The organism is Maricaulis alexandrii (assembly GCF_005871165.1).
In the GTDB taxonomy this organism is placed as follows: Bacteria; Pseudomonadota; Alphaproteobacteria; order Caulobacterales; family Maricaulaceae; genus Maricaulis; species Maricaulis alexandrii.
Genome location: NZ_SWKP01000007.1, coordinates 1 through 224195 on the forward strand (window position 1 = coordinate 1; position 224195 = coordinate 224195).

General features: G+C 63.9%; 227 protein-coding genes, 1 tRNA gene and 3 pseudogenes (1 of these 231 running past the window's edge). 114 read left to right on the forward strand and 117 right to left on the reverse strand.

The features are described 5' to 3' along the window. The first annotated feature begins 431 nt into the window (after window positions 1-431). Entirely contained in the window at window positions 432-875 is a 444-nt protein-coding gene (locus tag FCS99_RS09010; protein WP_233352725.1) for a pre-peptidase C-terminal domain-containing protein, read from the forward strand. A 6-nt stretch (window positions 876-881) separates the two neighbouring features. Here the strand turns inward: FCS99_RS09010 and fghA are convergent, their stop codons facing one another. Genes fghA through FCS99_RS09040 form a run of 6 tightly spaced genes read right to left on the reverse strand, consistent with a single transcriptional unit; the run spans window position 882 to window position 4340 of the window. Then, the gene (gene fghA, locus FCS99_RS09015) at window positions 882-1721 is read right to left on the reverse strand and encodes an S-formylglutathione hydrolase (RefSeq protein WP_138511760.1); all 840 of its coding nucleotides are present in this window, start codon (window positions 1719-1721) and stop codon (window positions 882-884) included. Beyond that, entirely contained in the window at window positions 1718-2017 is a 300-nt protein-coding gene (locus FCS99_RS09020; protein WP_138511761.1) for a hypothetical protein, read from the reverse strand. The genes fghA and FCS99_RS09020 overlap by 4 nt, the downstream gene beginning before the upstream one ends. Further along, complete coding sequence (locus tag FCS99_RS09025; protein WP_138511762.1) at window positions 2014-2445, reverse strand: type II toxin-antitoxin system VapC family toxin; 432 nt, start codon at window positions 2443-2445, stop codon at window positions 2014-2016. The genes FCS99_RS09020 and FCS99_RS09025 overlap by 4 nt, the downstream gene beginning before the upstream one ends. After that, entirely contained in the window at window positions 2442-2669 is a 228-nt protein-coding gene (locus tag FCS99_RS09030) for a FitA-like ribbon-helix-helix domain-containing protein (RefSeq protein ID WP_138511763.1), read from the reverse strand. Before FCS99_RS09030 ends, FCS99_RS09025 begins: the two co-directional genes overlap by 4 nt. Before the next feature lie 57 nt (window positions 2670-2726). Further along, the gene (locus FCS99_RS09035; protein WP_138511764.1) at window positions 2727-3176 is read right to left on the reverse strand and encodes a hypothetical protein; all 450 of its coding nucleotides are present in this window, start codon (window positions 3174-3176) and stop codon (window positions 2727-2729) included. A 54-nt stretch (window positions 3177-3230) separates the two neighbouring features. Continuing rightward, window positions 3231-4340 (reverse strand): S-(hydroxymethyl)glutathione dehydrogenase/class III alcohol dehydrogenase, encoded by a 1110-nt coding sequence (locus FCS99_RS09040; RefSeq protein ID WP_138511765.1) that lies wholly within the window; start codon window positions 4338-4340, stop codon window positions 3231-3233. A 155-nt stretch (window positions 4341-4495) separates the two neighbouring features. Here FCS99_RS09040 and FCS99_RS09045 point away from each other — a divergent pair, with 155 nt between their 5' ends. Then, window positions 4496-5611, forward strand: coding sequence for a beta-ketoacyl-ACP synthase III (locus tag FCS99_RS09045; protein WP_138511766.1), 1116 nt, complete (start codon window positions 4496-4498; stop codon window positions 5609-5611). Between the two features lie 398 nt (window positions 5612-6009). Here FCS99_RS09045 and FCS99_RS09050 read toward each other — a convergent pair whose 3' ends face one another. Beyond that, on the reverse strand, window positions 6010-7221 hold the full coding sequence (locus FCS99_RS09050) for an ammonium transporter (protein ID WP_138511767.1): 1212 nt from the start codon (window positions 7219-7221) through the stop codon (window positions 6010-6012). Between the two features lie 244 nt (window positions 7222-7465). Here FCS99_RS09050 and FCS99_RS09055 point away from each other — a divergent pair, with 244 nt between their 5' ends. Genes FCS99_RS09055 through FCS99_RS09065 form a run of 3 tightly spaced genes read left to right on the forward strand, consistent with a single transcriptional unit; the run spans window position 7466 to window position 10660 of the window. After that, on the forward strand, window positions 7466-8581 hold the full coding sequence (locus tag FCS99_RS09055; protein WP_138511768.1) for a beta-ketoacyl-ACP synthase III: 1116 nt from the start codon (window positions 7466-7468) through the stop codon (window positions 8579-8581). Further along, entirely contained in the window at window positions 8581-9600 is a 1020-nt protein-coding gene (locus FCS99_RS09060) for a TolB family protein (protein ID WP_138511769.1), read from the forward strand. Before FCS99_RS09055 ends, FCS99_RS09060 begins: the two co-directional genes overlap by 1 nt. A gap of 13 nt (window positions 9601-9613) precedes the next feature. Beyond that, the gene (locus FCS99_RS09065) at window positions 9614-10660 is read left to right on the forward strand and encodes an acyltransferase family protein (RefSeq protein WP_138511770.1); all 1047 of its coding nucleotides are present in this window, start codon (window positions 9614-9616) and stop codon (window positions 10658-10660) included. A 7-nt stretch (window positions 10661-10667) separates the two neighbouring features. Here FCS99_RS09065 and FCS99_RS09070 read toward each other — a convergent pair whose 3' ends face one another. Further along, the gene (locus FCS99_RS09070) at window positions 10668-11042 is read right to left on the reverse strand and encodes a hypothetical protein (RefSeq protein ID WP_138511771.1); all 375 of its coding nucleotides are present in this window, start codon (window positions 11040-11042) and stop codon (window positions 10668-10670) included. Window positions 11043-11216: 174 nt separating this feature from the next. Between FCS99_RS09070 and FCS99_RS09075 the strand changes: the two genes are divergently transcribed. The 9 genes from FCS99_RS09075 to FCS99_RS09115 all read left to right on the forward strand — a co-directional run bounded on the left by FCS99_RS09075 (window position 11217) and on the right by FCS99_RS09115 (window position 18829). After that, complete coding sequence (locus FCS99_RS09075; RefSeq protein WP_138511772.1) at window positions 11217-11834, forward strand: YfbR-like 5'-deoxynucleotidase; 618 nt, start codon at window positions 11217-11219, stop codon at window positions 11832-11834. Next, the gene (locus FCS99_RS09080; RefSeq protein ID WP_138511773.1) at window positions 11834-12805 is read left to right on the forward strand and encodes an NUDIX hydrolase; all 972 of its coding nucleotides are present in this window, start codon (window positions 11834-11836) and stop codon (window positions 12803-12805) included. The genes FCS99_RS09075 and FCS99_RS09080 overlap by 1 nt, the downstream gene beginning before the upstream one ends. A gap of 68 nt (window positions 12806-12873) precedes the next feature. Beyond that, window positions 12874-13140, forward strand: a complete 267-nt coding sequence (locus tag FCS99_RS09085; RefSeq protein WP_171036313.1) for a RebB family R body protein — start codon at window positions 12874-12876, stop codon at window positions 13138-13140. A 95-nt stretch (window positions 13141-13235) separates the two neighbouring features. Next, complete coding sequence (locus tag FCS99_RS09090; protein WP_138511775.1) at window positions 13236-13565, forward strand: hypothetical protein; 330 nt, start codon at window positions 13236-13238, stop codon at window positions 13563-13565. 183 nt (window positions 13566-13748) lie between these two features. Beyond that, complete coding sequence (nadA, locus tag FCS99_RS09095) at window positions 13749-14858, forward strand: quinolinate synthase NadA (protein ID WP_138511776.1); 1110 nt, start codon at window positions 13749-13751, stop codon at window positions 14856-14858. Window positions 14859-14864: 6 nt separating this feature from the next. Further along, window positions 14865-15917, forward strand: a complete 1053-nt coding sequence (locus FCS99_RS09100; protein WP_138511777.1) for a hypothetical protein — start codon at window positions 14865-14867, stop codon at window positions 15915-15917. After that, window positions 15914-17539, forward strand: coding sequence for an L-aspartate oxidase (locus tag FCS99_RS09105; protein ID WP_138511778.1), 1626 nt, complete (start codon window positions 15914-15916; stop codon window positions 17537-17539). Before FCS99_RS09100 ends, FCS99_RS09105 begins: the two co-directional genes overlap by 4 nt. 11 nt (window positions 17540-17550) lie before the next feature. After that, window positions 17551-18399, forward strand: coding sequence for a carboxylating nicotinate-nucleotide diphosphorylase (nadC, locus tag FCS99_RS09110; RefSeq protein ID WP_138511779.1), 849 nt, complete (start codon window positions 17551-17553; stop codon window positions 18397-18399). 37 nt (window positions 18400-18436) lie between these two features. Beyond that, window positions 18437-18829 carry a VOC family protein gene (locus FCS99_RS09115; RefSeq protein WP_138511780.1) on the forward strand — a complete coding sequence of 131 codons (393 nt, stop codon included), beginning with the start codon at window positions 18437-18439 and terminating at the stop codon, window positions 18827-18829. Here FCS99_RS09115 and FCS99_RS09120 read toward each other — a convergent pair. From FCS99_RS09120 to FCS99_RS09130, 3 genes are read right to left on the reverse strand one after another with little or no spacing between them, the layout of a single operon-like run. Beyond that, the gene (locus FCS99_RS09120) at window positions 18826-19311 is read right to left on the reverse strand and encodes a hypothetical protein (RefSeq protein WP_138511781.1); all 486 of its coding nucleotides are present in this window, start codon (window positions 19309-19311) and stop codon (window positions 18826-18828) included. The two genes, FCS99_RS09115 and FCS99_RS09120, sit on opposite strands and share 4 nt — an antisense overlap. Window positions 19312-19335: 24 nt before the next feature. Next, window positions 19336-19770 carry a hypothetical protein gene (locus FCS99_RS09125; protein WP_138511782.1) on the reverse strand — a complete coding sequence of 145 codons (435 nt, stop codon included), beginning with the start codon at window positions 19768-19770 and terminating at the stop codon, window positions 19336-19338. A gap of 23 nt (window positions 19771-19793) precedes the next feature. Further along, window positions 19794-20351, reverse strand: coding sequence for a phosphoribosyltransferase (locus FCS99_RS09130; protein WP_138512512.1), 558 nt, complete (start codon window positions 20349-20351; stop codon window positions 19794-19796). A gap of 118 nt (window positions 20352-20469) precedes the next feature. Here FCS99_RS09130 and FCS99_RS09135 point away from each other — a divergent pair, with 118 nt between their 5' ends. Continuing rightward, the gene (locus tag FCS99_RS09135) at window positions 20470-20925 is read left to right on the forward strand and encodes a hypothetical protein (protein ID WP_138511783.1); all 456 of its coding nucleotides are present in this window, start codon (window positions 20470-20472) and stop codon (window positions 20923-20925) included. After that, a complete protein-coding gene (locus FCS99_RS09140; RefSeq protein WP_138511784.1) occupies window positions 20922-21935 on the forward strand; it encodes an alpha/beta hydrolase in 1014 nt (337 codons plus the stop codon). The genes FCS99_RS09135 and FCS99_RS09140 overlap by 4 nt, the downstream gene beginning before the upstream one ends. 15 nt (window positions 21936-21950) lie before the next feature. Here the strand turns inward: FCS99_RS09140 and FCS99_RS09145 are convergent, their stop codons facing one another. From FCS99_RS09145 to FCS99_RS09170, 6 genes are all read right to left on the reverse strand, one after another. Then, complete coding sequence (locus FCS99_RS09145; RefSeq protein ID WP_138511785.1) at window positions 21951-22604, reverse strand: hypothetical protein; 654 nt, start codon at window positions 22602-22604, stop codon at window positions 21951-21953. 121 nt (window positions 22605-22725) lie between these two features. Continuing rightward, window positions 22726-23067 carry a hypothetical protein gene (locus FCS99_RS09150; protein WP_138511786.1) on the reverse strand — a complete coding sequence of 114 codons (342 nt, stop codon included), beginning with the start codon at window positions 23065-23067 and terminating at the stop codon, window positions 22726-22728. 92 nt (window positions 23068-23159) lie between these two features. Further along, window positions 23160-23636, reverse strand: a complete 477-nt coding sequence (locus FCS99_RS09155; protein WP_138511787.1) for a response regulator — start codon at window positions 23634-23636, stop codon at window positions 23160-23162. Between the two features lie 38 nt (window positions 23637-23674). Further along, on the reverse strand, window positions 23675-24595 hold the full coding sequence (locus FCS99_RS09160) for a sensor histidine kinase (protein ID WP_171036314.1): 921 nt from the start codon (window positions 24593-24595) through the stop codon (window positions 23675-23677). A gap of 40 nt (window positions 24596-24635) precedes the next feature. Further along, complete coding sequence (locus FCS99_RS09165; protein WP_171036315.1) at window positions 24636-26966, reverse strand: sensor histidine kinase; 2331 nt, start codon at window positions 26964-26966, stop codon at window positions 24636-24638. Between the two features lie 222 nt (window positions 26967-27188). Further along, window positions 27189-27656 carry an NUDIX domain-containing protein gene (locus FCS99_RS09170; RefSeq protein WP_138511790.1) on the reverse strand — a complete coding sequence of 156 codons (468 nt, stop codon included), beginning with the start codon at window positions 27654-27656 and terminating at the stop codon, window positions 27189-27191. Window positions 27657-27838: 182 nt separating this feature from the next. On the opposite strand from FCS99_RS09170, the gene FCS99_RS09175 reads away from it, so the two are divergent. Continuing rightward, the gene (locus tag FCS99_RS09175; protein WP_138511791.1) at window positions 27839-28828 is read left to right on the forward strand and encodes a calcium/sodium antiporter; all 990 of its coding nucleotides are present in this window, start codon (window positions 27839-27841) and stop codon (window positions 28826-28828) included. Here the strand turns inward: FCS99_RS09175 and FCS99_RS09180 are convergent. Beyond that, window positions 28825-29538 (reverse strand): DUF4197 domain-containing protein, encoded by a 714-nt coding sequence (locus FCS99_RS09180; protein WP_138511792.1) that lies wholly within the window; start codon window positions 29536-29538, stop codon window positions 28825-28827. The two genes, FCS99_RS09175 and FCS99_RS09180, sit on opposite strands and share 4 nt — an antisense overlap. Before the next feature lie 152 nt (window positions 29539-29690). Between FCS99_RS09180 and FCS99_RS09185 the strand changes: the two genes are divergently transcribed. Beyond that, window positions 29691-30887: a DUF418 domain-containing protein gene (locus tag FCS99_RS09185; protein ID WP_171036316.1), complete on the forward strand. Its 1197-nt coding sequence runs from the start codon at window positions 29691-29693 to the stop codon at window positions 30885-30887. Window positions 30888-31296: 409 nt separating this feature from the next. Here FCS99_RS09185 and FCS99_RS09190 read toward each other — a convergent pair whose 3' ends face one another. Then, the gene (locus tag FCS99_RS09190; RefSeq protein WP_171036317.1) at window positions 31297-32190 is read right to left on the reverse strand and encodes a LysR family transcriptional regulator; all 894 of its coding nucleotides are present in this window, start codon (window positions 32188-32190) and stop codon (window positions 31297-31299) included. Window positions 32191-32279: 89 nt separating this feature from the next. Here FCS99_RS09190 and FCS99_RS09195 point away from each other — a divergent pair, with 89 nt between their 5' ends. Then, entirely contained in the window at window positions 32280-32885 is a 606-nt protein-coding gene (locus FCS99_RS09195) for a LysE family translocator (RefSeq protein WP_138511795.1), read from the forward strand. Here the strand turns inward: FCS99_RS09195 and FCS99_RS09200 are convergent, their stop codons facing one another. Both FCS99_RS09200 and FCS99_RS09205 read right to left on the reverse strand, forming a co-directional pair. Further along, window positions 32886-33287 (reverse strand): dihydroneopterin aldolase, encoded by a 402-nt coding sequence (locus tag FCS99_RS09200; protein ID WP_138511796.1) that lies wholly within the window; start codon window positions 33285-33287, stop codon window positions 32886-32888. It abuts the gene before it with no gap. Further along, window positions 33284-34051, reverse strand: coding sequence for an SDR family oxidoreductase (locus FCS99_RS09205; RefSeq protein WP_138511797.1), 768 nt, complete (start codon window positions 34049-34051; stop codon window positions 33284-33286). The genes FCS99_RS09200 and FCS99_RS09205 overlap by 4 nt, the downstream gene beginning before the upstream one ends. On the opposite strand from FCS99_RS09205, the gene uvrC reads away from it, so the two are divergent. The 4 genes from uvrC to FCS99_RS09225 are packed head-to-tail and all read left to right on the forward strand — an operon-like array spanning window position 34050 to window position 38661. After that, window positions 34050-35942, forward strand: a complete 1893-nt coding sequence (gene uvrC / locus FCS99_RS09210) for an excinuclease ABC subunit UvrC (RefSeq protein WP_138511798.1) — start codon at window positions 34050-34052, stop codon at window positions 35940-35942. The two genes, FCS99_RS09205 and uvrC, sit on opposite strands and share 2 nt — an antisense overlap. A 9-nt stretch (window positions 35943-35951) precedes the next feature. Then, window positions 35952-36587 carry a CDP-alcohol phosphatidyltransferase family protein gene (locus FCS99_RS09215; RefSeq protein ID WP_138511799.1) on the forward strand — a complete coding sequence of 212 codons (636 nt, stop codon included), beginning with the start codon at window positions 35952-35954 and terminating at the stop codon, window positions 36585-36587. Between the two features lie 50 nt (window positions 36588-36637). Next, entirely contained in the window at window positions 36638-37339 is a 702-nt protein-coding gene (locus FCS99_RS09220; protein ID WP_138511800.1) for a response regulator transcription factor, read from the forward strand. A 5-nt stretch (window positions 37340-37344) separates the two neighbouring features. Further along, window positions 37345-38661, forward strand: coding sequence for an ATP-binding protein (locus tag FCS99_RS09225; RefSeq protein ID WP_138511801.1), 1317 nt, complete (start codon window positions 37345-37347; stop codon window positions 38659-38661). 19 nt (window positions 38662-38680) lie between these two features. Here FCS99_RS09225 and FCS99_RS09230 read toward each other — a convergent pair whose 3' ends face one another. From FCS99_RS09230 to FCS99_RS09245, 4 genes are all read right to left on the reverse strand, one after another. Further along, on the reverse strand, window positions 38681-39025 hold the full coding sequence (locus FCS99_RS09230) for a hypothetical protein (RefSeq protein ID WP_138511802.1): 345 nt from the start codon (window positions 39023-39025) through the stop codon (window positions 38681-38683). A 138-nt stretch (window positions 39026-39163) separates the two neighbouring features. Continuing rightward, window positions 39164-40003 carry a pyrroline-5-carboxylate reductase gene (proC, locus tag FCS99_RS09235; protein WP_138511803.1) on the reverse strand — a complete coding sequence of 280 codons (840 nt, stop codon included), beginning with the start codon at window positions 40001-40003 and terminating at the stop codon, window positions 39164-39166. Window positions 40004-40010: 7 nt separating this feature from the next. Continuing rightward, the gene (locus tag FCS99_RS09240) at window positions 40011-40514 is read right to left on the reverse strand and encodes a type III secretion system chaperone family protein (RefSeq protein ID WP_138511804.1); all 504 of its coding nucleotides are present in this window, start codon (window positions 40512-40514) and stop codon (window positions 40011-40013) included. Window positions 40515-40615: 101 nt separating this feature from the next. Continuing rightward, a complete protein-coding gene (locus tag FCS99_RS09245) occupies window positions 40616-40933 on the reverse strand; it encodes an accessory factor UbiK family protein (RefSeq protein WP_138511805.1) in 318 nt (105 codons plus the stop codon). Window positions 40934-41057: 124 nt separating this feature from the next. Here FCS99_RS09245 and lgt point away from each other — a divergent pair, with 124 nt between their 5' ends. The 12 genes from lgt to FCS99_RS09305 all read left to right on the forward strand — a co-directional run bounded on the left by lgt (window position 41058) and on the right by FCS99_RS09305 (window position 51222). Next, on the forward strand, window positions 41058-41909 hold the full coding sequence (gene lgt, locus FCS99_RS09250) for a prolipoprotein diacylglyceryl transferase (RefSeq protein WP_138511806.1): 852 nt from the start codon (window positions 41058-41060) through the stop codon (window positions 41907-41909). A 5-nt stretch (window positions 41910-41914) separates the two neighbouring features. Then, window positions 41915-43000: a class I SAM-dependent methyltransferase gene (locus FCS99_RS09255; RefSeq protein WP_138511807.1), complete on the forward strand. Its 1086-nt coding sequence runs from the start codon at window positions 41915-41917 to the stop codon at window positions 42998-43000. A gap of 72 nt (window positions 43001-43072) precedes the next feature. Continuing rightward, window positions 43073-44005: a ribose-phosphate pyrophosphokinase gene (locus FCS99_RS09260; protein WP_138511808.1), complete on the forward strand. Its 933-nt coding sequence runs from the start codon at window positions 43073-43075 to the stop codon at window positions 44003-44005. Between the two features lie 120 nt (window positions 44006-44125). Continuing rightward, window positions 44126-44614 carry a hypothetical protein gene (locus FCS99_RS09265; protein ID WP_138511809.1) on the forward strand — a complete coding sequence of 163 codons (489 nt, stop codon included), beginning with the start codon at window positions 44126-44128 and terminating at the stop codon, window positions 44612-44614. A gap of 42 nt (window positions 44615-44656) precedes the next feature. Beyond that, on the forward strand, window positions 44657-45100 hold the full coding sequence (locus FCS99_RS09270) for a hypothetical protein (RefSeq protein WP_138511810.1): 444 nt from the start codon (window positions 44657-44659) through the stop codon (window positions 45098-45100). Between the two features lie 149 nt (window positions 45101-45249). Further along, window positions 45250-45897 (forward strand): 50S ribosomal protein L25/general stress protein Ctc, encoded by a 648-nt coding sequence (locus tag FCS99_RS09275; RefSeq protein ID WP_138511811.1) that lies wholly within the window; start codon window positions 45250-45252, stop codon window positions 45895-45897. Window positions 45898-45993: 96 nt separating this feature from the next. Then, entirely contained in the window at window positions 45994-46599 is a 606-nt protein-coding gene (pth, locus tag FCS99_RS09280) for an aminoacyl-tRNA hydrolase (RefSeq protein WP_138511812.1), read from the forward strand. Between the two features lie 117 nt (window positions 46600-46716). Then, entirely contained in the window at window positions 46717-47085 is a 369-nt protein-coding gene (locus FCS99_RS09285) for a hypothetical protein (RefSeq protein WP_138511813.1), read from the forward strand. 240 nt (window positions 47086-47325) lie between these two features. Then, window positions 47326-48426, forward strand: coding sequence for a redox-regulated ATPase YchF (gene ychF / locus FCS99_RS09290; protein WP_138511814.1), 1101 nt, complete (start codon window positions 47326-47328; stop codon window positions 48424-48426). Between the two features lie 93 nt (window positions 48427-48519). Beyond that, window positions 48520-48957, forward strand: a complete 438-nt coding sequence (locus FCS99_RS09295; protein ID WP_138511815.1) for a group III truncated hemoglobin — start codon at window positions 48520-48522, stop codon at window positions 48955-48957. Between the two features lie 94 nt (window positions 48958-49051). Beyond that, window positions 49052-50296, forward strand: coding sequence for a multidrug effflux MFS transporter (locus FCS99_RS09300; RefSeq protein WP_138511816.1), 1245 nt, complete (start codon window positions 49052-49054; stop codon window positions 50294-50296). Between the two features lie 47 nt (window positions 50297-50343). Next, window positions 50344-51222 carry an enoyl-CoA hydratase-related protein gene (locus tag FCS99_RS09305; RefSeq protein ID WP_138511817.1) on the forward strand — a complete coding sequence of 293 codons (879 nt, stop codon included), beginning with the start codon at window positions 50344-50346 and terminating at the stop codon, window positions 51220-51222. On the opposite strand, the gene FCS99_RS09310 is transcribed toward FCS99_RS09305, so the two are convergent. Both FCS99_RS09310 and FCS99_RS09315 read right to left on the reverse strand, forming a co-directional pair. Continuing rightward, window positions 51216-52145, reverse strand: a complete 930-nt coding sequence (locus FCS99_RS09310; protein WP_171036318.1) for a PhzF family phenazine biosynthesis protein — start codon at window positions 52143-52145, stop codon at window positions 51216-51218. The genes FCS99_RS09305 and FCS99_RS09310 overlap by 7 nt on opposite strands. Before the next feature lie 10 nt (window positions 52146-52155). Continuing rightward, window positions 52156-53049, reverse strand: coding sequence for a 23S rRNA (adenine(2030)-N(6))-methyltransferase RlmJ (locus FCS99_RS09315; protein WP_138511823.1), 894 nt, complete (start codon window positions 53047-53049; stop codon window positions 52156-52158). A gap of 133 nt (window positions 53050-53182) precedes the next feature. On the opposite strand from FCS99_RS09315, the gene FCS99_RS09320 reads away from it, so the two are divergent. Continuing rightward, window positions 53183-54661 carry a S10 family peptidase gene (locus FCS99_RS09320; protein ID WP_138511824.1) on the forward strand — a complete coding sequence of 493 codons (1479 nt, stop codon included), beginning with the start codon at window positions 53183-53185 and terminating at the stop codon, window positions 54659-54661. Between the two features lie 50 nt (window positions 54662-54711). On the opposite strand, the gene FCS99_RS09325 is transcribed toward FCS99_RS09320, so the two are convergent. From FCS99_RS09325 to FCS99_RS09335, 3 genes are read right to left on the reverse strand one after another with little or no spacing between them, the layout of a single operon-like run. After that, window positions 54712-55866 carry a glycosyltransferase gene (locus tag FCS99_RS09325; RefSeq protein WP_138511826.1) on the reverse strand — a complete coding sequence of 385 codons (1155 nt, stop codon included), beginning with the start codon at window positions 55864-55866 and terminating at the stop codon, window positions 54712-54714. A 5-nt stretch (window positions 55867-55871) separates the two neighbouring features. Beyond that, on the reverse strand, window positions 55872-56705 hold the full coding sequence (locus tag FCS99_RS09330) for a BKACE family enzyme (protein ID WP_233352727.1): 834 nt from the start codon (window positions 56703-56705) through the stop codon (window positions 55872-55874). A gap of 34 nt (window positions 56706-56739) precedes the next feature. Next, window positions 56740-57213, reverse strand: a complete 474-nt coding sequence (locus tag FCS99_RS09335; protein ID WP_138511830.1) for an acyltransferase — start codon at window positions 57211-57213, stop codon at window positions 56740-56742. A gap of 112 nt (window positions 57214-57325) precedes the next feature. Here FCS99_RS09335 and FCS99_RS09340 point away from each other — a divergent pair, with 112 nt between their 5' ends. Continuing rightward, a complete protein-coding gene (locus tag FCS99_RS09340; protein WP_138511832.1) occupies window positions 57326-58015 on the forward strand; it encodes a hypothetical protein in 690 nt (229 codons plus the stop codon). On the opposite strand, the gene FCS99_RS09345 is transcribed toward FCS99_RS09340, so the two are convergent. Genes FCS99_RS09345 through petA form a run of 10 tightly spaced genes read right to left on the reverse strand, consistent with a single transcriptional unit; the run spans window position 58012 to window position 65232 of the window. Then, window positions 58012-58674 carry a hypothetical protein gene (locus FCS99_RS09345; RefSeq protein WP_138511834.1) on the reverse strand — a complete coding sequence of 221 codons (663 nt, stop codon included), beginning with the start codon at window positions 58672-58674 and terminating at the stop codon, window positions 58012-58014. The genes FCS99_RS09340 and FCS99_RS09345 overlap by 4 nt on opposite strands. A 17-nt stretch (window positions 58675-58691) precedes the next feature. Beyond that, window positions 58692-59228 (reverse strand): adenine phosphoribosyltransferase, encoded by a 537-nt coding sequence (locus FCS99_RS09350; RefSeq protein WP_138511836.1) that lies wholly within the window; start codon window positions 59226-59228, stop codon window positions 58692-58694. A gap of 10 nt (window positions 59229-59238) precedes the next feature. Continuing rightward, window positions 59239-59880: a glutathione S-transferase family protein gene (locus FCS99_RS09355; protein WP_138511838.1), complete on the reverse strand. Its 642-nt coding sequence runs from the start codon at window positions 59878-59880 to the stop codon at window positions 59239-59241. A 1-nt stretch (window position 59881) separates the two neighbouring features. Further along, complete coding sequence (locus FCS99_RS09360; RefSeq protein WP_138511840.1) at window positions 59882-60277, reverse strand: lysozyme inhibitor LprI family protein; 396 nt, start codon at window positions 60275-60277, stop codon at window positions 59882-59884. A gap of 59 nt (window positions 60278-60336) precedes the next feature. Further along, window positions 60337-61104 (reverse strand): trypsin-like serine peptidase, encoded by a 768-nt coding sequence (locus tag FCS99_RS09365; protein ID WP_138511842.1) that lies wholly within the window; start codon window positions 61102-61104, stop codon window positions 60337-60339. A gap of 42 nt (window positions 61105-61146) precedes the next feature. Further along, window positions 61147-62019, reverse strand: a complete 873-nt coding sequence (locus FCS99_RS09370) for an S-methyl-5'-thioadenosine phosphorylase (RefSeq protein ID WP_138511844.1) — start codon at window positions 62017-62019, stop codon at window positions 61147-61149. Beyond that, window positions 62016-62492 carry a hypothetical protein gene (locus FCS99_RS09375; protein ID WP_138511846.1) on the reverse strand — a complete coding sequence of 159 codons (477 nt, stop codon included), beginning with the start codon at window positions 62490-62492 and terminating at the stop codon, window positions 62016-62018. The genes FCS99_RS09370 and FCS99_RS09375 overlap by 4 nt, the downstream gene beginning before the upstream one ends. Before the next feature lie 2 nt (window positions 62493-62494). Next, the gene (locus FCS99_RS09380) at window positions 62495-63292 is read right to left on the reverse strand and encodes a cytochrome c1 (protein WP_233352729.1); all 798 of its coding nucleotides are present in this window, start codon (window positions 63290-63292) and stop codon (window positions 62495-62497) included. A 15-nt stretch (window positions 63293-63307) separates the two neighbouring features. Beyond that, a complete protein-coding gene (locus FCS99_RS09385; protein ID WP_138511851.1) occupies window positions 63308-64582 on the reverse strand; it encodes a cytochrome b in 1275 nt (424 codons plus the stop codon). After that, window positions 64579-65232 (reverse strand): ubiquinol-cytochrome c reductase iron-sulfur subunit, encoded by a 654-nt coding sequence (petA, locus tag FCS99_RS09390; RefSeq protein WP_138511853.1) that lies wholly within the window; start codon window positions 65230-65232, stop codon window positions 64579-64581. Before petA ends, FCS99_RS09385 begins: the two co-directional genes overlap by 4 nt. A 188-nt stretch (window positions 65233-65420) precedes the next feature. Here petA and FCS99_RS09395 point away from each other — a divergent pair, with 188 nt between their 5' ends. The 4 genes from FCS99_RS09395 to FCS99_RS09410 all read left to right on the forward strand — a co-directional run bounded on the left by FCS99_RS09395 (window position 65421) and on the right by FCS99_RS09410 (window position 68503). Beyond that, window positions 65421-65876 carry a tRNA (cytidine(34)-2'-O)-methyltransferase gene (locus FCS99_RS09395; protein WP_138512514.1) on the forward strand — a complete coding sequence of 152 codons (456 nt, stop codon included), beginning with the start codon at window positions 65421-65423 and terminating at the stop codon, window positions 65874-65876. A 49-nt stretch (window positions 65877-65925) separates the two neighbouring features. Next, window positions 65926-66825 (forward strand): oxygen-dependent coproporphyrinogen oxidase, encoded by a 900-nt coding sequence (gene hemF, locus FCS99_RS09400; RefSeq protein WP_138511855.1) that lies wholly within the window; start codon window positions 65926-65928, stop codon window positions 66823-66825. Window positions 66826-66909: 84 nt separating this feature from the next. Then, window positions 66910-67734: an AraC family transcriptional regulator gene (locus FCS99_RS09405; protein WP_138511857.1), complete on the forward strand. Its 825-nt coding sequence runs from the start codon at window positions 66910-66912 to the stop codon at window positions 67732-67734. Between the two features lie 31 nt (window positions 67735-67765). Continuing rightward, window positions 67766-68503: a CPBP family intramembrane glutamic endopeptidase gene (locus FCS99_RS09410; RefSeq protein ID WP_171036320.1), complete on the forward strand. Its 738-nt coding sequence runs from the start codon at window positions 67766-67768 to the stop codon at window positions 68501-68503. Between the two features lie 68 nt (window positions 68504-68571). Here FCS99_RS09410 and FCS99_RS09415 read toward each other — a convergent pair whose 3' ends face one another. Genes FCS99_RS09415 through FCS99_RS09430 form a run of 4 tightly spaced genes read right to left on the reverse strand, consistent with a single transcriptional unit; the run spans window position 68572 to window position 71319 of the window. After that, on the reverse strand, window positions 68572-69828 hold the full coding sequence (locus FCS99_RS09415; RefSeq protein ID WP_138511861.1) for a CCA tRNA nucleotidyltransferase: 1257 nt from the start codon (window positions 69826-69828) through the stop codon (window positions 68572-68574). Further along, window positions 69825-70136, reverse strand: a complete 312-nt coding sequence (locus FCS99_RS09420; RefSeq protein WP_138511863.1) for a DUF6111 family protein — start codon at window positions 70134-70136, stop codon at window positions 69825-69827. The genes FCS99_RS09415 and FCS99_RS09420 overlap by 4 nt, the downstream gene beginning before the upstream one ends. A 3-nt stretch (window positions 70137-70139) precedes the next feature. Then, entirely contained in the window at window positions 70140-70757 is a 618-nt protein-coding gene (locus FCS99_RS09425; protein WP_138511865.1) for a CoA pyrophosphatase, read from the reverse strand. Beyond that, window positions 70744-71319: a DUF1285 domain-containing protein gene (locus FCS99_RS09430; RefSeq protein WP_233352731.1), complete on the reverse strand. Its 576-nt coding sequence runs from the start codon at window positions 71317-71319 to the stop codon at window positions 70744-70746. Before FCS99_RS09430 ends, FCS99_RS09425 begins: the two co-directional genes overlap by 14 nt. A gap of 84 nt (window positions 71320-71403) precedes the next feature. On the opposite strand from FCS99_RS09430, the gene FCS99_RS09435 reads away from it, so the two are divergent. The 4 genes from FCS99_RS09435 to FCS99_RS09450 are packed head-to-tail and all read left to right on the forward strand — an operon-like array spanning window position 71404 to window position 78091. Then, on the forward strand, window positions 71404-72402 hold the full coding sequence (locus FCS99_RS09435) for an AAA family ATPase (RefSeq protein WP_138511867.1): 999 nt from the start codon (window positions 71404-71406) through the stop codon (window positions 72400-72402). 3 nt (window positions 72403-72405) lie between these two features. Next, complete coding sequence (locus tag FCS99_RS09440) at window positions 72406-73302, forward strand: DUF58 domain-containing protein (RefSeq protein WP_138511868.1); 897 nt, start codon at window positions 72406-72408, stop codon at window positions 73300-73302. Between the two features lie 5 nt (window positions 73303-73307). After that, a complete protein-coding gene (locus FCS99_RS09445) occupies window positions 73308-76034 on the forward strand; it encodes a DUF4159 domain-containing protein (RefSeq protein WP_138511870.1) in 2727 nt (908 codons plus the stop codon). After that, window positions 76031-78091 carry a glutamine amidotransferase gene (locus tag FCS99_RS09450; RefSeq protein WP_138511872.1) on the forward strand — a complete coding sequence of 687 codons (2061 nt, stop codon included), beginning with the start codon at window positions 76031-76033 and terminating at the stop codon, window positions 78089-78091. Before FCS99_RS09445 ends, FCS99_RS09450 begins: the two co-directional genes overlap by 4 nt. A gap of 95 nt (window positions 78092-78186) precedes the next feature. Here FCS99_RS09450 and FCS99_RS09455 read toward each other — a convergent pair whose 3' ends face one another. Continuing rightward, on the reverse strand, window positions 78187-78825 hold the full coding sequence (locus FCS99_RS09455) for a HEAT repeat domain-containing protein (RefSeq protein WP_138511874.1): 639 nt from the start codon (window positions 78823-78825) through the stop codon (window positions 78187-78189). 135 nt (window positions 78826-78960) lie between these two features. Here FCS99_RS09455 and FCS99_RS09460 point away from each other — a divergent pair, with 135 nt between their 5' ends. The 3 genes from FCS99_RS09460 (at window position 78961) to FCS99_RS09470 (ending at window position 80464) form a co-directional block, all read left to right on the forward strand. Beyond that, on the forward strand, window positions 78961-79149 hold the full coding sequence (locus FCS99_RS09460; protein ID WP_138511875.1) for an NF038104 family lipoprotein: 189 nt from the start codon (window positions 78961-78963) through the stop codon (window positions 79147-79149). 104 nt (window positions 79150-79253) lie between these two features. Beyond that, window positions 79254-79754 (forward strand): DUF3313 family protein, encoded by a 501-nt coding sequence (locus FCS99_RS09465; protein ID WP_138511877.1) that lies wholly within the window; start codon window positions 79254-79256, stop codon window positions 79752-79754. Between the two features lie 152 nt (window positions 79755-79906). After that, window positions 79907-80464, forward strand: a complete 558-nt coding sequence (locus FCS99_RS09470) for a hypothetical protein (protein WP_138511879.1) — start codon at window positions 79907-79909, stop codon at window positions 80462-80464. 1 nt (window position 80465) lies between these two features. Here FCS99_RS09470 and queE read toward each other — a convergent pair whose 3' ends face one another. Then, a complete protein-coding gene (queE, locus tag FCS99_RS09475; RefSeq protein ID WP_138511881.1) occupies window positions 80466-81098 on the reverse strand; it encodes a 7-carboxy-7-deazaguanine synthase in 633 nt (210 codons plus the stop codon). Further along, on the reverse strand, window positions 81095-81808 hold the full coding sequence (queC, locus tag FCS99_RS09480; protein ID WP_138511883.1) for a 7-cyano-7-deazaguanine synthase QueC: 714 nt from the start codon (window positions 81806-81808) through the stop codon (window positions 81095-81097). Before queC ends, queE begins: the two co-directional genes overlap by 4 nt. Before the next feature lie 38 nt (window positions 81809-81846). On the opposite strand from queC, the gene cutA reads away from it, so the two are divergent. Together cutA and FCS99_RS09490 are read left to right on the forward strand one after the other, a co-directional pair. Then, entirely contained in the window at window positions 81847-82176 is a 330-nt protein-coding gene (gene cutA / locus FCS99_RS09485; protein ID WP_138511885.1) for a divalent-cation tolerance protein CutA, read from the forward strand. Between the two features lie 100 nt (window positions 82177-82276). Then, window positions 82277-83914 carry an ATP-binding protein gene (locus tag FCS99_RS09490; RefSeq protein ID WP_138511887.1) on the forward strand — a complete coding sequence of 546 codons (1638 nt, stop codon included), beginning with the start codon at window positions 82277-82279 and terminating at the stop codon, window positions 83912-83914. Here FCS99_RS09490 and FCS99_RS09495 read toward each other — a convergent pair. Beyond that, entirely contained in the window at window positions 83911-84171 is a 261-nt protein-coding gene (locus FCS99_RS09495) for a sugar phosphate isomerase family (protein ID WP_233352733.1), read from the reverse strand. The genes FCS99_RS09490 and FCS99_RS09495 overlap by 4 nt on opposite strands. A 189-nt stretch (window positions 84172-84360) precedes the next feature. On the opposite strand from FCS99_RS09495, the gene FCS99_RS09500 reads away from it, so the two are divergent. Both FCS99_RS09500 and FCS99_RS09505 read left to right on the forward strand, forming a co-directional pair. Continuing rightward, window positions 84361-87774 carry a tetratricopeptide repeat protein gene (locus tag FCS99_RS09500; protein WP_138511889.1) on the forward strand — a complete coding sequence of 1138 codons (3414 nt, stop codon included), beginning with the start codon at window positions 84361-84363 and terminating at the stop codon, window positions 87772-87774. After that, window positions 87771-89372, forward strand: a complete 1602-nt coding sequence (locus FCS99_RS09505; RefSeq protein WP_138511891.1) for a type IV secretory system conjugative DNA transfer family protein — start codon at window positions 87771-87773, stop codon at window positions 89370-89372. Before FCS99_RS09500 ends, FCS99_RS09505 begins: the two co-directional genes overlap by 4 nt. A 33-nt stretch (window positions 89373-89405) precedes the next feature. Here the strand turns inward: FCS99_RS09505 and FCS99_RS09510 are convergent. The 3 genes from FCS99_RS09510 to FCS99_RS09520 all read right to left on the reverse strand — a co-directional run bounded on the left by FCS99_RS09510 (window position 89406) and on the right by FCS99_RS09520 (window position 92105). After that, window positions 89406-89482: transfer RNA gene (locus tag FCS99_RS09510), tRNA-Met, on the reverse strand. Window positions 89483-89579: 97 nt separating this feature from the next. Then, window positions 89580-91637: a methyl-accepting chemotaxis protein gene (locus tag FCS99_RS09515; RefSeq protein WP_138511893.1), complete on the reverse strand. Its 2058-nt coding sequence runs from the start codon at window positions 91635-91637 to the stop codon at window positions 89580-89582. A gap of 135 nt (window positions 91638-91772) precedes the next feature. Next, window positions 91773-92105, reverse strand: a complete 333-nt coding sequence (locus FCS99_RS09520) for an energy transducer TonB (protein ID WP_138511895.1) — start codon at window positions 92103-92105, stop codon at window positions 91773-91775. A gap of 338 nt (window positions 92106-92443) precedes the next feature. Here FCS99_RS09520 and FCS99_RS09525 point away from each other — a divergent pair, with 338 nt between their 5' ends. Further along, window positions 92444-93505: a malate/lactate/ureidoglycolate dehydrogenase gene (locus tag FCS99_RS09525; RefSeq protein ID WP_138511897.1), complete on the forward strand. Its 1062-nt coding sequence runs from the start codon at window positions 92444-92446 to the stop codon at window positions 93503-93505. Here the strand turns inward: FCS99_RS09525 and FCS99_RS09530 are convergent. Further along, window positions 93502-93927, reverse strand: coding sequence for an organic hydroperoxide resistance protein (locus FCS99_RS09530; protein WP_138511899.1), 426 nt, complete (start codon window positions 93925-93927; stop codon window positions 93502-93504). The genes FCS99_RS09525 and FCS99_RS09530 overlap by 4 nt on opposite strands. A 122-nt stretch (window positions 93928-94049) precedes the next feature. Here FCS99_RS09530 and FCS99_RS09535 point away from each other — a divergent pair, with 122 nt between their 5' ends. After that, the gene (locus FCS99_RS09535) at window positions 94050-94520 is read left to right on the forward strand and encodes a MarR family winged helix-turn-helix transcriptional regulator (protein WP_138511901.1); all 471 of its coding nucleotides are present in this window, start codon (window positions 94050-94052) and stop codon (window positions 94518-94520) included. Here FCS99_RS09535 and FCS99_RS09540 read toward each other — a convergent pair. Then, entirely contained in the window at window positions 94517-95011 is a 495-nt protein-coding gene (locus FCS99_RS09540; protein ID WP_233352737.1) for an acyl-CoA thioesterase, read from the reverse strand. The genes FCS99_RS09535 and FCS99_RS09540 overlap by 4 nt on opposite strands. Before the next feature lie 228 nt (window positions 95012-95239). Here FCS99_RS09540 and FCS99_RS09545 point away from each other — a divergent pair. From FCS99_RS09545 to FCS99_RS09555, 3 genes and pseudogenes are all read left to right on the forward strand, one after another. After that, a pseudogene (locus tag FCS99_RS09545) lies at window positions 95240-95878 on the forward strand (AAA family ATPase); the annotation flags it as partial. Between the two features lie 348 nt (window positions 95879-96226). Next, entirely contained in the window at window positions 96227-96748 is a 522-nt protein-coding gene (locus FCS99_RS09550) for a hypothetical protein (RefSeq protein ID WP_138511905.1), read from the forward strand. Window positions 96749-96885: 137 nt separating this feature from the next. Further along, entirely contained in the window at window positions 96886-97275 is a 390-nt protein-coding gene (locus tag FCS99_RS09555) for a hypothetical protein (RefSeq protein WP_138511907.1), read from the forward strand. A 6-nt stretch (window positions 97276-97281) separates the two neighbouring features. Here FCS99_RS09555 and FCS99_RS09560 read toward each other — a convergent pair whose 3' ends face one another. The 17 genes from FCS99_RS09560 to FCS99_RS09640 form a co-directional block, all read right to left on the reverse strand. Beyond that, the gene (locus tag FCS99_RS09560; RefSeq protein WP_138511909.1) at window positions 97282-97917 is read right to left on the reverse strand and encodes an LON peptidase substrate-binding domain-containing protein; all 636 of its coding nucleotides are present in this window, start codon (window positions 97915-97917) and stop codon (window positions 97282-97284) included. 42 nt (window positions 97918-97959) lie between these two features. Further along, window positions 97960-98514 (reverse strand): SRPBCC family protein, encoded by a 555-nt coding sequence (locus tag FCS99_RS09565; protein ID WP_138511910.1) that lies wholly within the window; start codon window positions 98512-98514, stop codon window positions 97960-97962. A 52-nt stretch (window positions 98515-98566) separates the two neighbouring features. Beyond that, window positions 98567-99082, reverse strand: coding sequence for a DUF1993 domain-containing protein (locus FCS99_RS09570; RefSeq protein WP_138511912.1), 516 nt, complete (start codon window positions 99080-99082; stop codon window positions 98567-98569). 109 nt (window positions 99083-99191) lie between these two features. Next, entirely contained in the window at window positions 99192-99569 is a 378-nt protein-coding gene (gene csgH, locus FCS99_RS09575) for a curli-like amyloid fiber formation chaperone CsgH (protein ID WP_138511914.1), read from the reverse strand. Between the two features lie 89 nt (window positions 99570-99658). Then, window positions 99659-100171, reverse strand: a complete 513-nt coding sequence (locus FCS99_RS09580; protein WP_138511916.1) for a curlin-associated protein — start codon at window positions 100169-100171, stop codon at window positions 99659-99661. 200 nt (window positions 100172-100371) lie between these two features. Continuing rightward, window positions 100372-101079, reverse strand: a complete 708-nt coding sequence (locus tag FCS99_RS09585) for a hypothetical protein (protein ID WP_138511918.1) — start codon at window positions 101077-101079, stop codon at window positions 100372-100374. A gap of 114 nt (window positions 101080-101193) precedes the next feature. Next, window positions 101194-102090 (reverse strand): hypothetical protein, encoded by an 897-nt coding sequence (locus FCS99_RS09590; RefSeq protein WP_138511920.1) that lies wholly within the window; start codon window positions 102088-102090, stop codon window positions 101194-101196. Window positions 102091-102235: 145 nt separating this feature from the next. After that, window positions 102236-103003 carry a cell wall hydrolase gene (locus tag FCS99_RS09595; protein WP_138511922.1) on the reverse strand — a complete coding sequence of 256 codons (768 nt, stop codon included), beginning with the start codon at window positions 103001-103003 and terminating at the stop codon, window positions 102236-102238. Window positions 103004-103239: 236 nt separating this feature from the next. Continuing rightward, window positions 103240-105915 (reverse strand): pyruvate, phosphate dikinase, encoded by a 2676-nt coding sequence (gene ppdK, locus FCS99_RS09600; RefSeq protein ID WP_138511924.1) that lies wholly within the window; start codon window positions 105913-105915, stop codon window positions 103240-103242. Between the two features lie 12 nt (window positions 105916-105927). Next, the gene (gene glyS / locus FCS99_RS09605; protein ID WP_138511927.1) at window positions 105928-108144 is read right to left on the reverse strand and encodes a glycine--tRNA ligase subunit beta; all 2217 of its coding nucleotides are present in this window, start codon (window positions 108142-108144) and stop codon (window positions 105928-105930) included. An 11-nt stretch (window positions 108145-108155) separates the two neighbouring features. After that, window positions 108156-108617 (reverse strand): GFA family protein, encoded by a 462-nt coding sequence (locus FCS99_RS09610; protein WP_138511929.1) that lies wholly within the window; start codon window positions 108615-108617, stop codon window positions 108156-108158. A 172-nt stretch (window positions 108618-108789) separates the two neighbouring features. Next, a complete protein-coding gene (locus tag FCS99_RS09615) occupies window positions 108790-109680 on the reverse strand; it encodes a glycine--tRNA ligase subunit alpha (RefSeq protein ID WP_138511931.1) in 891 nt (296 codons plus the stop codon). A gap of 448 nt (window positions 109681-110128) precedes the next feature. After that, window positions 110129-111562 (reverse strand): dihydrolipoyl dehydrogenase, encoded by a 1434-nt coding sequence (lpdA, locus tag FCS99_RS09620; RefSeq protein ID WP_138511933.1) that lies wholly within the window; start codon window positions 111560-111562, stop codon window positions 110129-110131. A gap of 70 nt (window positions 111563-111632) precedes the next feature. Continuing rightward, a complete protein-coding gene (locus FCS99_RS09625; protein WP_138511936.1) occupies window positions 111633-111863 on the reverse strand; it encodes a hypothetical protein in 231 nt (76 codons plus the stop codon). A gap of 58 nt (window positions 111864-111921) precedes the next feature. Then, window positions 111922-113172, reverse strand: coding sequence for a dihydrolipoamide acetyltransferase family protein (locus FCS99_RS09630; RefSeq protein WP_138511938.1), 1251 nt, complete (start codon window positions 113170-113172; stop codon window positions 111922-111924). A 3-nt stretch (window positions 113173-113175) separates the two neighbouring features. Beyond that, window positions 113176-114189 (reverse strand): alpha-ketoacid dehydrogenase subunit beta, encoded by a 1014-nt coding sequence (locus tag FCS99_RS09635; protein WP_138511940.1) that lies wholly within the window; start codon window positions 114187-114189, stop codon window positions 113176-113178. A gap of 3 nt (window positions 114190-114192) precedes the next feature. Further along, a complete protein-coding gene (locus FCS99_RS09640; protein ID WP_138511942.1) occupies window positions 114193-115422 on the reverse strand; it encodes a 3-methyl-2-oxobutanoate dehydrogenase (2-methylpropanoyl-transferring) subunit alpha in 1230 nt (409 codons plus the stop codon). Window positions 115423-115615: 193 nt separating this feature from the next. Between FCS99_RS09640 and FCS99_RS09645 the strand changes: the two genes are divergently transcribed. Both FCS99_RS09645 and FCS99_RS09650 read left to right on the forward strand, forming a co-directional pair. Further along, on the forward strand, window positions 115616-116095 hold the full coding sequence (locus FCS99_RS09645; protein ID WP_171036321.1) for an Lrp/AsnC family transcriptional regulator: 480 nt from the start codon (window positions 115616-115618) through the stop codon (window positions 116093-116095). Between the two features lie 46 nt (window positions 116096-116141). After that, window positions 116142-116327 (forward strand): hypothetical protein, encoded by a 186-nt coding sequence (locus FCS99_RS09650; protein WP_138511946.1) that lies wholly within the window; start codon window positions 116142-116144, stop codon window positions 116325-116327. A gap of 62 nt (window positions 116328-116389) precedes the next feature. On the opposite strand, the gene FCS99_RS09655 is transcribed toward FCS99_RS09650, so the two are convergent. Continuing rightward, complete coding sequence (locus FCS99_RS09655) at window positions 116390-117580, reverse strand: thiolase family protein (RefSeq protein ID WP_138511948.1); 1191 nt, start codon at window positions 117578-117580, stop codon at window positions 116390-116392. 44 nt (window positions 117581-117624) lie between these two features. Here FCS99_RS09655 and FCS99_RS16320 point away from each other — a divergent pair, with 44 nt between their 5' ends. Continuing rightward, entirely contained in the window at window positions 117625-118128 is a 504-nt protein-coding gene (locus FCS99_RS16320) for a CPBP family glutamic-type intramembrane protease (protein ID WP_138511950.1), read from the forward strand. Here the strand turns inward: FCS99_RS16320 and mnmA are convergent. The 4 genes from mnmA to flgK form a co-directional block, all read right to left on the reverse strand. Then, a complete protein-coding gene (gene mnmA / locus FCS99_RS09665; RefSeq protein ID WP_138511952.1) occupies window positions 118125-119342 on the reverse strand; it encodes a tRNA 2-thiouridine(34) synthase MnmA in 1218 nt (405 codons plus the stop codon). The genes FCS99_RS16320 and mnmA overlap by 4 nt on opposite strands. Window positions 119343-119435: 93 nt before the next feature. Further along, complete coding sequence (locus FCS99_RS09670; protein ID WP_138511954.1) at window positions 119436-119690, reverse strand: hypothetical protein; 255 nt, start codon at window positions 119688-119690, stop codon at window positions 119436-119438. Between the two features lie 162 nt (window positions 119691-119852). Next, a complete protein-coding gene (locus tag FCS99_RS09675; RefSeq protein WP_138511956.1) occupies window positions 119853-120767 on the reverse strand; it encodes a flagellin in 915 nt (304 codons plus the stop codon). A 12-nt stretch (window positions 120768-120779) separates the two neighbouring features. Beyond that, a complete protein-coding gene (flgK, locus tag FCS99_RS09680) occupies window positions 120780-122921 on the reverse strand; it encodes a flagellar hook-associated protein FlgK (protein WP_138511958.1) in 2142 nt (713 codons plus the stop codon). A gap of 574 nt (window positions 122922-123495) precedes the next feature. On the opposite strand from flgK, the gene FCS99_RS09685 reads away from it, so the two are divergent. From FCS99_RS09685 to FCS99_RS09745, 13 genes are all read left to right on the forward strand, one after another. Continuing rightward, window positions 123496-125379, forward strand: coding sequence for a flagellar hook-length control protein FliK (locus FCS99_RS09685; RefSeq protein ID WP_138511960.1), 1884 nt, complete (start codon window positions 123496-123498; stop codon window positions 125377-125379). A gap of 11 nt (window positions 125380-125390) precedes the next feature. Next, entirely contained in the window at window positions 125391-126080 is a 690-nt protein-coding gene (locus FCS99_RS09690; protein ID WP_138511962.1) for a flagellar hook assembly protein FlgD, read from the forward strand. Between the two features lie 101 nt (window positions 126081-126181). Beyond that, on the forward strand, window positions 126182-127570 hold the full coding sequence (locus FCS99_RS09695; RefSeq protein WP_138511964.1) for a flagellar hook protein FlgE: 1389 nt from the start codon (window positions 126182-126184) through the stop codon (window positions 127568-127570). A gap of 199 nt (window positions 127571-127769) precedes the next feature. Continuing rightward, on the forward strand, window positions 127770-128042 hold the full coding sequence (gene sciP / locus FCS99_RS09700) for a CtrA inhibitor SciP (RefSeq protein ID WP_138511966.1): 273 nt from the start codon (window positions 127770-127772) through the stop codon (window positions 128040-128042). Window positions 128043-128256: 214 nt separating this feature from the next. Continuing rightward, complete coding sequence (gene fliF / locus FCS99_RS09705; protein ID WP_138511968.1) at window positions 128257-129894, forward strand: flagellar basal-body MS-ring/collar protein FliF; 1638 nt, start codon at window positions 128257-128259, stop codon at window positions 129892-129894. Between the two features lie 8 nt (window positions 129895-129902). Continuing rightward, complete coding sequence (gene fliG / locus FCS99_RS09710) at window positions 129903-130925, forward strand: flagellar motor switch protein FliG (RefSeq protein ID WP_138511970.1); 1023 nt, start codon at window positions 129903-129905, stop codon at window positions 130923-130925. A gap of 15 nt (window positions 130926-130940) precedes the next feature. Next, window positions 130941-131588 (forward strand): FliH/SctL family protein, encoded by a 648-nt coding sequence (locus tag FCS99_RS09715; protein ID WP_138511972.1) that lies wholly within the window; start codon window positions 130941-130943, stop codon window positions 131586-131588. A 105-nt stretch (window positions 131589-131693) separates the two neighbouring features. Continuing rightward, window positions 131694-131966: a flagellar motor switch protein FliN gene (fliN, locus tag FCS99_RS09720; protein WP_407658281.1), complete on the forward strand. Its 273-nt coding sequence runs from the start codon at window positions 131694-131696 to the stop codon at window positions 131964-131966. A gap of 26 nt (window positions 131967-131992) precedes the next feature. After that, the gene (gene flbD, locus FCS99_RS09725; RefSeq protein ID WP_138511976.1) at window positions 131993-133360 is read left to right on the forward strand and encodes a sigma-54-dependent transcriptional regulator FlbD; all 1368 of its coding nucleotides are present in this window, start codon (window positions 131993-131995) and stop codon (window positions 133358-133360) included. A 12-nt stretch (window positions 133361-133372) separates the two neighbouring features. Further along, window positions 133373-135505 (forward strand): flagellar biosynthesis protein FlhA, encoded by a 2133-nt coding sequence (gene flhA, locus FCS99_RS09730; protein WP_138511978.1) that lies wholly within the window; start codon window positions 133373-133375, stop codon window positions 135503-135505. A gap of 35 nt (window positions 135506-135540) precedes the next feature. Further along, entirely contained in the window at window positions 135541-136533 is a 993-nt protein-coding gene (locus tag FCS99_RS09735) for a flagellar biosynthesis protein FlhF (protein WP_138511980.1), read from the forward strand. Then, window positions 136533-137333 carry an AAA family ATPase gene (locus FCS99_RS09740; RefSeq protein ID WP_138511982.1) on the forward strand — a complete coding sequence of 267 codons (801 nt, stop codon included), beginning with the start codon at window positions 136533-136535 and terminating at the stop codon, window positions 137331-137333. Before FCS99_RS09735 ends, FCS99_RS09740 begins: the two co-directional genes overlap by 1 nt. Window positions 137334-137372: 39 nt before the next feature. Then, a complete protein-coding gene (locus FCS99_RS09745; RefSeq protein WP_138511984.1) occupies window positions 137373-137696 on the forward strand; it encodes a hypothetical protein in 324 nt (107 codons plus the stop codon). A gap of 55 nt (window positions 137697-137751) precedes the next feature. Here the strand turns inward: FCS99_RS09745 and FCS99_RS09750 are convergent, their stop codons facing one another. After that, on the reverse strand, window positions 137752-138747 hold the full coding sequence (locus tag FCS99_RS09750; protein ID WP_138511986.1) for a DUF6607 family protein: 996 nt from the start codon (window positions 138745-138747) through the stop codon (window positions 137752-137754). A gap of 134 nt (window positions 138748-138881) precedes the next feature. Between FCS99_RS09750 and FCS99_RS09755 the strand changes: the two genes are divergently transcribed. Then, window positions 138882-140966, forward strand: a complete 2085-nt coding sequence (locus tag FCS99_RS09755; protein WP_138511989.1) for a TonB-dependent receptor domain-containing protein — start codon at window positions 138882-138884, stop codon at window positions 140964-140966. 136 nt (window positions 140967-141102) lie between these two features. Here FCS99_RS09755 and fliJ read toward each other — a convergent pair whose 3' ends face one another. Together fliJ and fliI are read right to left on the reverse strand one after the other, a co-directional pair. Continuing rightward, complete coding sequence (fliJ, locus tag FCS99_RS09760; RefSeq protein ID WP_138511991.1) at window positions 141103-141519, reverse strand: flagellar export protein FliJ; 417 nt, start codon at window positions 141517-141519, stop codon at window positions 141103-141105. Then, window positions 141516-142859 carry a flagellar protein export ATPase FliI gene (fliI, locus tag FCS99_RS09765; protein WP_138512521.1) on the reverse strand — a complete coding sequence of 448 codons (1344 nt, stop codon included), beginning with the start codon at window positions 142857-142859 and terminating at the stop codon, window positions 141516-141518. Before fliI ends, fliJ begins: the two co-directional genes overlap by 4 nt. Window positions 142860-143386: 527 nt before the next feature. On the opposite strand from fliI, the gene ctrA reads away from it, so the two are divergent. Both ctrA and FCS99_RS09775 read left to right on the forward strand, forming a co-directional pair. Continuing rightward, entirely contained in the window at window positions 143387-144082 is a 696-nt protein-coding gene (ctrA, locus tag FCS99_RS09770) for a response regulator transcription factor CtrA (protein WP_138511993.1), read from the forward strand. 137 nt (window positions 144083-144219) lie between these two features. Beyond that, window positions 144220-144834 carry a hypothetical protein gene (locus FCS99_RS09775; protein WP_138511995.1) on the forward strand — a complete coding sequence of 205 codons (615 nt, stop codon included), beginning with the start codon at window positions 144220-144222 and terminating at the stop codon, window positions 144832-144834. Window positions 144835-144901: 67 nt separating this feature from the next. On the opposite strand, the gene FCS99_RS09780 is transcribed toward FCS99_RS09775, so the two are convergent. The 6 genes from FCS99_RS09780 to chpT form a co-directional block, all read right to left on the reverse strand. Then, window positions 144902-145738 (reverse strand): CheR family methyltransferase, encoded by an 837-nt coding sequence (locus FCS99_RS09780; RefSeq protein WP_138511997.1) that lies wholly within the window; start codon window positions 145736-145738, stop codon window positions 144902-144904. 2 nt (window positions 145739-145740) lie between these two features. Continuing rightward, window positions 145741-146925 carry a protein-glutamate methylesterase/protein-glutamine glutaminase gene (locus FCS99_RS09785; protein WP_138512000.1) on the reverse strand — a complete coding sequence of 395 codons (1185 nt, stop codon included), beginning with the start codon at window positions 146923-146925 and terminating at the stop codon, window positions 145741-145743. A 10-nt stretch (window positions 146926-146935) separates the two neighbouring features. Continuing rightward, window positions 146936-147310, reverse strand: coding sequence for a response regulator (locus FCS99_RS09790; RefSeq protein WP_138512002.1), 375 nt, complete (start codon window positions 147308-147310; stop codon window positions 146936-146938). A 14-nt stretch (window positions 147311-147324) separates the two neighbouring features. Continuing rightward, on the reverse strand, window positions 147325-147810 hold the full coding sequence (locus FCS99_RS09795; protein ID WP_138512004.1) for a chemotaxis protein CheW: 486 nt from the start codon (window positions 147808-147810) through the stop codon (window positions 147325-147327). Continuing rightward, on the reverse strand, window positions 147807-150602 hold the full coding sequence (locus tag FCS99_RS09800) for a chemotaxis protein CheW (RefSeq protein ID WP_138512006.1): 2796 nt from the start codon (window positions 150600-150602) through the stop codon (window positions 147807-147809). Before FCS99_RS09800 ends, FCS99_RS09795 begins: the two co-directional genes overlap by 4 nt. Window positions 150603-150710: 108 nt before the next feature. Continuing rightward, the gene (chpT, locus tag FCS99_RS09805) at window positions 150711-151382 is read right to left on the reverse strand and encodes a histidine phosphotransferase ChpT (RefSeq protein ID WP_171036322.1); all 672 of its coding nucleotides are present in this window, start codon (window positions 151380-151382) and stop codon (window positions 150711-150713) included. Window positions 151383-151609: 227 nt separating this feature from the next. Between chpT and FCS99_RS09810 the strand changes: the two genes are divergently transcribed. The 3 genes from FCS99_RS09810 to FCS99_RS09820 all read left to right on the forward strand — a co-directional run bounded on the left by FCS99_RS09810 (window position 151610) and on the right by FCS99_RS09820 (window position 154455). After that, on the forward strand, window positions 151610-153091 hold the full coding sequence (locus FCS99_RS09810; RefSeq protein ID WP_138512011.1) for a M23 family metallopeptidase: 1482 nt from the start codon (window positions 151610-151612) through the stop codon (window positions 153089-153091). A 79-nt stretch (window positions 153092-153170) separates the two neighbouring features. Further along, window positions 153171-153638, forward strand: coding sequence for an arsenate reductase ArsC (locus FCS99_RS09815; protein ID WP_138512013.1), 468 nt, complete (start codon window positions 153171-153173; stop codon window positions 153636-153638). 382 nt (window positions 153639-154020) lie between these two features. Continuing rightward, window positions 154021-154455: a glyoxalase superfamily protein gene (locus FCS99_RS09820; protein ID WP_138512015.1), complete on the forward strand. Its 435-nt coding sequence runs from the start codon at window positions 154021-154023 to the stop codon at window positions 154453-154455. A 43-nt stretch (window positions 154456-154498) separates the two neighbouring features. On the opposite strand, the gene clpB is transcribed toward FCS99_RS09820, so the two are convergent. Next, window positions 154499-157111, reverse strand: a complete 2613-nt coding sequence (gene clpB, locus FCS99_RS09825; RefSeq protein ID WP_138512017.1) for an ATP-dependent chaperone ClpB — start codon at window positions 157109-157111, stop codon at window positions 154499-154501. Window positions 157112-157266: 155 nt separating this feature from the next. On the opposite strand from clpB, the gene FCS99_RS09830 reads away from it, so the two are divergent. After that, complete coding sequence (locus FCS99_RS09830) at window positions 157267-158025, forward strand: MOSC domain-containing protein (RefSeq protein ID WP_138512019.1); 759 nt, start codon at window positions 157267-157269, stop codon at window positions 158023-158025. Window positions 158026-158216: 191 nt separating this feature from the next. Next, the gene (locus FCS99_RS09835) at window positions 158217-159599 is read left to right on the forward strand and encodes an MATE family efflux transporter (RefSeq protein ID WP_233352743.1); all 1383 of its coding nucleotides are present in this window, start codon (window positions 158217-158219) and stop codon (window positions 159597-159599) included. Between the two features lie 64 nt (window positions 159600-159663). Here the strand turns inward: FCS99_RS09835 and FCS99_RS16275 are convergent, their stop codons facing one another. From FCS99_RS16275 to FCS99_RS09855, 4 genes are all read right to left on the reverse strand, one after another. Further along, window positions 159664-160335: a DUF4167 domain-containing protein gene (locus FCS99_RS16275; protein ID WP_233352744.1), complete on the reverse strand. Its 672-nt coding sequence runs from the start codon at window positions 160333-160335 to the stop codon at window positions 159664-159666. Between the two features lie 213 nt (window positions 160336-160548). Further along, window positions 160549-161499 carry a peptide chain release factor N(5)-glutamine methyltransferase gene (prmC, locus tag FCS99_RS09845; protein ID WP_233352746.1) on the reverse strand — a complete coding sequence of 317 codons (951 nt, stop codon included), beginning with the start codon at window positions 161497-161499 and terminating at the stop codon, window positions 160549-160551. 6 nt (window positions 161500-161505) lie between these two features. After that, entirely contained in the window at window positions 161506-162576 is a 1071-nt protein-coding gene (gene prfA / locus FCS99_RS09850; protein WP_138512021.1) for a peptide chain release factor 1, read from the reverse strand. Between the two features lie 48 nt (window positions 162577-162624). After that, on the reverse strand, window positions 162625-163041 hold the full coding sequence (locus FCS99_RS09855) for an MAPEG family protein (protein ID WP_138512023.1): 417 nt from the start codon (window positions 163039-163041) through the stop codon (window positions 162625-162627). Between the two features lie 813 nt (window positions 163042-163854). Here FCS99_RS09855 and FCS99_RS09860 point away from each other — a divergent pair. After that, the gene (locus tag FCS99_RS09860; RefSeq protein WP_138512025.1) at window positions 163855-165063 is read left to right on the forward strand and encodes an LL-diaminopimelate aminotransferase; all 1209 of its coding nucleotides are present in this window, start codon (window positions 163855-163857) and stop codon (window positions 165061-165063) included. 99 nt (window positions 165064-165162) lie between these two features. Here FCS99_RS09860 and FCS99_RS09865 read toward each other — a convergent pair whose 3' ends face one another. After that, window positions 165163-165735 (reverse strand): YkvA family protein, encoded by a 573-nt coding sequence (locus FCS99_RS09865; protein ID WP_138512027.1) that lies wholly within the window; start codon window positions 165733-165735, stop codon window positions 165163-165165. A gap of 204 nt (window positions 165736-165939) precedes the next feature. Between FCS99_RS09865 and FCS99_RS09870 the strand changes: the two genes are divergently transcribed. From FCS99_RS09870 to FCS99_RS09900, 7 genes are all read left to right on the forward strand, one after another. Continuing rightward, the gene (locus tag FCS99_RS09870) at window positions 165940-166158 is read left to right on the forward strand and encodes a hypothetical protein (protein WP_138512029.1); all 219 of its coding nucleotides are present in this window, start codon (window positions 165940-165942) and stop codon (window positions 166156-166158) included. Between the two features lie 141 nt (window positions 166159-166299). Then, the gene (locus FCS99_RS09875; protein ID WP_138512031.1) at window positions 166300-166971 is read left to right on the forward strand and encodes a DsbA family oxidoreductase; all 672 of its coding nucleotides are present in this window, start codon (window positions 166300-166302) and stop codon (window positions 166969-166971) included. 25 nt (window positions 166972-166996) lie between these two features. Beyond that, a complete protein-coding gene (locus FCS99_RS09880; RefSeq protein ID WP_171036323.1) occupies window positions 166997-167389 on the forward strand; it encodes an MAPEG family protein in 393 nt (130 codons plus the stop codon). 40 nt (window positions 167390-167429) lie between these two features. Continuing rightward, window positions 167430-168791 carry a TldD/PmbA family protein gene (locus tag FCS99_RS09885; protein WP_138512035.1) on the forward strand — a complete coding sequence of 454 codons (1362 nt, stop codon included), beginning with the start codon at window positions 167430-167432 and terminating at the stop codon, window positions 168789-168791. A 29-nt stretch (window positions 168792-168820) separates the two neighbouring features. Further along, window positions 168821-169075, forward strand: coding sequence for a DUF4170 domain-containing protein (locus FCS99_RS09890; RefSeq protein ID WP_138512037.1), 255 nt, complete (start codon window positions 168821-168823; stop codon window positions 169073-169075). 99 nt (window positions 169076-169174) lie between these two features. Next, entirely contained in the window at window positions 169175-170842 is a 1668-nt protein-coding gene (locus FCS99_RS09895) for an ABC transporter ATP-binding protein (protein WP_267899620.1), read from the forward strand. A 105-nt stretch (window positions 170843-170947) separates the two neighbouring features. After that, a complete protein-coding gene (locus tag FCS99_RS09900) occupies window positions 170948-172852 on the forward strand; it encodes a PAS domain-containing hybrid sensor histidine kinase/response regulator (protein ID WP_138512041.1) in 1905 nt (634 codons plus the stop codon). A gap of 1 nt (window position 172853) precedes the next feature. Here the strand turns inward: FCS99_RS09900 and FCS99_RS09905 are convergent, their stop codons facing one another. Together FCS99_RS09905 and FCS99_RS09910 are read right to left on the reverse strand one after the other, a co-directional pair. Next, window positions 172854-174452 carry an ATP-binding protein gene (locus tag FCS99_RS09905; RefSeq protein ID WP_138512043.1) on the reverse strand — a complete coding sequence of 533 codons (1599 nt, stop codon included), beginning with the start codon at window positions 174450-174452 and terminating at the stop codon, window positions 172854-172856. A gap of 139 nt (window positions 174453-174591) precedes the next feature. After that, window positions 174592-175257, reverse strand: a complete 666-nt coding sequence (locus FCS99_RS09910; protein ID WP_233352748.1) for a fused DSP-PTPase phosphatase/NAD kinase-like protein — start codon at window positions 175255-175257, stop codon at window positions 174592-174594. Window positions 175258-175357: 100 nt separating this feature from the next. Between FCS99_RS09910 and FCS99_RS09915 the strand changes: the two genes are divergently transcribed. The 4 genes from FCS99_RS09915 to FCS99_RS09930 are packed head-to-tail and all read left to right on the forward strand — an operon-like array spanning window position 175358 to window position 179345. After that, window positions 175358-176122, forward strand: coding sequence for a lysophospholipid acyltransferase family protein (locus tag FCS99_RS09915; protein ID WP_138512045.1), 765 nt, complete (start codon window positions 175358-175360; stop codon window positions 176120-176122). Continuing rightward, window positions 176119-177408, forward strand: a complete 1290-nt coding sequence (locus FCS99_RS09920; RefSeq protein WP_138512047.1) for a 3-deoxy-D-manno-octulosonic acid transferase — start codon at window positions 176119-176121, stop codon at window positions 177406-177408. Before FCS99_RS09915 ends, FCS99_RS09920 begins: the two co-directional genes overlap by 4 nt. Next, window positions 177405-178415, forward strand: coding sequence for a tetraacyldisaccharide 4'-kinase (lpxK, locus tag FCS99_RS09925; protein ID WP_138512049.1), 1011 nt, complete (start codon window positions 177405-177407; stop codon window positions 178413-178415). Before FCS99_RS09920 ends, lpxK begins: the two co-directional genes overlap by 4 nt. A 9-nt stretch (window positions 178416-178424) precedes the next feature. Beyond that, on the forward strand, window positions 178425-179345 hold the full coding sequence (locus FCS99_RS09930) for a lysophospholipid acyltransferase family protein (protein WP_138512051.1): 921 nt from the start codon (window positions 178425-178427) through the stop codon (window positions 179343-179345). A gap of 3 nt (window positions 179346-179348) precedes the next feature. On the opposite strand, the gene FCS99_RS09935 is transcribed toward FCS99_RS09930, so the two are convergent. From FCS99_RS09935 to xseA, 3 genes are read right to left on the reverse strand one after another with little or no spacing between them, the layout of a single operon-like run. Next, window positions 179349-180224, reverse strand: coding sequence for a M23 family metallopeptidase (locus FCS99_RS09935; protein ID WP_138512053.1), 876 nt, complete (start codon window positions 180222-180224; stop codon window positions 179349-179351). Further along, window positions 180221-180451: a DUF2093 domain-containing protein gene (locus FCS99_RS09940; RefSeq protein ID WP_138512056.1), complete on the reverse strand. Its 231-nt coding sequence runs from the start codon at window positions 180449-180451 to the stop codon at window positions 180221-180223. The genes FCS99_RS09935 and FCS99_RS09940 overlap by 4 nt, the downstream gene beginning before the upstream one ends. 58 nt (window positions 180452-180509) lie before the next feature. Then, window positions 180510-181973 (reverse strand): exodeoxyribonuclease VII large subunit, encoded by a 1464-nt coding sequence (xseA, locus tag FCS99_RS09945; RefSeq protein ID WP_138512058.1) that lies wholly within the window; start codon window positions 181971-181973, stop codon window positions 180510-180512. A 103-nt stretch (window positions 181974-182076) separates the two neighbouring features. Between xseA and purD the strand changes: the two genes are divergently transcribed. From purD to FCS99_RS16415, 5 genes and pseudogenes are all read left to right on the forward strand, one after another. Further along, a complete protein-coding gene (gene purD / locus FCS99_RS09950) occupies window positions 182077-183354 on the forward strand; it encodes a phosphoribosylamine--glycine ligase (protein WP_138512060.1) in 1278 nt (425 codons plus the stop codon). A 942-nt stretch (window positions 183355-184296) separates the two neighbouring features. Then, window positions 184297-184512, forward strand: a pseudogene (locus tag FCS99_RS16405) (hypothetical protein); the annotation flags it as partial. Next, window positions 184509-184928, forward strand: a complete 420-nt coding sequence (locus FCS99_RS09960; RefSeq protein WP_138512062.1) for a hypothetical protein — start codon at window positions 184509-184511, stop codon at window positions 184926-184928. The pseudogene FCS99_RS16405 and the gene FCS99_RS09960, both read left to right, overlap by 4 nt. Before the next feature lie 525 nt (window positions 184929-185453). Then, window positions 185454-185924: a helix-turn-helix domain-containing protein gene (locus FCS99_RS16410; RefSeq protein ID WP_138512064.1), complete on the forward strand. Its 471-nt coding sequence runs from the start codon at window positions 185454-185456 to the stop codon at window positions 185922-185924. Then, window positions 185831-186043 (forward strand): annotated as a pseudogene (locus FCS99_RS16415) (IS30 family transposase); the annotation flags it as partial. The gene FCS99_RS16410 and the pseudogene FCS99_RS16415, both read left to right, overlap by 94 nt. Here FCS99_RS16415 and FCS99_RS09975 read toward each other — a convergent pair. Next, complete coding sequence (locus tag FCS99_RS09975) at window positions 186040-186255, reverse strand: hypothetical protein (protein ID WP_138512067.1); 216 nt, start codon at window positions 186253-186255, stop codon at window positions 186040-186042. The pseudogene FCS99_RS16415 and the gene FCS99_RS09975 overlap by 4 nt on opposite strands. A gap of 201 nt (window positions 186256-186456) precedes the next feature. On the opposite strand from FCS99_RS09975, the gene FCS99_RS09980 reads away from it, so the two are divergent. After that, window positions 186457-187755: a metal-dependent hydrolase family protein gene (locus FCS99_RS09980; RefSeq protein ID WP_138512069.1), complete on the forward strand. Its 1299-nt coding sequence runs from the start codon at window positions 186457-186459 to the stop codon at window positions 187753-187755. Then, window positions 187752-188816: a phosphotransferase gene (locus FCS99_RS09985; protein ID WP_138512071.1), complete on the forward strand. Its 1065-nt coding sequence runs from the start codon at window positions 187752-187754 to the stop codon at window positions 188814-188816. Before FCS99_RS09980 ends, FCS99_RS09985 begins: the two co-directional genes overlap by 4 nt. Window positions 188817-188912: 96 nt before the next feature. On the opposite strand, the gene FCS99_RS16325 is transcribed toward FCS99_RS09985, so the two are convergent. Genes FCS99_RS16325 through FCS99_RS09995 form a run of 3 tightly spaced genes read right to left on the reverse strand, consistent with a single transcriptional unit; the run spans window position 188913 to window position 189771 of the window. After that, on the reverse strand, window positions 188913-189041 hold the full coding sequence (locus FCS99_RS16325) for a hypothetical protein (RefSeq protein ID WP_267899618.1): 129 nt from the start codon (window positions 189039-189041) through the stop codon (window positions 188913-188915). Between the two features lie 3 nt (window positions 189042-189044). Continuing rightward, entirely contained in the window at window positions 189045-189371 is a 327-nt protein-coding gene (locus tag FCS99_RS09990) for a hypothetical protein (protein ID WP_138512074.1), read from the reverse strand. Beyond that, a complete protein-coding gene (locus FCS99_RS09995; protein WP_138512076.1) occupies window positions 189358-189771 on the reverse strand; it encodes a hypothetical protein in 414 nt (137 codons plus the stop codon). The genes FCS99_RS09990 and FCS99_RS09995 overlap by 14 nt, the downstream gene beginning before the upstream one ends. A 56-nt stretch (window positions 189772-189827) precedes the next feature. On the opposite strand from FCS99_RS09995, the gene FCS99_RS10000 reads away from it, so the two are divergent. Together FCS99_RS10000 and FCS99_RS10005 are read left to right on the forward strand one after the other, a co-directional pair. After that, on the forward strand, window positions 189828-190556 hold the full coding sequence (locus tag FCS99_RS10000; RefSeq protein ID WP_138512078.1) for a sulfite exporter TauE/SafE family protein: 729 nt from the start codon (window positions 189828-189830) through the stop codon (window positions 190554-190556). 5 nt (window positions 190557-190561) lie between these two features. Beyond that, a complete protein-coding gene (locus tag FCS99_RS10005) occupies window positions 190562-191140 on the forward strand; it encodes a GNAT family N-acetyltransferase (protein ID WP_138512080.1) in 579 nt (192 codons plus the stop codon). Here FCS99_RS10005 and FCS99_RS10010 read toward each other — a convergent pair. From FCS99_RS10010 to tadA, 3 genes are all read right to left on the reverse strand, one after another. Next, window positions 191137-191586, reverse strand: coding sequence for a hypothetical protein (locus FCS99_RS10010; protein ID WP_138512082.1), 450 nt, complete (start codon window positions 191584-191586; stop codon window positions 191137-191139). The two genes, FCS99_RS10005 and FCS99_RS10010, sit on opposite strands and share 4 nt — an antisense overlap. Window positions 191587-191692: 106 nt before the next feature. Further along, window positions 191693-192028 carry a TfoX/Sxy family protein gene (locus FCS99_RS10015; protein ID WP_171036325.1) on the reverse strand — a complete coding sequence of 112 codons (336 nt, stop codon included), beginning with the start codon at window positions 192026-192028 and terminating at the stop codon, window positions 191693-191695. Further along, entirely contained in the window at window positions 192018-192500 is a 483-nt protein-coding gene (gene tadA, locus FCS99_RS10020) for a tRNA adenosine(34) deaminase TadA (RefSeq protein WP_267899619.1), read from the reverse strand. Before tadA ends, FCS99_RS10015 begins: the two co-directional genes overlap by 11 nt. Window positions 192501-192538: 38 nt before the next feature. Here tadA and FCS99_RS10025 point away from each other — a divergent pair, with 38 nt between their 5' ends. The 4 genes from FCS99_RS10025 to FCS99_RS10040 all read left to right on the forward strand — a co-directional run bounded on the left by FCS99_RS10025 (window position 192539) and on the right by FCS99_RS10040 (window position 197160). After that, window positions 192539-193519, forward strand: coding sequence for a pseudouridine synthase (locus tag FCS99_RS10025; RefSeq protein ID WP_138512087.1), 981 nt, complete (start codon window positions 192539-192541; stop codon window positions 193517-193519). A gap of 3 nt (window positions 193520-193522) precedes the next feature. Further along, window positions 193523-194092 carry a 16S rRNA (guanine(966)-N(2))-methyltransferase RsmD gene (gene rsmD, locus FCS99_RS10030; RefSeq protein ID WP_138512089.1) on the forward strand — a complete coding sequence of 190 codons (570 nt, stop codon included), beginning with the start codon at window positions 193523-193525 and terminating at the stop codon, window positions 194090-194092. Window positions 194093-194101: 9 nt separating this feature from the next. Further along, window positions 194102-195373: a cation:proton antiporter gene (locus tag FCS99_RS10035; RefSeq protein ID WP_138512091.1), complete on the forward strand. Its 1272-nt coding sequence runs from the start codon at window positions 194102-194104 to the stop codon at window positions 195371-195373. A 122-nt stretch (window positions 195374-195495) separates the two neighbouring features. Further along, the gene (locus tag FCS99_RS10040; protein ID WP_138512093.1) at window positions 195496-197160 is read left to right on the forward strand and encodes a thiamine pyrophosphate-dependent enzyme; all 1665 of its coding nucleotides are present in this window, start codon (window positions 195496-195498) and stop codon (window positions 197158-197160) included. Window positions 197161-197187: 27 nt separating this feature from the next. Here the strand turns inward: FCS99_RS10040 and mutL are convergent, their stop codons facing one another. The 6 genes from mutL to FCS99_RS10070 all read right to left on the reverse strand — a co-directional run bounded on the left by mutL (window position 197188) and on the right by FCS99_RS10070 (window position 204889). Continuing rightward, window positions 197188-199074: a DNA mismatch repair endonuclease MutL gene (gene mutL / locus FCS99_RS10045; RefSeq protein WP_138512095.1), complete on the reverse strand. Its 1887-nt coding sequence runs from the start codon at window positions 199072-199074 to the stop codon at window positions 197188-197190. 56 nt (window positions 199075-199130) lie between these two features. Then, window positions 199131-199667, reverse strand: a complete 537-nt coding sequence (locus tag FCS99_RS10050) for a DUF3035 domain-containing protein (protein WP_138512097.1) — start codon at window positions 199665-199667, stop codon at window positions 199131-199133. 83 nt (window positions 199668-199750) lie between these two features. Next, window positions 199751-200347: a signal peptidase II gene (gene lspA, locus FCS99_RS10055; RefSeq protein WP_138512099.1), complete on the reverse strand. Its 597-nt coding sequence runs from the start codon at window positions 200345-200347 to the stop codon at window positions 199751-199753. Further along, entirely contained in the window at window positions 200340-203315 is a 2976-nt protein-coding gene (gene ileS, locus FCS99_RS10060; RefSeq protein ID WP_138512101.1) for an isoleucine--tRNA ligase, read from the reverse strand. The genes lspA and ileS overlap by 8 nt, the downstream gene beginning before the upstream one ends. 180 nt (window positions 203316-203495) lie before the next feature. Further along, window positions 203496-204440 (reverse strand): bifunctional riboflavin kinase/FAD synthetase, encoded by a 945-nt coding sequence (locus tag FCS99_RS10065; RefSeq protein WP_138512103.1) that lies wholly within the window; start codon window positions 204438-204440, stop codon window positions 203496-203498. Window positions 204441-204445: 5 nt separating this feature from the next. Further along, window positions 204446-204889: a MaoC family dehydratase gene (locus FCS99_RS10070; protein ID WP_138512105.1), complete on the reverse strand. Its 444-nt coding sequence runs from the start codon at window positions 204887-204889 to the stop codon at window positions 204446-204448. 125 nt (window positions 204890-205014) lie between these two features. On the opposite strand from FCS99_RS10070, the gene FCS99_RS10075 reads away from it, so the two are divergent. Together FCS99_RS10075 and FCS99_RS10080 are read left to right on the forward strand one after the other, a co-directional pair. Next, a complete protein-coding gene (locus tag FCS99_RS10075) occupies window positions 205015-205401 on the forward strand; it encodes a response regulator (protein WP_138512107.1) in 387 nt (128 codons plus the stop codon). 55 nt (window positions 205402-205456) lie between these two features. Then, entirely contained in the window at window positions 205457-206152 is a 696-nt protein-coding gene (locus tag FCS99_RS10080; protein WP_138512109.1) for a protein phosphatase CheZ, read from the forward strand. Window positions 206153-206162: 10 nt separating this feature from the next. On the opposite strand, the gene FCS99_RS10085 is transcribed toward FCS99_RS10080, so the two are convergent. From FCS99_RS10085 to FCS99_RS10095, 3 genes are all read right to left on the reverse strand, one after another. Then, the gene (locus FCS99_RS10085) at window positions 206163-207011 is read right to left on the reverse strand and encodes a TIGR01459 family HAD-type hydrolase (protein ID WP_138512111.1); all 849 of its coding nucleotides are present in this window, start codon (window positions 207009-207011) and stop codon (window positions 206163-206165) included. A gap of 52 nt (window positions 207012-207063) precedes the next feature. Next, a complete protein-coding gene (locus FCS99_RS10090) occupies window positions 207064-208281 on the reverse strand; it encodes an EAL domain-containing protein (protein WP_138512113.1) in 1218 nt (405 codons plus the stop codon). 208 nt (window positions 208282-208489) lie between these two features. Next, window positions 208490-209161: an OmpA family protein gene (locus FCS99_RS10095; RefSeq protein ID WP_138512115.1), complete on the reverse strand. Its 672-nt coding sequence runs from the start codon at window positions 209159-209161 to the stop codon at window positions 208490-208492. A gap of 396 nt (window positions 209162-209557) precedes the next feature. Between FCS99_RS10095 and FCS99_RS10100 the strand changes: the two genes are divergently transcribed. The 3 genes from FCS99_RS10100 (at window position 209558) to FCS99_RS10110 (ending at window position 213726) form a co-directional block, all read left to right on the forward strand. After that, complete coding sequence (locus tag FCS99_RS10100; RefSeq protein ID WP_138512117.1) at window positions 209558-209845, forward strand: co-chaperone GroES; 288 nt, start codon at window positions 209558-209560, stop codon at window positions 209843-209845. A 47-nt stretch (window positions 209846-209892) separates the two neighbouring features. After that, window positions 209893-211539, forward strand: a complete 1647-nt coding sequence (gene groL / locus FCS99_RS10105) for a chaperonin GroEL (protein WP_138512119.1) — start codon at window positions 209893-209895, stop codon at window positions 211537-211539. 252 nt (window positions 211540-211791) lie between these two features. Then, window positions 211792-213726: a S9 family peptidase gene (locus tag FCS99_RS10110; RefSeq protein WP_138512121.1), complete on the forward strand. Its 1935-nt coding sequence runs from the start codon at window positions 211792-211794 to the stop codon at window positions 213724-213726. 15 nt (window positions 213727-213741) lie between these two features. Here the strand turns inward: FCS99_RS10110 and FCS99_RS10115 are convergent, their stop codons facing one another. Next, window positions 213742-214212: an Lrp/AsnC family transcriptional regulator gene (locus FCS99_RS10115; RefSeq protein WP_138512123.1), complete on the reverse strand. Its 471-nt coding sequence runs from the start codon at window positions 214210-214212 to the stop codon at window positions 213742-213744. 125 nt (window positions 214213-214337) lie between these two features. On the opposite strand from FCS99_RS10115, the gene FCS99_RS10120 reads away from it, so the two are divergent. After that, window positions 214338-215426, forward strand: coding sequence for a serine hydrolase domain-containing protein (locus FCS99_RS10120; protein ID WP_138512125.1), 1089 nt, complete (start codon window positions 214338-214340; stop codon window positions 215424-215426). On the opposite strand, the gene FCS99_RS10125 is transcribed toward FCS99_RS10120, so the two are convergent. Then, window positions 215423-216529, reverse strand: coding sequence for a glycoside hydrolase family 3 protein (locus tag FCS99_RS10125; protein WP_138512127.1), 1107 nt, complete (start codon window positions 216527-216529; stop codon window positions 215423-215425). The genes FCS99_RS10120 and FCS99_RS10125 overlap by 4 nt on opposite strands. 322 nt (window positions 216530-216851) lie before the next feature. Here FCS99_RS10125 and FCS99_RS10130 point away from each other — a divergent pair, with 322 nt between their 5' ends. Continuing rightward, entirely contained in the window at window positions 216852-217985 is a 1134-nt protein-coding gene (locus FCS99_RS10130) for a hypothetical protein (RefSeq protein WP_138512129.1), read from the forward strand. A 273-nt stretch (window positions 217986-218258) separates the two neighbouring features. On the opposite strand, the gene hisS is transcribed toward FCS99_RS10130, so the two are convergent. Then, on the reverse strand, window positions 218259-219734 hold the full coding sequence (gene hisS / locus FCS99_RS10135; protein ID WP_138512131.1) for a histidine--tRNA ligase: 1476 nt from the start codon (window positions 219732-219734) through the stop codon (window positions 218259-218261). Between the two features lie 182 nt (window positions 219735-219916). Here hisS and FCS99_RS10140 point away from each other — a divergent pair, with 182 nt between their 5' ends. After that, complete coding sequence (locus tag FCS99_RS10140) at window positions 219917-220390, forward strand: hypothetical protein (protein ID WP_138512133.1); 474 nt, start codon at window positions 219917-219919, stop codon at window positions 220388-220390. Here the strand turns inward: FCS99_RS10140 and FCS99_RS10145 are convergent. From FCS99_RS10145 to FCS99_RS10155, 3 genes are all read right to left on the reverse strand, one after another. Further along, window positions 220387-222489, reverse strand: a complete 2103-nt coding sequence (locus FCS99_RS10145; protein ID WP_138512136.1) for a protein-disulfide reductase DsbD family protein — start codon at window positions 222487-222489, stop codon at window positions 220387-220389. The two genes, FCS99_RS10140 and FCS99_RS10145, sit on opposite strands and share 4 nt — an antisense overlap. Before the next feature lie 160 nt (window positions 222490-222649). Further along, complete coding sequence (locus FCS99_RS10150) at window positions 222650-223432, reverse strand: SapC family protein (RefSeq protein ID WP_138512138.1); 783 nt, start codon at window positions 223430-223432, stop codon at window positions 222650-222652. 167 nt (window positions 223433-223599) lie between these two features. Beyond that, on the reverse strand, window positions 223600-224195 hold the 3' portion of the coding sequence (locus FCS99_RS10155; protein WP_138512140.1) for an OmpW/AlkL family protein. It continues 22 nt past the right edge of the window; only the last 596 of its 618 coding nucleotides appear in the window; its start codon lies beyond the right edge, outside the window; the stop codon is at window positions 223600-223602.

Consider the following 224195-nt stretch of genomic DNA (forward strand, 5'->3'; position numbering starts at 1 on the left):
CGCCCGGGCCACACGGCACAAGGTCACGACCGTGCTGGCACCCAGGCGGTTTCGGTGCGTCGCCCGCAAGGGAAGACGATCAAATCTCCGCGTGCGGGAGACCGGTCAGGTCACTCACACTCATAGCAAAATCCGACCCGTCAGGTCTCCCGCACACCTCTCATACCGCCAGGCGGAAACGCCGTGGCGCTACGTCCGCTTCTTCAACCGCATCCATTTGTCATCCCGGACACACGCCTCTTTCCCAGGCAAAGCCCCGGGACCACGCCCGGGGGAAATGGAGATACAAGCCCCTCCCCAAAACAGGGGATGCCGCTTCTGCCCGGCCCGACCTAGCGTTGCGGGCATGGGGTGGCGCTGGTCGTTTCCGGTCCTTTTCAACCTGGCCCGCACCGCCCCGCCTTATCGAACGGCAGGGGGAGATCATTGCCATGAAACAAGTTTTAGCCTTGGGCCTTCTGGCTCTCGCTGCAGCCGCACCGGCTTCGGCCCAGACCTTCGGGTCCGTCAATCTGCGCGCCGGCTTCACGCCGGATCCCTACCGCACGACAATCACTTCGGGCGGGAATATCCAGGCCAGCAGCTATTTTTCCAATTGCACGGGCTGGGTCGCGGACAATGTGGATTACCGGATCACCTATCAGGCGGGCAGTTTCGACCTGACCATCTCGGCCAATTCCAATGCCGACACGACCCTGCTCGTGCGTGCGCCCAACGGCCAGTTCTATTGCGATGATGACAGCGGCGCCGGTCTCAACCCGGCCCTGACCATCCGCAACCCGCAATCGGGCACATATTCGGTCTGGGTCGGTTCCTATCGCCAGGGCGAGTTTGCCCGGGCCACACTGTCCATTTCCGAACTGGGCCTGCAATAGGCCGGATCAGGCCGTCAGCGACTTGGCGTGGTGGCGGAGGTGGTCCTCCATGAAGGAAGCGATGAACCAGTAGGAATGGTCGTAACCGGGATGGCGGCGCAGGGTCAGGGACTGGCCCGCTTCCCGGCAAGCGGCCTCGAACAGTTCCGGTTTGAGCTGTTCTTCAAGGAGTTGGTCGTCCTCGCCCTGATCAACCAGGATATGCGCCTCTGTGGGCTGGCGTTTGACCAGTTCGCAGGCATCATGCTCGCCCCATTCCGGGCATTCATCGCCGAGATAGGCCTTGAACGCCTTCTGGCCCCAGGGCACCCGCGCCGGCGCCACGATGGGCGCAAAGGCGGAGACACTGCGAAAGCGCTTGGGCTGTTTGAAATGCAGGGTCAGCGCGCCATGCCCGCCCATGGAATGACCGAAAATGCCCTGACGCTCCATGTCGGCCGGGAATTCCGCCCCGATCAGGGCCGGCAATTCCTCCACGATATAGGACTGCATGGAAAAGTGCGGCGTCCAGGGTGGTTCAGTCGCATCGATATAGAAGCCGGCCCCCTGCCCCAGATCATAGCTGTCATCATCGGCGACATCCTCGCCGCGCGGAGAGGTGTCGGGTGCGATCACCATCAGACCCAGTTCCGCCGCCATGCGCTGCAGGCCCGATTTCTCCATCACATTGGACCAATTGCAGGTCAGCCCGGACAGATACCAGAGCACCGGCACCGGACCGTCCTTGGCCTGGGGCGGCGTGAAGACCGCAAACCGCATCGTGCAGGCACAGGCCTCGCTGTCGTGATCATGCACGGACAGTGTGCCGCCGAAACTGCTCCAGGACGAAACTCGGGTCAGGCTCATGATGCGGTCCTTTCTTCAAAATCCTCGTGCAGGCGTTTCAGCACGGTCTCGAAATCCTTGAAGATCTCCGTGGCCGGCCATTTCGGATCGGTCTCCGCCTTCCAGGTCAGGTGGACCAGGGCCCAGCGGCCATCCTCGATCTCGAACAGGCTGTCATCGGACCAGTCGGCCACCGCGACCGCCCGCACTTCCAGACCATGCAGGACATGGCCAGGAATGCATTCCCGGCGCAGCTCGTCCTCGAAGGCGATGGCCTGCTCATCCTCCATCTCGAACCAGTCGGGCGGGAAGGTCATGGTGCGGCGGTCTCCAAAGGGAAGGTGGTGAGGTCTATGGCCTCGATGGCGAGCTGCTCGCAAGCCAGTTTGAGCATGCGCTTGTCGGCTGAAATCAGGGGCAAGCTCTCGCGGTGCGCCAGGGCCAGATACAGGCAATCATACACGGGATGCTGCAATCGGGCCGCCAACTCAAGCGCCTCGGGATAGAGCGTTCGATCCGGATGCAGATCAGCGAAACCGCTCAGATTCCTCAGGGCAATCGTGCAATCTTCCAACGGTGCCAACGCCTCCCGGACGTATTTCCAGAACGCGTTTGCTGTTTCGACCAGAATGAGTTCCGGTGCCACCATGCCAAAGGTCTGAACGGCCGCTTCGGCCCGTTCTGAACCGGCGACTGGCAGAAAGACTTTCACAGCGACACTGGCATCGAAAACCGCAAGCCTCACCGGTCCCGGTCCTCGCGGATGAGATCTGTCGGATCAAGGTCAATCGGCTTGCATCGCTCCCGCATGCCGCGCGCGAACTCAATGAAACCGCTGCGCTCACGCAAGGCCGTTTCCGCCAGCACTTCCCGCAGGAATTGCTCCAGCGACTTATCCTCCCGTGCCGCCATTCGCTTAAGATTGGCCACAACGCTGTCGTCGAGGTTGCGGATGATGACCTGGCCCATGAGCGCCTCCTGCTATCATGATGATATCACAATCCCACGAGCCATTGAAGCCAGGTCTCAACCGTCCGGACGCGACCGGAAAGAAGCGCAGCCAGAGCTGCCCGGCGGCTCATCTGTCGCCCGGAAGGCGCAGCGGTCCTCGAAGAAGCTGACATCAACCTGTGCTCCGGCATGCTCGAAACTCGACGTCATGAATTCGACAAAACCGTACTCACCCATCCGCACCTGCGCCTCAGCGCCAAAGCATCTGGACACTGCCCAGGCGAACTCACCCAGCGCGACGGAATGAGTGTACCGGCTGAGGCCGTCATACAGGGCGTGATCATATTCATCGGCAACATGATCCGCCGTGGACCCTGCCACCATTCTGGCGCGCATGCCGATCACATCGGGACCGTAATTCCAGTCCCAACTGACGACACGTTCCGCGACCGCACCCTGTTCGGCCCATGCGGCAAGGGCAGAGCACGCCTCGGGAGGCAACTCGAAATCAAGCTGTGACGACATTTGGCAAGCCCCCAACAAGAGACAACTTGCCAGAATTCGCACAGCCCGTCCCATCTAGTACTCCACCACGCTCCGGATGCTTTCGCCGGCATGCATCAGGTCGAAGCCCTTATTGATGTCGTCGAGCTTGAGCTTGTGGGTGATCAGGCTGTCGATATTGATGCGGCCATCCATGTACATGTCGACGATCTTGGGCACGTCCGTGCGGCCACGGGCGCCGCCGAAGGCGGAGCCGCGCCAATTGCGGCCGGTGACCAGCTGGAAGGGACGGGTGGAGATTTCCGCACCGGCCGGCGCGACGCCGATCACGATGGAGGTGCCCCAGCCCTTGTGCGAGCATTCCAGCGCCGTGCGCATCACGTCGACATTGCCGATGCATTCGAACGTGTAGTCGGCGCCACCCCCGGTCAGCTCCACCAGATGGCCGACCAGATCACCCTTCACATCCTTGGGATTGACGAAATCGGTCATGCCGAACTGGCGCGCCATGGCTTCCTTGGCCGGGTTCATGTCGACACCGACAATCTGGCGCGCGCCGATCATTTTCAGGCCCTGGATGACATTGAGGCCGATCCCGCCCAGACCGAAAACGACGGCGGTGCAATTCGGCTCGGCCTTGGCGGTGAAGACGACGGCGCCAATGCCCGTCGTCACGCCACAGCCGATATAGCAGATCTTGTCGAAGGGCGCGTCCTGGCGGACCTTGGCCAGCGCGATCTCGGGCAGGACCGTGTAGTTCGAGAAGGTCGAGCAGCCCATATAGTGCAGGATTTTCTCGCCCTTGTAGGAGAAGCGCGACGTGCCGTCCGGCATCACGCCCTGGCCCTGGGTCGAGCGGATCGACTGGCACAGATTGGTCTTGGGATTGAGGCAGTATTCGCACTCCCGGCATTCCGGCGTGTAGAGTGGAATGACATGGTCGCCCGGCTTCAGCCCGGTCACGCCCGGTCCGCATTCCACCACGACGCCGGCGCCTTCATGACCCAGAATGGCCGGAAACGCCCCTTCCGGGTCGGCACCGGACAGGGTGAATTCATCGGTATGACAGATGCCCGTCGCCTTGATCTCGACCAGGACTTCTCCCGCCTGCGGGCCCTCCAGATCAACCTCGACAACTTCCAGCGGCTTGCCGGCTTCGAACGCAACTGCGGCACGGGTCTTCATGGGGCATCTCCGGGATTGGTGTTCGGGGTGTTTCGACCAGATTTGCCAGACGAGGTCAAAGGCAGAATGACACCGCTTGCGCAGTTCGCGAGGTGACCTCGCTGGCGCTTGGTACTAGGTTGCGCGCCCTGACTGCCCGTTTCGGAGTGAAATGAATGAGCGTTGTGATCCGGTCGACCGGCCTTTGGACCCCTGAAGAGTCGGTCTCGAATGACGAACTCGTCGCTTGCTTCAACGCCTATGTGGAACAGTTCAACGCCGACAATGCTGACGCCATCGAGCGCGGCGTCGTCGAACCGCTGAACCCCTCCTCCTCGGCTTTCATCGAGAAGGCTTCGGGCATCCAGTCGCGCTACACGATCGACAAGGACGGCGTGCTGGATGTCGACCGGATGCGCCCCCGTGTCGCGCCGCGTCCGAACGAAGACCTGGCCCTGACGGCGGAAGCCGGCGTGGCGGCCGCCCGCGACGCGCTGAAAGCCGCCGGTCGCGATCCCAAGGATGTCGACGCCGTGATCTGCTCGGCCACCTCCATGCAGCGCACCTATCCCTGCATGGCGATCGAGATGCAGAGCGAGCTGGGCATTACCGGGTTCGGCTTCGACATGACCGTCGCATGCTCCTCCGGCACGTTCGGCATGATCAATGCGATCAACATGATCGAGACAGGCATGGCGAAATCGGTTCTGGTCATCGTGCCGGAAATCACCACGCCGCAGCTGAATTTCCGCGACCGCGACAGCCATTTCATCTTCGGCGATGTCGCCGTGGCCATGCTGATCGAGCATGAAGACGTGGCTGGCGGCGAGGGCTGGCGGGTTCTGGGCCGCAACATGATGACCCAGTTCTCCAACAATATCCGCTCCAATTTCGGCTTCCTGAATGCATCCGAAGATCCGGAGCCTGAATTCGAGGACCGCTATTTCGTGCAGGAGGGCCGCAAGGTCTTCAAGGAAGTCTGTCCGATGGTCGCCGAGATGATCCTGTCCGACATGGACACATTCGGCCTGGCGCCGGACCAGATGAAGCGCCTGTGGCTGCACCAGGCCAATATCAACATGAACATGCTGGTCGCGAAGAAGGTTTTGGGCCGCGAGTTCACCGAGGACGAAGCGCCGGTCATCCTTGACGAGTTTGCCAATACGGCAGGCGCCGGCTCCCTGGTCGCCTTCCATCGCCACAGTGACGGGTTTGCCGCGGGCGAGAAGGGGCTGATCTGCTCCTTCGGCGCGGGCTATTCCGCCGGCACGGTCTTCGTCGAAAAACTCTAATCCCCGCCCTCAGCGGCCGGACTATCCTTCCCGCTCCATGACGGATGGGGGGATGATGAGGTGTGGCCGGAACCGGTGACAGTGACAGGACGGGCTGGGCCCTCGGGAAGGCCCGCCTCGCGCGCCCGACAGCGCCATACAAAAACGTATAACAAAGTCGGCAAATCTGACACCGGTGCCAAAAAAAGACCCGGCCCTGTCCAGTACAACGCACTGGCAGGGCCGGGTCAGTATGCGTCTCAAGCCGGGGAGGACAGGCCTGGACGTGCGAAACCCAATAACGGGTCCAGCCCCGAAGGGCAACTCTGTTTGGGTCGGGAGCGGGCGCCGCAACCCCTTACAGCACCCGCTCCCGCTCTCCGGCCCCCAACCGGCCGAAGATGGGTGGTGGGGTCAGACTAACTGCCGACCGACTCACCATGCAAACTTGTATCGAGACCGGAGACCTCGGATTCCTCATCCACCCGCAGCGTCATCAGCTTGGATTGGACGAAGAGGATGATGAAGGTGACGACACCGCAGTAAGCCGCCGCTGCCAGAGCCCCCCAGGCCTGGGTCCAGACCTGCAGGAGATTGCCCTCGATCGCGCCCGGCGTGCCGCCGATGGCCTCGCTGGCGAAGACACCGGTCAGGATGGCCCCGACCAGACCGCCCACACCATGCAGGCCGAACGCGTCCAGCGTGTCATCGATCTTGAGAGCCTTCTTCAGGGCGGTAACGCCCCAATAGGCACCGAAGGACCCGCCCGCACCGACCAGGAAGGCCGCCCAGGCCGGCACGAAACCGGCCGCCGGTGTGATCGCAACCAGACCGGCCACGGCACCCGATGCAGCGCCAAGCACGCTGGCCTTGCCGCGCAGGATCCATTCCAGACAGATCCAGACGATGACCGCCGTCGCCGTCGCGACCTGCGTGGTCACGAGCGCGTGGGCCGCTGCGCCATCGGCAGCCAGAGCGGAACCACCATTGAAGCCGAACCAGCCCACCCAGAGGAAGCCGGCACCGGCGACCGTCAGCACCAGATTGTCCGGCGCCAGATTGGACCCCGGATAGCCTTTGCGCGGCCCCAGGAATTTCGCCAGGACCAGTCCTGCGACACCGGCATTGATATGCACCACCGCGCCGCCGGCAAAGTCGAGCACGCCCGCTTCACCCAGGAAGCCGCCGCCCCAGACCCAGTGGCAGATCGGGGCATAGACCAGGACCAGCCAAGCCGCGCCAAACACCATGAAGGCGGAGAAACGGATTCGTTCGACAGCCGCGCCGGCAATGATCGCCACCGTGATGATGGCGAAGGTGAGCTGGAACATGAGGAAGAGGTTTTCCGGCAGGTCACCGGACATGCTGTCCGGCGTGATCCCGGCCAGACCGGCACTGGACAATCCGCCGACAAAGGCGTTCAGCCCGCCGCCATCCGTGAATGCCAGGGAATAGGCCACCAGCGCCCAGACCACGGTGACGATGGCCGCAGCGCCGAGGCTCTGCATCAGCGTCGACAACACATTCTTCCGCCGCACCATACCGCCATAGAACAGGGCCAGACCCGGCAGGGTCATGAGCAGGACCAGAGCGGTCGAAGTCAAAATCCAGGCGTTGTTACCACTGTCCATGTGTGGGGCCTCCGGCGGGGTTGTTGCCGCTTTTTGCGATCTGCCGACGAGCTAAGCGGGCCATGCGGAGGGGAGTCGACTATCGGCCCGGGATTTCCTGCATTTGCCGTTTTTGCGCTGCACAAATGTGCACGATTGCTCGATTCTGATGCGAGCTCGCGCGGAGCGCCATGCGCGGACGCATTGATCCGGGCCATTCATGGAGTAGGCTGCACCCCACCGGGAAGGAAATCAGAGACACGCCGTGCCAAACAGCCTCATCCGCTCAACGGGCTACTGGGTCCCTTCGAACGTCATCACCAATGACGAGCTCGTCGCCAGCTACAATGCCTATGCCGAGCGCTTCAACGCCGAGAATGCTGCCGCCATTGCCGCCGGCGAGGTGGAGGAAGTGCCGCTCTCCAACTCCGACTTCATCGTCAATGCCTCCGGGATCAAGCGGCGGCACGTCTATGAAAAAGAGGGCATTCTGGACATCGACAAGATGGTGCCGCAGATCGCGCCCCGTCCGATCGACCAGATTTCGACCCAGGCCGAATTCGCGCTCAAATCCGTCCACCAGGCGCTCGAGCGGGCCGGTTACACGGGGGCCGATATCGACGGCGTGATCGTGGCCTCTTCGGCCCAGCAACGAAATTTCCCGGGCCTGTCCTGCGAGATCCAGGATGCGATCGGGGCCAAGGGCTTCTCCTTTGACCTGACCATGGCCTGCGCCGCGGCGCTCTACGGGCTCCACATTGCCAACGGCCTGATCAAGTCGGGCGAAGCCAAGCGCATCCTGGTGTGCTCGCCGGAAATGATGACCTGCATCAATGTGCACACGCGCCGCGACGTCCACTTCATCTTCGGCGATGCCTCCGCCGCCATGATCGTGGAGGCCGATGATGGCCGCCCGGGTGGCTGGGACGTTCTGGGCACCCATGCCGAGAACAAATGGTCCTCGGCCCTGCGCTCCGATTTCGGCTTCATCAACCGCGCCGAACGCCAGATCGACTCGGATTATGAGCCGCATCTCGACCAGGACGGTCACCGCGTCTTCAAGGATGTGGTCGGTTTCGCGCCCAAGGTGGCGCGCAATCTGATGAAGAAGGTCGACCTTGAGCCGGAGGATGTCCGGCGGACCTGGCTGCACCAGGCCAATATCCGCATGGTCGACATGATCGCCAAACGCATCCTCGGCCGCGACCGCACCGAAGAAAATGCGCCGGCAATACTGGACGAGTACGGCAATACGTCCTCTTCTTCCGTCGTGATGAATTTCCAGATGCATTCCGACGACATGGCCGCGGGCGAGACAGGTGTGATGTGCGCCTTCGGGGCCGGCTATGGCGTGGGAGCCGCCGCTGTAAGGAAGCGCTGATGACCCGACTTCTTCTCGCCGGCACGGCCGGTATCCTGGCCCTGCTGGCCGCCTGTTCGGCCCCGCAAGACCAGGCCGCGCCCGACGAGACGGCTGACGGGAACAGCCCGGCACAAACGGCCGCACCGGACGCGGCGCCAGACGAGGCTGATACCGAAGAGGCCGATGCGTCTGCGGCCAGCCTGCCGGGCGTCGATATCTATATTGCGCCGCTGAACTGGGTGGGCGACATCCCCACCCTCGGCCCCGTCCACAATGCCACCCGGCGGCCCGGATATGACAATCAGCCGGCTTTCTCCGCAGACGGGCAGTCCTTCTATTACGCCTCCGGCAATGGTCCCCTGACCGATGTCTGGCGCTGCAATCTGGACTGTTCCGAACGGGTCCGGATCACCGACACACCCTTGTCCGGCGAGTACTCGCCGCGCCCGACCCCGGCCGGCGAAGCCCTGTCCTACATCTACCAGCCACCGAACGGTTATGGCGGCGAGGTCTGGCTGGACCGGCTCGAGGGTGGCGAACCCCGCCCGGCCTCCACGGTCGGACCTAACGGGTATTACGCCTTCAATGCCGACATGACCCGGCTGGCCGTGTTTGCGCTGGATGACGAAGCCCATCTCAAAGTCTTCGACCGCTTCGAGGACAGCGTGCCGCAGAGCGTCGCCGATCCGATCGGACGGGCGCTCTATGCACGTCCGGACCATGGCGCGGTCCTGTTCACCCAGGCCCGCGAGGATAGTGGCTTTGCAGTGTTTGAAACCGGTTTCGACGGCACGGGCACCCACAGCCTGTTCGATCTTCCGGGCGAAACGCAGGACTATGCGGTCTTCGCGCTTGCGGATGGCCGGGACGCGTTTTTCGCGGTTGATGAAGGCGTGCTGATGATGCGGACCCGGGATTTGCCCTGGGCTTCGATTGCCGATCTGGAAGAACAGGGCCTGAGCGGTGTCAGCCGAATGGCCGTCAGCCCGGACCGGTCCCATATCGCGCTGGTCGCGTTCGAATCCGACGCCGACTAGCCGGGCCGGGCCGATGGGCGAGCACGGACGCCACAAGACACTGATTGAAATCCAGTTCCTCAGGGCCATCGCCGTGCTGATGGTCGTGATCGCGCACATTCATCAGGCCAATGACCGTTTCTACAGTGATGCGGTGCTGGGACAGGCCAGCCTGTTCGGATTTGCCGGCGTGGACGTCTTCTTCGTCCTGTCCGGCTTCATCATCCATCATCTCTACAAGGACCATGCCGGGTTCGACCTGCGCTATTTCCTCAACCGGCTGAACCGCATCTTCCCGCTCTACTGGATTTTCACCGGCTTCGCCGTGCTGGGCTATGTCACCATGGGCGGGTCCCTGACACGGTCGGCGGACGAGCTGGACATACTGGCCTCGCTGACCCTGATCCCGACGGGGGATCTGCCGGTCCTGCAGGTCGGTTGGACCCTGACCCACGAGCTCTACTTTTATCTCGCCTACGGGCTGGCCCTGCTCCTGCCGCAGCCCGCGCGGGTCTCGGCGGGGATGGGCTGGGCCCTGGCGAGCCTCGGCTACATCCTGGTTCCCCACGGCATCGCGTCGCCCTGGCTGGACCTGGTGTTCAGCCCGTTCAACTTTCTCTTCCTGTCCGGTGTCCTGCTGGCCACTCTGTATCCGCGGATCCGGCGCCTGCGCTGGCCGGCCCTGCTCATCTTGGCCAGTGGGCTGGCTCTCGGCCTGACCTGGATACACATCCATGGCCTGGCCGGACTGGTTGCAGCCCCGCTGCGCGTGGTGATGCTGGCCCCGTTCGCCATGGGCCTGGTGGCGACCTTGCTGGCTTGGACGCCAGCACTTCCCAAACCACTCGCCCAGGTCGGCGACTGGTCCTACGCGATCTATCTCTCGCACATCCTGGTGATCGGGGTTCTGGCCCGGCTCATGCCCGGCCTGACCGGCGACGGTCTCGCCGGCGCTGTCCTGCTATACCTCGCCGGCCTGATGGCCTGCCTGGCCCTGGGCGGGCTGGTGCATGCCGGGGTCGAACGCCCCTTGCTGGACCGGGGCAAGGCACTCATCCGGCACCTCGCCCCGTCCCGTTAGCGCGCCGTCAGACCGACGTCGTCTCGGTGATCTTGTAGGTCAGATCATCCCCGTCAGCTTCGTGGATGGTGAGATAATCCCCGAGCCGCAAGGTGTGATCACCCAAGCGATAGACCGGCTCGTCCGGCCCTTCGCCTTCCTCGTCATAATGGAAAAACCAGTGCGAGCCGCGATGGGTCAGCCAGCCATCGGCCTTCTCCGCCGGATCGGGCGAAAAACGGTCGACGGTGCAATCGGCCTTGTTGGCCCGCCACAGGTCGAGATCCAGGCGGCCATCCTTGTCCAGCGGCGCCACGATCACATAACCCTGATCATTGTCACCATCGGGGAATCCCGCGTCCGGATTGCGTCCCAGTCTCATCACAACACGTGTCAGGCTCATGCCAGTCTCCCGATTATTTCTGAGGCCTATCCATCCCGTTTTTGCGCGGAAGGTCAATTCACTCCACGATGCGTCAAGAGCGCACATCCGCTGTGAATTTGGGTCGCGGCCGGAGTGGAGATGGCGGGGCAAGAATGCTATCTCCCCTGTCCGCGATTTTGAGGAAGGGATGACATGCCGGCAGCGGCCCGCAAGAAAGACACGGCTCCACGCGCCTGGCAGCGCATGATTTCCGGCCGCCGGCTGGACCTTCTGGATCCCTCGCCCTTCGATGTCGAAATCGAGGACATCGCCCACGGACTGGCGCGCGTGGCGCGCTGGAATGGCCAGACCCATGGGGACCACGCCTTCTCCGTGGCCGAGCATTCCGTCGTCGTGCTGCAGATCCTCGACCATCTCTACCCCAAGCTGGACCCGAAATGGCGGCTCGCCGCCATCCTGCATGACGCCTCCGAATATGTGATTGGCGACATGATCAGCCCGTTCAAGGCGGCGTTGGGCGTGAACTACCGCGAATTCGAGGACCGGCTGGAACGCGCCATTCACCTGCGCTACGGCTTGCCGCCGAAACTGCCGGCCGAGGTGAAACGCAAGATCAAGCGCGCCGACGTGATCTGCGCTTATTTCGAAGCCACGCAGATTGCGGGCTTTACCCGGGAAGAAGCGTTGAAATTTTTCGGCCGCCCGCCCGCCGACCTGGAGATCGAGATCAGCCCCATGCCGGTCAAGAAGGCGCAGGTCCTGATGCTCGACACGTTCAACACCGTGCTGGCCGAAGTCGAGGGGCGCTGATGGAACTGGCCGGCCAGTCCCTTTCTGTCGGCCTCAATGCGGTCATCCTGTCCGTCGACAGCGATACGCCCCGCGTCCTGATCGTGCCGCAATCGGGCGGCGGCGTCGCCCTGCCCTTCGGTCCGTTCGACCCGGCCCGCCATCGGACTTTCGAGATCGGCCTTCGCCGCTGGGTGGCCGAACAGGCCCGCTTCCAGCTGGGCTATGTGGAACAGCTCTACACCTTCGGAGACCGGGGCCGCGAAGCGCCGCTGGCCGCCCTGACCGGGTCCGAGGATGCCCGCATCATCTCGATCGGCTATCTCGCCCTCACCGCCGACACCGCGACCCCGCCCGATGGCGGCGGACGCTGGCGCGACTGGTATGATTTCTTTCCCTGGGAAGACTGGCGCCAGGGCAAACCGGAGGTCATCGACACCGACATCATCCCGCGCCTGTCAGCCTGGGCCGATGAAGCCGGTGTGCCCGGCCGCCGCGCCTCGCGCCATGACCGCTTGAAGACCACATTCGGCATGGGCGGCGAGACCTGGAATGAGGAACGCGTGCTGGACCGGTATGAGCTGCTCTATGAAGCCGGCCTGGTCGCGGAAGCCGCCCGGGACGGACAGGTGGACGATCCGACCCTGTGCCCGGCCCTGGGCTTATCCATGGCCTCCGATCACCGGCGTATACTGGCGACCGCCATTTCCCGGCTGCGCGGCAAGATCAAGTATCGTCCCATTGTCTTTGAACTCATGCCTGACCTCTTCACCCTCTCCGGGCTGCAACAGGCTGTCGAAGCCATCATCGGCTATCGCCTGCACAAGCAGAATTTCCGGCGCGCCCTGGACCGGACCGGTTTCGTGGAAGGCACGGGCAAGGTGGAGAGCCGCACGGGCGGACGCCCTGCTGAACTCTACAGCTATCGCCGCGAGGCCCTGGCCGGCCTGCCCTCCCTGGGCCTGGCCACACCCCGCCTCAAGGAGAGCTGACCCCGTCCGGCTGGCCAGTCGTCCGGCGAGACGCCATGATGCCCGCGCACAATCACAGGGGGCAGACCATGACGACGACATCCACTATTCCGGTAAACCCCGACGTGACCGATGCGGTGACGCAGGCGAATATCAAGGTGCTGGGCGAAGCGCCCGCTCTGGCCCTGGGCCTGCTCTACCAGACCATTGGCACGGCTTCCGGGCTGGAACTGGAGGATGCCACACGAATACGCGACGCGCTGGAAGACGCGCTGGAAGACGCCACGCCGGAACAGATGCACGAGATCCTCGAGACCATCCTCCACATGGCCACACTGGCAGACCCCTCGCACTGAGGCCTTCCGATATTGCACTGCACAATTTTTTTCTTGCGCACTGCAACGAATTGGTTTTGCATACCAAAATTCTACGAGAGCGCAGTGGGGCTGTGATGCGTCAGGCATGGGTATTCGAGACGGGCGCCGGTTTTCTGGTCTGCTGCCTCACCGTGCTCGCCCTGCATTTCATCAGTCTGGAACACTATGCGCTGGGCGCTCCGCTCGTTCTGATCCTTGCGATCAGTTTGTGCGTCATGCCGATGAACCGGCTCACGCGTGGCCAGCTCCTCATGCCGGCCGCCATCAACAGCGTCATCACCTTTGCGCTCCTGGCCGCCGGGGTCAGCTTCCCGGCCTGTTTCCTGCTGGGGCTCGCCCTCACCGGTCTCGGTTATGCCCTCTGGAAGCTTCACAGCCGCGGTTTCAAATTCCCCGAAGCCTGACCCATCGCGCCCCGCCAAGCCGTTCATGTCCGCCTGATGTCAGGCCATGCCTTGCTTTGCTCATTGTGAGCATTTATATCCTTTCCCAGTAAAGCTCATTTCGAGCATAAGGGGGCGGCCCAATGACGAGCCGCCCATTTTCAGATCCCACTAATGCTCATAACGAGCAAAAGGGAGGGGAAAATGGACCGATTGAATTGGGATGGCACGCCTGAAGGCTTAGATCAGGACCGGCCGGAACTCGCGTACACGGATGAGGTCAAGGCGGCCACGGATCACCTCTATGAGAAGGTGAAGCATGTCGTCACGCCCATGGAGTGGCCGGCCAAGGCGCCGCTGATCCATGCGATCAACCAGCTCAAGAAAGAGAAAAACGCGGTCATCCTCGCCCACAATTACATGACCGCCGACATCTTCCACTGCGTCGGCGACCTGATGGGCGACAGCCTCGCCCTCGCCCGCATGGCGGCAGAGAGCGAAGCCGATATCATCGTCCAGGCCGGCGTCCACTTCATGGCCGAGACCGCCAAGGTGCTCGCGCCGAACAAAAAAGTCCTGATCCCCGACACGCGCGCCGGCTGTTCGCTGGCAAGCTCGATCACGGGCGAGGATGTCCGCCGCATCAAGGCCGCCTATCCCGGCATTCCGGTGGCGACCTATGTGAACACCTCGGCCGATGTGAAAGCGGAATGCGATATCTGCTGCACATCGTCGAACGCCGTCCAGGTCGTCGAGAGCCTGGGTTCGGACACAGTCATTCTCCTGCCCGACCAGTATCTGGCCAAGAATGTCGCCGCCCAGACCGATGTGAAAATCCTCACCTGGGCCGGCAGTTGCGAAGTGCATGAGCAATTCACCGCCCAGGACATCCAGGACCTGCGCGACGCCCATCCCGGTGTCGTCATCATCACCCACCCGGAAAGCCCGCTCGACGTGGTCCAGGCCGCCGACTATGCCGGCTCGACCGCCGCCATGGCTGATTGGGCCAAGAACAGCGGCGCGAAGAAGGCGGTCCTGCTGACCGAATGCTCGATGAGCGACAATGTCGCCGCCGACGTGCCGGAGATCGAGTTCATCCGCCCGTGCAACCTCTGCCCGCACATGAAGCGGATCACGCTGGAAAACATCTATGACTGCCTGCGTCTGGAACAGCATGAAGTGACCGTCCCGGACGCCGTCATCGAAGGCGCCCGCGCCTCCGTCCAGGCCATGCTCGACCTGCCCAAGCCGGACAAGCCCGCCAGCTTTGATCCGACGAAGCAGGAGAAGCCGGTGGACCTGGTGGCGATCTAGGGGGCCATGGTGACCCGCGCCTTCATCTGGCTCGCCTGCCTGCTCAGCGCTCTTTGCAGCGCAAGTCTGAAGGCAGAGGCACAAACGACGCTCATGGCAGCCTTGCCTGAATTGGGCATCGAAGAGCATTGCCAATCGCTTGGCATAGAGGACCAGACCGCGCGATTCTTCCACGTGTCGCTCTTGCCGCCTTCTCAGACGGGAGACACCCAATTGGACTGCGTGCGGGTCCAGATCGGCGGGCACTTTCGCTGGATTGACGAGGGGGGAGCCGCTTTACACCCAAGTGTTCACTCGGCCTATCTCGCCTCGGATAGAGAGATCATTGCACCTCGTATTTACCTTGGAGATTGGCCTGACGGCGCGCCTTCACTTTACCATCTCAATGGCGCGAACGTCGTCGTTGAGGGCGTGATCTTCAATTATTGCCAAGCAATCGAGACTGCGATCGAGGCCGGAAATCCACATGCATTTGTGGTCGAGCTCGGTCTGGAAGACTTCCCGGACCCATGTGACGGCTATCCGCTGGATGGTTATCTCCTTTATGATGTCCGCCTCGTTTCGACAGCCCCGGGGCCGGCACAACGCGTCCGTGGCGAGATCAATCGCGGCGTCCTTGGCAATTTGGCTCGAATAGGTGTCGACCAGCCTCACTATGATGGCATTGAAACAGCGACCCGCCGTTGGGCAGAGGAGTTAGGTCGGGGCGAGGCGTATTATCTGACAAACCATACGCCTTCCATCGACCGCGAGAGCCGCATATTTCTCAGGGATCGTCCCTTCAATATCACCGATTTGTATGGCGATAGCGAAGCACTCCGCACGGCTTCCGGCGTTGCGCTATCTTCGCAACCGATTGCAGTTTTCCAGAACGGGGAAGGCGACCCGACAGATAGCGCTTGGGGCCCTGCCGTTTTCGGCTGCATCTGCTTGCAGGATGAATGCTCGGAAGTTTGGCCGCTCGACACAATCGACCTGCCCTGGATGCCCGAAGCCTACATCTGCACCGGGCCCTTCCGTTTCAACCGCGAAAACGACAATTGGGAGCGACATCATTGACCCGCCCCGTTCTCATCTGTGGTGCCGGCATTGCCGGGCTCTGGGCAGCGCTGAAATTGGCGCCGCGCAAGGTCGTTCTGTTGACCGGTTCGCCGCTGGGTGAAGGCGCAGCCTCGGGCTGGGCCCAGGGCGGGGTGGCAGCAGCTCTGGCCGAAGATGACACGCCGGCCCTGCACACGAATGACACCCTTACCGCCGGCGCCGGACTGGTGGAGGTCGAAGCGGCCCGGGCGCTGGCCGAAGGGGCTGCCGCCGAGGTCGCGGAACTGGCTGCGCTGGGCGCCCCCTTCGAGCGCGAGGGCGAGACCTGGTCGCTGTCCCGGGAAGCGGCCCATTCGCGCCACCGGGTGGCCCGGGTCAAGGGCGACGGCGCGGGCGCCGCGATCATGGCGACGCTGATCGAAGCGGTGCGTCGGGCGGACCACATCGAGATCCGCGGTGGCTGGAAAGCCGTCTCCCTGCTGGGCGATGCGCAGGCCTGCGCCGGCGCAATTGCCCTTTCACCCGATGGACGGACAGAGGCGATCAATGCCGACGCCACCATCCTCGCCATGGGCGGGGCCGGCGGCCTGTTCGCCCTGACCACGACACCGGCCGGAGCCCAAGGCCAGGCCATGGTGATGGCAGCCCGTCTGGGCGCGACCGTCCAGGATCCGGAATTCGTGCAATTCCACCCGACCGCGCTCAATGCCGGACTGGATCCTGCGCCGCTGTGCACCGAAGCGCTGCGCGGTGAAGGCGCGACCCTGATCGACCGCACCGGACACCGTTTCATGAAGGCCGTCCATGCCGACGCCGAACTGGCCCCGCGCGATGTCGTCGCCCGGGCCGTGCACCGGCAGAATGCCACCGGCAAGGGGGCGTATCTTGATTGCCGCACAGCGATCGGCGACGCTTTTCCGAACGAGTTCCCCGCCGTCTTCGCCGCCTGTCAGAAGGCCGGGATCGATCCGCGCATCGAGCCCATCCCGGTAGCCCCGACGGCGCACTATCACATGGGCGGCGTGAAGGCCGATGTGGATGGTCGCACGGATGTGCCGGGCCTCTACGCCATCGGCGAATGCGCCTCGACCGGCCTGCACGGCGCCAACCGTCTGGCCTCCAACTCGCTGGCCGAAGGCTTGGTGAGTGCTGCGCGAGTGGCGCGTTTATTCTCCTCGCCCTTGACGGGCGAGGGGGACCGCTGCGCAAGCCGCGGGGGAGTGGGTGACCCGTCGAAACTCGGAGCGCGTCGCGCTTCACTCCTTCCGCCTCGCCGCTCAGCGGCGAGCCTCCTTCCCCATCAAGGGGAAGGAGAGACCTTGGGTGAACTCCCCCCTCACGCGCTCCAGAGCCTGCGCCAGGCCATGTCCCGGCATTGCGGGGTGGAACGTTCGGAGAGCGGGCTGACCGCCTTGAAATCCCTGATATGCGACCTGCGCGCCGAGCATGGTGATGCGGATGCCCTGATCGCGGCGGACTTCATTGTCACCGGCGCCCTGAACCGTTGCGAAAGCCGCGGCGGCCACTTCCGCACGGATTGCCCGCAGACCGCAACCAAGGCTTTACACACGCGCCTGACCCTCAATGATCTGACGCTCGCCCAAACGGGGGCACAGCGTTATCAGACCCCGGCCGAATGACAGGAACCCCCATGTCCGTGATGCCCCTGCCCCGCCATGTCGTGACCGAGGCGGTCACTCGCGCCATTGCCGAGGACCAGGGCGGTCGCGGCGATATCACTTCACTGGCGTGCATTCCGGCCAAGGTCGAGGCCAAATTCTATTTCAAGGCCCGCGAGGCCGGCGTGATCTGCGGCCTGCAGCCGGCGCTGGAAGCCATCTGGCAGTGCGATCCGGAAGCCCTGATCAGCCCGCAAGTCTCCGATGGCGAGCGCGTGGAGCCGGGCGATGTCCTGATCAGCGTGACCGGTCAGGCCCGCGGCCTGCTGTCGGCCGAGCGGATTGCCCTCAATTTCATGGGCCGGATGAGCGGGGTTGCGAGCTTCACCCGCACCTATGTCGATGCGGTTGCGGGCACCGGAGTCCGCATCGCTCACACCCGCAAGACCACGCCGGGTTTTCGCGCCTTCGAGCTCCAGGCCGTGCAGGCGGGCGGCGGCGCGCTGCACCGCTTCGGTCTGGATGACGCCATCCTGATCAAGGACAATCATGTCGCCGTGTGCGGTGGCGTTGCAGAGGCCGTCCAGGCCGCCCGCCAGAGCGCAGGCCACATGACGCGTATCGCCGTCGAAGTGGACCGGCTGGACCAGCTGGGCGCCGCCATCGAAGCGGGCGCGGAGAGCGTCTTGCTGGACAATTTCAGCCTGGACGATCTGCGCGCTGCCGTAGACCAGGCCAAGGACAAAGTCATTCTGGAAGCGTCGGGTGGGGTCAATCTGGACACGGTTCGCGGCATTGCCGAGACCGGTGTCGATGTCATTTCGGTCGGGGCGCTGACCCATTCGGCGCCCAATTTCGACATTGGGCTGGATGAACGCTAGCCGTCGCAAACAACAGACATCAGAGAGAGGAATACGCGTGTTCAATCATATCATGGTAGGGTCGAACGACATCGAAAAGTCCAAGGCATTCTATGATGCCGTGCTCGGCGTACTTGGCGCCGGCAATGCCATCCGCAACGAAGCCCCGACCGGGCATGTGCGCTATTTCTACCTGCATGACGGCAATGCCTTCTGCATCAGCGAACCGATCAATGGCGAACCGGCGACCCATGCCAATGGCGCCACGATAGGCTTCAAGTGCAGCTCGCCGGAACAGGTGAAAACCTTCCATGACGTCGCCGTGGAAAATGGTGGCGTCTCGATCGAGGACGCGCCCGGCCCGCGCACCAGTGATATGGGGACGCTGCATCTGTCCTATGTCCGCGATCCGGACGGCAACAAGCTGTGCGCGATTCATCGCCCCGGCTAGCGGCAGATCCCGACCCGGTTGGTCAACCAGAGCAGGAGAGAGAGCACACCGGCATAGGCGAGGCTGAAATAGCCAGCCTCCGGCTGCTGATCATTCCCGGCCAGTCCGGTGAGAATCCAGTCGATATTGAACAGAAGTGAGGCAGCGACATAGGCCCAAAAGGCCCAAGCCTTGCGCATGACCAGTCCCGCGAAGCTGACAGTCAGGATCGCCGTGGCGAGAAAATAGATCGAGTCCTGGGCCAGGCTGGTGCCCAGGACCAGATCCACCCAGCTGTCTCTGTAATAGGCATGGGTCGCAGGAACGGTCCGGATCAGGATATCGCCGACACCCCACCAGACGGAGTAAGCGGTCTCGACCAGATGGAGCAGAAAGACACCGCCGAACAACGCAATTTGCCAGCCCGACAAATTCCTGAAATAGGCCATCGCCCAGATTTCCCCTGCCCAATTCTCCACGAGAATGGCGTGAGTTCCGGACAACTACAAGCCGGGCAGGAAAATGCTCTAGCGGATCAGGCGGCGGTTCAGGAGCAGAAATAGAAGCGTGATCACCAACCCCTGATACACCAGCGAGATGTATCCCGGCGCCGTCAGGAAGTCGGCACCACTCGGTGCGGCCACGACCCAGTCCACGCTGAACATGAGCATGGCGAGGGGATAGGTCACAATGACCAGCTGACGCCGCTGTGTGACCAGAACGAAACTCGCCACAATGAGCGCGACGCCAGTGAAATAGACCACTTCCTGCCAGAGCGGCACGGTCAGGACGAAATCGACCATCTCGGCGGGAAAAATTGCGCGCGGACGGGGCAGAACCCGGATCAGCAGATCGCTGCCAGCCCAGTACAGCGTATAGCACAGCTCCATGAACATCAGGAGCCAGGTCGCGCCATACATCCATCCCCATCGGGCTAATGGCGTGCCGTCAATCTTGACCACGTTCCACTCTCCTTCTGCCGGAATCAGTCATCCAACAGACTGCGCCCGACCTTGCCCTTTGCCCGTATTTCATCCGGGCTCAGCCCGCACAATTCATGCGGAAAGACGAGCCAGGCATCTGTCTCTTCTACGTAGAAGTCGGGGGTCATGGATGACCGGTTCCGCTCGGGTTTGAAGTAGACTGTGGCGATTTTGGTTTCCTGCGGGAAATTCCGGCGGCATTTTGCCCTGAGCACATCGATGATGGCCTCGATCGAACTGCCGCTGTCGAACACGTCATCCACGATCAGGAGCCGGTCATCCGCATTGAGAGCATCGACAAGATAGCTTTCACCATGAACACGAACTTCCCGCGCCATCTGATCAATGCCGGTATAGGCGGAGGTTCGCAGGGCGATGTGATCGGTCTCCACCCCTTTCCAGGCCAGATATTCCTGAACCGCAATCCCCACCGGCGCACCACCGCGCCAGACCCCGACGATATAGGTGGGTCGAAAGCCGCTCGCGAGGATATAGGCGGCCAGCTTGAAACTCAGGGCCAGAAGATCATCTGCTGAAATGAAAGTCTTTTGATCGCTCATCCCAGCAGCTTCCGTCAGCCCCTGCCACTTCACAACCCCGCCCGCACGCAGAAAATAACTTGCAACACCACCCAACCTCCCCGTTAGATTGAATCCTGTGAAAGAGGCGGCAGCTTCCATGCCCCGACGAAACCCCGTTACAGACAAGCGGCCCGGTTCCGCCCGCACTCTGAGCTGGTTCCTGGTCCTGCCCCTGGCAACCGTGTCGGCCCTCGTCTCGACCTACTGGATCTTTGCCTACTGGATGCTAACGCGGGGACCGCCGTCCACCGTCTTGCCCCTGGCCGCCCATGATGCGGCCACCGGAGCCCCCTTCATCACCATCATTCTTGGACACGCCTGCATGCTGGCCTTCTGGTTCGCCTTGGGAGCCCTTCTGCTAAGGCGCGGACGGATATTCCTGACCGCCTATGTGTGCGGAGCCGGCATCCGGGCAACCAGCTGGATCTTCCAGTCCTTCAATCCGGACTTTCCCTCCGAAATCGGGTTTTTCCAAATCGGACTGGAGGCGACTGCGGTCTGGCTTTTCCTGCGATGGCGGCAAGAGGCAAATCCACCTAGTCTGGACGCATGAGACAGACAGACATTCCCGCCGGAACCCTTCACACGCTTCACGTCGACAGCCAGGCCGTGGCTGGCAACATGCTGGGAGACAGCCCGCATCGCCGTATCGACGTCTATGTCCCGCACGGCCATGACGGACAGGGCCTGCCCCTGCTGGTCGACCTGGTCGGCTTCACCTCGGGCGGTCCGGGTCACACAAACTGGCGCAATTTCGGGGAAAATGTCCCCGAACGCGCGGACCGGCTGATCCATGAGGGCGAGATGGCGCCCTGTGTAATCGCCTTCCCCGACTGTTTCACCCGCCTGGGCGGCAACCAATATGTGAACTCCGTTGCGATGGGCCATTGGGATGATTTCCTCCGGCAGGAGGCCGTCCCGGCCGTCGAGGTCCGGTTCGGTTGTGGCGGAGCCGGCAAGCGCGGCTGTTTCGGCAAAAGCTCAGGCGGCTATGCCTCCATGGTTCATGCCCTGCTCCACCCGGACTTCTGGTCGGCGGCCGCCTGCCATTCCGGGGATATGGGGTTCGAGCTCATGTTCGCAGCCGACTTCGCCCACACGCTGCGCCGGATCGCCAAGCATGGCGGAACGATCGAGAGCTTCATCGAGGCCTGGGAAACCGAGAGCCGGATCAAGGTCAGCGGTGATGACCTACACGCGCTCATGATCCTGGCCATGGCCGCGACCTACGATCCCGATCCCGACGCCTATCTGGGCATCCGCTTGCCGGTGACGATGGACACCTGTGAACGCATTCCCGAGCGCTGGGCGGAATGGATGAAATGGGACCCTCTGGAAATGCTGGATGAGCACGCCGATGGCCTTAAGGATCTGAAAGGCCTGTTCATCGATTGCGGCGATGTCGACCAGTACAATCTGGTCTATGGTGCCCGCCGCATGAACAAGGCCCTCGCCGCGCGCGGCATTCCGCATGTCTATGAAGAGTTTGCCGGCACGCATTCCTCCATCGACTTCCGGATGGATACGTCCCTGCCCTATCTGGCCAAGGTTCTCAGCGCCTGAACAAGGCCGTCTGTTTCAGGCCGGCACCTTGATCGTCTGGGTCTTCTTGCCGCCTGTCACCGACCGGACCGATTGCGTGAACGCGGTCGCTACAAGCGCAATCAGCACCCGTGCAATGATGGTGAAGAAGAGCAGCAGGATCTTGTCGTCCGAGACAGCAAAGCGTACGCCCGACTGCCAGCGCCCGGTCAAGGGAAGGTGGGAAAGCTGGTCTTCCACCCAGTCTGCCGCATCCAGCATGGTATGAAGCACGTGCTCCATCGTCAGGGCGATGAAGGCGAGCATGATGATGGCCAGCACGAAGGACAGGAAGAGCGTCGCCATCATCGAGGAGATACGGCTGACGAAGGGCGCTTCGGACACGCGGATCTTGTTCATTCCTGTCGCCGCCGAGAAGCCCGTACCGACAATACCCAGAATGATGCGGGCGATGATCGTGAAGATGAGCAGGACGATCTTGTCGTCACTGGCATAGATCCGGACCAGATTATTGTACTGCTCCGGGATGGGCAGGCTCGCCACGGCGTCTTCGACCAGATCCGCGCCATCCTGCACCCAGCCGAGCCAGTGCGGCAGGTAGAACCAGAGCAGGACCAGCATGGCCATGGCCATCAGCATGGACACAAACAGCGTGGCCGAAATTTTCGTCAGACGCGCAAACAAGAACATGACTTCCCCCGGATCGCAGACGCGACGATCGCCAGACTAACGGCAAATCGTGTCAGAGTCGCGGTAGATCGCGTCGCAGGCGAACCGGAGAGGCGCTCTGCCCCTCCGGTAGCCCGTTTGGTCAGTGTGCCAGAATCTCGATCGTGATCGCGCTGCCGTCTTCGGACCAGCCTGTGGTGGACCAGACCTCTCCCGGCATCAGATCCGGATTCCACGGCCCGCAATTGGAGGCCGTGCCCTGCTCGGTCTCGACATGGATGCACAATTCGCTGTCCAGGGTCCAGGAGCCAGCAACACCGCGGCTGTCCGAATAACTGCCATCATCGCCGAACCAGGCATCAAAGCCGTCCTCGCCGAATGTGACCCGCACGGTCTGACCCGCGACATTGTCCATTCCGTCAGCCAGCGCCACCGGCGCCAGCGTCACGACCAGTGCGGCAGCGGCCGCCAGATAGTTGTTCATGGGTATCTCCCCGCATGATTGGCCCGTATCGGGCCTCGCGCCCCCTGCGCGAAGCCAGACTAGACCATTCTCCTCTTGCGGGAAAACCGGCGTCAGTCGATCGGGTCTTCATCCCCATTGTCGGACTGGGGCACTTCCACGATCTGGACCCAGTATTCGCCAATGGAATTGACCACGCGCATCAACCGGTCGAGCGAGATCGGCTTGACGATGTAGGAGGAGGCGCCAAGCCCATAGCTCGACAGGATGTCATCCTCATCCTTGGAGGTCGTCAGGACGATGATCGGGATATGGCGCAGATCGGCGTCATTCTTGATCTCCTCGAGAGCCTCGCGGCCATCCTTCAGCGGCATGTTCAGATCGAGCAGGATGATGCCCGGATAAGGCGCGCCCTCGAGATGCGTGTAGGCACCCTTGCGTCGCAGATAGTCGACCAGCTGCTCGCCATTCTCGAGGAATTCCAGAGGATTGCGAAGACGGACTTCCTCACAGGCCTCTTTGAACAACAGACGATCATCCGGATCGTCATCGACCATGAGAATGGTGAAAAGCCGGTTTTCCTGGCTCATGTTTTAGGCCCCGTCCTGCTGGACCCGTCCAAGACGGGTCATGTGTCTGCCAGATTCGCCCGATGTCGCGGCAAGATCAAGGTGAAGCAGGCACCTTTCCCCTCCTCACCGCGGGCGGTGATGCCTCCACCATGCCGTTCCGCAATTTTGCGGCAAGTCGCCAGACCGACACCGGACCCGGGATAGGCATCCCGTGCATGCAGGCGTTCCAGGAGACCGAAAATGCGATCCGCATGCCGGTTGTCAAACCCGATGCCGTTATCGCTCACCTCGATCACCGCCAGTTCGCCTGTGGTGTCTGCCTCCGACCGAGCGGAGATTCGAATATCCACATTCGCGTCCGGACGCCGATATTTCAAGGCATTATCGATCAGGTTTTCGAACAGGACCCGCATCTGGTCTGCATCCGCCTCGACAACGGGAAGGGTATCCAGCGCCACAGTGTGCGGTGCGGCCACCCGGGCTTCGATGATCGAAGTCACCACGTCGTCCAAGGCGACCGGGGCGGTTTTTGTGTGATCATCGCGGACACGGGCATGCGTCTTGAGCTTGTCGAGCAGGTCCCGAAGACGCGTCGCCCCGTCCATCATGCGCTCGAGATAACGCGCCTGTTTTTCGTCCGGCACCGGCCCCAGCGTGTCGTGGAGGCGCTGTCCGAACATTTCGATCTTGCGCAGGGGTTCGTGCAGGTCGTGCGTGGTGACGGACACAAACTCGGTCAGATCGGCATTGTCCCGCCGCAAGCGCGCCAGCTCCGCCTGCCGCTGGTCTTCCGCCCGCCATGTCAGGACCGCGATGGCCGACAGAAGGCCGGCCACAGCAATGGGCGCGACCAGGGCGGCGCCTTGTCCCCAGGACATCGGAACCCAGACGACCAGCACCAGGAGCAGACCCAGTCCGGACAGGATCGGAACCAGCCGGTCGCGCCAGGCAGGGATGTCGATAGAAGATGGCTTCATGCGTGTCATTCCCGGCTGACGCATCAGGGGCCGGCCTCCATCAGGTGACACTGCCCTGCCGCACGGGCAGGAGCAGGGTGAAGACAGCACCGGAATCGGGCTCTCCCCAAGCGGTCAGTTCGCCGGCATGCCGTTCCGCGATCTTGCGGCAGGTCGCCAGTCCGACACCCGTGCCATCGAATTCATCCCGCCCGTGCAAACGCTCGAACATGCCGAAAATGCGTTCGGCATGGCGCGGCTCGAACCCGACCCCGTTATCCGCCACCGCAATCCGCGCCATGGCGCCGTTCTCACCCACCTCGACACTGCCCTCAATGGAAATCGAGGGCTGTACGCCCGGCCGGCGGAATTTCAGGGAATTGGCCACCAGGTTCAGGAAGAGCTGGTGCATCTGACCCGGATCCGCCTCGATCGCCGGCATCTCCCCGACCCGGATCGTGGCATTCTCCGCCGTGATCCGCGGTTCCAGATCCGACAGGACATCGGCGATCACGGTCGACAGCTCCACGGGCAGGAAGGAGGTCGTCTTCGAATTGACGCGGGAATAGCTCAACAGGTCATCGATCAGGCGGCGCATTCGCGTGGCGGCATCCACCATGCGTTCCAGATAGTGCCGGCCCGTATCATCCAGCGCGTCATAGCATTTGTTGTTCAGACGCTCGCCGAAAGCCTGGATCTTGCGCAACGGCTCCTGCAAATCGTGCGAGGCGGCATAGGCAAATTCCTGGAGTTCGGAGTTGGAGCGTTTGAGCTCCTGCGCATAGCGGCGCAGGGCCAGCTCATCGCGCTTGCGATTGGTGATGTCGCGAAAGGTGATCACGGCACCGGCCGACTTGTCGGCCGGATCCAGCGGCGAGGACGCCGATTCAATCGGGATGGGTTGTCCGGCCTTGGTCCAGAACACATCGCCCTCAGCCGATTCGCCCAGCAGATCGGGGAAGTGGATACCGCATTCCTCGCGTGGATAGATCGATCCGTCGCGGCGCGAATGGTGGACCGTGGCGTGCATGTCCTTGCCGATCAGCTCGTGCTCCTCATAGCCGAGCATCTGGCAGGCGCGCGGATTGATGAAGGTGACCGTGCCATTGCCATCAATGCCGTAAATGCCTTCGGCGGCCGTGTTCAGGATCTGGGACAGGCGCTGGTTGGCGGCCGCCGTGGCCTGGGCCCGGCGCCTTGTGATGGTCCGGTGTGCGCTGAACAGGACGGCCAGGAGAATGAAGGACAGGGCCATCGCGACAGCGAAGACGCGCAGCACGGCCCGGGCCTGGTTGGCCCCCGCCAGGGCATCAATGACATCGATTTCGGTGATCACGCCGATATCGCGGACATCATCCCATCGCCAGGCCCCCATGACGAGCACGCCGCGACTGTCGCGATAGCCGCGCAGATTGTGGCCACGCCCTTCGGAGATGACGCTGCGGGCCGCCAGGGTCAGCGGCCATTGCGCATAGGGGCGCGACGGGATGGCACCGCGGGTGACGTCGACACCGGGGTCGCGCACCTCGACATGCAGCATGGAGGGATGTCCCTCCGCCAGCAGGCCGGCATTGATGAATTCCTCGCCATAGCGCGTTTCGGTCAGCAGCCGCCCGGTCCGGTCGATGGCATAGGTCTCGCCGGAAACACCGGTCCGGCCGACCCGGAATGTGGCGGCATACTCGCCCAGCGGATCGATCCTCAGCGCGAGATAGCCCAGGCGTTCCCCGTCCTCGTCACGCACTTCGGCGATCGAGTACATGAGGATTTCCTCGTCGACCTGACCATTCTCTTCCCCGGGGTTCAGGGTGACGAGATCGACGATATGCGGGCGGGTCAGCAGGGCGCCGGTGGTGGACAGGCGCTCCAGATTGACCAGGTCCAGCATGAGGGCCGGCTCGGCCAGATCGCTGTTGCGCACCGAAGCCAGCGTGGTGCCATTGTTGGAAATCAGCAGATAGCCGCGATAGCCGTACTCGGTCAGCCAGGGCCCCAGATTCTCCCGCAGGCGCTGCTGGGCCGGTGCGGTTTCCAAACTGCCGCGAACCGGAGAGACGGACAATTCCTGCAACGCCGAGACGACGCTCTCATCCTGCGCCCAGACCCGGACATCATTCTCCCGGTCGCGGGCCCAGTCGTCGAAGCGCTGGATCGTGTTGGACAGGACGGCTTCCAGCGTGGACAGGTTGGTCGAGCGCGCCGAGGCCATCAGCGCGCCTTCGCCGGCCATCACGGCCAGAGCCACAATCACAATGAAGAAAACGGCGACAAGGCCTGGCAGAACCTGACCGATCCAGCCATCCGTATCCGCCAGACGCTGGAAGGGCGAACGAGTTGATTCGGCCCCCTCTTCGTCCTGGAGATAGGTGTCGCTCTCTGGCTGGGCGGTCATTCCAATCGACTCTGCGGCCTCCCCGGCGTTGTATCCTAGCGATTTTGTTGCACGTGTCGCGCAATCTCGCCACATCCGCGGCGAAAAAGTGCCGATTTGCTTCAGATCGGGTTCAGCCACCCTTGCCTAGTTTCGACAGCGTGCGCCCCGCGGTGTATCGGTCCGGGCGTCGGCATAACCCTCGCTTTGCACGGGTTCGGGCCGGTACACCGCACCTTTCACCTACCAGACAGACGCCGAATCCCCCGAGCGGAACTCGTCCAGCCGCCGCCGTGTGGCTGGAGTGACATCGTCGGGCAGCCGGTCCGGGTCGAACCAGTCGACCGCCTCGATCTCCCCGTCATGATCACACTCACAGGCCTGCCAGTGCTCGGCGACATAGACGAGGACATGATCGCCGCGAAAGCGCGGCTCGTTGGAATAGATGCCCTGCAACCGTACCGGACCGGTCAGATCAACCCCGCACTCCTCCTGCAATTCGCGCCGCAGCGAGAGCTCAGCCGGTTCCCCGCGCTCCACGCCGCCGCCCGGCAGGTGCCAGCCGGGAACATAGGTATGCTTGACGAGGACCACACGACCATCGCCACGCAGGACGATGCCACGAACGCCCAGCGTCATGCCCCGCGTCATCCGCCACCAGGTCTGCAAAAGCGGACGGACCAACGGCTCGAAACGCCGCTTCCAGCTCATGCCGCAAACCCCGCTAGCCAGTGTCGGATGAGCGCGCTATGTACGGGGTCAGTACACGACATTGTGGGAAGGTTTCGCATGTTTGCTCTGGTTGCCATCGGCGGCGTCGCCGTCATTTTCGGTCTGCTCAACCTTATCGAATACCGTCGCCTCGACTAGTCCGCGAGCCGTAGGTTCCTGACATGGCTGCTCCCGTTTTCATCGGCCTCATCCTGGGTGGGATCGTCGTCCTCTTGTTTGGCGGCGATTTGCTCGTGCGTGGCGGGGCGGCCCTGGCGCGGATCTGGAAACTGCCACCGCTCTTGGTCGGCCTGACGATCATTGCCTTCGGCACGTCGGCCCCGGAACTCGTGGTGTCCATCCAGTCCGCCCTGTCCGGCGCGCCCGGCCTCGCCCTGGGCAATATCGTCGGCTCCAATATCGCCAATTTCCTCCTGATCCTGGGACTTCCCGCGATTTTCGGGGCCATTGCGACGACCACGCCCGGCGTGCGGCGCAATGCGATCTTCGCCCTGGTCGCAGCGATCATCCTGGTCGTGGTCAGTTGGGGCGATCACACGATCACCCTGGTGGAAAGCGTGATCCTGTTCGCCCTGATCATCGGCTATGTGAGCCTGCTGGGCATCCTCGCCCAACGCGAGAAAGACGATCCCAGCCTTGCCGAACTGACCGATCTGGAACAGATGGACGGCCTGCCCAAGAGCCTGGGCAAGAGCGTTTTGACGGTCATTGTCGGTCTGGTCGCCCTGCCCGTCGGTGCGCAGATGATTGTCGTCGGGGGCACGGAAGCCGCCGCCACGCTGGGCGTGGACGAAGCCATTATCGGCCTGACCGCCGTGGCCTTCGGCACCTCCTTGCCGGAACTGGCCACCGTCGTGATGGCCTCGGTCCGCCGGCAGGCGGAAATGGCGATCGGCAATGTTCTGGGCTCGAACATCTTCAACGTCTTTGCCGTCGGCGGCGCGACCGGTCTGGCTGCGTCCATGGCGGGGCATGACCTGCCGGTTCCCGAAGGTTTCTTCGGCCTGGATTTCTGGGTCATGCTGGGTGCCAGTGTCGCGATTGCCGGCATCATCCTGGCCAAGCAGCCGATCAACCGCCTGTTCGGCCTCATCCTGTTCGGCGCCTATCTGGCCTATATTGCGGTCCTCGCCCGCGGCGTGATGGGCTAGCCGAAGACGCGGCGCAGGATGTCCGTGGTCCGGTTGACCGGGTCCCGGCGAATTGCCCGCTCTTCCTCTCCGACATAGTGAAACACACCGGACAGGGTGCGCCGCGACGCATCATCCGTCAGCTGCTCCGACAGGGAGCGCCCGCCCGACCGGCTGCGCATGAGCCCGCCGAGAAAACCGCCCTGATTATTGAGGCGCTGCTCGATCGGCTGCAGCGTGCGATAGGCGCCCGATGATTCCAGCGTCTGCTCCATGCGGGGACGCACCAGGGCGTAAAGCGAATCCGAGGTGCGGCGCTCCAGATAGTCCGTCGCGGACCGGTCTCCGCCGCGCACAATCCCCAGCGCATCCTGCAGGCTGATCGATTGGACCGCATCGAGGAAGATGGACTGCACGGCCGGCATGACGGCTTCGGCCGCGCGGTTGATGGACAGCTCCAGATCGTCCAACTGACCGGCCAGACCGACCCGGCGCAGCATGGATTGCACGTCGCGGACCCGCGACGGCAGCGGAATTCGAACCTGCGGGTCCCCGAAGAAACCGTCGCGCTGGCCCAGCTGGTTGGTGGCCAGTCGGGCCGCCTGGCGCAGGGCGGCCCGCACCCCGTCGGCAGCCTGGCGCTCTGTCAGCCCCCATTGGGCCGCCTGTGCGGCCGGTGACAGGGACAGGCCAAGGCCGGCGAGTGAAAGCAGAACAGTGCGACGATGCATGATGAAACCCCGATGATTTGAGCCGAGTTTGGCACAAGCCCCGCCCCCGGCAAACGGCCTTGCCCGGACACGGGACGATCCCGGCCCGTGTCCCGGCGACAGACCGGCAAAGTGGGACTAGGATGCGCCTCAAACAGGATCAGGGGGATAAGATGGCTTCACCAAGACTGGACCGTTTCGTGTCCATCGATGCGCTGCGAGGCATCGCCGTGCTGGGCATTCTGATGATGAATGTGCAGGGCTTCGCCATGTCGCCCTTCGCCTATGACGACCCCACCATGCAAATGGATCTGACCGGCGCCAATCTCTCGGTCTGGGCCTTCGCCCACACCTTCTTCGCCTTCAAATTCATCACGATCTTCTCCGCCCTGTTCGGTGCGGGCATCATCCTGATGGCCGGCGAAGGTGAGGATACCGGCCGGCACTATCCGCGCATGGTCTGGCTGCTCGTGATCGGCCTGATCCACGCCTATCTGATCTGGTGGGGTGACATCCTCGTCACTTACGCGCTGCTCGGCATGCTGGCCGTGAAGGCCCGCCGCCTGAATCCCCGCCCCCTGGTCATCTGGGGCCTGGTCCTGATCGGGGTCAGCGGGGTGATCATGGTCGGCGGAGCCTATGTCGGTGCCATGTTCGGTGGCGGTGAAGGTGCCGCCGAGCAGGAAGCCATGATGGCCAGTTGGCTCGACCAGTCCACGGCAGCCTACCAGGCCGGCTATCTCAACCGCCTGCCCTGGAACATGGGCTTTGCCCTGATGGGCCAGACGGTCGGCATGATCATGCTGGGCGCCCGCACGCTGGGCCTGATGTTCATCGGTATGGCGCTGATGAAATCGGGCTTCCTGTCGGCCAGCTGGTCGATGACGCGCTATGCCGTGCTCGCCGCTGTCGGCCTCGCCCTGGGCTGGTGGATGAACCACATGTCGACGACCGCGCTGATCGCCGGCGAGTTCGGCCTTCAAGCCGTCGCGGATGGCAATACCTGGTCCTATTTCGGCAGCCTGATCCTGGCCTTCGGCTATGCCTCCACCGTCATGCTGATCTCGAAGATCGGCGTGTTCAGCCTGATCGTGAACCTCTTCGCCGCGACCGGGCGGATGGCCTTCACGAACTATCTGACCCAGAGCCTGATCATGACCTACATCTTCGTCGGCACGCCCGGTCTGGGCCTGTTCGCGACGGTTGAACGGGTCGACCAGGCCAAGCTGGTCCTGCTGGTCTGGGCGCTGCAACTGGTCTGGTCGCCGATCTGGCTGCACTTCTTCCGCTTCGGTCCGCTGGAATGGGTCTGGCGCACGCTGACCTATGGCCAGGCGCAACCGCTGCTGAAAGGGAAAACGGCCGCCTGAGCCACACCAACAGCGCCACGCGCTTTCACGCTGGCGATATGAGGAGTGCGGGACGCCTTCCGGCATCGTCGCTAATGAATTTGTGTGTGACACCGAAAGGCGTCCCGCACACGGAGATTTCCTCCCGCCTCTCGACGGGTATTCAAGACCGGGTGGGTACAGGTTCCAACCCTTGGAACCAGCGGACCCCCTCGATAGCCGCTCCTTCCTTCCGGTGGTCAGCCCGGATGTCCGAAACGCTCCGCTAACTCATCACCCCCGACCTGACCGGGCCGGGCCTCGAGTGGTGAAGAGGCTTGAGAAGTATGGGGCTGGAGAAGGGGGTGGGGATAAGTTGGGCCGAGACGGCATCCCCTCTTTCCTGAAAAAGGGTAGCCGGCATGCGCCGGGAGCGCGGGACAACCGCCTGTCATGTCAGATTACGCGCCCAGGATTTCATGAGATGCTCGATGAAAACCAGCCGCACGGGTGATTTGGTTTTCTGGGCGGGCCAGACCGCATGTAGTTCGATAGGCGGGACCTGCCAGCCCGGCGCTGCCTCAACGAGGCGGCCCTCACCCAAAGCCGCATGAACACGATGCGCGGGCGGCGTGGCCAATCCCATGCCTGCCAGGGCAAGCTCGATCATGGCCTCTATACTGCCGGCAATGATCGCATCCCGCGTCTCGATCTCGACCGGATCCCCTGCCGGATTCACCAAAGAACGCCGCGATGACATGGCCGCGAGCCGGATCCATGGCTGGTGATGCCAATCGGCCTCCAATGCCTCGCTGGAACCGGCTACCAACAAATCTGGTGAACAGACAAGGACACGCCGGATCTGTCCGAGCCGCCGGGTTCCCTGCGTACTGTTCTCCAGACGGCCAGCCCGGATCGCCAGGTCAAATCGGTCCCGGATCAGGTCCCGGGCCGTGTCACTGGCATCCAGGTCAAAGCGGACATCGGGGTGCGTGTTCCTGAAGGCTGCAACGGCCTCCCCGAAACCGGACCCCATGACCGCCGACGTAACCGTGACTCGAAACCGGCCCTGCAGGCGCCCCGACGGGCGCTGAACCTGCTGGGTTATCGTCTCGGCCTCCGCCAGGACGGCAAGAGCACCGGGCAGGATGTTCTCCCCCAACGGGGTCAAGGAAATATGGCGCGTAGACCGGTTGAGCAGGGGGGCCCCCATGTGCCGTTCCAGCTCATTGATGTGATAGCTCACGGTGGAAGGCGACAGACCCAGCCGACCAGCGGCGCCGCGGAATGAGCCCGCCTCCATCACGGCGGCAAACGTTGCGAGCGATTTCAGGGCATCCAACATTGTTCGAATATATCGAATTATGAAAACGTAATCACCCATATTATCGAACTAGATTCTGTCGGGCACAGTTGCGGGACAAGGAGAGACCCATGCCCATTCTGATCCCGATGGCCCTGTTTGCCCTCACCCTCTCGATTTCACCGGGACCGGTGAACATGCTGACCCTCTCCGCCGGCGTGCATCACGGCGTGAGGCGCTCCTTTCCCTTCATCCTGGGCGCGAGCATCGGCTTCACAGCACTTCTGGTTATGGTCGGCTTGTCGGCGCAAGTACTGGCAGGGCTCAATCCAATCTGGCTAAAGGCTCTGGGCCTGATCGGTGCCGCCATCATCGTCTATTTCGGCTACCGGATCGCCACAGCTCCGCCCCGGTTCGATGCAGCGGCGACACCAGACTTGCCCCGATTTTCCCAGGGGGCCCTCTTGCAGGCCGCCAATCCCAAGGCCTGGGCCGCCTGTCTGGCTGCTGTTTCCCTGTTCGAACTGGCTGGGGCCCCGGCAAGGCTGGCGGTTTTTGTCGGCCTGTATTTCGTGATCTGCCTGATTGGCGTGGGCAGCTGGGCCTTACTCGGACAGGGAATCCGCCGCTTTCTCAGCAATCCTGTACGAATGCGGCTCTTCAACGGCCTGGTCGGCGGGACGCTGATTTTACTGGCCGGGTTGATGGCCGCCGACTCGCTCCTGCAATTGCCCTGATCAGCGCTTCATCCGGAAGCGCGTCAGGCCGACGGCTTCGGCGTCGGCGTAGGCGTCGATCTTGCGGGTGGTGACCTGGGCGGCGGAAACGGCCTTGGGCTCCAGGGCGAGGTCGAGGATGGTGCCACAGAGGGTTTCCTGCAGGTCGAACTGTTTGTCCTCCAGCGCCTTGATGCCGTGCAGGATGTAGTCGTAATCGACCACGGTGGCGATATCGTCCGTGCCGCACCAGGCCTTGGAGACGACCGTCACCACGTCCACCAGGACGCGCTGTTTCACGCCGCGCTCATAGTCATGGATGCCGATCTCGACATCCAGTTTCACGCCTTCCAGCCGGTAGACGAAAGCGTCTTCGCCGGTGGCATTGACCAGCGCGTTCTCGATGACCTGATCCAGTCTCACTTGCTCTCATCCTCCGGAATTCCGGCAGCGTACATGACATCGCCGTCGCGGGCGTCGAAATGCTGCCCGCCATCCACGATGATCGTCTCGCCCGTCATGGACGGCGTCGCAAGGATGAAGCGCACCGTCCGGATGATATCGTCCGGCGTGGAACCGCCCTGCATCGGGTTCATGCGATGGGCCCGCTCGAACTCGGCCTGACTTTGTCCGCCGGAAGGCAGGGTGATGCCCGGCGCGATCCCGTTGACCCGGACGCGCGGCGCCAGCGCCATCGCCATGGTGGTCGTGGCCGAGAGCAGGCCCGACTTGGCCAGTGTGTAGGAGAAGAAGTCGGGATTCAGGTTGAAGAGCTTCTGGTCGAGAATGTTGATGATACAGCCCGACGCCCGTTCGGTATGGGCCTGCGCCATTGCCGAGGCGAGCACGACGGGCGCAACGAGATTGATGCTGAGCGTGTGCTCCAGCGTCGCCGCATCGACATCCTCGGGCCGGTCCATCTCGAAAATGGACGCGGAATTGATCAGCGCATCCACGCGCCCCACCCGATCCATGAAATCGCGGACCCCGGCCGTGTCGGCCATGTCGAACTGGACAGTCTCGGCCGAGCCCCCGGCCTCCCGGATCGCCGCTTCCACGGCGCGCGCTTCGGTTCCGGACCGGTTATAGTGGATCACCACATGCCAGCCATCCGCACCCAGGGCACTGGCAATTTTGGCACCCAGGCGCTTGCCGCCACCGGTCACGAGCGCGATCTTGTCAGACATGTCCACGTCTACTCCTCATTCCGGTCCGATCAATGACGCTTCCGACCCGCCGGCGCAATCGCTCAGCGGACCGAAAATCATTGCGGACTACGTCAAACGCCTGCCCTCGAAGCCGGGCGTTTACCGGATGATCGGGGAAGATGGCACGCTGCTTTATGTCGGCAAGGCCCGCAATCTGAAGAATCGGGTCTCCAACTATGCGGCCGGGCGCGGGCACTCCAACCGGATTGCCCTGATGATCGCGCTGACGCGGTCGATGGAATTCGTGGTCACCCAGACCGAGACCGAAGCCCTGCTGCTGGAAGCCAATCTGATCAAGCGGCTGAAGCCCCGCTTCAACATCCTGCTGCGCGACGACAAGAGCTTTCCCTATATCCTGATCCGCAAGGACCATCCGGCGCCGCAATTGCTCAAGCATCGCGGCTCGCGCAAGACGAAGGGCGATTATTTCGGCCCGTTTGCCTCGGTCGGAGCGGTGAACCAGACGCTGAACACGCTGCAGAAGGCCTTCCTGATCCGGACCTGCAGCGACAGTGTCTATGAGGGCCGCTCGCGCCCCTGCATGCTCTACCAGATCAAACGCTGTGCCGGCCCCTGCGTCGACCTGGTCGAGCCGGCCGCCTATGACGAGCTGGTCAAGGAAGCCACGGACTTCCTGCGCGGCCGCTCCAATACGCTGCGCCAGGAGCTGCAGTCGCGGATGGCTGAAGCCTCCGAGGCGATGGATTTCGAGACCGCCGCCAAGCTGCGCGACCGCATCCGGGCCATTGCCGCGGTCACGACGGACCAGGGCATCAATCCGGACGGGGTGGAAGAGGCCGATGTCATCGCCATCGCCCAGGATGGCGGCAAGTCCTGCGTCCAGGTCTTCTTCTTCCGGGCCGGGCAGAACTGGGGCAACCAGTCCTTCTTCCCGCGCCATGAGGCCGATGCCGAACCGGCCGACGTTCTGGCCGCCTTCCTGGCGCAATTCTATGACGACAAGCCGGCCCCGGGCCTGATCCTGCTCTCCCACGAACTGGAAGAGGCCGAGCTGCTGGGCGAGGCCCTGTCCCTGAAGGCCGAACGCAAGGTCCAGCTTGCAACACCGCAGCGGGGCGAAAAGCGCAAACTGGTGGAACGTACCGCCACGAATGCCCGCGAAGCCCTGGCCCGACGGCTGGCAGAGAGCGCCACCCAGACCCAATTGCTCAAGGGCGTGCAGCGTGTCTTCGCCCTGGAGGACATCCCCCAGCGGATCGAGGTCTATGACAACTCCCACATCCAGGGCACGAATGCGCTGGGCGCGATGATCGTGGCCGGACCGGAAGGGTTTGAGAAAAACCATTATCGCCGCTTCAACATGAAGGGGGATGACGCCGCCACGAATGATGATTTCGGCATGATGAAAGCCATGCTGCGGCGCCGTTTCTCCCGCCTGCAGAAAGAGCGGGATGAAGGCGCCCCCGTGCCGGACCTGGTCCTGATCGATGGCGGCAAGGGCCAGCTTTCCATGGTGCTGGACGTCGCGGAGGAGCTTGGCATCACGGATGTCCCGATCGCCGCGATTGCCAAGGGGCCGGAGCGGGATGCGGGCCGGGAAGCCTTCTACCTGCCGGGCCAGGCGCCCTTCAAACTGCCGCAGAAGGACCCGGTCCTCTACTATCTCCAGCGGCTGCGGGACGAGGCCCACCGCTTCGCCATTGGCGGCCACCGGGCCAAGCGCAAGAAGCAGATGAAAGAGAACCCGCTGGACGGGATTCCCGGCATCGGTCCGTCGCGCAAAAAGGCGCTGCTGGCGCATTTCGGATCGGCCAAGGCGGTGCGCAATGCTGCACTCGCCGACCTGGAAGCGGTTGACGGGGTGTCCAAAGCCATGGCCAAAAAGATCCATGACTGGTTCCAGAGCTAGGCAAGACACGTGCTGAAAGCTTTACCCAACATCCTGACCGTTCTGCGCATCATCCTCGCCGTGGCGGGGGCATGGGCGCTCTGGCAATCCTATTTCTGGGCGGTGGACTACAATATCCCGCTCTGGCTGGGCGATGCATCGGTGGCGACCGGGAGCCTGGCCGTTTTCTCGGTCAGCGCCTTCGTGATCGCGGCGGCGACGGACTGGCTGGACGGCTGGCTGGCGCGGCGCCTGTCGGCCCAGTCGGCCCTGGGCGCCCTGCTCGACCCGATCGCCGACAAGATCCTGGTGGACGCCTATCTCCTGGTCTACGTGCTGATCCTGAACCTCAGCTCCGAGAACGGGGTGTCGGCCTATATCCTCGCACCGGTCCTGGTGATCGTGCTGCGCGATGTCGCTCTGACCCTGGTGCGCATGGTGTCGAACAAGCCGGGCCATGAAGCCCTGCCGGTCTCCATGTCGGCCAAGCTGAAGACGCTGGTGGCCTTCATCGTCACCGCCCTGCCCCTGATCGCCATCCCGGCGGGGCTGGGCCAGCACACCTGGATCGTCGAGGCCTGGATCGGCCTGTTGTGGATCACGGCCATGCTGAGCCTGGGCACCGGATTGAGCTATCTGCGCCGCAAGCCGGACCAGCAAGCTTGAGCGCGCTGCCAGTCCGCGCCATTCTAACCCCCTGAAACTCTGGAGACGGCATGGCGGACCTGGCCGGCGATGACGCCCATATCCTGGTGGTCGATGATGACGACCGCATCCGCACGCTGTTGAAACGCTTCCTGCAGGAACGCGGTTACCGGGTCTCCACGGCCCCGAATGCGGACAAGGCCCTGTCCACGCTCAACTCCCTCGCCTTCGACCTGCTGGTACTGGACGTGATGATGCCCGGCATGGACGGGTTCGAACTGACCGAGGCGATCCGCAAGCGCGGCGACACGCCGATCCTGCTGCTGACCGCCCGCGGCGAGGCGGAGGACCGGATCAAGGGGCTCAGCCTGGGCGCGGATGATTATCTGGCCAAACCCTTCGAGCCGGAGGAACTGGTCCTGCGCATCAATGCCATCCTGCGGCGCGCCCGGCCGACCAGTGCCGCCATCCGGCAGGTGGTGTTCGGCGATTGGCAGTTCGATGTGGAGCGCGAGAGCCTGACCCAGGCCGGACAACCGGTCCGCCTGACCGGCGGCGAAGCCGCCCTGCTCGCCGCCCTCGCCGCCTCGGCCGGCCAGACCGTGTCCCGCCTCTTCCTGTCCGAACGCACGGGTGGTGGTGAACGGGCGGTGGATGTCCAGGTCACCCGCCTGCGCCGGAAGATCGAGGCGGACCCCAAGGAACCCCTGCACCTGCAGACCGTGCGCGGGGAAGGCTATCGTCTGGTCGCCGATCCCGTCTTCGAGGACTAGGGGCAATGGCTGTGTTGCGCCGCTTCCTGCCCAAGGGCCTGTTTGCCCGGACCCTGCTGATCATCGTCCTGCCGGTGGCCCTGATGCAGGTGGCCGTGGCCTGGTCCTTCTTCGAGGAACACTGGGAGACGGTCACCAGCCGGCTTTCCGAGGGGGTGGCGGGCGATATCGCCATGATGGTGCGGCTCTACGAGGCCGAGGAGGAAACCCCGGAGGCCTTCGAACGGCATTCGGAAATGGCCTATGAGACGATGCGGCTTTCGGTGGATTTCCGTCCGGGAGAAAGCCTGCCGACCTCGCGCCGCACCTCCTTCTTCCGAACACTGGACCGGACCCTGCGCAGTGCCCTCTCGGCCCAGATCGACAATCCGGTCTGGTTCGATACGACGCGCTATCCCAGCTATGTCGATGTGCGGGTGGAGGTGGATGGCGGTGTGCTGCGCTTCATCGCCCTGCGCGAGCGCGTCTTTGCCACGACCGGGCATATCTTCCTGTTATGGATCATCGGCGCGACCTGTCTTCTGACCGCCGTCTCCGTCGTCTTCATCCGGAACCAGGTCAAACCCATCCGCCGCCTCGCCGATGCCGCCGAGCAATTCGGCCGCGGCCAGGATGTGGCGCATTTCCGTCCGGCCGGCGCGACCGAAGTCCGCCAGGCGGCGCATGCCTTCCTGGAGATGCGGGCCCGGATCCGCCGTCACCTGGAACAGCGTACCGCCCTTCTGGCCGGTGTGAGCCATGATCTGCGCACGCCGCTGACCCGGCTGAAACTCCAGCTCGCCCTGATGCCGGAAAGTCCGGAACGCGAGGACGCCAAGAAGGACCTGGCGGAGATGGAAGAGATGCTGGACGAGTATCTCGACTTTGCCCGCGGTCAGGCGAGCGAGGAGACTGAACGCTCCGACCTGGTCGCCCTGGCCCGCGAGGTCGTCGACAATGCGGTGCGTCAGGAGGGGCAGGTGGACTTTCTGGCCGATGGTCCGATCGAGACGGAAATCCGCCCTGGCCCGATGCGCCGCGCCCTGGGCAATCTGATCGGCAATGCCCTGTCCTATGGCGACAAGGCCCGCGTCATCGTGCGCCGGACCAGTACCCGGGTCGAGATCGTGGTGGAGGATAATGGCCCCGGCATTCCGGAAGACCAGTATGAAGAGGCGTTGAAGCCCTTCAATCGCCTCGATGAGAGCCGCAACCAGAACCGCAAGGGTGTCGGCCTCGGCCTCGCCATTGCCCGCGACGTCGCCCGCAATCATGGCGGGGATATCCGGCTGGAAACGTCGGATATGGGCGGCCTGAAGGCGACGATCAGCCTGCCGGGCTAGCGGGAGCAAGGAACATCAATCAGCTCTTGTTATCATCGTTCTCCATGTCTTGCATCTCTCTTAGATACTCTTCGTAGGTCTGTTTGGCCGGGAAAAGCGCTTCGCGTTGATCAGGGCTGGCGAGAAGCCAAACAATCTGCGCTCCACGCGTCAGCCCCTCCGAAACGGCCATGCAAATCAGCGACTGAGTGCCTGCTAACACAAGGACCGCTCCGCCAGCGAGCAGCCCGCCAAGTTCGCCGGATAAGTCCCCGACAATTCGGCTGAAAAGAAACCCTCCAACTACGGCGATGACAAGAAATGCATAGCCCGCGTACCGAAACCACTGAGCAGTCGGGCTTTGGGGTGGAGCGACTTCGCTCATTTCTACCTCCCTCAGCTAAGCAAAAAACTACTGAAGGGAGAAATGGAGAATTATTCAACCTAAACATTTAGGCTGGTACCTAAGCTGAATGCTTAAAGAGGAGGTTCGGCATCATACCATTCGGTGCGAATCTGCAGCTCAGCGGTTATTGCCATTGCCCAGCTGGCGCGAGCGGCGTTCGGCGGCGTTGACGGCGTTGCGGACGAGTTCCGGCAGACCACCGCCCGATCCCATCAGGGCATCCAGCGCGGCCTGGGTCGTGCCGCCCGGCGAGGTGATGGAGCGGCGCAATTCCTGCGGGGACTTGTCGCTGGACGCCAGCAGAGCCCCGGCGCCGATGATGGTCTCGCGGGCCAGTTTCTCGGCCAGGTCTCGCGGCAGGCCTTCGGCGGTACCGGCCCCGGCCAGCGCTTCGGCCAGCAGGAAGACATAGGCCGGACCGGATCCGGACACGGCCGTGACGGCGCCGATCAGGCGCTCATCCTTGACCCATTCCACAGAACCGACCGGCTTGAAGAGCTTGGTGACGGTCTTTTCCAGCGCCCCGCCCGCCTCATTGGTCACGCAAACGCTGACACCGGCGCCGACCGAGGCCGGCATGTTCGGCATGACGCGGACAATCGCCCGGTCGCCGAACGCCATGGACAGGCGGTTGAGGGTGACGCCGGCCATGATCGAGATCAACGCGGTGTCCTTGCCCAGCATGGCGGCCAGCGGCGCCGCCACGGTCTCCAGTGCCTGGGGTTTCACGGCGAGCACGACCAGATCCATCTCGGCCGCCAGCGCCGCATCCAGGGCAACAACACAGCGGACGCCGTGTCTCTCGACCAGATCCTGCACGGGTTCACCCGGGGACGGATCCACGATGACAAGACTGTCCGCGGTCACGCCGGAGCGTTTGGTCCGCAGCCATCCGGCTGCCAGGGCACCGCCCATATGGCCGCCCCCGATGAGGGCAATCTTCAAGGTTTGTGTCATGCTCGTGTCAGGCTTCGCCGGCCGTCTCGAACATCGCAGCGGCCACGGCTTCTTCCACTCCTTTACCGCCCCAGACGAGGAAGTGGAATGCCGGATAGAAGCGTTCGCCCGCATCACGCGCAGCACTGATCATGCCGGCGGCCTGGGCCGGTGAGACGGTTTCACCCGCCGGCAGTCCCAGCGCATGGCGGTAGACGATGGAACCATCCTCGAACCAGACGTCGAAATGCCCCATCCAGAGCTTCTCGTTCAGTCGTGCAACCAGTTCACAAACATCACGAAATCGCTTTTGCGGAACTTTCAGGTCGAGGCTGGCGCAAATGTGGAGCGCTTCCAGCTCCGGCCGCCAGGCGAACCAGATCTGGTGATCCCGCCAGGCCCCGGAGGCCGTCAGATGCAGCTCACCACCCTCATCACGATCATAGGGATATTGTTCGGCGATCACGGCCTGTTCCACCGAATCGAGCGGATCGGCCGCGGTCGGTGCGAATTCATCTGAGAGCAGGTCCATGGAGGGGTCTCCTTCGTCTGCGCGGCGACTCACACCGTAGCTGGACGGTATGGCCGCGCCGCGACAGGCGCAATGAAAAGCAGAAAAATGTCAGCGAGGGGTCAGGGCTTGGCCTTGCCGGTCGCCTTCGGGGCCGCCTTGGCCGCGGGCTTTTTGGCCCGGCTGGCCGACTTCGGCTTGGCCGCCGCTTCCAGGGCGTCGATCCGCGCCTTGAGCGCCTCGACCTCATCCTGGGACGCATCGAGCGCGGCCTTCACCGCGTCGAATTCCTCACGCGTGACCAGATCCATTTCCGCGACCATGCGATCAGCCCGGGCCCGGAAAACCGCGCGGGCTTCCTCGCCCATCGCCTGGGCCGCGCCGAAGGCATCGGTCATCAGATCGGCAAAATCATTCAGAAGCGGGTTGCGCGTTTGCATCAAAGAAAGCCATTAGAGAGTTCAACAAGAGCCTATATGCGGCCCATGCGGAAAAATCGCAATGCGTGCTTCCGTCACATCTGCAGGTCGTACCCGCCAAATACCGACACACACAGAGTGATTGATGGAAATTTGTCCCCCCAGCTTTGACCTGCTCGAGCCGGAGATTTTCGATCTCGGCTGGTTTGCCCTGCGCTGGTATGCCGTGGCCTATATCGCCGGCCTGATGATCGGCTGGCGCTATATGATGGCACTGGCCCGCCGTCCGCACATGTGGAATCCGCCAGGCACCCAATCGCCGAAATCGCCCTTCAGCGTCGAACAGGTCGACGATCTGCTCATCTGGGCGACCCTGGGTGTGATTGTCGGCGGACGTCTGGGCTATGTGGTCTTCTACATGCCCGACATGATCTGGGAGCGACCGCAGGACATCATCCTGGGCATCACGGATGGCGGCATGGCCTTCCATGGCGGACTGATCGGTGTCTCGCTGGCCCTGTTTGTCTATTCCCGCCGCCAGGAAATCGATCTCTGGCGCATCGCGGATGCCGCTGCCGTGGTCACGCCGATCGGCCTCTTCTTCGGACGGCTCGCGAATTTCATCAATGGCGAGCTTTGGGGCCGTCCGACCGACCTGCCCTGGGGCATGACCTTTGAAGCCGACCGCCTGTGCGTACCGCGCCATCCCAGCCAGCTCTACGAAGCTGCTCTGGAAGGCCTGGCCCTGTTCGCGATCATCAATATCGCGACCTGGAAATTCCGCTCGCTGGAGAAGCCCGGCCTCAATGCCGGTCTCTTCCTGGTCTTCTACGGCCTGTTCCGGGCGCTGCTGGAAACCGTGCGGGAGCCGGATGCCCACATGCCGGAAGCCCTGCGCGGCTATGTCACCATGGGCCTGCTCCTGTCGCTGCCGATGATTGCCCTGGGGGTCTGGCTGATCCACCGCGCCATGAAGCAAGACAGCGCGAAAGCCTGAACGAGATGATCACTGAACGCCTGCGCGACCGGATCCGGCAGACGGGTCCGGTCTCCATCGCCGCTTTCATGACCGAGGCCCTGTTCGACCCGAAGGATGGCTATTACGCCACCAAGGACCCGATCGGCGCCGGATCGGACTTCATCACTGCGCCGGAAATCAGCCAGATGTTCGGCGAGCTGATGGGATTGTGGACCGCCCAGTCCTGGATCGACATGGGCTCGCCTGACGAGTTCCAGCTGGTGGAACTGGGACCGGGGCGCGGCACGATGATGGCCGATGCCCTGCGGGCTGCCCGCACCGTGCCCGGTTTCATGGACGCCGCCCGGGTCAATCTGATCGAGGCCAGCGCCGCGCTGAAAGCCGTGCAGGCGCAGACACTGGGCCCGACCGGGGCGCAGATCCGCTGGGTCGACCGGCTGGACGCCGTTCCTGCCGGCCCCGCCATCATCCTGGGCAATGAGTTTCTGGACTGCCTGCCCGTCCGCCAGGCCATCCGCCACAAGGGGGAATGGTGTGAACGCATGGTCGGTCTGGATGAGGATGATGAGGGTTTTGTCTTCCTCATGGGCCCGCCCATGGGTGTGGATACCGCGCTCATCCCGGACACCCTGAAGGACGCGCCGGACGGCGCCCTGGTCGAGATCCGGCCAGGCGACCAGCAGGTCGTGGACCTGCTGGCAGAGCGCTTCCAAGCCCATCCGGGCCGTGCCCTGCTGATCGATTACGGTCCGGCGCAGAGCGAGATCGGCGATACGTTGCAAGCGATCAAGGCGCACGAGAAAGTGGCTGTGCTGGACGCACCGGGCACGGCGGACCTGACCGCGCGCGTCGATTTCCAGTCCCTGCTGGCGCGCGCAGCCAAGGCTGAGCTGACCGGTTACGGGCCCGAGGAACAGGGAGACTTCCTGATGGGGCTGGGCCTGGAAGCCCGCGCCGCCGTCCTCAGCCAGAATGCGCCGGACAAGCGAGCCCAGATCGCCCGCCAGGTCTGGCGACTGACCGACCCCGACCAAATGGGCCAGCTGTTCAAACTGGTTTGTCTGGATAGTGCCGGATTACCACCCCCGCCGGGTTTTTCCGCAAGCTGAGCATTTCGGCTTCAATCTGGAGCCCGGCTCTGTTAATCAGCGCGCGTCTTGGACTGCCGGGGACCACCAGCCATGAAACTGATGTCGGGAACGGCCAATACTGATTTGGCCAAGGCGATTGCCGATTATCTGGATGCACCCTTGTGTGCGAGTGAGATCGAGCGTTTCGCTGACGGCGAAATCTTCGTCCGGATCGATGAGAATGTGCGCGGCGAGGATGTCTTCATCATCCAGTCGACCTCGTCTCCGGCGAACGACCATCTGATGGAATTGCTGATCATCATCGACGCCCTGGTTCGTGCCAGTGCGCGCCGGATCACCGCCGTCATCCCCTATTTCGGCTATGCCCGCCAGGACCGCAAGACCGGTGGCCGGACGCCGATCTCCGCCAAACTGGTCGCCAATCTGATCGCCAAGGCCGGCGCCGACCGCGTTCTGACCGTCGATCTGCATGCCGGCCAGATCCAGGGCTTTTTCGACATCCCGACGGACAATCTCTTCGCCACCAAGGTGATGGAAGATGACATCCGCCGGAACTACAAGATCGATGACCTGATGATCGTGTCGCCGGATGTCGGCGGTGTGGTCCGCGCCCGGGCCCTGGCCAAACTGCTCGATGCCGAGATCGCCATCGTCGACAAGCGCCGCCCCAAGGCCGGCGTGTCGGAAGTGATGAATATCATCGGTGAAGTGGAAGGCCGGCGCTGCATCCTGTTCGACGACATGTGCGACAGTGGCGGAACGCTGGTGAATGCCGCCGAGGCCCTGCTGGAAAAGGGTGCGGTGGAAGTCTCCGCCTATGTCACGCACGGCGTTCTGTCCAAGGACGCGCAGGGCCGGGTCGCCAAGTCGCGCCTGCGCGAACTGGTCGTGACCGATTCGATCGTCGTTCCGCCCAACTCCACCGAAACGGAAAAGGTCCGTCGCCTGTCGGTGGCACCGCTTCTGGGTGAAGCCATCCGACGCATCGCGAATGATGAATCGGTGTCGAAGCTGTTCGACTAGACCGGCCCCGGCTGACCGCGCGAGCCAAATCGCTGTTTCTGAAGCCTTTTGCCACGTCATGCTTGACAGGAACGTCCAAGCGCGGCTCATTTTTGTGCGTTTCAAGTTGGAGTTGCATTCATGTCCGGTCCCCGTCTCAAACCGCGTTTTCTGAAAGGGGCCGGGCTTGCGGCCCTGGTCCTGCTGGCCGGGTGCGCCAGCTACCGCCAAAGCGTGCAATGGGGCGGCGTGATGGCCCCCGCGACTGTCCCCGGGGACACCGTGGCCTGCGAGAGCGTCGCGTTTGATGCGATCAACCTGGTTGAGCCCCGGATGACCAATGACATTGCGCTGACCGCCTACACCGTGTTCGGCGAGGACGGCTTCACGGTTCAGATGGTGTTCGATGTCGACGCCGACGGCCAGCCCGTGAATATCCGTTACACCGGGGATGAAGACCTGTTGCTCAATGCCGCCATCCGCGACGGCGTCTACCGGACGGCACACGCCCTGCGCCGCAGTCAGTACACTTGGGCCGACAGTGCAGCACCGCGCTTTGCGGTGAATTGCCAGCACGCAGAGACCTTCCAGAGTGACGCCCGTTGGGGCGCAACGGCGACACCGCTCTAAAAGCCCCCTTCCCTGCGCCGATCGCGCAATCGGAGAAGCAACATGACCGGACTTTCCAGGATCGCCGCCCTTGGCGGCCTCGCCCTCCTCGCCGGATGCGCCACCTCGCAGGGCGTGCAATGGGGCGGTGTGATGGATCCCGTCGACGTGCCCGAAGCCAGTGTCCATTGCCGGATCGCCCGCGTGAACCTGGTCGAGTGGGGAACGGTCAACAATTCCGAGGCCATGGCTCTGACCCTGTTTGCCAATCAGGGGCGTGAGACCCGGACCATCCCGATGATCTTCGATATCGACGCGGACGGGCGGCCCCGGAACATCCGCTATACCGGCGATCCGGAACTGCTCGGGAACGGCGCCATCCGCGACGGCATCTACCGGACCGCAGGCGGGATCAGCCGTTCCCGCTTTGCCTGGGCCGATGACGCGGCGGTTCGCTTTGCCACGGATTGCCCGTACGAGCCGGATTACGAGGTCCGCGTCTACTGAATATGACGCACAGACGCTGTTGCGCCCCCCTCAAGGATCGGCTATAGCCCGCCGCTCGAATTATCACTGTGGCTTTTGACCATGACAGATCGCCGCCCGCCGGGGCCAAACCGGCTGGAGGCGGCGTTTGCATTTAAGGATCTGGACCGATGAGCTCCAACATCGTTCTCACCGTTGACGTTCGTGAAGGCACCGGCAAGGGCGCGGCGCGCGCTGCCCGCCGTGAAGACCTGGTCCCGGGCGTCCTGTACGGCGGCAAGCAAGGTCCGGTCTCGATCAACCTGCGCGGCAATGAAATCCGCAAGGCTCTGCTGACCGGCCAGTTCATCTCCAACATGATGGAGCTTGAGCACGACGGTAAGCGCCAGCAAGTCATCGCGCGCGACATCCAGTTCCACCCGGTCTCCGACGCGCCGCTGCACGTCGACCTGTTCCGCGTGGACGAGAACACGAAGATCGACGTCGAAGTGGCTGTCCACTTCATCAATGAAGAGAAGTCCCCGGGCATGAAGCGCGGTGGCGTTCTGAACATCGTGCGTCACACGGTCGAGCTGAACTGCCCGGCCGGCTCCATTCCGGACGCGCTGGAAGCCGACCTGTCCGGTCTGGACATTGGCGACACGATCCACATGTCCTCCATCGCCCTGCCGAAGGGCGTGGTCCCGACGATCTCCGATCGCGACTTCACCGTCGCCACCCTGCAGGGTTCGCGCGCTGTCCTGACGCCGGAATCCGAGGAAGAGGAAGAGACGCCGGAAACGGAAGTCATCAACCAGAAGAGCGAAGACGAGGACTAAGCCCTCGCCCCTTCCTGGTTCGAACCGCATTGTCAGCGAAGCCGAAACCGGCTTCGCTGATTTTGTATCCGGACACCGTCAAGGAAACTGCCCAAGATGATGATCCTGGCCGGCCTCGGCAATTGCGAACCGAAATATCTGAAAAACCGTCACAATGTCGGCTTCATGGCGATGGATTTCATCGCCCAGGCCTGGAATGCCGGCCCCTGGCGCAAGCGTTTCCAGTCACTGGCCTGTGAGCTCACTGTCGGTTCGAACAAGCTGCTCCTGCTGAAGCCACAGACCTTCTACAATAATTCCGGCCATGCCGTGGGCGAGGCTGCGAATTTCTACAAGGTCGAACCCAAGAATGTCGTGGTCTTCCATGACGAGCTGGATCTGGCGCCAGGCAAGTTCCGCATGAAGCTGGGCGGTGGTGCGGCCGGCAATAACGGAATCAAGTCCGTCACCTCGCAGATCGGCCCGGATTTCCGCCGCGCCCGCATCGGGGTCGGCCATCCGGGCGACCGCAACCGCGTCACCGGCTATGTCCTGTCAGACTTCGCCAAGGCGGAAGAGACCTGGCTGGTGGACCTGCTGGACGCGATCGCCGGGTCCATCGACCTGCTCGCCAGCGGCGATGTCGACGCCTTCCAGACCCGCGTGACGCACAAGGCCCCGGCCCCGGAAGCGGTCAAGCGCGGCCGGCCTGACGCGGACTGATCTCGCCCCCCTCACACCCTAGTGAAATCCCGGCATTGCTCCGTGCGGCGAGTTGATTGGCGTCCGCCGATCAATCCGCGCATTCCTTCTCTCGTCGAAACCACGGGAGACACAGCCATGCCACGCCTTTTCAGCCAAAGCCTGATTGCCGCCAGCCTTGCCGCCGGCATCGCCCTGCCCGCCCTCGCGCAGGACCAGGACGCAATGATGCAGGATGACGACGCCATGATGGCCGAGGACCACATGATGGAGGATGACTCCATGATGTCGGACGCGGACCACATGATGGCCGACGATGACCACATGATGGCCGATGAGCCGATGATGGACGACGACTCCATGATGTCGGAGGACAGCATGATGTCGGACGATGCGATGATGTCCGATGAGGACATGATGCACGAAGGCGATGATCACATGATGGAAATGGACGATCCGACCGAAGACCGCCGCAAGAGCGGGAAAGCCGGACAGCCGGCCTCTTAATCCCCCCGGGATCGTCCCTTGCGCCTGCCTGCTTCCCCCGCGGGCAGGCCGACAGTGCCGGCTCTGCGCCGGTGGAGGTGCGGGGTCCTGTCCATCTCTCACACCTCCGGTTCCCGGCCCCCGGGATTGCTCGCCCCCTCAAGTCCGCATCCCCGGGGGCCGGAACCACTGACAGGACAGTCGACCCCGGCGTTCAAAATCCCTATAAGGCGGCGCTCAACACACGAGGGATTTAGCGCCATGGGATTCAAATGCGGCATCGTCGGACTGCCCAATGTCGGCAAGTCGACCCTGTTCAATGCGCTCACCCAGACCGCGGCAGCCCAAGCGGCGAACTATCCCTTCTGCACGATCGAGCCGAATGTCGGTGATGTGGCCGTGCCCGAGCCGCGCCTGAAGAAGCTGGCCGAGATTGCCGGTTCCAAGGACGTGATTCCGGCCCGCATGAATTTCGTCGATATTGCCGGCCTGGTCGCGGGCGCCTCCAAGGGCGAAGGCCTGGGCAACCAGTTCCTGGCCAATATCCGCGAGACCGACGCAATTGCCTATGTGCTGCGCTGTTTCGACGATGATGACATCACCCATGTGAACAACAAGATCGACCCGCTGGCCGACCTGGAAACCGTCGAGACCGAGCTGATGCTGGCCGACATGGAAAGCCTGGACAAGCGCCGCTCCAATCTGGAGAAGAAGGCCAAGACCGGCGACAAGGAAGCCAAGGCCGCCCTCTCCCTGATCGATCTGGCGCTGGAACAGCTCAATAATGGCAAACCGGCGCGTTTCGCCGAAGTTTCCAAGGAAGACCTCAAGGCCTGGAAAGGCCTGCAATTGCTGACGACCAAGCCGGTTCTGTTCATCGCCAATGTCGATGAGGACTCCGCCGCGACGGGCAATGCCTATTCTGAAATCGTGATGAAGCGCGCCGAGGAAGAAGGTGCCCAGGCCGTGGTCATCTCCGCCAAGATCGAGAGCGAACTCGCCCTGCTCGAGGACGAGGAGGAGCGCGCCGAGTATCTGGAAACCCTGGGCCTGGACGAGCCGGGCCTGGATCGCCTGATCCACACGGGATACTCCCTGCTGGGCCTGCAGACCTATTTCACGGCCGGCCCGAAAGAGGCCCGCGCCTGGACCATCCGCGAAGGCTATACTGCGCCGCAAGCGGCCGGTGTCATCCACGGGGATTTCGAGAAAGGCTTCATCCGCGCCGAAACCATCGCCTTTGACGACTATGTCGCCTGCGGCGGTGAAGGTCCGGCCAAGGACGCCGGCAAGATGCGCGCGGAAGGCAAGGACTACATCGTCCAGGACGGCGATGTGATGCACTTCCGCTTCAACGTCTAGGCGGGACAGCCGCCTGCGCGCTCTGGTCACAGGGCCGGCACATTGCGCCGCCCTGCCCGGATCGCTACCTCGGCCTTGCAGCCAGGAGGTCCCATGTCATCACCCCAACCGCCTCGCGTAACAGAAGCCCGGCAAGCCGCCCGCGCCGAGGCGGCCGAAATGGGCATTACCACCGAACTTGTCTCCGACCTGGTCGAGACCTTTTACGGCCATGTCCGCGAGGACGACATGCTGGGTCCGGTGTTCGACAAGGCCGTGAAAGGCGACTGGGATCCGCACCTGGCCACCATGAAACGCTTCTGGTCGTCCATGGTTTTCCATGATGGCAGCTATTCCGGACGCCCCATGCCGGCGCACATGAAGATCAAGGCGGACATCTCGCCGGCGCATTTCACGCGCTGGCTGAGCCTGTTCGAGAAGACCCTGTCAGAGATCGGCGCCAGTGACGCCGCACAGGCCGCTTTCCTGGCCCGGGCCCAGCGGATCGGCCAGAGCTTCCAGATGCACCTGTTCTACTCGCCATACGATTAGATCAGGGCTGGCATGCACGGGCCGCTCTTGCATCTTGCGGACGAAGGGCGCAAATCAAGCGCGTGCAGGCCTGCACACGCCCCCGGAGTCCGTCATGTCGAAACAGCAGCACCCGCTGGGTGAGAGCTTTCCCCTATCGCTGACAGAATTCGTCGCCCTTCTGGTGGCGATGACCTCGGTCGTTGCCCTGGCGATCGACATGATGCTGCCGGCCCTTGACGATATCGCGCTGGACCTCGGCGTGACCGAGGCCAATGACCAGCAATTCGTGATTACCGCCTATCTGACCGGTTTCGGCGCGGCCCAGCTCTTCTATGGACCGCTGTCCGACCGGTTCGGCCGCAAACCCGTGATCCAGGTCGCGTTGGGCTTTTTCCTGCTCACCACGCTGATCTGCACGCTTTCACCCTCCTATGACCTGCTCTTGATCGCCCGCTTCATGCAGGGCGCCGCCGCAGCCGCATGCCGCGTGATCGCCGTGGCGATCGCCCGCGACGTCGCGTCCGGACGACGCATGGCCGAAGTGATGTCCATGGTGATGACAGCCTTCATGGCGGTGCCGGTGCTGGCTCCGACCCTGGGCCAGATCATCCTGACCTTCGCGCCCTGGCGCTGGATTTTCGCCTTCCTCATGCTGTTCGGGGCCGGATTGATGGTGTGGCTGCAGATGCGCCTGCCGGAAACCCTGCATCCGGAATACCGCGTTCCCCTCAAGCTGCGATCCCTGATCGCCGCGTTCAGTGAGACAGCGCGGCATCGCCTGATGGTGGGCTATACGCTGGCCGCCATGCCGTTCTTTGGCGGCCTGTACGGGTTTCTGGGCACCTCCCAGCAGGTTTTTGTCGACCATTTCGGACTGAGTGACGGACATTTCCCGCTTGCCTTTGCCGCGATTGCCGGCGGGATCGGCCTGACCAGCTACGCCAATTCGCGCCTTGTGATGCGGGTGGGGCAGCGCCGTCTGTCGCACAGCGCACTGGTCGCCTTCGTGCTCATCAGTGCCGTGCACAGTGTGGTTCTGATGGCGGGAATCGACAATCTCTACCTCTTCCTGGTCCTGCTCGCCGCCGCCATGGCCTTCCTCGGCCTGATTGCCGCGAACTTCTCGGCCCTGGCCATGGAGCCTGTCGGACACATCGCCGGGACAGCATCGGCGGCCTATGGTTTCCTGACCGGCGTGGTCGGCGCCCTGATCGGCTCGGCCATCGGACAGATGTATGACGGCACGGCCGTGCCACTGGTTGTCAGTCAGGCGGTCATGTCCGCCCTCGCCCTGGCGATCGTCTTCTGGACGGAACGCGGCAAGCTGTTCGCTGTGGTGGACGACGAGGAGGACTAGCCGGCCTCACTCGTTGCCGTCATTCTGGCAAAAAAGCGGGAGTCGACATGTCGTTTGAAACCATCCGCTACGCGGTCGAGGACCACGTGGCCACCATCACGCTGAACCGGCCGCACCGGCTGAATGCGTTCACCCTGGAAATGGGTGATGAAATCATCGCGGCCTTCGATGCGGCCGATGCGGATGACGAGGTCCGGGCGGTCATCGTCACCGGCGAGCCTCCAGCCTTCTGTGCGGGGGCCGACCTGTCCACCGGTGCCGATACGTTCAACCGGGTGGCCGACGAAACCCAGAGCGGCACCTTCGACGATAATGACCCCAAATGGCGGGACCGCGGCGGCCGCGTCAATCTGCGCATCTGGCAGAGTGCGAAACCCGTGATCGGCGCCATCAACGGCGCCGCCGTGGGGATCGGGGCCACGATGATCCTGCCCATGGACATCCGCCTGGCGTCGATGGAAGCGAAGTTTGCCTATCCCTTCGCCAAGCGCGGCATCGTCTGGGATGGCTGCGCCAGCTGGTTCCTGCCGCGCGTCGTGGGCATTTCCACCGCCATGGACTGGGGGCTGACAGGTCGGACTTTCACCGCCGCCGAAGCGTTTGAAAACGGGCTGGTGGCGCGGGTTCTGCCGGCCGAGGATCTCCTGCCCGAGGCCCGCGAACGCGCCCGTCTCATCGTCGAGAAATGCTCCCCCGTCTCCGTCTCCCTGATGCGGCAGATGGCCTGGCGCATGCTGACGGAGAACAGTCCGATGCAGGCGCACCGGGTTGAGACCAAGGGCATTCTGCATGCCGGCATGGGGCCGGATGCCAAGGAGGGCGTGATGTCCTTCCTGGAAAAGCGCGATCCGGATTTCCCGATGCGCGTCTCCGAAGACATGCCGCCCTGGTATCCTTTCTGGGACGGGGCTGACGACGCCTACTGAGCGTCCGCGCCGGGGATCGCCAGCAGCTCGCCTTCGGCGATCTTCACCGCATCCCCGCCGAGCATGAGATCGGCCAGCTTGCCGCCCTCCATGCGCAGACGCAGGCGGATCAGGCTGGGCCGGCCCATCTCGACACCCTGGAACAGCGACACGCCGTGCTCGCCCTCACCCAAGCCGGTCTGTTCCGCAAGCAGGCCGGCAAAGGCCGCTGCTGCGCCACCAGTGGCCGGATCCTCGGCAATGCCCAGATTGGGACCGAACATGCGCACCCGCCAGTCGGTCGTGTGCTCGGTCGAGCTCGCCTTGGCGACCACATAGGCACAAACCGGCGCGTCGCCGCCGAAGGCGGTCTCAAAGGCCGCCAGATCGATCCTGATATCGGCCAGTACATCCGCGTCGCGCACCGGCACGATGGCGAAGGGCACGCCCGCCGACCAGATACCGCCCTGGATGGACGTATCCATGAGATCACCGGGCATGATGTCCAGTGCATCGGCGATGGCCCCGAATTCCGGCAATTCCCCGACCTGTTCGGGCAGTCTGGGTGCGAAGAAGCGGGCCGAGCCTGAGCGCGGGCCATTGACCCGGCCATCCGCCGTGACATCGCCGACCGTTTCCTCCAGCACGAAGCGCCGGCGCTCGCCCTCACCGGCGCCACTGGCCAGTGTCAGGGCAACGGTCGCGCCGACCGTCGGATGGCCGGCGAAGGGCAGTTCATCGACGGGTGTGAAAATGCGCAGGCCGTAATCGGCATCGCGGCCCTTGGGCTCTGTGATGAAAACCGTCTCGGACAGATTGAACTCGCCCGCAATGGCCTGCATCGCCATCGTGTCCAGCTCATCGGCGCCAAACACGACAGCGAGCGGATTACCCGCCATCGCCGTGTCGGTGAAGACGTCATAAATCGCGTATTTCAGGCTCACGGGACGGCTCCTACTCGGCGTCGATGTCTTCCAGGTCTTCATCGGTCAGCCCGCCATCGACGCGCCAGCCATAGCCATCCCCCTGGGCCAGTGTGTCCGCCAGCCAGGGCAGCAGCTTCACCAGCTTGTCTTCCAGCGTGAAGGGCGGATTGACGACCACCACACCAGCACCGGCAAGCTTGCCCTCGCTGGCCAGGTCGCGGATCCACAGATCGGCACGCAGGACTTTCTCCGGTTCCAGGCCCTTCTCGGAGATCAGCCATTCGGCCAGACCATTGTCGAACCGGTCGGCGGCCCAAAGGTTTTTCAAGGAGCGCCAGAAGATATAGGTGCCAGTCGGCCATTGCCCGAAGGACCCGATCACGGCCTCGGCCATGTGCGCCAGCTCGTCCCGGTCCTCGAAGGGCGGGTCGATCAGGACCAGGCCACGCTTTTCTTTCGGCGGCAGCAGGGATTTGAGCGCCTTGTAGCCGTCGCGGCGCTCCACTTTCACACGCGCATCGCGGCGATAGCGGGTGTCCAGCGTGACGGCATCGGCCTCGTGCAGCTCGCACAAATGGATGCGGTCATCCTTGCGCGACAGGCGGGCGGAAATTTCCGGTGAGCCCGGATACTGTTTCATTCCGTCCGGATTGAGCTCGCGCACCAGGTCCAGATAGGGCCCCAGCGCGTCGGCGGCCTCTTCCGGCAGGTCCGCGTCGAGGAGCCGGCCGATCCCGTCCTTCCATTCCGGCGAGCGCTGGGCCGCGTCGGAAGTCAGGTCATAGCCCCCGATCCCGGCATGCGTATCGATCACCCGGAAAGGTTTCGGTTTGGATTTGAGGTGTTCCAGGCACAGCGCGAGGACGCAGTGCTTGAGGACATCGGCAAAATTGCCGGCGTGAAAAGCGTGGCGGTAATTCATGGCGCTGCCCTTAGCGCATTTCGGGGGCCGGACCCAAGATAATTGCGCGGAAACCGGCGGTCTGCAGACATGGTCTTTCCCCGCCCCGCTCACCCCCCTACTCTCCGGCCCGCACCAGTTTGGGGAGTTGCACATGATCCGCCTGTTTGCCGCGGCGCTTGCCGCCGTCAGCCTCACCCTTCCCGCCTTCGCCCAGGACACGGACAGCGCCTCGGAACGGCGCGTCTATGAGAGCCGGGGCCAGGTGACCGTCAATGGCGAGCGTATCCGCTATCGTGCCATAGCCGGAGAAACCTATCTGCGCGACGAGGACGGCAATCCGACCGCCTCCATCTTCTCCACGACCTATATCGCGGACGGCACATCCGACCCGCGCACGCGCCCCGTCGCCTTCGTCTTCAATGGCGGCCCCGGTTCGGCCAGCCTGTGGCTGCACATGGGCGTGTTCGGCCCGCAGCGTCTCGTCCTGCCGGATGTCGGCGATGATGGCGCGGCCCCCTATGATGTGGTCGAGAATGTCTATTCCATCCTCGATGTCGCCGATCTCGTCTTCGTTGACCCGGTCGGCACGGGCTGGAGCCGCGCCTTGGGTGAAAGCTCGGGCGATGACTTCTGGGGCGTCAACGAGGACGCTGAAAGCCTGGCCCAGTTCATCCGCATCTGGCTGTCGGAAAACGAGCGCTGGAATTCTCCGAAATACCTGCTCGGCGAAAGCTATGGCACGCTGCGCATCGGCTCGCTGCTGAACCAGCTGGAAGGCGGGTTCACCGATGTCGCCATCAATGGCGTCGCGCTGATCTCCACCGTGCTGGACTTCCGCTATGACGACACGTCGGACGGCAATGATATCGGCTATGTCGGCCTGATGCCGGGCTTTGCCGCCACGGCCTGGTATCACGGCAAGGTCGACCGCTCCGCCTGGAACAATGACATCGAGGCCTTCCTGGACGATGCCCGTGAATTCGCGGTCGAGGAATACATGCCGGCCCTGATGCATGGTGTGGCCCTGCCGGCCGATCGCGAAGCCCGGGTCATTGCCGACCTGTCGCGCTTCACCGGCCTGTCCGAGGACTTTCTCGAACGCGCCAACATGCGCGTCACCCTGCGCCGGTTCCAGCGCGAACTGCGCCGGGATGAGGGCCTGTCGGTGGGCCGTCTGGACAGCCGCTATACCGGTGTCGAGGTGGATGGTGTCGGCGAGAGCCCGGAGACCGATCCGAGCTTCTACGGCATTGATGGCAGCTATACCGCGTCCATGCTGGACTATTTCGGCCGCACGCTCGGCGTCGACATCACGGAGTATTATTCCACGATTGGCGGCGTGCGCGGCTGGAACTGGGATGCCGGCCGGTCCGGCAATAACAACTACATCAATGTCGCGCCGTGGATTGCCCGCGCCATGCGCCAGAATTCGGACCTCGAAGTGCTGGTGGCCCAGGGCTATTACGACCTGGCAACGCCCTTCTTCGCCGCCGAGCTGATGTTCAACCAGCCCGGCTTCGTGCAGGACCGGGTCCGCTTCGAATATTATGAAGCCGGTCACATGATGTATATCCACCAGCCCTCGCTGGAGACCATGACCCAGCATGTGCGGGACCTGATCACGGACTGATCCGTATCACCATCGGCCGGTGCCCTTTCGGGTGCCGGCCGATTCGCGGGTCAACTGTCCGGATCGCCCGTGGCCTTTCGCAGCGCGGCGTTTTCCGCCTCCAGCTTGCCCAGCCGGGCCTGGGCCATTTTCAGGGCATGCTCGGCCACCCGCCGCTGATTGAAGTTCTCCGTGGAAGCCTTCACCAGCTCGGCGATGGATTGCAGGTAATTGCCCGCCGCGGTCAGACGGTCCGTCGCTGAAACCTGCGTCTCTTCGGTCCGCCAGCGTTTGATGGCACGGTCATAGACATCCACCCAGGACTGCGCCGCGCCCGACAGCGTCGCGGACTCGCGGACCCAGTCGGTTACCAGGGCGACATCCTCGGCCTTGTAGCGATCCAGTTCTGCGCGGACATTCGCCACCGTCAGCGGCAGGCCCTGCATGGTCCGCGCGCCGAAATTCAGACGGCGCAGGGTTTCAAGCCGCTCGGGCGTCACCAGACCACCCAAGCCATCCTTGTGGGTCAGGATCACCGCACAGCCGGACGCCATGGCTTCCATGGCCGCGCGGGCTTTCGCAAAGACCAGATCATAGCTGGTCAGCACCTCTTCCGGCTTCTTCAGGATGCGACCGGAGGGAATGCCGGCAATGTCCAGCACCTCGATGCCGAATTCCTCGCACGCCTCCCGGATCGCCGCCGGAATCTCGCGGGTATAATTGGTGAAAACCAGCGCCCGTTTGGGCAGGGAGCGCGGCTCGCGGACACGATGGAAGCGTTTCATGTCGACGAAATTGTAGAGTGTCTCCACCCGGTCCTCGTCGATCCCGCCCTCGGTCAGCAGGCGTTCCCGGCACAGATCATCAACCGCGACATGGGTCATGATGGTGGGATAGGCCACCGGCGCTTCCTGCGGAGGCGCCCAGCCATGGCAGACCTGGATGGCCGGCGTGAAGGGGAAGTGCAGAAGGGCGGTCAGCGTCTCGTGATGGTGTTGGCCGTGAATGATGTCGGGCGGACGCGACAGATTGTTCAGATCATCGATGACCGGAATGGTCGCCGCGCGCAACTCCTCGGCGACGTCTCCCAGGCGCGGACTGTAGGCGACGGGAAAATGTCCCAGTCGCGCCAGTTCCAGCGCCAAGTCGCGGACATAGAGTTCCGTTCCGCTGCGCGGCCCCAGCGTGTTGTTGGTCAGCAGGATGCGAAGGGGACGTCTGGGCATGCGGCCTAGCGCTCCAATCCGAGTTGTTCGCGGACCTGGACCGGGTCGGCAGGCTTGCGACCGAACAGCTCCGCCTGTTCGACAATCCGTTCCACCATGGCCGGATTGCTGGCGGGCCGGGTGCGGGCGTCGTCGAGCCAGAGATCATCCTCCAGTCCGATCCGGACCCCGTCAGCATAGAGTATGCCCAGCATGTTGGCGCGCAACTGGCTGCGCCCCAAGCCGCCGACAGCCCACAGCGCCCCGTGTGGCAGGGCGGACTTGAGGGCGGCGAAATGCGCCGGTTCCAGCTGGGCCGAAGCGATATTCCCGAGCAGGAGATTCACATATCCGCCCGGATCCAGAATGCCCTTGTCGATCAGATAGCCGGCATAATTCAGCATGCCGGTATCGAAGGCTTCCAGTTCCGGCCGGATGCCCCGATCCTTCATGATACCGGCCAGCCCTTTGATGATATCGGGCGCATTCACACTGGCCGTGGCCGTGAAGTTGAGGGAGGACAGGGTCAGGCTGCCCATGTCGGGTTTCAGATCGCCCTCCAGAAAGAGCGGATCCGCGCGTTTCTCGAGTTCCTGCACATCCCGGCCGCTCAGGGAGGCGCAGATGATCACGTCCGGATGCCGGTCTCGGATGCCCCCGATGATACGACCATAGACCTCCCGCGAATGGGTCGGCCGGCCGTCTTCATCCCGGGCATGGACATGCAGGATGGCTGCCCCCAGATCCGCGCACCGGCAGCAATCCGCGATGATCTCCTCCGGTGTCACCGGAACGGCGGGGTTCATCGCCTGGGTCGGGATCATTCCAGTGGGCGCCAGATTGATGATGAGGTCGGTCAAGGCATCGGTCTCTTCGGCAGCGGCATGAGCCGGATCACGACACGGCCCGGGCCGGATTGCCCAGCACAGTGGTGTTGGCGGCGACATCACGGACCACAACACTGCCAGCCCCGACCAGGGCGCCCGGGCCGACCTGGACGCCGGGCAGGATGGTGCTGCCGCCCCCGATGCGGGCCTTCTCCCCAATTCTCGGATAGGACATGGGACCGGATTTCAGCTTGTCATTGAGAGTCACAACACCCGGCCCGATGAACACACCGGCTTCAATCACCACGCCCCGTGTGATGTGGCACCCGGTCTGGATCGACACCTCATCGCCGATTTCGCAATGACAAATATTGCAGTGCGATCCGATCGTGACACCACGACCGATCCGGGCCCCCTCATGCAGGATGGTCATGGAGCCGATCCGGCTACCCTCACCGATCTCCACATCATCCTGAACTTCCGTCAGGGCAGGATTGTAGAAATGCACGCCGGGGAACCGGTCCTGCAAACTCATCGCCATGTCGAACGCCCTTGGTCGCAAACGGGCGGTACTTTAGCGTCCCTCATAAAGAAATACACGTTCAACCACAGGCCAATAGCCCCGAAATCCGGTTGCCCGAAAAGGAAATCCAATGTCCGACGTCCAACGAAAAGGCGAACTGCTGGCTGACGAGCATGGATTTCTGGGCGTCCCGACGAAAACCTTTGATGAGGGCGGCCGCCGGCAGATCATTTCACTCTTGCGTGAGGGCCTGTCGCCGGAGTCCAAAGTCCTGGAAATCGGCATGGGCCCTTTGCGGGTCGCCTACTGGCTGATCCGGCTTCTGGCCCCCCAGGGTTATGCCGGAATCGAACCGCATAGCGGGCGTGTGCGCTGGAGTGCCGAGGCGCTTTTCCCGCGCGACATGCTGGAGCACAAACAGCCTCGCTTCGACTTCAACGCCGATTTCAACACGGATGTGTTCGACGACAAATTCGATTTCTTCCTGGCCGGATCGATCTGGACGCATTGCGCCAAACACCACATCCGCACCATGCTGGACGGGTTCGTCCGCAATACGGTCGAAACTGGCGTCTTCCTGGTCTCCTATCTGCCACCGCGGACCGAGGACGAGGAATACTGGGGTGAGACCTGGGTCGGGACGAGCCATGAATCCAATACGCCCGGCATTGTCCGCCACTCCTTCGCCTGGATCGAGGCGGAATGCCAGGCACGCGGATTGCGGGTCGAGGAAGTGCCCGGACACGCTTTTGATTCCCAGTTCTGGCTGAAAATCATGCGCCAGGATGTGCCGGACCGGCCGGAACGGATCACTGACTAGGCGGCGCGCGGCCGGCGGGTCAGGTCGCACAGGGCGGCGAGCCCGGTGATCAGGATGAAAGTCGCGGTGGCCGTATAGCCCAGCTGCGCCACGCGCTCCGGCGGAGGCATGGTGTGATTGAGCTGCTGGGCTGCAACCAGCAGGGCCACAAACACCCACGGCCAGATGCGTCCGACCAGGCCCTTGGGTTCGGTAACGCGCAGATAGACCGCAAATCCGGCCGCCAGCACTCCCATTTCAAGCGCCAGGGCAAGCCAGTAATTGTCCCACAGGCCGAGCCCGACGACCGGGCCACCCGGCCAGAGCGGCAGATCGGGCACATGCACCAAAAGGTCCGTCACCCAGTGTGAGAAGACCGCCAGGGCGATGACGAGACCACCACGGACTTTTTCCCGCGGCGCCCAGATCGCATAGATCAGGCCGGCCCCCGCTGCCCAGGCCAGGGCGGCCGGCAGGGAATGGGTGAGCGGCATGTCATAGAGGTCGAGCGCATTGGAGGCCGTGAAACCGGGGACGATCCGGACATGTTCGATCCCGTTGGCGACAAAGACGCCCCAAGCCACATCGACGAGTTGAACGGCGAAGACCAGCGCCCACAGCGGGACCGAGCGGGCGATCGCCTTGCCGGCGAGGGCAGGTCCGTAATGTCCGACAAACATGGTCCCGCCCCTTCCGGTTACTCGCCTTCGTAGGCGATCAGGCTGGAGACCGGGACGCCCAGCGCCTCGATCCGTTTGGCACCGCCCAGATCGGGCAGGTCGATGACGAAGGCGGCGCCGACCACGGTGGCGCCGGCACGCTGCAGGAGTTTGATCGAGGCTTCGGCGGTACCGCCTGTGGCGATGAGGTCATCGACCAGGAGGACCCGGTCTCCTTCGGTGACGGCATCGACATGGATCTCGATCGCGTCCTGGCCGTATTCCAGCTCGTATTCCTCGATCAGGGTCCGGTGCGGGAGCTTGCCGCGCTTGCGGACCGGGATGAAGCCGACGGAGAGCTGGTGCGCCACGGCGCCGCCCAGGATGAAGCCACGGGCCTCGGTGCCGGCGACCTGGTCGATCTTGGCACCGGCCCAGGGCTGGACCATGCGATCAACCGCCACGCGGAAGGCGCGGGCATCCCCGATCAGCGTGGTGACATCGCGGAACATGATGCCCGGCTTGGGGTAGTCCGGAATGGTCCGGATGGCTTTTTTCAGGTCCATGTCAGTCATCCTGCGGGGCTCATTCGTCCGTTATGCCGGGATAGGGCATGCGCTCCAACAGCGCATCCGCACGCCAGTCAAGGAAGTCTTTATCGCTCAAAAGGGCATCACAATAGGTCTGCGCCGACGCATGCAAGGGTATGTCATAGGCCCGGAACCGGTCTGCCACCGGGGTGAAGAAGGCATCAGCAATGGTCCAGGGACCGAACAGGAAGGGACCGTCCACACTGGCAACATCATTCCACAAGGCCTGCACGGCGGCGATATCCGCCCGCGTCGCCTCATTCAGTCCGATGGCCTTGGGCGTGCGGCCCAGATCCATCCCGCACTGGTCGCGGAGCGCAAAGAAACCCGAATGCATTTTGGCAACGGCGGACCGGGCCATCGCACGCTGTTGCCGGTCTTCCGGCCACAGGGCGGGCGTGTGTTCCGCGGCCCATTCGGCAATCGCCAGGGAATCCCAGAACACGCCGCCCTGCCATTCCAGCACCGGCACGGTATGACCCGGCGACAGCGCGGACAGGCGCTGTTTGAGATCCGCGCCGTGCAGCGGAACCATGGCCTCGTCGAACGCGATCCCGGCCTTGCGCAGGACCAGCCAGGCCCGCAAGGACCAGCTGGAATAGCGCTTGTTTCCGATATGGAGGACCGGCCGCGCCACGCTATTCTTCCCGCAATTCGCGGGCGCGGTCGCGGGTCAGGCTGATGCGGCAGTCGAGGCCGATCTCCTCGCGGGACTGTTCGGAGATGAACATCAGGGCGACACGCCGGTCACACTCGGCATCCCGATAGGCGATCCAGGCCGACTGAGCGGTATCGAACTGGGCTTCGGCGCGGAACTGGCCGGCCGTGTCCTCATCAATCAACCGGGCCTCCTCGCGAGCGCCGTCCGCGGCGTCGGACAGGGCGTCCTCGGCATCGGACAGCAGGTCGCGCAGGCAGGAGTGGCGGGCGCGCCAGTCTGTCAGGAATTCGGCACACTCCACCGCCGGGCGGGGCGGTGTGAATTGCGGTTGCGCTGCGGCCAGCAAAGACCCTGCGGCAAGCTCCAGAAGCATGTCGTCCTCTCCATCCACCTGCGGTCTTTATGGACGAGGCCGCGGAAGGGGAAAAGGGGTCAGCGGCGGCCAATCTCCGCGCGATCCAGCACGGCATGGAGCGCCTCGAGGAAATCATCGCTCACCCGGCGTGCCACGCCGTACTCGCGGCGCTCGCCATCGAGGAAGAGATAATGGCCGACATGCAGCGCCACGATATAGGGCTCATCCCCGATCTGGGTGACCAGGGGCGTGCCGGACAGGCCCGGCCGGCGGGCGCAATCATGCAGGATGAGACTGGGGTCGGCGAGATAATCCGGGGCCTGCGCCAGACCGCAGGGCGCTTGCTCCACCGGTCGCCGCAGGAAAGTGAGCCGGCCGTCCATGTCCGCATCGGAGTCCAGGACGCGCAGGCGCGGCAGGCTGCCCGGCAGGCGGCCGCGGGTGACCAGAATGGCCCAATCCTGGCTGAATTGGGAGCTGTCGAACCGGCCCGGCTGACCGGCATCGATCTGCAGGATTTCGCCAATCTCCACCGGCACGCCCCGGACCCGGCACTGGCGGAACCCGTTCGGACCGGTGACACCGTGCCGGGTTGCCAGAAGGATGTCGAAATCGGCCCCGGCGGGCTGGTAGGCCAGGGCGACGGCCCGGCTGAGATGGAAGGCCTCCCCCTCCCCGTCCGAACACAGAAGCTGGACCACGCTTTCTCGTGATACGTCGTAGCGGGTCTCGTCGAGCGGCGAAAAACGGATTTCATCACTGCGCGCAAAGGCCGGACCTGCTGCCAGCAGGAGAAGCGGCAGGACAAGACAGGCCAGAAAAAGATCAGAGCGCCCATGTGTCATGCGGGCAATCTTGGCGCGGCGCGGGCCCGGCGTCCAGTCGCGTCAGAGAACCCGTCCGGCGATCACGTCCAGATCGGCCAGGATTTGCGGGTCGCGGGCCGACGGGGCCGTGATGAGCGCCGTGTCCAGCACGCGCTCGATCCCGTCCGGCGACGGGGTCCGTTGCAGGGAGGCCAGACGGCCGGTCAGGCGCGTCAGCATGGCCTTGGCCTTCACCGTATTGCCCTGCATGACCCGGAGGACTTCGGCGACATCGACCTCACCGGCTTCGTCGTACCAGCAGTCATAATCGGTCACCATGGCCACGGAGGCATAGGGCAGCTCGGCTTCGCGGGCGAGCCGGGCTTCGGGCATGTTGGTCATGCCGATCACATCCATCCCCCATTGACGATAGAGCTCACTCTCGGCACGGGTGGAAAATTGCGGCCCCTCCATCACCAGATAGGTACCACCGCGCTGGGTCGGGATGCCCTCGGCCTCAGCCGCATCCGCCGCCAGGCCGCTCAGACGGCCACAAACGGGCCGCGCAAGGGGCACATGGGCGACACAGCCCGGACCGAAGAAAGAGCGCTCACGGCTCACCGTGCGGTCGACATACTGGTCCACCAGAACGAAATGGCCGGGCGCGAGATGCTCGCGCAGGGAGCCGCAGGCGGAGATCGACAGGATGTCCGTACAGCCCGCCATTTTCAGCGCCGCGATATTGGCGCGGAAGGGAATGTCGGATGGCGGGATCGGATGACCCGCACCATGGCGCGGCAGGAAAACCAGATCGGTTCCGTTGAGCCGGCCTAGGGTCAGCGGCGCGGAGGGCGCCCCCCAGGGCGTGGTCACAGCCTCGCTTCGGACCGCCTCGAGCCCGTCCAGGGCATAGAGGCCGGACCCGCCGATAATGCCGAGCTTCCACTGCGTCATGACACGATACTGCCGTCACACCGCTCCAAAGGCCGTGTCGTCCCGCCATTGGGGACCCAGTCTTCGCGGACCCAGACAAAACGCGTCGGACCCGTCATGAACAGATACCAAGCGACCGGATTGCCCTGATCATCGAGGCGTTCTTCCCCGTCATACTGGATCAGGAAACCGGCTGTCGTTTCGGTCGAAGGCAAGCGGCGCAGGATCCGGGACGTGGACACATGCTCGCTCCCGTCCTCATCCACCCAGGCCGAATTATACCGCTCGCCATCCTCGCTGAACCAGATACGCATGGGCTGGTTTTCGCAGGTCCCCGCCACGTCCTCGGGATCATCCGCCATCGGGACCCAGCCCCACCAGCCCGGCAGGAGTGTCTGCGGGTCCAGTGTTTGCGCCCCGGATATCCCGCAAGCAAAAACCGCCAGCGCGAGCGCGCCGGCGGTTCCTGTAATCCATCGCGTCGGTGAAGCCACGCTTAGTGCTTCACGTTCGCCCAGATCTGGCGGTAGGCCAGATAGACCAGGATCGCGAAGATGAAGAGGTACATCAGCACCATGATGCCCATTTGCTTGCGGGCTTCCATGTGCGGGTCACCGGCCCAGGTCAGGAAGGTGACAACATCTTCCGCCATCTGCTCGACCGTGGCTTCCGTGCCGTCGGCATAGCTCACAATGCCTTCCGCGAGCGGGGGCGCCATCGCGATGGCGCCGCCTTCGAAATAGGCGTTGTAGTACTGGCCCGGCGACAGGTGAGCGTCTTCCGGCGCTTCCTCATAGCCCAGCAGCAGCGAGCGGATGTAATCGGCACCACCACCGCGCGCCTTGACGATCAGGGACAGGTCCGGCGGATAGGCACCGCCATTGGACACGCGCGCCTGCTGTTCGTTCTCGAACGGCGCCGGGAAGGCGTCGGACGGCAGGCCGGGGCGCATGAACATGTCACCATCATCATTCGGTCCGTCCTGGACCTGATAGCTGGCGGCAATCTGCATCACGACCGGGTTGTCGTTCGGGTTCGGGAAACCCTCGGCCTCGAACGGACCGCCCCGCTGGCCCAGATTGCGGAAGCGCATCAGGTCCATGGAGTGACAGGAGGCACAGACTTCCTGGTAGATCTGGAAGCCGCGCTGGACGGCGTGGTCGTCATAAGTGCCGAACGGGCCGTTGTGTTCCCATTCGTGCTTTTCCGGCGCATGGGCGTCGCCCTCCAGCGCGGATGCGCCGGCGGAGAGGCCAAGAGCCAGAGCGGCAGCGGCGAAAATACGGGTCATCATGATCTCGTCGCTCCCTTAGGACTTGTCATTGCCGAGGACGGACGCCTCGATCGAGGCCGGACGATCCTTCGGCTTTTCGATGATGCCGAGCACCGGCAGGATCACCACGAAATAGGCGAAGTAGTACAGGGTCAGGAACTGAGCCAGGTACACGAATTTGAAGCCCAGCAGCGGCACCGGATCATCCGGGTTCTTCGCACCACACCAGCCCAGGCCGAGCGCGGCGATCACGAAGAAGATGAAGAACCAGCGCGTCAGCGGACGGTAGCGCATGGAGCGAACCTTGGACGTGTCCAGCCAGGGCAGGACGAACAGGATCGCGATGGCACCGAACATGGCCAGCACACCGCCCAGCTTGGCGTCGATCGGGCCGATGTCGAAGGTGACAGCGCGCAGGATCGCGTAGAAGGGCAGGAAGTACCATTCCGGCACGATGTGCGCCGGCGTCACCAGCGGGTCAGCCTCGATATAGTTGTCGGCATGGCCCAGGACACCCGGCATGTAGAAGACGAAGGTGGCGAAGACCATCAGGTAGACGATGATCGCGAAGCCGTCCTTCACCGTGTAGTACGGGTGGAAGGGCAGCGCGTCCTTCTTCGGGTCCTTGATTTCCAGACCGGCCGGATTGCCATTGCCCGGCACGTGCAGCGCCCAGATGTGCAGGCCGACGACGCCGGCAATCACGAAGGGCAGCAGATAGTGCAGGGAGAAGAAGCGGTTCAGCGTGGCCTGGCCAACGGAGAAACCACCCCACAGCCATTCCCGGATCGCGTCGCCGACGAAGGGCAGCGCGCCGATCAGATTGGTGATCACCATGGCGCCCCAGTAGGACATCTGGCCCCACGGCAGCACATAGCCCATGAAGGCCGTGGCCATCATCAGCAGGTAGATCACGACACCCAGGATCCAGAGGATCTCGCGCGGTGCCTTGTAGGAGCCGTAATACAGGCCCCGGAACATGTGCAGGTAGACGGCAACGAAGAAGAAGCTCGCGCCATTGGCGTGCATGGACTGGATGAGCCAGCCGAAGGGCACGTCACGGGTGATGCGCTGCACGCTGTCGAAGGCATAGTCTTCGTGCGCGACATAGTGCATCGCCAGAACGATACCGGAGATGATCTGGATCATCAGGAAGACGGCGAGGATCCCGCCGAACGTCCACCAGTAGTTCAGGTTACGCGGCGTCGGGAAGTCGACGAAGCTGTCATAGCCAAGACGGATGATCGGGAGGCGGCTGTCGAGCCACTTCTCGATTCCGGTCGAGGGCTTGTAGGTCGAGGGTCCGCTCATGCCACTGCTCCCGAAGCGTCAGATTCTTGCCAGCCGGAGGTGGCGGCTTCTTCCGGCGACAGGCCGATCTTGACGATCGTGCTCTCTTCACCGCCTTCGAAATAATAATCGGGGACCGGCAGGTTTTCCGGGGCCGGGCCGCGGCGGATACGACCGGATGTGTCGTAGTGCGAGCCGTGGCACGGGCAGTACCAGCCGTCATAATCGCCAGTGTTCGAACCCGGGCCCAGCGGCACGCAGCCGAGGTGGGTACAATTGCCTTTGACGATCAGGATTTCGGGACGCAGCACGCGGTTGGCATCAACCGCCGGTGCGGAATTCCCGAGATTGTCGTTCCGGGCCAGATCATCCGGCAGGCTGTTCAGGCCCGCCTCGCGTGCTTCCGCGATCTCCGCTTCGGTACGGCGACGGACGAAGACCGGACCGCCACGCCACATCACGGTGACGGAGGCCCCTTCTTCAACCTGCGCAGTGTCGAAACGGATGGAACCCAGGGCCAGCGTATCCGCTGCCGGGTTCATCTGATCGATAAACGGCCAAGCCACGAGACCGCCACCGACAGCGGCCGCGCCGCCAGCAGCGATATAGATGAAGTCGCGGCGGGTGGGTTCTTCACCGTGTCCGCCAGGCGCGCCGTTCTCTTTCGTCACGAGCCGACCTCTTCTCTTATCATCTACGGGTCCGCGGAATGCGTCCCCTGCCCCAGAAACTTACGTCAAACTTGACGTACCCGCCGCAGCGGGGTTTGACGCGGTATAAACTACTCCCGGACGCACTGACCAGTAGGCGGCGCAATGCCGCATGCAGCTGGACACGTCCCGACTGTGCGCGGATTAGAATGCGGATCGTATTTTTTCAACCAGATATTCCGCAAAACCTTGGTGCCTCGATGCGGGTTGCGACCTGTTTCGGCGCCGGGCTGGATATCATCGAGCCCTGTGGTTTTCCCCTGACTGACAAGGGAATCCGGCGGGCCGCGATGGACTATTCTGCGGCCATTTCCCCGGTCCGCCACACCGCGTGGACGACTTACACACAAAGCGAGGAGGCCGCTTCCGGCCGGCTCGTCCTGTTCACGACAAAGGGCGCAACAGACCTGTGGGAATTTTCTTTCCGGCCCGGTGACCGCCTCCTGTTCGGCCGCGAAAGTGCCGGTGTTCCCGACAATGTGCATGACGCGGCGGATTGTCGCGTCCGGATTCCGATTCGCCCGGACGCCCGCTCGCTCAACGTCTCCGTCAGCGCGGGAGTCGCCCTGGCCGAGATGACGCGGCAATTGGGATTGGGGATGTGACCACCCTTCCGACTTGCCCTCCCCCCTCGCTTCGCTAAACAACAGGACCATGACGACATCCCACAAACCCGCCTCCGCCGGTTCCGATCTGCAGTGCCAGTCCGCCCAGGCCTGGTTCGAGGATCTGCGCGACCAGATCTGTGCCGAATTCGAAGCGCTGGAAGCCGAGGCGCCGGACCCTCTCTATGGCGGCGAGCCGGGCCAATTCACCTTCGAGGACTGGAGGCGCGGCGACGGGTCCAAGGATGAAGGCGGCGGCACGATGGGCCTGATGAAGGGCCGCCTGTTCGAGAAAGTCGGCGTCCACGTCTCCGCCGTGAAGGGCGAGTTCTCCGAACAATTCCGCAAGCAGATTCCCGGCGCAGCCGAAGATCCGCGCTTCTTTGCCACCGGGATTTCCCTGATCGCCCACATGTGGAACCCGCATGTGCCGGCCGTCCACATGAATACCCGCTTCATCACCACGACCCAGTGGTGGTTCGGCGGCGGCATGGACCTGACGCCTGTGCTGGACCGGGCCCGCACCCAGGATCATCCCGACGCCAAGGACTTCCACGCGGCCTGCAAGGCGGCCTGCGATGCGCATGGCCCGGATTTCCACGCCCGCTTCAAGGCCTGGTGTGACGAGTACTTCCATCTGCCCCATCGGGACGAGCCGCGCGGCATTGGCGGAATTTTCTACGACCGCCACAATACCGGCGACTGGGACACGGATTTCGCCTTCACCCGCGATGTCGGCCTGGCCTTCCTGAAGACCTATCCCATGCTGGTCCGGCGCCGCATGGGCGAGACCTGGACGCCGGAAGACCGCGAGGAACAGCTGGTCCGCCGCGGCCGCTATGCCGAGTTCAACCTGCTCTATGACCGCGGCACGAAATTCGGTCTGGAGACGGGCGGGAATGTGAAATCCATCCTGTCTTCCATGCCGCCCGAGGCGAAATGGCCCTAGGCGGGACGGCGCACCGCTGCATCCCGATTGCATCCAAATGCCGGACGCCGATCATCCTAGCAGCACACAGCGAATGGATGAGACGTGCCCGAACCGACCGCCCCGATAGAGATCGCCCCGCCTTTTCAGCGTTTTCGCGCGGATCTGGTCGACACGGCCTTTGCGCCACACCGGCATGACACCTACACGCTGGCGCTGACCCTGCATGGCGTCCAGAGCTTCGATTATCGCGGCGAGACGCGTCATTCGCAGCCGGGCGGTGTCGTGGTGCTGCATCCCGATGAGTTGCATGATGGCCGTCCGGGCACGGAAGAGGGGTTCGGCTATGCCGCCATCACGCTTCGTCCGGACTGGCTGGTCCGGGTCCGTCCGGGCAAGGGCCTGCCCTTCCTGCCGGGCGGGCTGAGCCGGGATGCGGGACTGGTGCGGGCCGTGAAGGCGCTGCATGCGCTGCCGGACACGGCCTCCCCGCTGGAAACCGAGTCGGCGCTGATTGATCTGGCCCAGGCACTGGACGCGCTGTGTGACGCGCCGGCACCGGTGCAGCGCTTCGTGCGGGACCAGGTCGACTTCGCCTGCGGGCTGATCGAGGCGCATCTGGAAGACGGGATTTCCCTGGCCACACTGGAACAGGAAACCGGGCTGGATCGCTGGCAATTATGCCGCGCCTTCCGGGCCGTGCGTGGCACCTCGCCGGGACGCTATCTCACCCTGCGCCGTCTGGACCGGGTGCGCGCCGGCGTGCAGTCGGGTGACCGGCTGGCCGAGGCCGCCCTGGCCGCCGGTTTCGCCGACCAGGCCCACATGACCCGCCAGTTCAAGGCCGCCTATGGGATCTCCCCGGGCCAATGGCGGCGCACGATCATTCAAGACCCGATCCACCGCCTGGCCGAAACTGTCCTGCATTGATCGCGCACTGCGCGCCAGGAAGGACACTGACATGATTTCTGCCTCCCCCGCCGACACGCCCACGCCCGCGAAAAGCCCCGGCCGAATCGGCCTGATTCTGGAAATGGGCCTCATGGTCGCCGTTCTGGTCGGCACCAAGCTCATCTTCGACCAGATCGTCTGGAAATATGCCGGACCGATCTCCCTGGCCATCACGCTGGGTCTGCTGGCAATCATCACGGCCCGCCGCGGTGAAAGCTGGTCCGCCTTCGGCCTGCGCCGTCTGAAGCGCTGGTGGTCCTGGCCGCTGGTTCTGCCGCAAGGCCTGTTGTGCATGGTCGGCATATTGGCCGCCGGCGCGGGGACGGCCTTCGCCGGTGATGCGCTGGGCCTGTGGTCCATCGCGGAGGGCGAAGCCGGTGTGGAAGCCCGCTTCGGCGACATCGTGGGCAATTTGCCAGTCTATCTGGGCTGGCTGGCCCTGGCCTGGACGAGTGCGGCTTTCGGCGAGGAAATCTTCTTCCGCGGCTATGTCATCGACCGACTGACCCGGATCCTGCCCTCGGCCAAATGGGCCAGCATTCTCGCTGTCGTGATTTCCGCACTCGGTTTCGGCCTGGTGCACATGTATTACCAAGGCCTGCGCGGCTTGATCGCGACGGGTCTGATCGGTCTGGCCCTCGGCCTGCTCTATCTGGGCTATAAGCGCAATATCTGGCCGCTGATCCTGGCGCATGGCGCCGTCGACACGCTGAGCTTCACCGCCTTCTATCTGGATCTGGACATTTGAGGCCCCAGCGCCCGACACAAAAAACCCCGGCTCGAGGGCCGGGGTTTTTCTGTTGGATTTGCGGTGAGCTAGTGCTGGCGAAGCTTGGCCAGCAGCTCTTCCTTGGTCGGCTCGAAGCGTTCGGCGATCCAGTGCGCTTTCAGCTCGTCCATGGCATCGCCCAGCATCGGTCCCGGCTCGTATCCGAGAAGAATGAGATCGCCGCCTTTCACCGGGAAGTCCGGCTCCTGCCATTCGCGGGCAAACTTGGCGAGCAGGGTCCAGTCGCGCGGCGGCGGAGCCACCTCGCCGGCCGCCTGCAGGCGGACCTGGTCCTCAAAAGCCCGGGCACCGAGCGTCATCAGGGCGCGTTCGGCGGCCTGGAGATCGGAAAAGGCTTCGGTGACATCGTCGCGGGCCGACGGGTCAACAGCACCCGAGAGCCGGCGGGCTTCGGCATTCGACATCTTCAGCTTGGCTGCCATGGTCTTGATCCTTTCCGGTCCGCCATTGGCCAGCGCCGCAAATCGCAAAAGCGAATCGGGCGCTAAGCCGTATTCTACATCTTGCGCAATGATACCGGTCAGGACTCTTAAGGATCCGTTCACTCCCAAAATCCGATGCAGGATTCCGGCCTCGGCCATGGTCGAAATGACCGGGCCCGGGTCCGGGGCGGCGAGCAGTTTCTTGAACTCGGCCCAGACCCGCTCTGCCGATAATTTGTCCAGCCCTTCCTGTAGCTTGGCGGCCGCTTCAAACCCGTCGGCGTCGGGCGATCCGGTGCCATACCAGGCTTCGAAGCGGTAAAGGCGCAGGATGCGCAAATAATCCTCGCGGATGCGATCCTCGGCCGAACCGACGAAGACGAAGCGCCGGTTTTCCACATCTTCCAGACCGCCGGTCGGGTCGAGAATCACCCCGTCGGCATCGGCATAGAGCGCGTTGAGCCGGAAATCGCGGCGGCGGGCATCCTCGGCCCAGTCCTCGGTGAAGGCGACCACGGCCCGCCGGCCATCCGTCGCCACATCGCGCCGCAGTGTGGTGACCTCGAAGGGCTCGCCCTCGCAGACAATCGTGATCGTGCCATGCGCCTTGCCGGTGGGGATCGGTTTGAGGCCGGCGGCCCTGGCGGCCGCGATCGTTTCGTCGGGGGTCAGCCGGGTGGCGATGTCGATATCCGCGACCGGCTTGCCCAGCAGGGCATTGCGCACGCAACCGCCGACAAAACGGCTCCCCCCGGGACAAGCGGCTTCCAGCGCCGCCATGACACGGCGCGTGGATGATGCCGTCATCCAGTCATGCTCTGCCGGATCGAGGCGGTACGCGACCGCCTTGCGGGCCGTCATTGCGGTTCGTCATCCTCCGGGGCATCGCCGGTCTCCGTCTCGGGTTCGGAGACGAAATGTCCCGGCACGACGCGGCCATTCTCCAGGCGCGGCGGGACATACTGGTCGCCTTCATGCCCGCCCCGCACGCTTTCCAGCACAACGAGGAGGATCATCACCAGGATCGCCAGCAGCGCACCGGCCAGGCCCAGCTTGAGCGCCGGCGTCGCCGTCAGCTTGACCTCGGACTGCGTCTGCCAGCGCCAGATGAAGAAGAGCAGGAAGGGCAGCAGGAAGGAGGCGATTTCAATCAGGGTGATGCGGATCATGGTCTATCCATATAGCCGGTCGTGCAGGGATTTCAGCATGCCTGCAGTGGCGCCCCAGATATAGCGGTCTTCCCAGGGCATGGCATAATAATGGCGCATCACGCCCTGCCATTCGCGGGCATGCTTTTCGTGATTCGACGGATCCATCAGGAAGGAAAACGGCGTTTCGAACACATCCGCGACTTCCCCCGGATCAGGTTTCACCGTGTAGCCGGGACGCAGCACACCCACGAATGGCGTGATGTGAAACCCGGTCCCGGTGCGGTAGCCGTCGAACCGGCCGATCAGTTCCACATGCATGGCGCCGATCCCGACCTCTTCCTCCAGCTCCCGCACGGCGGCATGGGCCGGGCTGGCATCGCCCGGATCGACACTGCCGCCGGGAAAGGCGATCTGGCCGGGATGCTTGGGCAGATGGGCCGCCCGCTCGGTCAGCAGGAGGCGCGGCGGCCCGCCATGCAGGATCAGCGGTGCCAGCACGGCCGCCGAGCGCAAGCGTCCCACCGGTTCCGGGAAGCCGCCATTGAGATCCCCATCGCCACGGGACGGCGCGTCGAGCGGCGCATCGATCGGATCGAGACGGGATTTGAGGCGGGCGATCAGCGCGTCAGCGTTTTCCATCGCCCTCTCCCAGCGCGAAGAATTCGCCGCCACTCCACACGCCCATCACGCCATCCTTCTCCTCGGCCAGTTCGGCGAGTTCATAGAAGACAGGCCGTGCCATCAGGGCATCGAGACGCCCGCGCACCCGCACCAGCGGGGTCGGCTCACCGGTTTCCTCATCGAATTGCACATCAATGGGATGGTCCGGTCCGGCCTCGGCGAGATCGCCCATATTGGTCGTGAAGACCAGGGACTGGTCGCGCCCCTCGCCCACGGCATCCACCCGTGTCGCAATGAAAGGCGCGGTCTCGACCGTGATGCGGATCTTCTCGACCGGGGTGACCAGATAGGTCTGCCCGTCCTCATCCTTGCGCAGGATGGTGGAGAACAGCCTTACAAGACGGTCACGTGTAATCCGCGTGCCTTCGTGCCACCAAGTTCCATCGCGCTTGATGACCATGTCCATCTCGCCGCAATAGTCCGGGTGCCAGCGGTCGACCGGCGGCAAGCCGTCTCCCGCATCGCGGGCGGCCTTGAGCAGGGACTGCATCGGATCAGGGTTTGGAGCGGTGGAAGGCATGGACAGCTTTCGTGTGCAACGCCATGCTCGTTTCGAGCATTATGGCCTATAGATCATGTCTGTATCGCAAGGGAATGTAGGACGATGACCGACACGAATGAACCCGGGGCGGAGCTTATTGCTGAAGCCGATGCCGCAACCGAGCGACTGAAAGCGGTCAAAGAGTCCATCGGACGGGTGATTTTCGGCCTCGAGGACGAGATCGAATTGTGCCTCGCGGCCATTCTCGCGGGCGGCCACACCCTGCTGGTCGGCGCGCCGGGCCTGGCCAAGACGCGCCTTGTGCAGACGATCGCCATCGCCACCGGCCTGGACACCAAGCGCATCCAGTTCACGCCGGACCTGATGCCGGCCGACATTCTTGGCTCCGAAATCCTTGAAGAGAGCGATGACGGCAAGCGTCATTTCCGCTTCCTGCCCGGCCCGATCTTCTGTCGCCTTCTGATGGCCGACGAGATCAACCGCGCCAGCCCGCGCACCCAGGCTGCCCTGCTGCAGGCCATGCAGGAACACCATGTCACCGTCGCCGGTGAGCGCCATGACCTGCCCCAACCCTTCCACGTCCTTGCGACCCAGAACCCGGTCGAACAGGAAGGCACCTATCCGCTTCCGGAAGCCCAGCTGGACCGTTTCCTTCTGCGCGTCGACATTCCCTATCCCAAGCGCGAGGCCGAGCGCGCGGTGCTCCTGGCCACGACCGGCGCCGAAGACATGGAAGCCGTCGAAGTCCTCAGCCCCGAGGAAATCCTGAAACTGCAATCCCTGGTGCGCCGCATGCCGGTGGGTGAGCGCGTCCTGGAGGCGATCCTGGACCTGCTGCGCCTGGCGCGCCCCGATGACAGCGATGTCGACGCCGTCCGCGAAGGCGTGGCCTGGGGCCCCGGCCCGCGTGCCGGCCAGGCCCTGATGCTGGCCTGCCGCGCCCGCGCCCTGCTGCGCGGCCGCCTCGCCCCGTCCACCGAGGATGTGGCGGCGCTGGCCGAGCCGGTGCTGAAACACCGCATGGCCCTGTCCTTCGCGGCGCGCGCCGACGGCCACACGCTGGAAGGCCTGATCAAGTCGCTGGCGGACCGGGCCGCCTGATCCATGTCCCAGGGCACGGACCGTCATACCGAGGCCCGGGTCGTTGCGCTCCGCCATGAAGGCGAGGATGCCGCGGCCCGACTGCCCGCCCTCATGGCCGAGGCGGATCGCATCGCCGCGACCGTCGCCCAGGGTGTGCATGGCCGCCGCCGGTCCGGCATTGGCGAGACCTTCTGGCAATACCGCCATCACCGTCCCGAAGACGGACGCGCCGCCGTCGACTGGCGCCAGTCGGCCAAGTCCGACCAGCTTTTCGTGCGCCAGAATGAGTGGGAGGCGGCCAATACGGTCTCGCTCTGGCGGGATGGCTCGCCCTCCATGCAATTTGCCTCCGGCCGCAATCTGTCCAGCAAGGCGGATCGCGCCGCGGTCTGCCTGATCGCTCTCGCCGCCCTGCTGACCCAGGGCGGGGAGCGGGTGTCCGTGCTGGGCGAGAGTGCGATTTCGCGCACCGGGGCTCTGGGCCTGGAACGCGTCTCGCGCCGCCTGGTGACGGGACCGGGCTCCGCCGCCTCGGTGGAAGCCCCCCATGTCTCCCGCCATACGCGGATCGTGCTGGCCAGTGACTTCCTGGACCCGCCGGAGACCTGGCAGGCGCGCCTGTCGCGCTTTGCCACCATGGAATCCAATGGCGTCCTGCTGCGGATCGTCGACCCGGCGGAAGAGGACTTCCCCTATGCCGGACGCACGCGGTTCGAAGCGCCGGGTTCCGGCGAGACCCTCTTGTTCGGCCGGGCCGAAGAGGCCCGCAAGGCCTATCGTGAGCGCTGGCAGGAACAAGGCGAACGGCTTACCGCAATGGCGCGCCAGTTCGGCTGGACGCTGATCACGCACCGGACCGACCGGCCGGCGACCAGCGCCGTGCTGAGCCTCTACAAAACCCTGGCACAGGACGTCTGACCGTCATGTTTGCGTTCGGCCCCCTCTCCTTTGCCGCCCCGCTGGCCCTGATCGGCCTGCTGGCCCTGCCGGCACTCTGGTTCCTGCTGCGGGCCACCCCGCCGGCGCCGCGCCGGGCGATCTTCCCGCCCCTGCGCCTCCTGCTGGGTGCACCGGATGACGCGGAAACGCCGCAGCACGCGCCCTGGTGGCTGATCCTGTTCCGCCTGCTGATTGCCGCCCTGATCATCATCGCCCTGGCCCGCCCCGTCTGGACGCCGCCCAGCGTCGAGAACGAGACCCGCCCGGCCCTCATCGTGCTGGACAATGGCTGGGCCAGTGCATCCGCCTGGACTGATCTGCAACGCGAAGCCGGCCGGCTCATCGACGAGGCCGACCGGGATGGTCGCCCGGTGGCCCTGGCGACCACGGCCGAAACCGGACAGGCCCATCCCACCCTGCGCCTGTCCGACGCCGACACGGCCCGCAGCATTCTGGAAACCGCCCGGCCGCAGGCCTGGCCGACCCGGCGGGACAATCTGGCCGACCGGATCGATACGGCCCGCGAGAATGGCGAGATCGACGGCGTGCTGGCCGTGACCTGGCTGAGCGACGGGCTTGCGTCCCCCGAGGATGCCCGCCTGGCCCGCAGCCTGTCCCAGCTGGGGGATCTGACCATTCTGGAACCCGACAGCGGCCGGGCCGCCCTGGCCCTGGCACCGCCGGAAACCTCGCCGGACGGGTTCACGGTGGAAGTCCGCCGCGCCCCGACCGATCTGCCGCGCACTGTGGGCATCACGGCAATCGGCAGTGATGGCCGGGCCTTGGCCCGCCGGGATGTGACGATCGAAGCCGATGCCGGATCGGCCACCGCGAACATCGCCCTGCCGCTGGACCTGCGCAACCGGATTGCCAGCCTGCGCCTGGATGGCAGCACGTCCGCCGCAGCGGTGCACCTGCTGGGCGATAGCTGGCAGCGTCCGCGTGTCGGCCTGATCGAGCTCACCAATGATGAGGGCCAGCCCCTCCTCTCCGACCTGCACTATATCGAGAGCGCCCTGACCAACCGGGCCGAACTGGTCCGCGGTCATCTGGATGATCTCCTGGCGGCTGAACCCGCCATTCTGGTGATGACGGATGCGGCCCGCTCCGATGATGCCCGCATCCAGGACTTCGTGAACCAGGGCGGTGTGCTGATCCGCTTTGCCGGACCGCGCCTGGCCGCCCGAGGCGATGAGCTCCTGCCGGTCGATCTGCGCCAGGGCGGCCGCCTCTTCGGCGGTGCGCTGAATTGGGAAGAGCCGCAGAGCCTGGCCGATTTCCCGTCCGGCTCGCCCTTCTCCGGCCTGCCGGTGGACCGCTCGGCCACGGTGGACCGCCAGGTCCTGGCCCAGCCGGGCTCAGCGACACCGGACAAGGTCTGGGCGCGCCTGGAAGACGGCACCCCGCTGGTGACGGCGGAACGCCGGGCGCGCGGCTGGATCGTGCTCTTCCACGTCACGGCCAGCCCGGAATGGTCCGACCTGCCGCTGACCGGTCTCTTCCCGCGCATGATGCAGCGCCTGATGGGCCTGGCCCAGGGCGGCGCCGTCTCGGCTCCGGCCAATGGATCCTGGGTGCTGGACCGTGCCCTGGATGCCCAGGGCCAGCTGGCGAATGCCCCGGCCTCGGCCCGCCCGATCAATGCCGCGGCCTTTGACACGGCCCAGCCCGGCCCGGAGACGCCGCCCGGCCTCTACCGGCTCGGACCGGCCTCTGCCGCACTCAATGTGATCGACACGGACACTCGCATCGCCGCCCTGTCTCGCGATCTGCCTGGCGCGGTCTTTGCCGGACTGGACGGTCCGCGCCCGATCCGTTTCACCGCCGGATTGCTGGCCGCGGCGCTGGTCCTGCTGGCGCTGGATGTCCTGGTGGCCCTGTTGCTGGCCGGACGGCTGGCCAATTTGCGGATTGGCGGCCTGGCGGCTGCGGTCCTGCTCGGTCTGGCCGCCCTGCCGGGAACGCCCCAGGCCGGCGCCCAGGAAACACAAGGCGATGACAGTTTCGCCATGGAAGCCGCCCTGGCCTTGCGCTTTGCCTATGTCCGCACAGGTGATGCCGCGCTGGACCGGCGCAGCGAGGCCGGGCTGACCGGTCTGGGCCGCGAGATCACGCGCCGCAGTGCCATGGAACCCGACGCGCCCATGGGCGTGGATATCGACACGGATCCGCTGCTCTTCTTCCCGATGATCTACTGGCCGGTGACCGAGGATGCCCAGCCGCTGGCGCCGGAAACGGCGGAGCGAGTGAGCGCCTATCTGCAATCGGGCGGTCTGATCGTGTTCGACACACAGGACGCCGATGTCGCCATGCTGCGCGCCGGCGCGCCGCATCCCGGCCTGATCAATGTGCTGGAAAGCATCGATGTGCCGCCCCTGGCGCAAATCCCGCCGGATCATGTCCTGACCCGCGCCTTCTACCTGCTGCAGGAATTCCCCGGACGCTATTCGGGCAGCCCGGTCTGGGTGGAAGCCAATCCGAACGGCGCCTCGCGCGATGGCACATCCGGTGTGATCATCGGCGCCCATGACTGGGCTTCGGCCTGGGCCCGGGGCGAGCGCGGAGAAGCACTGGCTCCCGTCGAGGGCGGTGAACGCCAGCGCGAAATGGCGACCCGGTTCGGGGTGAATATCGCGATGTATGCGCTCACCGGCAATTACAAGGCCGACCAGGTCCATGTTCCCGACATTCTCGAGAGGCTGGGCCAATGAATGCGACCGTGACCGCCCTCGATTTTGCGCCCCTCCTGCCCTGGCCGCTGATTGCCGGGCTGGCGGGTTTCGCCCTGCTGGCCACCCTGGCCGGCGCCCTGCAACGCCTGTCCGGCTGGATCTGGCGCAGCCTGGCCATTGCCGGCATCACACTGGTGCTCGCCAATCCCTCCCTGGTGGAGGAAGACCGAGATCCGCTGGCCGATGTCGCCATTCTTGTCACCGACCGGTCGGCCTCCATGGACATTGGCGGCCGCACCGAGGCGGCGGACGCGATGGGCGATGCCCTGCGCCGGGAAGTCGAAGCCGATCCCCTGCTGGACCTGATCGAGGTGGAAGCCACGGAAAGCGCGGACGGCACCATGCTGTTCGACGGGGTGAATGCCGCCCTAGCCAGTGCCCCGCCGGACCGGATTGCCGGCGTGGTCGTGGTATCGGACGGCCAGGTGCATGATGCACCGGCCGATCCGGACAGTTTCAATCTCGACGCCCCGCTGCACCATGTCATGACCGGGGATGTCTCAGCCGGGGATCGCCGCCTGGTGATCGAGGAAGCGCCCCGCTACGGCATTGTCGGCAATACGGTCCAGTTCGTGATCCGCGTGGAGGACGATTCCATGCGCGGCTCCGCCATGGTCTCCTTCCGCTTCGAGGGCGGAGATCCGCAGACCCACCGCATCCCGATCGGCCAGTCCACGCGTGTGGAAGTGCCGGTGGAGCGCCGCGGCCAGAATGTCATCGAAGCCGAAGTCGAGGCAGGTCCGCAGGAACTCTCCCTGATCAATAACCGCGCTGCGGTGAATGTGAATGGCGTGCGCGACCGTCTGCGTGTGCTGCTGGTCACCGGCGAGCCGCACAATGGCGCCCGCGCCTGGCGTGACCTGCTGAAGTCCGACCCGTCGGTCGACCTGGTCCACTTCACCATCCTGCGGCCGCCAGACCGCCGTGACGCGACGCCGGTGGACGAGCTGGCCCTGATCGGCTTCCCGGTCCAGGAGCTCTTCGTGGAGCGCCTGAGCGAGTTCGATCTGGTCATTTTCGACCGCTATCGCCGGCGCAATATCATGCCGCCGCTCTATTTCGACTATATCGCCCGCTATGTGGAAAATGGCGGGGCGTTGCTGGTGACGGCGGGTCCACCCTTTGCCGGGGCGCCGAGCCTGTACCGCACGCCCTTGGCGGCCGTCCTGCCGGTGCGCCCGACCGGCTATATCACCGAGAACGGCTTCACGCCGGAGACGACGGATACCGGCCTGCGCCACCCGGTCACGGCCGGGCTGGACGGTGGTGAGGACACGCCGCAATGGGGCCGCTGGCTGCGCCATATCCATGGCACCGCGCTGGGCGGGGAAACCCTGCTGGAGACGCCGGACGGCGATCCGCTCCTGGTCGTGCAGCGCTCCGGGGAGGGCCGCGCGGCGATCGTGATGAGTGACCAGACCTGGCTCTGGGCCCGCGGCTTCGAAGGCGGCGGTCCCTATGCGGAGATGTTCCGGCGTGTGGCCCACTGGCTGATGCGCGAGCCGGAACTGGATGAGGAACGCCTGACCGCCTATGCCACGGATGGTGAGCTGCACGTCGACCGGGTCACCCTGGCCGATCAGGCGCCCCCGCTGGAGATCACCTGGCCTGATGGCCGCACGGAAACCTCGAGCATGGCCGAGATCGGCAATGGCCGCTACGAAACCAGCCTGTCGGCGGAAGGTTCCGGCCTGGTCCGCCTGCGCTCGGGCCAACTGACCACGGTGGCCGCCCTGGGCCCGATCAATCCGGCGGAATATGCCGATCTGCGCCCGACCCGTGACGTTCTGGAGCCCTTCCTGGCCGCAAGCCAGGGCGGGAGTTTCGCGGTCGGCGATGGCGCGGATGCCAATCTGCCCAGCTTGCGCCGCACGCGGGCCGGCTCCGATCAGGCCGGCCGCAACTGGCTCGGCCTGACCCGGAATGAGCGCTATATCGTGCGTACCTCCTCACGCACCCCGCTCCTGCCGGGCCTGCCGGTGGTGCTGATCCTGTCGACCCTGCTCGGTTTGGGATGGTGGCGCGAGGGCCGGTAAGAGAACGCCCGATTACCAAGGAATAGTCTGTTGCGCCGGATCTCAAATCCGGGCTCTTGGCTCCACAGCTCTTGGGTGCGCTCGGTATCAAACTGTCACTGATCCAATTCCATCAGGAAATCTTTCGCCGCTGCGGACAGGCTGAGTGTTTGGTTGAAATTCGACCGCGATGGCTCGGCAAGACAAGCTGGGCTTTCATAAAAGAGCATCTCGCTCAATCGCTCCACCATATTGGGCGAGGGTTTCGCGACAGAGATCAGGTTCGCCAATCTGGTGTGCCCTGACCCACATCCAGCAACCATCGGCTCGCTTGAAAGCAAGTCGACACCGCCTCGTGCTTTGAGCTGATGGATTCTTCGCAACGCATTCCAGCGAACCCAGTCATCACTATCCGCCAGAAGCAGTAGGGCTGCGCCTACAGTTTCCTTATCCGCCGAAGACGCCACGTCGAGAAAGGCATCCATCCCGAAAAACCGGACTTCGCGAATGTCTGAGCCCAGCAAGTCTTTCACATGAGACTTTAGCGCTATTGCCACCCGCGGGCTTTCCGCAAGTATCCACGCGCCTCCAATTTGGTGTTCAGGATTAGCCGAATTGAGTAGGTCGAGAAGACGTTGAAACGGGATGCTTTTTCCCAGCATTGGGCGAACATCATTGAGCAGGGGCCCGATATCTCCCTCATGCCGGATTATCGTGTCTATCAAATCTGATTGCGTCTCATCTTCTTCGATCACGGATGCAACCTTCAAACCAAATACACTACTGCACGCGACAGAATAGAGGCACCCGCCAGAGCTCTCCAAGCATATCTTCACACAACAGAAACCCTGTTTCTGCCATGAGTGATCAACACTCACCGGAGACACGCCATGCGCAAGGCTCGCGCCCTGATCCTCATCCTCGCTCTTGCCCCCATGCTGCAGGGCTGTCTTGTCGTCGGTGCGACCGCCCTCGCCGCAGATGTGGCCGTTGGCACGGTCGGAGCCGCGGTCGACGTGACCGGTGCGGCCATCGATGTCGTCACGCCGGACGGCAAGGATGATGATGACGACCGCTAGCCGGTCCTGCCATCCGCGCTTCCTTTCAATGGTTTCATTTCACCTTCCCTGCGACCTCTGCTAGCCTTGCATGTGAGGGACGGGTCGCAGTTGAGGAGGCGCACATGAAGCGCACCATTACCGCCTTTTTTGCCATGGCTGCTCTGGCAGCTCCGTCACTGGCCAGTGAGCCGGTATCCATTTCCGAGATTCGCATCGGTGACGAACTCCAGGAAAAGGCCGAGGAGTACGGCCAGCGCGAGCTGGACTATCTGGCCACGCAGATGCGGGAAGCGCTGGAACGCGAACTCGCCGGTCATCTGGGTGAGAACGGGATGAGCCTGGATGTCGTGATCCTCGACGCCACGCCGAACCGCCCGACGATGGAACAGTCCGCCTCCCGCGGCCTGCACATGTCGTCCATCTCTGTCGGCGGGGCCAGTCTGGAAGCCCATCTGTTCGATGCCCAGGGCAATGAGCTGGAAAGCTATGCCTATTCCTGGCGCTCGCACAGCATTCGCGATGTGGTCGGCTATGCCACCTGGACCGATGCCCGTCGCGCCATTCGCCGCTTTGCCGATGATATCGGTGAGAGCGTGGATGAAATGGAGGGTTCCGGTTCCTGATTTCCGGAGCACAAGCATCTGAAGAACGGGGCGTTTCCAGGCGGAACGCCCCGTTTTTCTTGCGCGCTGCACAACAAGCTTTGCTCTGCGGCGGCCCCGTCGCGTGCTAGGCTGAAGCCACAAAAGGGGGACACGATCAGGAGGAACGCATCATGCGCATTCTCGCCAGTGTCCTAATGGGGCTGACTTTTTCATCCCAGGCCCTCTCACAGGACGTTTTCGACGCCCAGTATGAGAGCCTGGCACCCGGCTCGATCGAGATCGGCCGTATCAGTTATTCCGAAGACCTCCGCCACAAGGCCGCGTCCCTGGGCGAGGACGAGCTCGTCCGGCTGTCCGGCTATCTGCGGGATGATTTGCAGGCCGCGCTGATTGCCCATGACTGGCACGGCGTCTCGCTGCGGCCCACCGTGTTGAATGTGACGCTGGAGGATGTGGTCCCTAACCGGCCAACCCTGACCCAGCTGCAGCGCATGCCCGAGCTGAGCTATGCGAACCACACGCCGGGTGGCGCCGAACTCTCGGCTGAACTGGTGGATGAGACCGGTTTCGTGATCGCCCGCTATGAATTCAGCTGGATCGACCCGGACGCGGACAATGATGCCGGCTCCGGGGTGTGGACCGACACCCGCACGGCCTTCGGCCGCTTTTCCGAAGCCCTGGCGGAAAGCCTGGGCGAGGCGCCCATGCCCGGTGCGTCCGGCAGCTAGATCAGTCGACGCCGATCCATTTATGGGTCTGCAGGCTGAGCGCCCAGGTGGGATTGGCCAGACAATACTCGAAGGCGGCCTGGGCGTTGGCCATCATGTCCGGCCCGTCCATCGGCTGCAGCGAGAAGCGCTGGAAGTCCCAACCGGTATAGGCTGCCGGGTCGAGGCCCGGCTGCGGATAGACCAGTTTGAGCTCATGACCGGAAGTCTGGACGACCTTGGCCGTGCCTTTCGGACTGACCGTGATCCAGTCGATCCCGTCCGGCGCCGCAATCGTGCCATTGGTCTCCACCGCGATCTCGAAACCGGCTTCGTGCAGGGCGTCGATCAGCGGCGGGTCAAGCTGCAAGAGAGGTTCGCCACCGGTGCAGACAACGAGTTTCCGGCCCGGCGCATCCGGCCAATAGGCGCTGACATGATCGACCACATCCTGCGGCGTCGCGAAACGGCCGCCGCCGGGGCCGTCCATGCCGACGAAATCCGTGTCGCAGAAACTGCACACCGCATCGGCGCGGTCGCGCTCCAGCCCGTTCCAGAGATTGCAGCCGGCAAAGCGCAGGAAGACCGCCGGCCGTCCGGCCTGGCCGCCCTCGCCCTGGACCGTCAGGAAGGCTTCCTTGACCGAATAGCTCATGCCGGCACCGAACCGGGCCAGGCCTGCCAGCCCTTGGCCCGCAATTCGCAGGCCGGACAGGTGCCGCAGCCATAACCCCAATCATGCAGCTCACCGCGCTCGCCGCGATAGCAGGTATGGGTTTGCGTGCGGATGATCCCGACCAGATCCGGCCCGCCCAGCGCGTCGGCCAGGGCCCAGGTCTCCGCCTTGTCCAGATGCATGAGCGGCGTGGCCACCTCGATATCCGTGTCCAGCCCCAGCGTGAGGGCCGATTGCATCGCATCCAGGGTCTGGCGACGGCAGTCGGGATAGCCGGAATAGTCCGTCTCGCACATGCCGCCGACCAGAACGCCATGCCCGCGGCGATAGGCCAGCGCCGAGGCCACGGTCAGGAAGACCAGATTGCGACCCGGCACGAAGGTGGAGGGCAGACCCGAGGCTTCCATCTCGATCGCCCGGTCGGCCGTCAGGGCGCTCTCGGCGATGGCGCCATAGCCGGTCAGGTCGATCACGAAATCCTCGCCCAGACGGTCACCGCCCGGACGGGCCGCCATGGCCTGGCGGACATCCTGTCGCGCCCGGAGCTCGACACTGTGGCGTTGGCCATAATCGAAGCCGACGGTTTCCACACGCTCATACCGGTCCAGCGCCCAGGCCAGACAGGTGGCAGAGTCCTGCCCACCGGAAAACAGGACAAGGGCGGATGCGGAGGTCGATTGGGTCGTCATGAGCGGCTTATATAATGAGAGCAGAGGGGATGACCATCATGCGTTTTACATGGATCTACACCACCTGGCCGGATCCCGCTTCGGCCGAGGCCGCTGCCGGGGCGCTGGTCGAGGCGGAATTGTGCGCCTGCGCCAACATCCTGCCGGGCATGACCAGCGTCTATCGCTGGCAGGGGGAGATCGAGACCGCGCAGGAATGCGTGATGATCCTGAAGACGACCGAGACCCGGGCCCCGGCCCTGCGCGACCGCATCATGGCGCTGCATCCCTATGACACGCCCTGCATCCTGGCCCTGCCAGTCGAGGCTGCTGCCAGCGCCCCCGATTTCCTCGCCTGGATCGCCGAACAGACCGCCGTCCGGACGTGACACTTCGTTGAAGTTTCGGTGAAACCTTTTTCCCGTTCATGCTTCAGAAGGCGCCCTCCGCGAAACCTCCGCCCGTATTGGTTAGTGAGGGTTTTTGGGGATGAACCGTCTCGTTCGCGACGTATTGATGCATGCGCCCGTCATCGCGCCCAGCGCGACCGGCGAATATGTCTATGACCTCCTCTCCGAGGATGAAGACCTTCTGGTCGTCGCCGTGGTGGAGGACCGCAAACCGGTCGGGTTGATCTCCCGCGACCGCTTCTTCCTGAAAATGGCAGACCGGCACGGCCGCGCCTTGTACGGGCGCCGCCCCATCTCCTTCCTGATGAGCAAATCGCCGCTGATCGTCGAGAGCTGCAAACCGGTTGAAGAGCTCAACGCCCTGATTGCCCGCGACTGCCCCTCGGCGCTGATGGAGGGTTTCATCATCACGCGCGAGGGTGACTATGCCGGTGTCGGCACGGCGCTGGAACTATTCCGGCTGATGTCGCGGGAGAGCACGGAACGCAATCACAAACTCTCCGCCCTGGCCGAACAGCTGGGCCGCGCGCGCATCGAGGCCCTGGCCGCGTCCAAGGCCAAGTCGGACTTCCTGGCCACGATGAGCCATGAAATCCGCACGCCGCTGAACGGCGTGCTGGGGATCACACAATTGCTGATGGCGGGCCAGCTGGACGCCGAGCAGGCCGACATGATCCGGGTCATCGATGACAGCGGCCAGATCCTGCTCCGTCTGCTCAACGACATACTCGACCTGTCCAAGATCGAGGCGGGCAAGATGGATCTGGACACCGCCGTGTTTGACCCGTGCCAACTGGCCAGCGACACGCAAACCCTGTGGTCAGCACGGGCCGGCGAAAAGGCGCTCGACTTCTCGATCGATGTCCAGGCGCCCGAGGACGCACGCTATGAAGGCGATGTGGTGCGGCTTAAGCAAGTTCTGTTCAACCTGATCGGCAATGCCATCAAGTTCACCGATGAGGGTCTGGTCGATGTCCGCATCGCCCTGCATGCCATCGGCCGCCGCCGCAGCGTTCTGCGGGTGGATGTGCATGATACCGGCTGCGGGGTCAGTGAAGCCGCGCGCGCGGACCTGTTCACTGCCTTCACCCAGGCCAATTCCGAAGCAACGCGAACCCATGGCGGTTCCGGGTTGGGCCTGACCATCTCCAAACGCCTGGTCGAGCTCATGGGCGGCACAATCGGCATGCGGTCGCGCGAGCCCCAAGGCTCCACCTTCTGGTTCGAAGTGCCGCTTCGCCGGGTCCTGGAAACCCCTGTGCCGGCCAAGGCCGGCAACGCGCCAGTCCAGACCGGGACCGAGGCGGCCGGGTTGCGGGTATTGGTGGCCGAGGACAACCCCATCAATCAAACGGTCGCCCGCGGCTTCCTGAAACTGCGCGGCTTGAAACCGAGCTTTGTCGAGAACGGACAACAGGCCGTCGAAGCCGTCCAGGCGCAGGATTTTGATCTCGTCCTGATGGATATGGAAATGCCGGTTCTGGATGGCCTGGATGCCACCCGGCAGATCCGCCGTTTGCCCGGCCCGGCCGGACGCACGCCCATCATCGCCCTGACCGCCAATGCGGTGCACGGATCAGCGCAGCGCTGCCTGGAAGCCGGCATGAATGCCTATGTCTCCAAACCCATCGACCAGACGGCCCTGTTTGCCGCCATCGACGCCTGTCTGGCTCCCACGTCGGCTGCGCCCGAGTCAGTGGCGAGTGACGCGGCCTAGTCGGCCTGCTCGGGGTCGACCTGACGATACATGTCATGAGCGGCTTCATCATACCCGTGACGGCGGCTGATGATGAGAATGGCCGAAAGCCCCCCGCCGACCACGACCGAGAAGGCAATGCCCAGGCCGAGCGCGATCCAGCCATGCGGTCCCATGGAGATGTCCGGCATGTTGAAATAACCCACGGCCAGATAAACGAGGCTGGCCAGGACCGCGACCGCAGCCACGCAGAGGAGAAGGAAATTGGTTCGGATCACGATTTGGCTCGCTTGAAAGCTGGACTGTCTATGTAATCGATCCTCGGCCGGTTTCATGCCCCCGATCGCGGTTGCGGCGGATATGTCGCAGGCTGTCGGCCAAGCCCGCAAATGACCGTCCGAACATTGACTAATCCATGGCTGGCGGCCTGAATAATCCATAATCATCCGGGGGTTGGGGGAATTGATATGGGCATTTCGGTCGAGCACGGCCTGACCGCACTGCTGAATGGTGCCGTCTCCTTTGCCTTCGCCATAGCGGCTGCCGGATTGCTCTGGCTGGTCTTCCAGCTGATGAAACTCGTGCACCTGGAAACGGCGGCTGGCTGGCTGTTCCGGCATGCCGACCGCTTCCTGCGCGAAGGCATCGTGCATGTGACCGGCGCTTCGCTGAAGACAAGCTGGAAGCGTTGGGGCGTCTTCGTTCTCTATTTCGTCCTTCTGGCCATGCTATCGGCCTTCGCCCCGCTACCGGCCGCCCTCACCACTGTGGTGATCGCGCTGGTCTCCATCCTGGCCATCTACCGGCTGTGGGAACGCGATGAGGACCAACGGGTCGAACGTGCTTCGGAGGGGCGGTCCAATTATGATGGCGAGGATCTGCGCGACGAGATGTTCGCCGCGATCGCCCTACTGCTCTTCTTCATCCCGCTGGGTTATGTCCGCATCAGCGAAGCCGGTACCATCCTGTCAGGACATTCGCCCTTCCCCAGTGTCGATGCTGCCCTGTTTGTCTGGGGCGAGCTGACGAAGGCGGTGCCGCTGGTCGACTGGAGCGAGGTCTTCCAGGTCGACAATCTGTCCGGGGTCCAGGCTGCCGGTTCGACAGGCCTGGCGCTCAATTTCTTCATCCGGATCCTGTTCGACCTGCTGGTCCTGGCCGGCCTCCTGCGCACGCTCGACATTGTGCGCAGCCAGGCCAAGGGCATTGATCTGCGGGCCGAAGAGGCATCCCTGCGAACGGGTGATCCGGTCCGGATCGGGAAGGCGCTCGACAGCATTATCGCCTCTGCCCTGCTGGGGCGCCGGCATGCCATTTCCCACCTGTTCGAGATCACCAGCGCCTCACGTCCGGATGGGCGGCTGACGGAGCCGAAATGGCGGGAAAGATCGGCCCGCGCCCTGTTTGATGCCGCCGAGGCCCTGAGAGCATCGGCCAAGGATCTCACCGACCTGGACAAACAGCTTCTGGCCATCGAGGCGATCAAGACCTCGGCCGGCTACATGCGGAAAGTGGATCCGCCTTACTGGGCGATGACGCAATCCATCCTGGGCAATGCCCTGCAGACCCTTGGACAGCTTGCCGGGGATACCACGCGGTTCGAGGAGGCTGCCCTGGCCTATCGCGCAGCGTTGACAGTGCAGAACCCGCGCACCATGCCGAATGACTGGGCCGGCACCCAGAACAATCTCGCACTGGTCCTGCACGCCCTGGGCAAGCTGACCGGTGACACGGAAAAGCTGAAGGATGCCGCGGAGGCCTATCGGGCGGCCCTGTCCGTCCGTGGCAGCCGGGAAACCCCGGACAAGCACGCGCTGACGCTGAGCAATCTGGGCAACACGCTGCGTGCCCTCGGCACCCGGACAGCCGATACCGATATACTGGACCAGTCCACTGAGGCCTTCATGGAGGCTCTCAGCCTGGTATCCCGCGACACGTTCCCGGACGCCTGGGCCGCTGCCCAGAACAATCTCGGCGCGACCCTGGAAACCTTGGGCACGATCACCGGTGATGTCCCGGTCCTGGAAGCGGCCGTGGCCGCCTATCGGGCCGCCGGTGAGGTCTATACGCGCAAGGACTGGCCCAAGCAGTGGGCGATGACCCAGAACAATCTGGGCAATGTCCTGTCGGTGCTGGGCGAAAAAGCCGGTGATGCCGCACAGCTTGAAGCGGCGGTGCGCGCCTTCCGGGATGCCCTCGAAATCCGGACCCGCGATGCCATGCCCGCAGACTGGGCCGCGACACGGAACAATCTCGGCGCCACCTTGCGCAGCCTGGGCGCCCTGCAGCGCGACGGGGGCTTGCTGGAAGACGCCATCGCGACCCATCAAGGCGTGCTGGAAATCTACAGCCGGGAGGCGGTGCCGGACCGCTGGGCGATGACCCAGTACAATATCGGCCAGGCTCAGAGCGAATTGGGGGCGATGGCCGGAGACACGGCCCGGCAGGCTGACGCACTCCGGGCCTTCCGCGCCGCGCAGAGCGTTCGCAGCCGGCAAAGCCAGCCCGAGCAATGGGCCGCGATCCAGAACGCGGTCGGCCTGGCCCTGAAGCGGCAGGGCGAAGGCCAGGGCGATACCGGCCTGCTGGACCAGGCTGTAGCCGCCTTCGCAGAGGCCAGGGAGGTTTCAACCCGCGAGCGCTCCCCCCTGGAATGGGCCCGCCTCCACAGGAATTCCGGCGATGCGTTGGCGTGCAACGGTCGGATCGGGGATGATGCGGGGCGACTGCAGACGGCCGTCTCGCACTATCGCAACGCCCTGGAGGTCTACACACCGGACGCCCTTCCCGACCTGTCTGCGAAAGTCCAGAACGCGCTGGGACTGGCCCAGAAGCGCATCGGGAAGCTGACGGGCGCACCGCAGGCCTATCAGGCGGCGATCACGGCCTTCACGTCCGCCCTCGCGATCTGGACCCGCGAGGGAGAACCGCACGCCTGGTCAAAGGCCCAGCATGATCTCGGACTGACCCTGCAGGAGGCGTCGACCCCGACCGGCGACACCGAACAATTGCGGGCCGCCGTCTCCGCCTTCGAGCAGGCCCTGCAAGCCCGGTCGAGAACGGATGCCCCCCAGGCCTGGGCCGACACACGCTCCCAATTGGGTGTGGCCCTCTGCCTGATTGGCGGGTTTGAGGAGGACACCGGTCAGTTGACCGGCGGGATCGAAATCCTGCGGGAAGCCTTGGCTGTGCGTGACCGCGACGCGGCCCCCGCCGACTGGGCGGTGTCCCAGAACCATCTGGGCGTTGCCTTGCAGACGCTCGGAGAGCTGACCGGGGATGCCACTGCGCTCGAAGAAGCCGCTTCCGCTTTCGACGCTGCCCTGTCGGTGCAGGACAAGACCACATCCCCGGCGGAATGGACGTCCAACCAATTCGGTCTCGGCAGCGCCTTGCTGAGCCTGGGAGAGGTCACGGGCGACCCGTCCCGTGTGGAGGCCGCCGTGGCGGCCTTTCGCACAGCCCTTGACGCCGCGTCAGACAGGGCCGCGTCCAACCAACCGGCCCTCATCCGGTTCCGCCTTGGCAGCGCCCTCCAGTCACTTGGCCAAGTGTCCGGGGATGCGGCCCCTCTGGAAGAGGCCGTGTCGCTGTTCCATGATGTCCTGGAGCAAGCGGATCCGCACGGTGCCGAAACGGGTCAGCTGCGCTTCATGGCGCTGGCCCAGAAATCCACGACATTGCGCAGCCTGGGCGAGATCACATCGGATACAGCCCGCCTACAGGAAGCCGCCGAGGCCTGTATCGAGCTTGCGGAACTGTGCGAAACGGGCGGCGATGCCGAGATGGCGGCTGCCGTGCGCCAAGAAGCCGACGAGATACGCGCCCTGATCGCCGGGCAAGAGACCCCGGAAACACCGACTGCCCCGGAGACCCCATGACGACGTCACCCCGCCTGCCCTATCGCATCGATCCCAACGGCCTGCTGGTCGGCTACTCACTGGAGGAGGAGGCGCACAAGCCGGTGATGGGCTTCGCCTTCCGGGAAGCCGTCGAGAAGGAGAAGGACGATGAGGATGACGACCTCCTCGAACCGATCCTGCACACGGGCGACGGCCATCTGATCAGCATTGCGCGCACCGGGGCCGGCAAGGGTGTCGGCTGTATCATCCCGGCCCTGCTGCGATATCAGGGGCCGGTGATCGTCATCGACCCCAAGGGTGAGAACTATGCCGTCACCGCCCGGCGCCGGCGCGAGTTGGGGCAAACGGTCCATTTGATCGATCCCTTCGGTGTGACCGGGGATCCCTCCGGTGCCTTGAACCCGCTCGATCTGATTGATCCGGAAAGCGAAGACGCGATCGATGTCGCCGCCGAGCTGGCCGAGCTGATCGTCACCAATCCCTCGAACCGGGACCCGTTCTGGGATGAACGCGCCCTGTCGCTGGTGACAACGATGATCCTGTTCATTGCGTCCCAGCGTCCGCCCGTCCTGCGCAATCTCCAGGAACTCCACTTCCTGCTCAACCAGTCCAAGCTGGACCTGGAATTCACCTTCAAGGAGATGGAGAAGAGCAAGCTGGATGCGGTCCGCAAGGGATGCGCCCTGTACAGCACGGCAGAGCCCAGGGTGTTTGCTTCGATCCTGTCGACCGCCCAGTCCCACACGGATTTCCTGCGCAGCGCCGGAGCCCGGACCAGCCTGGGTGAGTCCACGCTGAAGCTCGAGGACATCACCAATAGCGAACCCGCCTCCATCTATATCGTGCTGCCGCCGGAGAAGCTGGAAAGCCATGGCAAGCTCCTGCGGATGTGGATCGGGGCGATGATGTCGGCCATCACGCGCCGTCGCACCCGGCCGGACAGGCCCACCCTCTTCATTCTGGATGAAGCGGCGCAGCTGGGCACGATGCGGCAACTGCGCCAGGCGATCACCCTGCTGCGCGGCTATGGGCTGCGCACCTGGAGCTTCTGGCAGGATCTCAGCCAGCTCAAACATCTCTACCCGGATGACTGGCAGACCATGATCAATAATTGCGAGGTCTTGCAGGCCTTCGGTTTTGCCAATGCCGCCGTGGCGCGTGACGGAGCCGATCTCACCGGGTTCAGCAATTGGCGCCTGCTGCAGGACCTTGAAGCTGATGAAATGGTGCTGGCCATTGCCGGTGATGAAGCCGTCATTGCGCGCCGGCCCAACTACCTCACCGATCCGGCCTTTGCCGGTCAGTTTGACGCCAATGCCTATCACCAGACGGTGGACGCCACGCCGTCCGACCAGAACATTCGCCGCTATGTCCGGAGTGGGGATGTGCGCCGGTTCGAGATCGAACCGGACGGGCTGGACGGTCGTACCCGCATCGCCTTGCGCGATGCCCAGACCCTGCGCGAGAGTCTCGCCCTGCTCGAATACTACTGGAAGGAAGCGCGCCCTGAGCTCAACGGCGCCGGCGATGGCCTGCCCGCCGGCCTTGCCGTCTCGGAACCACATGAAGCGATCATCACCCTGCTTCGCAAGGCGCTGAATGACGCCACCGGCTGACGGATCTGCAGTTTCGGTTTTGAAGGAAGGAAGTGGTGGCGAGGGAGAGACTTGAACTCTCGACCTCACGATTATGAGTCGTGCGCTCTAACCAGCTGAGCTACCTCGCCACGCGATGTCTCTCCCATGCGGGAGAGGGACGCCATATACGCGTAGCGCCCGCGACTGGCAAGCCGCGGGCGCTACCCGATTTCAGTTGGGTGCAGTCTAGGCTGCGCGCACTTCCTGCAGGAACTGCTCGACGGCCGTGCGGAGCTCGCCGGACTGGCGCGAAACGGCCAGGGAGGCTTCCAGAACCTCGCCCGCACTCTCGCCGGTTTCCGAGGTCGCCTGGTCGACTTCCTGGATGTTCGAGAACACGTCGCGGGTACCGTCAGCGGCTTCCTGGGCCGAGCGGGTAATCTCGCCCGCAGCGGCGCGCTGCTCTTCCATCGCGGCCGCGATGGCCGTGGCAATCTCGCTCATCTCGTGGATCGTACCGCCGATCGAACCCATGGCTTCGACCGCTTTCGCAGTGGCGCCCTGGATGCCGGAGATGTGCTCGGAGATGTTCTGCGTCGCCGCACCGGTCTGGCTGGCCAGAGCCTTCACCTCGGAGGCCACGACCGCGAAGCCCTTGCCGGCTTCACCGGCGCGGGCCGCCTCGATGGTGGCGTTCAGGGCCAGCAGATTGGTCTGCTCGGCAATGTCGTTGATGAGGCTGACGATATTGTCGATCGACTTGGCCGCATCATCCAGACGCTGCACATCGCCATTGGTCTGCTCGACCTGGTCCACGGCAGAGCCGGCAATCTCCGTCGAGCGGGCGATCTGCTGGGAGATCTCGCCGATGGAGGACACCATTTCCTCAGCCGCAGCGGCCACGGTTTGCACGTTTTGGGACGCACCTTCGGAGGCTTGGGCCACAGCGGCAGATTTGCCAGTGGTGGCCGCGGCGGTCGAGCTCATGGCGCGGGCCGCGGTTTCCATGCGGGACGCCGCTTCGCCGACCTGACCGATCGCGTCGGACGAGGCCTGTTCGAAGGCCTGGATCAGGCTTTCCACGGCCGCCGCACGCTTTTCCTTCATGCGCTGTTCGGCTTCGGTCTCGGCTTCCAGACGCTCGCGCTCCTTGGCGTTTTGGCGGAACACATCCACCGAACGCGCCATGTCGCCGATCTCGTCATTCCCCGGCGTGAAGCCCAGATTGACGTCGCTGTCGCCTTCCGCCAGGGCCCGCATGGTGCGAGCCATCCGGCTGAGGCGCTGAAGCAGCATGTTGTTGACGTAGAACCAGCCGATCGCCGTGGCGACCAGAATGCCGATGATCGCGATGGAGATCATCAGGACACGGCCTGCCGTCACCGCGCCATTGGCGGCTTCGGTGGCTTCGCCCACACGACCGTTCACGGCCGCCTTGAAGGCGTGCACATTGGCCACGAGGTCTTCCGCAGCGAACCGGGCATCATCGGCCACGATCTCGGCGGCAGCCACCGCAGCGATCTCCGCCTTGCGCAGTTCGAAAATGCCTTCATCGCCTTCGCCGAAACCGATCAACGTGTCGGCCTGGCCGCGCATCACGTCGGAGACAATCGGCCCGAGAATGGCGAGGTTCACATCCAGTTCGCCGACGGCTTCATCCCAGGAGTCGTAGACACCATCGACGTCCGGATTGGTCGCGGCGATATCCACTTCGGTGTACTGGATCAGCATCTGGTTGGCCGCCAGCAGCGCACGGAGCAGGCTTTCAATATCCGCTTCATCGCTGGCATCGAGCGCGCTTTCCACGCTGGCCGCAAAATTGGTCCGCGCCGTGCGGGCCGCAGCCGTGGCGTCATAGCGCTGGTCACGGATCTGGAGGCGGCGGTCGACCACGTCGTTCATGCTTTCGACCAGTTCCGACATTTCCTCCACCGAGGCAGCGAGTTCAGCCGTTTCCTCGACATTGGACAGACGCTGCAACGTCTCCAGGTCGTTCGTCAGATTGTTGCGGAGCTCGACCACACGGTCATAATTGGCCTGACGGGCCAGAACCGTAGGGGAGAGCGAGAAGGCGTTGAGGGCCTCAGACAAACCCTGACTGTCTTCACTCAAGGCGTCGACCGCCTGGATTTCGGGGATCGCCTGTTCTGCGATTTGCTCAACCGCATTGTTGGCGGAATTGAAGCCGGAGATACCGACAACCGCGGAGATCAGCGTCATGGCAGAGGCCAGACCGAAAGCGGCCAGGAGTCGGACCCGGATGCTGGAAGTTTTGTCTAGAAACTTGGCGAGCACAGAATTCATTACGGCGGCCCCTTAAGGTTAATGGCCCGGACAATAAAGATACGGCGACGCTACAGCGCCGCCGTAAATGAATTCTTATTGTGGTCTACGCGTTTCAGTTCTTTCGCTGAATTGCGTTTAATTTCCGGGTCTTGATTAACCGCCCAGATTGAAGTCGAAGCGCTGCTGAACGCCTTCCGTGGACGCCGAGGCCGGCGCATAGGCCCAACCTTCAATGGCGCGCAGCACGGCGCGGTCGAACACGCCTTCCGGATTGGCTTCGACAACGGTCGCATTCTCGACAGCGCCGTCAGCATTCACGGTGTACTCGACAACCGCATAGCCTTCGATGCCGCGACGCTCGGCGCCACGCGGATATTCCGGTGCCTCGACCTGCGTCCGTTCACGGTCCTGCGCCATCGCCGGAGCCGCGGAAAAAGCCATGGCCGTCATTGCGGCCGCCAGGATCATTTTGCCCGTCTTGTTCATAGACTTACCCTTCATCCGATAGTCACTGGCGCTGTCCGGGATCTTCCCCGTGTTCGAACGCCGCCCAAATTTCTTGCGGGTCGTTGTGGCCCGACGTGATGAAGAATGCCCCAAAGCGGTTGCCAAACGCTTAAGTGCGATTCGTTTTTCCGCCTTTGACGCAGATTTTTTTACTAATTAAATACAAAGGCTTATGGATTTCGAACGACGAAAACGAGGTTACTGTGCCAAAACGCGACACATCGCCGCCTGATTTTTGGTTAACAGCCGCCTAATCGAATAAAAGAGTTTCGAATTATTTTCGTTCAACCCCCAGCCGATGATCCGGCGGAGACCTGATGACCGAATACCGAATTGAAATCGAACGCCTTCATCGCTTCTCCGAAGACGTGCTGGTCCGGGCGGGTGCCCGCCCGAAAGACGCTGCCAGCGTCGCCGCCCATCTCGTGGATGCCAATCTGAAGGGCCATGACAGTCACGGCGTCGGCCTGTTGCCGGCCTATCTGCGTCATGTGCGGGAAGGTCTGGTCACCCTGGATGCCGAGGAGACCTGTGTGCAGGAGACTGCCGTGCTGCTCCAGATCGATGCCGGCGGGGGGTGGGGCGCGCCCAGCGGGCACCGGCTGATGGATCGCGCAGGCGCGATGGCGCGGGAACAGGGGATCGCGGCTGCCACGATCGGCAATGTCCACCATCTGGGCCGGATCGGCGCCTATGCCGAGCAGGCCGCAGAGGCCGGGCTGGCCTCTCTTCATTTTGTGAATGTCACCGATCACGGCCCCTTGGTCGCTCCGTATCGCGGTTCGGACGCGCGCTTCGGGACCAATCCGGTCTGCATCGGCTTCCCGGCGGCGGGCAAGCGGCCCGCCTTCCTGCTCGACATCGCCACCAGTCAGATCGCCCTGGGCAAGGTCCGCGTCGCAGCAAGCCGGGGCGGTCGCGTTCCGACCGGCAGTCTGATCGATGAGAAGGGTCTGCCCACGACCGACCCGACCGGCATGGCTGGGTTCGAACTCAAGGGTGCCCTCACCCCGATGGCGGGCCACAAGGGCTACGGACTGGCCTTCGCCTGCGAAATCCTCGCCGGCGTCCTGTCCGGAGCGGGAACCATCCAGCCGGGCAATCCGCGCCGCGGCGGCATCCAGAACCGGATGCTGTCCATCCTGATCAATCCGGACAAGTTCGGGGATCGAAGCTGGATGGAAGAGGAAGTCCAGGCCATGGCCGATTACGCCCTCGCCTCGCCCCTGATGGATTGGGACAGCCCGGTTCTCTATCCAGGCGACCCGGAACGGGCAATCGCCGGCAAAAGGCGCCGGGAAGGCATCCCGCTGGCTGACAAGACGGTGGCCGCCCTCAATGAGGCGGCCACACGCCTGGACTGCCCGACCCTGACCTAGGCCACGCTCAGCGCGACATCGATATTATTGCGGGTCGCATTGGAATAGGGGCAGACCTGATGCGCGGCCTCGACCAGTTTTTCGGCCAGCGCCTTGTCCAGGCCCGGCAGATCCACATTCAGGGCCACGGTCAGTCCGAACCCGCCTTCATCTCGCGGCCCGATACCGACTTCGGCGGTCACCCGGGCATCGTCCGGCACTTTCGCGCCGACGGAGCCGGATACGGCTTTCATGGCGCCGATGAAGCAGGCGGCATAGCCCGCCGCAAACAATTGCTCGGGATTATTGCCTTCACCCCCGGCGCCACCCAACGCTTTCGGGGTTGCCAGTTTGAGCTGGAGCGATCCGTCCAGGGTTTCGGCAACCCCGTCCCGTCCGCCCGTGGCCCGTGCTTGAGTCGTATAAAGAACATTGACTGCCATGATCGGCTCCCATTTATATCGTGCACGATTTAATCGCACGCAGATACATAGGCCACACCCCCTCACGGTTCAAGCGGTTGCGAATAAATCGTGCGCGATTATTTTCAGTGCAGGAGATCCGCATGCATGATGAAGAGACCACCCCGCCGAAACTGACGGACCAGGTCCGCCTCGATGACCTGCTGTGTTTCGCGGTCTATTCGGCCAACAATGCGTTCAACCGCTTCTACAAGCCCGTCATGGCAGAGCTCGGCCTGACCTATCCGCAATTCCTGGTCATGATTGCGCTCTGGGAAGCGGACGGGGTGCGGGTCAGCCATCTCGGGGAACGCCTGGGCCTGGAGTCCAATACGCTCACACCGGTCCTCAAACGCATGGAGGGGCTGGGCCTTCTGGAGCGCAAACGTGACCGGTCCGACGAACGCCAGGTACTCTTACACCTCACCGACAAGGGCCGGGCGCTGGAGAACGAGGCCAGCGGACTTCCGGCCTGTGTGCTCGAAGCGACCGGTCTCGATCCGGCGGAACTGATTACCCTGCGCAACGAGATCGAGCGCATCCGGGCCAAGCTGGAATCGGCGACCGGCCGCTAGCCCAGATCCACACCGACCAGGCCGAAGGGCTCCAGGATCTCGTCCGAGATGCGGACCGGGCGCTTGGTCTGCTTGTCGATACAGCACCATTCCGTGACGGAACGGGAGGAATAGCGCTTGGCGCCCGGCTTGCGGATATCCACATGGCGATCGAAGCGCGGCCCATGGATCTTGCCGAACCAGGTGCGGATCTCGGCTGTTTCGCCGGGCAGGATCGGATCGCGGTATTCGATCGTGTGCTTCAGGGCGATCCAGAAATACCGGTCATCCAGTTCTTTCGTCGCCACGGCATTCCAATGGGTGATGGCAATATCCTGCACCCAGCGCAGATAGACGACATTGTTGACATGCCCGAGCACATCGAAGTCACCGGGCCCCGGCTCCACCCGGCGCATGAGAGCCGTTTCAAAGTCCACAGCTCCGACACCTTCGCCCGGCACAGCCTGGTCCGGCCCGATAATTCCGGCCAGGTCTATCGTGGTATCCGCCATACCCCTCTCCTTCGCACTCGCACAATACATATAGACAAGCACTGTCGCGTGTGAAGCGCATGGGCGCGATGCATCCCCGTCGGCAAATTTCGCAATCGCCTAAAATCACGCGCAAATTCGCCTCAAATCCTGACGCGCGGCTTATCCGGCCCGCAAGACATCCTCGGTTTTAATCGGCATCTCGCACCAGGGGATCGACCCGAAGGCGGTCGGCATAAGAGGTGGATGATGACCGATGAAGATCTGAAAAAGCGCTGCCAGGTCGTTGTATTTGCATCCCAGAAGGGTGGCTCCGGCAAGACGACCGTGTCCGCGCACATGGCCGTCGAGGCCGAACGGGCCGGCGCGGGCCCCGTCGCCCTGATTGACACGGACCCGCAGGGGTCGATGGCGAAATGGTGGAATGCGCGCTCCAGCGACACACCGGCCTTCGCCCAGATTTCAGTGCCGGACCTGGCCCGGGACATCAAGGTCCTGGAAGAGGCGGGATACCGGTTGATCATCATCGACACCCCGCCCGCCGTGACCTCGACCATTGCCGAAGTCATCACCCATGCGGATCTGGTCGTGGTGCCGACCCGGCCCAGCCCGCACGATCTGCGGGCCGTGGGTCCGACGGTCGATATTGTGCAGATGCAGGGCAAGCCGCTCGTCTTCGTCGTCAACTCGGCAACCGCACGGGCCCGCATCACCGGGGAGACTGCGGTCGCTCTCTCCCAGCACGGCACGGTCGCCCCGGTCACCCTGCACCACCGCGTCGATTTCGCGGCTTCGATGATCGACGGCCGCACCGTCGGCGAGGTCAATACGTCCAGCCGCTCGGCAGACGAGGTCGCGACCCTGTGGCGCTATTTTGAAGACCGGCTGATGCGCATGCGCGGCGACAAGCTGGAAATCATGGCGCATCCGCCCCGGTCCACCTTCGAGCGCGACATCCTCTCGCCCGCCACGGCCGGCATGAGCGGGGATGATGATGGCGATGACGAGGATCAGCGGATCGAGAACCAGCCGGGCTATGCCCTTCCCGGCAAGCCGCCGCGCTTCGGGGCCACACCGGCGGCCGGAACCACCGAACCACCCACCCCCTCGAATTCCAACTGGGACGGGGTGGACCGCCGCAAATCCGATATGGGCCCGCCCAAGGGCCAGACTGAACGGCGCCGGGCGCACCAGCCCTTCGGACGCCGCCACATGGCATAGGGAGACGACGCGACCATGGCCAAATACGCCAGCCTTCACGCCGGACTGCTTGCCCGCAAGGGCGAAGCCTCGCCTGCCATTCCTTCCAGTTTTTCCGGGGCCAGCTATGTCGACGCTCCCTCGCCGGAACACCCCCCTGCTCCCGCGAGACCCGCGCCGACCAGCCTGGATGCCGAGCCGCGACGCAGCCTCCTGCAACGCCGCGACATCGAGGCCCCGGATGCGCCGCAGCCGCTCCTGGCTCGCAAACCCGTACCCCCTGTCGAGCCCGCCTCCCCGCCGGCGCCCGACCCAGAGGGCCAGGGGTGCTGCGGTGCTCAGCTAGACCTTCCGGACGATCCCCATGCCGGGGTCGACCGGGCAGCGCGGGCGCAATTCCGCCTGACCAATGAACAGAAGCGCCGCCTGAGAACCGTGGCGGTCCAGATGAACTGGCCCCAACAGCGCATCCTGTCCGACGCCCTCGACGACTGGCTCGACCGGCTGTGTGAAGGCGAGATGAGCAGTTGCGCCTGCCTTCGGGCCCGGCCGGAATAGCGCCACCCGCTCATGCATGGCGGATATGCGGGCCGAATTGGGACCGGTGTCGCTTTTCGCCACATTCCCGGCACGTTTATCCGTACAAAGCGCGCTCTCGCGACCGCAAACGGGTCGTGGCAGCACGGAGGGGTGGTTTGGCCCGATCCTATTCGATGGAAGGCGTGGATATGATTATCCACGGAGCCGTACTGGAAGTCCGGACCGAGGGGGAACGCACCCACGGTAACGGCGCCGCTGCGGCCAATACGTTCGAAAGTTTCCTGGCTGCCATCAATCCGCCCGCCATCATGTTCGACATTCGCGGGGCCCATTACCTGTTTTCCGAACTGGAATGGCAGGAACGCGCCCGTTCCCTCGCCCGCATGTGCCTGGGCCGGGTGATTTGCGTCATCGATCGGGATGACCAGTCCGACCAGACCCGCACCATTCTGGAGATTCATGCGGAACGCGGCGGCAAGGGACGCACTTTCCGCTCCCGGGCCGAAGCGCTGGAATGGCTCAACCAGATGGTCGCCCGCGCCTGATCCGGCCTATTGCAGCGGACCGTCCGCGCCGCCGGTGAGATGTTCGGCCAGGATGGCCTGCATGGTTTCCAGCCGGCGCTCTGAATCATCCGCTTCCAGCAGTTGCTGTTTCTCCGCCGCTGCGAAGGGCGCAACCATCGACAATTGATCAACCAGGGTGACGAGGGGCGCCGCACCGACGCTCTCCCAGTCCGCCGAGACCTGTTCGGACTGGAACCAGGCCTGGAGCATCTGCACCAGCCGGCCCCGATCCCCCTCGATTTCCGAGCGCGGCTCGAGATCCTGGGAGAAGGCCGAGTAATCGGGCCGGGCCACGCGATAGGGTTTGGGCGTATCGACTTCTTCGGACAGGACGAAACGGCTGACCCCTTTCAGGGTGATCAGGTAACGGCCGTCGGAGGTCTCTTCAAAATGCACCACCCGGCCCGCGCCGCCGATCCGGCGCAATTCGGGCTTGTCCGGCGTCCCGCCCTGACGGGTCTGGATGATGCCGATATAGCCGCTGCCCTGCTGCACATCGTCCAGCATGTTGAGATAGCGCGGCTCGAACACATTCAGCGGCAGGAATTCACCGGGCAGCAGAATGGCGCCCCCCAGCGGGAAAAGCGGAAGCAGATCTGGCAGGGATCGAATGTCAGTCATGCTCTCGAGATAGGGCGTCGAAACGCGGTCGCCAAGCCCCCGCTAGTCCGCGAAAGCGGCGCAGGCCTGTTCCGGCTCAAGATGACAACCCGCTTCCACATAGGTTTTCAGCCGCGCCTCGATGAAATGAACCCACACGCTGCGCACCACGCCCGCCAGTTCCGCATCGATATCGCCCATCATGGCCAGATCGATCCGGAACAGGGTCGTGTCCGGGGTCTCCCCCTCGGTCAGCGTCCAGCTGGTCACCAGGTCCACGGCACGGCCGGACAGGCCCAGCGGACCATGCAGACGCAATTGCTCCGGCGCGCGAACGAAGATGACCCGGGCATGCAGGGTGCCATTGTCCGAACCCGCTTCGAAGCGCTCGTAGAAGCGCCCGCCGATTTGCGGCTCGATCACCATTTCCGCCGGGTCCGGCCAGAAGGAATGATCCCACCAACCGGTCACATCACCGGTCGCCGCCTCGAAGACCACATCGCGCGGCGCATCGATTTCAACCGTGATCGTGGTGTTGAAGCCCTGCACCTCGAAGGGTTCGAGAAGCGCCGGATCCTGGGCCCCGATCAGGAAAAGAGACGCGAAAAAGGCGAGCATGACGGACCTCCCGAATGGTTTCCGTCAGTCTAGCCCCGGCCTGGCGCGCCGACTAGCGCTGGGACATGCCCATCATGTCGGCCTTGCCCAGCGGCACACCGATCGCCCGCAACAGGCCATAGGCCGTGGAGGCGTGGAAGAGCGTGTTGGAGATCATGTAATTCTGGAGAAAAAGGCGGCGCGGCAGGGTGAGCTCGCGGTCGGGACCGGCCGGAAAGGTCACCGGGCCTTCCGGCTCCGCGTCGATCGCCGCCATATCCAGGCTCCAGACAAAATCGCGCGATTTGGCAATCCGCGCCTTGAGCGCATCGAAGGAGGTTTCCTCGTCCGGCATGGACGCCGGATCGACACCGGCCAGGCGCGCCATGCCCCGGGCCGAGAAATCACTGACAAGCTGGACCTGTTTGACCAGGGGGAACATGTCGGCGGCCAAGCGCCAGTCCAGATAGACGGACTCTTCGACCCCGGCGTCCCGGGCATGGGCCTGGCCCTTGTCGAGCATGATGGTGACCGCACGATAGGTCTGGTCGAGCTGTGTCTGGGCGATGTTTGAAAGCGTGATGGACATGTGGGCCTCCCGAAAATCCTTTGCGGCAGATTTGGGAAGCCGCCGCGTCGCTGGCAAGCTGATTCACGGCATTCATGAATGAAGCTTGCCAGTCGGCGCAGGCGAGTCGCTAGACCTCGAGCCGGTCGGAGCAGATGGCCATGCCATTCACATCCCACAGGGTGAGACGGGCCGAGACCGAATAGCCGGCCTCCACGTCAATCGAGGAGAGGACCGGATCATGGCCCTCGCGCGGATCGAGATCGCCGCTCTGCATGATGTCGAACCCGCCACCGCCGGTGGACTGGGTGACCAGGAGCGACCAGCTTCCGGGTTGGGCGAGTTCGCTCCACGCGGTCAGCAGGAAGCCGGTTTCGTCGTCCAGGCGTTCAATGCCGCAATCGGGCGAAACGGCCGGGTCGAGTGCCGGATCCAGCCCATCATGGGCTGATACAAACAGGCCGGTTGCCGCGGCCATCGAGGCGAAGAGTGCAAGCTTGAAAGTCATGACAGCCTCCTTTTGCTGCCGGGTGAACCGAAGATTGGGAGCCGGCGGGACCGGGGGGCACAACGCGCCCCCCGATGGCCGGTCCGGACCTAGTGGTCCCCCTGGACGATTAGGGTCACATTGCCATTGCCGGTCTGGCGGATGCTGGCCGACTGGCCATTGCCCACCTGGATGATGCCGGCGCCATTATTGGAACCGTACTGGTCGGTCACGGCGGTGTTGTTGCGGCCGATCTGGGCGATGCCCGAGATGTTGCGGTTGCCGGTCTGGATGCTGGAGCCGTAATTATTGCGGCCTTGCTGACCGATGACAGCGTCATTGCGGCGGCCATACTGGTCGACATGACCTTCATTATAGCGGCCGTACTGGCTGACCGTGGTGCCGTTGCGGGCGCCATCCTGCATCACCGTGACATACTGGCTCTCACCATACTGGTTGATCACCATGCGCTGGCGATAGCCGTTCTGGCGGCCGGCGGCTTCATTCTGGTAGCCCTGCTGGGCAACGCTGACACGGTTCCGCGACTGGGCCTCTGCAGCGCCAACCGTACCCAGGACCGAGATCGCCGCGAGGGCGCTGGCGATGAGAAAACGGGTCTTCATGATCGATACTCCATTCTGTGTGGCCGACGCCCCATGCATCGAAGCCTGACCCTGTTCTAGCGAGGCGTGGATGAGTGGATCCTGAGTGCGATATTCATAATCAAAACATCTAGATGAACGGATTTCGGCACTTCGTTCATAAAGAAACGGCCCGGATGGGAATCCGGGCCGCAAGTCGGGGTACAGAGGGAGAAAAGGGATCAGTTGGACTGACACACCCGGCGCCCCAGGCGGGCGATATAACGGCAGTCGCGTGGCGGGTTCCGGACATAACCGCCAAATCCGGTCGTCGGTCGCGCGGCCGGACGGATCTGCGGCACAGGCTGGCGACCGGGTGCCGCTTGCGGAGCGGGTTGCGGCGCCGGTCGCGGGCTGACCTGACGCGGCGGGGCCAGCCGGCCATCATCCGCGGAGATGGAGGCCAGGCCACCTGACAGGGCCGGGTTGCGGGCGGTGAGCACCTGGAGCACAGCCGTGCGGCAGGTCACCCGGCCGGCATGGTCGTAGATTTCCAGCAGGCCGTTGAGATTATGGTCGGACCGCACACTGTCCAATTCATTGGTAAAGCGCCCGGGGCGGGCCTCGTCGTCATAATGGCCCAGCTCGAACTGGCCGCGGGCCAGTTCCGTATCCGTCCGGCCATTGCCGTTGAAGCGGCCATCCAGACGGATGTCCAGATCGCTGGTACGAATGTCCTGGTTCATGACGAAGGCATAGCTGCCGGACAGGCGGGAGCCGGCCTTCAGGATCACCGTGCCCCGCGCACCAATGATAAAGACCTGGGCCGCACAGCCATGCGGATTGGTCACCGGGAATCCCGTCTGGGCTTGCGCCGTTCCTGTCAGGCCCAACCCCAGCAGGGCGGAGGCAGACACGGCCAGGGCAGCGAGTTTGCGGATCGGCTTCATCGGACTTCTCCTTCTCCAGATCACCTCGTCGAGATGTTGGAGACGGTTCTAGTCGATGTCAGATGATCCCAGCCTGATCGGCCGGTTCAGGCGGCATTCATGCGCGCGGCCCGGTCAGGCGCGCGCGACCTGCTGATGATAGGAGCGGTCGTCTTCCTCGACTTCGGGCAGGAGGATGGAGGCTTCCACCGTATTGCCGACGCCGAGATAATTGATCTGGGTGAAGCCCATCGACTTGGCCAGCTTGATGCCCTTGCCGCGATAGCCCGCCCGGGACGGATTGGCCATTTCCGCCGTCTCCGCATCAATCCCCTCCCCGTCATCCTGGATGACGAAGGTGAGGGCCTTGAGACCGCGATACACGCTCAGGCGGACGCGGCGGTCGGTATAGTCCGGCTCATCGATCCGCTTGGCGACCTTGCGGGCCCAGGACCCGTCGGCCAGGCCCTTGGCCTTCTCCGTCGCATCAAAGCCCAGATTACCGTGCTCGATCGCATTGGCCAGCAGGACGTAGAGGCCGACACTGGACGCACACGGATCCGGGCAGGCCCGGCCCAGGAAGACGGCGAGATCGCGCGCCTGTTCCAGCGTCTGCACGCTGAACTCGCCACTGGCGAGGGCGGTGATGGCGCCGAGCCCGACATCCTGCCCCTCCGGCACGGCCAGGGCATGCTCACGATAGGCGCGCAGCCCCTCGATCGCATTGGTCAGCGTGCCGGCATCGGTGTCGGCATCGAGAAAGACATCAGCCCCGGAGCGCCGCACATTGCCGGTCACCCAGAGCGAGCGCTGCAGCGGCGCCGCATTGGTCTTGGCTTCGGCCAGGCGCTTGGCGTGGGCATCATCGGCGACCACGAGGGCGACCGGGCCTTCATCATCCATGGTCGGGCCGAGATAGACCGTCATGCCCAGGCCCTTGGCCAGGGCCCGGGAGACCACACGCGTCCGGTTGCTGTCTGTCATGCACAGCCAGATACGGTCCGGGGTCTTGCCGATTTCGGCGACGGCCATGGGGTCTCCGCAGATTGGATTTCAGGCGTTTATTGTTTCCGCGCAGTATCCATACAAGACATTAACAATGACTATCGCGCGCTGTGACCGGTCAGGACCCGTCTGGCGCGCAATTCATCAGAGCTGTCAGGAAGCGGCCGAAGGCCTAGGCGTCGCGTTCGCGGACGATCCCGGCTTCGCGTTCACGGCGGGTCGCGAACCGGTAGAAGATGTGCGTACCAATCCGGCGCGTGCGGACCAGGCTTTCATTCCAGTACGGGTCCACGGCCACCGTATGGTAGTGCGTGGCCCGGCGCGTCACGTCACGGCCAAAGCCGAGATAGGCGTGTTGGGCGACCTGCTGCGACCGGCGCCAGGACGCGCCGCGCGGCTCACGGATCATGGAGCCGTCGCAAGTGAAGGTGAACTGACAGCCCGTCGTGCGCTCGGAACCCTCGAACACCACGCCACAAATGGTGTCGGGATAATTGCGGTTGCGCACGCGATTGAGCACGACCTGGGCCACGGCCAGCTGACCGACCAGACCTTCAGAGCGCGCCTCGTAATAGACGGCCTGCGCCAGACAATCGATCTGCGAGGAGATCGCGGCGGCATGATCGAAATGGGTCGTGTTGAAGGTGCGCAGATCATCCAGCGGGCGAGCCGAGACGATGGCGCCCTGTTCGGAATCCGCTTCCAGCGAGATCGAAGCGATGCGCACCAGTTCGCCCGACCGGTCGACGCCACTCATGCTGCTGCGGTCGAGATACTGGGCGGCCAGACGCTGCCATTGCAGGGTCTCGTCCTGAACGCGCGCCCGCTCCGAAGCCAGGTTCATGACCAGGATCGCCATCGCGCACAGCACCAGAGCGGCCAGCATGTAGAATGCTGTCGCGACCTGTTTCTGCTGGCTGCGGGCTTCGTCCAAATTCATGGAACTCTTTCCTGCCGGTCTTCGTTCTTGTCTGCGTTCTGCGCGTTCGGTTCTGACCGAATCACTCTGTGGATTCGACTAATGTACCACTAAAGCGCGGCACCTCTTCGCCATGCAAAGAGCGCGCCTCTCTATGGGAGGCCGCCGGAATGGTCAAGCTTTGACACAAATTACAAATAAGAAATAACCCCCTCCGTTTCCAGAGGGGGCCATTTTTACTTCGACCGATCAGACAGTTAGCCTGCCCGACGCAGCCGGGCCTGGGCCGCCGCGAGGCGCGCAATCGGCACGCGATAGGGCGAACAGGACACATAATCCAGACCGGTTTCCTCGCAGAAATCGATCGAGGACGGGTCACCCCCGTGTTCACCGCAAATGCCCAGTTTGAGACTCTCCCGCGTAGCCCGACCGCGCTCGGCGGCGATGCGGACGAGATCGCCGACACCGTCCTGGTCGAGCGAGACAAACGGGTCCTTCTCGAAAATCCCGGCTTCCAGATAGTCATTCATGAACTTGCCGGCATCATCGCGCGACAGGCCGAATGTGGTCTGGGTCAGGTCATTGGTGCCGAAGGAGAAGAATTCGGCGTCCTCGGCGATCTTGCCGGCCATCAGGGCGGCACGCGGCAGCTCGATCATGGTGCCGATGAGATATTGCGGCTGGCCCCCGGTCTCCTCGGCCACGGCCTTGGCGACACCGGCCACACGGGCTTTCAGGATGGACAGCTCGGCCGGCGTGGCGACGAGCGGGATCATCACTTCGGCCAGCGGACGGAAGCCGGTCTCGGCCTCGACAGCGACCTGGGCTTCAAAAATGGCGCGGGCCTGCATCTCGTAGATTTCCGGATAGGTGATGCCCAGACGGCAGCCACGATGGCCCAGCATGGGATTGCTCTCGGCCAGGTCACGGGCCCGGGCCAGCAACTGGTCGGCCGGCAGGCCGGTCGCCTTGGCAACGTCTTCCACGTCTTCGGCTGTGTGCGGCAGGAATTCGTGGAGCGGCGGGTCCAGCAGGCGGATCGTGCAGGGACGATCGGCCATGATGCGGAAGATTTCCTTGAAGTCCTCGCGCTGCATCGGAAGGATCTTGTCCAGCGCCGTGACGCGGCCGTCCTGGTCGTTGGACAGGATCATTTCCCGCACGGCCGCGATGCGGTCGGCTTCGAAGAACATGTGCTCGGTGCGGCACAGGCCGATGCCCTCGGCGCCGAAATCGACGGCCGTCTGGCAATCGCCCGGCGTTTCCGCATTGGTGCGCACCTTCATGCGGCGATGCGTGTCGGCCCAGGCCATCAGCTTGCCGAAATCACCGGTCAGTTCCGGCTTGATCATCTTGGCTTCGCCATAGAGGACCTGGCCGGACGCGCCGTCGATGGTGACCATCTCGCCATCCTTGATGACGCGGCGGCCGACGGTGAATTGCTTGGCGGCATAATCGATCTTGATCTGGCCGGCACCGGAGACGCAGGGACGGCCCATGCCGCGCGCCACCACGGCGGCGTGCGAGGTCATGCCACCGCGCGCGGTGATGATGCCCTCGGCGGCGTGCATGCCGTGAATGTCTTCCGGCGAGGTCTCGATCCGGACCAGGATGACTTTCTCGCCCGCCTTGGCGCGTTCTTCGGCCTCGTCACTATCGAACACGACCTTGCCTGCTGCCGCGCCCGGCGAGGCCGGCAGACCGGCGGTGAGGATGTCGCGCTCGCCATCGGGATCGAGCGTCGGGTGAAGCAGCTGGTCCAGCTGGGCCGGATCCACGCGCATCACCGCATCATCGGTGGAGATCAGGCCTTCGGAGGCCATGTCGACGGCAATCTTGAGCGCAGCCTTGGCGGTCCGCTTGCCGTTCCGGGTCTGCAGCATCCAGAGACGGCCGGCCTCGACCGTGAATTCGATATCCTGCATGTCGCGATAATGGCGCTCGAGAATGTCGAACACCTTGATCAGCTCGGCATAGCTTTCCGGCATGGCCGTTTCCATGGACGGATTGTCGTCGCCCATTTTCTCGCGCATGGCTTCGGTGAGGCATTGCGGTGTGCGGATGCCGGCCACCACGTCCTCGCCCTGGGCATTGACCAGGAATTCGCCGTAATAGCCCGGATCGCCGGTGGACGGGTCGCGCGTGAAGGCCACGCCCGTCGCGGAGGTCTCGCCCATATTGCCGAACACCATGGCCTGGACGTTGACGGCGGTGCCCCAGCTGGCCGGGATGTCGTGCAGGCGGCGATAGGTCTTCGCGCGCTCGGTCATCCAGGAGCCGAAGACGGCGCCGATCGCGCCCCAGAGCTGTTCGCGCGGGTCGGACGGGAAGTCATAGCCCAGCTCGCGCGCCGCGGCCTTCTTGTACTCGCCGACAATGGTGACCCAGTCATCGGCGCTCAGCTCGGTGTCGAGCGAATAGTCATTATCGTCCTTGAACCCGTCCAGGATGTCCTCGAACACGGCATGGTCCACGCCCAGCACGACGTCGGAATACATCTGGATGAAGCGGCGATAGCTGTCATAGGCAAAGCGCTTGTCGCCGGAGAGTTCGGCGAGGCCGGCGGCGGTCTCGTCATTGAGGCCGAGGTTCAGCACCGTATCCATCATGCCCGGCATGGAGGCGCGGGCACCCGAGCGCACGGAGACCAGAAGCGGGTTGGCCGGATCGCCGAACACCTTGCCTACGGTCTTTTCCAGCTGGGCCAAGGCGGCCTCGACCTGTCCGTCGAGGCTTTCCGGATAGGCACGATTATTCTCGTAGAAAGCCGTGCAAACTTCGGTCGTGATGGTGAAGCCCGGCGGGACCGGCAGGCCCAGCTTGGCCATCTCGGCCAGATTGGCGCCCTTGCCGCCCAGAAGCTCGCGCATCCCGGCTTCGCCTTCGGAATCCCCGCCACCAAAGGCGTAAACCCATTTGTTATCAGCGCTCATTCTGTTTGGCCCCTAGCCTGAAATCTTGTCGAAATCAGCGACGGCGCAGACGGCCGTGCGAATTCGCGACAATAAAAGCAGTCGATTGCGGCGCAACCGCTCGTCGTCCGTGTTAACGGTCACGTTCTCAAAAAATGCATCAATCGGAGCACGCATGCCTGCCAGTGCAGCCATGGCGGCCGTGAAGTCTTCTTTTGCCAAAGCGGACTCGACCACCGGATCAGCCTGTGACAGCGCGCGGATCAGCGTCTGCTCATCAGCTTCCGGTGCGCCGGCGAGATAATCCGCATCCGGATCGCCGGCATAGGTCTCGCCCGATTTCTTCTCTTCCGCCTTGAGGATATTCGCCGCCCGGTTGAACCCGGCCAGCAGCGCTGCGCCATCCTCGGTGTCGAGGAAGGCCTGCAGGGCGCGTGCCTTGGCCGTGACACGGACAAGGTCGTCATCGCCCAGCGCGAAGACCGCGTCGATCACGTCGTGGCGGATGCCTTCGTCGCGCAGGTGGACTTTGAGGCGGTCGGCGAAGAAGGCGAGGAGGTCTGCGGAGAGATCTGATCTCGCATTGAACCATTCCTGGAGGCACTCAAGCTCAAAGCGAGGGGTCGGAAAGCCTTCCAGTTTGGCCTGAGACTCAACCCTGCCCAAATTCCACAGGTCCTGGAATACTAACTCTGCAACACGCCTTTCAACTTTGTTCAGACGGGCAGCAAGAGTGATCAAAGCTTCGCGCGTCCCCCGAAGAGTCGAAAGTTTAGCGGTTGAATCATCCAAAATCCGGATCACCCCCAGCGCCGCCCGGCGCAGCGCAAACGGGTCCTTTGATCCCGTCGGCTTTTCGTCGATGGCCCAAAAGCCGACCAGCGTATCCAACTTGTCGGCCAGCGCCACGGCAGCGGAAACCGGTGCGGTGGGCACGGCGTCGGAGGGGCCTTGCGGCTTGTAATGGTCCTTGATCGCGTCGGCGACGGCGGCGTCCTCGCCCTGGTCGAGGGCGTAATAGCGGCCCATCGCGCCCTGGAGCTCGGGGAATTCATAGACCATTTCGGAGACGAGATCGGCCTTGGCCAGGCGGGCGGCCTTTTCGGCGAGGTCCGGATCGGCACCGACGACCGGGGCCAGTTCACGGGCCAGAGCGGCGACGCGTTCCACCTTGTCGGCCACCGTGCCGAGCTTTTCGTGGAAGGTGACCTTGGACAGCTGCGCCGCCATATCCGAGAGCGGTGTCTTGCGGTCATTGTCCCAGAAGTGCCGTGCATCGGAGAGACGCGCCGACAGCACCCGCGCATTGCCGGCGGCAATCGCCACGCCGCCATCGGGCGCGACCTGGTTGGCGATGCAGACGAATTTCGAGGTGACGCCCGGCTCGCCCGGCTTCTTCACCGCGAAATACTTCTGGTGCGTCTTCATGGTCAGGGTGATGACTTCCGGCGGCAGGTCCAGGAAGTCCGGATCCATCTCGCCCAGAAGCGGGACCGGCCATTCCACCAGACCGGCGACCTCGGTCAGCAGGCCCGCATCCTCGACCAGTTCCAGACCGGCCTCCGTGCAGACCTTGCGGGCACCCTCCAGGATCAGGGCTTCGCGTTCCGCGCGCGACTGGATGACATGGCCCTCTTCGCGCAGGACTTTGGTGTATTGCGCGTAATCGGTGATGGTGAAAGGACCGCGGCCCATGCGGCGATGGCCTTCGGTGACATTGCCCGAGCGGATGCCGAACACTTCGAAGTCCACGACTTCGCCATCAAACAGGCAAAGCAGGCGCTGGATCGGACGCACCCAGCGCTGGGCCTTGTCATCCTCGCCGAACTTCATGGATTTGGGCCAGGGGAAGGACTTCATCACCTCCGGGATCGCCTCGGCGATCACATCGGCGGAGGTGCGGCCGGGCTTTTCGATGATGGCGACCCAGAACTCGCCCTTCTTGTCCTCGCGCTTTTCACACTGATCCAGCGAGGCGACACCGGCCCCGCGCAGGAAACCTTCCACGGCCTTGTCCGGCGCGCCAACGCGCGGACCCTTGCGCTCTTCGCGGACATCCTCGGTCTTGACCGGCAGGCCCTCGATCACGAGGCCCAAACGGCGCGGACCGGCAAAGGTCGTCAGCGAGGACCAGGCCAGGCCGGCGGCCTTCAGCTTGTCGCCCAGGAGTTTTTCCAGGTCGGCCTCGGCGCGCGGCTGCATCCGGGCCGGGATTTCCTCGCAGAAGATTTCAAAAAGCAGTTCAGACATTTTCTGTCCCGTTACGAGGTGAGTTCCTGGGCGGTCCAGCGCTCCATGAGCGCGTAATAGCTGTCGTCCGGCGGACCTTCATAGATCAGCGTGTCATCCTCGAAGGCCATCCAGTCCTGCGCCGATTTCACCCAGATATGCCCGACCGGACGGAGACGGGCACGATCATCCAGCGAGCCCGCCTTCAAAGACAGGGCCGGACGCCCTTCGGTATCATTGGCGATGCGCGTGCCGCACTTGTCACAGAACAGGCCCAGCTTGTTGGACTTGCTGTCGGTGGGAATGGAGAAAGCCGACGGCGCGCCCTTGAGAAAGCGGAACCCGTCCCGCTCGACCAGCATGGACAGGCCGAAGGCCGAGGAGGATTGCTGCTGGCAGGTTGTGCAATGGCAGCAATACAGGGTCAGGGGCTGTTTCGTGATCTCATACCGGATCTCGCCACACTGACAGCCGCCGCGCAGGGGGAGTTTCATGAGGCGGTCTCCGGGCAGCACTTATCCTCGCCCTTGATGGGCGAGGGGGACCATTGCGCAGCAATGGTGGAGTGGGTGACCAAGGAAGACTCAACGCTTCGCGTTTCACCCCTTCCGCCCGCTTCGCGGGCACCTTCCCCATCAAGGGGAAGGAGGACCTGAAACCCCAACATCACTCCGCCACCTCCAGCGCCGCGCGTTCGGACTTCACCCAGGCTTCCGCGCAGCCCTTGGCGAGCTCGCGGACGCGGGCGATCCAGCTGGCGCGTTCGGCGACGGAAATGGCGCCGCGGGCATCGACCAGATTGAACAGGTGGGAGGCCTTCAGGCAGAAATCATAGGCCGGCAGGGGCAGCGGCTTGTCGAGATTGAGCAGGGCCATGCACTGGCTCTCGGCGCCCTTGAACCATTCGATCAGCATGTCGACATCGGCATGCTCGAAATTGAATTCGGAATACTGGCGCTCGGCTTCCTGGAAGACATCGCCGTATTTCAGGCCCGCACCATTGAAGTCGAGATCGTAGACATTCTCCACGCCCTGGACATACATGGCCAGGCGTTCCAGCCCATAGGTCAGCTCGCCGGAGACGAGGTCGACATCGAGGCCGCCGACCTGCTGGAAATAGGTGAACTGGGAGACTTCCATCCCGTCACACCAGACTTCCCAGCCCAGACCCCAGGCCCCCACGGTCGGGTTTTCCCAGTCATCCTCGACAAAGCGGACATCGTGCAGATCGCGGTCGATGCCGATGGCGTCGAGCGAGCCGAGATAGAGGTCCTGGATATCGGCCGGGCACGGCTTCAGCAGGACCTGGAACTGGTAGTAATGCTGGAGACGATTGGGGTTCTCGCCATAGCGGCCATCGCCCGGACGGCGCGAGGGCTGGACATAGGCGGCGCGCCAGGGGCGCGGCCCCAGCGAGCGCAGCGTCGTGGCCGGGTGCAGCGTGCCGGCCCCCACTTCCACATCATAGGGCTGGAGAATGGCACAGCCCTGCTCCGCCCAATAATGTTGCAGACGCAGGATCAGGTCCTGGAAGGACGGCGCAGAGGAAGCGGCCATATCGTATTGTCCCGGCGGAAATAAACGCGTTCAGAAAATTGGCCGGACACTAGGCAACGGGGCCCGTCTAATCAAGCACGCGAGTCCTCATCTCGCTGCGCCGCAGCACTCTCGCCCAAGCGCGACTCGACAGCCTTGCGCGCCGCCTCGGCCGCCGCATCCCGCGCTTTCGTCTTCCGCCCCCTGAACAGGAAGAAGACGAGGATGGCGGCAGCAATGAGAAAGAGGGTGATTTCCATGAGGCGGAGGATAGCGGATTTCGAGAGGGTTTTCCCAGGCTCAATGACTCCCTCTCCCTTGGGGAGAGGGTGGCGCGCATGCGCCGGGAGAGGGGGAAATCCCGGTCAGGGCGAGTTCTGACAGACTTCGCCGCTCCCCCTCATCCGCCCCTTCGGGGCACCTTCTCCCCAGGGAGAAGGAGGGCGGAGCCCCCTGGAATAAGAGGGGGCTAGCCGGCCTTTGGCGCAGAAATATGGATCGGATGGCCCAGAGCGGTCAGGGCGGATTCCGCGAAGCCTTCGGTCAGGGTCGGGTGGACGTGGATGGTGCCGGCGATGTCTTCCAGGCGGGCGCCCATTTCGACGGCCAAGGCAAATTCGCCTGACAGTTCGGAGACATGGGTACCGACGGCGTGAATGCCGAGAATGACATGGTCGTCCTTGCGGGCGGTAACACGGACGAAACCGCCATCCGTGCCGGCATCCATGGAGAGGTAACGCCCCGAAGCGGCGAGCGGGAATTTGCCCGTGATCACTTCTTCGCCCTTCTCCTTGGCCTCGTCCGGCGTCAGGCCGACGCCGACGACTTCCGGTTCGGTGAAGCAGACAGCGGCAATCGCGACCGGGTCATGCACCCGGCGATGGCCGGCAATGATCTCGGCGACCATCTCGCCCTGGGCCGTCGCCTTGTGGGCCAGGAGCGGCTCACCAACGACGTCACCGATCGCGTAAACACCGCGCATTCCGGTGCGGCATTGCTCATCGACCTTGATGAATTTGCCGTCCATGTCGAGGCCCATGTTTTCCAGGCCCCAGCCCTCGAGGCAGGCCTTGCGGCCGACGGCGACGAGGATCTTGTCGGCTTCGATCGTCTGGGTTTCGCCCTTGGCGTCCTCGTATTCCAGAACGGCCTTGCCGCCCTTTTTCTCGGTCACGCCCTTGGCCTTGCAGGACAGGTTCACATCGACCTTGTGCTTCTTCAGCCACATGGTGATCGGACGGGTGATTTCCTTGTCATAGAGCGGCAGGATGCGATCCAGCGCCTCGATGAAGGTCACCTCGGTGCCCAGCTTGCGATAGGCGATGCCCAGTTCCAGACCGATATAGCCGGCGCCGACGACGACGAGTTTTTCCGGCTTTTCGGTGAGCTCGAGCGCCTGGGTGGAGCCGATGACACTGTCGCCGAAGGGCATGAAGGGCAGTTCCACTTCCACAGAACCGGTCGCCAGCACGACATGCTCGGCCGTGATCTCGATCTCCTCGCCCTCATCATTGGTGACGATGCAGGTCTTGGCGTTCTGGAAGTTCGCCCAGCCGGCGATGTGCTCGGCGCCGGCCGCCTTGATCAGCTGGGCCACGCCCCCGGTGAGCTTGGAGACGATGCCGTCCTTCCAGCCGATCAGCTTGCCCATGTCCAGCTTGGGTTCCTCGGACAGGGAAATGCCGAACCGGTCACCCTTGGCGGCGGCGCTCATGTGCTCGTACTCGGTGGCGGCGTGGATCATCGCCTTGGAGGGGATGCAGCCGCGATTGAGGCAGGTACCGCCCAGGCCGTGCTTGTCGACAATGATCGTGTCGAGACCCAGCTGGCCGGCCCGGATGGCGGCCGGATATCCGCCGGGACCACCCCCGACAATCAGGACTTGGCAAGACCGTGTCTGCATCACAGGCGCTCCTTGAGTGTATCAGCGCTAAAGCGAGAAAAGACCGGCGCACGGGGCACCGGACGGGGTATCAGGTGTTGGCTTCTTGCGGACGAATGAGGCGGCGCCAGACCAGGGAACCGATCACGGAACCCAAAGCGACAACAGCAAAAGAGCCGAACACGATCTGCGGCATCCATTCGGACTCGATGCCGATCTTCCCGTGATAGAACATGAGAATGAAAACACCGGCCGCCCAGATGGCGACGGCGGAGATGAAATCGGACCAGGTCTGTTTCACACTTGGCGTCATCTCGGTCACTCCCCTCTCTTGCTTGTGAGCGCTTTGCCCGGCCGGGTCAAGCAGGCCGGGGCCCGCCTCACATGAACAGCGTTGCCGGGTTCTCCAGCAGGGACTTCACCCGCTGGATCAGCATGGCGGCATCATATCCGTCGACGATCCGGTGATCGAAGCAGGAGGACAGATTCATCAGCTTGCGCGGCACGACCTGACCGTCCGCATCGAAACGCGGCAGGGTCTGCATCTTGTTGACGCCGATGATGGCCGTCTCCGGTGCGTTCAGGATCGGTGTGGTCACCAGACCGCCGATCGCCCCCAGCGAGGTGATGGTGATGGTGGACCCGCTCAGCTCGTCCTTGGACGCCTTGCCTTCCCGGGCCGCCTGGCCGAGGCGCGAGAGTTCCGAGGCGATCTGCCAGATGTCCAGGCTTTCCGCATGCTTGATCACCGGCACCATGAGACCGTTCGGCGTCGCGGCCGCGATGCCGCAATGCACGGCCTCATGCTTGGTCAGCACCATGGCCTCGCCATCGAAATGGGCATTGGCCTGGGGTGTGTCCGGCAGCGCCTTGGTCAGCGCCAGGACGAGGAAGGGAATGAAAGTCAGCTTGGGCTGGTCGTCGGACCGATGCGCATTGAGATGGGCGCGCAGTTCTTCCAGGGCCGTGACGTCGATTTCCTCGACATAGGCGATATCCGGAATGGTCTGCTGGGCGCGGGTCATGTTGTCGGAAATGCGACGGCGCAGGCCGATCACCTTCTCCTCGGTCACGGCCGTTTTCGGCGCCCGGATGGCAGAGCCGCCGCCGGACCGCGCTGCCAGACGTCCGCCCGACTTGATGAAATCGTCCAGGTCTTCGTGCGTGATGCGGCCGGCCGGACCGGTGCCCGGCACCACACCCAGATCGATGCCGGCATCCAGGGCGCGCTTGCGCACGGCCGGACTGGCCAGCGGACGTTCGCCCGTCGGACGCGACGCCACGGACGGAGCCGCCGCCGCCTGTTCCGGCTCGACCGGTTTCTTGGCCGCCGGCTTGGGCTCTTCCGCGGGCGCTTCGGCCGGGGCTTCGTCCTCGGTCGGGACAGCGCCTTCAGTGGCGATGAACATGATCTCGGTGCCGACAGCGATGACATCGCCCGGCGCGCCGACCAGCTTGCTCACCGTGCCGTTCACGGCGCAGGGAATCTCCACCGTCGCCTTGTCCGTCATTACGTCCAGCACGTGCTGGTCCTCGGTGACCGTGTCACCTTCCTTGACGTGCCATTCGACGATTTCCGCCTCGACGATACCTTCGCCGACATCGGGCATTTTGTAGCGGTATTCACTCATCGCTTAAGCCTCCAGCACGGCGTTCATCGCATTGATGAAGCGCTCCGGGCCCGGGAAGTAGGACCATTCATGGGCATGCGGATACGGGGTGTCCCAACCGGTGACCCGCTGGATCGGCGCCTCGAGCGCGTAGAAGCACTCTTCCTGGATCTGCGCGGCCAGTTCGGCGGCGAAGCCCGACGTCCGCGGGGCTTCCTGGGACACGATGCAGCGGCCGGTCTTCTTCACCGAGCGGGCAATCGTCTCGATGTCATAGGGCGCCAGCGTCTTCAGATCGATCACCTCGGCATCAATGCCCGCGCGCTCGGCGGCCGCCTGGGCAACCAGGACCAGCGTGCCATAGGCGACGATGGTGACATCCTTGCCTTCACGGACGACTTCGGCCTTACCGATCGGCAGGGAATAATGACCTTCCGGCACCTCACCCTTGGGGTGATTGCCCCAGGAGGCCAGAGCCCCGCCCGAATGGCCTTCGAACGGACCATTATAGAGGCGTTTCGGTTCGAAGAAGATGACGGGATCCGGGCTCTCGATCGCGGCGATCAGCAGACCCTTGGCGTCATAGGGGTTGGACGGCATCACCACCTGCACACCCGGGATATGGGTGAAAAAGGCTTCCGGGCTCATCGAGTGAGTCTGACCGCCGCGGATACCGCCACCACAGGGCGTGCGGATCACGGCCGGGACCGTGAACTGGCCGGCCGTGCGATAACGGATGCGCGACAGTTCGGAGACGATCTGGTCGAGACCCGGGAAGATGTAATCGGCAAACTGGATCTCGGCGACGGGCTTCAAACCCTTGGCCGCCATGCCGATCGCCATCGCTACGATGGCCGCCTCATTGATCGGCGCATCAAAGGAGCGATCCAGCCCGTACTTCTTCTGCAGGTTCGCGGTCACCCGGAACACGCCACCGAAATAGCCGGCATCCTCGCCGAAGCTGACGACGTCGGGATCGCGTTCCATCATCACATCCAGCGCCGAATTGAGCGACTGGATCATGTTCATCTTGGCCATGTCCTAGACTCCCAGATCCTGGCGCTGGCGGCGCAGGCGCCAGTCCTGTTCGGCGTAGACATCCTCGAAGATCGACTCGACCGGCGAGAGCGGACCGTCATGCAGCGTGCCGTGGCTCTCGGCTTCCTTGTAGGACTTGATCACCAGCTCGTTGAGCTCCTTCTCGAGCGCGACATGGCGTTCCTCATCCCACTCGCCCAGACCGATGAGATGGTTTTTCAGGCGGGCAATCGGATCGCCCAGCGGCCAGGCCTCGCCCTCGCCTTTCGGCCGGTAGCCGGACGGGTCGTCGGAGGTGGAGTGGGCGTCGGCGCGATAGGTGAAGCTCTCGATCACCGTGGCACCGTGCCCCTTGCGGGCGCGCTCGGCGGCCCATTGCGTGGCCGCATAGACGGCCAGGAAGTCATTGCCGTCAATCCGAAGCGAGGCGAGGCCATAGCCCAGCCCCTTGGCGGCGAAGGTCGGCGCGTCGCCGGCGGCGATGCCCTGGAAGGTGGAGATGGCCCACTGATTGTTCACGACATTCAGCAGGACCGGCGCCTTGTAGGTCGAGGCCAGGACCAGCGCACCGTGGAAATCACCCTCGGCCGTGGAGCCTTCGCCGATCCAGCTGGCCGCGATCTGGTCCTCGCCCCGGTAGCGGCAGGCCATGGCATAGCCGACAGCCTGCGGGAATTGCGTCGCCAGATTGCCGGAGATCGAGAAGAAATTGCCCTCGGCCCAGGTGTAGTGCACCGGCAGCTGGCGGCCCTTCAGATTGTCACGGCTGTTGGAGATGCAGTGGCACATCATGTCGACAATGTCGCGACCGCGCGCGAACAGCATGCCCTGCTGGCGATAGGACGGAAACACCATGTCGCCCTTGTCGAGCGCCATCGCGCCGGCCACGGCAATCGCCTCCTCGCCGGTGGACTTCATGTAGAAGCTCATCTTGCCCTGGCGCTGCAGCTTCAGCATGCGGTCGTCATAGGCGCGGGTCAGCATCATGTGCTTGAGCCCCTCGCGCAGGACTTCGGCATCCAGTTTGGGATCCCACTCCCCGACGGCCTGGTGATTGTGATCAAGGACACCGATCAGGCCGAGGGCGAGATCGCGGGTCTCCATGCCGGGCACATCGACATCCGGGCGCTTGGCTTCACCAGCCGGCTGGATCTCGATATGCGAAAAATCGGGTGTGTCGCCGGGACGCGCATGCGGCGCGGGGACATGAAAGCGAGGTGCGTCTTGGGCCATGAGCTCTCATCTGGACTGGCGGGGCGAGATGCCCCGGACATGCAGACCGGACGCGCCAGGCGACCGGTTTTGCGCGACGGGCTCTAACGCGGAAGCGCTAGTCTTGTCCACCATTGGAATGCGGTGCCATTTTGGGGTTCGCAAGTGCGAAAGCTTAGATTATTTTCTCAGAAAATTGAGATTTGAGGAAATAATGACGGCTACCCTAGATACGATCGACGTTCGCATTCTTGAAGCCCTGCAGGAAGATGCGGGCCGCTCCGTCGCGGACATTGCGGAAATCGTCGGTCTGACGCCCTCCCCCTGCTGGCGCCGGATCCGTCGCCTGGAGACCGAAGGTATCATCAAACGGCGCTCGGTCCAGCTGGATCGTCGCGCCGTCGGACTGATGTTCACGGCCTATCTGGAAGTGAAAATCCAGCCGGCACGCAAGGCCAATTACGAGAAGTTCGAAAAGGCCATCCAGGACTTCGAGGAAGTCGTGGAAGCTTGCACGATGACGGGCCCCTACGACTATCTCCTGAAGATCGTCGCGCCGGACATCGATGCCTACAACACCTTCATGTACGAGAAGATGATTCCGCTCGACGTGGTCGGCGAATTCCAGACCTCGGTCCAGGTTCGCAACGTCAAGGAAGGCCGCGGCCTTCCGCTGAATCACATCGACAGCTGATCGGTTTTTCGCCAGTGCAGCATGAAGCTCGTCGCCGGGGCGGCGCATGAAACCCGCCCGCCTCGGCCCGCGAACCTGGCTGGGGATCACAGTCATTGTGATCGCCGGCGTCATCGGCATCCGCCTGTTTTCGTTCATCGCGGTCGAACGGGAAGCCTGCCTGGACAGCAATGGCAGCTGGCATGCCGACAGCGAAACCTGCCGCTTCGCCGACGAGCCAGCGGGACGGTAGAGACAAGAAAAAGGGCGCAGCCATTGGCCGCACCCTTTCTTGTTCCAGCATGGGCGAATGGCTTACGCCAGACGCTCCACGGCGACGGCCGTGGCTTCGCCACCACCGATGCAGAGCGAAGCGACACCCTTGGACTTGCCGTGCTTTTCCAGCGCGGCCAGCAGCGTCACCATGATGCGGGCCCCGGAGGCGCCGATCGGGTGCCCCAGGGCGCAGGCGCCGCCATTGACGTTGATGATGTCGTGGGAAATGCCCAGTTCCTTCATCGCGATCATCGGCACCACAGCGAAGGCCTCGTTGATTTCCCACAGATCGACATCCTCGATCTGCCAGCCGGCGCGCTCGACAACCTTGCGCATGGCCGGGACCGGAGCCGTCGTGAAATAAGCCGGCTCATGGGCGTGGGCGGCGGTTGCGACGATCTTGGCGATCGGCTTGAGACCGCGGCGTTCCGCTTCCGACAGGCGCATCATGATCAGGGCCGCGGCGCCATCGGAGATGGCCGAGGCGTTGGCGGCCGTCACCGTGCCGTCCTTGCCGAAGGCCGGGCGCAGGCTCGGGATCTTTTCCGGCATGGCCTTGCGCGGCAACTCGTCCGTGTCGACCACCACATCGCCCTTGCGGGTCTGGATGGTGACCGGCGTGATCTCACGCTTGAAAGCGCCGTCCTTGGTGGCGCGCTGGGCGCGAGCCAGGGTTTCCAGCGCATAGGCGTCCTGCTGTTCGCGGGTGAACTGGTGTTCTTCCGCGATCATGTCGGCAAACACGCCCATCGCCTTCTTCTCATAGGCGTCTTCCAGGCCGTCCTGGGCCATGTGATCCTTGATCACGTCATGGCCGTATTTGAAGCCGGCGCGGTGGCTGGGCAGCATGTGCGGGGCGTTGGTCATGGATTCCATGCCGCCCGCGATGATGATTTCCGCATCACCCGAGGCGATCGCCGCACGGCCCATGATGGCCGCCTGCATGCCGGAGCCGCACATCTTGTTGAGCGTGGTGGCTTCGACGGATTTGGGCAGGCCCGCCTTGATCGCGGCCTGACGGCCCGGGGCCTGGCCCTGGCCAGCCATGAGCACATTGCCCATCAGGACCTGGTCGACATCATCTCCGGCCAGGCCGGCCTCTTCCATGGCAGCCTTCACAGCGATGGCGCCCAGCTCGTTGGCGGACAGGGGAGAGAGCTCACCCAGCAGGCCGCCCATCGGGGTGCGGGCCATGCCGACGATGACGATGGGATCGTCGCTAGCACTCATGTCGTGTCTCCTCAGGGGTTGAAAGTCTCGATAGTCTGGCGCGCATGATCAAAACAAGCGGTCCAGCGTCAAGTTTTTTCGCAGATGCGGCATCCGCCGCACGGGCATGGCCCAATTTGCGCCAATGGTGGCAAACCTTTCTTCTGCTTGCGCTTTTCGCAAGCTTCACCCTTCTTGTAGCCAAACTTGATACTGCGTTCAACTTTTCAGTGACCGCGCAGTGGGGCGAGCTGTTAGCGATAGCAGCACTGGGATTTTTCGTCCCGGCCCTAGGCGAAGAGATGGTGTTTCGAGTCGGATTGGCCGGGCGGAGCGGACTCTGGCGCGCCACGCTGGCACTCGCCCTTTTCATGCTCTGGCACCCGGCCCAGGTCTGGCTCGGCCTGCCCATGGCGCAGCCGGCCTTCCTGGCACCGGGCTTCCTGATCATTGCCGCCGCTCTGGGGCTCACCTGCACGCTCGCCTGGCGGATGACGGGCTCGGTCTGGCCGGCCGTGGTGATCCACTGGCTTACGGTGGTGGGGTGGAAGGCGCTGCTGGGCGGTTAACCGATCAACCGATGACCCGTTCCGCCAGTCCCGCGACCACTCGTGCCCGCAATCCAGCCTCCGCCCAGCACCCTGTCCTCGTCGTCCGGGGAATAGAAGACGCAGGCCTGGCCCGGTGCGACGCCTTCTTCGCCCTTGGCGAGGACGACACCGATCGTGTCGCCATCCACAGACAGCGCAGCGGGCACCGGCGGACGGGTTGAGCGGACCTTCACGCGCACGGGCGCGCCGTCTGACAGGGCATCATCACCCAGCCAGTTGATGTCCTTAAGGACGATTGTGTCGACTTCCAGCGCTTCGCGCGGCCCCACCACGACTTCCGCCGTCTCGGCATCCAGGCGCACGACATAAAGCGGCTCGCCCAGGGCAATGTTCAACCCGCGGCGCTGGCCGACCGTGTAGCGGATCACGCCTTCATGCTCGCCCAGCACGCGGCCGTCGACATGAACGATCTGGCCCGGTCGTGACGCGCCCGGACGGACCTTCTCGACAATGTCGACATAGCGGCCATTGGGCACGAAACAGATGTCCTGGCTGTCCGGCTTGTCGGCGACGATCAAGCCGAAGGCTTCGGCGAGACGGCGCGTCTGGTCCTTGTTGAGATGGCCGAGCGGAAAGCGCAGGAAGTTCAGCTGTTCATGCGTGGTCGCGAACAGGAAATAGGACTGGTCCTTGCCGGCATCGGCAGCGCGGCGCAGTTCCGGTCCGTTCTCGCCCTCGACACGCTGGATGTAGTGACCGGTCGCCATGCAGCGGGCGCCCAGCTGCTTGGCCGTTTCCAGCAGGTCGGCAAACTTGACGGTCTGGTTGCAGCGCACGCAGGGAATGGGCGTATAGCCGGCCAGATAGGTGTCGGCGAACTCCTCGATCACCGCCTCGCGGAAGCGGCTTTCATAATCCAGCACGTAATGGGGAAAGCCGCAGGCCTCGGCGACGCGCTTGGCGTCATAAATGTCCTGGCCGGCACAGCAGGCGCCCTTCTTGGCGATCGCCGCGCCATGATCGTAGAGCTGCAGCGTCACACCGACCACATCATAGCCCAGCCGGTGCAGAACCGCCGCGGTCACGGAACTGTCCACACCGCCGGACATGGCCACCACGACCCGATGGTCACCGGGATGGCCGCCCAGCCCCAGCGGATCGCCGGACAGGTTCAATTCACAAAGGAGTTCATCAGCGCGCGTCGCCGCGTCGCCGGTCAAAAGCGTCGTCATTCTCTCGCCTCCAGCGGGGTCAAGGCCCGCAGCAAACGTCTATGGGAGGCGGGTTAATAGCCGAAGGCAGTCGGGAAATACAGCCCTCAGAAGCTACCAGCCCTGCCTGAACAAGGCTTGCAGAACATCTCCGATAAAGCTTTTGGGGTATTTCAAAAAGTAAAACGCTGCACCCAGCGAAATGCCAAAAATTAGCAACGAAACCAATACTATGGCCAAAAGCGGGGCATTCGCCCGAAACATCAGAAACGTGCCGATGCCTGTAATCAGCACGGCAATGAGTGTCGCCCAACCACCCAGCCGATCATAATCGCCGGGCTGTATTCCTTCCTCTGGACGTTCTGCCATCTCTTCGTTCCGTTCGGCAGCCCCTGGATCGCGACGGCAACTGCAACATCGCCGACCAGGCCTGCGCGCTGTTACCTGCCTATCAGCTCAACACGGGAGCGCGGGAATGTCGCGTTGTCGACCAGAATTACGTTCCGTCAAACCCAAAAGAGGTCAGTCCACCTACCGAAGATACGGCAGCAAGGACACGTCATTCAGCGTGGAGAACGTCATCGCGGAGACATCCACGGCCGTCTGGGCTTGCTGGAAGCGGTTCGCGGCCTCGGCCATGTCGGCATCTTCCATGTCGGAAATCATGATGGTCAGGAAGTCCTGCCGGTCCATGTGCGAGTTCTTCAGGTTTTCGACCTGGGTCTGCTTGGCACCATTCTCGCCGACCTTGACCAGCAGATTGTCCAGGGCGGAAATGACGTTCTGGATCTCGCCGGTCAGGAAGGCGTCCTGGGCTGCCGTCATCGGCGAAGCGAAGGGGCCGTTGGGGCCGGCATCGAAGTCCGCGATCCGCTTGAAAGCGGCCATGACCTCACCCCCGACATCACTGGCCAGCATGCCGACTTCCAGCGTGTAGCCCTGGTCCAGCTGAACCACCGGCGACCGGTCATTATTCTCGAATACGTCGGCGGAACTCGCCGCCGCGACCAGGTCCGACAGATTGTCGATATTCACCGGAGCAACATCCGACCGGGTTCCCCCGAACAAATAGACACCGGCATGACGCGCATTGAGGGAAGCGGTGATGTCGTAGAAGGCCTCGCGCACCTGGTGCATGACATAGTCGCCCTCTTTCGAGGTCACAGCCGTGCGCAGTGAGGAGACGGCATCGGACATGCGCTCCAGCGCGATGTCCTGGGATTCCAGGCGCGCTTCGGTCCGTTTCGACGCTTCCTCGTAGGATTTGGCCCGCTCGAGTGCGGCCTTGGAGGCTGACAGGGATTCGGCCTGGTATCCGACGCCCTTCAGGTCAGTGGCCAGTTTGCCGGTCGTCAGCTGCTTCTGCGCATCGAACATGTTCTTCTGCGCCTTCATCAGATCCATCAGGGCGGACTGATTGGCTGCATAGGTAGAGATCCGCGTCATCGCCTATTCCTTCTAGACAATATTGAGCAGGGTTTCGGTCATTTCCTTGGCCGCCTGCATCATGCGCGCCGAGGCATTGTAGGAGGTCTGGAACATGGTCATCGAGGCCAGTTCCTCATCCAGATTGACGCCTTCAACATCCAGTCGTTTCTGGGCTGCCGTTTCCCGCAGGACAACGGCCGAGCCGGCTTCGCTTTCGGCACGGGCTGCGCGCGAACCGACCGTCCCGGCCAGGCGCGCCATGTAATCGCCGAGGCTGGCACTGGTCACCGAAATCGATCCGGCAGCATCAAAGGTGCGGGAATTGTCGAGCGCACTCTGGAGCGCCGAACCGCCGCGATTGTCACCGGCCGTCACCACGACATCACCGACCGCCGTGGTGGCCGAGATATCCAGCTGGGCCAGCGCCAGGCGGGAGGAGTCGGAGCGGATGTCCGGATCGACATCGAAGCTTTCCGAACGCGAGGCCCGGGCTTCCAGCCCCACACCGAACAGGTGGGAGAAGGCAACGCCCGACCCGGCCCGCGATGTGGAATCGCCCGTCAGATTGAGGTCAAAACTCTCATAGCCCGGATTGGCCGTGTAGCTCAGCTTGCCATTGCCATCGAGCGAGAAGGTCGCATAGCGCCCCAGCCCGGTCGTGGTGTCATTGAGCGCTGTGATGACGTCATTGAAGCTTTCGCCGGCGACCATGTTCACATTGACCGTGCCGACCGAATTGCCATCCAGCGTCTTGATCGTGAATTCCAGTCCGGTGCCGGCCGTGAAACCATGCTGTTCCGCGCCGGTCAGGCCGGTCTCGAAAAAGCCCGGCCGCGTGGAGCGCACCAGGTCATTGAGACCGAAGAAGTGGGCAAAACCGCGCCCGCCCCGATCCGACGGATTGGTCTCGTCCTGAAGGGTCGCGATGCCATTGGTCGCCGCATTGGCGGAAATCGTCATCTGGCCATTGGCAAAACTCGCCGTGCCAACACCGCCCAGGGCGGTATTGATGGCCGTGGTGAGACTGTTCACCGTGGTCCCGATCGCCGCGGGTGCGCCCCCGTCGACCGACAGGGTGCCGGCATCGAAATCAATGTCGACCCGGCGCACCAGCGCACCGGTATTGTCAGTCACGGCCAAGGTCGTGGCGCCCGTGAAATTGTGCAGGTCGGTGCCTTCCAGGCCCGTATTGCGGCCTTCCAGGGTCTGCGGTGCCGGATAGGAAGTGGAATTGTTGTGCGCTTCGTTGAGCGCATCGGCCGCACCAGCCGTCAGCTCGGCGAGTTCCTCGGCCACTTCCGCCAGGTCACCATCGCGCAGGTCCAGAAGACCGCGCAATTCACCCGACTGGATATGACTGTCCAGCTGCTGCGGCGAGCCCCCGTTCGGCGGCTGCACATAGATCTGGCCGTACTTCACGCCATAGGCACCGGTGCCGGAGGGCTTATAGGTCAGTTCAGCCGGGTAATTGTCGAGCAGGAGAACACCATCGGTCGTGCGAACCACGACCCGGCCATCGCCCTGGTAATCGGCCCGGATATCCATATAGGTCGACAATTCGTCGAGCAGTTCGGACTGGCGGTTTTCCGCCCCTGACACATCACCGCCCGACGAGGACAGGCTCTGGACATTCGCGTTGAGCTCATAGAGCTCATTGATGATCTCATTGGCCCGGGTGACGGTGCCATTGATCTTGGCGTCGGCTTCCAGGCGCTGATTGCGGACCTCGGTCGACAGACGGGCGGATTCATCAAAGAAGGATTGCAGGTCCGCCGCGGCTGACAGGCGCGACACGGACAGGGACGGGTCGACACTGGCTTGGGACAGGCTGGTGAAAGCCTTGTTCAGGCGGGAGAAGATCGAACCGCTATCATCCAGATTGCCAAACTGCGCCTGCAGGCGATCCAGGGCACCGGCCCGGACTTCCGCAGACCCTGCCTCACTGATCGACCGCAGGGATGCAGACTGGAGGTGGCGGTCGACGATCCGCGTGATGCCGACCACTTCGACCCCCATCGCCACGCCGCCGACATTGCGGGACTGGAGATTGGCCTCGGTCCGGGCATAACCGGGCGTGTTGACGTTGGCGACATTGTTCGAGGCGGCACGCAGGCCGGCCTGGCTGGCTGCCAATCCCGAAAGGGCATTGCCCAGAATTCCACTCAACGACATGACAGGCTCCCGGAGCAGCGAGCAAATTTACCAACAGACCGGCCAAAGATTCCGGCAAAACGGCAGAAATTGCCGGGCAGGACCCGACCTTCCGCGCCTTGGGCGGCTTCACTCTTTGGCATGTAACTATCTGTCGTCATTTATATTTTCGCTCGAATTCCAATTCTCTATCCCGCCAGCGGACCAGCAGGTCTGCCTGTAACGTCGCAAGTGCGGGGCCAGTTCGCGTCAAGCAGCGTCCCCGGCCCGTTGGGGCGGTGCCGAGGCGTCCGATCCCGACCGGCCGCTCTCACATTCATGCCGCGCGGACGCGTGACGCGCGCGCGCCCTCACGCGCGGTTTTCAAGGTCAGGCCGGACCGGAACGGCCCCAGAACGGGGTCCGGCACCCTACCCGGCAGCTTCCGCCCACCACCGGGAAAGTTTCGCCGGGCAAACCCGGATCACCGTAAACATTTCCGGGAAATTAATCCGATAATTCAATTACTTAGATCGAATTGCATCTGGCACGCCCCTTGCGACTGGCTTGGCGAACCAAGGCGCATGGTGCGCCCCGAATGTGAGTGAAGACGACGATGCAACCCGGCCAGATCCCAACTCTGACCTTTCCAGCCAACGCCCAGGCTGCGTCCGCCGCCGGTCAGACGACCGCGCAGGCCAACGGCCAGGGCACGCCCGCATCCGGTCTCGCCTTCAATAACCTTCTGGCGGGCCTGACCCGGGGGTCCCATGCGACCCTGCCGGCCGCCGCCACACCGGCGCCTGCCGCCTTGAGCAACGCCTCCGACCAGGGCCTTCTGCACGCCAATATCCGCTCAGTGCTCGGCGGGAACCCGCTGGCTGCCGGAACGGACTTCACCGCGTCTGCCACGCCCGGTTCGGACGCGCCGGTCCCGACTGCGACGGACGGCACCGTGACGGAGACCGGTCTGGAAGCGGCGCTGCTGGCAAACCAGCAGACGCCGGAAGCCCAAGCGGTCACGACCGGCGCGACCCAGTCAGGCCTTGCCGTGGCGACGACCACGGGAACCGAGACACTCACCGGCTCGGCCACAGCCCAAGCCGGCACTGCTCCGGTACAGCCCGGAACCACTGCCCCGGCGGCAACCGGCCCGATGACGGCCCCGGTCCAGGCCAGTGGCGACTCAGCCGCCACGACCCCGTCCGGCCCGGCCATCACAGGAAACAGCACGGGTACAGCCCCGGTCACGGGCCAAGCCACAACTGACGCTGCCCAGCTGTCCGCCCAGACCGGTCAGGCTGGCGCCACGTCCGACGCCGCGACGACGACAGACAATCCGGCTGCCAAGACGGCCCAATTGCCCGGACACGCCGCCCCCGCTGCCCAATCGGCCACCCAGGACAATGCCAAGGCCGGGATCAAGTCGAGCGTTCTGGCCAAGCTTCCCACCCAGGCCCGCCCGGCCCAATCCAACCTGCCCCAGCCGACCAGCCTGGCCCCGACGCCGGCCGTGCCGAACGGGCAGGGAAACCCGGTTGTCACCGGATCACCGGCCCAGCCGCAATCCGTGGCCCAGGCCCAGGCCCTCAATGGCGCTCAAACCTCTGTCACCGCCGCCAGCCAATTGCCGGCTGAGGCCCAGGGCCTGAAAGCGTCCGCCGGTCTGAAAGAGAGCTCCGAGACGCGAGCCATCCTGCAGCCGCGCGGGGCCTCCGCCCTCGCCGCCGGCCAGTCGAGCAGCGCGTCACAAACCAATGCGTCTGCGGTCACAGCGACCGCAACCGCCAAACCGGACACCACGGCCGCCGTGCCCACCACCACGTCGCCCGGTGCTGAACCGGCCCTGCCGATCCAGCGCGAATTGCCCGCCGGCTTCCAGCCTGCGACCGCACAGCCCGGCGTCGCACCGACCGCCGGTCTGGAGACGGCACCGCTCCTCTCGGGCGGCGAAACCAATGATGGCTCTGCCACGGCGGATATCGATCTGCAGGCCGGCCGCATGCTGGATGCCCGTGTCGCTGGTGACCGCAACGGCGCCCATCTGCCGCGCTTTGCCGCCCACACGACCCAGACCCTGGCCGGGCAGATCACCCGCCAGTTCAACCAGGGCAATCGCGTCTTTGACATCCGTCTGGACCCGGCCGAACTCGGCAAGGTCGATGTGCGTCTCGAGATGCGGGCCGACAATCGTGTCCACGCAGTACTCACGGCTGAACGCCCCGACACGCTCATGGAATTGCAGCGCAATGCCCGTGAACTCGAGCGCGCCCTCAATGAGGCGGGCCTCGAGCTGGGCGAAGACGGGCTCGACTTCCAGATGCAGGAAGACGGCCAGTCCGCTGCCGAGAATTCTGCCGACGAGTCCGGCGCCTCCATCCCGGTCTTCACCGAGAGCGAGACCGACGAGCTTTCCAGTGTCGCCATCGAGGCTGACGCCCCCCGTTCCACCTATGGCTTCCTGCTGTCGCGCCGTGAAGGCGTGGATGTGCGGGTCTAGGAGCACACCAGATGACCGAGATTTCCTCCATTGGAGCTACCAGCCCGGCCCTCGCGAATTCGCAGACCGGACTGGCCGACAATTTCGAGATGTTCCTGACCCTGCTCACCGAGCAGATGAAAAACCAGGATCCGCTCAACCCGCTCGACTCCACCCAGTTCGTGAACCAGCTGGTGGATTTCTCCAGCGTGGAACAGCAGATCGCCCAGAACCAGAATCTGGAAAGCCTTTTGCTGCTGCAATCGGCCGCCGCCCAAGCCGACTCAGTGAGCTATATCGGCCGCGTCGCGACCGCGCTGACGCCGGATGCCGTGCTGCAGGACAGCCAGGCCGAGTGGGAATACACCCTGCCGTCCGATGCCGCCGAAGTGACGCTCCTGATCAAGGATGGCGAACAGATTGTCGCCCGCGCCGAAGGCGAGACCACGACGGGCAATCACACCTTCAACTGGGATGGACTCAGCGACTCCGGCTCGCAGCTGGATGACGGTATCTATACCCTTGAAATTATTGCCGAGGATGCCGAGGGCGAAGCCCTGCAAACCTCGATCCGGGCCGCGGCGCGCGTCACCGGAGTGGACATGTCCGGCAATGAAGTCAGCGTCCAGATGGGTTCGATCAGCGTTCCGCTGTCCTCCATCCTGTCTGTGCGCGAAGCCCCCAGCACGGCTCAACCCCCGACGGAAGACGCCACCAGCTGACACCCAGGCCCGCCGGCCTGACCGATCTGCCAGAAGACGGATCGTGAACCACAACCAGCAGAAAGCTCCGACAAGAACCAAAATCGCAAGGAGCATGCATAATGAGCATCAATTCCGCGCTTTTGGCCGGCGCCTCCGGCCTGATTTCGAACTCGAGCGCCCTGGCTGCGATCTCGGACAATATCGCGAACGTGAACACGGTCGGCTACAAGCGGGCCAATTCCGTCTTCACGCCGCTTTATGATGCCGGCGGCAGCACCTCGACGCGCTATTCCGCGGCCGGTGTCCGTTCCGTCGCCCGCCTCGCCATCGGCGAAAGCGGCCTGCTGACGGCCGGCACGTCCACCACCGACCTGGCCATTTCCGGCCGTGGTTTCTTCGTGGTCCGCGACACGCCGACCGCTGGCACCAATGACCCGGTGGCCTTCACCCGCGCCGGCCGCTTCACGGCCGATGATGAAGGCTTCCTGCGCAATGATGCCGGCATGTACCTGTCGGGCTGGCCGGTGGCCGCCGACGGCACGGTCCCGCAGAACCCGTCGGACCTGAACACGCTGGAAACGATCAACCTGTCCTCCATCGGCGGGGCGGCGGAAGCCACCACCACGATGACGATCAATGCCAACCTGCAGTCCAGCCAGACCGTGTCTGCGGCCGAAGCCACCTATGCGGCCGGCACCTCGGCCAACAATATGGCTTCGGGCAATGTAACGCCGGACTTCCAGCGCTCCGTGCCCTTCTATGACAGTGTCGGTGGCGTTCGTTCGCTCACCATCTCGCTGCTCAAGAGCTCCACGCCAAACCAATGGCATGCGGAAATCCACATGGTGCCGCCAGGCGATATCGCCACGGGCGCCGGCCTGGTCGATGGCCAGATGGCGACCGGTACCGTCGCATTCGACGCCCAGGGCCGCCTGGACACGACCAACACAACCCTGCCGACCTCGCTGGACTTCCTGTCCTCGACGAATACGGCCGCGCTGGGTGCCAACCAGTTCCAGTGGGCTGCCGCGACGGGTGTCGATGCCCAGTCCGTCGAGCTGGACTTCGGCTCGCCGAACGCACCGGGCGGTTTCACCCAGTATGACAGCCCGTCTGCCCTGCTCTCCACGAATGTGAACGGCTCGGCCTTTGGCAACTTCGCCAGCGTTGACGTGGACGAGGACGGCTTCGTCTTCGCCAAGTTCACCAACGGCATTGTCCGCAAGATCTACCAGGTGCCGGTGGCGACCTTCGTCAATCCTGATGGCCTGGAAGCCCAATCGGGCGGTACCTTCACGGTGACGCCGGAATCGGGCGCCTACACGCTCTCGCCTCCGGGCCTGGGCACGGCCGGCAATATCGCCGCTTCGACGCTGGAAAGCTCCAATGTCGACCTGGCGACCGAGTTCACCAGCCTGATCACGACGCAGCGGGCCTACTCCGCCTCGTCCAAGATCATCACCACGGCTGATGAAATGCTCGACGAAGCCATCCGGATGAAGCGCTAACATCACCCACGCTGATCCGTAATCTGGGCCCTGCCTCTGGCGGGGCCCATTTTTTATGACTGCGGTCTGACCCCCACGTGTCGAATTCGCGGCAAATTTTAAGGCTGTGTTTAAACTTAAATTTACCCAGCGGTTTAGGTGGATGTTAAAGCCCGGTGTGTAGGGTCACCCTACAAACAAAAAACACGGGGACACGGACATGCAGCCGCGCCTTAAAAAAGAAAATTATGTCATTGGACCGGATGGTAGCCCTCTGACCCTTGCGGATCTTCCGCGCCAAGACACCCAACGCTGGGTGGTTCGGCGCAAGGCGGAAGTCGTCGCAGCGGTTCGGGGCGGATTGCTTTCTCTTGAAGATGCCTGTGCTCGATACTCGCTGACCGTCGAGGAATTCCTCGGTTGGCAACGCTCGATCGACCGCCATGGTCTGGCCGGTCTGCGCACCACGCGCCTTCAGCAATATCGCGGCTAAAACCGCACTGATTCGCTGAAAAGCGGAGCTGGCCCTGCCCCCGGGCTGAATCCGCTTGGGAACCACCACCCCTATGCATACAGGCGTCCCGCCGGGTTTTTCCGGCGGGATGCATTTCGTATTCGGCGGCATTAAAGTCTCGTTTACGACACAGGTAGGAAAATTCTGCCCAGTGCTTCGCTGATGGAGCACGAACAAGCAGGCAGGATTCCTCGTGAACGCGATACTCGAACAATTCAGAGCTTTCGGTGCCGGCCGTCTGACAGCGATCTTCGGTCTGGCTGTCGGCGTCGCCGCCGCGCTCGTGTATTTTTCCGGTGCCGTCAGCGGTGGCAGCCAGGCGCTGCTGTATTCCGGCCTCGACCCGGCTGAAGCGGCCTCCACGTCGGAAGTGCTGGACCAGGCCAATATTTCCTATGAAATCCGCGAAGGCGGCACCGCCATCTATGTCGACCGTGAGCAGGTCGACGAAGCCCGTGTGCGCCTCGCCTCTTCCGGCCCGCTGAACGGTGCCTCCGTCGGCTATGAAATCTTCGACCGCCAGGACAGTTTCGGACAGACCTCCTTCGTCCAGAACATCAATGCCAAGCGCGCCCTGGAAGGCGAGCTGGCCCGCACCATCCAGTCCCTGGCCTTCGTCAATTCGGCCCGGGTCCACCTGAACCTGCCGGAACGCCGCCTGTTCACGCGCGACCAACAGGATCCGACCGCAGCCGTCACGATCTCCTCCGGCCAGCGCCTGAACAGCGAACAGGTTCGTGTGATCCGCAATATCGTCGCCTCCGGCGCCGGCCTCGAGCCGGGCAATATCTCCCTGTCCGATGACCGCGGCCGCGTCCTGGCCAATGCCATGGAAGACGGTGCCGCCGGTACCGCCTATATGGATGAGCGCCGTGCCGAGATCGAAACCGCCATGCGCCAGAACATCCTGGACATCGTGGAAGGCGTTGTCGGACCGGGCGCGGCCCGCGTCCAGGTGACCGCAGACCTGAACCGCCAGAGCGTCACCCAAAGCTCCGAGACTTTCGATCCGGAAGGCTCCGTCCTGCTGTCGCGCGAACGCTCGGAAGACATCTCCAACGACCAGGACGGCAATCGCAACCGTGTTTCCGCGTCCGAGAACCTGCCCGACGCCGCCGGCGAAGCCGGCAATGAGGGCCCGTCCAGCGTGTCGACCCGCGAGACCTCCTCGGAAACCGTCAATTATCGCCTGTCCTCCACCACGCGGACCGAAGTGATCGAAGCCGGTGCCGTCGAGCGCCTGTCCGTGGCCGTCGCCGTCGACGGGATTGTCGACCTGCAGGAAGACGGTTCCACAGTCTGGCGTGAACGTCCGCAGGCCCAGATCGATCAGATCGAGGCCCTGGTCCGGTCCGCCATGGGCTATGCCGAGAGCCGCGGCGACAGCCTGACCGTCCGCCAGATCGAGTTCGCCCGCGCCGATCCGCTGCTGGGCACGCCGGCCACAAGCGGCTTCTCCTTTTCCAAGAATGACCTGATGCGCGTGGCCGAGATCATCGTCCTGTTCGTCACGGCCCTGCTGATCATCTTCCTGGTGGCCCGTCCGCTGGTGAAAGGTGCCAGTGGCGCGCCGATGCCGCAGGGCCTGGCCCTGGCGGGCGCCGGCGCCGGTGCCCAGCCGGCCGTCGCCGCGGCCCCACCTCCGGCCGCCCTGCCCGCCGGTGGCGGCGCCGCAGGTGCGCTGCCCGCCGTCGACCAGAACGACTCCATCGATATCGAGAAGATCGACGGTCAGGTGAAAGCTTCGTCGCTGAAGAAGGTCGCCAACATTGTGGAATCCCACCCGGAGGAATCGATCTCTATCCTCCGCTCCTGGCTGCATGAAGGGTGATGTGAGACATGGCTGAGAAACGCGCCATCGACGATCCTGCCCGCCTGTCCGGCCCCGAAAAGGCCGCCGTGATGCTGCTCGCCCTCGGTGATGAGGGTGAATCGCTCTGGCAGCAGCTGGACGAGGAGGAAATCCGCGAGGTTTCCCAGGCGATGTCCAATCTCGGCACGGTATCGTCCTCTGCCGTGGAGCGTCTGATCGTCGACTTTGTCGGGCAGATGTCCTCCACGGGCTCGCTGATGGGCTCGTTCGAGGCCACCCAGCGCCTGCTGACCTCCTTCCTGCCGGGCGACAAGGTCGAATCGATCATGGAAGAACTGCGTGGTCCGGCCGGCCGGACCATGTGGGACAAGCTGGGCAATGTGAACGAGGTCGTCCTCGCCAACTATCTGAAGAATGAATACCCGCAGACCGTGGCCGTGGTCCTGTCCAAGGTGAAGTCCGAGCACGCCTCGCGCGTTCTCGCCGCCCTGCCGGAAGACTTCGCCCTGGAAGTGGTGACCCGCATGCTGCGCATGGAGCCGGTCCAGCGCGAGATTCTCGACCGGATCGAAGAAACGCTGCGCACCGAATTCATGTCGAACCTGGCCCGCACCTCCAAGCATGACAGCCACGAGATGATGGCCTCGATCTTCAACAATTTCGACCGCCAGACGGAAAACCGTTTCCTGGCAGCCCTGGAAGAGCGCAATCGCGAGAGCGCGGAGAAGATCCGCTCGCTCATGTTCGTCTTCGAAGACCTGTCCAAGCTGGATCCGGGCGGCATCCAGACGCTGATGCGCGCCATCGACAAGGACCAGATGGCCCTGGCGCTGAAGGGGGCCTCCGACAGCCTGCGCGACCTGTTCTTCTCCAACATGTCCGAACGCGCCGCCAAGATCATGCGCGAGGACATGAATGCGATGGGGCCGGTGCGCCTCAAGGACGTCGACCAGTCCCAGCAGGCCATTGTTTCCGTGGCCAAGGACCTGGCTGCCAAGGGCGAGATCATGCTCGCCGACGGCGGCGCCGACGACGAACTGATTTACTAGGGATTGGACGAACCGATGACACCGACGAAATTCGATTTCGATACCGAGTTCGACCATAACGGCGAAATCCTGCGGGAAGGCGAGAGCTACAAGCGCTTCTTCACCCAGGACGATGTCGACGCCGCCCGCATGTGGGGCGTCGAGGAAGGCCGCGAAATGGAGGAAGGCCGCTGCGCGGAAAACCTCCAGGCCATCGCCTCCCAGATGCAGCTCATACTGGCCCGGCTGGCGCACGAGTCCGATGCCCTGCGACAGGAATCCGCGAGTCTGGCCATCGCAGCCGCCCGCAAGATCGCCGGTCACGCACTCAACCAGTATCCGCTCGACACGATCGAGGAATTGGCGCGCGAAGCCGTGCAGGACCTGCGCAATGAACCCCGCCTGTCCGTGCGCTGCGCGCCGGACCTGGTGGAATCCCTGTCGGAGCGTCTGGAACAGACCGCCCGCCAGGCCGGTTTCGACGGCGCCATCATGGTGCGCGGCGAAGACGGCATGCGCAGCGCCGATGTCCGCCTGGAATGGGGCGCCGGCGCGATCCAGCGCAGCACTGAGGAAATCGATCAACGCCTGAATGATGTGGTGGCCCGCTGGCTGGACTCCACACCGGACGACGACAGCCAGGACAGCGCCCCGGGACATGAGTCCGGCGCATCTGCTGCTTAAGGGAGGCCTTTCATGGCTGACGAAAACAATTTCGACCTGCCGGATCTCGGCAATGAAGGCGGCGAGCAGGTTCCTGTGACCCAGGCGCCGGCGCGTGGCGATTCCATGCTCGAGGAAGAAGAGAAGGCCGCCGCCGATCTGGCACCGGTTTTCGATGTTCCGGTCAATATCTCGGCCGTTCTGGGCAAGGCCCATATCGACGTGAATTCGCTGCTGAAACTGACCTCCGGCTCGGTCGTCGAGCTGGACCGGAAAATCGGCGAAGCCATCGACATCTACGTCAATAACCGCCTGGTGGCCCGCGGCGAAGTCGTCGTCGTGGAAGACCGGCTGGGCGTGACCATGACGGAAATCATCAAGGACGGGGACTCGGCCTGAGTGCCGGGTAAGGACGGAGCAAAACCATGAGAATTCTGATTGTAGGCACCTTGGGCGGACAGCTTCATACCGCCACCAAGATCGCCCTGGACCGCGGAGCGAAAGTCTCCCAGGTCGACACGATCGAACAAGCCACAGCGCATTTGCGGGCCGGCCGGGGCGCCGACCTGCTCATGGTGGACCTGCATCTGGACGTCCAGTCCCTGATCGCGGCCAATGAGGCCGAGCGGATCTCGGTTCCGGTTGTGGCCTGCGGCGTCAATGTGCGCCCGGAAGCGGCGGCTGCGGCCATCCGCGCCGGCGCCAAGGAATTCATCCCGATGCCGCCGGATGCCGACCTGATCGCCGCCGTCCTGGAAGCGATCGCCGACGACGAACGCCCGATGATTGCCCGCGACCCGTCCATGCAGGCAGTCATCGAGCTGGCTGACCGCATCTCCGCTTCCGATGCTTCCGTCCTGATCACCGGTGAAAGCGGCTCCGGTAAGGAAGTGATGGCGCGCTACGTCCACTCCAAGTCCAAGCGCGCGGCGGCTCCCTTCGTCTCCGTCAACTGTGCGGCCATCCCGGAAAACCTGCTGGAATCCGAACTCTTCGGTCACGAGAAGGGCGCCTTCACCGGCGCTGTGGCCCGCCGGGTCGGTAAGTTCGAAGAGGCCGATGGCGGCACGCTGCTGCTCGACGAAATCTCCGAGATGGATATCCGCCTGCAGGCCAAGCTGCTGCGCGCCATCCAGGAACGCGAGATCGACCGCGTCGGTGGCACCAAGCCGGTCAAGGTCAATATCCGCATCCTGGCGACGTCGAACCGTGACCTGCGCAAGGCGGTCGCCGAAGGCATTTTCCGCGAAGACCTGCTGTTCCGCCTGAATGTCGTGAACCTGGCCCTGCCGCCCCTTCGCGAACGTCCGGCCGACATCCTTGCCCTGTCCGAGCACTTCGCCAAGAAATACGCCGCGGCCAACGGCATCGAAGATCGCCCGATTTCCGATGCTGCCCGCACCCAGCTGCTGGCCCGCGAATGGACCGGCAATGTGCGGGAACTGGAAAACGCCATGCACCGCGCCGTGCTGCTGGCTTCCGGCCGCGAGATCACGCCGGATGCGATCCGCATGCCGGACGGTTCGGCCTTCACGGGCTCGGGCAATTCCATCGCCCGCCAGGCGGCCGACGCCGCCCAGACGGTCCAGGCCGACATGATCGGCCGCACCGTGGCGGAAGTGGAACAGGACCTGATCCTGAACACGCTGGACCATTGCCTGGGCAACCGGACCCATGCCGCGAACATTCTCGGCATCTCGATCCGCACCCTGCGCAACAAGCTGAAACTGTACTCGGATCAGGGCGTGGACATCCCCGCCCCGAACCAGACCGCTGGCGTCAACGTAGCCTGATAGGACCCGAACGTGGCCGACACCGCTGCTTCTGAAACCTCCGCCCCCGCGGCGGGAGGCCTTGATTTCCGCGCCCTGCTGAACCGCGTGATGCGCGGTGATGTGGCCTTGGCCGTGGGCATTCTCGCCATTCTGGTGATGCTGCTCCTGCCGATGCCCAGCATGCTGCTGGACTTCTCGCTGGCCATCTCCGTGTCGGTCTCCGTCCTGGTCCTGATGACGGCGCTCTTCATCAAGAAGCCGCTGGAATTCTCGGCCTTCCCGGCCGTCCTGCTGATCACCACCCTGCTCCGGCTGGGCCTGAACATCGCCTCCACCCGCCTGATCCTGTCGCGCGGGCATGAAGGCACGAATGCCGCCGGTGAAGTGATCGAGGCCTTCGGCGCCTTCGTCATGCAGGGCAATGTGGTGATCGGGGTGATCGTGTTCTCGATCCTGGTGATCGTGAACTTTGTCGTCATCACCAAGGGTTCCGGCCGGATCGCGGAAGTCGCGGCCCGCTTCACCCTGGACGCCATGCCCGGCAAGCAGATGGCCATTGATGCCGATCTGTCCGCCGGACTGATCACCGAAGACGAGGCCCGCAAGCGCCGCGCCGAACTGGAAGGCGAAAGCAATTTCTTCGGTGCCATGGATGGTGCCTCCAAATTCGTCCGCGGCGATGCCATGGCCGGCCTGATGATCACGGCGATCAATCTGATCGGCGGCATGGTCATCGGTGTGGCCCAGTCCGGCATGGACTTCTCCAGCGCCGCAGCCGCCTATTCCACCCTGACAATCGGTGACGGCCTGGTCTCCCAGATCCCGGCCCTGATCATTTCGGTCGCAGCCGGCCTGCTGGTCTCCAAGGCCGGTGTCGACGGCGAAGCCGACAAGGCCGTGTTCGGCCAGCTGACGGCCAATCCGCAAGGCCTGGGCCTGGTGTCCGCCGTGGCCTTCATGGTCGGCGTCCTGCCCGGCATGCCCTTCCTGCCCTTCGCCCTGATGTCCGCCTGTGCCGGAGCCCTGGCCTGGATGAACCGGGATATCGTCGAGCGAAAAGCCCAGGAAGCCCTGGAGGCAGAGGCCGAGAAAGTGGCCGAGGAAGCCTCCGGCCAGGCCAATGAAGAAGCGCCGATCGAGGACAGCCTGGCCATCGACGAGCTGAAAATCGAGCTGGGCTATGGCCTGCTGCCGCTGATCAATGATGTCGACGGCCGCAAGCTGACCGACCAGATCAAGGCGCTCCGCCGCTCGCTGGCCGAGGAAATGGGCTTCATCACCCCGGCCGTCCGCATCATCGACAACATGACGCTGGGCAATAACGAGTACACGATCCGCATCAAGGAACTGGAGGCCGGTCGTGGCCAGCTGCAGCTCCACAAACTCCTGGTCATGGATCCGTCCGGCATGCAGATCGACATGCCCGGTGATCACGTGAAGGAACCGACCTTCGGCCTGCCGGCCACCTGGATCGAGGAAGGCCTGCGCGAGGAAGCCAGCTTCCGGGGCTATACGATCGTCGAGCCGGCCGCGGTTCTGGTCACCCATATGACCGAATTGCTGCGCGAGAACATGGCCGACCTGCTGTCCTATGCCGAGGTCGAGAAGCTGATCGACAAACTGTCCAAGGAACACAAGAAGCTGGTCGACGACATCACCCCGTCCCAGATCAGCCGCGCCGGCATCCAGCGCGTCCTGCAGATGCTGATCCGCGAGCGCGTCTCGATCCGCGACCTCCCGACCATCCTGGAAGGCGTCGCCGAGGCCAGCTCCACGACCCAGAATATCGACGCCATCGTCGAGCATGTCCGCGCCCGCCTGGCCCGCCAGCTGTGCCACGCCAACAAGGCGCATGACGGCGTCCTGCCGGTGCTGGCCATGGGGCCGCAGTGGGAGCAGGCCTTCATGGAATCCCTGGTAGGAGAAGGCGACCGCCGTCAGCTCGCCCTGGCCCCGTCCAAACTGCACGACTTCGTTGCGGCGATCAGAAACTCTTTTGAAACCGCATCAACTCAGGGTCATGTACCGGTGCTGCTGACAAGCCCGATGATTCGTCCGTATGTCCGCTCGCTGGTGGAACGTTTCCGCCCGCAGACTGTGGTGATGTCACAGAACGAGATTCACCCCAGCGCCCGGCTGAAAACCCTGGGTCATGTCGGCTGAACCGGCCCCATGCTCGCCCGCAACTGAACTGAACCATGCGACTTAGAACCTTCTCTGCCCAGTCACTCTCCCAGGCCATGGCCGACGTGCGCCGCGAAATGGGACCGGAAGCGGTCATCATCGCGACCTCGGACGGCCCGGACGGGGGTGTCCAGGTGCGGGCGGCTGCCGAGGCGACCCAGCTACGCGAACCGGCCGAACCCGTGCGGGAGCGCGCCGAGCGTCTGAAGGCCGAAGCCGATATCGAGCGCGGCCTGCGTGAGGACAATGATCTGGATCGCGTCATCCGGGCGCTGGGCTTCCATCGCGCACCGGGTGTGTCGGCCCAGGCGCTGATCCGGTCAGCCCATGACCTGACGGACGGCCAGGCTGTGTCACGCCTCGCCCACGCCATCGAGGCCCGCTACACCTTCCAGCCCCTGCCCGCGGTTCCCGAGCATCCGGTCCTGTTTGCCGGCACGCCGGGGGTCGGCAAGACGTCCATTCTCGCCAAGATCGCCGCTCGCGCCATCACGGCCGGCGCGCGTCCGACGCTGATTTCCTGTGACGGGGAACGGGCCGGCGCTGCGGGCCGGCTGAGCGCCCTGGCCGAACGCATGGGGGCCGAATTCAAGTCGGTCGATGATCCGCGCGAGATGATCGATGCGGTGGACGGGGTGGAGGGACCTGTCCTGGTGGACAGCCCGGCCATCAACCCGTTCGAACTGGACGATCTGGACATGACGCTCGCCTTTGCGGACAGCGCCCAGGCCGAGATTGTCTATGTCTTCGATGCTGGGCTGACACCGGAGGACGCCGAGGATGGCGCCTCCCTGTTCGCCTCGATCGGTGCCAGCCGCTGCATTCCGGTGAAGCTGGACTGCGCCCGCCGCCTCGGCGCCATTCTCGGCGTCGGCGAAACCGGTCTGGCCTTTGCCCAGATCTCCTCAACGCCCTTCATCGGTGGCGGCCTGGCTCCGGCCACGCCCCTGCGCCTGGCGCGCGCCCTGATCGAAGACCGGCTCACCCCTTTTGAAGAGGCGGACTGATGAAGCTCGCATCTGCCCCCCAAGATCGTTCCGCCGGCCGTATCCTGGCCGTGGCCTCCGGCAAGGGCGGGGTCGGCAAGACGACCTGCTCGATCGGCATGGCCCATGCCTTCTCCAGCCTGGGCGAACGCGTCCTTCTGGTCGATGGCGATCTGGGCATGGCCAATATTGACGTGCAGCTGGGCCTGCAGCCGGTCTCCGACATCTCCAGCGTCCTGAATGGCCGTGTCGAGCTGAAGGATGCCGTCACGCCGGCCCTTGGTGGTGCCGACGAAAATGGTGGCTTCGATGTCATTTCCGGTCGGTCCGGATCCGGCACCCTGGCCAATCTGTCCGGCCCGGGCCTGACCAAGCTGGCCAGTGGCGTGGCCGCCCTTTCCCTGTCCTATGACCGGGCCGTCCTGGATCTGGCCGCCGGTGCGGATCGTGCCACGATCCGCCTTGCCCTGACAGCCGATGATGTCGTGGTCGTGATCAATGACGAACCGACCTCGCTGACCGATGCCTATGCCTTCGTGAAGACCCTGCGTCTGCATGATGACGGGGCTTCGCCGCTCGTCGTGGTCAATAATGCTCCGGACGGCAAGACGGCCCGCGAAGCCTTCGCAGCCTTCCGCAAGACCTGCGAGGCCTTCCTCTCCTTCACGCCGACCCTGGCCGGCATCATCCGGCGCGATGCCAATGTTCCGGCTGCCATCCGTCAGCAGACCTGCGTCGCCAAGCGCGCACCCGCCTGTGACGCGGCCAAGGATATTCGCGGAATTGCCGGATCGCTCGCACGTGGTAAAGAAGCGGCGTAGAGTGGACTGACGCCATGGGGACGGCGTTCGGGGGGCAAAATGTACGAATCCTGGGGAGACCGGCTGGCCAATGGCTTCACGCCTTTTGACTGGTGGCTGATCATCGTTCTTTCGCTGGTCGCGGCGCTGATCATGAGGAAATGGCCACAATGGCCGGCTGCGGCAGCCATCGCCTTCTTTGTCGATGCGGCGGCCCCCTTCTTCTACCGCTGGGCCGTCGGCATTCCTCCGGATTTCGCGCTGGATTTTGCCGTGTCCCGGTTGGATGACCGCGGCGGCATCGTAGTCCTGCTGCGCCTCACCTTCTACATGCTGGCGATTGGCGCGATTTACTGGACCAAGCGGCGTTACAGCCGGCACTGACAAAAAAGGCGGACCGCAAGGCCCGCCTTTTCCATGTCTGCCCGGGTTACAGCCGCTAGTCGATCACGGTGATCTGGCTGTCCAGATAGGTCTCGGCCTCGGCGAAGGCCTCATCCACGGTCGCCAGTCCGAACAGGACCCGCTGGCCCGCTTCCAGGACCGGACCGTAAAGCAGCGTGCCTTCGGCATCATCCTCGATATGGAAACGTTGCGTATTGTCCTCCAGCCAGTCAAAGCGCGCACGGACCAGGGCCCAGTAGTCTTCGGTCGCCGCCCAGTAATCCAGCGCGGCCTGGTCGTTGGACAGGTCCGTATTCCGATAAGTGTTCACACCGATCTCGCGCACCAGTTCGTGCGTGGTGCCATCGGCTTCCACCACCAGCTTGGAATTGTCCTGCTCATGGGTCCAGCCCCAGGACGTGACAGTGTGGCGGTTCACGGCCGCGATGACATCATAGTCGTCCCGGGTCGTGTCATCCCGTCGTGGCAGGGGACGCCAGGAGACCGGCGGTTCCCAGGTCGACACGCCGTCTTCGTCATGGGTCCAGGGCGCGACCGCCGCATAACGCGGGCTGTCATCGACCTGATAGACGGTCTGCGACCAGGCCCCGGCCGCTTCCCCGGCGGACACCGGTTCCACTGTCCAGTCATCATGACCCTGGAAGGCCAGAACGCTGTCCGGCTGGTATTCCCAGTCCTGACGCCAGTGCTTCACGATGAAGGGATTGTCCTCCTCACCGACGATCAGCAGATGCTGCAGCATGATGAAGTCACCCGTGTCTTCCACCACAACCACGACTTCGCGGGCCGGCGTGAATTTCGGCTCGGCAAGCTCATAGCCCTCGGCCACCGGCACGGTCTCGCGGAAATCGAAGGTCACGGCATACTCGCCCTGCATGGCCAGGATCGCCGCCCGGTCCTGCTCATAGGCTGCCTGGCTGTGCGTGGCACTCGGCTCGGCCTGGGGCGCCGTACCAGTCGGCGCCGGTTCCGTCGTGGCGCAGCCGGTCACTAGAAGCGCGGCCGCGGCGGTGAAGTAAGCGAATTTCATAGGAAGCCTCATCCCCGTCAAAGAAACCCCGGAAAGTTTCCGGTGTAAGTCGCGAAAGATTCTCACTTGCATTATCAAAATGCAAGAGCCAGAACTGCAGGCAATGCAAATCATTCTCAAAAGAGGGACGCGTAATGAAATCCGTGTTGTTGAGTGGCGCTGCAGCGCTGGCACTGGCCACACCCGCCTTGGCGCAGACGCAGGACGAGGACGAAACCATCGACGTGATCGTCGTGGAGACCACGAAGACCCGGCTGGACGCCTTCGTCTATCCGGGCATGACCGCCACGATCGATGCCGAAGCCCTCGACCTCTATCGCCCCTCCGATCTGGATGATCTCCTGCGCCAATTGCCCGGACTGGAAGTCAGCGGCGGTCCGCGCCGCACCGGTCAGACCCTGGCCCTGCGCGGCCAGGGCCGCGAGAACACCACTCTCCTGCTCGACGGCGCGCGCCAGAATTACGGATCGGCCCATGACGGGGTCTTCTTCATCGACCCGGCCCTGCTGGTCAGCGTGGAGGCCGTGCGGGGGCCAGCGTCCGCGCTTTACGGCTCTGGCGCTTCAGGCGGCGTGGTCGCCTTCCGGACGGCCGGCGCCGATGACCTGCTCGCAGCAGACGAGGATTGGGGCTTCAGCCTCGGGGCCGGATACCGCACGGTCGACGAGGAATTGCGTGGATCGGCCAGCGTCTATGGTCGCCACGGCACGTTCGACGCCCTCGCCTCGGTCTCGCGCCGTTCGTCCGGCGACATCACGCTGGGATCCGGCGACCATCTGCCGGCCAGTGATGAAAGCCTCTCCACCCTGCTCAAGCTCGGCAATGATTTTGGAGACGGCATGCGGGCCGAATTGAGCTGGCAACTGTTTGACGGTGAAGCGGTGGAACCGAACAATGCCCAGGGCGTCGCTTCGGTCGGCTCCCTCAACGCCCTCGCCCAGAAAGATATCGAATCGGACAATCTGACGCTCAATGCCCGGATCGCGCCGCCCAGCCTGGACTGGCTGAACCTGGACCTCACTGTCTATTCCAACACGTCCGGCGTGGATGAGCTGGAACTGGAAACGGGCCGGCAATTGCGCCGCGATCTGGAAACCGTCGGTATTCGCGGCGACCAGCGCTTTGAATTCGCGCTCGGGGCCTATGATGCCGCGCTGGTCGTAGGAGGTGAATACTATGAAGACAGCCAGGACGGCTTTGACAGCGACGACCCGAACGGCACACGCGGCGGCGCCCCGGATGCCGACAGCCAGTTCGCCGCCGGCTGGACACAGCTGGAGATCGACGGCCCCGCGCCACTGGGCCTGCCAGGCCGACTGATCGTACTGCCGGGCGTGCGCTATGACAGTTTCGAGACCTCGACCCCGACCAGCGCCGCTGTCACCAGCGATGCCACCTCATCCCGGCTCGGCCTGACCTATGCGCCGACCGAGCGCTTCAATGTCTTCGTCAGCTGGGGTGAAGCCTTCCGGGCCCCGTCGATCAACGAACTCTATATCGACGGCACTCACTTCTCCCTGCCCCACATCATTCTGGGCGCCCCGGTTTTCATCACCAATGAGTTCATCGCCAATCCGGATCTCCTGCCGGAAGAGACGGAAACCCTGGAGATCGGCTTCGGTCTCGACCTCGCCGACCAGATCGGCGTGGACCGGTTGGATCTGCGGGCCTCGGTGTATGAGACGCAGGCGGATAACCTGATCGACCTCTTCGTCGACTTCGCCTTTGATCCGACCTGTTTCGCCCCGCCCTTCTTCTCGCCCTGTTCGGCCGGCACCACGCAAAGCCGCAATGTGGGCTCGGCCGAGCTGACCGGGTATGAAGCCCAGATCGGCTTCGCCCAGGGGCCGCTGGCCATCGATGCCTCACTGACCGGGATTGATGGAGAGGATACGGAAACCGGCGACCCGCTGGGCTCACTGGCTCCGACGCGTCTTTTCGTGGACGCGCGCTGGCACTTCGAGGATCAGCGCTTCATCCTGGGTAGCCGCATCCAGGCCGCCGACGACTATGACGCCCCGACCGATACGAGCGCGCATCGCCCCGGTTATGTCGTCGCCGATCTCTATGCCCGCTGGCAGCCGATCGAAGACAATGGCCTGACCTTCAATGCCGGTGTCGAGAATGTGCTGGACCATGATTATGACCGCGTCTTTGCCGGTGTCAGTGAGCCGGGGCGGTCCTTCCGGTTCGATGTCAGCTGGTCGCAGGCTTTCTAGCCAGCTGACCGACTAGCGGGGCGGCGTGTTGTGCCGCCCTGTCCGGCCGGTCCGTCCGGACCGGCCCATTTCGCAGGTGGGAAACTGTGAGAGCCACTCAGCCCGGGCCTTCCCCAGAAGGTCCGGGACTTTTTTGTCAGTGCGGACGGGCGTGACGGATCTGCGCGATCTCGTCCAGCTCGTCCTGTTCGGCCTTGCGGACGGCTTCCTCGATCCGGGCCAGACGGCGCTCTTCCAGAAGCTCGTACTTTTTCAGTTCCTGGAAGGCTTCCGACAGGCGGGCCCGCAGGGCATCAGCCTGAACCTCGACCTCGTCCAGCGAGAGGCGGATGTTTTCCTTCCGCTTGATCACGGCCTGGGCATAAGACCCGTAGGCAACAAAGCCTTCCTTGGATTCCGTCGCAGCCGCCTGCTCTTCCGGCACCGAGGCTTCCAGGCGCTCGATCTGGTCGATCAGGGATTGGCGCGAGCGGTCGAGCTCGGCCATCTGTTTCTGCAATTCTTCAACCTTGAACCGGGCCAGCCGGATCAGGGGTTCATGTGAGCGGGTCATGAGCGCTCTCCTTTACCACCACCCAAAATCTCGGCCAGCATGGCGAAGGTCGTCGGAATGTCCGCCGCCTCGTCTTTTTGCTGCCCGAGGAATGCTTCCAACGGTTCGTTGAGAGCAATCGCCCGGTCCACCACCGGGTTCGATCCCTGGGTGTAAGCTCCCAGTCGGATCAATTCTTCCATGTCGGCATAGGACGACAGGTATTTGCGCGCTTCGGCCACCAGCGGACGCTGCTCGGGGTCGAAGACCTCCGGCGCGGTCCGGCTGACCGATTTGAGAACATCAATGGCCGGATAGCGGCCGCGTTCGGCGATCGCCCGGCTCATCACCACGTGGCCATCCAGGATACCGCGCACGGCATCGGCGATCGGTTCATTATGGTCGTCACCATCGACCAGAACCGTGAACAGGCCGGTGATCGTGCCCGTCTTGCCGCCATCCTGGCGCACGGGACCAGGGCCGGCGCGCTCCAGCAGGCGCGGCAGTTCGGCAAACACGGACGGAGTGTAACCCCGTGTCGTCGGCGGCTCGCCGGCCGCCAGACCGATCTCGCGCTGGGCGAGCGCAAAACGGGTCACGCTGTCCATCAGGCAGAGGACATCCAGCCCCTGATCGCGGAAATACTCCGCCGTGGTCAGGGTCAGGTGCGCCGCCTGGCGACGGGCCAGGGCGGGCGCGTCCGAGGTCTCGGTAATCACGACAGAGCGCTTGCGGCCTTCCGGACCCAGCACATCCTCGACGAACTCACGGGCTTCACGACCCCGTTCACCGATCAGGCCGATCACGATGACATCCGCATCACAGGCCCGGGCCAGCATGGACATCAGGACCGACTTGCCGACACCGGAGCCGGCGAAGATGCCCAGGCGCTGGCCGCGGCGCATCGGAACGAAACCGTTCAGGACACGCACGCCCAGATCCAGGCGGTCGCCCAGACGGGCCCGTCCATGGGCGCTCGGCGGATTGCCTTTCAGCGGATAGGGGTGATTGCCCTCATGCAGGCTTCCCTGCCCGTCCAGCGGACGGCCGAAACCATCCAGTACCCGGCCGAGCCAAGCCTGCGAGGGGCGCACGCGCGCCGCTTCCGGCTGCAGATAAACCTTGGCCCCGGGCCGGACACCTTCCAGCGGGCCGAACGGCATCATCAGGGCGGTTTCGCCCCGGAAGCCGACAATTTCACATTCGGCAGATCCTTGGGACGTTTCGATTCGGGCATGCGCACCCAGCGAGAGGCCCGCCTTGGGGCCCTCGGCTTCGACGAGCAAACCATTGAGCGCACACACGCGGCCTTCCAGCACGCGGTCGTCCAGGCGCTCAATGCGATTGATCAGGGTCTGCATCATTACGGGATGGCCCGCCTCTCAAACGTACGGCGTTGGGTGCCGGTACGCGCTCACCCTACACCCCAGCCGGTTGCCTTGGTGTAAACACCCGGCATTTTTTGCAGGGGCGGAGTGACGATTCTTCGCAAGCCCCGGATTCCGATTCTGAAATTGAGTCCCGGCCTCAGGAAATTCAGGTGTGGAAAACCGATTCTGCCGAAATCACGCGTCCCGGCCCCGGATTTCGGCTCAGAATCCGCCGCTTGGAGACGGAAACTGGCTATACTTTATGCGTGTTATATTTGATCAATCCACAATGATTTGAGTCATTTCCGGCGATCCTGAGCGCGTTAACCCTTGAATGGTTAACGCGATTTGCGAATCAACTGCTTTCCGGAAATTCGGCTTTCCTGACGATTCCACAACCCAGTCAAGCCGCAGTTAACTTTCGTTAAGGGTTTCCGCCTAGCGTCCAAATAAGGTTAATCACGAGGTGAGGCCGGGCGGCACTGATTCGTCCGGTAAGGCAAACCGGAGGCGAACCAATGCGGGTTCTTCTGATTGAGGACGATCGGGCGACGGCCCAGTCCATCGAGCTCATGCTGAAGTCTGACGGCTTCAACATCTACACGACTGATCTGGGCGAAGAGGGTGTCGATCTCGGCAAGCTCTACGACTACGACATTATTCTTCTGGACCTGAACCTGCCCGACATGCCGGGCTTCGACGTCCTGAAGACACTTCGCATGTCGAAAATCGACACGCCGATCCTGATCCTGACCGGCAATGCCGATATCGACAACAAGGTCCGGGGTCTCGGCTGTGGCGCTGACGACTACATGACCAAGCCCTTCCACAAGGATGAGATGATCGCGCGCATTCACGCCATCGTCCGTCGCTCCAAGGGCCATTCCCAGTCGATCATCCGCACCGGTTCGATCGCCGTGAACCTCGATGCCAAGACGGTCGAGGTCGAAGGCCAGCGCGTGCACCTGACCGGCAAGGAATACCAGATGCTGGAGCTGCTCTCCCTGCGCAAGGGGACGACGCTCACCAAGGAAATGTTCCTGAACCACCTTTATGGCGGCATGGACGAGCCGGAACTGAAGATCATCGACGTCTTCATCTGCAAGCTCCGCAAGAAGCTGGCAGCGGCCACCCAGGGCGAACATTTCATCGAAACCGTCTGGGGCCGTGGCTATGTGCTGCGTGACCCGGTTGAGGAAAAAGCCGCCTCCTGACCGGCCTCACATCTCGACCTTGAAAAGCCCGGGCGCCTGCGCCCGGGCTTTTTCATGTCCGTCGGCCTCCCCCGTTCGGGGGTTTGGAACCCCCGGAATTCACCTCTAGTGATGTTTTGCAATCAAGGGGGAAACCGATGCGCTGGTTTATGTCACTCTGCCTGAGCCTGGGTCTGTCATCATCGGCTTGGGCCGATGAGGTGGACGATGCGGAGACGATCGTCGCCGAAATTCTGACACGCCTGGCGGACGTGAGCGGCGTCACCATCGACGACCCCGACCATCTCCGTCGCGTGCTCGCAACGGATCTCCAGCCGTTTTCAGATGAGGCGGATGCGCGCGGCGTGCAGTGGGCCACCAGCTACCGGATGGATTTCAAGGCCAGCGAAGTCGATCGGCATGATGCGGACGGCACTCCCATTCCCCTCGACCCAGCCACGCTGGAGGGTGAAGATCTCATGCCGGAACCGGATGACGGCTGCGATCCGGCGATCGCCTACCCGCTTTCGGAAGGCTCGACGGCCGATGCAAGCTGGCAACGCTGCGGCTGGTTCGAGGCCGACGAGACCGGTTACTACTTCATCGATTTTTCCGAACTGCTCTACGGCCGGGACGGCAATTATCGCTGGCTTCGTTTCGGCATCGCCCTGCACTCGCCCGATGAGGCCTACGTCCAGGAAATGGCGCCAAGCGCCACCGCCCTGCTGAATACGCTCATGGACAGTGTGAGGGCCGCATCGGTGGACGACTGACACAAAGAAAGAGGGCGCCGCATCAGTCGATGCAGCGCCCTTTTTCTGTCTGGAATGGCCGGTAGCGCTAGGCTGCGGCGGACTTGGCCACACCCGCCTTGCCATAGAGACCGCGACGGCCTTCGACCGGCGCATAGTCCTGGGACAGGCCGACCACGGTTTCCGCGGCCCCCATGATCAAATAGCCATCCGGTGCCGTCTGGGCCGCCAGGCGCGACAGGACACGCTTCTTGGTGTCGGCATCGAAATAGATCAGCACATTGCGGCAGAAGATCACGTCAAAGCTGCCCATATTGGAGAAATTCTCCAGCAGGTTCTGTTTCTGGAAATTCACCATGGCGCGGATGTTCGGCTTGATCCGCCACTGATCGCCCTGCTGTTCGAAATGCTGGACGAGCCGCTGGATCGCGAGGCCGCGCTGGACCTCGAACTGCGAATAGACGCCAGCCTTGGCCTTTTCCAGGACGCGCGGCGCCATGTCCGTGGCCACGATCTCGAAACGCAGATTGCCGATACGGGCGCGTTCCTCTTCCAGCATCATGGCCAGGGAATAGGGTTCCTGGCCGGAGGAGCAGGCGGCGCACCAGATCCGGATCGAACCCGACGCGCCCCGCGCCCGTGACAGCACCGGCAGGATTTCCTGCTTGAACAGGTCAAACGGCGTATTGTCCCGGAAGAAGAAGGTCTCGTGCGTCGCCAGGGCTTCGGTGATCTGCCACAGGATGCGGTCATTGGGATCGCGCTTGGCCGCCCCGATCAGCGCTTCGATGGACGGAAAACCTTCCGCACGGGCCAGTGGCGCCAGACGGCTCTCCAGCAAATAGCCCTTGTCCGTCGACAGCACCAGGCCGGAGCGTTTATAGGCCTGCTCGGCCACGAATTTGATATCGTCAGTGCTGATCATGGCTACATTCCATTCTTCGCGCGCTGGGCAATGCCCGCGCCGATTTTCGCCAGGGGCAGGATTTCGTCGGCCAGGCCGGCTTCAGCGACGGCTCCGGGCATGCCCCAGACCACGCTGGTGGCCTCGTCCTGCGCCAGGATGGTACCGCCGGCATTGCGCAGATGACGGCAGCCTTCGCGACCGTCATGTCCCATGCCGGTCAGGATGATGCCGAGCGAACGCCCGCCCGTCGCTTCCGCCACCGACTGGAAAAGCGGGTCGACGGCGGGACGGCAGAAATTGATCGGCGGCGTCTGGTCCAGCACGGCGTAGTAGCCGGCCGCATCCTTGCGCACCGTCATGTGGAAATCACCCGGCGCGATATAGAGACCGCCACCGGTCAGGCGTTCACCATCCTCGGCTTCCTTGCAGCGCAAGGGGCAGGCCTTGGACAGGTGTTCCGCCAGGATCTTCGTGAACAGGGCCGGCATGTGCTGGGCAATCACGATTGGTGCCCGCAGGTCCGCCGTGAAAGCGGCCGCGACATCGCGCAGCGCCTGCGGCCCGCCCGTGGACGACCCGATGGCAATGATTTCCGGCTTGCAGGCATGTCGCTGTCCGGGCGTGCGCGGCGGCGCCTTGGCGGACGCGGGCATGGGACGGCGCACAGGTGCAGACGGCGCAGCCGGAGCACTGGCCGGCGGGGCCGAGCGGGCTGCCGGAGCGGCCGGGCTCGCCGGGATGTCACGTTGCGTGGGAACCGGCGGAATCGGACGCGGGGCCAGGGCTTTCAGCTTGGCCAGAAGGTCGCGCCGGAACTCCTCCGCACCGGCCAGACGGCCGGCCTGGGGTTTCGGGGCATAGTCCGCCGCCCCCATGGACAGGGCGCGGATCGTCACTTCACCGCCACGGCGGGTCAGGGTCGACGCCATTACGACCTTGGCGGTCGGCACGGTCTTGAGCAAAAGCGGGAGGGCGGCGAGGCCGTCCATCTTGGGCATTTCGACATCAAGCACGATCAGGTCGGGCTTGAGGTCCTGGGCCTTTTTCAGACCCTGTTCGCCATCGACCGCGGAACCGACAAGGTGCAGGTCCTTGTCTTCCTCGACCCAACGGGTCATCAGCCCCCGCGCGACGGCGGAGTCGTCAATGACCAGAACTTTGGCGATGGATGTTGCGGGCGCGCCGTTGGGGGCGAGTTCCGGCATGGGAAACTCCTCAGGAGGCGCGGATCAATCCGGTCTGTTGGAACTTGGATTCGATGATGTCACCGTCGAAAGGCTTCATGACGTATTCGTCAGCACCGGCCCGCAGGGCTTCGGTGATGTGCGCCATGTCATTCTCGGTCGTGCAGAAGACGACGACAGGGGTATCGCCGCCCTCTTCACGGCGCAGCGCCTTGACGAAGTCGAGCCCGTTCATGACCGGCATGTTCCAGTCGAGGAGCACGGCATCGGGCATCTGCTTGCGGCAGGCCTCAAGCGCTTCGGACCCGTCCGCCGCCTCGACACAGTTGAATTCGAGTTCTTCAATGATCTTGCGGGCGACTTTCCGGATGACCCGGGAATCGTCCACGACGAGACAGGTTTTCATGCCCTTACCCCTCCTCAGGCCGCTTCGTTCTTGCGGGCCGCCGTTCCGATCACGGCCGATACGTCCAGCACGGCGAGCAATTCTTTTTCCAGCCGGTGAACCCCCTTCACCATGGAACGCCAATTGGCGTCGACATGGGCGGGAACCGGTTCCAGCTCCGACCGCGGACGGCGAAGCACTTCACCGACACTGTCCACGATAAGTCCGAAGATTTCATTGCCGCGCTCGACGCCGAGCGCCATGCCGGTTTCGGTTTTCTCGCGCGGCGTCAGGCCCATGCGGCGACGCGCGTCGATCGCGGTGACAATCCGGCCACGCAGGTTGAGCAGGCCGGCGACCTCATCCGGGGCGCGCGGGACATACGTCACCGATTGCGGCGCGAACACTTCGCGGATCTGGTCAACCGGGGCGCCGAACAGCTGGTCCCCGATACGGACGGAGACGTATTCATTCATCGCCTCGGCGCTGAGCTCGTTAGAGTGGGTGTGATGCTCACTCATGCCACTTTCTCCTCTTGGGACACCTCGTCGAGGGCCGCAATCAGGGCACCGCGATCAGACCGCGGCAGAACCATGGTCAGGCCTTCAGCCTGCGTGTCTTCCGGCCAATCCGTGACGGCCAGGGCCGGCAGGTTGGTCCACAGACCGTCCTTGCGGATACGGTCCAGGGCGCTGGGGTCACCCACAAGCGCATCGAACTGTTCGCCCGCTTCGGCGATCGCCTTGACTTCATGCATGCCCCCCGACGGGGTCACGTCATAACCGGCCGCAGCCAGCAGCGGGGCGATCATGCGGCGCGCAAAGGCGTCGGCATCGACCAGCAGGACCTTGCGGCGGCGCGAGGACGACCGGCGCTGGATGTCGCCGGCGCGCGACTGGTCGAGATACCAGGCGATGTCGACCACATCCGTGGCCTTGCCCTTGATGATGGCGGAGCCGATGACGCCCTGCTTGTCCGAGGACATCTGCAGGTCGACGCGCTCTTCGACCACATCGACGATCTCGTCGACGGCGAGGCCGATGGAGGTGTGGTTCTCGGCAAAAACGAGCACCGGCTGGCGCTGGCCTTCGCGTTCCACCACGTCCGCACCCAGCGGCACGATCGGCATGAGGCGGCCACGATACTGGACGACCCGGCGGCCATTGGTGTTTTCCAGGGCCGTGAGATCGAACTCTTCCAGACGCGTGACCAGGGCCAGCGGCACGGCCTTGGGCTCTTCGCCACCGGCGCGCACCAGAAGCAGGCGCTGCGTCTGCTGATCCAGTTCCGTAACGGATGCCGACTGACCTTCGATGACCACATCCTCTTCCATGGCAGAGATGATTTCGCCCGCCAGGCCGTTCGGATCCAGGATCATGATCACGGAGCCGTCGCCCAGGATGGTTGCTCCGGAATAGGCCTGCACATTGCGCAGGGATTCCGACAGCGGTTTCACGACGATTTCCTCGGTGTCGAGGACATTGTCGACCACCAGGCCGACATTGCGGCCACCGGCGTCCAGCACCACCACGAAAGCGGCCTGATCGTCGCCGGTCTGCGTGGCTTCACCGACACCCAGGACATTGTGCAGGTCGATGATCGGCATCAGGCGGTCACGCAGGCGCATGACCTGGGCCCCCTGAAGGTTCTCGACGGAATGTTCGGACCCGGCACCGACCCGGACCAGTTCGCGGACAGCGAGCTGCGGGATGGCGAAGCGTTCCTCGTCACAACCGACAATCAGGGCCGACACGATGGCCAGGGTCAGCGGAATCTTGATCGAGAAGTGCGATCCGCGGCCCGCCGTGGAGGACACGTCCACCACGCCACCGATCTGCTCAATATTGGTGCGCACCACATCCATGCCGACGCCCCGGCCGGACAGGTTGGTGACTTTCGCCGCCGTGGAGAAGCCCGGCGCGAAGATGAAGCGATGGATCTGCGCTTCCGTCATGCGCTCCAGCTCATCATGCGTGGTCAGGCCTTTTTCCAGGGCCTTTTCACCGATGCGCTGCGTATCCAGACCTTTGCCGTCATCGGCAATGGAGATGATGATGTGACCGCCTTCATGATAGGCGGACAGCTTGATCGTGCCCTTTTCGGACTTGCCCGCAGCGGCCCGCTCGGCCGGCATCTCGAGGCCGTGGTCGGCCGAGTTGCGGACCATGTGGGTCAGCGGATCCTTGATCAGTTCGAGAACCTGGCGGTCCAGCTCGGTGTCCTGGCCTTCCATGACCAGTTCGATTTTCTTGCCCAGATCGGTGGACACGTCGCGGATGATCCGCGGCAGTTTGCGCCAGGCATCGCCGATCGGCTGCATGCGGGTCTTCATGACGCCGTCCTGCAGCTCGCCGGTCACGGCCGACAGGCGCTGGAGCGGACCCTTCAACTCGTCATCTTCCAGTCCGCGAACGGTCTGCATCAGCTGGTTCCGGGTCAGAACGAGTTCCGACACGGTCGTCATCAGGGCTTCCAGGACATCGACGCCCACGCGAACGGTCTGCTGGACCCGCGGGCCACCTTCGCCATGATTGCCCTCGGTACCACCCTTGAGTTCCGCCATGGCGGACTGCAGGGCTTCTTCCTGGCTCATGTCTTCAGTGATGAAATCGGATTTGACCGCAACCGGCTGCTCCGGGGCAACGGCAGCTTCGGCTTCAGTATTCTGGAACGCCGCTTCCAGTTCGGCGGCAGACACTTCACCCGGACGCAGTTCACGACCCAGTTCCGGGTCGAAATCGCCGACACCCAGATGCTCGACCGGTTCGGACGGCGCGGCCTCGGCAGCGGCCGGCTCCATGCCCGGGTCAATATCGGCACTCTGGAAAGCCGCTTCCAGATCGGCCAGGGACACTTCACCCGGGCGCAGTTCGCGACCCAGGTCCTCATCCCAATTGTCCGGTTTGGCCGGCGCTTCCTGTTCGGCGCCTTCCAGCTTGCCCATCGCAGCATCTTCCAGACGGGAGATCAGCGCCGCGTCATCGCCAGCCGGTTCCTGACCCGTGGCTTCGAGCGATTCCAGCAATTCCTTGATCTGGTCGATCGCCTGGAGAACCAGGGTCACCATCGGCGGCGAAACCTTCAGTTCGCCATCGCGGAACTTGCCCAGAAGGGTCTCACCGGCATGGGCGACTGCTTCCAGTCGAGGCAGGCCCAGAAAGCCGCACGTCCCTTTGACGGTGTGAAGAAGACGGAAAATGTTGTCGAGAATGGCCCGGTCTTCCGGATTGTTCTCGAAACGCACCAGTTCGGAATCGATGACGTCCAGGCTCTCCGCCGTTTCCGTCAGGAATTCACTGATGAGATCGTCCATAGCATGCCCCGTATACGGTAGTGATTTCACCGCACACTGGCAGGCCTTAGTTAACGGACTCTTGGCCTCAGGGATCGTTGTGTGAATACGATATGAGTTCGGACAATTTTATCCAATCATGCCTTCCACAGGCTTAAGCAGGGCCTGGAACTCGACCCGCTCACCGTCGGCCTGGGCGCTGACACGACCCCCGGCACTCCGGGCGATCAGCGCCGTGTAGTAGGGCTGGATCGAGCGGCCATCAAAACCGTTCTCCGGCGCTTTGCCCTCCAGGGCGAGAGCCGTTCCCTCTTCCAGACGGGCGCGCGGCCCTTCCGTCACGACGCGCAGGCGCGCGCCGCCGGCAGAAGACGTGGCCTCGACCGTGACCGTCCCGCCCCGCGGCGCGGCATCGACACCGAGCGAACACAGGTTCAGCAGAAGACGTCCGGCAGATTTTTCCAGACCGGAGGCTTCGACCTTCCAGACGATTTCCGGCTTGAACGCCTTGTACATGTTTTCCGTCAGGCGCTGCAGCTCGCGGCAATCAAGAACACCGGGCGCCGAGCCGCCACCGCCAAAGGCCAGGCGGGCAAACTCCAGCTTGGCCTGGGCCTGGCGCGAACTCTCGCGGACCAGTTCCATGGCATCCTCGTGCATGTCCCCAGAGTCCGGATCATCAATCACACTCAGGGCAGCGCCCAGGGCAGACACGGGGCTGACAAGATCATGACACAGCCGGGAGCACAGGAGTGCAGAGAGCTGTTCGGCGGCGAGTTCGGACGGAAATTCATCAAGCATGGGGTAATCGATACACGATTCTCGCGTCCGCTCCCGCGTTTTAACAGCGCGCGCTTATGAAACATTCAGCGGAAAGGTCTTGGCAACCGGATCAGTCCAAGACATGATTCGCTCCCGGTTGGAGGGGGCACTCGAACCGATACGACACACAGGTTTCGGTGCGAGTTTTGCTAGACATCCCGTGTAAGCCACGTGGCGTTAGAAGCTGACCGGAGTTTGGGCACCTTATGTCCTCATTTGATGTATCCCGCGCCGATGCTCACCGCACCCGCGGCCTTGTCGCTGCTGCCAGTCTGAGCCTGTCTGCCATCCTGCTGTTTGCCCTGATGACGGGCCATGAACCGCAAAGCGATGCCGCGACACTCGAACGCGAACCGGTGACGGAACCCATCCAGGTCTCCAACGACACGCAAACAACGGAAGCCACGACCGTTGCAGAACGGCACAGGGCCACCGAACCGCCCGCCATGAGCCTGGCCTTTCCGTCCGATATCATTGCGTTGAACGACGCCGCCTTTCTGGACTGCACGCGCTGCGCGACCACGATCCAGGTCGAGCGCGAAGTCCCGCGGGGCGGGACGCTGGCCGGACTGCTCGACGATGCCGGCATTGACCGGGTCGAGGCCGCCCGCGCCATTTCCGCGCTGAACACTCTTTATGATCTGCGCTATCTGCGCGCAGGTCAGGACATCCGTCTTTATGTCGAAACGACGCCGGGTCTTGACGGCGAAGCCGCCGAGCTGCGCCTCAACGGCCTGTCCTTCCGCCCCGATGTGGAACGCTCCATCACGGTCGCCCGCACCTGGAACGACGAATACCGGGCCCGGGAGACGATCGCCCAATTCGACCGGGAAATGGTCCGATCGACCGGGGAGATCACCACCTCGCTCTATGTCGATGCCCTCAATGCCGGGGCCACCGACCGCGTGGTTGTCGAACTGGCCGGCGTGCTCGCCTATGCCATCGACTTCCAGCGCTCCATCCAGCCGGGCGACGGGTTCGACATCGTGTTCGAACGCTTTGTCGACGAAGAGGGCGACACCGCCCGCACGGGTGACATTCTCTATGCGCGCTATGAAGGCCGCGGCGAGCCCAAGGAATTCTTCCGTTATGAAACGCCGGACGGGATTGTAGGCTATTACAGTGGTGACGGGGCCAGCGCCCAGCGTCTGCTGATGCTGACGCCGATCAATGGCGCCCGCCTGTCCTCGCACTTCTCGCGCGCCCGGCGCCACCCGATCCTGGGCTATACCCGCCGCCATAACGGCACCGATTTCGCAGCTCCGCGCGGCACCCCGGTCTATGCGGCCGGCAATGGCGTCGTGGAACGGGCCAACCGTTATGGCAGTTTCGGCAATTATGTCCGGATCCGCCACGCCAACGGCTTTGAGACGGCCTATGCCCATTTGAACGGGTTTGCCCGCAATATCCGCGCTGGCACCCGCGTCACCCAGGGCCAGGTGATCGCCTATGTCGGCACGACCGGCCGCTCGACCGGGCCCCACCTGCACTATGAAGTCCACCACAATGGCACGCCGGTGAACCCGATGACGCTGGACCTGCCCACGGGTCGCCAGCTGAATGAAGACGAGATCCCGTTGTTCGAAGCGGAACGGGACCGCATCCTGGCCATCCGCGATGCCGCTGCCAACGCAGCCGGGACATCGGACACGCCGCAAGTCGCCGAAAACGGCTCCGGCGCACAATAGGCCCGAAAACACTTCATTGAATGTTGAAATGAAGCCGCGTCCGGGTTAGAGGCAAGTCTCCTCTGACCCGGACGTTGTCATGTTGAACATCCTCATCCTCTGCACCGGCAATTCCGCCCGCTCCATCCTGGGCGAAGTCCTGGTCACCGCCCTCGGCCAGGGCCGGTTGCAGGGCTTCTCCGCCGGCTCCCAGCCCAAGGGCCAACCGCACCCGATGGCGCTGGAAACCCTGAAAGCCCATGGTCATTCCATCGACGGCGTGCGCTCGAAATCCTGGGATGAATTCGCCACCGGAGCCGCCCCGCGGATCAACGCCGTGATCACCGTCTGCGACAGCGCCGCCGCCGAAGTCTGCCCGGTCTGGCCCGGCGCTCCGGTCAAGGCCCATTGGGGCCTGCCCGACCCGGCCCATATCGAGGATGACGCCGAATGCCGGGCTGCGTTCGAGGCGACGTATGAGGCGCTTGCGGAGCGGATTGGAAGGCTATTGGAGGCGTTGGAGGGAGATGATGAGGCGGCTTTGAAGCAGGCTCTCCTCGCAGTCTGACATCCAATCTTGTCATCCCTGACGGATGGCCTGCGAAAGCAGGCCGCAGATCAGGGACCCATTTGAGCGGCAAGCCCTACGCTCCTGCCCTGCATCCCCACCCAGCGAACCCGGACGGCCCATGGGTCCCGGACTTCCGCCCGGCTCGAGGCCGGGCCTCCATCCGGGATGACAAATGTGACGTGGTCACGTCCCGATTGACCCGCACGCGCCCAGGCGCTAAACGCCACGCACGGTTCAGGAGATACCGGCCGCCCGCAGGCGCAAGCCATGGTGAAATCTCTTTCAAGACTGATCTTTGCCACAGCGATTATCGTGCGGCGAGATGGCAAGGCGGGCCCCATCGAGAAGACCGCATGCTGATTGCATGAGGCTGAAGACCATGTCGAATACCCCCCTACCCCCGCTTGCGGCCCTGAAGGCCCAGGCCAAACGCTTGCGCAAATCCCTCGAAGCCGAGGGCAATTTCTTGACGCATTCCGAAACGCTGGAACTCGTCGCCAGCCAATACGGCTATCGCGACTGGAACACGCTGCACGCGGCAGCCGGCAATCGTCCGGCCGAGCCCTTGTTCGTGGGCGCCAAAGTGTCCGGCACCTATCTGGGCCAGACCTTCACGGGCGAGGTCAAATCCCTCTCCCGGCTCAATGATGGCGCCCGCTACCGGCTCACGCTCGATCTCGACGAGGCTGTCGATGTGGTGACGTTCGAGAGTTTCTCGGCCTTCCGGAAACGGATCAATGGCACCATCAACCGCGATGGCCGCTCCGCGTCGAAGACCTCGAACGGACGGCCGCATCTGGAGCTGGCGCTCTAGCGGACATGAAAAGGGGCGGACCTTGAAGGTCCGCCCCGTCTCATCAGTTCACGACGGCTTTCAGCGGTGGTTTCACACCCACCGGGACGCCGTTGACGGTCAGGACACCGGCCTCGGTGGAGACCTTGATCGTGTCGCCATCCTTGATGCCGCCTTCCAGCAGCAGCCGGGCCAACGGGTCCTGCAGCTCCTTCTGGATCACACGCTTGAGCGGGCGCGCGCCATAGGCCGGGTCGTACCCCTTGGCCGCGAGCCAGGCCTTGGCGCCCTCGTCCAGCTCGATCGTCATGCGGCGGTCTTCCAGCAGATGGGCGAGTCGCTGGATCTGGATGTCCACGATGGCGCCCATATGCTCCTGGGCGAGCTTGCGGAACAGGATGATCTCGTCGACCCGGTTGAGGAATTCCGGCCGGAAATGACCGCGCACTGCCGTCATCACGGCATCGCGGGCCTCCTCCGCATCATCCACCAATTGCAGATGCTCGGCCCCCAGATTGGAGGTCATGATGATGATCGTATTGCGGAAATCGACCGTTCGACCCTGCCCGTCCGTCAGACGGCCATCATCGAGAACCTGCAGCAGGACGTTGAAGACATCCGGGTGGGCCTTCTCGATCTCGTCGAACAGCACGACCTGGTAGGGCCGGCGGCGGACGCTTTCGGTCAGGGCCCCGCCCTCGTCATAGCCGACATAGCCCGGAGGCGCGCCGATCAGACGGGCGACGGAGTGTTTCTCCATGTATTCCGACATGTCCATGCGGGTGACCGCCGTCTCGTCGTCGAACAGGAATTCGGCGAGCGCCTTGGTCAGCTCTGTCTTGCCGACGCCGGTCGGACCCAGGAAGAGGAAGGAGCCGATCGGACGCGCCGGATCCTTCAGACCCGCACGAGCCCGTCGGACGGCATCCGACACCGCTTCCAGCGCTGCATCCTGGCCGACCACCCGCTTGTGCAGGCTGTCTTCCATGCGCAGCAGCTTGTCGCGTTCGCCTTCCAGCATCTTGTCGACGGGCACGCCGGTCCAGCGCGAGACGACATGGGCGATCTGCTCGTCATCGACGACTTCCTGCACCATTTGCCCGTCCGCGCCGTCGGCCTCGGCTTCCGCCTCGGCGAGTTTGCGCTCCAGCTCCGGCAGGCGGCCATACTTGATCTCGGACGCCCGGCCCAGATCGCCACGGCGTTCCGCATCGGCCAGTTCATTGCGGGCCTTGTCGAGCGCTTCCTTGATCGTGGTCGCGGAAGCCAGCTTGTCCTTCTCGGCGCGCCAGGTGGCGGTCAGCTCGGCCGACCGGCCTTCCAGCTCGGCGATCTCCTTTTCAAGCGTTTTCAGGCGCTCCTTGGAGGCATCGTCATTTTCCTTCTTGAGCGCTTCCGCCTCGATCTTCAGCTGGATGGCGCGGCGATCGATCTCGTCGAGCTCTTCCGGCTTGCTGTCGACCTGCATGCGCAGGCGCGAGGCGGCCTCGTCCATCAGGTCGATGGCCTTGTCCGGCAGGAAACGGTCGGTGATGTAACGGTTGGAGAGATTGGCCGCGGCGACAATGGCGCTGTCGGCAATGCGCACACCATGGTGCACTTCATATTTCTCCTTCAACCCGCGCAGGATGGAGACCGTGTCTTCCACCGTCGGCTCTTCCACCATGACCGGCTGAAAGCGACGGGCCAGGGCTGCGTCCTTCTCGACATGCTTGCGGTATTCATCCAGCGTCGTGGCACCGACACAGTGCAGCTCGCCGCGCGCCAGGGCCGGCTTCAGAAGGTTGGACGCATCCATCGCGCCATCCGTCTTGCCGGCACCGACAAGCGTGTGCATCTCGTCGATGAAGAGGATGATCTGGCCATTGGCCGATTGCACCTCGTTCAGCACGGATTTCAGGCGTTCCTCGAACTCGCCACGATATTTCGCCCCGGCGATCAGTGCGCCCATGTCCAGCGCCAGGAGGCGTTTTTCCTTCAGGCTTTCCGGCACATCGCCATTGACGATGCGCAGGGCCAGGCCTTCCGCGATGGCGGTCTTGCCGACGCCCGGCTCACCGATCAGGACGGGATTGTTCTTGGTGCGTCGGGACAGGACCTGGATGGCACGACGGATCTCCTCGTCGCGGCCGATCACCGGGTCGAGCTTGCCTTCGCGCGCCACCTCGGTCAGGTCGCGGGCATATTTCTTGAGCGCTTCATAACTGTCCTCGGCGGACTGGCTGTCGGCCGTGCGGCCCTGGCGCAGATCATTGATCGCCTTGTTCAAGTTCTGGGCGGTCACGCCGGAGGCCTTGAGCGCATCGGCGGCCTTGTTGCCCGAGGTCAGGCTGATCGCCTGCAGCAGGCGCTCGGCGGTAACATATTGATCGCCCGCACGTTTGGCGGCGTCCTCGGCGGCACCGAAAATCTTGGCCGTGTCCGGGGCGAGGTAAAGCTTGCCTTCGCCGCCTTCCACCTTGGGCAGGGCAGCCAGGGCCTGATCCACGGCGTCCTGGACCTGACGGATGCGGCCCCCGGCCGCTTCGATCAGATTGGCAGACAGGCCGGCATCATCATCCATCAGCGCCTTGAGCACATGCTCCGGCGCGAATTGCTGGTGGTTCGATTTCAGCGCCAGGCCCTGAGCGGCCTGGACAATGGACCGGGCCCGGTCCGTATAGGTTTCAAAATCCATGTCGATCTCCCGATTGTGGCGAGATAACGTGCCGGAAACCGCCTTCATCAAGCACGGCCAGCACGGCGTCTGACAGGCATGTAGGTGTGGCCTGCATGTCACACAAGTGGGCCAGCCGCGACATTCTGACCTGAGTTCGAGATTTATCCATACCCATGCCCCAGCTTACCGCCATTCACCGCTTCCCCGTCAAAGGCCTTGGCCCCGATCGCCTCGACTTCATTGAGGTTTCTGCCGGTCAGACCCTGCCGCATGACCGGGCCTGGGCGATCGAGAACGGACCTTCGCCCTTCGACCCGCAAGCCCCGGGCCATGTGAAGAAAAAGCACTTCCTGATGCTGGCCGGACAGGCGGAACTGGCGCGCGTGGCCTGCGCATTCGATGCGCATTCCTGTGAATTTCGCTGCAACTTCCCGGAAGGCAAGGCGATTTCCGTCACGCTGGACCGACCGGAGACGCACGCCCCGCTCTTCGCCCATCTGGAAGACCTGCTCGGCGAGCAGGTCCGCGGCCCGCTGCGGATGGTCCATGCCCCCGGCCAGGCCATGACGGACATTCCGCAAAAACAGATATCCCTCATCAATCTCGCCTCGGTGCGGGACCTGGAAGCAAAGACCGGCCACGCCATCGATCCGCTGCGCTTTCGCGGCAACCTCCTGATCGACGGCCTGCCGGCCTGGTCCGAAATTGCTTGGGTCGGACAGACGATCCGCGTCGGCGAGATCCGGATGCGGGCCGAAAGCCGGATCGGGCGGTGCGCCGCAACCAGCGTTAATCTGGACACCGGAGAACGCGACATCGATCTGCCCAAGGCATTGTTCGAGCATTACGGTCACACGCAGTGCGGTGTCTATCTGACCGTGCTGGACGCGGGTGAATTGCGCTGCGGCGACCCGGTTTCGCTTGACGCATGAGCGTTCCGGACCTAACCCGAACGCATGGGCTCCAGGGTGCCCGCCTCTCGCAGACATCTGTCCGGTGAAACCCGAAATTCCCGAATTGAAGAATTTCTGCACGGGCCACGGCAATGCGAGCCCCGTTTTCCGGTCCGTCGTGCAGATCGAACCGCCACCGGCCCCGCCGGTGCGAAATGTGGACGACTGACATGACACAGACCGACGGCCGGATGGCCGACTATACCCATGCGCCCATTGTGCCGCTTTTCTTCAAGACCGCCCTGCCCATCGTCTTCCTGATGAGTGTGAACGGGCTTTTCACTGTGGTGGACGCCATCTTCCTGGGCCTGTTCGTGGGCCCCGAAGCACTCGCCGGCGTGACGTTGATGTTCCCGCTGGTGATGATGTGTGTGGCCCTGGCCACCCTCGTTGCCAACGGGATGGCCAGCGTTCTGGCCCGTCAGCTGGGAGCAGGCGACCTGGCCGGGGCCCGCAAAAGCTTTGCGGGCGCCCACGGGCTGAGCGTACTGACCTGCCTGATCCTGGTCGCCCTCTTCCTGGCCGGGGGGCGTCCCCTCGTCGCACTGGCCGCCGACGGGTCCGAGGTACTGGCCCGCTACGGTTATCTGTATCTGATGATCACGGTGTTCACCGCGCCACTGGCCTTTGCCATCAGCCTGCAGACCACAGCGCTTCGGGTGGAGGGCTGGATCGGCTTCATGGCCGCGATGGGCGTGCTGGTCACCCTGGCCAACATGGCGCTCAACTATGTCCTGATCGGGCTTCTGGGCTGGGGCGTGGCCGGCTCCGCCATTGGCAGCGCCATTGCCCAGGCCATTGGTCTGGTTGTCATTCTGGGGCATCGCGCCCGCGGCCGGACCGATCTGCCCGCCTTCGCCCTGCCCTGGTCGGCCTGGCGGACAGGCTGGCCGTCCTTTCTCGCCCTGGGCGCACCGCAAAGCCTGTCCTTTCTGGGTTTGTCGCTGGGATCGGGCACGATCATCATCATGATCCAGACCACGGCAGGCGAGAATTACGACGTGGTCATTGCAGCCTACGGAATAGCCACGCGCCTGCTCTCCTTCAGCTTTCTGGGCATGATGGGAATGGCCCAGGCGCTTCAGGCCATTATCGGAAATAATTTCGGGGCCGGCCGTTATGACCGCGTTGCCGCCGCCCTGCGGCTGGGCGTCATCTGCGGTCTGGTCTATGCCGCAGGTGCCGAGCTGCTCTTCCATTACGGCGCCGCGATCCTGGCCGGACTGTTTGTCGATGATCCGGCCGTGATTGGCGAAGTGGCGCGCATCCTGCCCGTCATCGTGGCGGCCTATTTCCTGGCCGGTCCCGCAGTGATGATCTCGACGCATTTCCAGGCCATCGGTGATGCCCCGCGGGCCGCCATTCTCAGCCTGTCCCGGACCTATCTCTTCGCCATTCCCCTGACCTTCACCTTGCCCCTGATATTGGGCGAGTGGGGCGTGTGGTGGGCGGGTCCGACCGCCGAGATCCTGCTGGCCGGACTGGTTTTGCTGGTGCTGGCACAGACGGCCCGGCGCCGCGGCTACCGCTACGGACTGATCCCGGCCGGCTAGACACAAAAAAGGGACGGCGGGCTGAGCCGGCCGTCCCTGTTTTTGCCCATCCGGAGCGAAACGGTCAGGCCGCTTCGCTGTCGGAGTCGGACTTGCTGTCGCCGTCCTCGGAGGAACCGGCATTCTCCAGCGCGGCCTCGGCCGCAGCCTTGTCGGCGGCAATCTCCGCCTTGGTGCGGCGCGGACGGCGGGTCCGGCGGCGCGGCGCGTCCTCGTCGGAGCCCTCGGAGGCGCTCTCGGACGCATTGTCAGAGCTGGGCGCATCGCCCTCCGGCGTCACCACGCCGAGCGGATCTTCCTTGTCGGCATCCTGATTGCGCGGCTGGCGGCTTCGACCCCGGCCACGCTCGCCCCGGTCACCGCGGTCACCGCGGTCACCGCGATCATTGCGGTCCCGGCCACGACGGCCATTGCCCTGATTGTCACCGGAATTGTCTTCAGACGTCGTATCGCCGTCTTCATTCTCGCCGTTGGAATCAGCGTTTTCGCCATCATCCTGGTTCGGATCACGCTTGGGCTGATTGGCCTGGACGATCCGGTAATAGTGCTCGGCGTGCTGGTAGAGATTCTCTGCCCGCACCCGGTCACCGGCCGACGACGCATCGCGCGCCAGCTGCAGGTATTTGTCGTAAATCTGGGAGGCATTGCCCCGGATTTTCACTTCCGGACCATTGCTCTCATAGCTGCGATTAGCCGAATTCCCGGACTTACGCCCTCGACCGCGTTGACGCTTCATATCGCTATCCCTGTTTAAGCGATGCCTTGCTCAAAGCCATAGCCTTGCTGTGCATTGGCAGGTGCTAGCCTGTGCGCCTTGTACTTACGGGGATCATCAAATTGGCCGGATACGGACAGGTGGATTATCCGGCTGCGCGAGACCCCCGTGCTGGCGCGAACCACCTGTCTTGATGGGGACCCTAGACTCCCGCGCCGCGCATTCCAAGCCCTTTTAACTGTTGTATCCAATGACTACCCGGTCCTGCCCGGCCAGGTCGGCCATGACGCTCACCCCGTCCAGCCCTGTCTCACGCGCCAGGGCGGAAACCGCCTCGCCCTGGTCATAGCCGATTTCGCAGGCGAACAGCCCGCCCGGCCGCAAGAGGCGCATCAGGTCGGCGAGGATTTCGCGGTAGGCATCCAGCCCGCCCGCCCCGCCATCCAGCGCCAGGGCCGGTTCGAAATCGCGCACTTCCGGATCCAGGGTCTTCATGACTTCCGAGACGATATAGGGCGGGTTGGAGACCACGATATCAAAGCCCTGATCGGCCAGACCGCCGCCCCAGCGCCCTTCGGCAAATTGCGCCCGTCCGGTCAGGCCGCAGGCCTCGCCATTGCGGCGGGCCACGTCGAGCGCCGCCGGGGACAGGTCCACGCCGACCCCGCGCCAGTCCGGCCGCTCGCTCAGCAGCGCCAGCAGGATGGCGCCGGAACCGGTGCCCAGATCCAGCACGTCCAGCGCCCCGTCCGGCCGTGCCTTCAGGACGGCTTCAACCAGGGTTTCCGTATCGGCCCGCGGCGTCAGGACATCGCCGGTCACCTGAAGATCCAGCGTCCAGAAGGGCTGACTGCCCAGGACCTGGCTCAGGGGTTTGCGCGTCAGGCGCGCCCAGGCGAGATCGGCCAGATGGGCGATGCGCTGCCAGGACACCAGGGCCGGATTGGCCAGGGCCTGGCCCAGCGTCGCCGGCGCCAGGACATGGGTCAGGAGATGCCGGGTCTCGATCTCGGCTTCCTCAATGCCCGCCGCGCGCAGGCGCTGGACGAGATCGGTCCGGATCGCCGGCAGGTCGAGGCCGAGCCAGGCTTCACGCAGGGGCTTGCTCTCGGCATGGTCGAATTCCGCCCGGGCATCCCCGACCAGCTTGTCGAAAGGCCCCGTGCTGTCTGACGGCCCGGTCACGATGGATCACGCGTCTTCCAGCGCCGCCAGGCGGGCCGCCTGGTCTTCCGCGATCAGGGCCTGGATCACCTCGTCCAGCTCATCCCCGGCCACGATCTTGTCGAGATTGTAGAGGGTGAGATTGATGCGGTGATCGGAGACCCGGCCCTGCGGGTAATTATAGGTGCGGATGCGCTCGGACCGGTCGCCGGAGCCGATCTGGCCCTTGCGCTCGGCGGCGCGTTCGGCGGCCTCGGCCTCACGCTTCATGTCATAGAGCTTGGCCTTGAGGAGTTCCTGGGCGCGGGCGCGGTTCTGGTGCTGGGACTTTTCCGCACACACCACCATGATCCCGGTCGGCAGGTGCGTCATGCGCACGGCCGATTCCGTCTTGTTGACGTGCTGGCCACCGGCCCCGGAGGCGCGCATCGTGTCCACCCGGACCTCGCCCATGTCGAGATCGAAATCGACCTCTTCCGGCTGCGGCATGATCGCGACCGTGGCAGCAGAGGTATGGATGCGGCCTTGGCTTTCCGTCGCCGGAACGCGCTGCACCCGGTGCACGCCGCTTTCAAACTTCAAACGGCCGAACACGCCATTGCCCGACACGGCGGCGATGACTTCCTTGTATCCGCCATGCTCCCCCTCGGAGGCGGAGACCAGTTCCCAGCTCCAGCCCTGCAGCTGGGCATAGCGCTGATACATGCCATAGAGATCGCCCGCGAACAGGGCGGCCTCGTCCCCGCCGGTTCCGGCGCGGATCTCGACCAGGGCGTTGGCGCTGTCATCCTTGTCCTTGGGCAGGAGAAGGAGCGACATTTCGTGCTCGAGGTCCGGCAGGCGTTCCTTGAGCGCGTAATATTCCTCGCGCGCCATGTCCGCCATTTCGGCGTCACCGCCCTCCATCATCTCGGCGAGATCCTCCAGCTCCTGGCGCGCGGCTTTCAGCTCATTGGCCTTTTCGGCCACGGGCTTCAGCTCCGCGTGTTCCTTGGAGAGTTTGACGATTTCATCGGGATCGCCAGCGGCGCCCAGGCGGGCTTCCACCTGTTCGAACCGGTCGATGACCTGGGAGAGTCGGGCTTCGGGTGCGTGCATGGGCTTCGGTTAGCACCAAGCGGGAGCGAAGAAAATCCTGACGGGCTGTTACAGCAGCGCCAGACCGTTGCGCACGGCCATCACGATCAGCACGACCGAGCCCAACATGAAGACCAGAAAGCGCACCGGCACGAAGTTCCACAAGGCCTGGATCAGGGAGTGGGCAATCCGCAGGCCGACATAGGCCCAGGCCAGCATCACCATCAGCCCGTCGCCGACACCCACGAGATGGGAATAGACGCACAGCGCATAGAAGATCACCGGCTGTTCGTGCAGGTGATTGTAATTGTCCGCGATCCGCTTGACCTCGATGGGCAGCCCGTCGAGCTCGCCCTTCTGCTGGATCTTGGTCGCATCAATGCCCGCCTTCTGCATCGCCGGCAGGCGCGTGGCATACATCCACAGCCACATCACCAGCGTCCAGCCGACCATCGCCAGAACCGGCGTCATCACGGATTGAAACATCTTGATCTCCCCTTTTGGCGGGAGATTAGAGGGGTTTGACGAAGAGAGGAATGGCTCATGGCGCGGGGCGTCTGTCTTCCCCATGGAATGGGGAAGTGGGCCGGTGCGCAGCGCCGGGTCGAAGGGGCAGCGCGAAGCGCCGAATGACCGGCTCCGCCGGCCCCTCCGTCCCTGCGGGACACCTCCCCATGCAATGGGGAGAAAAAGGGAAACACCCCTCCTCGCCGACAAGGCCCTAGAACAGGACAAGCTTGTCATCCCGGCCACCCGCTTTCGCGGGCGCAGGCTTTCGCCCCGCGAAAGCGGGGCATAGAGCCGGGACCTATCGTGCCACTGGGCGAAAATGGGTCCCTGATCTGCGCCCGGCTCAAGGCCGGGCATCCGTCAGGGATGACAAGGAGAATCAGATGAGCAGCCTCCTTCCCCTTGATGGGGAAGGTGCCCGGCGCATGCCGGGCGGAAGGGGTGAAAGCGCAAAGCGCTTCCTCACTCTTTGAGAGTTCCCACTCCACCGCGCATCAAGGGCGAGGAGAAGAAATCCTTCTCCCCGGGGTGAAGGTGCCCCGAAGGGGCGGATGAGGGGGGACGGCGAGGTCTTCGCGATTGCCGGCGAGCACCGGGATTTCCCCCTCTCCCGGCGCTTACGCGCCACCCTCTCCCCGAGGGAGAGGGAGTGGACGCTGGCCCCAGCCCACGCGAACGCACCCCCAAACGCCCCAATTCCGCCTTCCTGCATCCGAAATGACACCAAACTCTGCCCCTAGCCTCTTGAAGCTGGGCCGTCAGCGTGCGTAAGTGGGAGATAATTCGAGCATGCCGGATCAAACGATGGAATTTCACCGCACCAAGCGCCTGCCGCCCTACGTTTTCGAAGAAGTGAACCGCCTGAAGGCCGAATTGCGGGCTGATGGGGCGGACATCATTGATTTCGGCATGGGCAATCCGGACCTGCCGACGCCGCAGCACATCCTGGACAAGCTCAAGGACACGACGGACAAGCCGCGCACCAATGGCTATTCCGCCTCGCGCGGCATTCCCGGACTGCGCCGCGCCCAGTCGCGCTATTACAAGCGCCGCTTTGATGTCGAACTGGACCCGGACAGCGAAGTCATTGTCACGCTGGGCTCCAAGGAAGGCTTTGCCAATCTGGCCCAGGCCATCACCGCGCCGGGCGATGTCATTCTGGCGCCCTCGCCCTCCTACCCGATCCACACTTTCGGCTTCCTGATTGCCGGCGGCACGATCCGCCATGTCGCGGCACCCTCGCCGGAGGAATATCTGCGCGGACTGGAATATGCGGTGCGCCACACCGTGCCCAAACCGATCGCGGTCGTGGTCTGCTATCCCTCCAATCCGACGGCACAGACGGCGACGCTGGACTATTACAAAAAGGTCGTCGCCTTCGCGGAAGCGCATGATCTCCTGATCCTGTCGGACCTGGCCTATTCGGAAATCTATTTCGGCGACGAGCCGACCCCGTCCATGCTGCAGGTCGAGGGTGCCAAGGACCGCACGATCGAGTTCACCTCGATGTCCAAGACCTATTCCATGGCCGGCTTCCGGGTCGGCTTTGCCTGCGGTTCCCCCAAACTGGTCAGCGCACTGGCCCGGGTGAAATCCTATCTCGACTACGGCGCCTACACGCCGGTCCAGGTGGCCGCCTGTGCGGCGCTGGACGGTCCGCAGGACTGTGTCGACGAGACCCGCCGCATCTACAAGCACCGCCGCGATGTCCTGGTGGAAAGCTTCGGTCGTGCCGGCTGGGAAATTCCCTCGCCGGAAGCCTCCATGTTCGCCTGGGCGCCGCTGCCGGAAGGCTGCGAGGAAATGGGTTCGCTGGAATTCTCGATCCAGCTGATGAAGGAGGCCGGCGTCGCGGTCGCTCCGGGCATCGGTTTTGGCGAGCATGGCGAGGGCTTTGTCCGTCTCGCCCTGGTGGAGAATGAGCAGCGCATCCGCCAGGCCGCCCGCGGCGTGGCGGATTTCCTGAAATCCCGCCGGCCCGCCCTGCGCGCGGTCTGAGCAAGTCGGCATTCCGGGCCACCATCCCTCCGGCCCAAAGCAAGGCGCCTCCCCGGTTTCCCGGAGAGGCGCTTTTCTTTTCGGCTCTGGATGTCCGCCCTAGAAATAGTGGCGGATCGTGGTCGAGTGCGGCCATTTCGCGCCGGCCTTGGAGCGCAGACGGCGGCGGCGCATGCGGGACTGCATGACATTGCGCGCCTCATCCAGGCTCGGCAGATCGGCGGCCGGCTCGGACTTCAGCTCTTCGCGGTGCGCCACGAAGTCGGCATAGGCTTCCAGTTCCGCGGACAGGCTGGCGGCGACGAGATCGATCATGATCGCGTCATCGACATAGCCCAGCACCGGAGTGTGGTCCGGGATCAGATCTTCCGGGTCGGCGAAATAGGCCAGGGCATCGATCACCGATTTGCGGTCATCGCCTTCCAGCTTCCAGTCCTTGTCTTCCAGCATGCCCAGCATCGGGCCGAGCTGGTCGAGACGCTTGGTGACGAAAGCCGGCGGATTGGATTTGCGGGCCTTCTCCAGCATGTCCGCGACACCGGCCAGAATCCGGCTTTCATCCGCCGCTCCCAGGGATTCGCGCGCCTCGTCGAGACGAGTGCGGAAGAAGTCGAGATCAGCTTCGGACAGCTCGAATTCGACTTTCAGGGTCGGTTGGTTGGTCGTGGTCATTTTGGATCAGGCACCTTCATTGGCCGTTGAACAATGATGACTGTGTCCCACACCCGCCGGTCAGCCGGTAGCGGGAACAGGATCGGGCCGGTCCCGGGGGACAGGCCCCGGACGGGTTCCGGTCTGGTTGTCCGGTAAGAGGAGCTTAACCCTTCGCGCAACTTCCTCTCACGCGCAAGCCTCACGCGCGATAACCTCCGCGCCATGAATGTCGCTTTCAACACCGCTGCGAACAGCATGATTGCCGCTCAGAACCAGGCCCATGAGGCCGGGGCTCAGATGGTGCGTCATGCCGCCCAGGGCCAGGATATCATCCAGCCCGCCGTGGCCATCATCAAGGCCGAGAAGACGCATGCCGCGTCGGCAGCCGTGATGCAGACGGTCAGCGACATGACGGACAGGCTGCTGGACATCAAGGTCTAGCCCTACCGAACGGTCGGTGGATGGCCGGTGGGCGTCATCCCCCAGTCGATGTCTCCATTGGCGTGTTGAAGCGACATGGGGGATGACGATCCCGCCACCGACCCCCTCGCTTTTGACCCCGAATGGGCTTACCTGAAGCCCATGTCTGATAAGATTTCCGTTGATATCGTCGCCGATCTGGTCTGCCCCTGGTGCTGGCTCGGCAAGCGCAATTGGGACCAGGCCGTGGCGCAAGTGCCCGAGGTCAAGGTGGAGACCGTCTGGCGGCCCTACCAGCTGGACCCGACCATTGCCCGCACCGGCCAGCCCTATTCCGATTACATGAAAGCCAAATTCTCCGGCGAGGCGACCGAGCGCTGGAAACAGATGCGCGCCTATCTGGAAGAGGCCGCCCCCGGCGCCGGCATCCAGTTCAATTTCGACGCCATTCCCGTCCGCCCCAACACGCTCAATGCGCACCGTGTGATGAAATGGGCCGGCGGCCAGGGCCAGGCGGATGCCGCCGCAGAGGCGCTGTTCAAGGCCTTTTTCCAGGACAGCCGCGATATCGGCGATCCGGCCGTGCTCACCGAGATCGCCGGTGAAGCCGGGCTCGACACGGCCATTGTCGGCGACCTGCTCGCCTCCGACCGGGACGAGAAAGCCGTTTGGGAGGAAGAGGTTTTCTTCCGCAAGCTCGGCGTTTCCGGCGTTCCGACCTATATTTTCAACGGACGCTTTGCCGTATCGGGCGCCCAGGAACCGGCCGTGCTCGCCGATGCCATCCGCCAGGCCGTCCAGGAACCGGCCGAGGCGGACGACAAGGACGCCTGATCATCTGCCCGTGAAAGGGGACATCATGACTGCAATGCAAGCTGTCGCGCTCTATGCCGGCCTCAACACACTGCTCCTGCTGGGCCTCGCCCTCAATGTGTCCCGCATTCGCCGGCGCGAGAAGATCAGCCTGGGCACGGGCAGTCACACCCTGCTGGAGCGCGCCGTGCGCGCACATGCCAACGGCATCGAGAATGTCGCTCTCGGCCTGGTCTGTCTCTGGCTGCTGGCAACCCTGGGACTGGAGCCGATCTGGGTCCATGTGCTCGGCTTCGCCCTCACCTTCGGACGCGTCTTCTACAGCTATGGCCTGCTGACCAAGCCGGGCCCCAGTTTCGGCCGCATTACCGGCACGGGCCTGACCTGGGCCATGCTGCTGGCCAGCGCACTGCTTCTGATTGCCCGCGCCTTCACCTGAATGATTGCCCCGGTGCGGGCCGCAACGCTATAGCCATGCCATGACCCAAGCCCAATCCGCACCCGATTCCGCCCGCCTGCAAGAGATTGCCGGCGACCTGATCCAGCGCGCCATCAAGGCCGGTGCCGATGCCGCCGAGGCCTCGGTCGGCGAGTCCCGCCAGACCGAGCTGTCGGTGCGCGACGGCAATCTGGAGGATATCGAGCGCTCGGAGAGCCTGGATGCCGGGGTCCGCGTGTTTGTCGGCCAGCGCCAGGCCGGTGTTGCCTTCTCCGACCTGTCAGACCAGGGCCGCCAATTCACCATCGAGCGCGCCGTCGCGATGGCCAAGGCGGCGCCGGAAGATCCCTATGCCGCCCTCGCCGACCCGGCCCGCATGTGCCAGGACCCGCCGGTGCTGAACCTGTTCGAGGCGGTGGAGTGGACCCCGGAAGAACTGGAAGCCAAGGCGATCGCCGTCGAGAAGGCCGCCCGGGCGATCGAAGGCGTGACCATGACGGACACGGCCTTCGCCTCCTACGGCCAGGGCGCCGCCGCCTATGCCACCACGACCGGTTTCAATGCCGGCTGGCGCAAGAGCTATTTCGGCTATGGCGCCAGCGTGATCGCCGGCAAGGACGGCGCCATGGAGCGCGATTATGCCGCCACCGCTGCGCGCCGGACGGCTGATCTGAAATCCATTGACGAGATCGGCACCGAGGCCGGCGAACGCACGGCCCGCCGCGTCGGTCCCCAGAAAATCGCCAGCGGCACCATGCCGGTCATCTTCGACCGCCGCGTCTCGACCGCCTTCCTGAGCGCGCTCAGCGGCGCGATCAGCGGCCCGGCCGTGGCGCGCGGCGTCTCTTTCCTGCGCGACAAGATGGGTGAGAAAGTCTTCGCCGACGGCATCACCATCCTGGACGATCCGCACCGCGACTGGGGCCATGCCTCCTGCCCGTTTGATGGCGAGGGCACGGTCAACCAGGCCCGCGAGATCATTTCCGACGGTCGTCTGACCAGCTGGTTCCTCAACTCCTCCGCCGCCCGGCAGCTGGATCTGGAACCGACCGGCCATGCCCGCCGCAATATGGGCGGACCGCCCGGCGCCGGCCCGACCAATCTGCACCTCGCCGCCGGCACGGTCAGCCGCGACGACCTGATTTCCGGCGCGGGTGAAGGCTTGCTGGTGACGGAAATGTTCGGCCCCTCCCTCAACGCCAATACCGGCGACTGGTCGGTCGGCGTGTCCGGCTACCGGATCACGGGCGGAAAAATCGACCATCCGGTCAGCGAGGTCACCGTGGCCGGAAACCTGATCGATATTTTTGCAAAACTTGTCCCGGCGAGCGATCTGGAGTTTAGAGGCGCCGTTAACGCCCCCAGCGTATGCGTTGACGCGATTTCGGTTGGCGGTCTGTAACCGGACCCCATTGCTGCAGGAAGACTGACATGAGCGATAGCACCACCCATATCAACAACCAGCTCCTCCACCTCGTCATCGGTGGCGAACTGGTCTGTGTTGACCCGAAGAATTGCGAGTTCAAGGACCTCAAGGCGGTCGATTTCGTCGGCGCCTACGGCACCTATGAAGACGCCCGCAAGGCCTGGAAGAATGCGGCCCAGCGCACGGTCGACAACGCCCATATGCGCTATTTCATCATCCACGCACACAAACTGCTCGATCCGTCCGCGGACAAGCACTAGGCCAGTCTCCTGAGTTCGGACACCCCCTCTTCCTCAACCTGGCAGCTGGGCCGTCGGCTGTGGCGCGACGGCCTGTCCCGGCATCGCGGCCTGGTCGGTCTGGCCGTACTCCTGTCGGCGGTGACGGCAGGGGCCGCGGCCTCCTATGTGGGCGTGGTCGGCCATGTGTTCGACACGCTGGAAGGCGGGATGGAAACCTTCTCCTGGGTCGGGCCGCTGGCGATTGTCGCCCTGGCCCTGATCCGCTCGGCCAGCCTCTACCTGCAGACGGTCCAGACCAACCGGCTCGCCCTGACGGTGATGCAGGACCTGCAGAACGCCATGTTCGCCAAACTGGTCCGCGCCGACTTCACCCGGCTGCAGAACGAGGCGGTCGGCTCACTGGTCTCCCGCTTCACCAATGACATCACGCTTCTGCGTGAAACCCTGATCCGCCTGACCAACAATCTCCTGCGGGACATTCTCCAGGTGATCGCCACGATTGGCTGGATGCTGTGGCTGGACTGGATGCTGACCCTGCTCATCCTGGTCGTCTATCCGGTCGCCGCCTGGCCCGTGATCCGCATCGGCCAGCGCCTGCGCAAGACCTCCAACAAGGCCCAGTCGCAAATGGGCGAAGTGACCAGCCAGCTGGAAGAGAGCTTCTCCGGCACGCGCATGATCAAGACCTACGGTCTGGAAGCGTTCGAGACCCGTCGTGCCGGGAAGGCCTTTGCCGACCGGTTCGCCTTCCTCTTCCGCATTGCCGAGAACAAGGCCCGCGTCGATCCGATCCTGGAAGCCGTGGGCGGGCTGGCCCTGTCCATTCTCATCCTGGTCGCCGGCTGGCGCCTGATGGCGGGCGAAAGCTCGATCGGTGACCTGATGGGCGTGCTCACCGGTGTCGCCCTTCTGGCCTCCCCGATCCGCGCCATCGGCACGCTCAACGCGGTCGTGCAGGAAGGCTTTGCGGTCCTGGAACGCGTGTTTGCGGTGCTCGACGAACCGGACACGATCACAGCGGCGCTCGACGCGCCCGATCTCCAGGTGTCTCAGGGTGCGGTCGTCTTCGACCAGGTGGGTTTCGCCTATCCGGACGGCACGGCCGCCCTGAAAACCGTGTCACTGGAAGTGCAGCCGGGCCAGACCGTGGCCCTGGTCGGCCCGTCCGGCTCGGGCAAGTCGACCATCCTCAATCTCCTGCCACGCCTCTACGACCCGCAATCGGGGTCGGTCACGATCGATGGGCAGGATATTCGCAGCGTCTCCATCGCCTCCCTGCGCCGCGCCATGGCCTTGGTCAGCCAGGATGTCACCCTGTTCGATGACACGGTGCGCGCCAATATCGGATTCGGCGATCTGGAGGCCGATGAGGCCGCCATCATCGCGGCGGCCAAGGCAGCCGATGCGCACGACTTCATCATGAAACTGCCCGGTGGCTATGACGCCCCGGTCGGACCGCGCGGCAGCAATTTGTCCGGTGGCCAGCGCCAGCGCCTCTCCATCGCCCGCGCCATTCTCAAGAATGCGCCTGTCCTTCTGCTCGATGAAGCGACCTCCGCCCTCGACACAGAGAGCGAACGCCGGGTGCAAGCTGCCCTGGAACGCCTGTCGGAAGGCCGCACCTGTCTGGTGATCGCCCACCGTCTCTCCACCGTGCGCAATGCCGACTGGATCTATGTGCTCGAAGACGGTCAGGTCCGCGAGCAGGGGCGTCATGATGATCTGGTCGCCGAGGACGGGCTCTATGCCCGGCTCTGCCGCATGCAGTTCGGCGCGGAAGGCTGAGCCATTCTCCCATCCGGCTGGACCCGGGGTCCGAGCTGTCGCAAACTGCCACAACAAGCTCAACAAGACTGGCTCCGGCCGATCCCCAATCCAGATCCGCAGACGATGAATTCGACGACATCCGATTTCGAACTCTTTTTCGAAACCGCCCCCGACCTTCTCTGTATCATGGCGCCCGACATGACATTCCAGCGGGTCAATCAGGCCTGGACGACCACGCTCGGCTGGAACCGCGAGGACCTGGAGGGAAAGCTCTACACGGACTTTCTTCACCCCGATGATGTCAATGAGACCAGGAGCGCGTCTGCAGAACTGGAAGAGGGCCAGAACCGGATCACCGTCACCAATCGATACCGGACCCGGGCCGGCGGTTATGCCACACTGGCCTGGAGTTCAGCCTCCAAGCAATCGGACGGTCGGATCTATGCCATTGCCCGTGACGTAACTCGCGACCGGGTGAATGCCCGCGAGCTTGAGGATATTCTAACCGGCACCAATGCCGGCACCTGGCGTTGGAATGTCGCCACCGGCGAAACCGTCTTCAACGAGCGTTGGGCCGAGATTATCGGCTATTCGCTGGAGGAGATCAGCCCGACCACGATCGACACCTGGATGAGCTTCGCACATCCCGATGACCTGGCGGAAAGCGAGCGCCGTTTGACTGCGCATTTCTCCGGAGACAGCCCCTTCTACGAATGTGAAGCCCGCATGAAACACAAGGACGGGCATTGGGTCTGGGTGCTGGACCTGGGGCGCGTGGCGACCTGGCTGCCGGATGGTTCACCGGAATGGGTCTCGGGCACCCATATTGATATCACGGCCCGAAAAATGGCCGAACAGGCGCTCGAGGAGGCCCGCGAGGCCGCGGATTCCGCCAACCGCGCCAAATCCCAGTTCCTGGCCAATATGAGCCACGAAATCCGGACCCCGATCAATGGCGTACTCGGTATGGCCCATCTGCTCGGTCACACCGCGCTGGATAGCAAACAACGCCAGTATCTCGACATCCTCCAAGTGTCCGGGAAATCCCTGCTCGACATTATCGAGGACGTGCTGGATGTCTCGCGCATCGAAGCCGGATTGCTCAAACTCACCCCTCGCCCCTTCAGGCCCCGCGATCTGTTCGACCGGGCCGTGGGAGCGGTTCAGGGCGCGGCGCAGGCCAAGGGTCTGGCCCTGACCCAAGAGATCGACTTCAACGCCATGCCGGACTGGGTCCTGGGTGATGAAGTCCGGCTGCGCCAGATTGTCGTGAATCTGCTGGGGAATGCCGTGAAGTTCACGCCAGCTGGTGACGTCCGCCTGACCGCGCGCTGGTCAGACAATCGTTTGCGTGTGGATGTCACGGATACCGGCCCCGGTGTTCCGGAAGAAAAACGAGACAGTATCTTCGACCGCTTCAGCCAGGCTTCGGAAGGGATCACGAAACAGGTTGAGGGAAGCGGTCTGGGCCTGGCCATCTGCAAGGACATTGCCGCACTGTCTGGCGGCGATGTCGGACTGGCAGATCCGCAACCGGCCCAGGGGGCTCACTTCTGGATGGACATCGCCCTGCCAGCCTCAACGGAAGCGGGAGACGAAGACGGGTTATCCTTCGCCGGCCGGCCGGCGGATCTGTCGGGCCTGAAGCTTCTGGTCGTCGAGGACAACACGGTCAATCGGCGCGTTTTCACAACCTCACTGGCCGCCGCAGGCGCCTCTGTCAGCGAGGTCGAAGACGGCAAGCAGGCCCTGAAAGCGCTGTCCGCGGGGCGAGAGTTTGATGCCGTGGTCATGGACCTTCACATGCCGGAACTGTCGGGTGTGGACGTTCTGGAGGCCCTGCCGGAAACGCTGGGGGATCTGGCCGACCGCCTGCCCGTCATCATGGTCACCGCGGATGTAACCGCTGATGCACGCACCGCACTCATGGACCGCGGTGCGTACTGCGTCCTGACCAAGCCGATTGATCCGGACGCCTTGTCGAACACGGTGAGAAAAGCCGTCGCCGCCCGCCACGCCGCGACTTGATCTATTCTGCAGCGATCTCCGCTGCGCGGGCATCCGCCGGCAGGGTCACAGAGAATATGGCGCCCGCTCCCGGGGCACTTTCGACCCCGATTTCACCGCCCATCAACTCGGTCAGCTTGTGCGCCAGGGCCAGCCCCAAACCAGTCCCGCCGCATTTGCGCTGCAACACGGCTTCGGCCTGACTGAAGGGCATGAAGGCTTTGGCGATCATGTCCTGGTCCATGCCGATCCCTGTATCGGACACTTCGAACACCAGGGCACGGGACCCATCCGCCTGCTGGCGCGCCAGACAGCGCACCCGCACATCGCCGCGATCGGTGAACTTCACCGCATTGGACAACAGATTGGACAGGATCTGGCGAACCCGCATCGGGTCCCCGTAAGCCGTCATGTCGGCACACGGGTCCACATCAATATGGAATTGCAGCCCTTTCTCGATGGCCTTCATCCGGTAGGGACCGGCCACCGTGCGCACGATCTCGGAAGGATTGAACTCGCCGGTCTCGATCTCGAACCGGCCGGACTCGACATTGGCCAGGTCGAGAATATCGTTCAGGATGTCCAGCAAGGCCTGGCCCGAGGCCTCGATCAGCCCGACCATTTCGCGCTGGGACTCTTCCAGCTCGGTGGCCTGCAACAGGCTGGACATGCCCAGCACACCATTCAGCGGCGTGCGGACTTCATGGCTCATCGTCGCCAGGAATTTCGACTTGGCCCGGCTGGCCTCGGTGGCCTGCTGCCGCGCCTCCACCAAGTCATGGATATCGGTCAGCGCCCCGACAACCCGGGTCGCATCACCGTCCGGCGAGCGGACGGCTTCGCCGCGCAGGCGGAACCAGCGGTGCTGGCCGCCCACAATCCGCAGCCGGACGGTCAGGTCCAAGGGTCGCCCGCTCTTGAAATGCGTGGTGAGAGAGGCGGTGAAGCGGCCCTTGTCGTCATCATGGATGAGCGCCAGGAAATGGCTGGACGGCGCCGTGAAATCGCGCGGCTGATAGCCCAGCAATTCGCGTCCGCGGGGTGAGACATAGATCTGGTCGGTTTCGAGGCACCAGTCGATGATGCCGTCGGACGTCCCCTTCACGGCCAGCGCCGCGCGGTCGCCGGATTCCAGGGCCAGGATCTCGCCGGTCAGGCGGCGGCGGTAATGATTGAACACGCCCAGCAATTCATCGCCGATATTGACCGGCCGGTTGAAGGTCGCGCCGACAATGCCGACGGTCTGGGCGCCGTTGAACAGGGGCAGGCCGACATAAGCTTCCACGCCGGCTTCGGACAGGATGAAATCCTTGGAGAAGCGCGCCGAGAGATTGCTCTCATGGATCGTCGCGCCATTCTCGATCGTCTCGCCGCAGGGCGTGCCGCGAAGGTCATAGCTGTAGTTTTCGGCGACAACGCCATTGGAGGACACACGCAGGGTGCGGATCCGGGAATTGGTGGCGTCGATCCGTCCGATGAAGACGCTGTCAGCGGCAAAAATCTCGGCCGTATGTTTCACGAAAGCCTGGAGAAAGGCCGGACCGCACTCGCGCGACAACAGGAAATTGAGACGGTTCAACCGCTCCTGTGTGACATCGGCTCGAATGGCGAGATCCGGCATATTCCCCTCCAGCGCTCAACCGGTCCGCCCGGTCTTCCAACGTGGTTAACGGGTCTTAATGTGCCGCAAAGCTGTGGACAGAGTCGTCATATCTGATGAATCCCCGCGGATTCACTGCTCATAAAGAATCAGGCGCGCGCTATTCCCGGCGCAGCACGCGCTCGGTCAGGAAGCTGCCCCACCAGCTCGCCATGAAGGAGGCCTGGACGGCCTCGCGGTCGTAGACGGTCTCCACCCAGTCCATGAATCCGATCGGCGTGGTTTCATTGTACTGGCGATAGGTCTCGAAGAAGTGGTCCAGCACGCCGGTCTTGCCGGCTTTCACATGGAGATATTTCAGGGAGAGGTGCCGGATCGCCTCTTCATAGGGAAGGCCCAGCTTGGTCAGGGCATACAAGACCGAGATGATCCCGGCCCGGTCCGCGCCGGACTTGCAATGGATCAGGGCCGGATAGGCGATCTCGTCGAAAATCTTCACTGCCCGCTGCATGCGGTCGACATGGGGGGCCTCACGCGAGCCAAAGGGCATGTCGATCATCACCAGACCCAGACGCTCGCAGGCATCCTTTTCCAGATCGTAATAACAGACGCCCGGCTGGGTGCCGCGAATGTTGAGGATCGTCTTGAACCCCTGTTCCGCCAGCGCTTCAAGGCGCTGCGGCGAGGGCTGGTTCGACCGCCACATGCCGCCGCCGACCTCGTGCATGTTGTGGAATTTCTGGCGCAGGATGCCATGGTCCTTCCACAGGAAATCCTGCCAGGCACGTTCGCGGTCTTTGGGGTCATTCAGATCGTAGGGCATCATCAGGCTTTCTGGTTCGTGGGCGCATTTAGGCTGACCAGCCGTTCAAAGCAACCGCGCCCCATGCTTGACCTTTTTGCCTGTGGAGGCGAGCAAGTCATTCATGTTGAAACGCCTGCTCTCCCGGCCCTGGGCCCAGGAAGTCGTTGCCTTCCTCGTCCTCCTCTATGTCGAGGGGGTCCGCCGCTCGATCCGCTGGGAGGTGCGCAATGGCCATCACGTCCAGAATGTCTGGGACAATCGCCTGCCCCTGATCGGCTGTATCTGGCATGGCCGGGTGCTGATGGCGCTGGAAGCCTGGAACCAGCAATATGACCGCATGGTCGCCCTTGCCTCCCGCTCCCGCGAAGGCGAGATCGGGGCCCGGTTTGCGCGCTGGTACAAGGTCGGCCTGGTGCGCGGCTCCTCGCACAACCCCGCCAAGCCGGAAAAGAACAAGGGTGGCCAGACCGCCTACCGGACCATGCTGCGCCATCTGGAAGGCGGCGGGTGCGGCGCCATCACGCCGGATGGTCCGCGCGGTCCGAACATGCGCGCCGGGTCCGGTGCCGTCCGGCTGGCGCGGGATACCGGTGTGCCGGTCTATCCGGTGACCTGGTCGACCCGCGGCAAGTGGATCCTGAACCGGGCCTGGGACAAGCACTGCCTGCCGCATTTCTTCACCCGCGGCGTCATCATCTGGGGCGAGCCCATCCATGTCGCGCCCGATGCCGGTCCGGAAGAGATCGAAGCGGCGCGGGCACAGCTGGAAGCCGAGCTCAACCGTATCACGCGCGAAGCCGATGAAGCCGTCGGCGCCGAGGTCATCCTGCCGGACGAGAAGCATCGCCCCGGCACCGGCCCGGGGTCGGCCGGAGATGCGGCGTGAGCCTGCCACCGGCTCTGACCTGGTATCGTGGCCTGACCCGCCTGGCCGCGCCCGTCGCGCCTGCCCTGCTCCAAAAACGCGCCCGCAAGGGCAAGGAAGATCCCGACCGCCGTCATGAGCGCCTGGGCCAGCCCGCGCGCGAACGGCCACAGGGCCGTCTGATCTGGCTGCACGGGGCCAGTGTCGGCGAAAGCCTGGTCCTGGCCAGCCTGGTGGATGCGCTGGCCGCGCGGCATGAAGACCTCCACTTCATGGTCACCACCGGAACGGTGACGTCTGCGCGCATGCTCGCCGAACGCCTGCCGGAGCGGGCTTTCCACCAATTCATTCCCGTCGACACGCCCGCTGCCGTGCGCCGCTTCCTGGATCACTGGCGGCCGGACCTGGCCGTGTTTGCCGAAAGCGAGCTCTGGCCGAACCTGATCGTGGAGACCTCACGTCGCGGCACCCCGCTGGCGCTGATCAATGCCCGCATGAATGAGCGCTCGATCCGCTCCTGGCGCCGCCGTCCCGATACGGCCCGCTGGCTGCTTGGCCAATTCGCCTGGATCGGGGCTGCCGACACCCGCACCCGCGACGGGCTGGAAGATCTCACCGGCTATCATGTGACCCTGGCCGGAAACCTGAAACTGGAAGCCCGCCGGGCCGCTCCCGATCCGGACCAACTCGCCCGGTTCCAAGCGGCGCTGGATGGCCGGCCGGTCTGGCTGGCCGCCTCCACCCACCCGGGTGAGGACGAGATCGTGCTGGATGCCCATGCGCGCCTGCTCGAACAATCCCCCGGCGCATTGCTGATCCTCGCCCCACGGCACCCGGAACGGGCCGGCAAGATCGTCCGCCTGATCGAAGCTCGTGGCCTGTCGGTTTGGCAGCGCTCGAAGGACGCGAACGCGCCGGACAACGACTGCCAGGTCTGGCTGACCGACACGCTGGGCGAGATGGGTTTCTGGTTTGCGCTCGCCCCGGCCTCGCTGATCGCCGGCTCGCTGGTGCCGGATATCGGCGGTCACAACCCGGTGGAAGCCAGCCAGGCCGGTTCCAGCGTCATTTCAGGTCCGTTCCGATCCAGTTTTGATGACCTTTATACCGCCTACCAGGCCCATTCTGCCCTCATCGAGGTTGAAAACGAGTCCGGTCTCAGTGCGGCCGTGATGCAGATCTGGTCCGGTCAGGGACCGGATCCGTCCGCATCGCAGGCTGCCCTCGCCGCAGCCTCCGGCGGCGCGATGGCAAAAACGATCACCGCCCTGGAAACCCTGCTGCACAGCGCGGAGGCGACCTCATGAGGGAGCCGGTCTTCTGGCGCACCGATGCTGGCCGGTCTTCCGGCGCGATGGTGCGGGCCCTGCTGAGCCCGCTGGGTCATCTCTATGCCTGGACCGTGGCCCGCCGCATCCGGACTACCGTGCCGGAAAAGGTCGGAATTCCCGTTATTTGCGTCGGCAATCTCACTGTGGGCGGGGTTGGCAAGACGCCGATTGTCCTCACCCTGCTGCAGCGCCTGACCGAGATGGGCCAGAGCCCGGCTGCCCTGTCGCGTGGCTATGGTGGCAAGCTGGCCGGACCGGTCCGCGTCGATCCGGATATCCATACAGCTGCCGAGTGCGGTGACGAACCGCTTCTCCTGACCGGCAAGGCCCCAGCCTGGATCAGCCGTGACCGCCCCGCCGGGGCCAGAGCGGCTGAGGAATCAGGGGCTTCCGTCATCGTCATGGATGATGGCCACCAGAATCCCAGCCTCGGCAAGGACGCCTCCATCATCGTGGTGGACGGCCGCGCCGGCTGGGGTCCGGGCACGCTTTTCCCCGCCGGACCCTTGCGGGAACCGGTCGCGACCGGGCTGGCCCGCGCCGATGCGGTCATCGTGATGATGCCGGACGGGGAAACTCCGCCGGATTACAGGGCTTTGGGTCTGGAGGATCTGGAAATCCCGGTCTTCCATGCCTGGCTCGCTCCGACCGCCCCGCCGCCCGAGGGCAAACTGGTCGCCTTTGCCGGGATCGGCCGGCCGCAGAAATTCTTCGACGCCCTGATCGCCAAAGGCGCGGATCTGGCAGAAGTCGCAGATTTTCCTGACCATCACCCCTGGAGCCCAGGCGATCTGCAGCGCCTGGAAGCGCTGGCCGCCGCCCATGATGCGCGCCTGGTCACCACGGAAAAGGACTGGGTCCGCCTGCCCGCCGAAGCCCGTTCCTCCATCTTGTCCTGGCCTGTCGAAGCCCGTTTCGCCAACCCAGCCGCCCTGGACGGTCTATTGCGGGACATCATGGACGCCGCCCGGGAAGCCCGGTAAATCGCGTTCATGATCGAGGCCCAACGCAATGCATCCTTCCTGACCCGGCTGGGCTGGCGGCTCGAAGCCACGGCCTGGGACGCCTATACCGCCTGGTACAAGGTGAAGGGGATCGACAAGGCCTCCGATGCGGCCGGTGCGCTTCTGCGCAAGCTCGGCCCGATGATGCCGACCCACCAGATTGCCCGGATCAACATGCAGCGCTGTTTCCCCGAAGCCGCCGATGTCGAGATCGACCGACTGCTGGGCGCGATGTGGGAGAATTTCGGCCGGCTTGCCGGCGAGATGCCGCATCTGGGCGTGTTCGCCGGCCCGGAATTCGAGGAACGCGTTGAATTCATTGGCCGCGAACGGCTGGAGCAGGCGCGGGACCAGGGCCAGCCCCTGGTCATCATCGCGATGCACCAGGCCAATTGGGAGATCGCGGCGGCCGCGATCAGCCAGACCGGCCTGCCCTGCCGCATCACCTATCGTCCGGCCAATAATGTCCTGATCGACCAGCGCATTTCGGACATGCGCGAGGGCTATGGCGTGAAGGCGCTGACGGCCAAGGGCGGCGATGGCGCCAAACAGCTCATGCAGGCGCTCAAGGCCGGCGAGAGCGTGGCCCTGATGAACGATCAGAAGATGAATGACGGGGTGGAAGCACCCTTCTTCGGCCATCCGGCGATGACGGCGCCCGGCCCCACGCGCCTCGCCATGCGCCATGGCTGCCCGCTGGTGCCGCTCTCCGTGCGTCGCATGGGCGGGGCCCGTTTCCGGGTCGAGATCCATGACCCGATCGAGCTGTCCACCAATCCGGACAAGTCCGCCGCGATCGTCGAGACCGTGACCCGGATCAATCAATGGGTGGAAAGCGAAATCCGCAAGGCCCCGGAACAATGGTTCTGGGTGCACCGCCGCTGGGCGAAGGACGTCTACAAGGGCTGAAAGTCAGTCCTGAAGGGATGACAGGTCCAGCTCCAGCATCATCGCCGGGTCGACATAGAAGGTGTCATTGATCTTCACGCGCCAGTCCAGGTGCGGTCCCGTGGCGCGGCCACCGGCTCCGATCTCACCGATCAGATCGCCCTGTTCCACCATCTCGCCTTCGCTGACATGCACGGCGCTCATGTGCAGGAACATGCTGACCAGGCCCTGGCCGTGGTCGAGGAAGACCAGACCGCCTTCGTAATACATGTCGTCTTCGGCCAGGATGATACGGCCACTCGCCGGAGCCACGACCGGCGTGCCGGTCTCATTGGCCCAGTCCAGCCCCCAGTGGGGATTGCCTTCATGGCCGTTATTGTAGACGCGGGCCGAGCCATAGACACCCGTCGTGATGCCTTCGGACGGACGGATGAAACCGTCCAGGAAGCCCTGACCGTCCCAGCGCGTGGCCAGCGAGGCCCGCTTCTGCGCGTATTCGCGCTGACGGCGCGGCAGCGTGCTCTCGTCCGGCGTCACGGTGGCCTGGGGCACACCATCGACATGCTGCAGCCGGTATTCGCGCTGTTCGATCGACCAGTCCTCGAAAACATGCCCGGCCTGATCAGGCGCGGTGACGGAGAAGGTCAGCGTTTCGGGGGCATCCCGGACAATACCCAGCACGGCGAACCCGTCAGCATCCGCCGTGGTCGTCAGCTCACCCAGCCGGATTTCCGAACCCGGGGCATAGCGGCAAATCAAAAGCGCGCCTTCACGACGCTCGCCGACACACCCCTCGACCGGCGCAGGTGCCGTCGTTTCGCTGGCCTGGATCAGATCCCCGATCGGGTCCGCCGTTTCACCGACCGATTGCAGGGCGAGAGCGAGGGCCAGCGCGATCATTGGCCCGGACCTGCATTCAGATCGAGCCAGCGCTGCTTGGCGGCCAGAGCATCGCGATAGGCTTCCTGCTCATCCACATTCCAGTAGCGCAGCTCGGCCAGGCCGATCTTGTCGCCCGTCACGGCGCAGGTCACATAGGCCCCGCCCTTGAGGATGATGAAATCGCTATCGCCATACTCGAGTATGGCCTCGCCCTGGAACTCTTTGTCGAAGGTGAAATCACTCATGAGGCCGATCTAGCATGACCCCGGCCAAAGGGGGAGGCCCTGCCTGATCAAATCCCGGTCAGAACAGGGTGCCCTGTCCGGCGGGCGGGGATTTCGGTTTGGCCCTGGGCTTCGGCTTGGGCTTCGACTTGACTGCCGGGCTTGCGGCGGCCGGGGCCGGGCCCGTCTCTGACGGCGTGCCGTCGATCACGGCCTGGCGGCGGGCATCGGCAAATTCCAGTTCGACCGCGCTGCCCGCAGCCAATCCGCTGCCGGCCCGGACAATCGCCCCGTCACTGTCACGCACGACAGCAAATCCGCGCTCCAGGATCTTGGAATAATTGAAGCTCTCGATCCGCCCGGCCAGCGTATCCAACCAGCGGCGCTGATCGCGCATGGAGCGTTGCAGGGCCGGCACCAGCCGGGACGAGCGATCCGCCACCCGTTCCCGGCGCTGACGGATATCCCGGCGCAGGGCTTCCGGCTTCAGGCCCGCTTGCAGGACGAGCAGCCGGGCACGCTTTTCGGCGGCATTGTTCAACAGGGCGGAATCCAGCTTGTCCGCAATCATGTCGAAGCGCTGGCGTTTCAGGTCCAGCAGGGCCTGCGGCTTCGGCATGGCCCGGACCACACCGCGCAGCTCGGTCCTTCGGCGTTCGATATGGCGCGACAGGCCGGACACCAGGCGCGCAGCCAGCGCATCAATGTCGCCCTTGAGCTCGGCCCGGACCGGCACCGCCATTTCCGCCGCGCCGGTCGGCGTCGGGGCCCGGCGATCCGAAACAAAGTCAATCAGCGTGGTATCGGTTTCATGGCCCACGGCGGAGATCAGCGGGATATCGCTGTCAGCGGCGGCCCGGACGACGATCTCCTCGTTGAAGCCCCACAAATCCTCGATGGAGCCGCCACCGCGCGCCACGATCAGCACATCCGGCCGCGGCACCGGCCCGTCCGGCGACAGGGCGTTGAACCCGCGGATGGCCTCGGCGATCTGCTCAGCGGCCTTCTCGCCCTGGACGAGGACCGGCCAGAGCAGGACATGGCGCGGGAAGCGGTCCTGCAGGCGATGCAGGATGTCGCGGATGACGGCCCCGGTCGGCGAGGTCACCACACCAATGGTTTTCGGCAGGAAGGGGATGGATTTCTTGCGGGCCGGATCAAACAGGCCCTCGGCCGCGAACTGGCGCTTGCGCTCTTCCAGCAGCGCCATCAGCGCGCCGGCGCCGGCCGGTTCCATGCTCTCGACGATCAACTGGTATTGCGACCGACCCGGATAGGTGGAGAGCTTGCCCTCGATGATGACTTCCAGCCCTTCTTCCGGGCGGAAGCGGAACCGCGCGGCCGTGCCCTTCCAGGCAATCGAGGCAATGACGGCCCGCTCATCCTTAATGTCGAAATAGACATGGCCGGACTTGGCCACCACGACCCGTCCCAGCTCCCCGCGGACCCGGACATGCCCGAAGGCGTCTTCCACCGTCCGCTTGAGCGATCCGGCCAGTTCGGAGACGGAGAATTCGTGGAGGTTTCCGGCGGGCTGTTCCATACCGTCTCTGGTAGGATGCTTCCCGCCTCTCCGCAACGGCCCGGCAGACTCGCGATTGGTGCAGGATTGGGTTAGGCAGGGCTGACGAACTCAAGAGGGTGACATGAAGGTACTCGTTGTCGGGTCTGGCGGGCGCGAACACGCGCTGGTGTGGAAGATTTCGCAAAGCCCGCTTCTGACGGCGCTGCATGCCGCTCCGGGAAGCCCCGCCATCAGCGAGCTGGCGACCTGTCACGACCTTTCGGTCGCCGATCTGGAAGGCCTGGTCGAGCTCGCCAAGCGCGAATCAATCGACCTCGTCTTGGTCGGTCCGGAAAACCCGCTGTGCGATGGTCTGGCCGACCGGCTGCGCCAGATCGGCATCGCGACTTTCGGTCCGTCGAAAGGGGCGGCCCGGCTGGAGGCGTCCAAGGCCTTTGCCAAGGATTTCTACGCCCGGCACCACGTGCCCAGCGCCCGCTATGGCACTTTCTCCGATGCCGCCGAGGCCAAGGCCTTCCTCGACCAGTTCGAGCCGCCCTATGTGCTCAAGGCCGATGGCCTGGCCGCCGGCAAGGGTGTGGTCATCCTGTCGGACCGTGCCGAAGCGGAAGCGGAGATCGACGCCTTCCTGTCCGGCAAGTTCGGCGAAGCCTCGAAAACCCTCGTCATCGAGGAATTCATGCATGGCGAGGAAGTGTCGATCTTTGCCCTGTGTGACGGCAAGGACGTGCTGTTCTGCGGCGCGGCCCAGGATCACAAGCGTGTCGGTGAAGGCGATACCGGTCTGAACACGGGCGGCATGGGTGCCTATTCCCCCGCCCCGATCGCGACGCCCGCCCTGATCGAAACCGCGATGAAGACGATCATCGAACCGGTCGCCAAGGGTCTGGCCGCCGAGGGCCACCCTTTCCAGGGCGTGCTGTTCGCCGGCCTGATGGTCGACAAGAATGGGCCCCGCACGGTCGAGTTCAACATCCGTTTCGGCGATCCGGAATGCCAGGTCCTCATGTTCCGCATTGCCGATGACATCCTGCCCTACCTTCGCGCCACGGCCGAGGGGACGCTGGGCGAGATGGAGCCGCTGCAGTGGACGCCGGAACCGGCCATCACGGTCGTCATGGCCGCGAACGGCTATCCGGGCGATTACAAGAAGGGCACGCTGATCGAGGGGGTCGACGCGGCCAACAAGATGGAAGGCGTGCAGGTCTTCGAGGCCGGCACCTCCCGCGACAGCCAGGGCCGCCGGACTGCTGCCGGTGGCCGCGTGCTCAATGTCACCGCCTCCGGCGAAAGCCTCCACTATGCCGTCGACCGGGCCTATGCCGCCGTCGACCAGATCAATTGGCCGGACGGATTCTGCCGCCGCGACATCGCCTGGCGGGCGCTCAAGACGCATTAGGCTGTGAGCCTGTCCGGACGCTGTAGCGACCGGGAAGATGGGTGATCTGGGATGAGGCGCGCCGAAGCCTTGCGAGCGTCCCTGCGGGGGCGCAGGGTGAATGGTGTGTGTCCCTGTTTTTTCCTCCGATGAGGATGCGGCTCATTCGGTCGGCCCTGGACCTTCGTCCGGGGAAAGTGCGTGTGTGTGGGGCATGGGGTCATCTGGGTTTCTTCCCCATTTCATGGGGAAGTGGCCGAGCGGAGCGAGGTCGAAGGGGCGGCGCGTCAGCGCCGATTTCCGCCTCCGCTTCGCTCCGCCGGCCCATCCGTCCCTGTGGGACACCTCCCCATGGAATGGGGAGGAAAGACGTTCAGCGCCACGGCGTTTCCGCCTGGCGGTATGAGAGGTGTGCGGGAGACCTGACGGGTCGGATTTAGCTATGAGTGTGAGTGACCTGACCGGTCTCCCGCACGCGGAGATTTGATCGTCTTCCCTTGCGGGCGACGCACCGAAACCGCCTGGGTGCCAGCACGGTCGTGACCTTGTGCCGTGTGGCCCGGGCGATGGCCCTGCCGGAGCTCAGGCTGTCACCCCCTCGCGCGGACAGGCTCCGCACACTTCCGGGCACAAGGGACTGAGCTCGCGCCTCTCTTCCCGGAAGTCACAGGAAGTGTCCCACAGGTTATGTGGGTGGGGATAAGTTGGGCGCGCTGCGAGGGACATGTCCCTCTGTTTTCCGAATTCCGGGGCGCCGGATGGGCTCGGCGCGGACGAGAAAGCGCGGCTGGGCTATTTCACGGAGACCGGCTTCCCCATGGGCGCGGACGCAAGGCTCGCTGGACGGGAAACCAAATCCGGCCGACGATTGCGTCCAAGACCACGCGGCCGACCGAGGTCGGGAGCGGGATAAATGGTGTGTGTCCCCGTTTTTTTTAGACAGCCAGGAGATGGGGTACAACTTTCAACAACGACGAAGGTCTACTCCCCACCGAAATCAACGGAAATCGAGTGACTTACACCGAGCACCGCGTTGATGCTCGCGCTTTTGAACAGGAAGGCGGTGGAACTCACCGCATTGTCGTGGGCGAGACGACGACGGGTCGACACTACTTCTATACAACCACTCACTACGGTACAGATGGGACCGCGCGGCGGGCGTTTTGGAGGGTCAGATGAGTACTCACGTTGACTACGGTGATTTGGAGACGGAATTCCTTGATCCGGCTCTGAACCCGGATATCCGCATTGTGCATCTGGACTTCCGCGATGGAGCAAGTGTGGAAAAGGTTATGGTCGCCCTGGCGGCTGAGTTCCCGACGGATGAATATCCAAAGCTGACCTTTCGCGATACGCCATTGTTTCGAGATATTGTCTCCGAGTGGATGCTTGAGAACTGGGACAACATGCTCCATGTGGAGCTCTTGTTTCGAGAGCAAGATTGCCGTGACCAGATTGAGCTGCTCCACGACGTCGCCGCTGCGTTTACCCACTCAGTCGAAAGCGCTCAATTCGAGCGCATGCGTCTGGAGCAATATGGCGGCGTAGCGCATGCCCATGGTCGGTTCGTGCTGCGTATGTTTGTGTTTGAATAGGTGCAGATATTTATTGGAGACAGGGAAATAGACGGTGACAGGCACCAATTAGTGCTTTGAAAACAGGACAGTTTCTCCTGGAGCCCGGTGGCGATGGCCGGGATCAGCGCCGGCTTGGCGGGCGAACCCACCTGCAGCGAGTCGCGGTTGATGACGGCCAGGCCCGCACGGTGAATTATCGCACCGGCGCGTAGGGTCGGCTCATCAGCCGGGTGCAGGGCAATGGCCTGCCGGGAACGGACAATAAGCGTCACTACAAGGTCCCCGTCGAGGCCCCTGCCGGGGCCTTCTGCGCCTGAAATCAATCCCCCGGATCGATTTCCCGGCTGACGCCGACCGGCTCCGACGGGCACCGTTTCGGTGGCCAGAAGATGGGTTATGTGTCGAACAATTCCTCGACCGATATTGACGACGTGTGGCAACCGGGGACACGTACCTTTTTTAGTCATGGGTTACTGTAGGTAGAAATTTGTGACAGGATGGCCTCAACCGAACATCGCAATAGTTAAGGATATTGTTGCGCTGATGGAGAGGTTGTCATGGTGTCGTCTGACGTTAGAGCGGCGTCGGGAGCATTGGCTTCGCTGGAAGCGTGGGGAAACGCTGGCGGAGATTGGCGCGGTGCTCGGCGGCTCGACGCCGAACGTGTTCCAGATACTGAAGGCCGCCGGCGGGATCGCGCCGCGCGAACGCCGGGTGCGGCCGGGCAGTCTTGACCTTGACGAGCGGGAGGAGATTTCACGCGAACTGGCCGCGGGGCTGTCGTTGCGGGCGATTGGCCGCCGGTTGGGACGCGCGCCGTCCACGGTGAGCCGCGAGGTCGATCATGACGGGGGACGTCAGGCCTACCGGGCGCTGGCAGCCCAGGCCGGGGCGGTCCGCGGTGTGCCCGCCGGCCCAAGGCCTGCTTGCCGGCCTTGGGTCCGGAGCTGCGCGATCAGGTGGCAGCCCGACTTGAGCAGAAGTGGTCGCCGCAGCAGATTGCTGGCTGGCTGAAGCGCGCCTACCAGTCTTCGGAGGCCATACGAGTGTCCCACGAGACGATCTACAAAAGCCTGTTCATTCAAGCCCGCGGTGTCCTGCGGCGCGAAAACCGGGGACACGTACCGATTTAATCATCCGGCGGCTTTCCGCTCCGCCGTTTCGGGCGTCCGGATTGGCCCGGTCTGAGTCGGCGGCCTGATTTGGTTTCCAGCGCATCGATCCAGGCGTCCGATCCCAGCGGGTATCCCGACTGTGCGAAATCGCCCAGCAGGGCCTCCTGCCTCGCGCTTGTGCCCTCGGCCAGATAGCGCGGCCAGTCGGCGATCCCGAAAAACAGGGACACACACCAATTTCCCTCGCCGCCTTACGCCCACACATCGCAATTTTCTCGGAAGCCCCCAATCTGCGGGTATGCTGCCGCAACATCGCTTGGCGCGCACTGAAAACACACTAGCGTTCAAGCGCGTTAGCCGTCACGGCCATTTGACTTCCCGGTAGGCATGATCAAGCTTCCCTCCACGTATTTTCTGGGGAGAGAGACGTCATGCTCAAATCTGCCATTTCCGCCCTGGCCCTGATGGCCGCCACGGGCCTGGCCCAGGCTCAGGATGCCGCCGACGAGGCGCCGCTGACCGTCATCCATGCTGGCTGGCTGCTGGCGGTTCCGGGTGAAGCGCCGCTTGAGGACCAGTCCATCCTGGTGCGTGGCGAGCGTATCGAAAGCGTGGAAGCCGGCTTTGTCAGCCCGGACGGCGCGACCATTGTCGACCTGTCCGATGATTATGTGATGCCCGGCTTCATCGACAGCCATGTCCACCTGCAATCGGAACTCGGACCGGGCCGGCGCTTCAACGCCTTTACCCATTCCGCCTCCGATCTCGCCTTTGACGGCGCCGCCAATGCCCGCACCACACTGCTGGCCGGCTTCACCACCGTGCAGGATGTCGGCGGCAATTTCGAGGCCAGTCTGGCCCTGCGCGACGCGATCGATGATGGCGATGTGGCCGGTCCGCGCCTGCGCGTCGCCGGCAGTGCCGTGACTCCGACGGGTGGGCATGCCGACGTCAACGGGTTCTCGCTCGACGTGCTGCACATGTTCGCCTCGGAAACCGCCTGCAACGGTCCGGCCCAGTGCCGCGAAGCCGTGCGCACCCTGATCCGCGGCGGCGCCGATGTGATCAAGATCACCGCAACGGGCGGCGTCCTGTCCGACACGGCTGCCGGTGTGGAACAGCAATTCTTTGATGACGAGCTGGAGTCCATTGTCGAAGCCGCGCACATGATGGGCCGCCGCGTCACCGCGCACGCCCACGGCGTGACGGGTATCAACTCCTTCCTGGAAGCCGGTGGCGACTCCATCGAGCACGGCACCTATCTGGACCGCGACTCCATCCGTCTGATGCGCCGCAATGGCGCCTACCTCGTCCCGACCGTCCTGGCCGGTGTCACGGTGGCGGAACTGGCCGAGACGGCCGACTTCATGACGGACAATCAGCGGGCCAAGTCCCGCGAGGTCGGCCCGCTCATGCTGGAAATGGCCCGCCGCGCCCATGAGGGCGGTGTCACGATTGCCTTCGGCACCGATAGCGGCGTCTCGCAGCACGGGCTGAATGCCCGCGAATTCGAGCTCCTCGTCGAGGCCGGCCTGACCCCGATGGAAGCCATTGTGACCGCGACGATCAATGCCTCCCGCCACGTCCAGATGGAGGATGTCATCGGCACGATCGAAGCTGGCAAGTTCGCCGACATCGTCGCCGTTGACGGGGATCCGCTGGCGAATATTTCCGAGCTTCGCGACATTGATTTCGTGATGAAGGGCGGCGAGGTTTATCTGAGCGAATGAGCGAGATTGACGACCAGTTCTCCGGCACCAAACAGGTTGCCGATGCCCTCGCCTTCGATGAAGGCGCCCTTGCCGCCTGGATGACGGAGCATGTGGACGGCTATGCCGGTCCGCTCAGTGTCTCCCAGTTCAAGGGCGGGCAGTCCAATCCGACCTACAAGCTGACCACGCCCGAAAAGGGCTATGTCCTGCGGCGCAAGCCGCCGGGCAAACTCCTGCCCTCGGCCCATGCCGTGGACCGCGAGTTCGAGGTGATGAGCAAGCTGGGGGCGGCCGGTTTCCCGGCGCCCGCCATGCAGGGTCTGTGCATGGACCGGGAGGTCATCGGGACGGAATTTTACGTCATGGATTTCGTGGAAGGCCGGATTTTCTGGGATCCACTCCTGCCCGATCTCGACAAGGCGGACCGCGCCCCGATCTATGACGCGGCGAATGCGACACTGGCCCATCTCCATTCGATCGACCATGTCGCCGCCGGGCTCGGCGAATATGGCAAGCCGGGCGACTATTTCCAGCGCCAGATCGGCCGCTGGTCGAAACAGTATCGCGCCGCCGAGACCCGCACGATCCCGGCGATGGACAAGCTGATCGACTGGCTGCCCCAGGCCGCGCCGGAACAGGAACGCACCAGTGTCGTTCACGGGGATTACCGCCTGGACAACATGATCTTCCATCCGACCGAGCCGCGCGTCATTGCCGTGCTCGACTGGGAGCTCTCCACGCTCGGCGACCCGCTGGCCGATTTCACCTATCAATTGATGGGCTGGGTCATGCCGCAGGAAATCCGCAATGGCTTCCTGGGGATCGATATCGAGGCCCTGGGCATTCCCTCGATCGAACAGTATACGCAGGCCTATTGCGAACGCACCGGCCGTGACGGCATTCCCGCGCTGGATTTCTACTTCGCCTACAACATCTTCCGCCTCGCCTCGATCCTGCAGGGCGTCTATGCGCGCTCCCTGCAAGGCAATGCATCCAACTCCCGCGCCAAGGAAATGGGCGATGCCGTCGAGCCCCTGGCCGAAGCCGCTTGGGGTTTCGCAAAGAATGCAGGGGCTTGATCAGCGAGAGAGCCATTGATCACGCGTCCGCGTCCTGATCCGGTGCGGACGCAGGATTTCAGACCTGCATGATCGCGTGGCAGCAAGGTGCAGGGTTCAGGCGCCCGACCTGTCCTGGTTCTCGGACGCGTCAGCCTTTTGCTTTTTCTCGGCCCAGCTGGCCCACACGACCACGATGACGGCGAGCGCAGTGAACACGCCGAGCGGCCAGATCGTAACATCCATCAGCTAGTCCTCCACCTTGCCATAGTGCCCGAGATGCCTTGCAATATAGGCGTTAAGCACCAGGAGAACAATTCCGAACCCCAAGCTCCAAGGGTTCACCTGGTCACCCGAGGCGAAAACCGACACCCCGATTGCGCCCAGCCCGGCCGCGCGTGTCGACTGTTCCCAACTTTGCCAGACGACGCGATTGGGACTGAACGCCAAACGCAAGCGAAGCAGGCTCTGCCAGAAGGTCATGACACGCTTTTTGACGGCTTCCCACATACACAACTTATAGATGTTCTTGCTGTGTTCCGCAAGCGGGTCAGAACCGGTATCAGCCCACGACATGACCCAGCCAGGGCGCCATGAGGGCCAGGCCGACGACGAGTTCGAAACCGACCGAGAAGAGATTATAGCCGGTCCGGGTCTGGTGCTGGCCGTGGTCCAGGATAATGGAGGTCGTGCGGCCGATCGCCATGCCGAGCCAGGCCGCGCCGGCCGCAAAGCCGGTGGCCACGACACTGGCCATGCCTGCCTGGGCCTGCATCGCGATGGCCAGCAGGACCGCACCGTGCAGCAGCAGGAGCCCGCCGCCATAAGTCGCCCGGAACTCGGCCCAGCCACCCGGCTTGTCAGCCGGTTTCAGACGGACGACTTTGGCGCCCCAGGACGGGCTGATGAGACTGCCCAGGCCGAGACCGCCGCCAATAACGGCCGCGACACCACTGATAATCACCGTAACGGACATGGTTTTCCCCTGTATGTTCGCCTCCAAGAGATAGGCGTTTTTCCTGCGAGACAAGCATGCCCCTGATCCTGCTCGCCACTTTCGTCACGGCCTTCATCTCCGGCGTGTTCGGCATGGCGGGCGGTTTGATCCTGATGGGCGTGCTGGCGCTGCTCCTGCCGGTCGCCTCGGCCATGGTGGTGCACGGTGTGGTGCAGAGCGTCTCCAATGGCTGGCGCGCCATCCTGCACTACAAATGGATCGACTGGCGCATACTGGGCATCTATCTGCTCGGCTCCGCCAGCGCGGCGCTCCTGCTGGTCTTCATCGCCTTCGAACTCGACAAGGCCTGGCTCTTCATTGTGCTGGGACTGGTGCCCGGGGCGATCTGGCTGCCCAAGACGCTGATCCATTTCGATGCCGCCCGCCCGGTGCACGCCGTGATCTGCGGCTTCATCGTCACCGGGCTCAATACAGTGGCGGGTGTCTCCGGTCCGCTGCTGGACGTCTTCTTCGCCGACACGGAGCGCGACCGGCGCTGCATCGTGGCGACCAAGGCTGCCACCCAGGTTGTCTCCCATGCGGTCAAGATCGGCTATTACATCCTGCCGGCCCTGGCGGCGAATGCCCTGCCGAATGCGCAATGGCTGCTGGTTGCCGCCCCGCTGGCGATTGCCGGCACCACGCTGGGAGCCCGCTTCCTGGCCATGATGAGTGATATCCAGTTCCGGCAGTGGACGAAGTGGATCGTCAGCGTGATCGGCCTTGTCTATATCGGTCGCGGCCTGGTCCTGTTGATGGGATGATGGACATGCAGATTTCCCCCGCCCTGCTCGAGAACGCGCATGTCCGCCTGGATCCCCTGACAGAGGATCACCGGGAAGCCCTGCGCCCCCTGGCCCAGGAGGCCGAGCTCTGGGCGCTTACCTCCCTGCGCGGCGATGGTGAGCATTTCGACGACTGGTTCGACCTCATGCTGGCCGGCACGCGGGCCGGGTCGCAGATTTCGCATCTCGTCACGAACAAGGCGATCGGTGCGCCCGCCGGACACACGGCCTTCCTGTCCATCGTACCGGACCATGCCCGGCTGGAAATTGGCTGGACCTGGTATGGCGCTCAGGCACGCGGCACGACAGTCAATCCGGCCTGCAAGCACCTGCTGATGGAACGCGCCTTCGCCTGCGGCGCGGAACGGGTCGAGCTGAAGACGCACCACAGGAATCTGCGTTCCCAGGCCGCCATGACCAAGATGGGGGCCACCCGAGAGGGCACGCTGCGCCGGCATCTCAAATGCTGGACCGGCGAATGGCGGGATACGGTCTGGTTTTCTGTGTTGAAGGAAGAATGGCCCGGCGTCAGTGCCGGCCTGAAGGCGCGGTTGGGCGCCTAGCCCTGACAGGTCAGGGGCGTGCCCAGAATACGGCCTTCGCTGATCTCCAGCTCCAGCGCGTCTCCGGTCGAATACACCAGCAGGTCGGCGGCAACGCCCGGCATCAGGATGGTGCGGCGCGCCGAAGCGGAGCCCGCGGTCGAGGTCCGGATGAAGATGGCGGCGCTCGGTGCGGTGGATTGCGGACGCGGGCGCACAATGGAACCGGGGCGATGCAGGGTGGTGACCGGCATGGCGGTTTCCAGCATCAGGCCTTCGCCGATGGCCGAGATCCGGCCCTGCTCGATGAAGATGTCCTGATGGTCCCAGCTGCCCGAAGCATCGACAATGGTGACGTCCTGCAGAAGGAGCGGTGCATCGGCACACACCGCCGTGTTCGCAAGCGCTGCCGAACCGGCCGTGAGGGCCAGAACAATCCCGGTCGCGAATTTGATCAGTGCACGCATTTCGCGGACGCTCCAGAGCTTCTGGCTCCTATTCGTCCGGGTCCCGATTCAACTCAAGACAAGGTTTTATGACAGCTTCCGTCATACGGAATTTGCCGAAATTCCGTCACGGCTTGGGTGGCAGCGAGCGCACGAAAGCCAGGCTTGTGGACACCCAGTCTGACAGCCCGTCCTCGTCCAGGTCTTCCGGCCCATCCAGAGTGACCCAGCCGGTCATCACACGACCGGTGACATCCATCTCCCGGGCCCCCGGTTTGGCGAGATTTTCCGCATAGGCCTCCGGCCCGACACGGACGTGCATCTCACCCCGGACCAGTCCGCAACTCATATGCCCGCCGATCAGGAAGGCGATGCCGCCGAACATGCGCTTGCGGACCGGGTCGACGCCCTGTTGTCTCAGCTCGGCCTCCAGCCGGTCCGCCAGATCGGGATCAAACGCCATCGCTCTTGGCCTTGCGCCTCGCCTTGAAGAAGGACCGCAGCACATCCGCGCTCTCCTGAGCGAGAATGCCGGAGGTCACCTCGGGACGCCAGTGGCAGGTCGGCTGTTCGAAGAAACGCGGGCCGTGATCAATCGCCCCGCCCTTCTCGTCCGGTGCGCCATAGATCACCCGTCCGATCCGGGCATGGCTGATGGCCCCGGCGCACATGGCGCAGGGCTCCAGCGTGACGTAGAGTTCCAGTCCTGTGAGCCGGTAATTGCCCCGTTTTTCCGCACCACGGCGCAGGGCCAATATCTCCGCATGGGCGGTTGGATCATGACCGGCAATCGGGGCATTATGTGCTTCAGCGACGATCTCATCCGTGACCGGATCAACCAGGATGGCACCAATCGGCGCTTCGCCCGCCTCAGCTGCTGCATGCGCAAGGCGTAGCGCTTGTTCCATAAAACGTGTATCGCGCAGGTCCGTCATCTGCGGCGGGTTAGAGCGACCGAGTGAAAGGGTCAAGCGTGAGCGAGAACGAAACCAGCGAACGCATCGCCAAATACCTGGCACGCGCCGGCGTCGCCTCGCGTCGTGAGGTCGAGCGCATGATCGAGGGCGGCCGTGTCCGGGTGAACGGAAAACTGCTCGACACGCCGGCCTTCAAGGTATCGGCGAGCGACAAGATCGAGGTCGATGGCAAGCTGGTTGAACCGCCGGCGGCGACCCGACTATGGCGCTATCACAAGCCGGCCGGACTGGTGACCACCCATGCCGACCCGGAAGGCCGCGAGACCGTGTTCGACGCCATTCCCGACGATATCGGCCGCGTCATCTCGATCGGCCGCCTCGACCTGACCTCCGAAGGCCTGCTTCTGCTGACCAATGACGGCGCCCTCGCCCGCGCCCTGGAATTGCCGTCCACCGGCTGGATGCGCCGCTATCGCGCTCGTGCCTTCGGCACGGTCGACCAGACGGCCGTCAACAAGCTGAAGGCCGGTGTCACCGTCGAGGGGATCAAGTACGGCCCGATGGATGTCGAGATCGAACGCGAGACCGGCTCCAATATCTGGCTCAATATCGGCATTCGCGAAGGCAAGAACCGCGAAGTCCGCAAGGCGCTGGACAGTGTCGGCCTGAAGGTGAACCGGCTGATCCGGACCGCCTATGGCCCCTTCCAGCTGGGCGATCTGGGCCGGGGCGAGATCAAGCCCGTGCCGGGCCGCGTGCTCAAGGACCAGTGCGGCCATCTCGTCGAGATTGCCAGCACGACCGGTGAAGCCGTGGCCAAGCCTCGCCCTCAACGGCCCGGCCGCAAGCCCGTGAAACGCAAGATGGGCGGTGCCGGTCAGCCCGGTCTGCCGAAACAGGAGGACAGCCTGGACGGGGCCAAGCCGATGAAACGCTCCCGTGGCCGGCCCTCGCCGAACCGTGGACGCCCCTCCGCTGATGCCCCCCGCACCGGCGGCCCGTCCCGCGGCCCCGGCAAGCCGCGCGGGAGACGCTGATCCATGCGTGTCGTCGGCGGAAAGTTCCGCAATCGGGCCCTGGTGGCCCCGAAAGGCCGGTCAACCCGTCCGACCTCGGACCGGGCCCGTGAGAACATGTTCAATGTGATCGAACATGCCGACTGGTGCCCGCCGGTCGAAGGGGCCCGCGTCATCGATTTGTATGCCGGGTCCGGCGCGCTGGGTATCGAAGCCGTCTCTCGTGGTGCGGCCTTCTGCCTCTTCGTGGAAATGGCCGCCGAGGCGCGCGGGGCCATCCGCACCAATGTCGACACGCTGCAGCTGTTCGGAAACACGCGGATCCACCGCCGCGACGCGACGGCTCTGGGCGAGAAACCCTCCAATCTGGGCGCGCCCTTCAACCTGGTCTTCCTCGACCCGCCCTATGGCCATGCTCTCGGGCCGAAGACGCTGAGCAAGCTCATCGAGGGCAATTGGGTCAGCGAGGATGCCGTCGCCGTGCTCGAGGTCGGGGCGGAGGAAGAACCGGAGACGCCGGGCTGGGAGGCCCGGGTGGTGAAGGAATACGGCGCGGCAAAGGTGTTGTTTCTGGAACGGGCATCCGCAGGCTAGACTGGCGGCATGGAATCGCCCGCCCTGCTGGTCATCGCCATCGCCGTAATCGGCTACGGCCTCTATTCGCGCGTCTTTGCGCGCTGGAGCCTTACCGCGCCGATGATTTTCACCGCACTCGGTCTGGTCATGAGCGGTGCGGTGAGCGGACTGCTGGGTTTCGAGATCACGTCTCACCAGATCAAGCTGCTGGCCGAGATCACACTCATCCTCGTGCTCTTCTCTGACGCCGCGGGCGTCGATATCCGGTTATTGCGGGCCGACGAATCCATCCCGGCCCGGATGCTGATCCTCGGCTTGCCGCTGGCCATGGTGCTGGGCACGATTACGGCCTGGATCCTGCTACCCGATCTTGGCCTGCTTCAGTGTGCCCTGCTGGCAGTGGTTCTGGCCCCCACCGATGCCGCGCTCTCGCGCTCCGTGATCGTCAACGAAACGGTCCCCCTGCGCATCCGGCAGACCATCAATGCGGAGAGTGGGCTGAATGACGGCCTGGCACTGCCCGCGGTCTTTATCCTCATCGCGCTGGCATCTCCGGGCGATCAGGGCCCCGAAGGGATTGCCTGGGCCGGCTTCATCGCCCAGCAGATCGTGCTGGGTACGGCGGCTGGAGTGATCTTCGGCTGGCTGGTCGGGCAAGCACTGGAGCGGTCGGACCGCAAGAAGGCGATCAGCCCGGAATTCGAACGGATCAGCGCCGTCGCGCTCGCAATTGGCGCTTATGTCGCCGCTCTCGTCGTGGGCGGAAACGGCTTCATCGCGGCCTTCACAGCGGGAGGCGCACTTGGGGTGGTTGCCCGCCGGGCCCGCGGCGAGATGCAACGCTTCGGAGAGACGGAGGGCCAGCTTTTGGCCCTTTTGACCTTCCTCGCCTTCGGAGCGGTCATGCTGCCGGATGCCCTTCAGAACTGGAGCTGGAACGGGGCCGGCTTTGCCTTTGCGAGCCTTTTCATCATTCGCCCCGTCGCGATTGCCGTGAGTTTGATCGGCAGCGGCCTGACCTGGCCCACCCGCCTGTTCCTCGGCTGGTTTGGTCCGCGCGGGCTGGCGTCCATCGTGTTTGTCCTCCTGATCGACCTGCAATTGGGCCATGCCTTTGCCGCGCCATTGATCGCGATCGCCAGCCTGACGATCGGGACGTCCATCATACTGCACGGACTCAGCGCCGGACCGCTTGGGCAGACCTATGCCAACTGGTTGAGCCAGCGTGGCGATCGCGCGGCCCTGAAGGAATTCACCAAGGCCGAAGCGGGGAGCGATCTGCGGCGGTCGAGGCATTAAAGCGCTCATGGGCGGCACGCGGACGTCGGGCTCCAGCGCCGGCCCCAAGGCCGCCTCGCCTTGCAATATGGCTGTCACACACTAGCTCCAAGAGGATAGAAGCAATCCGAGGGGAGCCCGACATGCGCGTGGCCGACCTGGTTCTCGACATCCTTGCTGCACACGGCGTGGAGCAAGTTTACGGCGTCCCGGGAGACGCCATCAACGACTTCACCTTTGCGCTGCAGAAGCGCGACGACATGGAATTCGTCATGGTGCGCCATGAGGAGGCTGGTGCCTTCATGGCCTCTGCCCAGGCGAAGCTGACCGGACGGATGACGGCCTGCATGGGGACGTCCGGTCCCGGCGCGATACACCTGCTGAACGGCCTGTATGACGCCAAGATGGACCATGCCCCCGTGATTGCCATCACCGGCCAGGCACCGACCCAGCATGTCGGCACGGAATACCATCAGGAAGTGGCGCTTGAACGACTGTTTTCCGATGTCGCGGAATACACGCGAACCGTCATGACACCGGACCAATTGCCCGAGGTGATGATCGAAGCCTGCAAGGCCGCGCTGGCCGCGCCCGGTGTCGGCCATATCGCCATCCCGTCCGACGTCTCCGGCCGCTCGGTCAAATCGACCCGCTCCACCTATGATCTTGGCGTCTCGCGCACGCGATCCATGCCCTGCGCCGGCGATCTGGAGAATGCCGCTGACCTGATCAACGGCTCCAAGCGCGTGGCCATTCTCGCGGGCATCGGCTGTGCTGACGCGCGCGATGAACTTCTGGCCCTGTCCGACCGTATTGGCGCGCCGATCATCCGGTCACTGCGTGCCAAGGACGTGATCGACGAAGACGTCGAGGCGTGCATCGGCGGGCTCGGCTTGTTGGGATCGGCCCCGGGCAGTGCCGCCATTGAAAAATGCGACTGCCTGATCCTGGCGGGCTCCGATTTTCCCTATGTCGAATTCTTCCCGGATGACGCCAAAATCATCCAGATCGACTCGTCGCCAACCCGGCTGGGCCGCCGCGCCAAGGTCGACATTCCCCTCGCCGGGCATTGCCAGCCCACGCTGGAAACCCTGCTTTCCCGCGTCGAGGCCAAGGAGGATCGCAGCTTCTTTGACGCCATGCAGGAGCGGAAGACCGACTGGAACCGTCAACAGGCCGACCGCCGCCAATCCGAGGACACGCCCATCGCTCCCGAGCGCGTGATGCAGGAACTCAACCGGATTGCGCCGGCCGACACGGTCTACACGGTCGATACCGGCACCTCGACCGCCTGGGCGGCGCGGCATCTGATCGTCACCGAGAACCAGCGCTTCACCCTGTCCGGTGCGCTCGCCAGCATGGCCTTTGCCCCATCCGGCGCGATCGGGGCCAAATTCGCCTATCCGGACCGGCCGGTCTGCGCGATTTCCGGCGATGGCGGCTTTGCCATGCTGATGGCCGACTTCATCACTGCCGTGCGCTATGACCGCCCCGTGGTCAATGTCGTGCTGAACAACAGCAAGCTTGGCTTCATCGCCCTGGAACAGGAAGCCAAGGGCCTGCCGGAACACGCGATTGGCCTGGAGAATCCCGACTTCGTCGCCTTCGCGAAAGCCTGCGGCGGCCACGGTGCGCGGGTGGACGACCCGGACGATCTGGCCGGCGCCCTGCGAGAGGCCTTCAAGCAGGACAAGGCCAGCATCATCGAAGTGATGGTGGATCCGGACGCCCTGATCATGCCGCCCAAAGTCTCGGCCGAGCAGGCGATCAATTTCGGCATCGCCAAGACCCGCGAATTTCTGGGTTGAACCGGCAGAACGCGGTTCGGGCGGCGGTCACCGCCGCCCGAACAGCCGTTCAATATCGCTCAGCTTCAGCTCGACATAGGTCGGGCGGCCGTGATTGCACTGGCCGGAATGAGGCGTGGCCTCCATTTCGCGCAGGAGCGCATTCATCTCCTCGCCGGTCAGGCGGCGGCCGGAGCGAACCGAGCCGTGGCAGGCCATCGTGCCGACCACATCCTCCAGCTTTTCTTTGAGCGAGAGGGCCTGGTCGTATTCGGTCAGATCATCCGCGAGATCCCGTATCAGACCCTGGACATCTAGCTTTTTCAGCAGGGCCGGCGTCTCGCGCACGGCGATGGCGCCCTGCCCGAAAGCCTCGATCACCAGGCCCAGCTCTTCCAGCTCCCCGGTGCGCTCCAGAAGGCGGCGCGCCTCATTCTCGTCCAGGTCGACGATCTCGGGAACAAGGAGCTGCTGACGCTGCACCCCGGTCTCGGCGATCATCTTCTTCATGCGCTCATAGACCAGCCGCTCATGGGCGGCATGCTGGTCGACGATGACGATCCCGTCCTGGGTCTGGGCAACGACATAAGTCTCGTGCAATTGCGCGCGGGCCACGCCCAGCGGCCAGTCCGGCGGCGGCGCTTCACTCGGCGCGGTCGGTGCCGGCGCTCCCGGCTGATAGGCGGCATCGGCGGGCGGCACGAAGCCCGGCCCGTCGGGTTCGACACGGGCCGACATGCCCGGATCAAAGACGCGGTCCTGCACGGGCTCGGCGGGGCGTCCCCAACCGGCCAGCTGTCCGGCGGCAGACTGGTAATGGAGCGGCGTGTCCTGGAAGCCTTCCGGACGGGCCCGCCCCAGCGCAAAGCCGGAGACGGTGGTGGAAGCCCGGTGCCCGGCCCCCGCCAGCGCATGGCGCAACGAACCGACGATCAGACCGCGCACGAGGCCGCTATCGCGAAAGCGCACTTCCGCCTTGGCCGGATGGACATTCACATCGACCAGATGGGTGGGCAGGTCGACATTGAGCGCGACGACCGGATGCCGGTCCCGGGCGAGGAAATCCTGATAGGCGCCGCGAATGGCACCGTGGAGCAGCTTGTCGCGAACCGGCCGGCCATTCACGAACAGATACTGATGCTGCGAGGAGCCGCGCGAAAAGGTCGGCAGGCTGGCGAACCCCGTCACGCGGACGCCTTCGCGCTCCTGGTCGACCTCCAGGGCATTCTCGCCGAAATCCGTGCCCAGCATGGCCGACATGCGAGCCTTGCGGGCCTCGACATCATGGCCACGCTCGGCCGCCACGGACAGGCGCTTGCGACCGTCCAGCGTCAGGAAGAAGCCAACATCCGGCCGCGACATGGCCAGGCGTTTGACGACATCCGTGATGGCCTGGTTTTCCGACCGCTCGCTCTTGAGGAATTTGAGACGGGCGGGCGTGGCGTAGAAGAGATCCCGCACCTCGATCCGCGTCCCGCCGCGGCCGAGCGGCGCGGCCGGGGCCGTGCCATGGGTCTTGCCGCCTTCCACCGCGATGGTGAAGGCATCGCCCTCGCCCTTGGCCTGACTGGTAATGCTCAGACGCGCAATCGAGCCGATCGAGGGCAGAGCCTCTCCCCGGAAACCCATCGTGCCGATATTGAGAAGATCATCCTCGCCATCCGCGCCAACCGGGAGTTTGGAGGTGGCATGACGTTCGATGCAAAGCGCGAGTTCCGCTTCGCTCATCCCCTTGCCGTCATCCTCGACCACGAGGCGGACCAGCCCGCCACCCTCGGCGGAAATGTCGATCCGGTGTGCGCCGGCATCCAGCGCATTCTCAGCCAATTCCTTGATCACGGAGGCGGGACGTTCGACGACCTCGCCCGCCGCGATGCGGTTGACGGTCTCCGGCGGCAGACGCCGGATAACGGGTTGGGTAGCGGTTAAAGACATAGGGCCAGCCTCTTGGCTGGCCCCGAGTCGGTCAAGTGCAGAAGCCTGCGCCGGGCCTAAAGGCCGGGCAGTTTCGGCAGCAGGCGGCGGTCGCGTTCAATCTCGACATCGCCACCACCGGTCACGTTCAGGATGCGCTCCTGGCGTTCGGCTTCTTCCTCGGCATCCAGCGGCGTCGCATCCGCCGTCGGGCGATACTCGCCATCGCGCCAGAACAGGATCTGGTCGGCAAAGCCACGGGACTTGCGAACCACGCCCGCCGTCTCGCCATCAATGATGGAACGGATGAAGGGGTCGGCCGCACCACCCCCGGCCTGGGCGACCAGGAGGGCTTCCGCGTCAGACCCCTCAAAGCTGCCGGTCTGGCCGAGCAGCGCAGCACGGGCCTGCTGGTCCGGATAGATTTCATCGGGGCGCGGCTGGCCCGGGGCCGGCGGACGCAGATTGTATTCCGGCGGCACGGTCAGCGGTGCGATCGTGACGGTACGAAACTCGTCCGGCGTGGTGCGATTCCCGGACAGAGCCTGGGGAACGCTGGAACACCCGGCCAGGGCGATAGTGGCCGTGGAAAGGGCCAGAAAGGCAGTACGCATACGCATCTCGACGAAGCTCCGTAGACTGTTGCCGACAGTATTAGCGAAATCGGGCCCACACCTCCAGCCCGCATCCCACCCGTTTAACGCGCGCCGGTCGATTTCCGGTCGGACAGGAGCATATCGAGGATGATCGCCGCCACGCCCAGATTGATCCCCACATCCGCGATATTGAAGACATAGGGGAAATACACGTCGGAGAAATTCAGGAAATCGACGACGGCACCGTAGAGCGCCCGGTCGATCGCATTGCCGATGGCGCCGCCAATGATGCAGCCGAAGGCCACGCCCTGCAGCGGCCGGACGGCCTTCAACGGCCCCGACTGGAGCAGGCCGGCGAGCAGACCCAGGGAAATTACCACCGAGAAGGTGATCAGGACGAGACGCCCCATCCAGGTGTCGGCCCCGAACAGGCCGAAACTCACCCCCTTGTTCCAGACCATGGTCAGGTCGAAGACGGGGGAGAGTTCGATATGGCCGCACGTATTGGGCAGGAGCGCGCGTTCCGCCCCTTCGGCCCGCTGGAATTCCAGACATCCGGGTGGGGAGAAGTTCAGCCGGTCCAGGACCAGGTATTTGGTCAGCTGGTCCAGAACCAGAATGCTGCCCGCCAGCGCCAGACCGATCCGGGCCACCGGTTGGGTCAGGCGCTGGCGCAGCTCGGCAAGGCCATCAGCCATTCTGAGAATCCCAGAAGGCCACGGCATCGGCGTCCCGCGGGGTGATGTCCGGGTAACGGGCATCGGAGCCGATGGCCGGATCATATTTCCAGGAACGGGCGCATTTCTGGCCTTCGGCCCGGCCCGGGATCACGGCCACATCGGCGACATCGTCCAGGCGGAATGCTTCGCCGTCAGCGGCGCCGTCGACCAGATAAGCCTGGCTGGTGATGGCGATTTCGGCGAGGAAATCATCCACCTTGCCACCCGGCGCTTCGGCCGACATGGCAGCGCGATAGGCCGGATCGGTGACATGGACGCGCGGCGCGGCTTCCAGCGAGGACCCGATCCGCTTTTCCCGGCGCTCGACTTCCAGGGCCCCGTTCACCACACGGCGCAGACGGCGGATGGTCCGCCAGTTCTCGGCCAGGGCGCCATTGTGCCAGCTGGACGGCGTTTTCGGGAAGGTCCGGAAATGGACGCTGTCATCCTCGGACGGGAAGCGGCTGAGCCAGACTTCTTCCATCGTGAAGGGCATGATCGGCGCCAGCCAGGCGGTCAGGCGCATGAAGACTTCATGCATGACCGTGCGGCAGGCGCGGCGGCGATCACTGTCCGGACGGTCGCAGTACAGGCTGTCCTTGCGCACATCGAGATAGAAGGCCGACAGGTCGACAACACAGAAATTGAACAGGGCCGCATAGACTTTCTTGAAGTCATAGGCCGCATAGCCGGCCTTCACGAGCCCATCCAGCTCGTGCAAACGGTGCAGGACCCAGCGCTCCAGCGACGGCATGCGTTCAAGCGGCAGGTGTTCCACGGTTTCATCATAGCCGTGCAGGGCGCCGAGCAGATAGCGCATCGTATTGCGCATCTTGCGATAGGCATCGACGGAGGTCTGAAGGATTTCCTCGGAGATCCGAAGATCATCCGTGAAGTCCTGGGCCGCGGCCCACAGACGCAGGATTTCCATCCCGTACTTCTTGCCGATCTCGTTCGGCGCCAGAACATTGCCCAAGGATTTCGACATTTTGCGGCCATCGCCGGCCATGACGAAACCGTGGGTCAGCACATTGTCATAAGGCGCGCGGCCCCGCGTGCCGCAGCTTTCCAGCAGGGAGGACTGGAACCAGCCACGGTGCTGGTCGGAGCCTTCCAGATAGAGGTCGGCCGGCCATTTCTGGTCCGCCCGCGGCTCCAGCGCAAAGGCATGAGTACAGCCACTGTCGAACCAGACATCGAGGATGTCGGTGACTTTCTCATAGGCATCGGCGTCATAATCGGAACCGAGGAATTCGGCGGAGGAGCGCTCGAACCAGGCATCGGCGCCATCAGCCTCGACAGCCTTGACGATGCGCGCATTCACCTTGGGATCATTGAGCACGCGCGTGGTGCCCTTCTCCACGAACAGGGTCAGCGGCACGCCCCATGCGCGCTGGCGGGAGACCAGCCAGTCCGGGCGTTGCTCGACCATGGACCGGATACGGTTTTCCGCAACGGACGGCGTCCAGCTGGTGTCCGAGATCGCCTTGAGGGCCTTCTCGCGGAGCGTCCCGCCCGACTTCATCGGACGGTCGATCGCGACGAACCATTGCGGCGTATTGCGGAAGATGACCGGAGCCTTGGACCGCCAGGAGTGCGGATAGGAGTGTTCCAGCCGTCCGCGTGCCAGCAATTGGCCGAAGCTGACCAACTGGTCGATCACAGCCTTGTTGGCCGGGCCTTCCTGGCCCTGCTTCTTGCCGTCCAGGCGGATGATGTTCAGACCGGCAAACAGCGGGATGTGCTCGTAATAGGCGCCGTCGGCCCCGACGATGTGCGGCACGGCCTCGTGCTTGTCATGCCATTCCGGTGCGCCCATCCAGGCGACATAGTCTTCCGCACCATGGCTGGGGGCGGTGTGGACGAAACCGGTACCGGCCTCGTCGGTGACGTGCTCACCCGGCAGGAGCGGCACCGGATAGCTCCAATACTTGTCCGCCTCGGCCAGCGGGTGCGAGCAGACAAAACCCGACGGATCGACCGTTTCGAGACGTTCGAAGCTGACGATCTTGGCGGCCGCCGCGGTTTCCTCCCACAGCGCATCGGCCACCAGGAGGAGGTCGCCCGGAGCAGCCCAGGGCTTGAAGTCCCCGCCATCGACGCCGGTGACCTTGTACAGGCCATAGCTGATCTCCGGCGAAAAGCAGATCGCCCGGTTGCCCGGGATGGTCCAGGGCGTGGTCGTCCAGATCACGACGCTGGCCCCAATGCAGGATTTCGGGACGCCGGACCCGTCCTTGCGCAGCCCGCGCAGCGGGAATTTCACATGGATCGTAGTGGAGACCTTGTCGTGATATTCTACCTCGGCCTCGGCCAGGGCGGTCTGCTCCACCGGTGACCACATCACCGGGGCGGAACCGCAATAGACCAGTCCTTCGTCCACGAATTTCAGGAATTCCTCGACGATGCGGGCTTCCGCGTCGAAGGACATGGTCAGATAGGGATCATCCCACTCGCCAGCCACGCCCAGACGCTGGAATTCCTCGCGCTGCACATCGATCCATTCGGATGCGTATTTGCGGCACTCGGCGCGGAATTCCTGCTTGGGGATGTCGTCCTTGTTGCGGCCCTTGGCGCGGAAATTTTGCTCCACCTTCCATTCGATCGGCAGGCCGTGACAGTCCCAGCCCGGACGGTAGGGCGCATCCAGACCGGCCATCTGGCGCGAGCGCACGACGAAATCCTTCAGGATCTTGTTCATGCCGGTACCGATATGGATGTGGCCGTTGGCGTAGGGCGGGCCATCATGCAGCACAAAGCGCTCCTGCCCTTTGGAACGGGCGCGCAATTGCTTGTAGAGGTCCAGCTTGGCCCAGCGCTCGAGCCATTCCGGCTCTTTCTTGGGCAGGCCGGCCCGCATCGGGAAATCGGTCGTCGGCAGGAAAAGCGTGTTCTTGTAGTCGCGAGCGGCGGAATCCTGGCCAGTCTCGTGCGAATTATCCGTCATCGGATCTTGTCCTTGCGGTGGGGTCATCTCAGAAGTCGTAGCGCAACATCTCCCGGCACCGCATGGATCATCCCAAGCGGGCCGGGCCGGTAATTCGCCCCGTCTTCAGCGCGGAGACAAATGCCGCGCGGCGGTTCAGACCGTGTCTATTCACCATGGAAACGCGTGTAACAGAGCCCGTCAGGCCGGTCCAGACAGACCGCTCAGCAAGCGGCGCGCCTCGGCGGCATCCTGGGCAATCTGCGCCTTCAGCGCGTCCAGCCCGTCGAATTTGCGTTCCGGACGGATGAAGCTGTTGAACTCCACCTCCAGCTCGCGCCCGTAGATCTCGTCACTGAAATCGAAGAGATGGACCTCCAGCAGCTCGCTCAGACCGTCGACGGTCGGGCGCTTGCCGAAATTCGCGACTGCGTCGATCGGCTCTCCCTCCCCATCCAGACGGACCCGCACGGCGTAGACGCCATAGGCGGGACGGACGAAGTCGCCCAGATCGATATTGGCCGTCGGGAAGCCTATGGTCCGGCCCCGCTGATCGCCCTTCTGGACCAGCCCCTCAATCGCCCAGGCCGAACCCAGGAGTTCCGCCGCGGCTTTCATGTCACCGTCGAGGATGGCCTTGCGGATCCGGGTCGAGGACACCTTGTCCGCACCATTGCCGTGCAGATCGGCGAAAGCCGACTTGATGCCGCGTGCCTCGCACAGGCGCTCCAGCTCCCCGATCGTGCCGGCGCGGCCGGCACCGAAGCGGAAATCGGCACCCGTGACGATGCCCCGAATACCAAGCCCCTGGTCGAGCACCTGATCGACAAACTGTTCCGGCGTCATCGCCGCCATGTCGGCCGTGAAAGGCAGGACATGCAGGCGCTTCACCCCAAGGCTTTCCAGCGTCCGGTTGCGGCGATGCTCGCCCATCAGGCGGAAGGCGGGCGCTTCAGGTGCGAAGAAGCGGCGCGGATGCGGATCGAACAGGGCCACGCCGAGCGGCGCTTCAAGGTTTTCAGCCAGGTCCGCAGCCAAGGCAATCACATGACGATGTCCGTGATGGACGCCATCGAAGTTGCCCAGCGCAACGACCGAACCCCGGCCATTCTCGGATATGGACTGGAAACCCTGATAGACCTGCATGCGGATCAGTCGTCCGTTTTCTTGCGACGCTTGCGAACCATGACCTCGGCTTCGGCCTCCATCGTCGTCTTGTCGCCGACGGTGCAGATGCATTGCATCAGGGCTTTGCGCGATTTCAGGTCGACGGATTTCACGGTGACCCGCGTGGTGACCTCGTCACCGATCCGGGTCGGCAGGAAGAAGCGCATGTTCAGGCCGAGAAAAATGGCACCCGGTCCGGGCAGCTGGTTGCCCAGCACACCGGAAATGAAGGAAGCAACCAGCGCCCCGTGCGCGATCCGGCCCCGGAACGGGGTCGAACGGGCAAATTCTTCGTCCATATGGACCGGATTATAGTCGCCCGAGACCTTGGCGAACATGTCCAAATCTTCTTCGGTAACCGTCCTAACCGCCTCAGCGGATTGGCCAATTTCCATTTCTTCCAGGGCGATACCGCGCACTTCTGCCATGAGCGACTCCATCTTTCTGTCCGCTTTAACCGATTTTTATCCGCGAATGTCTAGGGTCTGTGCTGAAGACGGCGGAACAAGCCGTCGGATTGTGTGTAAACGCGCCGAGTGGATGGAGACTACATATGGCTGTCGAGATGACGATGCCTATCCTGGTTGTGGACGACTACAAGACCATGATCCGCATCATTCGCAATCTTCTCAAGCAAATTGGCTTCGAGAATGTGGATGAGGCGGCCGATGGCCAGGAAGCCTATCAAAAAATGCAGGAAAACAAGTACGGTCTGGTCATTTCCGATTGGAACATGGAACCGATGACCGGCTACGAGCTGCTGCAAAAGGTCCGCGCTGACGAGAGCATGAAGGCCACGCCCTTCATCATGGTCACCGCCGAATCCAAAACCGAAAACGTGGTCGCAGCGAAGCGCGCCGGTGTGAACAACTACATCGTGAAGCCCTTCAATGCCGGGACCCTCAAGGCGAAGATGTCGGCAGTTCTGGGCGACTTCTAGTCGACCCCTTGAACGCCCCCAACGCCCATTGAGTTCGCTAAGGAAGGAGGGCCCCATGCCCGCCGCCAATGTTGCAGCGCAAGTTCGCACGTCCCTGGCGTCACTGAAAGCCAGCGACCTGCAGGACGCGCAGATCATGGAAGTCCTGAAGCTGGCCCACCAGCTGACGGATACGATGAAGCTGTTCTTCAGCTCCCTCGACCAGTCGATCTGCCAGGAATTCAACTATATCGCCGATTACATCTCGCGGACCCGCGACGAGATTTCGGCGCTTCGTCCCAACGACATCAAGACCGAGCGGATACCGTCCGCCGGGGTTGAGCTGGAAGCCGTTGTTGGTGACACGGAAAAGGCGACCGAGACGATCATGAGCGAGGCCGAGGCCGTGCTCTGTGAAGATTCAACGGACTATGATGAATATCGTGCCGCCGTCGAGGCCCGCATGATGACGATCATCGAAGCCTGTTCCTTCCAGGATCTCGCCGGTCAGCGCGTGTCCAAGGTCGTCAATTCCCTGCGTCACGTGGAAAGCCGCGTCGCCCGCTTTGCCGAGGTGATGGGTGTCCGCGATGCCGACGGGTTCGAGACCGAACAGGAAAAGGCCGAACGCGAGCGCAACGAGAAGAACCTGCTCAACGGTCCCGCCCTCGGCGGCCCGGAAACGAGCCAGGACGATATCGATGCCATGTTCGCCGAGTCCGGCAGCGTGCCGGATCTCGATCAGAACTCGATCGACTCCCTGTTCGATTAAACCGTTCGGACTACCAGACGAGTTTCGGCGCAAGCCATCGTGCCGACACTCCATAGCCGTCCAGTGCGCGAGCGACAGCTTCTCCATCGAAGCTGTCGCTTTTCACGTTTGAGCCGAGAATCCCGTCCGCGATGAACAGGGCATCGATCCCGATACGGTCGGCGCCGGCGACATCCGTCTCGGGACCATCGCCGATCGCCAGGGTCCGGGACAGGTCCACCGTCTTGCCTTCCGCCTCGAGGGCCGCCCTGGCGAGGTCATAGATCGGTTTGTGCGGCTTGCCCGCCACGATCGAACGCCCGCCCATCTCGCGGTAAAGCCGGGCAATCGCACCGGCGCAGTAGATCAGCTGGTCTCCGGCCTGCACAACGATGTCGGGATTGGCGCACACCAGGTCCAGCCCGCGCTCCAGGGCCCGCTCAAGCCGGTCACGATAGTCGTCCGGCTTGCCGTTCCAGTAATCGTCCGGCCCCGTACAGGCGATGAAGTCGGCAGTCTCCACATCGACGAAGTCGAGGTCCAGACCGGCGAACAGGCCATGATCGGCCTCCGGACCGATATGCCAGGCCTTGCCCGGCACGCGATCCACCAGCTCGCTGTGAATGGCATCGCCGGACGTCACCATCGTATCGGTGGCATCCTCCGGCAGTCCCATCTGGGCGAGGAAGGTCCGAAGACTGGACGAGCGGCGCGGCGAGTTCGACACCAGGCACACCACCCCGCCCGCCTTTCGGAAACGGCGCAGCGCGTCCACGGCTTCGGGCAACAGGGCGCGACCGTCGCGGATCACGCCCCAAACATCGCAATACAGGGTGTCGTAGAGCTCCCGCAGCGGAGCCAAGTGTGCAGCTTGTGTCATGGCGCGCTTGAAGCAGGCCCGCCCGCTGCCGTCAATCAGATGAGACGGGGGATCAGCTCACCAGGCGCAGGCCTGCGGCCGGCTGGGCGGCTTCCTCGAGCACGTCGTCACGGACCGGACGCGGTTCTCCGAACAGATGTCCCTCGCCATAGGCGACGTCCAGTTCGAGGACTTCCACCACGGTGGCTTCGGACTCGATCTTGTCGACGATCAGGTCGATGCCGTGACGGGCGAACAGGCCGGCCATGTCCTCATGGGAGATGGCGCCCGGCTCATAGCCGGCAATGGGCTCGTACTCATTGATCGCGCTCAGCAGACGCTGGCCGCCGATCTTCACGAAACGCACGCCGGCACGCTCCATTTCTTCCAGGTCGAGATCGACATGCTGGACCTGATCGACGGAGAAGCGGAAGCCGAAATCGGCCATGCGGGCCATGTTGCGGGCGGCGACCGCATCGCGTTCCTCGAAGGCGCGCTGGGAAATCTCGAAGATCAGGGAACCGGCGAGATCCTTGTTCTGGCGGACGAAATCGAGGAATTCCGGGAAGAAATCCTCATCCGACAAAGAGTTCAGGGACACATTGCAGAAGATACCGACCTTGCGGTCCTGGCCGGTCAGGCGGCGCACGATTTGCACGCAGCGGAAGAGGAGAAGATTGTCCACCTCGGTCATGATGCCGGCCTGCTCGGCCGCCTGGATAAAGGTGGCCGGCGCGATCACACGGCCCGTCGTGTCGCGCAGGCGCGTATAGCCCTCATAGAAGGCCACGCGGCGCTGCGGCAGGGTGACGACCGGCTGCAGATAGAGGTCCACGCGATTGGCCGCCAGGGCTTCGCGAACGATCTCGATATCGATGCCCGCCTCGGCGGTATCGGTGGGAACCGGCTTGTCGGACAGGCTGGTCGGGCCGCCGACACGGCGAACCAGATCTTCCAGCACCCGCACCTCATGCACCAGCGCATTGTCGCGCTCGACCGCCTCGGCCCGCAGCTCGTCCGTGATCTCGTCGATCCGGGCCTGGGCGGCCTCGAACTCTTCGGCGAGGGCGAGGTTGGAGGCTTTGAGATTGTGGATTTCCTGTTCCAGGACACGACGTTCCTGCGCCCGGGACGCGGCGGAGTGCGCCATGCCGGCCACGATGAAAACAATCGCGCCCATCATCCAGGCCGTCATGCTCGGCATCAGGCCGAGCCGTTCGAAACCGATCGCGGCCACCGTCGCGATGGCGACGTAGGTCATGAGGATAAGAATATCGAGCGCGCGGGGCATGGCGGTCTTCCAGACAGCGAATCGTCACATGGGCTTGGAGGTTAAGCTGTGTCGGCGCCGGTTGTCGTTTGGTTAACGAAGGTAAACCCTGTTGACCCCTTTCTTATCTAACCAATTGAAGTTTAAGGCCATGCATAAAATAAAGCGGCCCGCACAAAGGCGGGCCGCTTGTCGCGCATTTTAATGTCACCGGTGGAAAACCGGAAAATTACGACGCGGCGTGCGGACGAATGAGGATTTCCACCCGGCGGTTCTGCTGGCGGCCATAGGCGGTATCATTCGAGGCGATCGGGGCACGCTCGCCCATGCCGGCGATGTAGAACCGGTCCCGCAGCACACCCTGGGCGATCAGGTAATTGCCGACCGAGATGGCCCGGTTTTCCGACAGGGTCTGGTTATAGGCATCCGGACCCGTGCTGTCGGCATGGCCGACCACGTCGATATAGGTCGCCGGATAGCGGTTCAGCACCGTCGAGACATCATTGAGGATGCCATAGAACTGGCCCTGGATGTCCGAGGAATTGGTGGCGAAGGTGACATCGCCCGGCATGATCAGGCGCAGATCATTGCCTTCGCGGCGGACGCCGACGCCCGTATCGGACAGGGCTTCACGCATGGCCGCTTCCTGGCGGTCCATGTAATTGCCGATCGCGCCCCCGGCGAGCGCCCCGATACCGGCACCGATGAGCGCATTGGTCCGCCCCTCGCTGCTGTCACTGGTATTGGTCAGATAGCCCAGCGCGGCGCCGGCAGCAGCGCCGATCAGGATACCACGGCCCGTATTGTTGGCCCGGGTCTCGCCGGTATAGGGATCCGTGGTGGTGCAGGCGGTCAGCGCCAGGAGGGCCGTGACGGAGACGGCGGCAGTGCGGAGTTTCATGGTTATACCTTCTCAGCTACGCAACTAGACGGATCATAGCCTGAAATGTGACAGGCATTCCAACGTCAAATAGACGCATTCCGAATATGAACGCAGCCTGACAGGATTTCCGTCGCGGCTTCAAGGGCCCGCAAACCGGCTGCATCCCGTGCTTGCGAAAGCGGGCCCGGACCGTCACGACTGGCGGCCGATATCAAGGTGCCGATTTCCAAGCCAGCGCAGTGCAATCGAGTCCGGGACCGATTCCGGACCCCACTGCAAAAAAACGCACCCGCCGCCTCTTGACGCTCCTCCAACCGACCCTTATCTCCGCCGCTGTTAGCAGTCGGCTGGGGTGAGTGCTAACGATCCCCGGCTCTGCAGAATTCACAGTCCTCTTGCTGGAGAAGAACCAAGATGACCTTTCGTCCTCTGCACGACCGCGTGCTGGTGAAGCGCGTCGAAGAAGAGTCCACGACCAAAGGCGGGATCATCATCCCGGACACCGCCAAGGAAAAGCCGCAGGAAGGCGAAGTTGTCGCCGTCGGCGGTGGTGCCATCAAGGATGACGGCTCCGTCCGCCCGCTGGACCTGAAGGTCGGCGACCGCATTCTGTTCGGCAAATGGTCGGGCACCGAAGTCACCCTGGGCGGTGACGAGCTCCTGATCATGAAAGAGTCCGACATCCTCGGTGTGATGGGCTAAGCGCCCGCTCCACCCAGTGATCAACTCAGAACAACGGATACAATCCCATGGCTGCTAAAGACGTATATTTCGGTTCTGACGCCCGCGAGCGCATGCTGCGCGGCGTCGACATCCTCGCCAACGCTGTGAAAGTCACGCTGGGCCCGAAAGGCCGCAATGTCGTGATCGAGAAATCCTTCGGCGCCCCGCGCACCACGAAGGACGGCGTTTCCGTCGCCAAGGAAATCGAACTGACCGACAAGTTCGAGAACATGGGCGCCCAAATGCTGCGCGAAGTCGCGTCCAAGACGAACGACATCGCCGGCGACGGCACCACGACCGCCACGGTTCTGGCCCAGGCCATCGTGCGCGAAGGCATGAAGTCGGTGGCCGCCGGCATGAACCCGATGGACCTCAAGCGCGGCATCGACAAGGCCGTCTCCCTGGTCATCGAGGACATCAAGGCCATCTCCACCCCGGTCAAGGACAGCGGTGAAGTCGCCCAGGTCGGCACCATCTCCGCCAACGGCGCCAGCGACATTGGCGAAATGATCGCCAAGGCCATGGACAAGGTCGGCAAGGAAGGCGTCATCACGGTCGAGGAAGCCAAATCCCTCGAAACCGAGCTGGATGTCGTCGAAGGCATGCAGTTCGACCGTGGCTACCTGTCCCCGTATTTCATCACCGATGCGGACAAGATGCAGGCCGAGCTGGAAGAGCCCTACATCCTGCTGTTCGAGAAGAAGCTGACCTCCCTGCAGCCGATGCTCCCGATCCTGGAAGCCGTCGTGCAGTCCGGCCGTCCGCTGCTGATCATCGCGGAAGACGTCGAAGGCGAAGCGCTGGCCACCCTCGTGGTCAACAAGCTGCGCGGTGGCCTGAAGATTGCCGCCGTGAAGGCTCCGGGCTTCGGCGACCGCCGCAAGGCCATGCTGGAAGACATCGCCATCCTGACCGGTGGCCAGGTCATCTCCGAAGATCTCGGCATCAAGCTGGAAACCGTCACGCTCGACATGCTGGGCTCTGCCAAGCGCGTCAACATCACCAAGGACGACACCACGATCGTCGACGGTGTGGGTGACAAGGCCCAGATCGAAGCCCGCGTCACGCAGATCCGCAAGCAGGCTGAAGACACCTCTTCCGATTACGATCGCGAAAAGCTGCAGGAACGTCTGGCCAAGCTGGCTGGCGGTGTGGCCGTGATCAAGGTTGGCGGTGCCACCGAGATCGAAGTGAAAGAGAAGAAAGACCGCGTCGACGACGCCCTGAACGCCACCCGCGCTGCGGTGGAAGAAGGCATCGTCCCGGGCGGTGGTGTGGCCCTGCTGAAAGCCACGCTCAAGCTGGCCGGCCTGGAAGGTGACAACCCGGATCAGACGCAAGGCATCGCCATTGTGGCGCGTGCCCTGCAGGCTCCGATCCGCCAGATCGCCACGAACTCCGGCGTCGAAGGCTCCATCGTGGTCGGCAAGGTGCTGGAAAACACCTCCGCCACCTTCGGCTTCAACGCCCAGACCGAAGAGTATGGCGACATGCTCTCCTTCGGCGTGATCGACCCGGCCAAGGTTGTCCGTACGGCTCTGCAGGATGCGGCCTCCGTCGCCTCCCTGCTGATCACCACGGAAGCCGCCGTCGCCGACGCTCCGAAGGACGAAGGCGCTGCCCCGGCCATGCCGGACATGGGCGGCATGGGTGGCATGGGCGGCATGATGTAGTCATGCAGCCGGTCACCTGACCGACTAAAGAGAGGCCCGCTCCGATGGAGCGGGCCTTTTCTTTTGGCTGGGATTCCTCCCCATTCCATGGGGAGGTGGATTGACCGAAGGGCAAGACGGAGGGACGGCGAAGCCGGTATCCGGCGCTGATGCGCCGCCCCTTCGACCCGATGCGTCGCATCGGCCCACTTCCCCATGTGATGGGGAAGAAAGACGCGCTAAGCTCCCCACAAGCTTTTCGAGGGGAAGACCATGAAATACCTGATCACAGGCTCCAGCCTGGTGCTGGCCGGGCTTCTGTCCGCCTGCCAGCCGGCCGAGACCGGAACTGAAACGGCCGACGAAGTGGCCGTCGCACAATACGACGCCGCGACCTTCCACGAGACGACGAGTTTCGGCATGGCGTCCTCGTCGGGCTTTGCCTGGTCAGCGGATGACAGCCGCATCCTGATCACCTCGGACGAGACCGGCGTGTTCAACGCCTATGCGGTGGATCCCGAGACCGGTGACCGCGAAGCGCTAACCGCGTCGGAAACGGATGCCACCTTTGCCCTGTCCTGGTTCCCGGAAGACGACCGAGCCGTGGTCATGGCCGACAGTGGCGGCAATGAGATCAACCATATCTATGTCCGTGAGCTGGACGGCCGGCTGAATGACATCACGCCGGGCGACGAGGTGCGCGCGCAATTTCTCGGCTGGTCGCCGGACGGCACGGACATGTGGGTGATGACCAATGAGCGCGACCAGACCGCCATGGACATCTATGCCTATGACACGCTGAGCTATGAGAGCGGCATCGTCTTCCAGAATGACGACTCGCTGGATATCGGCGATGTCAGCCCTGACGGGCGCTGGCTGGCCCTGGTGCGCAACCGCACCTCCGCCGACAGCGACATCCTTCTGGTCGATCTGGCCTCCGGCGACACCACCCCGCAGCTGATCACCGGGCATGAGGGCAATATCGCCCATGGCGTCTACACCTTCACGCCGGACAGTTCGCAACTCGTCTATGCCACCAATGAGCATGGCGAGTTCAACCAGGCCTGGACCTATGATCTGGACAGCGGTGACACCGCGCCCCTGATCGAGGCCGACTGGGACGTCCAGTTCGTGATCTATTCGCCCTCGGGTGACTACCAGGTGTCCGCGATCAATGCCGATGCCCGCACCGAAGTGACGATCACCGACACCGCCACGGGCGAAGATCTCGCCCTGCCGGACCTGCCGGCGGGTGATCTCGGCTCGGTGCGCTTTTCGCGCGATGAAAGCCGGGTCGCCTTCCTGATCAATTCGGCGACCTCACCCTCCAACCTCCATGTCGTGGACCTGGAGAGCCAGGCTCATGCCCAGCTGACCAATGCGCTCAACCCTGCCATCTCCGAAGCGGAAATGGTGGATGCGGAAATCGTGCGTTTTGAAAGCTTTGACGGGCTGGAAATCCCCGGCGTTCTCTACCGGCCGCACGGCGCCAGTGCCGAGCATCCGGTGCCGGCCCTGGTCTGGGTGCATGGCGGTCCGGGCGGACAGAGCCGGGTCGGCTATTCCGCCACGATCCAGCACCTGGTCAACCACGGCTATGCCATCTATGCCGCCAACAACCGTGGCTCGTCGGGCTATGGGAAGACCTTCTATCACATGGATGATCGCCGGCATGGCGAGGAAGACCTGATGGATATCGTCTCGGCTGGCGAATGGCTGCGTCAGCAGGACTGGGTCAATGCCGACCAGGTCGGCGTGATCGGGGGCTCCTATGGCGGCTACATGACCGCCGCCGCCCTCACCTTCCACCCGGATGCCTTCGAGGTGGGGATCAATATTTTCGGCGTCACCAATTGGGAGCGCACCCTCGCCTCCATCCCGCCCTGGTGGGAAAGCTTCCGCGAGGCGCTCTATGACGAAATGGGCGATCCGGCGACCGATGCGGAACGGCATCGTGCCATCTCGCCGCTCTTCCATGCCGAGAATGTCACCCAGCCCATGCTGGTGGTCCAGGGCGCCAATGACCCCCGCGTCCTGCAGGTGGAAAGCGATGAACTCGTTGCCGCCGTCCGCGCCAATGGGGTGCCGGTGGAATACGTGCTCTTCCCCGATGAAGGCCATGGCTTCCGCCGCCGCGAAAACCGCATCACGGCTTCGGAGGCCTATGTGAGCTTTCTGGATGAGTATCTGAAGAGCGACGGACACTAGGCCCGTTCGCCCATTTCAGGACACAATTGTCTCCACGGTCATGGGAATGGCCGTGGAGAATTTGTGTGTGGTGAAGACGACCGCGGTCTCGTAGCGCTGCACGACCGGGTCGGCGAGCAAGGTGGTTTTCGCCCAGTCCTCGAACTCGCGCAGGCTGGTCGCATGGACATGGAGGATGAAATCGACCTCCCCGGCGATCGAATAGCATTGGGTGACCCGGTCGCTGTCCTGCATCTGCGCCATGAAGCGCTCATACGCCTCGGCCAAGTCATCGCGGAAGATCACGGAGACGATCAGGGTCTGGCCGAGACGATCACGATCCAGCAAGGCGACATCCGCCCGGATCACACCGACGGCGCGCAACCGGTCCAGCCGTCGGCGCACGGCGGTCTCGGACAGGTTCACACGGGCCGCAATCTCTCGATTGGGAAGACGCGTATCAGCCTGGACAATGTCGAGGATGGCGCGATCAAAGGCGTCGAGCATTCGGATCTCCCAGAAGCCATATCCGCCAGTCGCCGAATTTCGCCGTTTATCCTGCGGATTTCGCCGAATGTCGGCGCGCAACTTCGTCTAGTCTGCGGACCTGACAAAAACAAGCCGAGTGCCCTATGCCCCCGATCCGAGCCCTCATCGCCGCCATTCTCTCCGGCCTGGCCGTCACCGCCGCGGCCTGTTCGCAATCTGCCCTCGATGCGCAAATCGAGGCGCGGATCGACGCGACCCTGGCCGAAGGCATTGCCGGTGCGGTGGTCCTGGTGGAAGCCGGGGGCGAGCAGCATGTCTACGCCCGCGGACTAGCGGACCGGGCCAGTGACACACCCATGCCGGAAGACGCCCTGTTGCGCCTAGCCAGTGTCGGCAAACTCTACACGGCCGCCGTCATCCATCGCCTCACCCTGGAGGGCGTGATCGATCTGGACCGGACGACGGCCGATTATGTGGCGCCGGAGCTCATCGCGGACATCGCCAATGCCGACACGGCCAGCCTTCGCCAATTGCTGAATCATTCAGCCGGTGTGCCCGATTATTACGACGAGGCCTGGGAGGCACAGGTCGGCACCACACCGCGCAATACCCCTCAGATCACCCTCGACCATATCCGCGGCCGGCCGGCCGACTACGCTCCAGGCGAAGGCTATGGCTATTCCAACAGTCATTACCAGCTTCTGGGCCTGGTCGCAGAGGCTGTGACCGGTGAGCCGCTGGGCACGCTGATGGAGCACATGATCTTCACGCCGCTGGACCTGCACGCCACCGGCTTCAACATCGAGGATGATCCGCGCAACACGATCCATGGCTATGGACGGCTGGGCGATGACACGGTCGATACCTTTGCCCTGCGCGACAATAACGGCGCCGATGGCGGTGTGATGGCCAGCGTCACGGACACCGCGCGTTTCCTGAATGCCCTGTTCGCATCAGACGGCGCGCTGTCCGATATCGGCACCGCCATGCTGTCGGACCGGCTGGACCGCGGCAATGGCCGCTACAGGGCGCTGGGCCCGCTCTATGTCGAACACGAATCCGGGCTGTCCCTGGCCACGCATAGCGGCTTCATCGATGGCTATGTGACGACGGCCGTGCGGGTCCTGTCACCGGATGTGACCGTCATCGTCCATCTCAATGGCAGCCAGCCACAACTGGCCGGGAGCCTGGCGCGGGACCTGCTCTTCATCCTGGCCGCACCGCAGGACTAGCCCAGTCCCACGCGTTGCTTCAGAACGGCCAGACGGGCAGCGGATTGATTGATCCGCTGCTCGCTCAGGCGCCCCTCGGCGATCGCCTCAGTGACCCAGCGGATGAAATTCTGCGGCAGTTCCGGATCGGGACTGGCGGAGTTGGACATCATGATGATGTCATTGCCGGCCTCGATGGAGCGCAGCACGGCTTCGCGCTGGACGAAATTGTTGCGGATCGCGGCCATGTCGAGATCATCGGTCATGATGGCACCGGTAAAGCCCAGCCGGTCGCGCAGCAGGCCTTCCAGGGCCGGGCGGGAGAAGGTCACCGGCACGCCACTGGGATCGACGGTCTCCAGCGTGAGATGCCCGCCCATTATGAGATGGGCCCGGTCCCGCCGGATGAGCTCGGCAAAGGGTTCCAGCTCCGCCTCGCTCCACGTGTGGGTGATATCGACAAAGCCGTCATGACTGTCGCCGCGCGAGCGTCCATGGCCGGGGAAATGCTTGATGGCGCAGACGGAGCCCTCGGCCTCGAAAGCGTCGATGAAGGCGCTGGCATAGTCCGCGATCGGCCCGGCCGCCGTGCCATAGGCGCGCCCATGGCGGCCGATCACGGCATTGTCCGGATCATGGACATCCGCCACCGGGGCCAGATTCATGTTGAAGCCAGCGGCATGGAATTCCTCCGCGGCGAGGCGATAGAGCGCACCGGCCTCATCCGGGTCATACGTGTCCGCCACCTGCATGGCCCGGGGAATGTGGGTATAGCCCAGATCGCGGGACAGGCGCTGGACCAGCCCCCCCTCCTGATCGATCGCCATCCAGGCGGTCGGGTCGGCCGCTGCAAACAGGCGCGCCGAACTCTCCGCGCCCTCGCGCGAGCGGACATTGTGGCGCAGGAAGAGCACGCCGCCGATCCGCCGGGCTGCCAGGTGATCCGCGACGATGGCCGCGCCGTCCGTCTCTGCGTCCCGGCCGATGAACCCCATCAGGAGCATCTGGCCGATTTTCTCGTCCAGGGGCTGTTCCGCAATCCGGGCGAAGGCGGCCGGGGTCAGGCCCAGACCGGCCAGAGCCAGTCCCGACTGAAGCAAGCGGCGACGATCAATATTCCACACGGCACTGTCCCTGAAACGCTATTGGGCCCGTCCGAAGCAAGCGGCAGGCCAGCGCAAAGCGCAAGGCCGGGCAACATGTCGAAATGGTCACCCGGCCGCAATTTCGCGGTTTCCCGGGCCCTGTCAGGGTGAGCGTGCCGTGATTGGCTCACGATTGCGGCCCCTTAAAATACTGCGAGCCTCACGCGGCGGCCGGATGTCCGGTCCGCCGCGTCTTTTCGTCTGGGCAGACAGTCCAGAGTGTGACGAAATATTCAGGACACAGAACAGGCGCCGTAAGGCTGACCTGTCCACATTGGCTGCGGGAAAACGAGGGATAGTCATGAAACGAATTCTTCTGGCCGGCATTTCTGTCGCCACTTTGAGCGCCGCCGCCTTTGCCTTTGATGGCGAAAAACAGGAAACACGCGTCCGCGTCGAGTCCGGGCATAATGTGATGATTGGCGGCGATGGCCCGATCATCGAACTGCGCGGCGAGAACGGCGACCGCACGCTCCACATGGAACGCGATGGCGAGGACACGGTGATCACCGTGAACGGCCAGACGATCGAGATCGAGGATGGCGAGGTCCGCATTGATGGCCAGGTCGTCGAAGCCGGCCACGGTAGTGTCGTGATCGTCGATGGTGACGAGCTGCGCGTTGTCGGCGGCGAATTCGATGTGGAATTCGATCGCGAATTCGAGATCCACATGGCCGAACGCGCCGAACACCTGGCCCGGATGGGCGAGGAAATCCGCGCCCGGTTCGAAAGCGAGGACGGCACCCATGCCTATGCCTTCGCCTTCGACACGGAAGGCCTGACCGAAGACATCCTGGAGAGCCTGGAGCACGCGATGGAGGGCTTGGACGGCCGCCATATCGACGATGAGGACTGGGACGAAATGACGGCGGAGGAACGCGAGGAGGTTCGCGAAGCCCTCCGTGAAGCCCGCGAGGAAATGCGCGAAGCCATGCGGGACGTGCGCGAAGACATGCGGGACATGGAAGGCGAACGCCGTCGTGTCCGCGTCGAATTGCGTGAGGCGGCGCGTGACATGGCGCGCGCCGAGCGCGAAATGGCCCGGGCCGAGCGGGAACGCCACCGGATCGAAGTCATCCGCCGCCGCCACGGCGATGCGGAGGGTGACGAAACCTGGGAATGGCGCAGCGATGATGGCGAGCACGCCTTCCACGAACAGCGCGAGGTCCGGGTCGAAGAGGACGAGGATGGCCGCCGCCGCGTCTGGGTCAATGGTGAGGAAAAGACCGGCGACGACCTGACCGAATGGCTCAACCAGATCGAATCGGACCGGCTGGCCGGTGGATCGGAACGTCACGGGGATGGCCACCCCATGCGCCGGGTCGAGCGTTTGGAGTTCCAGACTGAGGACGGCGAACGCCGGATCATCGAACTGGATGGCGGCCGCCATGTCGTGGTCGAAATCCACACGGATGACGCGGACCGTGACGACTGATCGCCTGCCATGACAGGTTTGCAGAACGGGCCGGTCTTTACCGGCCCGTTTTTGTTTGAATACCCGAAGTCGAAACAAAAAAAGGGCTGGCACAAGGCCAGCCCCAAGATAACGGTTGGTCGATAAAGGGCGTCTCCTCCCCGAAACGCCGAAAGGACAGGACGGTCAGGCCCGTGTCCTTTACATACGTTTACGTGGCATGACCCTTACGTCAACCCCCAACTTTTCCGTACGCTGAGGATAAGTCCTTGCCGCAGCGCAGCATTTTCCGGTTCAATCATTCCGCGCTGCAATACGCTCGACCGCTTCGATCCAGTCTTGGCGGGCCACGGTTTCCTGCGCCGGCTGCTCTTCGCGCCATTGCTTGTTGTCGGAAATATCCGCGGCCAGACGGGCGCCGAGCTTGAGATCCTTGATCGTGACCAGCCCCTCTTCACGCTCGTTCGAGCCGACAATGACGGCTGCCACAGCGCCGCGACGGTCGGCATATTTCATCTGCTTGCCCATATTGCCGCCGCCGACGAAAGCCTCGGCCCGGAAACCGGCTTCGCGCAGCTCGGCCGCCATGGACAGATAGTCCGCCGACCGGTCCTTCTCCGCGGCCACCACGACCACGAGCGGACGCTCCTGCGAGGCCCCGGTCAGGCCCAGCGCCGACAGGGCCGCCGCAAAACGGCTCACGCCGAAGGAAAAACCGGTCGCGGGCACGACCTGGCCGGTAAAGCGGGAGACGAGGTCGTCATAGCGGCCACCGCCGCCGACGGAGCCGAACTGGATCGGGGAGCCGTCATCATAGGTCGCCTGGGCCAGAAGCTCGGCCTCATAGACCGGGCCGGTGTAATAGCCCAGACCGCGCACGACGGACGGATCGAACAGGGCCCGGTCCTCATTCACACCAATGGCCGACAGCACATCGTGGATCTCGCTCAGGGCCGCGATACCGGCCTTGCCCGTTTCCGACGTGCCGACCAGCGGCTCCAGCCGGGCGATGACGTCTTCACGGCTGCCGCCCGAGGCATCCAGGAAAGCCAGGACGCGGTCGATCGAGGCGGTGTCGAGCTTGGCGCCTTCGGTGAAGTCGCCGGACTCGTCCTTGCGGCCCTCTCCGAGCAGCATGGCCACGCCGTCCCGGCCCAGCCGGTCCAGCTTGTCCGCAGCGCGCAGAACCCGCATGCGGCGCTCCGGCTCGGCGGCACCAATGCTTTCCAGCACACCGTCCAGCAAGCGGCGGTCATTGACCCGCACAACGTAGTCACCGTCCTTCAGACCGACAGACCGCATGACTTCAGCGGCCAGGGCGATCATTTCGGCATCGGCCGCCGCGCTGGCGGCGCCGACGGTATCGGCATCACACTGGACGAACTGGCGGAAGCGGCCCGGTCCGGGCTTTTCATTGCGCCAGACATCGCCCGCCTGGTAGCGGCGATAGGGCTTGTTCAGGTCCTGATAATTCTCGGCCACGAAACGGGCGAGCGGCGCCGTGTGGTCATAGCGCAGGGACAGCCACTGGCCGTCATCATCCTCCAGCGCGAACACGCCCTCATTCGGACGCTCTTCGTCCGGCAGGAATTTGCCCAGCGCGTCGGCATACTCGAAAGCCGGCGTCATCAGGGGTTCGAACCCCCAATCATCATAGACCCGGCTCGCGCGCTCGATCAGATGCCGCTCGACCCGCAGGATGGAACCGCTGCGGTCTTCAAAGCCACGCGGACGGCGCGCCTTGGGTCGAAAGGGCTTCTTGGCACTCATTGGGTCTCTCCGGCGAAGGCAGGCGCCAGGGCCCGCCCCTCAGTGTGAAAGCGGTGTTTTCCACGACAGGCCCGTCTCTGTGAACCCGTCTTAGCAGGACTGGCCCCGGAATTGCGTCGGATTCACGAGAAATCAAGGCGTTATTGCCAGACTGGCCTGATCTTGAACGGGAGACGTCCGCCATGTTGCGTGTCATCGGCACCAGCCTCATCCTTCTGACCAGCCTGACAGCAACAGCCCAGGCCGGTCCCGGAAGCGATTTGGCCGAGTTTGCCCAACGGCTTGGCACCGAAGCGACAGCGCGGTCCCGCGAGGCGGCGCTGCGTCCGGCCGCGCCGGCAGCACCGCTGGACATTGAAGACCCCTATTCCTTCGAACTGGACCAGTTTGCCACGGAAGCCCTGATGCTGAGCCGCCAGATCGATGCCGCGGGAGGACCGGTCGACCTGCGCTGCATCTTCCGGGGCATGTCCCGGGACACCGAAGCCCGGATCGAAGCGATCAATGCTGCCGAAACGGCGGCGGAACAGGCGCACATCTATGCCGGCCTGGCCGACCTGATGCGCGATGCTGCCGAGATTGCCCCGGCGGCCGACACGGATGCCGACCTGTCAGACGTGAACCTTCCGGCGAGCTGCCCGGCCCGGTCGAACTAGCGGCGCGTGGCGCGGTCGAGGCTGGCGATCAGCCCGTCGCGGGTCAGCACGGTCGGCAGGACCTGGGCGGAACCGCCCCCGGCCGGATAGAGCAGGTAGAGCGGCACACCGGCCTGGCCATGATCCCGGATCAGGTTGGCAATGGTTTCATTCCGGTTGGTCCAGTCGGCCCGCAGGAAAACCACATCATACTCGTTGAACGCCTCCTGCACGCGCGGATCATTGAGCACGCGCACCTTGTTGACCTGACAGGTCACACACCAGGCGGCTGTCACATCCACGAACACCGCCCGTCCTTCCGCCCGCAGCTCGGCGACACGCGCCGGTGACCAGGCTTCCTCGGCCACGGTGACGCTGCTGGACGACGCGGTGTCGGCCGGGATGCGGCTGATCCAGCCGGTACAGGCCACGGCCAGGATCAGGCCCAGAGCCCCGACCGCCTTCCACACCGGTCCCGCCTGCCCCAGCGCCCAGACACCAAAGGACAGGGCCACCATCGCTCCGCCCACGAGCAGCACACCGGACGAGCCCGACTGGATCGACAGGACCCAGACCAGCCACAGCGCCGAGGCAAACATGGGGAAGGCCAGGAACTGGCGGAAAGTCACCATCCAGGCACCCGGCTTCGGCATGAGCCGCAACAGTCCGGGCGCGAAACACAGGGCGACGAAGGGCAGGGCCAGGCCCAGACCCATGGCGGCCGAGACCAGGATCACCACAATGGCCGGCTGGGTCAGCGCCAAGCCCAGGGCTCCCGCGGCCAGCGGCCCGACGCAGGGCGCTGCCACGACCACAGCCAGCACACCCGTGAAAAAGGCGCCGCGCGCACCGGGCGTCTCGGCGAGACCGGAGCCCAGCCCCATCAGTCGGGTTCCGATTTCGAACACGCCCAGCAGGTTGAGACCGATGGCAAAGAGCAGGACTGCCAGCGCCGCAACCACGATCGGCAATTGCAGCTGGAAGCCCCAGCCCACCGGCAGGCCGAATTCCCGCAAACCGACCAGGATGGCGGCCAAGCCGACAAAGCTGACCAGGACACCGGCCAGGAAGAACAGGCCCTGCTCACGCACCTTGGCCGCATCGGAATGGGCGACCTGGACGAATTTGAGCACCTTGATCGACAGGATCGGGAAGACGCAGGGCATCAGGTTGAGGATCAGGCCACCACCCAGGGCCAGCAGGAGAATGACGATGTAGTTCACCGGCATGGTCACGTCCGCGACCGTGTCATCCAGCGTCATGTCATCATCCAGGAGCTCCGGGTTCACTTCGATCGTGCGGGCCACCCAGCGGCCGTCCTCATTGACCTCGTAGGAGACGATCCCGCCCCGGCTGGACTCGACCCGGTCCTCGGCCGCATAGCCCGGTGCCAGCACCAGAACGGTCCGTCCCTCGACGCGGCGATAATCCTGCATAGCCGCATGGCGGATCAGGCCGGATTTGAACGGGTAGAAGACCAGATTGCGGACCGTATCCTCCGGCCCGTCGAAATCACCGCCCATAAGCGCCAGCACGACCCGGTCGGAGACCTGGCCCAGCTCGCTGGAGACGGCCGGATCCGGCATCGGCACCGTGTCCAGCGCCGACCGGATATACCAATAGCCGGCCTCGTTCTGGATTGGCGCATCCCCGACCGCGAGCGTCAGCTCGAGCCGGCGTTCCTCCGGAATGCAGATTTCCTCGCACACCAGCCAGGTGGCGTCCGCGACAAGGGTGAGCGTGTCACCGGCGAAGTCCGGGGCGAGCCGAACCGGCATGGGCAGGGTCACTTCGTCCTTGTAGCCGTAGTCCATGATGTCATCGGACAGGGGCAGCTCGATCGGGGCCGGCCAGGCGATATCGCCGATCTCCACGCCCTGCGGCACGGTCCAGTCGATTTCGATCGGAAGACCGTTATCGCCGGGATTGCGCCAATAGGTATGCCAGTTGTCCGGCATGACCTGATGGACACCGATATGGAAGCTTTCCCCCGGCTGGGCCTGCGCCACATCGGCGACCAGTTCGGCCTCGACGATCGGCTCCCCGCTCGCCCAGCCCGGTTGGGCCATGGCCGGTGCTGTCCCCAGAAGGGCAAACAGGCAGAACAGGAAAACACGCATCAGGAAACCTCTCGGTCGCGGGACAATTCATCCAGGTCCCGCTGGATATAGAAGAAATTCGCGAACTGTCGAACCGGTCTGACGCAAAGGTGATCGCCCAAAGACAAACGGCCGCACCCGGGAGGGTACGGCCGTTCGAAATTCACCGGTTCGACGCGGATCAGACCTGGGCCTGACCGTCCGCGGCGGCCTTCAGCGAGGTCCGGCGCAGAATGCGGTCCCAACGCTGCAGGGAGATGATGTGGGCGGTGATCGCCACCAGGTCGCCGCTGTCGTGCAGTTCCTTGAGCTTGTCCGCCGGCAGGGCCGAGAACTTCTCATTGGAGACGCCCCAGTATTCCGCGACGGTAACCGGGTTTTCCGGATCCTGCGGATTGGCGACCTTGATGTCTTTCTTTTCCAGCAGGTCCAGAGCAACGAGACGTTCCACGAAGGCTTCCGTGATACGGGCGTCATTCTCGAAGGCCGACACGAAGTCGATGGCCTGCTTCATGTAATCGGTCGGTTCGCCCTGCTCGTCGAAGAAGGGACGCTCCGGGTTTTCGGAGACCACGAACTCGGCGTCCAGGTCGACACAGACGGTGGACGGCTGGTCGTTCTGGGCAGAGGCGCTCACGAAAGGATAGCGACGCACATAGGCCGGAATGTAGTGTTCCGCGTCGAACTGGCCGTTCTCATCCACGAACAGGTTCGTGCCGGCGCGCAGGCCCATGACCAAGACCGGCATTTTCTTTTCGCCCAGGAAGACGATCGGAAAGCTGCCGCAAGCGAAGGCGAATTCCGGGCTGATCGCCGGAACGAAGTGCCAGTCCTTCAGGAAGGAAAACGGATTGGAGACCGTTTTCACACCGTAAGACTTGTGCTTTTGACGGTTGAGCGGCTCGACATTCTTGTAGAGCGGCACGGATCCGGTGAGGCGCGGCTCGGTGGCGGCGTCGACCATGATAAAAACCCCTTTTAGTCCTTTGGGCGCTAGATAGCGGATATGCCCTGTTCCGGCAACGCAGCCGCGCAGGGCGATTCCATGCCATCGGACGCAAAATCAGTGCCGGACCCTGGCTGGATCCGGCACTGGACTGTGATTGGAGGCTTGTGAAGCCGGTCTGGTGATCAGAAACGGCGGCCGAAGCCGACGCCGAACACGACCGGGTCAATCTGGACGTCGGCATTCACCGCACCGTCGATCACCACATCAGTGTCGATGTCGATGTACTTGACGTCGAGGTTCAGGAACCACTCATCCTGCAGGGCGATGTCGATACCGGCCTGGGCGGCGAGGCCAAAGCTGGCATCGTAATCGATCGTGCTCAGGGCCGAACCCGACGGCAGGTCCTCATTGAAGAAATGGGTGTAGTTCACACCCGCGCCGACATAGGGGCGGTACTGGCCTTCCGGGTTGAAGTGGTATTGCAGCGTCAGCGTCGGCGGCAGCAGGGTGACATCACCCAGATCGATATCGCCGGCCGCCGTGTCCACGGCCATCACATCGTGCGGGGTCACGCCGAGAATGAGTTCGAGCGCCCAGTTGTCCTGCACGAAATAGGTGATGTCCAATTCCGGCACGACCGAGGTGTCAATATCGACATCCCCACCGATCGGCGTGATCGTCGCCTCTTCGTTCGGCACGACGTTGATCGCGCGCAGGCGCACCAGCCAGTCGCCCTGTTCCGCCATCGCCGGCGCGGCGAGAATGAGAGCCGCGGCAG

Bases quoted from the DNA above. Each gene is read 5' to 3' on its own strand.
- FCS99_RS09775 (WP_138511995.1), top strand. From the start codon at position 144,220: ATGCGCTGGTTTATGTCACTCTGCCTGAGCCTGGGTCTGTCATCATCG.
- FCS99_RS10120 (WP_138512125.1), top strand. From the start codon at position 214,338: ATGCCCCCGATCCGAGCCCTCATCGCCGCCATTCTCTCCGGCCTGGCC.
- FCS99_RS09190 (WP_171036317.1), bottom strand. From the start codon at position 32,190: ATGTTGGATGCCCTGAAATCGCTCGCAACGTTTGCCGCCGTGATGGAG.
- FCS99_RS09325 (WP_138511826.1), bottom strand. From the start codon at position 55,866: ATGCCCAGACGTCCCCTTCGCATCCTGCTGACCAACAACACGCTGGGG.
- FCS99_RS10000 (WP_138512078.1), top strand. From the start codon at position 189,828: ATGCCCCTGATCCTGCTCGCCACTTTCGTCACGGCCTTCATCTCCGGC.
- flbD (WP_138511976.1), top strand. From the start codon at position 131,993: ATGAGAATTCTGATTGTAGGCACCTTGGGCGGACAGCTTCATACCGCC.
- FCS99_RS10095 (WP_138512115.1), bottom strand. From the start codon at position 209,161: ATGAAACTCCGCACTGCCGCCGTCTCCGTCACGGCCCTCCTGGCGCTG.
- FCS99_RS09635 (WP_138511940.1), bottom strand. From the start codon at position 114,189: ATGGCCAAGATGAACATGATCCAGTCGCTCAATTCGGCGCTGGATGTG.
- FCS99_RS09470 (WP_138511879.1), top strand. From the start codon at position 79,907: ATGCGCATTCTCGCCAGTGTCCTAATGGGGCTGACTTTTTCATCCCAG.
- FCS99_RS09270 (WP_138511810.1), top strand. From the start codon at position 44,657: ATGACCGGACTTTCCAGGATCGCCGCCCTTGGCGGCCTCGCCCTCCTC.
- FCS99_RS09595 (WP_138511922.1), bottom strand. From the start codon at position 103,003: ATGAATTTGGACGAAGCCCGCAGCCAGCAGAAACAGGTCGCGACAGCA.
- FCS99_RS09370 (WP_138511844.1), bottom strand. From the start codon at position 62,019: ATGACGCAGTGGAAGCTCGGCATTATCGGCGGGTCCGGCCTCTATGCC.
- FCS99_RS09145 (WP_138511785.1), bottom strand. From the start codon at position 22,604: ATGTTCTTGTTTGCGCGTCTGACGAAAATTTCGGCCACGCTGTTTGTG.
- fliN (WP_407658281.1), top strand. From the start codon at position 131,694: ATGCTCGAGGAAGAAGAGAAGGCCGCCGCCGATCTGGCACCGGTTTTC.
- FCS99_RS09565 (WP_138511910.1), bottom strand. From the start codon at position 98,514: ATGCTCGCCTTTTTCGCGTCTCTTTTCCTGATCGGGGCCCAGGATCCG.
- FCS99_RS09255 (WP_138511807.1), top strand. From the start codon at position 41,915: ATGATCACTGAACGCCTGCGCGACCGGATCCGGCAGACGGGTCCGGTC.
- FCS99_RS09230 (WP_138511802.1), bottom strand. From the start codon at position 39,025: ATGAGCGAAGTCGCTCCACCCCAAAGCCCGACTGCTCAGTGGTTTCGG.
- ppdK (WP_138511924.1), bottom strand. From the start codon at position 105,915: ATGAGCGCTGATAACAAATGGGTTTACGCCTTTGGTGGCGGGGATTCC.
- FCS99_RS09155 (WP_138511787.1), bottom strand. From the start codon at position 23,636: ATGAGCCAGGAAAACCGGCTTTTCACCATTCTCATGGTCGATGACGAT.
- FCS99_RS09385 (WP_138511851.1), bottom strand. From the start codon at position 64,582: ATGAGCGGACCCTCGACCTACAAGCCCTCGACCGGAATCGAGAAGTGG.
- FCS99_RS10085 (WP_138512111.1), bottom strand. From the start codon at position 207,011: ATGACACAAGCTGCACACTTGGCTCCGCTGCGGGAGCTCTACGACACC.
- FCS99_RS09650 (WP_138511946.1), top strand. From the start codon at position 116,142: ATGAAACCCGCCCGCCTCGGCCCGCGAACCTGGCTGGGGATCACAGTC.
- FCS99_RS09345 (WP_138511834.1), bottom strand. From the start codon at position 58,674: ATGTTTGTCGGACATTACGGACCTGCCCTCGCCGGCAAGGCGATCGCC.
- fliI (WP_138512521.1), bottom strand. From the start codon at position 142,859: ATGCAGACCCTGATCAATCGCATTGAGCGCCTGGACGACCGCGTGCTG.
- FCS99_RS09300 (WP_138511816.1), top strand. From the start codon at position 49,052: ATGTCGAAACAGCAGCACCCGCTGGGTGAGAGCTTTCCCCTATCGCTG.
- FCS99_RS09930 (WP_138512051.1), top strand. From the start codon at position 178,425: ATGATCGAGGCCCAACGCAATGCATCCTTCCTGACCCGGCTGGGCTGG.
- FCS99_RS09265 (WP_138511809.1), top strand. From the start codon at position 44,126: ATGTCCGGTCCCCGTCTCAAACCGCGTTTTCTGAAAGGGGCCGGGCTT.
- FCS99_RS09615 (WP_138511931.1), bottom strand. From the start codon at position 109,680: ATGGCCGCTTCCTCTGCGCCGTCCTTCCAGGACCTGATCCTGCGTCTG.
- FCS99_RS09585 (WP_138511918.1), bottom strand. From the start codon at position 101,079: ATGAAGCCGATCCGCAAACTCGCTGCCCTGGCCGTGTCTGCCTCCGCC.
- FCS99_RS09465 (WP_138511877.1), top strand. From the start codon at position 79,254: ATGAAGCGCACCATTACCGCCTTTTTTGCCATGGCTGCTCTGGCAGCT.
- FCS99_RS09990 (WP_138512074.1), bottom strand. From the start codon at position 189,371: ATGTCGTGGGCTGATACCGGTTCTGACCCGCTTGCGGAACACAGCAAG.
- lspA (WP_138512099.1), bottom strand. From the start codon at position 200,347: ATGGCTGATGGCCTTGCCGAGCTGCGCCAGCGCCTGACCCAACCGGTG.
- ileS (WP_138512101.1), bottom strand. From the start codon at position 203,315: ATGACGGATAATTCGCACGAGACTGGCCAGGATTCCGCCGCTCGCGAC.
- FCS99_RS09040 (WP_138511765.1), bottom strand. From the start codon at position 4,340: ATGAAGACCCGTGCCGCAGTTGCGTTCGAAGCCGGCAAGCCGCTGGAA.
- FCS99_RS09810 (WP_138512011.1), top strand. From the start codon at position 151,610: ATGTCCTCATTTGATGTATCCCGCGCCGATGCTCACCGCACCCGCGGC.
- FCS99_RS09195 (WP_138511795.1), top strand. From the start codon at position 32,280: ATGCCCATTCTGATCCCGATGGCCCTGTTTGCCCTCACCCTCTCGATT.
- FCS99_RS09080 (WP_138511773.1), top strand. From the start codon at position 11,834: ATGGAACTGGCCGGCCAGTCCCTTTCTGTCGGCCTCAATGCGGTCATC.
- FCS99_RS10100 (WP_138512117.1), top strand. From the start codon at position 209,558: ATGACCTTTCGTCCTCTGCACGACCGCGTGCTGGTGAAGCGCGTCGAA.
- FCS99_RS09010 (WP_233352725.1), top strand. From the start codon at position 432: ATGAAACAAGTTTTAGCCTTGGGCCTTCTGGCTCTCGCTGCAGCCGCA.
- queE (WP_138511881.1), bottom strand. From the start codon at position 81,098: ATGAGCTATTCGGTCAAGGAAGCCTTCCTGACGGTCCAGGGCGAGGGC.
- FCS99_RS09580 (WP_138511916.1), bottom strand. From the start codon at position 100,171: ATGAAGACCCGTTTTCTCATCGCCAGCGCCCTCGCGGCGATCTCGGTC.
- FCS99_RS09880 (WP_171036323.1), top strand. From the start codon at position 166,997: ATGACTGCAATGCAAGCTGTCGCGCTCTATGCCGGCCTCAACACACTG.
- FCS99_RS09530 (WP_138511899.1), bottom strand. From the start codon at position 93,927: ATGGCAGTCAATGTTCTTTATACGACTCAAGCACGGGCCACGGGCGGA.
- FCS99_RS09780 (WP_138511997.1), bottom strand. From the start codon at position 145,738: ATGATCAGCACTGACGATATCAAATTCGTGGCCGAGCAGGCCTATAAA.
- FCS99_RS10035 (WP_138512091.1), top strand. From the start codon at position 194,102: ATGGAATCGCCCGCCCTGCTGGTCATCGCCATCGCCGTAATCGGCTAC.
- FCS99_RS09020 (WP_138511761.1), bottom strand. From the start codon at position 2,017: ATGACCTTCCCGCCCGACTGGTTCGAGATGGAGGATGAGCAGGCCATC.
- FCS99_RS10070 (WP_138512105.1), bottom strand. From the start codon at position 204,889: ATGGCAGAAGTGCGCGGTATCGCCCTGGAAGAAATGGAAATTGGCCAA.
- FCS99_RS09435 (WP_138511867.1), top strand. From the start codon at position 71,404: ATGACCGACACGAATGAACCCGGGGCGGAGCTTATTGCTGAAGCCGAT.
- FCS99_RS09070 (WP_138511771.1), bottom strand. From the start codon at position 11,042: ATGAGCCTGACACGTGTTGTGATGAGACTGGGACGCAATCCGGACGCG.
- prfA (WP_138512021.1), bottom strand. From the start codon at position 162,576: ATGCACGCACCCGAAGCCCGACTCTCCCAGGTCATCGACCGGTTCGAA.
- rsmD (WP_138512089.1), top strand. From the start codon at position 193,523: ATGCGTGTCGTCGGCGGAAAGTTCCGCAATCGGGCCCTGGTGGCCCCG.
- FCS99_RS09260 (WP_138511808.1), top strand. From the start codon at position 43,073: ATGAAACTGATGTCGGGAACGGCCAATACTGATTTGGCCAAGGCGATT.
- uvrC (WP_138511798.1), top strand. From the start codon at position 34,050: ATGTCCACGTCTACTCCTCATTCCGGTCCGATCAATGACGCTTCCGAC.
- FCS99_RS09865 (WP_138512027.1), bottom strand. From the start codon at position 165,735: ATGACCACGACCAACCAACCGACCCTGAAAGTCGAATTCGAGCTGTCC.
- FCS99_RS09335 (WP_138511830.1), bottom strand. From the start codon at position 57,213: ATGGCGATGAGTTTGCAGGACCGGTTCCCCGGCGTGCATTTCTACAAT.
- FCS99_RS10005 (WP_138512080.1), top strand. From the start codon at position 190,562: ATGCAGATTTCCCCCGCCCTGCTCGAGAACGCGCATGTCCGCCTGGAT.
- FCS99_RS09890 (WP_138512037.1), top strand. From the start codon at position 168,821: ATGAGCGATAGCACCACCCATATCAACAACCAGCTCCTCCACCTCGTC.
- FCS99_RS09440 (WP_138511868.1), top strand. From the start codon at position 72,406: ATGTCCCAGGGCACGGACCGTCATACCGAGGCCCGGGTCGTTGCGCTC.
- FCS99_RS09135 (WP_138511783.1), top strand. From the start codon at position 20,470: ATGCCCCGACGAAACCCCGTTACAGACAAGCGGCCCGGTTCCGCCCGC.
- FCS99_RS09100 (WP_138511777.1), top strand. From the start codon at position 14,865: ATGGTGACCCGCGCCTTCATCTGGCTCGCCTGCCTGCTCAGCGCTCTT.
- glyS (WP_138511927.1), bottom strand. From the start codon at position 108,144: ATGTCTGAACTGCTTTTTGAAATCTTCTGCGAGGAAATCCCGGCCCGG.
- FCS99_RS16410 (WP_138512064.1), top strand. From the start codon at position 185,454: ATGGAGAGGTTGTCATGGTGTCGTCTGACGTTAGAGCGGCGTCGGGAG.
- FCS99_RS09090 (WP_138511775.1), top strand. From the start codon at position 13,236: ATGCGTCAGGCATGGGTATTCGAGACGGGCGCCGGTTTTCTGGTCTGC.
- FCS99_RS09835 (WP_233352743.1), top strand. From the start codon at position 158,217: ATGACACAGACCGACGGCCGGATGGCCGACTATACCCATGCGCCCATT.
- FCS99_RS09185 (WP_171036316.1), top strand. From the start codon at position 29,691: ATGGCTTCACCAAGACTGGACCGTTTCGTGTCCATCGATGCGCTGCGA.
- FCS99_RS09425 (WP_138511865.1), bottom strand. From the start codon at position 70,757: ATGGAAAACGCTGACGCGCTGATCGCCCGCCTCAAATCCCGTCTCGAT.
- FCS99_RS09460 (WP_138511875.1), top strand. From the start codon at position 78,961: ATGCGCAAGGCTCGCGCCCTGATCCTCATCCTCGCTCTTGCCCCCATG.
- FCS99_RS09610 (WP_138511929.1), bottom strand. From the start codon at position 108,617: ATGAAACTCCCCCTGCGCGGCGGCTGTCAGTGTGGCGAGATCCGGTAT.
- flgK (WP_138511958.1), bottom strand. From the start codon at position 122,921: ATGTCGTTGAGTGGAATTCTGGGCAATGCCCTTTCGGGATTGGCAGCC.
- FCS99_RS09035 (WP_138511764.1), bottom strand. From the start codon at position 3,176: ATGTCGTCACAGCTTGATTTCGAGTTGCCTCCCGAGGCGTGCTCTGCC.
- FCS99_RS10140 (WP_138512133.1), top strand. From the start codon at position 219,917: ATGTTGCGTGTCATCGGCACCAGCCTCATCCTTCTGACCAGCCTGACA.
- FCS99_RS09870 (WP_138512029.1), top strand. From the start codon at position 165,940: ATGAATGTCGCTTTCAACACCGCTGCGAACAGCATGATTGCCGCTCAG.
- FCS99_RS09150 (WP_138511786.1), bottom strand. From the start codon at position 23,067: ATGAACAACTATCTGGCGGCCGCTGCCGCACTGGTCGTGACGCTGGCG.
- FCS99_RS09420 (WP_138511863.1), bottom strand. From the start codon at position 70,136: ATGATCCGCATCACCCTGATTGAAATCGCCTCCTTCCTGCTGCCCTTC.
- FCS99_RS09540 (WP_233352737.1), bottom strand. From the start codon at position 95,011: ATGGCGGATACCACGATAGACCTGGCCGGAATTATCGGGCCGGACCAG.
- chpT (WP_171036322.1), bottom strand. From the start codon at position 151,382: ATGCTTGATGAATTTCCGTCCGAACTCGCCGCCGAACAGCTCTCTGCA.
- FCS99_RS09550 (WP_138511905.1), top strand. From the start codon at position 96,227: ATGGCCAAATACGCCAGCCTTCACGCCGGACTGCTTGCCCGCAAGGGC.
- FCS99_RS09905 (WP_138512043.1), bottom strand. From the start codon at position 174,452: ATGCCGGATCTCGCCATTCGAGCCGATGTCACACAGGAGCGGTTGAAC.
- FCS99_RS09525 (WP_138511897.1), top strand. From the start codon at position 92,444: ATGACCGAATACCGAATTGAAATCGAACGCCTTCATCGCTTCTCCGAA.
- FCS99_RS09785 (WP_138512000.1), bottom strand. From the start codon at position 146,925: ATGCCGGAACTCGCCCCCAACGGCGCGCCCGCAACATCCATCGCCAAA.
- groL (WP_138512119.1), top strand. From the start codon at position 209,893: ATGGCTGCTAAAGACGTATATTTCGGTTCTGACGCCCGCGAGCGCATG.
- FCS99_RS09065 (WP_138511770.1), top strand. From the start codon at position 9,614: ATGGGCGAGCACGGACGCCACAAGACACTGATTGAAATCCAGTTCCTC.
- FCS99_RS09820 (WP_138512015.1), top strand. From the start codon at position 154,021: ATGTCGAATACCCCCCTACCCCCGCTTGCGGCCCTGAAGGCCCAGGCC.
- FCS99_RS09655 (WP_138511948.1), bottom strand. From the start codon at position 117,580: ATGAGTGCTAGCGACGATCCCATCGTCATCGTCGGCATGGCCCGCACC.
- hisS (WP_138512131.1), bottom strand. From the start codon at position 219,734: ATGAGTGCCAAGAAGCCCTTTCGACCCAAGGCGCGCCGTCCGCGTGGC.
- FCS99_RS09030 (WP_138511763.1), bottom strand. From the start codon at position 2,669: ATGGGCCAGGTCATCATCCGCAACCTCGACGACAGCGTTGTGGCCAAT.
- FCS99_RS09560 (WP_138511909.1), bottom strand. From the start codon at position 97,917: ATGACTGACATTCGATCCCTGCCAGATCTGCTTCCGCTTTTCCCGCTG.
- lpxK (WP_138512049.1), top strand. From the start codon at position 177,405: ATGAGGGAGCCGGTCTTCTGGCGCACCGATGCTGGCCGGTCTTCCGGC.
- FCS99_RS09640 (WP_138511942.1), bottom strand. From the start codon at position 115,422: ATGGCCCAAGACGCACCTCGCTTTCATGTCCCCGCGCCGCATGCGCGT.
- FCS99_RS16325 (WP_267899618.1), bottom strand. From the start codon at position 189,041: ATGGATGTTACGATCTGGCCGCTCGGCGTGTTCACTGCGCTCGCCGTC.
- FCS99_RS09175 (WP_138511791.1), top strand. From the start codon at position 27,839: ATGGCTGCTCCCGTTTTCATCGGCCTCATCCTGGGTGGGATCGTCGTC.
- FCS99_RS09340 (WP_138511832.1), top strand. From the start codon at position 57,326: ATGTCCGACGTCCAACGAAAAGGCGAACTGCTGGCTGACGAGCATGGA.
- FCS99_RS10010 (WP_138512082.1), bottom strand. From the start codon at position 191,586: ATGCGTGCACTGATCAAATTCGCGACCGGGATTGTTCTGGCCCTCACG.
- FCS99_RS09505 (WP_138511891.1), top strand. From the start codon at position 87,771: ATGACGACGTCACCCCGCCTGCCCTATCGCATCGATCCCAACGGCCTG.
- FCS99_RS10075 (WP_138512107.1), top strand. From the start codon at position 205,015: ATGGCTGTCGAGATGACGATGCCTATCCTGGTTGTGGACGACTACAAG.
- FCS99_RS09860 (WP_138512025.1), top strand. From the start codon at position 163,855: ATGCCGGATCAAACGATGGAATTTCACCGCACCAAGCGCCTGCCGCCC.
- FCS99_RS09445 (WP_138511870.1), top strand. From the start codon at position 73,308: ATGTTTGCGTTCGGCCCCCTCTCCTTTGCCGCCCCGCTGGCCCTGATC.
- FCS99_RS09740 (WP_138511982.1), top strand. From the start codon at position 136,533: ATGAAGCTCGCATCTGCCCCCCAAGATCGTTCCGCCGGCCGTATCCTG.
- FCS99_RS09520 (WP_138511895.1), bottom strand. From the start codon at position 92,105: ATGAACAAGACGGGCAAAATGATCCTGGCGGCCGCAATGACGGCCATG.
- FCS99_RS09790 (WP_138512002.1), bottom strand. From the start codon at position 147,310: ATGAAAACCTGTCTCGTCGTGGACGATTCCCGGGTCATCCGGAAAGTC.
- FCS99_RS09490 (WP_138511887.1), top strand. From the start codon at position 82,277: ATGAACCGTCTCGTTCGCGACGTATTGATGCATGCGCCCGTCATCGCG.
- FCS99_RS09815 (WP_138512013.1), top strand. From the start codon at position 153,171: ATGTTGAACATCCTCATCCTCTGCACCGGCAATTCCGCCCGCTCCATC.
- FCS99_RS09380 (WP_233352729.1), bottom strand. From the start codon at position 63,292: ATGATGACCCGTATTTTCGCCGCTGCCGCTCTGGCTCTTGGCCTCTCC.
- FCS99_RS09745 (WP_138511984.1), top strand. From the start codon at position 137,373: ATGTACGAATCCTGGGGAGACCGGCTGGCCAATGGCTTCACGCCTTTT.
- FCS99_RS10050 (WP_138512097.1), bottom strand. From the start codon at position 199,667: ATGCGTACTGCCTTTCTGGCCCTTTCCACGGCCACTATCGCCCTGGCC.
- FCS99_RS09305 (WP_138511817.1), top strand. From the start codon at position 50,344: ATGTCGTTTGAAACCATCCGCTACGCGGTCGAGGACCACGTGGCCACC.
- sciP (WP_138511966.1), top strand. From the start codon at position 127,770: ATGCAGCCGCGCCTTAAAAAAGAAAATTATGTCATTGGACCGGATGGT.
- FCS99_RS09245 (WP_138511805.1), bottom strand. From the start codon at position 40,933: ATGCAAACGCGCAACCCGCTTCTGAATGATTTTGCCGATCTGATGACC.
- pth (WP_138511812.1), top strand. From the start codon at position 45,994: ATGATGATCCTGGCCGGCCTCGGCAATTGCGAACCGAAATATCTGAAA.
- fghA (WP_138511760.1), bottom strand. From the start codon at position 1,721: ATGAGCCTGACCCGAGTTTCGTCCTGGAGCAGTTTCGGCGGCACACTG.
- FCS99_RS09750 (WP_138511986.1), bottom strand. From the start codon at position 138,747: ATGAAATTCGCTTACTTCACCGCCGCGGCCGCGCTTCTAGTGACCGGC.
- FCS99_RS09225 (WP_138511801.1), top strand. From the start codon at position 37,345: ATGGCTGTGTTGCGCCGCTTCCTGCCCAAGGGCCTGTTTGCCCGGACC.
- FCS99_RS09935 (WP_138512053.1), bottom strand. From the start codon at position 180,224: ATGATCGCGCTGGCCCTCGCTCTCGCCCTGCAATCGGTCGGTGAAACG.
- lgt (WP_138511806.1), top strand. From the start codon at position 41,058: ATGGAAATTTGTCCCCCCAGCTTTGACCTGCTCGAGCCGGAGATTTTC.
- FCS99_RS09315 (WP_138511823.1), bottom strand. From the start codon at position 53,049: ATGAATTACCGCCACGCTTTTCACGCCGGCAATTTTGCCGATGTCCTC.
- FCS99_RS09570 (WP_138511912.1), bottom strand. From the start codon at position 99,082: ATGTCCATCACGCTTTCAAACATCGCCCAGACACAGCTCGACCAGACC.
- FCS99_RS09795 (WP_138512004.1), bottom strand. From the start codon at position 147,810: ATGAGTGAGCATCACACCCACTCTAACGAGCTCAGCGCCGAGGCGATG.
- FCS99_RS09645 (WP_171036321.1), top strand. From the start codon at position 115,616: ATGACGGCTACCCTAGATACGATCGACGTTCGCATTCTTGAAGCCCTG.
- FCS99_RS09735 (WP_138511980.1), top strand. From the start codon at position 135,541: ATGCGACTTAGAACCTTCTCTGCCCAGTCACTCTCCCAGGCCATGGCC.
- FCS99_RS10065 (WP_138512103.1), bottom strand. From the start codon at position 204,440: ATGCAGGTCTATCAGGGTTTCCAGTCCATATCCGAGAATGGCCGGGGT.
- FCS99_RS09360 (WP_138511840.1), bottom strand. From the start codon at position 60,277: ATGCTTCTGGAGCTTGCCGCAGGGTCTTTGCTGGCCGCAGCGCAACCG.
- fliG (WP_138511970.1), top strand. From the start codon at position 129,903: ATGGCTGAGAAACGCGCCATCGACGATCCTGCCCGCCTGTCCGGCCCC.
- fliJ (WP_138511991.1), bottom strand. From the start codon at position 141,519: ATGACCCGCTCACATGAACCCCTGATCCGGCTGGCCCGGTTCAAGGTT.
- FCS99_RS16320 (WP_138511950.1), top strand. From the start codon at position 117,625: ATGATCAAAACAAGCGGTCCAGCGTCAAGTTTTTTCGCAGATGCGGCA.
- purD (WP_138512060.1), top strand. From the start codon at position 182,077: ATGAAGGTACTCGTTGTCGGGTCTGGCGGGCGCGAACACGCGCTGGTG.
- csgH (WP_138511914.1), bottom strand. From the start codon at position 99,569: ATGACTTTCAAGCTTGCACTCTTCGCCTCGATGGCCGCGGCAACCGGC.
- FCS99_RS09220 (WP_138511800.1), top strand. From the start codon at position 36,638: ATGGCGGACCTGGCCGGCGATGACGCCCATATCCTGGTGGTCGATGAT.
- FCS99_RS09875 (WP_138512031.1), top strand. From the start codon at position 166,300: ATGTCTGATAAGATTTCCGTTGATATCGTCGCCGATCTGGTCTGCCCC.
- FCS99_RS09205 (WP_138511797.1), bottom strand. From the start codon at position 34,051: ATGTCTGACAAGATCGCGCTCGTGACCGGTGGCGGCAAGCGCCTGGGT.
- proC (WP_138511803.1), bottom strand. From the start codon at position 40,003: ATGACACAAACCTTGAAGATTGCCCTCATCGGGGGCGGCCATATGGGC.
- FCS99_RS09275 (WP_138511811.1), top strand. From the start codon at position 45,250: ATGAGCTCCAACATCGTTCTCACCGTTGACGTTCGTGAAGGCACCGGC.
- FCS99_RS10150 (WP_138512138.1), bottom strand. From the start codon at position 223,432: ATGGTCGACGCCGCCACCGAGCCGCGCCTCACCGGATCCGTGCCGCTC.
- FCS99_RS09085 (WP_171036313.1), top strand. From the start codon at position 12,874: ATGACGACGACATCCACTATTCCGGTAAACCCCGACGTGACCGATGCG.
- FCS99_RS09855 (WP_138512023.1), bottom strand. From the start codon at position 163,041: ATGTTTCAATCCGTGATGACGCCGGTTCTGGCGATGGTCGGCTGGACG.
- FCS99_RS09630 (WP_138511938.1), bottom strand. From the start codon at position 113,172: ATGAGTGAATACCGCTACAAAATGCCCGATGTCGGCGAAGGTATCGTC.
- FCS99_RS09170 (WP_138511790.1), bottom strand. From the start codon at position 27,656: ATGAGCTGGAAGCGGCGTTTCGAGCCGTTGGTCCGTCCGCTTTTGCAG.
- FCS99_RS09675 (WP_138511956.1), bottom strand. From the start codon at position 120,767: ATGACGCGGATCTCTACCTATGCAGCCAATCAGTCCGCCCTGATGGAT.
- FCS99_RS09685 (WP_138511960.1), top strand. From the start codon at position 123,496: ATGCAACCCGGCCAGATCCCAACTCTGACCTTTCCAGCCAACGCCCAG.
- FCS99_RS09590 (WP_138511920.1), bottom strand. From the start codon at position 102,090: ATGGCCGTCGCCGAAATCGGCAAGACCCCGGACCGTATCTGGCTGTGC.
- FCS99_RS09410 (WP_171036320.1), top strand. From the start codon at position 67,766: ATGATTTCTGCCTCCCCCGCCGACACGCCCACGCCCGCGAAAAGCCCC.
- cutA (WP_138511885.1), top strand. From the start codon at position 81,847: ATGCGTTTTACATGGATCTACACCACCTGGCCGGATCCCGCTTCGGCC.
- FCS99_RS09715 (WP_138511972.1), top strand. From the start codon at position 130,941: ATGACACCGACGAAATTCGATTTCGATACCGAGTTCGACCATAACGGC.
- FCS99_RS09915 (WP_138512045.1), top strand. From the start codon at position 175,358: ATGTTGAAACGCCTGCTCTCCCGGCCCTGGGCCCAGGAAGTCGTTGCC.
- FCS99_RS09940 (WP_138512056.1), bottom strand. From the start codon at position 180,451: ATGAGTGATTTCACCTTCGACAAAGAGTTCCAGGGCGAGGCCATACTC.
- FCS99_RS09995 (WP_138512076.1), bottom strand. From the start codon at position 189,771: ATGTCCGTTACGGTGATTATCAGTGGTGTCGCGGCCGTTATTGGCGGC.
- nadA (WP_138511776.1), top strand. From the start codon at position 13,749: ATGGACCGATTGAATTGGGATGGCACGCCTGAAGGCTTAGATCAGGAC.
- tadA (WP_267899619.1), bottom strand. From the start codon at position 192,500: ATGACGGACCTGCGCGATACACGTTTTATGGAACAAGCGCTACGCCTT.
- FCS99_RS09365 (WP_138511842.1), bottom strand. From the start codon at position 61,104: ATGACACATGGGCGCTCTGATCTTTTTCTGGCCTGTCTTGTCCTGCCG.
- FCS99_RS09500 (WP_138511889.1), top strand. From the start codon at position 84,361: ATGGGCATTTCGGTCGAGCACGGCCTGACCGCACTGCTGAATGGTGCC.
- mutL (WP_138512095.1), bottom strand. From the start codon at position 199,074: ATGTCTTTAACCGCTACCCAACCCGTTATCCGGCGTCTGCCGCCGGAG.
- FCS99_RS09985 (WP_138512071.1), top strand. From the start codon at position 187,752: ATGAGCGAGATTGACGACCAGTTCTCCGGCACCAAACAGGTTGCCGAT.
- FCS99_RS09075 (WP_138511772.1), top strand. From the start codon at position 11,217: ATGCCGGCAGCGGCCCGCAAGAAAGACACGGCTCCACGCGCCTGGCAG.
- FCS99_RS10130 (WP_138512129.1), top strand. From the start codon at position 216,852: ATGAAACGAATTCTTCTGGCCGGCATTTCTGTCGCCACTTTGAGCGCC.
- FCS99_RS09670 (WP_138511954.1), bottom strand. From the start codon at position 119,690: ATGGCAGAACGTCCAGAGGAAGGAATACAGCCCGGCGATTATGATCGG.
- ctrA (WP_138511993.1), top strand. From the start codon at position 143,387: ATGCGGGTTCTTCTGATTGAGGACGATCGGGCGACGGCCCAGTCCATC.
- queC (WP_138511883.1), bottom strand. From the start codon at position 81,808: ATGACGACCCAATCGACCTCCGCATCCGCCCTTGTCCTGTTTTCCGGT.
- xseA (WP_138512058.1), bottom strand. From the start codon at position 181,973: ATGGAACAGCCCGCCGGAAACCTCCACGAATTCTCCGTCTCCGAACTG.
- FCS99_RS09320 (WP_138511824.1), top strand. From the start codon at position 53,183: ATGATCCGCCTGTTTGCCGCGGCGCTTGCCGCCGTCAGCCTCACCCTT.
- hemF (WP_138511855.1), top strand. From the start codon at position 65,926: ATGACGACATCCCACAAACCCGCCTCCGCCGGTTCCGATCTGCAGTGC.
- FCS99_RS09165 (WP_171036315.1), bottom strand. From the start codon at position 26,966: ATGACCGCCCAGCCAGAGAGCGACACCTATCTCCAGGACGAAGAGGGG.
- FCS99_RS10015 (WP_171036325.1), bottom strand. From the start codon at position 192,028: ATGGCGTTTGATCCCGATCTGGCGGACCGGCTGGAGGCCGAGCTGAGA.
- FCS99_RS09430 (WP_233352731.1), bottom strand. From the start codon at position 71,319: ATGCCTTCCACCGCTCCAAACCCTGATCCGATGCAGTCCCTGCTCAAG.
- FCS99_RS09690 (WP_138511962.1), top strand. From the start codon at position 125,391: ATGACCGAGATTTCCTCCATTGGAGCTACCAGCCCGGCCCTCGCGAAT.
- FCS99_RS09060 (WP_138511769.1), top strand. From the start codon at position 8,581: ATGACCCGACTTCTTCTCGCCGGCACGGCCGGTATCCTGGCCCTGCTG.
- FCS99_RS10115 (WP_138512123.1), bottom strand. From the start codon at position 214,212: ATGCTCGACGCCTTTGATCGCGCCATCCTCGACATTGTCCAGGCTGAT.
- FCS99_RS10040 (WP_138512093.1), top strand. From the start codon at position 195,496: ATGCGCGTGGCCGACCTGGTTCTCGACATCCTTGCTGCACACGGCGTG.
- FCS99_RS10145 (WP_138512136.1), bottom strand. From the start codon at position 222,489: ATGCGTGTTTTCCTGTTCTGCCTGTTTGCCCTTCTGGGGACAGCACCG.
- FCS99_RS09395 (WP_138512514.1), top strand. From the start codon at position 65,421: ATGCGGATCGTATTTTTTCAACCAGATATTCCGCAAAACCTTGGTGCC.
- FCS99_RS09295 (WP_138511815.1), top strand. From the start codon at position 48,520: ATGTCATCACCCCAACCGCCTCGCGTAACAGAAGCCCGGCAAGCCGCC.
- FCS99_RS09285 (WP_138511813.1), top strand. From the start codon at position 46,717: ATGCCACGCCTTTTCAGCCAAAGCCTGATTGCCGCCAGCCTTGCCGCC.
- lpdA (WP_138511933.1), bottom strand. From the start codon at position 111,562: ATGCAGACACGGTCTTGCCAAGTCCTGATTGTCGGGGGTGGTCCCGGC.
- FCS99_RS09180 (WP_138511792.1), bottom strand. From the start codon at position 29,538: ATGCATCGTCGCACTGTTCTGCTTTCACTCGCCGGCCTTGGCCTGTCC.
- FCS99_RS10090 (WP_138512113.1), bottom strand. From the start codon at position 208,281: ATGCCCCGCGCGCTCGATATTCTTATCCTCATGACCTACGTCGCCATC.
- FCS99_RS09830 (WP_138512019.1), top strand. From the start codon at position 157,267: ATGCCCCAGCTTACCGCCATTCACCGCTTCCCCGTCAAAGGCCTTGGC.
- ychF (WP_138511814.1), top strand. From the start codon at position 47,326: ATGGGATTCAAATGCGGCATCGTCGGACTGCCCAATGTCGGCAAGTCG.
- FCS99_RS09960 (WP_138512062.1), top strand. From the start codon at position 184,509: ATGAGTACTCACGTTGACTACGGTGATTTGGAGACGGAATTCCTTGAT.
- FCS99_RS10110 (WP_138512121.1), top strand. From the start codon at position 211,792: ATGAAATACCTGATCACAGGCTCCAGCCTGGTGCTGGCCGGGCTTCTG.
- clpB (WP_138512017.1), bottom strand. From the start codon at position 157,111: ATGGATTTTGAAACCTATACGGACCGGGCCCGGTCCATTGTCCAGGCC.
- FCS99_RS09910 (WP_233352748.1), bottom strand. From the start codon at position 175,257: ATGATGCCCTACGATCTGAATGACCCCAAAGACCGCGAACGTGCCTGG.
- FCS99_RS09450 (WP_138511872.1), top strand. From the start codon at position 76,031: ATGAATGCGACCGTGACCGCCCTCGATTTTGCGCCCCTCCTGCCCTGG.
- mnmA (WP_138511952.1), bottom strand. From the start codon at position 119,342: ATGACGACGCTTTTGACCGGCGACGCGGCGACGCGCGCTGATGAACTC.
- FCS99_RS09350 (WP_138511836.1), bottom strand. From the start codon at position 59,228: ATGACTGACATGGACCTGAAAAAAGCCATCCGGACCATTCCGGACTAC.
- FCS99_RS09160 (WP_171036314.1), bottom strand. From the start codon at position 24,595: ATGAAGCCATCTTCTATCGACATCCCTGCCTGGCGCGACCGGCTGGTT.
- FCS99_RS09900 (WP_138512041.1), top strand. From the start codon at position 170,948: ATGAATTCGACGACATCCGATTTCGAACTCTTTTTCGAAACCGCCCCC.
- FCS99_RS10080 (WP_138512109.1), top strand. From the start codon at position 205,457: ATGCCCGCCGCCAATGTTGCAGCGCAAGTTCGCACGTCCCTGGCGTCA.
- nadC (WP_138511779.1), top strand. From the start codon at position 17,551: ATGTCCGTGATGCCCCTGCCCCGCCATGTCGTGACCGAGGCGGTCACT.
- FCS99_RS09515 (WP_138511893.1), bottom strand. From the start codon at position 91,637: ATGAATTCTGTGCTCGCCAAGTTTCTAGACAAAACTTCCAGCATCCGG.
- FCS99_RS09535 (WP_138511901.1), top strand. From the start codon at position 94,050: ATGCATGATGAAGAGACCACCCCGCCGAAACTGACGGACCAGGTCCGC.
- FCS99_RS09980 (WP_138512069.1), top strand. From the start codon at position 186,457: ATGCTCAAATCTGCCATTTCCGCCCTGGCCCTGATGGCCGCCACGGGC.
- FCS99_RS09755 (WP_138511989.1), top strand. From the start codon at position 138,882: ATGAAATCCGTGTTGTTGAGTGGCGCTGCAGCGCTGGCACTGGCCACA.
- FCS99_RS09240 (WP_138511804.1), bottom strand. From the start codon at position 40,514: ATGGACCTGCTCTCAGATGAATTCGCACCGACCGCGGCCGATCCGCTC.
- FCS99_RS09885 (WP_138512035.1), top strand. From the start codon at position 167,430: ATGACCCAAGCCCAATCCGCACCCGATTCCGCCCGCCTGCAAGAGATT.
- FCS99_RS09130 (WP_138512512.1), bottom strand. From the start codon at position 20,351: ATGAGCGATCAAAAGACTTTCATTTCAGCAGATGATCTTCTGGCCCTG.
- FCS99_RS09695 (WP_138511964.1), top strand. From the start codon at position 126,182: ATGAGCATCAATTCCGCGCTTTTGGCCGGCGCCTCCGGCCTGATTTCG.
- FCS99_RS09415 (WP_138511861.1), bottom strand. From the start codon at position 69,828: ATGACGGCCCGCAAGGCGGTCGCGTACCGCCTCGATCCGGCAGAGCAT.
- FCS99_RS09800 (WP_138512006.1), bottom strand. From the start codon at position 150,602: ATGGACGATCTCATCAGTGAATTCCTGACGGAAACGGCGGAGAGCCTG.
- FCS99_RS09045 (WP_138511766.1), top strand. From the start codon at position 4,496: ATGAGCGTTGTGATCCGGTCGACCGGCCTTTGGACCCCTGAAGAGTCG.
- FCS99_RS09140 (WP_138511784.1), top strand. From the start codon at position 20,922: ATGAGACAGACAGACATTCCCGCCGGAACCCTTCACACGCTTCACGTC.
- FCS99_RS16275 (WP_233352744.1), bottom strand. From the start codon at position 160,335: ATGAAGCGTCAACGCGGTCGAGGGCGTAAGTCCGGGAATTCGGCTAAT.
- FCS99_RS09050 (WP_138511767.1), bottom strand. From the start codon at position 7,221: ATGGACAGTGGTAACAACGCCTGGATTTTGACTTCGACCGCTCTGGTC.